Annotated in this window: 203 protein-coding genes, 6 tRNA genes and 1 other RNA gene (2 of these 210 running past the window's edge); 108 read left to right on the top strand and 102 right to left on the bottom strand. The window is 67.5% G+C overall.

What is annotated here, in order from left to right; all coding sequences use genetic code 11:
- Positions 1-330, bottom strand: partial view of a hypothetical protein gene (locus ACWF99_RS18375; protein WP_378638579.1) — the 5' end (the start) only. Its footprint begins 375 nt before the window's first position; 330 of the gene's 705 nt are visible here — the first part of the coding sequence; the start codon lies at positions 328-330; its stop codon lies off the left edge, out of view.
- 105 nt (positions 331-435) lie between these two features.
- The gene (locus ACWF99_RS18380) at positions 436-1,014 is read right to left on the bottom strand and encodes an HhH-GPD-type base excision DNA repair protein (RefSeq protein WP_452536940.1); all 579 of its coding nucleotides are present in this window, start codon (positions 1,012-1,014) and stop codon (positions 436-438) included.
- A 76-nt stretch (positions 1,015-1,090) separates the two neighbouring features.
- Between ACWF99_RS18380 and ACWF99_RS18385 the strand changes: the two genes are divergently transcribed.
- Positions 1,091-1,897, top strand: a complete 807-nt coding sequence (locus tag ACWF99_RS18385; protein ID WP_378638688.1) for a methyltransferase domain-containing protein — start codon at positions 1,091-1,093, stop codon at positions 1,895-1,897.
- A gap of 42 nt (positions 1,898-1,939) precedes the next feature.
- On the opposite strand, the gene ACWF99_RS18390 is transcribed toward ACWF99_RS18385, so the two are convergent.
- The 3 genes from ACWF99_RS18390 to ACWF99_RS18400 all read right to left on the bottom strand — a co-directional run bounded on the left by ACWF99_RS18390 (position 1,940) and on the right by ACWF99_RS18400 (position 4,077).
- Entirely contained in the window at positions 1,940-3,223 is a 1,284-nt protein-coding gene (locus tag ACWF99_RS18390; protein WP_378638574.1) for an aminotransferase class I/II-fold pyridoxal phosphate-dependent enzyme, read from the bottom strand.
- 166 nt (positions 3,224-3,389) lie between these two features.
- Positions 3,390-3,484: signal recognition particle sRNA small type (gene ffs, locus ACWF99_RS18395), an RNA gene on the bottom strand.
- A gap of 26 nt (positions 3,485-3,510) precedes the next feature.
- Complete coding sequence (locus tag ACWF99_RS18400) at positions 3,511-4,077, bottom strand: TetR/AcrR family transcriptional regulator (RefSeq protein ID WP_378638571.1); 567 nt, start codon at positions 4,075-4,077, stop codon at positions 3,511-3,513.
- 154 nt (positions 4,078-4,231) lie between these two features.
- Here ACWF99_RS18400 and ACWF99_RS18405 point away from each other — a divergent pair, with 154 nt between their 5' ends.
- The 3 genes from ACWF99_RS18405 to ACWF99_RS18415 all read left to right on the top strand — a co-directional run bounded on the left by ACWF99_RS18405 (position 4,232) and on the right by ACWF99_RS18415 (position 6,062).
- Complete coding sequence (locus ACWF99_RS18405; protein ID WP_378638569.1) at positions 4,232-5,218, top strand: hypothetical protein; 987 nt, start codon at positions 4,232-4,234, stop codon at positions 5,216-5,218.
- A gap of 67 nt (positions 5,219-5,285) precedes the next feature.
- A tRNA-Ser gene (locus tag ACWF99_RS18410) sits at positions 5,286-5,370 on the top strand.
- Between the two features lie 263 nt (positions 5,371-5,633).
- Positions 5,634-6,062, top strand: coding sequence for a DUF5994 family protein (locus tag ACWF99_RS18415; protein ID WP_378660903.1), 429 nt, complete (start codon positions 5,634-5,636; stop codon positions 6,060-6,062).
- 16 nt (positions 6,063-6,078) lie between these two features.
- On the opposite strand, the gene ACWF99_RS18420 is transcribed toward ACWF99_RS18415, so the two are convergent.
- Positions 6,079-7,530: a threonine/serine exporter family protein gene (locus ACWF99_RS18420; RefSeq protein ID WP_378638563.1), complete on the bottom strand. Its 1,452-nt coding sequence runs from the start codon at positions 7,528-7,530 to the stop codon at positions 6,079-6,081.
- A gap of 380 nt (positions 7,531-7,910) precedes the next feature.
- Here ACWF99_RS18420 and ACWF99_RS18425 point away from each other — a divergent pair, with 380 nt between their 5' ends.
- Both ACWF99_RS18425 and ACWF99_RS18430 read left to right on the top strand, forming a co-directional pair.
- Positions 7,911-8,555, top strand: coding sequence for a helix-turn-helix domain-containing protein (locus ACWF99_RS18425; protein WP_378638560.1), 645 nt, complete (start codon positions 7,911-7,913; stop codon positions 8,553-8,555).
- 267 nt (positions 8,556-8,822) lie between these two features.
- On the top strand, positions 8,823-9,305 hold the full coding sequence (locus ACWF99_RS18430) for a helix-turn-helix domain-containing protein (RefSeq protein ID WP_378638558.1): 483 nt from the start codon (positions 8,823-8,825) through the stop codon (positions 9,303-9,305).
- Between the two features lie 21 nt (positions 9,306-9,326).
- On the opposite strand, the gene ACWF99_RS18435 is transcribed toward ACWF99_RS18430, so the two are convergent.
- Positions 9,327-10,757 carry a wax ester/triacylglycerol synthase domain-containing protein gene (locus tag ACWF99_RS18435; protein ID WP_452536941.1) on the bottom strand — a complete coding sequence of 477 codons (1,431 nt, stop codon included), beginning with the start codon at positions 10,755-10,757 and terminating at the stop codon, positions 9,327-9,329.
- Between the two features lie 96 nt (positions 10,758-10,853).
- Positions 10,854-11,063 carry a DUF397 domain-containing protein gene (locus ACWF99_RS18440; RefSeq protein ID WP_378638552.1) on the bottom strand — a complete coding sequence of 70 codons (210 nt, stop codon included), beginning with the start codon at positions 11,061-11,063 and terminating at the stop codon, positions 10,854-10,856.
- A 420-nt stretch (positions 11,064-11,483) separates the two neighbouring features.
- Here ACWF99_RS18440 and ACWF99_RS18445 point away from each other — a divergent pair, with 420 nt between their 5' ends.
- Genes ACWF99_RS18445 through ACWF99_RS18455 form a run of 3 tightly spaced genes read left to right on the top strand, consistent with a single transcriptional unit; the run spans position 11,484 to position 13,649 of the window.
- Positions 11,484-11,969: a DUF309 domain-containing protein gene (locus ACWF99_RS18445; RefSeq protein WP_452536942.1), complete on the top strand. Its 486-nt coding sequence runs from the start codon at positions 11,484-11,486 to the stop codon at positions 11,967-11,969.
- Positions 11,970-11,978: 9 nt separating this feature from the next.
- Complete coding sequence (gene gluQRS, locus ACWF99_RS18450; protein ID WP_452536943.1) at positions 11,979-12,899, top strand: tRNA glutamyl-Q(34) synthetase GluQRS; 921 nt, start codon at positions 11,979-11,981, stop codon at positions 12,897-12,899.
- A 45-nt stretch (positions 12,900-12,944) separates the two neighbouring features.
- Positions 12,945-13,649 (top strand): RDD family protein, encoded by a 705-nt coding sequence (locus ACWF99_RS18455; RefSeq protein WP_452536944.1) that lies wholly within the window; start codon positions 12,945-12,947, stop codon positions 13,647-13,649.
- Between the two features lie 69 nt (positions 13,650-13,718).
- On the opposite strand, the gene ACWF99_RS18460 is transcribed toward ACWF99_RS18455, so the two are convergent.
- Entirely contained in the window at positions 13,719-14,312 is a 594-nt protein-coding gene (locus ACWF99_RS18460) for a DUF4190 domain-containing protein (RefSeq protein ID WP_378660888.1), read from the bottom strand.
- A 115-nt stretch (positions 14,313-14,427) separates the two neighbouring features.
- Between ACWF99_RS18460 and ACWF99_RS18465 the strand changes: the two genes are divergently transcribed.
- Positions 14,428-15,201: a queuosine precursor transporter gene (locus tag ACWF99_RS18465; protein ID WP_452536945.1), complete on the top strand. Its 774-nt coding sequence runs from the start codon at positions 14,428-14,430 to the stop codon at positions 15,199-15,201.
- Positions 15,202-15,237: 36 nt separating this feature from the next.
- Here the strand turns inward: ACWF99_RS18465 and tgt are convergent, their stop codons facing one another.
- The 5 genes from tgt to ACWF99_RS18490 form a co-directional block, all read right to left on the bottom strand.
- A complete protein-coding gene (gene tgt, locus ACWF99_RS18470) occupies positions 15,238-16,491 on the bottom strand; it encodes a tRNA guanosine(34) transglycosylase Tgt (protein ID WP_378660883.1) in 1,254 nt (417 codons plus the stop codon).
- 20 nt (positions 16,492-16,511) lie between these two features.
- On the bottom strand, positions 16,512-18,416 hold the full coding sequence (locus ACWF99_RS18475) for an ABC transporter ATP-binding protein (protein WP_378638536.1): 1,905 nt from the start codon (positions 18,414-18,416) through the stop codon (positions 16,512-16,514).
- Entirely contained in the window at positions 18,413-20,146 is a 1,734-nt protein-coding gene (locus ACWF99_RS18480; RefSeq protein ID WP_452536946.1) for an ABC transporter ATP-binding protein, read from the bottom strand. Before ACWF99_RS18480 ends, ACWF99_RS18475 begins: the two co-directional genes overlap by 4 nt.
- An 84-nt stretch (positions 20,147-20,230) precedes the next feature.
- Positions 20,231-20,707, bottom strand: a complete 477-nt coding sequence (locus ACWF99_RS18485) for an RrF2 family transcriptional regulator (RefSeq protein ID WP_378660875.1) — start codon at positions 20,705-20,707, stop codon at positions 20,231-20,233.
- 73 nt (positions 20,708-20,780) lie between these two features.
- Positions 20,781-21,377: a TetR/AcrR family transcriptional regulator gene (locus tag ACWF99_RS18490; protein WP_378638532.1), complete on the bottom strand. Its 597-nt coding sequence runs from the start codon at positions 21,375-21,377 to the stop codon at positions 20,781-20,783.
- Positions 21,378-21,578: 201 nt separating this feature from the next.
- Between ACWF99_RS18490 and ACWF99_RS18495 the strand changes: the two genes are divergently transcribed.
- Together ACWF99_RS18495 and ACWF99_RS18500 are read left to right on the top strand one after the other, a co-directional pair.
- Positions 21,579-23,873, top strand: a complete 2,295-nt coding sequence (locus tag ACWF99_RS18495) for an MMPL family transporter (RefSeq protein WP_452536947.1) — start codon at positions 21,579-21,581, stop codon at positions 23,871-23,873.
- A gap of 176 nt (positions 23,874-24,049) precedes the next feature.
- Positions 24,050-26,341: an MMPL family transporter gene (locus tag ACWF99_RS18500; RefSeq protein ID WP_452536948.1), complete on the top strand. Its 2,292-nt coding sequence runs from the start codon at positions 24,050-24,052 to the stop codon at positions 26,339-26,341.
- A gap of 40 nt (positions 26,342-26,381) precedes the next feature.
- On the opposite strand, the gene ACWF99_RS18505 is transcribed toward ACWF99_RS18500, so the two are convergent.
- Positions 26,382-26,630, bottom strand: coding sequence for a hypothetical protein (locus ACWF99_RS18505; RefSeq protein ID WP_378638529.1), 249 nt, complete (start codon positions 26,628-26,630; stop codon positions 26,382-26,384).
- A gap of 303 nt (positions 26,631-26,933) precedes the next feature.
- On the opposite strand from ACWF99_RS18505, the gene ACWF99_RS18510 reads away from it, so the two are divergent.
- The gene (locus tag ACWF99_RS18510; RefSeq protein ID WP_452536949.1) at positions 26,934-27,902 is read left to right on the top strand and encodes a GlxA family transcriptional regulator; all 969 of its coding nucleotides are present in this window, start codon (positions 26,934-26,936) and stop codon (positions 27,900-27,902) included.
- A 16-nt stretch (positions 27,903-27,918) separates the two neighbouring features.
- Here ACWF99_RS18510 and ACWF99_RS18515 read toward each other — a convergent pair.
- The 3 genes from ACWF99_RS18515 to ACWF99_RS18525 all read right to left on the bottom strand — a co-directional run bounded on the left by ACWF99_RS18515 (position 27,919) and on the right by ACWF99_RS18525 (position 29,041).
- Positions 27,919-28,009, bottom strand: a tRNA-Ser gene (locus tag ACWF99_RS18515).
- A 46-nt stretch (positions 28,010-28,055) separates the two neighbouring features.
- Complete coding sequence (locus ACWF99_RS18520; RefSeq protein ID WP_378638685.1) at positions 28,056-28,490, bottom strand: nucleoside deaminase; 435 nt, start codon at positions 28,488-28,490, stop codon at positions 28,056-28,058.
- 11 nt (positions 28,491-28,501) lie between these two features.
- Entirely contained in the window at positions 28,502-29,041 is a 540-nt protein-coding gene (locus tag ACWF99_RS18525) for a tRNA adenosine deaminase-associated protein (protein ID WP_378638527.1), read from the bottom strand.
- A 58-nt stretch (positions 29,042-29,099) separates the two neighbouring features.
- Here ACWF99_RS18525 and ACWF99_RS18530 point away from each other — a divergent pair, with 58 nt between their 5' ends.
- Complete coding sequence (locus ACWF99_RS18530) at positions 29,100-30,047, top strand: prephenate dehydrogenase (RefSeq protein ID WP_452536950.1); 948 nt, start codon at positions 29,100-29,102, stop codon at positions 30,045-30,047.
- A gap of 15 nt (positions 30,048-30,062) precedes the next feature.
- On the opposite strand, the gene ACWF99_RS18535 is transcribed toward ACWF99_RS18530, so the two are convergent.
- Genes ACWF99_RS18535 through ACWF99_RS18545 form a run of 3 tightly spaced genes read right to left on the bottom strand, consistent with a single transcriptional unit; the run spans position 30,063 to position 34,415 of the window.
- Positions 30,063-30,680: a putative glycolipid-binding domain-containing protein gene (locus tag ACWF99_RS18535; protein WP_378638524.1), complete on the bottom strand. Its 618-nt coding sequence runs from the start codon at positions 30,678-30,680 to the stop codon at positions 30,063-30,065.
- Positions 30,681-30,729: 49 nt separating this feature from the next.
- On the bottom strand, positions 30,730-32,589 hold the full coding sequence (locus tag ACWF99_RS18540) for an ABC transporter ATP-binding protein (RefSeq protein WP_452536951.1): 1,860 nt from the start codon (positions 32,587-32,589) through the stop codon (positions 30,730-30,732).
- Positions 32,586-34,415, bottom strand: a complete 1,830-nt coding sequence (locus tag ACWF99_RS18545; RefSeq protein ID WP_452536952.1) for an ABC transporter ATP-binding protein — start codon at positions 34,413-34,415, stop codon at positions 32,586-32,588. Before ACWF99_RS18545 ends, ACWF99_RS18540 begins: the two co-directional genes overlap by 4 nt.
- Before the next feature lie 336 nt (positions 34,416-34,751).
- Between ACWF99_RS18545 and ACWF99_RS18550 the strand changes: the two genes are divergently transcribed.
- Both ACWF99_RS18550 and ACWF99_RS18555 read left to right on the top strand, forming a co-directional pair.
- Positions 34,752-35,885 (top strand): DNA cytosine methyltransferase, encoded by a 1,134-nt coding sequence (locus tag ACWF99_RS18550; protein WP_378638684.1) that lies wholly within the window; start codon positions 34,752-34,754, stop codon positions 35,883-35,885.
- Entirely contained in the window at positions 35,882-36,373 is a 492-nt protein-coding gene (locus ACWF99_RS18555; protein WP_452536953.1) for a very short patch repair endonuclease, read from the top strand. Before ACWF99_RS18550 ends, ACWF99_RS18555 begins: the two co-directional genes overlap by 4 nt.
- Positions 36,374-36,385: 12 nt before the next feature.
- Here ACWF99_RS18555 and ACWF99_RS18560 read toward each other — a convergent pair whose 3' ends face one another.
- Entirely contained in the window at positions 36,386-36,514 is a 129-nt protein-coding gene (locus ACWF99_RS18560; protein WP_378638519.1) for a hypothetical protein, read from the bottom strand.
- A 147-nt stretch (positions 36,515-36,661) separates the two neighbouring features.
- Between ACWF99_RS18560 and ACWF99_RS18565 the strand changes: the two genes are divergently transcribed.
- Positions 36,662-37,342: a DUF998 domain-containing protein gene (locus ACWF99_RS18565; protein WP_452536954.1), complete on the top strand. Its 681-nt coding sequence runs from the start codon at positions 36,662-36,664 to the stop codon at positions 37,340-37,342.
- Here ACWF99_RS18565 and ACWF99_RS18570 read toward each other — a convergent pair.
- Positions 37,335-38,915 carry an esterase-like activity of phytase family protein gene (locus ACWF99_RS18570; RefSeq protein ID WP_452536955.1) on the bottom strand — a complete coding sequence of 527 codons (1,581 nt, stop codon included), beginning with the start codon at positions 38,913-38,915 and terminating at the stop codon, positions 37,335-37,337. The genes ACWF99_RS18565 and ACWF99_RS18570 overlap by 8 nt on opposite strands.
- Positions 38,916-39,000: 85 nt before the next feature.
- On the opposite strand from ACWF99_RS18570, the gene ACWF99_RS18575 reads away from it, so the two are divergent.
- A complete protein-coding gene (locus ACWF99_RS18575; protein WP_452536956.1) occupies positions 39,001-39,417 on the top strand; it encodes a Rid family hydrolase in 417 nt (138 codons plus the stop codon).
- Entirely contained in the window at positions 39,414-40,139 is a 726-nt protein-coding gene (locus ACWF99_RS18580; protein WP_452536957.1) for a maleylpyruvate isomerase family mycothiol-dependent enzyme, read from the top strand. The genes ACWF99_RS18575 and ACWF99_RS18580 overlap by 4 nt, the downstream gene beginning before the upstream one ends.
- A 7-nt stretch (positions 40,140-40,146) precedes the next feature.
- Here ACWF99_RS18580 and ACWF99_RS18585 read toward each other — a convergent pair whose 3' ends face one another.
- Entirely contained in the window at positions 40,147-41,325 is a 1,179-nt protein-coding gene (locus ACWF99_RS18585; RefSeq protein WP_452536958.1) for a nitrate ABC transporter substrate-binding protein, read from the bottom strand.
- A gap of 145 nt (positions 41,326-41,470) precedes the next feature.
- Here ACWF99_RS18585 and ACWF99_RS18590 point away from each other — a divergent pair, with 145 nt between their 5' ends.
- On the top strand, positions 41,471-42,520 hold the full coding sequence (locus tag ACWF99_RS18590; RefSeq protein ID WP_452536959.1) for an isopenicillin N synthase family dioxygenase: 1,050 nt from the start codon (positions 41,471-41,473) through the stop codon (positions 42,518-42,520).
- Positions 42,521-42,579: 59 nt separating this feature from the next.
- Here ACWF99_RS18590 and ACWF99_RS18595 read toward each other — a convergent pair.
- From ACWF99_RS18595 to ACWF99_RS18605, 3 genes are all read right to left on the bottom strand, one after another.
- Positions 42,580-42,652: transfer RNA gene (locus ACWF99_RS18595), tRNA-Arg, on the bottom strand.
- Between the two features lie 40 nt (positions 42,653-42,692).
- Positions 42,693-42,782 (bottom strand) — tRNA-Ser (locus ACWF99_RS18600).
- Positions 42,783-42,875: 93 nt separating this feature from the next.
- Entirely contained in the window at positions 42,876-43,592 is a 717-nt protein-coding gene (locus ACWF99_RS18605; protein ID WP_452536960.1) for a dienelactone hydrolase family protein, read from the bottom strand.
- Positions 43,593-43,681: 89 nt separating this feature from the next.
- Between ACWF99_RS18605 and hisC the strand changes: the two genes are divergently transcribed.
- The 4 genes from hisC to ACWF99_RS18625 all read left to right on the top strand — a co-directional run bounded on the left by hisC (position 43,682) and on the right by ACWF99_RS18625 (position 47,646).
- A complete protein-coding gene (hisC, locus tag ACWF99_RS18610; RefSeq protein ID WP_452536961.1) occupies positions 43,682-44,758 on the top strand; it encodes a histidinol-phosphate transaminase in 1,077 nt (358 codons plus the stop codon).
- Between the two features lie 278 nt (positions 44,759-45,036).
- Complete coding sequence (locus tag ACWF99_RS18615; protein ID WP_452536962.1) at positions 45,037-46,149, top strand: nitric oxide synthase oxygenase; 1,113 nt, start codon at positions 45,037-45,039, stop codon at positions 46,147-46,149.
- A 170-nt stretch (positions 46,150-46,319) separates the two neighbouring features.
- Positions 46,320-47,117, top strand: a complete 798-nt coding sequence (locus tag ACWF99_RS18620; protein WP_378638494.1) for a DUF2382 domain-containing protein — start codon at positions 46,320-46,322, stop codon at positions 47,115-47,117.
- A 160-nt stretch (positions 47,118-47,277) separates the two neighbouring features.
- Positions 47,278-47,646 (top strand): nuclear transport factor 2 family protein, encoded by a 369-nt coding sequence (locus tag ACWF99_RS18625; protein WP_378638491.1) that lies wholly within the window; start codon positions 47,278-47,280, stop codon positions 47,644-47,646.
- Here ACWF99_RS18625 and ACWF99_RS18630 read toward each other — a convergent pair whose 3' ends face one another.
- Positions 47,647-48,501 carry an SDR family oxidoreductase gene (locus tag ACWF99_RS18630; protein ID WP_452536963.1) on the bottom strand — a complete coding sequence of 285 codons (855 nt, stop codon included), beginning with the start codon at positions 48,499-48,501 and terminating at the stop codon, positions 47,647-47,649.
- Positions 48,502-48,609: 108 nt separating this feature from the next.
- Here ACWF99_RS18630 and ACWF99_RS18635 point away from each other — a divergent pair, with 108 nt between their 5' ends.
- The gene (locus ACWF99_RS18635) at positions 48,610-48,981 is read left to right on the top strand and encodes a winged helix-turn-helix transcriptional regulator (protein ID WP_452536964.1); all 372 of its coding nucleotides are present in this window, start codon (positions 48,610-48,612) and stop codon (positions 48,979-48,981) included.
- 12 nt (positions 48,982-48,993) lie between these two features.
- Here ACWF99_RS18635 and ACWF99_RS18640 read toward each other — a convergent pair.
- Positions 48,994-49,081 (bottom strand) — tRNA-Ser (locus ACWF99_RS18640).
- Between the two features lie 145 nt (positions 49,082-49,226).
- On the opposite strand from ACWF99_RS18640, the gene ACWF99_RS18645 reads away from it, so the two are divergent.
- Positions 49,227-50,210, top strand: a complete 984-nt coding sequence (locus tag ACWF99_RS18645; RefSeq protein ID WP_452536965.1) for an NAD(P)H-quinone oxidoreductase — start codon at positions 49,227-49,229, stop codon at positions 50,208-50,210.
- Between the two features lie 6 nt (positions 50,211-50,216).
- Here the strand turns inward: ACWF99_RS18645 and ACWF99_RS18650 are convergent, their stop codons facing one another.
- Positions 50,217-51,419 (bottom strand): cysteine desulfurase-like protein, encoded by a 1,203-nt coding sequence (locus tag ACWF99_RS18650; RefSeq protein ID WP_378660816.1) that lies wholly within the window; start codon positions 51,417-51,419, stop codon positions 50,217-50,219.
- Positions 51,420-51,505: 86 nt separating this feature from the next.
- Here ACWF99_RS18650 and ACWF99_RS18655 point away from each other — a divergent pair, with 86 nt between their 5' ends.
- From ACWF99_RS18655 to rsgA, 6 genes are all read left to right on the top strand, one after another.
- Complete coding sequence (locus ACWF99_RS18655; RefSeq protein WP_378638481.1) at positions 51,506-52,084, top strand: bacterial proteasome activator family protein; 579 nt, start codon at positions 51,506-51,508, stop codon at positions 52,082-52,084.
- Positions 52,085-52,395: 311 nt separating this feature from the next.
- Complete coding sequence (gene wzm, locus ACWF99_RS18660; protein WP_378638681.1) at positions 52,396-53,223, top strand: galactan export ABC transporter permease subunit Wzm/RfbD; 828 nt, start codon at positions 52,396-52,398, stop codon at positions 53,221-53,223.
- 12 nt (positions 53,224-53,235) lie between these two features.
- Positions 53,236-54,078 carry a galactan export ABC transporter ATP-binding subunit Wzt/RfbE gene (wzt, locus tag ACWF99_RS18665; protein ID WP_378638478.1) on the top strand — a complete coding sequence of 281 codons (843 nt, stop codon included), beginning with the start codon at positions 53,236-53,238 and terminating at the stop codon, positions 54,076-54,078.
- Positions 54,075-55,163, top strand: a complete 1,089-nt coding sequence (gene glfT1, locus ACWF99_RS18670; protein WP_379221961.1) for a galactofuranosyltransferase GlfT1 — start codon at positions 54,075-54,077, stop codon at positions 55,161-55,163. The genes wzt and glfT1 overlap by 4 nt, the downstream gene beginning before the upstream one ends.
- Before the next feature lie 64 nt (positions 55,164-55,227).
- The gene (locus ACWF99_RS18675; protein WP_378660810.1) at positions 55,228-55,764 is read left to right on the top strand and encodes a hypothetical protein; all 537 of its coding nucleotides are present in this window, start codon (positions 55,228-55,230) and stop codon (positions 55,762-55,764) included.
- Between the two features lie 298 nt (positions 55,765-56,062).
- Positions 56,063-57,094 (top strand): ribosome small subunit-dependent GTPase A, encoded by a 1,032-nt coding sequence (gene rsgA, locus ACWF99_RS18680; RefSeq protein WP_452536966.1) that lies wholly within the window; start codon positions 56,063-56,065, stop codon positions 57,092-57,094.
- A gap of 76 nt (positions 57,095-57,170) precedes the next feature.
- Here the strand turns inward: rsgA and ACWF99_RS18685 are convergent, their stop codons facing one another.
- From ACWF99_RS18685 to ACWF99_RS18695, 3 genes are all read right to left on the bottom strand, one after another.
- The gene (locus ACWF99_RS18685; protein ID WP_452536967.1) at positions 57,171-58,085 is read right to left on the bottom strand and encodes a GNAT family N-acetyltransferase; all 915 of its coding nucleotides are present in this window, start codon (positions 58,083-58,085) and stop codon (positions 57,171-57,173) included.
- A gap of 3 nt (positions 58,086-58,088) precedes the next feature.
- Positions 58,089-59,987, bottom strand: coding sequence for a glycosyltransferase (locus tag ACWF99_RS18690; protein WP_378638464.1), 1,899 nt, complete (start codon positions 59,985-59,987; stop codon positions 58,089-58,091).
- A 109-nt stretch (positions 59,988-60,096) separates the two neighbouring features.
- Entirely contained in the window at positions 60,097-60,645 is a 549-nt protein-coding gene (locus ACWF99_RS18695; protein ID WP_452536968.1) for a GtrA family protein, read from the bottom strand.
- Between the two features lie 204 nt (positions 60,646-60,849).
- Between ACWF99_RS18695 and ACWF99_RS18700 the strand changes: the two genes are divergently transcribed.
- Both ACWF99_RS18700 and ACWF99_RS18705 read left to right on the top strand, forming a co-directional pair.
- Positions 60,850-61,818: a glycosyltransferase family 2 protein gene (locus tag ACWF99_RS18700; RefSeq protein WP_378638091.1), complete on the top strand. Its 969-nt coding sequence runs from the start codon at positions 60,850-60,852 to the stop codon at positions 61,816-61,818.
- A complete protein-coding gene (locus ACWF99_RS18705) occupies positions 61,815-63,338 on the top strand; it encodes a DUF2142 domain-containing protein (RefSeq protein ID WP_378638089.1) in 1,524 nt (507 codons plus the stop codon). The genes ACWF99_RS18700 and ACWF99_RS18705 overlap by 4 nt, the downstream gene beginning before the upstream one ends.
- Before the next feature lie 21 nt (positions 63,339-63,359).
- Here the strand turns inward: ACWF99_RS18705 and rfbB are convergent, their stop codons facing one another.
- On the bottom strand, positions 63,360-64,361 hold the full coding sequence (gene rfbB, locus ACWF99_RS18710; protein ID WP_452536969.1) for a dTDP-glucose 4,6-dehydratase: 1,002 nt from the start codon (positions 64,359-64,361) through the stop codon (positions 63,360-63,362).
- 326 nt (positions 64,362-64,687) lie between these two features.
- Here rfbB and ACWF99_RS18715 point away from each other — a divergent pair, with 326 nt between their 5' ends.
- Entirely contained in the window at positions 64,688-65,386 is a 699-nt protein-coding gene (locus ACWF99_RS18715) for a hypothetical protein (RefSeq protein WP_378989524.1), read from the top strand.
- A 118-nt stretch (positions 65,387-65,504) separates the two neighbouring features.
- On the opposite strand, the gene ACWF99_RS18720 is transcribed toward ACWF99_RS18715, so the two are convergent.
- The gene (locus ACWF99_RS18720; RefSeq protein ID WP_378638081.1) at positions 65,505-66,548 is read right to left on the bottom strand and encodes an alpha/beta hydrolase; all 1,044 of its coding nucleotides are present in this window, start codon (positions 66,546-66,548) and stop codon (positions 65,505-65,507) included.
- A 245-nt stretch (positions 66,549-66,793) separates the two neighbouring features.
- Here ACWF99_RS18720 and rfbA point away from each other — a divergent pair, with 245 nt between their 5' ends.
- Positions 66,794-67,666, top strand: coding sequence for a glucose-1-phosphate thymidylyltransferase RfbA (gene rfbA / locus ACWF99_RS18725; protein WP_378638078.1), 873 nt, complete (start codon positions 66,794-66,796; stop codon positions 67,664-67,666).
- 3 nt (positions 67,667-67,669) lie between these two features.
- Entirely contained in the window at positions 67,670-68,221 is a 552-nt protein-coding gene (locus tag ACWF99_RS18730; protein ID WP_266295138.1) for a dTDP-4-dehydrorhamnose 3,5-epimerase family protein, read from the top strand.
- A 60-nt stretch (positions 68,222-68,281) separates the two neighbouring features.
- Here the strand turns inward: ACWF99_RS18730 and ACWF99_RS18735 are convergent, their stop codons facing one another.
- Positions 68,282-69,760 (bottom strand): MFS transporter, encoded by a 1,479-nt coding sequence (locus ACWF99_RS18735; protein WP_452536970.1) that lies wholly within the window; start codon positions 69,758-69,760, stop codon positions 68,282-68,284.
- Between the two features lie 85 nt (positions 69,761-69,845).
- Here ACWF99_RS18735 and ACWF99_RS18740 point away from each other — a divergent pair, with 85 nt between their 5' ends.
- Positions 69,846-70,265 carry a MarR family winged helix-turn-helix transcriptional regulator gene (locus tag ACWF99_RS18740; RefSeq protein ID WP_378638073.1) on the top strand — a complete coding sequence of 140 codons (420 nt, stop codon included), beginning with the start codon at positions 69,846-69,848 and terminating at the stop codon, positions 70,263-70,265.
- Here ACWF99_RS18740 and ACWF99_RS18745 read toward each other — a convergent pair.
- Together ACWF99_RS18745 and ACWF99_RS18750 are read right to left on the bottom strand one after the other, a co-directional pair.
- Positions 70,249-71,094, bottom strand: a complete 846-nt coding sequence (locus ACWF99_RS18745) for a helix-turn-helix domain-containing protein (protein ID WP_452536971.1) — start codon at positions 71,092-71,094, stop codon at positions 70,249-70,251. The two genes, ACWF99_RS18740 and ACWF99_RS18745, sit on opposite strands and share 17 nt — an antisense overlap.
- A gap of 121 nt (positions 71,095-71,215) precedes the next feature.
- Complete coding sequence (locus ACWF99_RS18750; RefSeq protein ID WP_378638068.1) at positions 71,216-71,800, bottom strand: DUF4282 domain-containing protein; 585 nt, start codon at positions 71,798-71,800, stop codon at positions 71,216-71,218.
- A gap of 191 nt (positions 71,801-71,991) precedes the next feature.
- Here ACWF99_RS18750 and ACWF99_RS18755 point away from each other — a divergent pair, with 191 nt between their 5' ends.
- From ACWF99_RS18755 to ACWF99_RS18765, 3 genes are all read left to right on the top strand, one after another.
- Positions 71,992-72,495, top strand: a complete 504-nt coding sequence (locus tag ACWF99_RS18755) for a hypothetical protein (protein ID WP_378638065.1) — start codon at positions 71,992-71,994, stop codon at positions 72,493-72,495.
- 107 nt (positions 72,496-72,602) lie between these two features.
- Positions 72,603-74,762 carry a molybdopterin oxidoreductase family protein gene (locus tag ACWF99_RS18760; RefSeq protein WP_452536972.1) on the top strand — a complete coding sequence of 720 codons (2,160 nt, stop codon included), beginning with the start codon at positions 72,603-72,605 and terminating at the stop codon, positions 74,760-74,762.
- Positions 74,763-74,931: 169 nt separating this feature from the next.
- Positions 74,932-75,558 carry a pyridoxamine 5'-phosphate oxidase family protein gene (locus ACWF99_RS18765; RefSeq protein WP_378638060.1) on the top strand — a complete coding sequence of 209 codons (627 nt, stop codon included), beginning with the start codon at positions 74,932-74,934 and terminating at the stop codon, positions 75,556-75,558.
- A 4-nt stretch (positions 75,559-75,562) separates the two neighbouring features.
- Here the strand turns inward: ACWF99_RS18765 and ACWF99_RS18770 are convergent, their stop codons facing one another.
- Complete coding sequence (locus ACWF99_RS18770) at positions 75,563-76,018, bottom strand: GtrA family protein (RefSeq protein WP_378661211.1); 456 nt, start codon at positions 76,016-76,018, stop codon at positions 75,563-75,565.
- Positions 76,019-76,099: 81 nt separating this feature from the next.
- On the opposite strand from ACWF99_RS18770, the gene ACWF99_RS18775 reads away from it, so the two are divergent.
- The 3 genes from ACWF99_RS18775 to ACWF99_RS18785 all read left to right on the top strand — a co-directional run bounded on the left by ACWF99_RS18775 (position 76,100) and on the right by ACWF99_RS18785 (position 80,377).
- The gene (locus ACWF99_RS18775; RefSeq protein WP_378638109.1) at positions 76,100-77,515 is read left to right on the top strand and encodes an FAD-binding oxidoreductase; all 1,416 of its coding nucleotides are present in this window, start codon (positions 76,100-76,102) and stop codon (positions 77,513-77,515) included.
- Positions 77,512-78,291 (top strand): decaprenylphospho-beta-D-erythro-pentofuranosid-2-ulose 2-reductase, encoded by a 780-nt coding sequence (locus ACWF99_RS18780; RefSeq protein WP_378638055.1) that lies wholly within the window; start codon positions 77,512-77,514, stop codon positions 78,289-78,291. Before ACWF99_RS18775 ends, ACWF99_RS18780 begins: the two co-directional genes overlap by 4 nt.
- Before the next feature lie 115 nt (positions 78,292-78,406).
- Positions 78,407-80,377 (top strand): galactan 5-O-arabinofuranosyltransferase, encoded by a 1,971-nt coding sequence (locus ACWF99_RS18785; protein WP_452536973.1) that lies wholly within the window; start codon positions 78,407-78,409, stop codon positions 80,375-80,377.
- Positions 80,378-80,432: 55 nt separating this feature from the next.
- On the opposite strand, the gene ACWF99_RS18790 is transcribed toward ACWF99_RS18785, so the two are convergent.
- Positions 80,433-81,062 carry a TIGR03086 family metal-binding protein gene (locus ACWF99_RS18790; RefSeq protein WP_378638050.1) on the bottom strand — a complete coding sequence of 210 codons (630 nt, stop codon included), beginning with the start codon at positions 81,060-81,062 and terminating at the stop codon, positions 80,433-80,435.
- A gap of 83 nt (positions 81,063-81,145) precedes the next feature.
- On the opposite strand from ACWF99_RS18790, the gene ACWF99_RS18795 reads away from it, so the two are divergent.
- The 5 genes from ACWF99_RS18795 (at position 81,146) to ACWF99_RS18815 (ending at position 87,275) form a co-directional block, all read left to right on the top strand.
- Positions 81,146-82,108, top strand: a complete 963-nt coding sequence (locus tag ACWF99_RS18795) for a helix-turn-helix transcriptional regulator (protein WP_452536974.1) — start codon at positions 81,146-81,148, stop codon at positions 82,106-82,108.
- A gap of 176 nt (positions 82,109-82,284) precedes the next feature.
- On the top strand, positions 82,285-82,827 hold the full coding sequence (locus ACWF99_RS18800; protein ID WP_378638045.1) for a hypothetical protein: 543 nt from the start codon (positions 82,285-82,287) through the stop codon (positions 82,825-82,827).
- Positions 82,828-83,041: 214 nt separating this feature from the next.
- Complete coding sequence (locus tag ACWF99_RS18805) at positions 83,042-83,554, top strand: hypothetical protein (protein WP_452536975.1); 513 nt, start codon at positions 83,042-83,044, stop codon at positions 83,552-83,554.
- Positions 83,555-83,636: 82 nt separating this feature from the next.
- The gene (locus ACWF99_RS18810; RefSeq protein WP_452536976.1) at positions 83,637-86,951 is read left to right on the top strand and encodes an arabinosyltransferase domain-containing protein; all 3,315 of its coding nucleotides are present in this window, start codon (positions 83,637-83,639) and stop codon (positions 86,949-86,951) included.
- 162 nt (positions 86,952-87,113) lie between these two features.
- The gene (locus tag ACWF99_RS18815; RefSeq protein ID WP_156677619.1) at positions 87,114-87,275 is read left to right on the top strand and encodes a hypothetical protein; all 162 of its coding nucleotides are present in this window, start codon (positions 87,114-87,116) and stop codon (positions 87,273-87,275) included.
- Positions 87,276-87,348: 73 nt separating this feature from the next.
- Here the strand turns inward: ACWF99_RS18815 and ACWF99_RS18820 are convergent, their stop codons facing one another.
- Positions 87,349-90,681, bottom strand: coding sequence for an arabinosyltransferase domain-containing protein (locus tag ACWF99_RS18820; protein ID WP_452536977.1), 3,333 nt, complete (start codon positions 90,679-90,681; stop codon positions 87,349-87,351).
- 379 nt (positions 90,682-91,060) lie between these two features.
- Entirely contained in the window at positions 91,061-91,402 is a 342-nt protein-coding gene (locus ACWF99_RS18825; protein ID WP_452536978.1) for a hypothetical protein, read from the bottom strand.
- Here ACWF99_RS18825 and ACWF99_RS18830 point away from each other — a divergent pair.
- The 4 genes from ACWF99_RS18830 to ACWF99_RS18845 all read left to right on the top strand — a co-directional run bounded on the left by ACWF99_RS18830 (position 91,401) and on the right by ACWF99_RS18845 (position 93,958).
- Positions 91,401-91,748: a hypothetical protein gene (locus ACWF99_RS18830; RefSeq protein WP_378638033.1), complete on the top strand. Its 348-nt coding sequence runs from the start codon at positions 91,401-91,403 to the stop codon at positions 91,746-91,748. The two genes, ACWF99_RS18825 and ACWF99_RS18830, sit on opposite strands and share 2 nt — an antisense overlap.
- A 363-nt stretch (positions 91,749-92,111) precedes the next feature.
- Complete coding sequence (locus tag ACWF99_RS18835; RefSeq protein ID WP_378638030.1) at positions 92,112-92,609, top strand: peptidylprolyl isomerase; 498 nt, start codon at positions 92,112-92,114, stop codon at positions 92,607-92,609.
- Positions 92,610-92,780: 171 nt separating this feature from the next.
- Entirely contained in the window at positions 92,781-93,308 is a 528-nt protein-coding gene (locus ACWF99_RS18840; protein WP_452536979.1) for a hypothetical protein, read from the top strand.
- An 89-nt stretch (positions 93,309-93,397) separates the two neighbouring features.
- Complete coding sequence (locus ACWF99_RS18845; RefSeq protein WP_452536980.1) at positions 93,398-93,958, top strand: Uma2 family endonuclease; 561 nt, start codon at positions 93,398-93,400, stop codon at positions 93,956-93,958.
- Positions 93,959-94,489: 531 nt separating this feature from the next.
- Here the strand turns inward: ACWF99_RS18845 and ACWF99_RS18850 are convergent.
- The 20 genes from ACWF99_RS18850 to ACWF99_RS18945 all read right to left on the bottom strand — a co-directional run bounded on the left by ACWF99_RS18850 (position 94,490) and on the right by ACWF99_RS18945 (position 122,382).
- Positions 94,490-96,034 (bottom strand): acyl-CoA carboxylase subunit beta, encoded by a 1,545-nt coding sequence (locus ACWF99_RS18850; RefSeq protein ID WP_452536981.1) that lies wholly within the window; start codon positions 96,032-96,034, stop codon positions 94,490-94,492.
- Positions 96,035-96,038: 4 nt separating this feature from the next.
- On the bottom strand, positions 96,039-101,252 hold the full coding sequence (gene pks13 / locus ACWF99_RS18855) for a polyketide synthase Pks13 (protein WP_452536982.1): 5,214 nt from the start codon (positions 101,250-101,252) through the stop codon (positions 96,039-96,041).
- Between the two features lie 187 nt (positions 101,253-101,439).
- Positions 101,440-103,350, bottom strand: a complete 1,911-nt coding sequence (gene fadD32 / locus ACWF99_RS18860) for a long-chain-fatty-acid--AMP ligase FadD32 (RefSeq protein WP_378638015.1) — start codon at positions 103,348-103,350, stop codon at positions 101,440-101,442.
- Positions 103,351-103,531: 181 nt separating this feature from the next.
- Complete coding sequence (locus tag ACWF99_RS18865; protein WP_378638012.1) at positions 103,532-104,551, bottom strand: LLM class F420-dependent oxidoreductase; 1,020 nt, start codon at positions 104,549-104,551, stop codon at positions 103,532-103,534.
- Positions 104,552-104,691: 140 nt separating this feature from the next.
- A complete protein-coding gene (locus ACWF99_RS18870) occupies positions 104,692-105,684 on the bottom strand; it encodes a cutinase family protein (protein WP_378638106.1) in 993 nt (330 codons plus the stop codon).
- Positions 105,678-106,181, bottom strand: a complete 504-nt coding sequence (locus tag ACWF99_RS18875; RefSeq protein WP_378638010.1) for a DUF732 domain-containing protein — start codon at positions 106,179-106,181, stop codon at positions 105,678-105,680. Before ACWF99_RS18875 ends, ACWF99_RS18870 begins: the two co-directional genes overlap by 7 nt.
- Positions 106,182-106,294: 113 nt before the next feature.
- On the bottom strand, positions 106,295-108,088 hold the full coding sequence (locus tag ACWF99_RS18880; RefSeq protein WP_378638007.1) for an alpha/beta hydrolase-fold protein: 1,794 nt from the start codon (positions 108,086-108,088) through the stop codon (positions 106,295-106,297).
- A gap of 203 nt (positions 108,089-108,291) precedes the next feature.
- Positions 108,292-109,296, bottom strand: coding sequence for an alpha/beta hydrolase (locus tag ACWF99_RS18885; RefSeq protein WP_452536983.1), 1,005 nt, complete (start codon positions 109,294-109,296; stop codon positions 108,292-108,294).
- Positions 109,297-109,599: 303 nt separating this feature from the next.
- Positions 109,600-110,661 carry an alpha/beta hydrolase gene (locus ACWF99_RS18890; protein WP_378638002.1) on the bottom strand — a complete coding sequence of 354 codons (1,062 nt, stop codon included), beginning with the start codon at positions 110,659-110,661 and terminating at the stop codon, positions 109,600-109,602.
- A gap of 301 nt (positions 110,662-110,962) precedes the next feature.
- The gene (locus ACWF99_RS18895) at positions 110,963-112,033 is read right to left on the bottom strand and encodes an alpha/beta hydrolase (RefSeq protein ID WP_378637999.1); all 1,071 of its coding nucleotides are present in this window, start codon (positions 112,031-112,033) and stop codon (positions 110,963-110,965) included.
- Positions 112,034-112,266: 233 nt separating this feature from the next.
- Entirely contained in the window at positions 112,267-114,162 is a 1,896-nt protein-coding gene (gene zomB, locus ACWF99_RS18900; protein WP_452536984.1) for a flagellar motor control protein ZomB, read from the bottom strand.
- A gap of 4 nt (positions 114,163-114,166) precedes the next feature.
- Positions 114,167-115,099: a decaprenyl-phosphate phosphoribosyltransferase gene (locus tag ACWF99_RS18905; RefSeq protein WP_378637995.1), complete on the bottom strand. Its 933-nt coding sequence runs from the start codon at positions 115,097-115,099 to the stop codon at positions 114,167-114,169.
- A 26-nt stretch (positions 115,100-115,125) separates the two neighbouring features.
- Positions 115,126-115,686, bottom strand: coding sequence for a phosphatase PAP2 family protein (locus tag ACWF99_RS18910; RefSeq protein ID WP_378638104.1), 561 nt, complete (start codon positions 115,684-115,686; stop codon positions 115,126-115,128).
- A 26-nt stretch (positions 115,687-115,712) separates the two neighbouring features.
- Positions 115,713-117,635, bottom strand: a complete 1,923-nt coding sequence (locus ACWF99_RS18915) for a glycosyltransferase (protein WP_452536985.1) — start codon at positions 117,633-117,635, stop codon at positions 115,713-115,715.
- Positions 117,632-118,870: a UDP-galactopyranose mutase gene (gene glf / locus ACWF99_RS18920; protein ID WP_378637990.1), complete on the bottom strand. Its 1,239-nt coding sequence runs from the start codon at positions 118,868-118,870 to the stop codon at positions 117,632-117,634. The genes ACWF99_RS18915 and glf overlap by 4 nt, the downstream gene beginning before the upstream one ends.
- A gap of 109 nt (positions 118,871-118,979) precedes the next feature.
- Positions 118,980-119,630 carry a hypothetical protein gene (locus ACWF99_RS18925; protein ID WP_452536986.1) on the bottom strand — a complete coding sequence of 217 codons (651 nt, stop codon included), beginning with the start codon at positions 119,628-119,630 and terminating at the stop codon, positions 118,980-118,982.
- 80 nt (positions 119,631-119,710) lie between these two features.
- On the bottom strand, positions 119,711-120,256 hold the full coding sequence (locus ACWF99_RS18930; protein WP_378637984.1) for a hypothetical protein: 546 nt from the start codon (positions 120,254-120,256) through the stop codon (positions 119,711-119,713).
- Positions 120,257-120,335: 79 nt separating this feature from the next.
- Positions 120,336-120,746 (bottom strand): hypothetical protein, encoded by a 411-nt coding sequence (locus tag ACWF99_RS18935; RefSeq protein ID WP_378661256.1) that lies wholly within the window; start codon positions 120,744-120,746, stop codon positions 120,336-120,338.
- A gap of 111 nt (positions 120,747-120,857) precedes the next feature.
- Positions 120,858-121,616, bottom strand: coding sequence for a MerR family transcriptional regulator (locus tag ACWF99_RS18940; protein WP_378637979.1), 759 nt, complete (start codon positions 121,614-121,616; stop codon positions 120,858-120,860).
- Positions 121,617-121,671: 55 nt separating this feature from the next.
- Positions 121,672-122,382: an SDR family NAD(P)-dependent oxidoreductase gene (locus ACWF99_RS18945; protein ID WP_378637977.1), complete on the bottom strand. Its 711-nt coding sequence runs from the start codon at positions 122,380-122,382 to the stop codon at positions 121,672-121,674.
- Positions 122,383-122,485: 103 nt separating this feature from the next.
- Here ACWF99_RS18945 and ACWF99_RS18950 point away from each other — a divergent pair, with 103 nt between their 5' ends.
- Positions 122,486-123,112, top strand: a complete 627-nt coding sequence (locus tag ACWF99_RS18950; RefSeq protein ID WP_378637974.1) for a TetR/AcrR family transcriptional regulator — start codon at positions 122,486-122,488, stop codon at positions 123,110-123,112.
- Between the two features lie 12 nt (positions 123,113-123,124).
- Here ACWF99_RS18950 and ACWF99_RS18955 read toward each other — a convergent pair whose 3' ends face one another.
- Positions 123,125-124,141 (bottom strand): EamA family transporter, encoded by a 1,017-nt coding sequence (locus tag ACWF99_RS18955; protein ID WP_452536987.1) that lies wholly within the window; start codon positions 124,139-124,141, stop codon positions 123,125-123,127.
- A gap of 104 nt (positions 124,142-124,245) precedes the next feature.
- Between ACWF99_RS18955 and ACWF99_RS18960 the strand changes: the two genes are divergently transcribed.
- Entirely contained in the window at positions 124,246-124,746 is a 501-nt protein-coding gene (locus ACWF99_RS18960) for a MarR family winged helix-turn-helix transcriptional regulator (RefSeq protein ID WP_378637969.1), read from the top strand.
- 37 nt (positions 124,747-124,783) lie between these two features.
- On the opposite strand, the gene ACWF99_RS18965 is transcribed toward ACWF99_RS18960, so the two are convergent.
- Complete coding sequence (locus ACWF99_RS18965; protein WP_452536988.1) at positions 124,784-126,283, bottom strand: SpoIID/LytB domain-containing protein; 1,500 nt, start codon at positions 126,281-126,283, stop codon at positions 124,784-124,786.
- A gap of 216 nt (positions 126,284-126,499) precedes the next feature.
- Between ACWF99_RS18965 and ACWF99_RS18970 the strand changes: the two genes are divergently transcribed.
- Complete coding sequence (locus tag ACWF99_RS18970; protein ID WP_452536989.1) at positions 126,500-128,860, top strand: N-acetylmuramoyl-L-alanine amidase; 2,361 nt, start codon at positions 126,500-126,502, stop codon at positions 128,858-128,860.
- Positions 128,861-128,934: 74 nt separating this feature from the next.
- Here the strand turns inward: ACWF99_RS18970 and ACWF99_RS18975 are convergent, their stop codons facing one another.
- Positions 128,935-129,762 carry an HAD family hydrolase gene (locus tag ACWF99_RS18975; RefSeq protein WP_378637961.1) on the bottom strand — a complete coding sequence of 276 codons (828 nt, stop codon included), beginning with the start codon at positions 129,760-129,762 and terminating at the stop codon, positions 128,935-128,937.
- A gap of 86 nt (positions 129,763-129,848) precedes the next feature.
- Here ACWF99_RS18975 and ACWF99_RS18980 point away from each other — a divergent pair, with 86 nt between their 5' ends.
- The 13 genes from ACWF99_RS18980 to ACWF99_RS19040 all read left to right on the top strand — a co-directional run bounded on the left by ACWF99_RS18980 (position 129,849) and on the right by ACWF99_RS19040 (position 146,123).
- Positions 129,849-130,826, top strand: coding sequence for an ABC transporter permease (locus ACWF99_RS18980; RefSeq protein ID WP_378661275.1), 978 nt, complete (start codon positions 129,849-129,851; stop codon positions 130,824-130,826).
- Positions 130,823-131,791 carry an ABC transporter permease gene (locus tag ACWF99_RS18985; RefSeq protein WP_378637957.1) on the top strand — a complete coding sequence of 323 codons (969 nt, stop codon included), beginning with the start codon at positions 130,823-130,825 and terminating at the stop codon, positions 131,789-131,791. Before ACWF99_RS18980 ends, ACWF99_RS18985 begins: the two co-directional genes overlap by 4 nt.
- The gene (locus ACWF99_RS18990; RefSeq protein ID WP_378637955.1) at positions 131,788-133,632 is read left to right on the top strand and encodes an ABC transporter ATP-binding protein; all 1,845 of its coding nucleotides are present in this window, start codon (positions 131,788-131,790) and stop codon (positions 133,630-133,632) included. Before ACWF99_RS18985 ends, ACWF99_RS18990 begins: the two co-directional genes overlap by 4 nt.
- Before the next feature lie 31 nt (positions 133,633-133,663).
- Positions 133,664-135,358, top strand: coding sequence for an ABC transporter family substrate-binding protein (locus ACWF99_RS18995; protein WP_452536990.1), 1,695 nt, complete (start codon positions 133,664-133,666; stop codon positions 135,356-135,358).
- A gap of 34 nt (positions 135,359-135,392) precedes the next feature.
- Positions 135,393-137,069: an ABC transporter family substrate-binding protein gene (locus ACWF99_RS19000; protein WP_452536991.1), complete on the top strand. Its 1,677-nt coding sequence runs from the start codon at positions 135,393-135,395 to the stop codon at positions 137,067-137,069.
- 51 nt (positions 137,070-137,120) lie between these two features.
- Positions 137,121-138,797, top strand: coding sequence for an ABC transporter family substrate-binding protein (locus ACWF99_RS19005; RefSeq protein ID WP_452536992.1), 1,677 nt, complete (start codon positions 137,121-137,123; stop codon positions 138,795-138,797).
- A gap of 19 nt (positions 138,798-138,816) precedes the next feature.
- Positions 138,817-139,458: a hypothetical protein gene (locus ACWF99_RS19010; RefSeq protein ID WP_452536993.1), complete on the top strand. Its 642-nt coding sequence runs from the start codon at positions 138,817-138,819 to the stop codon at positions 139,456-139,458.
- A gap of 87 nt (positions 139,459-139,545) precedes the next feature.
- Positions 139,546-140,283 carry a FadR/GntR family transcriptional regulator gene (locus ACWF99_RS19015; protein ID WP_378637936.1) on the top strand — a complete coding sequence of 246 codons (738 nt, stop codon included), beginning with the start codon at positions 139,546-139,548 and terminating at the stop codon, positions 140,281-140,283.
- 125 nt (positions 140,284-140,408) lie between these two features.
- Positions 140,409-141,035 carry a sterol desaturase family protein gene (locus ACWF99_RS19020; RefSeq protein WP_452536994.1) on the top strand — a complete coding sequence of 209 codons (627 nt, stop codon included), beginning with the start codon at positions 140,409-140,411 and terminating at the stop codon, positions 141,033-141,035.
- A gap of 138 nt (positions 141,036-141,173) precedes the next feature.
- The gene (locus ACWF99_RS19025; protein WP_452536995.1) at positions 141,174-142,589 is read left to right on the top strand and encodes an MFS transporter; all 1,416 of its coding nucleotides are present in this window, start codon (positions 141,174-141,176) and stop codon (positions 142,587-142,589) included.
- A gap of 54 nt (positions 142,590-142,643) precedes the next feature.
- Entirely contained in the window at positions 142,644-142,847 is a 204-nt protein-coding gene (locus ACWF99_RS19030; protein ID WP_101464960.1) for a heavy-metal-associated domain-containing protein, read from the top strand.
- A 19-nt stretch (positions 142,848-142,866) separates the two neighbouring features.
- Positions 142,867-143,805, top strand: a complete 939-nt coding sequence (locus tag ACWF99_RS19035; protein ID WP_452536996.1) for a hypothetical protein — start codon at positions 142,867-142,869, stop codon at positions 143,803-143,805.
- A 62-nt stretch (positions 143,806-143,867) separates the two neighbouring features.
- Positions 143,868-146,123: a heavy metal translocating P-type ATPase gene (locus ACWF99_RS19040; protein WP_452536997.1), complete on the top strand. Its 2,256-nt coding sequence runs from the start codon at positions 143,868-143,870 to the stop codon at positions 146,121-146,123.
- 46 nt (positions 146,124-146,169) lie between these two features.
- Here the strand turns inward: ACWF99_RS19040 and ACWF99_RS19045 are convergent, their stop codons facing one another.
- A complete protein-coding gene (locus ACWF99_RS19045; protein WP_452536998.1) occupies positions 146,170-146,781 on the bottom strand; it encodes a DUF6636 domain-containing protein in 612 nt (203 codons plus the stop codon).
- Between the two features lie 102 nt (positions 146,782-146,883).
- Here ACWF99_RS19045 and ACWF99_RS19050 point away from each other — a divergent pair, with 102 nt between their 5' ends.
- Both ACWF99_RS19050 and ACWF99_RS19055 read left to right on the top strand, forming a co-directional pair.
- A complete protein-coding gene (locus tag ACWF99_RS19050; RefSeq protein WP_452536999.1) occupies positions 146,884-147,540 on the top strand; it encodes a histone deacetylase in 657 nt (218 codons plus the stop codon).
- Between the two features lie 64 nt (positions 147,541-147,604).
- The gene (locus ACWF99_RS19055) at positions 147,605-149,035 is read left to right on the top strand and encodes a lipase maturation factor family protein (protein ID WP_452537000.1); all 1,431 of its coding nucleotides are present in this window, start codon (positions 147,605-147,607) and stop codon (positions 149,033-149,035) included.
- A 34-nt stretch (positions 149,036-149,069) separates the two neighbouring features.
- Here ACWF99_RS19055 and ACWF99_RS19060 read toward each other — a convergent pair.
- A tRNA-Gly gene (locus ACWF99_RS19060) sits at positions 149,070-149,141 on the bottom strand.
- A gap of 227 nt (positions 149,142-149,368) precedes the next feature.
- Between ACWF99_RS19060 and ACWF99_RS19065 the strand changes: the two genes are divergently transcribed.
- Positions 149,369-149,791, top strand: a complete 423-nt coding sequence (locus ACWF99_RS19065; protein ID WP_378637916.1) for a hypothetical protein — start codon at positions 149,369-149,371, stop codon at positions 149,789-149,791.
- 43 nt (positions 149,792-149,834) lie between these two features.
- On the opposite strand, the gene ACWF99_RS19070 is transcribed toward ACWF99_RS19065, so the two are convergent.
- Positions 149,835-150,716, bottom strand: coding sequence for an NAD(P)H-binding protein (locus ACWF99_RS19070; RefSeq protein ID WP_452537001.1), 882 nt, complete (start codon positions 150,714-150,716; stop codon positions 149,835-149,837).
- Between the two features lie 85 nt (positions 150,717-150,801).
- On the opposite strand from ACWF99_RS19070, the gene ACWF99_RS19075 reads away from it, so the two are divergent.
- Positions 150,802-151,593, top strand: a complete 792-nt coding sequence (locus tag ACWF99_RS19075; protein WP_452537002.1) for a helix-turn-helix domain-containing protein — start codon at positions 150,802-150,804, stop codon at positions 151,591-151,593.
- A 50-nt stretch (positions 151,594-151,643) separates the two neighbouring features.
- Here the strand turns inward: ACWF99_RS19075 and ACWF99_RS19080 are convergent, their stop codons facing one another.
- Complete coding sequence (locus ACWF99_RS19080) at positions 151,644-152,165, bottom strand: OsmC family protein (RefSeq protein ID WP_452537003.1); 522 nt, start codon at positions 152,163-152,165, stop codon at positions 151,644-151,646.
- Between the two features lie 33 nt (positions 152,166-152,198).
- Positions 152,199-152,960 carry a lysophospholipid acyltransferase family protein gene (locus tag ACWF99_RS19085; RefSeq protein WP_378637906.1) on the bottom strand — a complete coding sequence of 254 codons (762 nt, stop codon included), beginning with the start codon at positions 152,958-152,960 and terminating at the stop codon, positions 152,199-152,201.
- A 206-nt stretch (positions 152,961-153,166) separates the two neighbouring features.
- Here ACWF99_RS19085 and ACWF99_RS19090 point away from each other — a divergent pair, with 206 nt between their 5' ends.
- The 3 genes from ACWF99_RS19090 (at position 153,167) to ACWF99_RS19100 (ending at position 157,196) form a co-directional block, all read left to right on the top strand.
- The gene (locus ACWF99_RS19090) at positions 153,167-154,057 is read left to right on the top strand and encodes a hypothetical protein (RefSeq protein ID WP_378637904.1); all 891 of its coding nucleotides are present in this window, start codon (positions 153,167-153,169) and stop codon (positions 154,055-154,057) included.
- A gap of 101 nt (positions 154,058-154,158) precedes the next feature.
- Positions 154,159-155,694 carry a Rieske 2Fe-2S domain-containing protein gene (locus tag ACWF99_RS19095; RefSeq protein WP_378637901.1) on the top strand — a complete coding sequence of 512 codons (1,536 nt, stop codon included), beginning with the start codon at positions 154,159-154,161 and terminating at the stop codon, positions 155,692-155,694.
- Between the two features lie 125 nt (positions 155,695-155,819).
- Positions 155,820-157,196, top strand: a complete 1,377-nt coding sequence (locus ACWF99_RS19100) for an FAD-binding oxidoreductase (RefSeq protein WP_378637898.1) — start codon at positions 155,820-155,822, stop codon at positions 157,194-157,196.
- A 99-nt stretch (positions 157,197-157,295) separates the two neighbouring features.
- On the opposite strand, the gene ACWF99_RS19105 is transcribed toward ACWF99_RS19100, so the two are convergent.
- The 9 genes from ACWF99_RS19105 to serS all read right to left on the bottom strand — a co-directional run bounded on the left by ACWF99_RS19105 (position 157,296) and on the right by serS (position 171,067).
- Positions 157,296-158,345 (bottom strand): Gfo/Idh/MocA family protein, encoded by a 1,050-nt coding sequence (locus tag ACWF99_RS19105; RefSeq protein ID WP_378661318.1) that lies wholly within the window; start codon positions 158,343-158,345, stop codon positions 157,296-157,298.
- Between the two features lie 56 nt (positions 158,346-158,401).
- Positions 158,402-160,318, bottom strand: coding sequence for a protein kinase domain-containing protein (locus tag ACWF99_RS19110; protein WP_452537004.1), 1,917 nt, complete (start codon positions 160,316-160,318; stop codon positions 158,402-158,404).
- On the bottom strand, positions 160,315-162,204 hold the full coding sequence (locus tag ACWF99_RS19115) for a serine/threonine-protein kinase (protein WP_452537005.1): 1,890 nt from the start codon (positions 162,202-162,204) through the stop codon (positions 160,315-160,317). The genes ACWF99_RS19110 and ACWF99_RS19115 overlap by 4 nt, the downstream gene beginning before the upstream one ends.
- Positions 162,198-163,364 carry a DUF7373 family lipoprotein gene (locus ACWF99_RS19120; protein WP_378989451.1) on the bottom strand — a complete coding sequence of 389 codons (1,167 nt, stop codon included), beginning with the start codon at positions 163,362-163,364 and terminating at the stop codon, positions 162,198-162,200. The genes ACWF99_RS19115 and ACWF99_RS19120 overlap by 7 nt, the downstream gene beginning before the upstream one ends.
- Before the next feature lie 78 nt (positions 163,365-163,442).
- Positions 163,443-165,338, bottom strand: a complete 1,896-nt coding sequence (locus ACWF99_RS19125) for a protein kinase domain-containing protein (RefSeq protein ID WP_452537006.1) — start codon at positions 165,336-165,338, stop codon at positions 163,443-163,445.
- A gap of 96 nt (positions 165,339-165,434) precedes the next feature.
- Positions 165,435-166,340 carry a DMT family transporter gene (locus ACWF99_RS19130; protein WP_378637882.1) on the bottom strand — a complete coding sequence of 302 codons (906 nt, stop codon included), beginning with the start codon at positions 166,338-166,340 and terminating at the stop codon, positions 165,435-165,437.
- A 110-nt stretch (positions 166,341-166,450) separates the two neighbouring features.
- Positions 166,451-167,812 (bottom strand): MFS transporter, encoded by a 1,362-nt coding sequence (locus ACWF99_RS19135; protein ID WP_452537007.1) that lies wholly within the window; start codon positions 167,810-167,812, stop codon positions 166,451-166,453.
- Positions 167,813-167,900: 88 nt separating this feature from the next.
- On the bottom strand, positions 167,901-169,733 hold the full coding sequence (locus ACWF99_RS19140) for a putative bifunctional diguanylate cyclase/phosphodiesterase (RefSeq protein WP_378637876.1): 1,833 nt from the start codon (positions 169,731-169,733) through the stop codon (positions 167,901-167,903).
- Positions 169,734-169,810: 77 nt separating this feature from the next.
- The gene (gene serS / locus ACWF99_RS19145) at positions 169,811-171,067 is read right to left on the bottom strand and encodes a serine--tRNA ligase (RefSeq protein WP_452537008.1); all 1,257 of its coding nucleotides are present in this window, start codon (positions 171,065-171,067) and stop codon (positions 169,811-169,813) included.
- Positions 171,068-171,122: 55 nt separating this feature from the next.
- Here serS and ACWF99_RS19150 point away from each other — a divergent pair, with 55 nt between their 5' ends.
- From ACWF99_RS19150 to ACWF99_RS19175, 6 genes are all read left to right on the top strand, one after another.
- A complete protein-coding gene (locus tag ACWF99_RS19150) occupies positions 171,123-172,805 on the top strand; it encodes an aldehyde dehydrogenase family protein (protein ID WP_452537009.1) in 1,683 nt (560 codons plus the stop codon).
- Between the two features lie 36 nt (positions 172,806-172,841).
- Positions 172,842-173,909, top strand: coding sequence for a septum formation family protein (locus ACWF99_RS19155; protein ID WP_378637869.1), 1,068 nt, complete (start codon positions 172,842-172,844; stop codon positions 173,907-173,909).
- A 14-nt stretch (positions 173,910-173,923) separates the two neighbouring features.
- Positions 173,924-174,262 (top strand): metallopeptidase family protein, encoded by a 339-nt coding sequence (locus tag ACWF99_RS19160; RefSeq protein ID WP_378661368.1) that lies wholly within the window; start codon positions 173,924-173,926, stop codon positions 174,260-174,262.
- Between the two features lie 109 nt (positions 174,263-174,371).
- Positions 174,372-174,683 carry a PE family protein gene (locus ACWF99_RS19165; protein WP_378637867.1) on the top strand — a complete coding sequence of 104 codons (312 nt, stop codon included), beginning with the start codon at positions 174,372-174,374 and terminating at the stop codon, positions 174,681-174,683.
- Positions 174,684-174,729: 46 nt separating this feature from the next.
- Positions 174,730-175,851, top strand: coding sequence for a PPE family protein (locus tag ACWF99_RS19170; protein WP_378661347.1), 1,122 nt, complete (start codon positions 174,730-174,732; stop codon positions 175,849-175,851).
- Complete coding sequence (locus ACWF99_RS19175) at positions 175,848-176,684, top strand: ESX secretion-associated protein EspG (RefSeq protein WP_378637862.1); 837 nt, start codon at positions 175,848-175,850, stop codon at positions 176,682-176,684. The genes ACWF99_RS19170 and ACWF99_RS19175 overlap by 4 nt, the downstream gene beginning before the upstream one ends.
- Positions 176,685-176,757: 73 nt before the next feature.
- Here the strand turns inward: ACWF99_RS19175 and ACWF99_RS19180 are convergent, their stop codons facing one another.
- The 3 genes from ACWF99_RS19180 to ACWF99_RS19190 are packed head-to-tail and all read right to left on the bottom strand — an operon-like array spanning position 176,758 to position 178,800.
- Positions 176,758-177,426, bottom strand: coding sequence for a histidine phosphatase family protein (locus ACWF99_RS19180; protein ID WP_452537010.1), 669 nt, complete (start codon positions 177,424-177,426; stop codon positions 176,758-176,760).
- Positions 177,423-178,337 (bottom strand): prephenate dehydratase, encoded by a 915-nt coding sequence (gene pheA, locus ACWF99_RS19185; protein WP_378653423.1) that lies wholly within the window; start codon positions 178,335-178,337, stop codon positions 177,423-177,425. Before pheA ends, ACWF99_RS19180 begins: the two co-directional genes overlap by 4 nt.
- 40 nt (positions 178,338-178,377) lie before the next feature.
- Positions 178,378-178,800, bottom strand: a complete 423-nt coding sequence (locus ACWF99_RS19190) for a hypothetical protein (protein ID WP_452537011.1) — start codon at positions 178,798-178,800, stop codon at positions 178,378-178,380.
- A 101-nt stretch (positions 178,801-178,901) separates the two neighbouring features.
- Here ACWF99_RS19190 and ACWF99_RS19195 point away from each other — a divergent pair, with 101 nt between their 5' ends.
- From ACWF99_RS19195 to ACWF99_RS19215, 5 genes are all read left to right on the top strand, one after another.
- Positions 178,902-179,663: a DUF2470 domain-containing protein gene (locus tag ACWF99_RS19195; protein WP_378637853.1), complete on the top strand. Its 762-nt coding sequence runs from the start codon at positions 178,902-178,904 to the stop codon at positions 179,661-179,663.
- 190 nt (positions 179,664-179,853) lie between these two features.
- Positions 179,854-180,630, top strand: a complete 777-nt coding sequence (locus ACWF99_RS19200) for a CPBP family intramembrane glutamic endopeptidase (protein ID WP_452537012.1) — start codon at positions 179,854-179,856, stop codon at positions 180,628-180,630.
- 167 nt (positions 180,631-180,797) lie between these two features.
- Positions 180,798-182,192 carry an LCP family protein gene (locus tag ACWF99_RS19205; protein WP_452537161.1) on the top strand — a complete coding sequence of 465 codons (1,395 nt, stop codon included), beginning with the start codon at positions 180,798-180,800 and terminating at the stop codon, positions 182,190-182,192.
- 9 nt (positions 182,193-182,201) lie between these two features.
- Positions 182,202-182,738 (top strand): ferritin, encoded by a 537-nt coding sequence (locus ACWF99_RS19210; protein WP_452537013.1) that lies wholly within the window; start codon positions 182,202-182,204, stop codon positions 182,736-182,738.
- Between the two features lie 142 nt (positions 182,739-182,880).
- Positions 182,881-183,429 carry a ferritin gene (locus ACWF99_RS19215; RefSeq protein ID WP_378637846.1) on the top strand — a complete coding sequence of 183 codons (549 nt, stop codon included), beginning with the start codon at positions 182,881-182,883 and terminating at the stop codon, positions 183,427-183,429.
- Positions 183,430-183,670: 241 nt separating this feature from the next.
- Here ACWF99_RS19215 and ACWF99_RS19220 read toward each other — a convergent pair whose 3' ends face one another.
- The 4 genes from ACWF99_RS19220 to ACWF99_RS19235 all read right to left on the bottom strand — a co-directional run bounded on the left by ACWF99_RS19220 (position 183,671) and on the right by ACWF99_RS19235 (position 186,847).
- Positions 183,671-184,591, bottom strand: a complete 921-nt coding sequence (locus ACWF99_RS19220; protein WP_378637844.1) for a DUF5926 family protein — start codon at positions 184,589-184,591, stop codon at positions 183,671-183,673.
- Between the two features lie 63 nt (positions 184,592-184,654).
- Positions 184,655-185,422, bottom strand: coding sequence for a glycerophosphodiester phosphodiesterase (locus ACWF99_RS19225; protein WP_101464998.1), 768 nt, complete (start codon positions 185,420-185,422; stop codon positions 184,655-184,657).
- Complete coding sequence (locus ACWF99_RS19230; RefSeq protein ID WP_452537014.1) at positions 185,419-186,405, bottom strand: DUF4328 domain-containing protein; 987 nt, start codon at positions 186,403-186,405, stop codon at positions 185,419-185,421. Before ACWF99_RS19230 ends, ACWF99_RS19225 begins: the two co-directional genes overlap by 4 nt.
- Before the next feature lie 82 nt (positions 186,406-186,487).
- On the bottom strand, positions 186,488-186,847 hold the full coding sequence (locus tag ACWF99_RS19235; RefSeq protein ID WP_378637839.1) for a rhodanese-like domain-containing protein: 360 nt from the start codon (positions 186,845-186,847) through the stop codon (positions 186,488-186,490).
- 336 nt (positions 186,848-187,183) lie between these two features.
- Here ACWF99_RS19235 and ACWF99_RS19240 point away from each other — a divergent pair, with 336 nt between their 5' ends.
- The 4 genes from ACWF99_RS19240 to ACWF99_RS19255 all read left to right on the top strand — a co-directional run bounded on the left by ACWF99_RS19240 (position 187,184) and on the right by ACWF99_RS19255 (position 190,363).
- Positions 187,184-187,795 (top strand): hypothetical protein, encoded by a 612-nt coding sequence (locus ACWF99_RS19240; RefSeq protein WP_301904288.1) that lies wholly within the window; start codon positions 187,184-187,186, stop codon positions 187,793-187,795.
- Between the two features lie 167 nt (positions 187,796-187,962).
- Positions 187,963-188,586: a superoxide dismutase gene (locus ACWF99_RS19245; RefSeq protein WP_194825332.1), complete on the top strand. Its 624-nt coding sequence runs from the start codon at positions 187,963-187,965 to the stop codon at positions 188,584-188,586.
- 159 nt (positions 188,587-188,745) lie between these two features.
- Entirely contained in the window at positions 188,746-189,273 is a 528-nt protein-coding gene (locus ACWF99_RS19250) for a peptidase (protein ID WP_378637836.1), read from the top strand.
- Between the two features lie 358 nt (positions 189,274-189,631).
- A complete protein-coding gene (locus ACWF99_RS19255) occupies positions 189,632-190,363 on the top strand; it encodes a TMEM165/GDT1 family protein (RefSeq protein ID WP_452537015.1) in 732 nt (243 codons plus the stop codon).
- On the opposite strand, the gene ACWF99_RS19260 is transcribed toward ACWF99_RS19255, so the two are convergent.
- Together ACWF99_RS19260 and ACWF99_RS19265 are read right to left on the bottom strand one after the other, a co-directional pair.
- Positions 190,360-190,998: a TetR/AcrR family transcriptional regulator gene (locus ACWF99_RS19260; protein WP_378637831.1), complete on the bottom strand. Its 639-nt coding sequence runs from the start codon at positions 190,996-190,998 to the stop codon at positions 190,360-190,362. The two genes, ACWF99_RS19255 and ACWF99_RS19260, sit on opposite strands and share 4 nt — an antisense overlap.
- Positions 190,995-191,873, bottom strand: coding sequence for an SDR family NAD(P)-dependent oxidoreductase (locus ACWF99_RS19265; RefSeq protein ID WP_378637828.1), 879 nt, complete (start codon positions 191,871-191,873; stop codon positions 190,995-190,997). Before ACWF99_RS19265 ends, ACWF99_RS19260 begins: the two co-directional genes overlap by 4 nt.
- A 149-nt stretch (positions 191,874-192,022) precedes the next feature.
- Here ACWF99_RS19265 and ACWF99_RS19270 point away from each other — a divergent pair, with 149 nt between their 5' ends.
- Both ACWF99_RS19270 and ACWF99_RS19275 read left to right on the top strand, forming a co-directional pair.
- Complete coding sequence (locus tag ACWF99_RS19270) at positions 192,023-192,790, top strand: SDR family NAD(P)-dependent oxidoreductase (RefSeq protein WP_358066424.1); 768 nt, start codon at positions 192,023-192,025, stop codon at positions 192,788-192,790.
- 171 nt (positions 192,791-192,961) lie between these two features.
- A complete protein-coding gene (locus ACWF99_RS19275) occupies positions 192,962-196,333 on the top strand; it encodes a P-loop NTPase fold protein (protein WP_452537016.1) in 3,372 nt (1,123 codons plus the stop codon).
- An 80-nt stretch (positions 196,334-196,413) separates the two neighbouring features.
- On the opposite strand, the gene ACWF99_RS19280 is transcribed toward ACWF99_RS19275, so the two are convergent.
- From ACWF99_RS19280 to ACWF99_RS19295, 4 genes are all read right to left on the bottom strand, one after another.
- Positions 196,414-197,220 carry a class I SAM-dependent methyltransferase gene (locus ACWF99_RS19280; protein WP_452537017.1) on the bottom strand — a complete coding sequence of 269 codons (807 nt, stop codon included), beginning with the start codon at positions 197,218-197,220 and terminating at the stop codon, positions 196,414-196,416.
- Positions 197,221-197,228: 8 nt separating this feature from the next.
- A complete protein-coding gene (locus ACWF99_RS19285) occupies positions 197,229-197,678 on the bottom strand; it encodes a GNAT family N-acetyltransferase (RefSeq protein WP_378637822.1) in 450 nt (149 codons plus the stop codon).
- Positions 197,679-197,779: 101 nt separating this feature from the next.
- The gene (gene htpG / locus ACWF99_RS19290; protein ID WP_452537018.1) at positions 197,780-199,741 is read right to left on the bottom strand and encodes a molecular chaperone HtpG; all 1,962 of its coding nucleotides are present in this window, start codon (positions 199,739-199,741) and stop codon (positions 197,780-197,782) included.
- 13 nt (positions 199,742-199,754) lie between these two features.
- Positions 199,755-201,407, bottom strand: a complete 1,653-nt coding sequence (locus ACWF99_RS19295; RefSeq protein ID WP_452537162.1) for a TM0106 family RecB-like putative nuclease — start codon at positions 201,405-201,407, stop codon at positions 199,755-199,757.
- Between the two features lie 170 nt (positions 201,408-201,577).
- On the opposite strand from ACWF99_RS19295, the gene ACWF99_RS19300 reads away from it, so the two are divergent.
- From ACWF99_RS19300 to rraA, 7 genes are all read left to right on the top strand, one after another.
- Positions 201,578-202,252 (top strand): DUF6474 family protein, encoded by a 675-nt coding sequence (locus tag ACWF99_RS19300; protein ID WP_378653445.1) that lies wholly within the window; start codon positions 201,578-201,580, stop codon positions 202,250-202,252.
- Between the two features lie 7 nt (positions 202,253-202,259).
- Complete coding sequence (locus tag ACWF99_RS19305) at positions 202,260-202,793, top strand: hypothetical protein (RefSeq protein WP_452537019.1); 534 nt, start codon at positions 202,260-202,262, stop codon at positions 202,791-202,793.
- A gap of 41 nt (positions 202,794-202,834) precedes the next feature.
- Positions 202,835-203,485 carry a YcnI family copper-binding membrane protein gene (locus ACWF99_RS19310; RefSeq protein WP_452537020.1) on the top strand — a complete coding sequence of 217 codons (651 nt, stop codon included), beginning with the start codon at positions 202,835-202,837 and terminating at the stop codon, positions 203,483-203,485.
- On the top strand, positions 203,485-204,009 hold the full coding sequence (locus tag ACWF99_RS19315) for a copper resistance CopC family protein (protein WP_378638097.1): 525 nt from the start codon (positions 203,485-203,487) through the stop codon (positions 204,007-204,009). Before ACWF99_RS19310 ends, ACWF99_RS19315 begins: the two co-directional genes overlap by 1 nt.
- 6 nt (positions 204,010-204,015) lie before the next feature.
- A complete protein-coding gene (locus ACWF99_RS19320) occupies positions 204,016-204,960 on the top strand; it encodes a CopD family protein (protein WP_452537021.1) in 945 nt (314 codons plus the stop codon).
- A gap of 65 nt (positions 204,961-205,025) precedes the next feature.
- Entirely contained in the window at positions 205,026-205,481 is a 456-nt protein-coding gene (locus ACWF99_RS19325) for an SRPBCC family protein (RefSeq protein WP_378637803.1), read from the top strand.
- Positions 205,482-205,527: 46 nt separating this feature from the next.
- Positions 205,528-206,016, top strand: a complete 489-nt coding sequence (gene rraA / locus ACWF99_RS19330; RefSeq protein ID WP_378637800.1) for a ribonuclease E activity regulator RraA — start codon at positions 205,528-205,530, stop codon at positions 206,014-206,016.
- A 22-nt stretch (positions 206,017-206,038) separates the two neighbouring features.
- Here the strand turns inward: rraA and ACWF99_RS19335 are convergent, their stop codons facing one another.
- A complete protein-coding gene (locus ACWF99_RS19335) occupies positions 206,039-206,260 on the bottom strand; it encodes an RNA-binding S4 domain-containing protein (RefSeq protein WP_378637798.1) in 222 nt (73 codons plus the stop codon).
- Positions 206,261-206,411: 151 nt separating this feature from the next.
- Here ACWF99_RS19335 and lysX point away from each other — a divergent pair, with 151 nt between their 5' ends.
- The 3 genes from lysX (at position 206,412) to ACWF99_RS19350 (ending at position 210,950) form a co-directional block, all read left to right on the top strand.
- Positions 206,412-209,690, top strand: coding sequence for a bifunctional lysylphosphatidylglycerol synthetase/lysine--tRNA ligase LysX (gene lysX / locus ACWF99_RS19340; protein WP_452537163.1), 3,279 nt, complete (start codon positions 206,412-206,414; stop codon positions 209,688-209,690).
- A gap of 162 nt (positions 209,691-209,852) precedes the next feature.
- Positions 209,853-210,170 (top strand): hypothetical protein, encoded by a 318-nt coding sequence (locus ACWF99_RS19345; RefSeq protein WP_378653455.1) that lies wholly within the window; start codon positions 209,853-209,855, stop codon positions 210,168-210,170.
- Positions 210,171-210,329: 159 nt separating this feature from the next.
- Positions 210,330-210,950 carry a histidine phosphatase family protein gene (locus ACWF99_RS19350; RefSeq protein ID WP_378637792.1) on the top strand — a complete coding sequence of 207 codons (621 nt, stop codon included), beginning with the start codon at positions 210,330-210,332 and terminating at the stop codon, positions 210,948-210,950.
- Between the two features lie 67 nt (positions 210,951-211,017).
- On the opposite strand, the gene ACWF99_RS19355 is transcribed toward ACWF99_RS19350, so the two are convergent.
- The 8 genes from ACWF99_RS19355 to gltB all read right to left on the bottom strand — a co-directional run bounded on the left by ACWF99_RS19355 (position 211,018) and on the right by gltB (position 221,628).
- Positions 211,018-211,917 carry a cutinase family protein gene (locus tag ACWF99_RS19355; protein WP_378637789.1) on the bottom strand — a complete coding sequence of 300 codons (900 nt, stop codon included), beginning with the start codon at positions 211,915-211,917 and terminating at the stop codon, positions 211,018-211,020.
- A gap of 224 nt (positions 211,918-212,141) precedes the next feature.
- Positions 212,142-212,513 carry a hypothetical protein gene (locus ACWF99_RS19360; RefSeq protein ID WP_378653460.1) on the bottom strand — a complete coding sequence of 124 codons (372 nt, stop codon included), beginning with the start codon at positions 212,511-212,513 and terminating at the stop codon, positions 212,142-212,144.
- 10 nt (positions 212,514-212,523) lie between these two features.
- Positions 212,524-213,000: a roadblock/LC7 domain-containing protein gene (locus ACWF99_RS19365; RefSeq protein ID WP_378637783.1), complete on the bottom strand. Its 477-nt coding sequence runs from the start codon at positions 212,998-213,000 to the stop codon at positions 212,524-212,526.
- Positions 212,997-213,929 carry a hypothetical protein gene (locus ACWF99_RS19370; protein ID WP_452537022.1) on the bottom strand — a complete coding sequence of 311 codons (933 nt, stop codon included), beginning with the start codon at positions 213,927-213,929 and terminating at the stop codon, positions 212,997-212,999. Before ACWF99_RS19370 ends, ACWF99_RS19365 begins: the two co-directional genes overlap by 4 nt.
- Entirely contained in the window at positions 213,926-214,273 is a 348-nt protein-coding gene (locus ACWF99_RS19375) for a hypothetical protein (protein WP_378637778.1), read from the bottom strand. Before ACWF99_RS19375 ends, ACWF99_RS19370 begins: the two co-directional genes overlap by 4 nt.
- 340 nt (positions 214,274-214,613) lie before the next feature.
- A complete protein-coding gene (locus ACWF99_RS19380) occupies positions 214,614-215,174 on the bottom strand; it encodes a tetratricopeptide repeat protein (RefSeq protein WP_378637775.1) in 561 nt (186 codons plus the stop codon).
- Between the two features lie 321 nt (positions 215,175-215,495).
- Complete coding sequence (locus ACWF99_RS19385; protein WP_378637773.1) at positions 215,496-216,968, bottom strand: glutamate synthase subunit beta; 1,473 nt, start codon at positions 216,966-216,968, stop codon at positions 215,496-215,498.
- Positions 216,961-221,628: a glutamate synthase large subunit gene (gltB, locus tag ACWF99_RS19390; protein WP_452537023.1), complete on the bottom strand. Its 4,668-nt coding sequence runs from the start codon at positions 221,626-221,628 to the stop codon at positions 216,961-216,963. The genes ACWF99_RS19385 and gltB overlap by 8 nt, the downstream gene beginning before the upstream one ends.
- A 929-nt stretch (positions 221,629-222,557) precedes the next feature.
- Here gltB and ACWF99_RS19395 point away from each other — a divergent pair.
- The gene (locus ACWF99_RS19395) at positions 222,558-224,369 is read left to right on the top strand and encodes a DUF4407 domain-containing protein (protein ID WP_452537024.1); all 1,812 of its coding nucleotides are present in this window, start codon (positions 222,558-222,560) and stop codon (positions 224,367-224,369) included.
- Positions 224,370-224,411: 42 nt separating this feature from the next.
- Here the strand turns inward: ACWF99_RS19395 and ACWF99_RS19400 are convergent, their stop codons facing one another.
- A complete protein-coding gene (locus tag ACWF99_RS19400) occupies positions 224,412-225,923 on the bottom strand; it encodes an MFS transporter (RefSeq protein ID WP_452537025.1) in 1,512 nt (503 codons plus the stop codon).
- An 80-nt stretch (positions 225,924-226,003) separates the two neighbouring features.
- Between ACWF99_RS19400 and ACWF99_RS19405 the strand changes: the two genes are divergently transcribed.
- From ACWF99_RS19405 to ACWF99_RS19420, 4 genes are all read left to right on the top strand, one after another.
- On the top strand, positions 226,004-226,549 hold the full coding sequence (locus ACWF99_RS19405) for a TetR/AcrR family transcriptional regulator (protein ID WP_378634527.1): 546 nt from the start codon (positions 226,004-226,006) through the stop codon (positions 226,547-226,549).
- Between the two features lie 163 nt (positions 226,550-226,712).
- Positions 226,713-228,326, top strand: a complete 1,614-nt coding sequence (locus tag ACWF99_RS19410; RefSeq protein WP_378634530.1) for an adenylate/guanylate cyclase domain-containing protein — start codon at positions 226,713-226,715, stop codon at positions 228,324-228,326.
- A gap of 91 nt (positions 228,327-228,417) precedes the next feature.
- Complete coding sequence (locus ACWF99_RS19415) at positions 228,418-229,302, top strand: hypothetical protein (RefSeq protein WP_452537026.1); 885 nt, start codon at positions 228,418-228,420, stop codon at positions 229,300-229,302.
- Positions 229,299-230,212 carry the 5' portion of a DUF4129 domain-containing protein gene (locus tag ACWF99_RS19420; protein WP_452537027.1) on the top strand. 112 nt of this gene lie beyond the right edge of the window, so 914 of the gene's 1,026 nt are visible here — the first part of the coding sequence; it begins with the start codon at positions 229,299-229,301; the stop codon falls past the right edge of the window. The genes ACWF99_RS19415 and ACWF99_RS19420 overlap by 4 nt, the downstream gene beginning before the upstream one ends.

The raw sequence follows: 230,212 nt of genomic DNA on the forward strand, positions 1-230,212 counted from the left end.
GACCGCCTTGGCCGGATCCAGCTGCGGGGTCAGGGTCGCGGTGTTGCCCGAGATCTCGGCCGCGATCGGCAGCTCGAACTCGTCGAGGCGGAAACTCAGGGGGGTGCCCGCGAGGGTGGCGCCGTTGGGAGCCTTGATCTTGAAGACACCGTCCTCTTCGACCAGCGAGCCGGCATCAGTGGTGATGACGGCCTTCGAATCGTCGACGACCTCGGCGGTGTAGTTGATCGGGGCGGCTTCCTCGGCCGGCGCGGCGTTCACGGTGCCCGCCGTGATGCCCGTAGCCACGGTCAGGAGCGCCGCGACAACGGCGAACTTCCTCATCTTCATAAAACTGCCAATCCCTCATCTGTTGTGGAGCTGTTCGAGATGCAAGCTTCGAGCAGATCCACCCTCGTGACGAGGGAAAAAAGCAGCTAGATCTTAACTAGGAATTCATTTGGAGGCTTTGGCCGCCGCCTTGGCCTGCTTCTTGAATTCTCGTACTTCCGACAATGTTTCGGCATCGACGACATCGGCGACCGAGCGTCGCGACCCGTCATCGCCATAGGATCCGGCCGCTTTTCGCCAGCCGTCGGGCTGCACGCCGCGCTGTTTTCCGAGCAATGCGAGAAAGATCTTCGCCTTCTGCTCCCCGAACCCCGGCAGGTCCTGCAACCGGCGCAGCACCTCCGCGCCGTCGGGATCGCCCGCGGTCCAGATCTGCGCAGGTACGCCGTCATAATGCTCGATCACATACTGGGCGAGCGCTTGGGCCCGCCGCGCCATCGACCGCCCATAACGGTGAATCGCCGGTGGGGTGGCCGCGAGTTCCTCGAATTCGGCCGGATCCGCTTCGGCGATGCGGCGCAGATCGAATCCGCCCATGCGCTCGGCGAGTTTGCGCGGCCCACGAAACGCGTGCTCCATCGGGTACTGCTGGTCGAGCAACATCCCCAGCAGCAGCGCGAAATCGTCGGTGCTGAGTAGTTCGTCGGCCTCGGATTCCTGCGCGAGGCACAGCGTGCGAGTCATACATTCATCGTGACACATTTCACCAGTAGCCTCTGAGTCCATGCTCACGAGGACTGCTCCCACTCTGGCGGTGCGAATGACCGACTACACCCCACGCCCGGCCCGCTTCGACCGAGCGGCCCGGGATCAGCTGATCGACGCCCATGATCTGGAAGTCACCCGGCCCGGTATGCGCGCGCTCGGCGCCTGGAGTCACCACGCGCTGGCGCTGCGGCCCGGCGAGAGTGCCCTCGATATCGGATCAGGCACCGGTTCGGAGGTGTTCACCTTCGCCGAGGAGGTCGGGCCCCACGGCACCGCGGTCGGCGTCGAGCCGGATCCGAATCTGCTGGCCTCGGCGCAGCGCCGTGCGGTGGAGTCCGGATCGAGCGCGAGCTTCGTCTCCGGCGATGCCTACGGCTTACCGTTCGGCGCCGACACCTTCGACGCGGTGCTGTGTGAACGGGTGTTCCAGCACCTCACCGCACCCGCGCGGGCGGCGGCCGAGATCGCCAGGGTGTTGCGGCCCGGTGGACGCGCGGTGGTGGTGGACTGCGACTGGGCGACCGCGATCGTGCATCCCGGCAACCCCCGGGTGGTGAGCGCGGTGATCGACACCCTGATCTCCTCGACCACCAATCCGCTCTCGGGCCGTCGCCTCGCCGGGCTGCTCAGCGCCACCGGCCTGGTGGTCGACGAGATCGGCTCACACGCGCTGGTGCAGGACCGAACGGTCGGCGCGGGCGCGCTGGTGCGCCGCATCGCGGACCTGGCCGCCCTGCGCGGGGCGATCACCGCGAGCGATCGCGATCAGCTCCTCGCCGACCTCCAGGCAGGCGCGGACCGCGGCGACATCCATATCTCGGTCACCCTGTTCGGCACGCTGGTGACCAAACCGAACTGAGCGTGGGCGGGGCCTCGGCGGGCCCCACCCACGCCGGTGATCTCAGAGCAGCTTCTCCGTGGCCGCGAGCAGCACGCAGGTCGCGAGTCCGTCCATCGCCTTCTCCAGTTCCGGCAGCTGCGGGAAGCTGGGGGCGATGCGGATGTTCTTGTCCTCGGGATCCTTGCTGTACGGGAACGCCGAGCCCGCGGCGGTGAGCGCGATGCCCGCCTCCTTGGCCAGCGCGATCACCCGGGCCGCGGTGCCCTCGAGCACGTCGAGGCTGATGAAGTAGCCGCCCTTGGGCTCGGTCCACGACGCCACCTTCGACGCGCCGAGGCGGTCTTCCAGGATGCGGCGCACGAGCGCGAACTTGGGTTCGAGCAGCGCGCGGTGCTTCTGCATGTGCTCGCGCACACCCTCGGCATCGGTGAAGAAGCGCAGGTGCCGCAGCTGGTTGAGCTTGTCGGGGCCGATGCTCTTCTTCGCGGCGTGCGACAGATACCAGTCGATGTTGGCCTGCGACGCTCCGAAGAAGCTCACGCCCGCACCGGCGAAGGTGATCTTGGAGGTCGACGCGAACACCAGTGGACGGTTCGGGTTGCCTGCCGCCTCGGCCAGGCCGAGTACGTCGACGACCGGCGCCGCGGTGTCGGTGAGCGGGTGCACCGCGTAGGCGTTGTCCCAGAACAGCCGGAAGTCCGGTGCCGCGGCCGGCAGCGAAACCAGTTCGCGGACAATCTCTTCCGAGTAGACGACGCCGGTGGGGTTGGAGTAGTTCGGCACCGCCCACAGGCCCTTGATCTGCGGGTCGTTCGCCAGCAGCGTCGCGATGGCGTGGACATCGGGGCCGTCGTGGCGCATCGGGATGGTGATCATCTCGATGCCGAGCGCCTCGGTGATGGCGAAGTGCCGGTCGTAGCCCGGGGCCGGACACAGCCACTTGATCGGCTCGTCGTCGACCCAGCGGCGCGGGGAGTCGGGGGTGCCGTAGAGCATCGAGAACACGATGATGTCGTGCATGATCTCGAGGCTGGCGTTGTTGCCCGCCAGCAGTCGCTCCACGGGGATACCGAGCAGTTCGCCGAAGATCGCGCGCAGTTCCGGCAGACCGGTGAGGCCGCCGTAGTTGCGGCAGTCGGTGCCCGAGCCGTCGCGGAAGTCGCCCTCGCCCGGCAGGGAGAGCAGCGACGAGGACAGGTCGAGTTGCTCCGGCGAGGGCTTACCTCGGGTGAGATCCAGCGTGAGCTTCTCAGTTTTGAGCGTCGCGTATTTCGCGGTCTGGGACTCGTGCTCGGACACGAGTTCCTCGTGGCTCATCAAACCGATCTGCGTTTGCCGGGGCATCCTGGGCAGCCTTTCGAAGCAGCAAGGTGGGTTGCACGCTGTGCGTGCTGACAGGCGCAACGTTACCCGGCGGTTGCTCGGAATCGGCGGGGTATCGGCGCTGGGATCAGGCTCGCACGCTGCGAAGGTGCGTAGGCCGATCGGTCGGAGCGGGGACCCCTGAAATTAAAGGGGACCCCGCGCACCCGGCAGAGCCCGTTGACCCTTGCTGCCTTCCGGCCCTGGGGGAGTTCACAGGATGCTCGCCGCGCGGGATCCGTCGGCCAGTGTAGCGGTTGTTCGCGGTACTAGCGATTCCGGTCTTCGAACAGCAGGTCGGCGGCGCGCGTGAGGACCTCGACGCGGGTGCGGCCCGCGTGATCGGCGGCAAGGAAGTGGCTGCCGATGGTGGCGCAGAAGGCGAGCAGACTCCTGGCTTCGACCTCGTCGGGATCTTCGCAGAACACGCCGATTGTCTCGCGCAGCAACGCCATTCGCGTGTTGTCGACGCGGCGAAGGCGTGCGGCGACGTCGTCGTCGCGGCGGGCCCAGTCGCGGATCGCGAGGTCGATCGGGAGCAGTCGATTGCTGGAGAAGGTGAGCAGGCCCGCCACGCGCGCCTTGGTCTTCGGGTCGAGGGTTTCGACGCGTTCGAGCACCTGGTCGGTCGCTTCGCTCTCCCACACGTCGAGCATCGCGGTGAGCAGTGCGTCGCGGTCGGCGAAGTAGCCGTAGAACCCGCCTTTGGTCACGCCGATGCGCTTGGCCAGCGCCTCGACCCGCACGGCGTCGACGCCGGAGGACGCCAGTACGGCCAGGCCTTCCTCGACCCATCTGGCCCGGGGCGTGCGCGCGGTACCCACGACGTGTTCCACCTCATATCCCTCGACGACTACCACATCCGACCAGTCGATACTCGAGTGTACGCAACCGTATAACTGCCGCGCCGACGGTGACGCTGGCTACGATCTATCCGATATCGGCAGCGGGGGGTTCGGTGTTCCCCATGACTGGAGAGGGGGCCCGATCGTGACCGGCCCGAATCAGCGACCACCCGGCGACGGTGTGCCGCCGTCCGACCCCACCGTCGCATGGTGGGAACGACCAGGCGAAGGCGCAGGTCAGAACCCCGCCCAAGCCGACCCGACAGTGCTGCGCGGCAATATCGGCGCGCCCGGCCCGTACACCGCACCGCCCGGGCCCTATCAGAGCGGCGCGAACCCCCAGCCCTACACCGCACCGCCCGGGCCGTATCAGAGCGGCGCGAATCCACAACCGTTCCCGCAGCCGCAGCAGTACGCGCATCCGCAAGCGGGCGCCTATCAGGCGCCGCAGCCGCAATGGGGCGCACCGCCGCGGCCGCCGTCGTCGGGCAACAAGGCGGTCTGGTGGATCGTCGGTGGCGCCATCGTGGCGGTGGGCGCTCTCGTGATCGGGCTGATCGCGTTCACGGCCAACAAGGTCGACGACAACCCCTTCGGTCCCGATCCGGACAAGTGGGCTGGCAGCTACGTCTACAAAGACGGCAAGAACGCCTGCGACCTGGTCGATCTCACCGTGCTGAACCAGTGGTCGTCCACGCGCGAGACGACCACCCACACCGAGCGTGGCCCGTCGGAGTACATCGGCGGCGGCTCCTACGACTGCGACGCCAAGAATCAGGAGTCGGGCCGCAACGCCAACGACGCGGCCCTGGGGCTCGAGGTCGAGTTCAAGACCGAGAGCGAGACCGAGTCCGACTACTCGCGCTGGAAGGGCTACGACACCAAGACCACCGGCAAGGACTACGACCACGGCCCGGTGAGCGGCCTCGGCACGGAGGCGTATTACGCCAGCGAGCAGCACACCTACGGCTCCATCCCGAGTGACTACTCCGTCGTGGTGGCCGCACACGACAGCAACATCTCGGTGAAGGTGGAGATCGAGGTGTCGACGATGCGCACCGTCGACAAGGCGGCCATGCGCACCGCCGCCGAAACCCAGGTCCGCAAGGTACTGGCCGCTCTGAAGAAGTAGCAGGTCAGAACCGGTCGCGGGGGTCCGGTTTGGCATCGACCCCCTGCGACCCGCTATGCTGCTCCACGGAGGATTCGCCTAGTGGCCTATGGCGCTCGCCTGGAACGCGGGTTGGGTTAACGCCCTCAGGGGTTCAAATCCCCTATCCTCCGCAACAGCAGGGCCCTGATCGGTTCGCCGGTCGGGGCCCTGTTCGTTTAATCGGTGGATCTGTCAGTGGGCTTCCGTAGAGTGAGCCCCGATGGTGCGGGAGACCCCCACCACACCCACATACCGTCGTCGCCGCCCCAACACAGATGTGCGTGCCGACGCAGTCCAGTGGGTACCCAGCCTTCGCGCCGATCCGGAGTTCGGATCGCGCCGGTCGATGCCACGAGCGCGTCGATCGCACAGAAATCAGAAAGTACAGAACGAAGTGAATACATCACCTGAAACGGGCATCGGGCGCGACGCGTCCGGGCCGATCCGGCTGATGCTGCGTGACCGCACAGCCACCACCGGGCCGATCGACGGCGCCTGGTGGCCGCGAACCGACCAGCCGATGACCGAGTTGCACCAGTTGGTGACCGCGGTCGGACCGCGGATCGGCAAGCTGGCCCGGCTCGGATTCGACTGGACCACCAGCGAATCCGGCGACAGCACAGCCCGCAACGACCAGGCCGCGCGCATCATGCACGTGGTCGGCAGCAACGGCGCCGCGCTCGCGCTGCTGGTCATCCCCGCGGCCACCGAGGCACCCGCAGCCCGCAGCCAGATGCGCTGGGCGGCAGGAAAACCGCGCATCCAGGACCCGGCGCCCGCCGACACGGCGGCCGACGGGCCACGCACGCTCGTGCAGATCTGAACCTCGCCGATCTACTTCATCGGTCGCTGGTGAACGACGGATCGAAGTCGCGCGGCGCACCACGACGACTCAGCAACCGGTCGAACCATTCACCCAGGATGACGCCCGCGGCCAGCGCGCAGCCGACACCGAACGCCCCGAGGATCTGCCCGAAACCGAGCAGCGTTTCGTCCTCGAGCAGGGCATACAGCCCGCGATATACCTTCAGACCCGGTAGCAGCGGCGTGATGCCCGCCGCCGCGACGACCAGGGGCGGGGTGAGCGCGCGACGCGCCATCAGACCACCGGCGAGGCCGATCACCGTGGCCGCCAGGCCGGCGGACACCACCGGCCCGAAGCCGATGTCCTGCGCGCCGAGGAAGGCCATGGTGCCGCCCGCACCGCTGAGCCCGGCCGCGAACAATGCCCGCCGCTCCGCGTAACAGGCCATCGCGAAGGCGATCGCCGCGACCGCACCGGCCACCAGCTTGATCGCCAGATCATCGGTGTCGCGGCCCGCGCTGGCCGCGATCTCGGGCACCGCGATCCCCATCATCGTCGAGATCCGCAGGGCCAGACCGATGCCCGCCACGATGCCGCCGGTCATCATCACCACTTCGAGCATGCGGGCGGCCGCGGTGATCGGCGCGCCGGTGATGGCGTCCTGCACCGAACCCACCAACTGCTGACCCGACAGCAGCACGGTGATGCCCGCCGCGACGATCAGCGCCGCGTCGGAACGCCAGTGGTCGCTGATCGAGGCGAGCGCGATGGCCGGGATCGTGGCGATGACACCACCGACCATGTGCTGGAAGAACATCGGCAGACCGAGCTGATGCAGGTACCGGTTCACCACATCGATCGCCGCGGTGCTCACGAAACTGATCGCGGCGAGAACGAACCCACCGCCGAGCAGCACCGCGATCGCCGCCGCCAGCAGCGACCAGCCCGCCGTCGACACCCAGCGCGGGTAGGGGTGGCGCGACGAGATCAGTTCGTCGAGGGCGGCGTGCGCCTGGTCCACGGGGACGATCTGGCTGCGTATGCGGCGCGTCAGCCGGTCGACCGCGGCCAACCGCGTGAAGTCGAGCGAGCGGTACTTCACCACGCGCATATCGCTGGCCGGTGGCAGGCTGGGTCCACGGTCGGCCCAGATACGGATCGCGTCGAAGGTGACGTCGATATCGCAGCTGTTCAGACCGTAGGTCGAGGCGATGAAGCGGACCTGCGCGGACGTGTCACCGACACCGGTACCCGCGGAGAGCACGACCTCACCCACTCGCACGGCCAGGTCGAGTACTTGCGACACCTCGGCGTCGTCGGCGAGGTCGATCGGTTGCAGCGGGGTGGGTGCGGCGACGATGTTGTCGGCGGTGGCCCGTTGCGACGGCAGGACGAACGGCCTGCGCAAGCGCCACCATCGCTGGCGCAGACCTGGGCGTTCGAGGATGGTGGCGCCGTCGCCTTCCGCCAAGGGGTCCGCACTCATACCTCGACGGTAACGGCGATCGCAGCACCTTCGCCGTCTCGCAATCAGTTCGTCAACGTGTCGGGTCCGGTTTCGGTGGTAGCCGCACGCGTGGTGACGTCCGGGGTCGCGCCGTAGGGTCAGATGTCGTCGATCAATCCGGTGCTGTAGGCCGTCGCCGCCAGGTGCTGTAGGCAGCGCGGGCCGCATCCGTTGTGCTGAGTCAGCACGAAACGGGCCTGCTGGAGCGAAGAAATGGAAGAATCGGCCAGACAGTCGGCATGTGCGGCGCGCCAGTGGTCTTCGTAGCGGAGGGTGGCGGCCCGCGATGTCGGCGGGTCTGGTGCGGAAGTGTCCAGCAGGGTGTGACGGGAGGGGCAGGCAATGGAGGCGATGACTGTATGAACACCGGGACGGGGAAGGTGATCCAGGAGCGGCGCAGGCTGCTCGGGCTCTCGCAGCCCGCGCTGGCCACCGCGATCGGGGTGAGCTCGCGCCAGATCACCAGGTACGAGTCCGAGGAGCAGTCGCCGACGCTGCCGGTCGCGGTCCGATTGGCCGACGCGTTGCAGGTCTCGCTGGCGGAGCTGGCGGGCATCGTCGACAACCGCGTCGACCTGGCGGGTGACTGGTGGGCAGCCTGGCAGAAACCGGCGAACCACGCGGACGAGGTCGAGGTAGCGGCGGTGACCATCCGGCACGAGGGTGACCATCTGATGCTCGACTCGGCCGCCGAACCGCCTGCGCCCGAGGCCGATCCGGTCACCCAGGTGCGTGGTGAGATGCGAGTCTGGGAGGGTGAGGCGCTCACCGGCTGGATGCGCGGCATGGATATCGCGTTCCCGGTCGGCACCATCTACTACTCGCTGCATCCCCAGGGTGCTCATGCCGTCGGCTCGTGGACGACGAAATCGGGCCCCGACGGTCTGGTGCGCGGCTGGAGCGTTCTGGCGCGGGAGAAATCCGACGCCGAGAAGCTGCTGGCGGAAATGCTGCGTACCGACGGCAATGTCGAGTCGTGGCCGGGACCCTCGCGCTCGGCCTGAAGCCGCCGCCTGATCTCGGCGACGCTCGGGCGCCCGCGTTCGGCGGGCGGTGTGAGTAGTAGGTAGCGGCTCAGCGCCCCGAACACGAACAGCCCCACGGCAATCCACAGATAGATCTCCATCGGTTCCCCTCCGAACGAGTCAGTGCTTGCACGAGTGGCGCGGTATGGTGGTCGCTGAGCCGCCACGAAAAAGTATGGTCGCCGACAAGACCTTTTGGACAGCAAAAAGCGTCTACAAACGTCTACAGTTCTCTACGATGAGCCCATGTCCAGTCGGGGCGAGCAGGGGAACGGCGTCGTCGGAGCTCGGTTGCGGCGATTGCGGGAAGAGTCGGGGTTGTCGCTGGCGGCGTTGGCCGCGCGCGTTCCGTACAGCAGGGCAGCGCTGGGACATTACGAAACCGGCACGCGAGCAGCGTCTTTCGAGGTGATCGCGTGGTACGAGCGGGTACACGCGCAATCGACGCCCGCGCTACCGGGTGCTCGTCGACGTGATCCGCGAGCTGCCGATGCGGCCCTCGCGACGGCGATCGCCGCGGCGCATCGGACCGGCCCGCTGATCGAGATCGGGCGGCCACACCGGGGAGACAGCGGAACCGGATACTTCTGCCCGTTCCGGATCGACGGGGTGATCGAGGGTGAAGCCGCGGGAACCGACCCGGCGACGGCCCTGCGCTCGGCGCTGCTCGCGGTGGGCGCGGAGCTCGATCGCGCGGGAAACAGCGTCGGCCACGGTCGACTTCGGTGAAAACCGGCCCTGCCCCGTGGATCAGCGGTGCGCGGCGACGACCGTATCGAGCGCGACGGCGAGCAATTCCAGGTAGCGGTCCGGATCGGACAGCACCCGCGGATCGGAATGCACTGACAGCGTGATCGTTTCGCCGATCCCGTGGACGCCGTGAGTCAGGTGCATGACGGTACCGAGGGCCGGAAAACCCCCGGTGAACAGGACCGGGGCGCCCGCGAAGGCGAGATCGGCCGGCCCGCGATACACACTGGACACGACGGTATTGCCATCGAGCGCCGCGGGGACATTGTCCAGTTCGGCCCGTTCGACATCACGCACCGCCAGGACCGCGGGGACGACGTCGCCGACTCGATCCTGCGCGGAGAGCAGCGGATTCAGTGCTCGTTCGCGGCGGGCAGCGAGTTCATCGGCGATGAGATTCGCGCGCGTAGGCAGGTCGGGTTCGTCGATGTGCAGGTCGATGGACAGTCCGCGGTAGTTGTTGCGGGCCGCACTCGGCCCCGGAAGTGCCATCGGTAATGCGGTACCCAGCCGTTCCGGTTGCTCGCCTCGCTGCGAGAGATAGTCTACCAGCGCACGCGAAATCGCCGTCAGAGCAACAACAGTGACGGTTTTGCCCGGAATGCGGAGGTCGTCCGCATCGACGACGAGCATTCTCACTGTGTGACCGGCGACCGCGGTCGCCGGATTCAGCGCACAGGGCGCGAACCCGGTTGTGGCCGCGGGGACCTCACCGGCGGCCGTCCGGGCCGCCAATTCCCGCTGCGCGAGGTACGCGGCCCGCCCGCGCCACACCGTCGCCGCGAGCTGCGCGGGAAGACGCAGCACCCCAAGCACTCTCGGATCGACCCGCCGAGCGATCCATCCACAGGGTTGTCCACAGGAATCCACAGGCTGTTCAGAAGTTTTACCAGGTCCGACCGGGTGATCTGCCGAGTTGTCCACAGGCGCATCGGGTGTGCTGTGGACAACGGCTTCATCCACAGCCATCCCGAAGAGCGCTCGCGCGATCGCGGCGGCACGGGTGCCGTCGGCCAGTGCGTGCGAAAGTTGCAGCACCACCACCACAACGGGCTCGGCCGACCGGGGCGCGGAGTGAACCGACCGGAAAACATGGACACGCCAGGGATATTCGGTCGCGACGACACCGGTTCCCAGGAGTTCGCCCAGATCCGCGAGCAACGCCTGCCACGACAGGCCGTCCGGCCGGTGGTGCACGAATTGCTGGGACGCGAATTCGGCCGGAACCCAGCGCGGGTAACCGAGATCGCCCGGAATCTCCTGCAACCGGATCCGCAGATCCGGAATGCGCGCGGCGCGCGCGGCGATGAAAGCGCGGAGTTCGTCGGTGGCGGAATCGGTTTCGGCGAAAGAGTAGAGCAGGAACACGTCGTTGGCGGTGCGCCGCGACAGCCAGTACATCGTCGCGTCACGCGCGGCCATCGTGGTCATCCGGCCACGATAGGCCACCCCGCCGAGATCACTGAGAAGGCCCCGAGTCCGCTCGACTCGGGGCCGGTATTGCCCATTCGAGATGCATCCCGCGGTTCAGCCGCGCGCGAACTCTCCCGCGGTGACATCGGCGAGGAAGGCTCGCCACTGCCCTGGACCGAAGGCCAGTACGGGTCCGCGACCGCGATCCTTGGTGTCACGAACGGCGATGTCGCCGCCGGCGAGAAAGGCTACTTCGACGCAGTTCCCATCGGGTCCGCTGTAGGTGCTCTTCCGCCACACAGCGTCGGTCACATCAACTTCCACGGCACTTGCTCCTTTGGTTCATCGAGAAGAGGGGATAACTCCTGGAATCGTTGCAACATTCCGAAATCCGGCGCGACCGATGAGTTACTTCGTGGCACACAAGGCACTGCCACACGGCGCGCGCAACCGACCGGCACGAACCAGCGCATCGAGGCGTTTCCGCCTCCGGGGGCTGCCCCCGCGGAAGAAACACTAGCAGGTCTTCCGCAATGTTGCGGAAGAGAATTTGCTTTCCCATATCGTTTTGCCAACCTTGCGAAGCTTCACGTTTGCGGGGGCATTGCCAGGCCCCTTACCCATTCCCGATCTGGTTGACACATCCCCATTTACTTCCATGTGATTAGTCCGTGATACGTCAATTTCTCGCGTACCTCAGCAGTCACATGAGCACCATCGAGGGCAGGCGTGGATCATGGGGGAATGATCTCCCGTGACCGTGACACCGCAGGTCGTGCCCGTAACGACCGCCCCCGCGATCGACTCGGCCGACCGCTGCCCCCCGGCAGTGCCGGAGTCGCCCGAATTCCCGACGACCTCGAGCTCGGGCCCCAGCAAACTCTCACCTTCGCTCAGCAACTGCTGAACGACGGATTGGCATTCAATGCCCACGAGGTATTGGAGGCGGCATGGAAGAACGGGCCGGTTGCCGAACGGATGCTCTGGCAAGGACTGGCCCAATACGCCGTCGGCCTCACCCACATCCAGCGCGGCAACGCCAAAGGCGCGGGTACTCTTCTGCGCCGCGCGAGCGAGCGGCTCGGGTCCTACCCGGCGAATGCCCAGCAGCACGATGTCGACCGCGCCGGACTGATCGCGCACGCGCGGGAGCTGCTCGACGCGCTCGATGCCGGCGACGTCATCGCCGAGGAGCGGCTACGTACGCGGCTGTGCCGCGAGCCCACCTAGGATCGTGGAGTGCCAACGAGTCGAGGCGCGGGCCGCTACGCGCCGAGCCCTTCGGGTGAGCTGCACGTGGGAAACCTGCGTACCGCGGTGCTCGCCTGGCTTTTCGCGCGAACTTCCGCGCGCGAGTTCCTGATCCGCGTCGACGATCTGGACCGGGTCCGGCCCGGCGCCGCCGAGGGACAGCTCGACGACCTCGCCGCGATCGGCATCGACTGGGACGGCCCCGTGGTCTACCAATCCGAACGGCTGCCGAACTACGCGGCCGCTGTGGCCGAACTGACCGCAGCCGGGCGCACCTATGAATGTTTCTGCACCAGACGCGAAATCCAGCAGGCCGCCACCGCGCCGCACGGGCCGATGGGCGCCTACCCGGGCACCTGCCGTGCGCTCAGCGACGCCGAGCGCGCGGCCAAGCGGGCCGAAGGACGCGTCGGCGCAGTGCGATTGCGCGCCGATGTCACCGAGTACGAGATCACCGATCTCCTGCACGGCCGATATCGGGGCGCTGTCGACGATTTGGTGTTGCGCCGCGGCGACGGTGTTCCCGCCTACAACCTCACCGTCGTCGTCGACGATGCCGCCCAGGGCGTCGACCAGGTGGTTCGCGGCGACGATCTGCTGCCGTCCACCCCGCGCCAGGCGTATCTCGCGGAACTGCTCGGACTCGCCGTCCCGACCTACGCCCACGTGCCGCTCGTGCTCAACGATCAAGGCAAGAGGCTGGCGAAACGTGACGGCGCCGTGAGCCTTTCGGACCAACGTGCCCTGGGCCACACGCCCGAGGACGTCGTGGCGGCGATCGCGGAATCACTCGGGTATTCCGCGCGGACCACCGGCGAGCTGCGCGATGTTTTCGACCCGGCGCGCATCCCTGAGAAACCATGGATACTCGAGCCTATCGGGTTGTTCCGACCAGAGGGATGTCCGTAACGTACGCATCGACCGATCTAGAAGATCAAAACGAGGACTGAGATTATGACCAGCGGTGGTTACGACCCCAACCAGTACCCGCAGGGCGGTCAGCCCGGCGGCTACGGCCAGGACCCCTACGGCCAGCAGCAGCCGCAGCCCGGCTACGGCCAGCAGCAGCCGTACGGCCAGCCCGGACACGGCGGCGCACCCCAGCCCGGTTACGGCCAGCCGGACCCCTACGGCCAGCAGCAGCCGGCCTACGGGCAGGACCCGTACGGTCAGCAGCAGCAGCCCTACCCGCAGCAGGGCCAGTACGGTCAGCAGCAGGGCTTCGGCGGGGTACAGGCCGCCGACCTGGGAATCCGGATCGGTGCTCGTCTGATCGACTACCTGATCGTCGGCATCCCCGTCGCGATCGTGCTCGGGCTCATCGTCGGTAGCGGCACCGGCGGCCAGATCGCCACCAGTTTGATCTTGTCGCTGGCCATCTACGGCTACTTCGTCGCCATGGAGGTCACCCAGCAGGGCCAGAGCCTGGGCAAGAAGATCCTCGGCCTGCGCGTACTCGCCCCCGGTGGCGCGCCGAGCCTGACGCCCGAGCAGTCCCTCAAGCGCAACCTGTTCACGATTGTCGGCCTGATTCCCTGCGTCGGTGGGCTCGTCAGCCTCGGCCTGGCGATCTACATCATGGTCACCATCAGCAACGACCCGAACAAGCAGGGCTGGCACGACAAGTTCGCCGGCGGCACGCAGGTCGTCAAGGGCTGATCCCCCACACCTGACGAAAACAACAGGGGCGCTTCCGGAATCCGGAAGCGCCCCTGTTTCGTTGTGCGATCAGTAGGTCGTGGACGAGTCGAGTCCACCGGCGATGCCGAGCACCACGAAGAAGAGAATGTAGAGGATCCAGCCCACGATCGCGGCGACACCGATCCAGATGCCTGCCTGCGCCATGCCCTTACCCTCGCCGCCGCGCTCCTTGATCTGGTTGAGCGCCATCACGCCGAGGATGATGCCGACGATCGCGCCGACACCGCAGCTGCACAGACCGATCAGCGAGGAGACCAGTGCGCCGATCGCCAGACCGTTGGTGCCCTGTGGCTGCGGGTACTGCCCGTAGGGCTGGTACGCGCCCGCCGCCGGATAGCCGCCGTAGCCGGGCTGCTGCCCGTAAGCGGGCGGCTGCTGCGGGTACTGCGGCTGATTGGGCTGCTGGTACTGCGGCTGCGACGGTGGCTGCTGCGGGTACTGCGGCTGCGAGGGGGGCGGCGCCGGCTGCTGGGGATACTGCGGCGACGACGGGTATTGGGAAGGCTGCGACGGCGGGGCGGTCGGATGCTGCGGCACCGAACCCGGCGCGCCGGACTCCGGGGACACGCCGGAGCCGCCGTACTGCTTCCACCACTCGTCGGAATCGCCGGGATTCGTCATTGCTACAGGGTATTCCATACGCGTCTGTTGAGCGCTGGCGCGCTCGAGGCGGGGCCCTTCGGGCCGCCCTTGATAGAGACACATCAGGTTTGGCGGACCTGGGAGAATATGGGCCGTGACTGATACGAATTCGCTCGACAAGCCCGCCGAATCTGGGCACCCCGCGCCGGAACATGCGGCATTCGCCCAGGTTGCGCGGGGGTTCTATCCGGTAATCGTCGCCCTGTTCACCGCGACGCTGATCATCTCCAATATCTGCGCCACCAAAGGTGTGGAGTTCTTCACCGACAGTTCGGTGATGCTGGGCCCGATCCAGATCCTGCCGATCGCGACCGACGGCGCCTTCTTCCTGTTCCCGCTGGCCTACATCCTCGGCGACGTGCTCAGCGAGGTCTACGGCTTCCGCGCCACCCGCCACGCCATCTACACCGGTTTCGCCGCGCTGCTGCTGACCGTCGCCTGCTTCTCCATCGCCATCCAGCTGCCCCCCGCGGGTTTCTATGAGAACCAGGAAGCCTTCCGCACGGTCCTCGGCACCACCCCCCAGCTGGTGCTCGCCGGTCTCGCCGGCTACTTCGTCGGTCAGCTGCTGAACTCGGCCACCCTGGTACTGATCAAGGAGCGCACCAAGGAAAAGCACCTGTGGGCTCGCCTGATCGGCTCCACCGTTGTCGGCGAGTTCGCCGACACCCTGATCTTCTGCTCGATCGCCGCTACCGCCATCGGCATCAACACCTGGCAGTCGTTCATCAACTACGTCATCGTCGGCTTCCTGTGGAAGACCCTGTGCGAGGTGCTCGTCATGCCGATCACCTACCGCGTCATCGCCGTCCTCAAGAAGACCGAACCGACCTACGCCCCGGCGAAGGTCGACGCACTGCACGACTAGCCCGCAGGACGGGCGGCGGATCGCAAGGTCCGCCGCCTACTCCCCCGGCACCTTGATCCGGCCCCGCCACTGACCAAGGAACTCCTTCTTGAACTCGTCGAAGTAGCCGCCCTCGATGCTGGCCCTGATCCGGTCGACGAGACGAATCGTGAAGCGCTCGTTGTGGATTGTGCACAGCGTCGCCGAGAGCATTTCCTTCGCCTTGAACAGGTGATGCAGGTAGGCGCGGGTGTAGTGGGCGCAGGTGTAGCAGTCGCAGTTCTCGTCGATCGGAGTGAAGTCGCGACGGAACCGGGCCGTATTGATGTTGAACCGCCCCTCGTCGACATAGATCGCGGCATTGCGCGCCACCCGGGAGGGATTGACGCAGTCGAACGTGTCCGCCCCGTTCTCGATCGCGGTGAACATGTCCTCCGGTTCGCTGATTCCCAGCATGTGGCGCGGTTTGGCCTCGGGCAGCTCATCACAGCACCACCCGACGATCGTGCCGAGATTGTGCTTCTCCAGCGCCCCGCCGATGCCGTACCCGTCGAATTCCGTTCCACCACTGCCCCGGATCGACTCCAGCTCGCGACAGGCCTTGCGCCGCAGGTCTTCGTACTGCGCACCCTGGATCACCGCGAACAACGCCTGATACGGCCGATGACTGCGCACGGCGGTGAGCCGTTCGTGTTCGTCGATGCACCGCTGCGCCCACTCGTGCGTGCGCTGCAACGACTTCTCCTGATAGCCACGGGTATTCATCAAGGTGGTCAGCTCGTCGAAGGCGAACATGATGTCGGCCCCGAGTTCGTGCTGGATGCCCATCGACACCTCGGGCGTGAAGCGATGCTTGGAACCGTCCAGGTGCGAACGGAAGGTGACGCCGTCGTCATCGACGGTGGCCAGGCGCTCCTTGCCCGCCGCGATCACCTGATCGGACCGGATGTCGACAGCCTCCATCGCGAGGACCTTCTTGAACCCGACCCCCAGCGACATCACCTGGAACCCGCCGCTGTCGGTGAAGGTGGGCCCCGGCCAGTTCATGAACTTCCCGAGCCCACCCGCCTCGTCGACAATGTCGGCGCCGGGCTGCAAGTACAGGTGGTAGGCGTTGGCCAGCAGCGCCTGCGCCCCGATCTCGCGCATCGTCTCCGGCAGCACGGCCTTCACCGAAGCCTTCGTTCCCACCGGAATGAAAGCGGGCGTGGCGATCTCGCCGTGCGGGGTGGAGATCACCCCGGTCCGACCGTGCCTGCCCCCGTCCAGACGGGTGCCTACTTCGAAGGAGAACTCGCTGCTGTCGGCCACCGACCCATCGTGCCAGGGCCTTACTGAGCGGCCGCGAACTGGGCGTTGTACAGGTTGTAGTACGGCCCGCGCTCGGCGAGCAGCCGCTCGTGGGTGCCGTGTTCGACGATGCGGCCCTTGTCCATCACGACGATCAGATCCGCGTCGCGGATCGTCGAAAGCCGATGCGCGATCACGAAACTGGTGCGATCGCGGCGCAGGGCCGCGGTGGCGTGCTGGACCAGCGACTCGGTGCGGGTGTCGACCGAGCTGGTCGCCTCGTCCAGGATCAGGATCGACGGCTTGGCCAGGAACGCGCGGGCGATCGTGATGAGCTGCTTCTCGCCCGCGCTCACCCCGCCACCCTCTTCGTCGATGACCGTGTCGTAGCCGTTGGGCAGCGAGTGCACGAACCGGTCGACGTAGGCCGCCCTGGCCGCGGCCTGGATGTCGGCTTCCGGCGCCGTCGGATTGCCGTAGGCGATGTTCTCGCGGATGGTGCCCTTGAACAGCCAGGTGTCCTGCAGCACCATGCCGATGCGCGAACGCAAGTGGTCGCGAGTGATGGTGGTGATGTCGACGTCGTCGATGGCGATGGTGCCCGCGTCGAGTTCGTAGAAGCGCATCAGCAGGTTCACCAGCGTGGTCTTGCCCGCGCCGGTCGGGCCCACGATGGCGACCACGTGGCCGGGATCGGCCACCAGCGAAAGCCGTTCGATGACAGGGGTTTCCGGGTCGTAGCCGAAGGACACCGCCTCGAACTCCACCCGCCCGCGATCCACCGGGCGCGCGATCTCCACCACCGGATCGGGGGACTGCTCCTCGGCGTCGAGGATCTCGAAGATCCGCTCCGCCGAGGCGACGCCGGACTGCAGCAGGTTCGCCATCGCGCCGATCTGGGTGAGCGGCTGGCTGAACTGGCGCGAGTACTGGATGAACGCCTGTACGTCACCGAGCGACAGATTGCCGGTGGCCACCCGCAGCCCGCCGACCAGTGCGATGAACACGAAGTTCACGTTCCCGAGGAACATGATGGCGGGCATGATCAGGCCGGAAATGAACTGTGCCTTGAAGCTCGCGTCGTAGAGCTTGTCGTTGCGCTTGTCGAACTCCTCACCGACCTCGCGACCGCGGCCGAACGCGGTGATGATCTCGTGGCCGGTGTAGGCCTCTTCTACCGAGGAGTTCACCTCGCCCGTGAATTTCCACTGGTTGACGAAGTGCGGCTTGGACCGCTTGGCGATCTGCGCGGTCACCACGATCGCGGCGGGCACCGTGAGCAGCGCGATCAGCGCCAGCAACGGGGAGATCCAGAACATCATGATCAGGATGCCGACCACGGTGAACAGCGAGACCAGCAGCTGGCTCATCGTCTGCTGCAGGCTCTGCGAGACATTGTCGACGTCGTTGGTGACGCGGCTGAGCACGTCACCGCGCGGCGCGGTGTCGAAGTAGCGCAGCGGCAGCCGGTGCAGCTTCTGCTCCACCTCGTCGCGCAGCCGCTTCACGGTGCGGTTGATGGCGATATTGAGCAGATAACCCTGCAGCCAGCCGAAGATCGCGGCGGCCACGTACAGCGCCAGCACGAGCATCAGCACGCGGCCGACGGCGTCGAAGTCGATGCCGGTACCGGGGATCACGTTCATCGCCGAGAGCATGTCGGCGCGGGTGGTCTCGCCTTGGCTGCGCAGCAGCTCGACGGTCTGGTCCTTGGTGAGCCCTGGTTCGAGCTGCTTGCCGACGAAGCCGTCGAACACCAGGTTCGTCGCCTTGCCGAGCAGGTACGGGCCGAGCGTATTGAGTACCACGGAGGTGATCACCAGCGCGACGATCAGGCCGACGGTGAACTTCTCGGGAGCCAGCCTGCTCAGTAGTCGCTTCAGCGACGGCTTGAACGACTTGGCCTTCGTTCCCGGCGCTCCGGGAACGGGTCCACCTGGCCTCATCGGGCTTCCTCCACGCTCAGCTGGGACTCGACGATCTCGCGGTACTCCGAGCAGCGCTGCATCAATTGGTCATGGGTTCCGATGCCAGCCATCGCACCGTCTTCGAGGACGACGATCTGGTCGGCGTCGCGAATCGTCTGGATCCGCTGGGCCACGATGATCACCGACGCGTCGGCGGTCTCGGGCTTCAGCGCGGCACGCAGCCGGGCGTCGGTGGCGACATCGAGCGCGGAGAACGAATCGTCGAACAGGAAGATCCGTGGCCTGCGCACCAGCGCGCGGGCGATACACAGCCGCTGGCGCTGACCGCCCGACACCGTGGTGCCGCCCTGGGCCACCGGAGTATCGAGACCCTGTGGCATCTCCCGCACGAAATCGGCCGCCTGGGCGACCTCGAGCGCATGCCAGAGTTCGTCGTCGGTGGCGTCGGGCTTGCCGTAGCGCAGGTTGGTCGCGATGGTGCCGGAGAACAGATAGGCCTTCTGCGGCACCAATCCGATCCCGCTGCGCAGGAGTTCGAGGTCGAGGTGGCGCACATCGGTGCCGCCGACGTAGACCGCGCCGTCGGTGACGTCGATCAGGCGCGGGATCAGGTTGATCAGCGTGGTCTTGCCCGCGCCGGTGGAACCGACGACGGCAGTGGTGGTACCGGGCGACACCTGGAAACGGATACCGCGCAACACCGGCTTCTCCGCGCCGGGGTAGGCGAATTCCGCGAACTGCAGGTCGACCGTGGCCTGGTCGCCCTTGAACGACTGCGGCAACCGCGGCGGGCGCACCGAGGACTCGGTCTCGAGCACCGCGCCGATCCGATCGGCGGAGACGGCCGCACGCGGAGCCATCATCGCCAGGAACGAGGCCATCATGACGGCCATCAGGATCTGCATGACGTAGGACAGCATCGCGGTGAGCGAGCCGATCTGCATCGTGCCGTTGTCCACATGGTGACCGCCGAACCAGATCACGCCGACAGCGGTCAGATTGCTGATCAACATCACGGTCGGGAACATCAGTGCCATCAGCTTGCCGACGCGCAGCGACGCGTCGGTGAGCGCGGTGTTGGCCATCCCGAAGCGCCAGATCTCCTGCCGCTCACGCACGAACGCGCGGACCACCCTGATACCGGTGATCTGCTCGCGCAGCACCCGGTTGACTCCGTCGATGCGTTCCTGCATCTGCCGGAACCCCGGCACCATCCTGGCCACGATCGTGCCCATGGAGAGGGCGAGGGCGGGCACCGCGATCAGCAGCAACCACGAGAGCCCGAGATCCTCGCGCAGCGCCATGATGACGCCACCGACGCACATGATCGGCGCCATCACCAGGATCGTCACCGACATCACGATGAGCAGCTGGACCTGCTGAATATCGTTGGTCGAGCGGGTGATCAGCGACGGCGCGCCGAACATCCCCACCTCTCTGGCCGAGAACGTCTCCACCCGGTGCAGCACGCCACCGCGCATGTCGCGACCGGCGCCCATCGCCGCCTGCGCGCCGAAGTACACCGACGCGGCCGAGGCCACGATCTGCACACAGCTCACCGCGAGCATCCACAGACCGGTGGTCCAGATGAAACCGATGTCGCCCTTGGTGACACCGTCGTCGATCAGATCGGCATTGAGACTGGGCAGGTAGAGCATCGCGATAACCGAGATCAGCTGGAGTACGAGGACACCCGCCAGCTGGGCGCGGTACGGGGCCAGGTAGGTCCGCAGCAGGGTGATCAACATGATGGTCGAAGGCTACAGCGCGCGGGTGAGCAGCGCCGAGCGCTTTTACCTGCCCTGTGGACAACTCTCAGCCTGTGGATAACTTCATGTGCCTGCGGGTGTACGCGGCTCGCGACGCACCCAGGCGCCGGGGTCGGCGACCAGTTCACCGATGAAACCGGGCAGCCGGTCGGTGGCGACGTCGGCGATGGAGACGTTCTCCAGCACGGCGCGAATATTGACCCGCAGCGCGATCCATACCTGCTGCAGCGGTTCCGCCGCGCCCGGATACCGCACATCTTCGGGCCGCTGCCCGCGCACCGACGCCAGCGGCGACTCCACGGCGCGGATCACATCGGCCACCGAGATCTCGGTGGCGGGCCTGCCGAGGCGATACCCGCCGTCGGGACCGCGCCTGCTCAGCACGAGGTCGGCGCGACGCAGTTCGGCCAGCACCGTTTCCAGCACCTTCGGTGGGATCTGTGCGGCGGCGGCGATGGCCTCGGACTTGACGACTCCGTCGGCCGCGGCGAGCTCGAGCAGCGTTCGCACCGCGTAATCGACCCTGGCGGTGATATGCACGGTGTCGAACTTACGCGGTGCTCCTGGCGTGAGCGGTCAGCGGCCGGAGGCGGTAGCCACGCGGGCCGCCCGCTCACGCCGGATTGACACAGCCGGTCAGTACGCAGGTTGCCGCGTCGAGAAGGGTTTTCTCGACCATCTCGTCGGTGGCGCCCGGTGCCAGCTCCGAGGACAGCAGCGCCACTCCGAGCACCTCGATGGCGGCGGCGGCACGCAGCATCGAGTTCTGGGTCGGACCGGGCCCGGCCAGCCACAGCCGCAGCTCACGGGTGGGTTCCATGAGGTCGGGGTAGCGATCGGCGATGGCGTTGACGATGGCCGCGGTGTCGCGCACGCACAGCGCGCCCGCGTCACGATGGCGGATCATGCCGCGCAGGTAGGTACGCAGGACCGCGCGAATGCCCTCGTCGTTGTAGGGAACGGCCTCGATGTCCTCGACGATGTCGCGCATGTGATCGATGATCGGATCGATGATCGCCAGAAGCAGATCGAGCTTCGACGCGTAGTGGTAATAGAGCGAAGCCTTCGTGATTCCCACCACATCCGCCACCTCGCGCAGGCTCGTCTGTTCGAAACCCTTGGCGGCGAACAGCTGTACAGCGGCGTCGCGGATCGCCTGTTTTGTACCCCCACCTGCGGTGACGGTGTCGGCGATGTCTCGGGCGGGCATGGCGGCAATCCTCCCATGATTCGGTGTGACGGATCCGGAGCCCCCAATATTGAGGTTGCTCCTCCACTTATCCACTAGGTAGTCTACCTACCGCACGGTAGGCAGAAAACGATGTTGTGGAGGCGGGTCCCGCAGGGGTGGCCCGCGAGTGCTGTCTACGAGCCATGCCACCCACCCGTTCTTCGCGCTAGGAGCACACGCGTGTCCGTATACCTGTACAGATGGGGAAAGTTCGCTTTCCGCCGTAAATGGATTGTCCTGCCGGTCTGGCTACTGCTGTTCGTGCTGCTCGGCGGCCTCGGCGCCACCCTGAGCAAGCCGATGTCCAACGACTTCAGCATGCCCGAGCTCCCGTCGGCCCGCGCCAACGAGATCCTCGACAAGCACTTCGAAGGCATGTCGGAGCAGTTCTCGATGGATGCCGTCACCGGTACCTACGTGATCGGCGCGCCGGAGGGGCAGAAGCTCACCGACCCGGCCAACCGGGCCGCGATCGACGCGTTCATCGCCAAGCTCAACGACCTGTCGATCGTCGACCACGAGAAGAAGCTGGCCAGCCCGGTCGCGGCCACCGAGGAGATGGGCTGCCTCGCCGCCCCTGACCCGTCGAAGTGTTCGTCGGCCCCGCTCAATGTGCTGAGCGAGACCGCACCCGGCACCGTCGGCGTGCTCAGCGTCCCGTTCACCATCAAGGCCGTCACCGACGTGACCGACGCCGAGCGCGATGCCGCCTTCGAGGTCGGCGCCGAAGCCCGCAACGCCGGGCTGACCGTCGAACTCAGCGGCTCGATCGCGATGAAGCAGGAACAGCCCAGCGGCAAGTCCGAACTGATCGGCATGGGTGTCGCGCTGATCGTGATGGTGGTGGCCTTCGGCGCCATCGTCGCCGCGGTCGTGCCCATCATCACCGCCATCGTCGGCCTCGGCGCGGCGACCTCGCTGATCATGCTCGGTACCTCGGTGATGGAGGTGCCCGGCTTCACCACCTTCCTGGCCTCGATGATCGGTATCGCGCTGTCGATCGACTACGCGCTGTTCATCGTCTCCCGGTACAAACACGAACTGGCCGTGCGTGATTCGGCCGAAGAAGCCGCTGGTACCGCGCTCGGTACCGCCGGTTCGGCCGTGGTGTTCGCCGGTCTCACCGTGATCATCGCGCTCGGCGCGCTCGGCATCGTCGGCGTGGAGTTCCTGACCTTCATGGGTCTGGGTGGCGCCATCGCCGCCGCGTTCGCCGTGCTCACCGCCGTCACCTTGATGCCGGCGCTGATGGGCGCCTTCGGCAAGTCGCTGTTCAAGCCGAAGCTGCCGATCGTGGCGCAGCACGATCCGGACGACGACACCTCGGTCACCAACGGCCAGCGTTTCGCCAAGGTGATCGCCAAGGCGCCGTGGGTCGCGCTGATCCTGTCGGTGATCGTGCTCGGTGCGCTCGCCGCGCCCGCCGCCGGCCTGAACCTCGGCCTGCCCGGTGACGACAGCATGCCGAAGACCTCCACCATCCGTAAGGCCTACGACCTGCGGACCGAAGGCTTCGGCGAGGGCAGCAACGGTGTACTCATGGTCGCCGCTGACCTGAGTGCGACGCCCGAGGGTGAGCGCGAGGCCGCCGTCGGCGCGCTGCGCGCCAAGCTCGAGTCCTACGAGGGCATGGATTACGTCACCGAGCCGATGTGGAGCAAGGACAACCAGGGCGTCATGCTCAACGGTGTCCCGAAGTCCGGTCCGAACAACCAGGACACCAAGGATCTGGTCGCCGAAGCACGTGGCGCGGAAGCGGATCTGAACGCGCAGTACGGCATGGAGTACGGCATCACCGGCACCACCGCCATCTACGCCGATGTCGACCATGTACTGCTCAGCAAGATCCTGCCGTACCTGGCGATCGTGGCCGGTGCCGCGTTCATCCTGCTGATCCTGGTGTTCCGCTCGATCCTGGTCCCGCTCACCGCCGCGCTCGGCTTCCTGCTGTCGATGGGCGCCACCTTCGGCGCGACGGTGCTGATCTTCCAGCAGGGCAAGTTCGGCCTGATCGAGGATCCGCAGCCGCTGGTGAGCTTCCTGCCGATCATGTTGATCGGCTTGGTGTTCGGCTTGGCCATGGACTACCAGGTGTTCCTGGTGACCCGGATGCGCGAGGAATTCGTGCACGGCAAGTCGCCCAAGGACGCGATGGTCGCCGGTTACCACCACGGTGCCCGCGTGGTGACCTCGGCCGCGATCATCATGATCTCGGTGTTCGGCTCCTTCATCCTGGAGACCGACGTCACCGCCAAGTCGTTCGGTTTCGCGCTGGCCGCCGGTGTGGCGATCGACGCGTTCATCGTTCGCATGGTCGTGGTGCCCGCGCTGCTGGTGATCATGGGCAAATGGGCGTGGTGGATGCCGAAGTGGCTCGACCGCGTCGTGCCCGATATCGACGTCGAGGGTGCGAAGCTCGAGCAGCTGCGTACCGAGAACGTCGAAACGGTGAAGCACCCGGTTTCGGTCGGCTGACCCGCGACCTCCAGCACGGCCCCGCAATCCGCTACCGGATTGCGGGGCCGTTCGTTTTCGGCATCCGCGCTGCACCGGTGCTTGATATCGCCGTTGCTGGGCACCAGACTCAGGGCTAGTTCGACCCGGCTACACCTCCGATCCGCGCTCCGCACCGATCCACGAGGAGAAGAACCGTGTCCATCTATCTCTACCGGTGGGGCAAGCTGGCCTTTCGCCGCAAATGGATTGTGCTGCCCGTCTGGTTGCTGCTCTTCATGGTGCTCGCGGGGCTGGGATCCTCGTTGCAGAAGCCGATGACCGACGACTTCAGCATGCCGAACCTGCCCTCGGAACGGGCCACCGAGATCCTCGACAAGCACTTCCCCGGTATGTCGGAGGCGTTCGCGTTCGACGCGGTGACCGGCACCTATGTCGTGGGAGCGCCCGCGGGCCAGAAGCTCACCGACCCGGCCAACCGCGCCGCGATCGATGACCTGATCAGCAAGCTCGAGCAGCTCGACATCGTCGACCATGCCGAACCGATCGTGAATCCGATCACCGCGACCGAGGAAATGGGTTGTCTCACCGGGCAACCCGATCCGTCGACATGCAGTGGCGCGCCCCTGAATGTGCTGAACGAGACCGCACCCGAGACCGTCGCGTACTTCAGCGTCCCGTTCGCGATCAAGGACTTCGCCGACATCACCGCCGACGAACGCGACGCCGCCTACAACGCCGGCGACTCCGCCCGCGCGGCCGGGCTGACGGTCGAGATCAGCGGCACCATCGCGATGGAACAGGAGATGCCGAGCGGCAAGTCCGAGATGATCGGTATGGCCGTGGCATTGGTGGTGATGATCGTGGCGTTCGGCGCCATCGTCGCCGCGTTCGTGCCGATCATCACCGCGATTGTCGGCCTCGGCGCGGCGACCTCGCTGATCTTCCTGTCGACCTCGGTGCTGTCGGTGCCGAGCTTCACCACGTTCCTGGCCTCGATGATCGGCATCGCGCTCTCCATCGACTACGCGCTGTTCATCGTCTCGCGCTACAAACATGAACTGGCGGTGCAGGATTCCGCCGAGGAGGCGGCCGGTACCGCGTTGGGCACGGCGGGCTCGGCGGTGGTGTTCGCCGGGCTCACCGTGATCATCGCGCTGGTCGGGCTGAGCATCGTCGGGGTCAGGTTCCTGACGTTCATGGGTCTGGGTGGCGCCATCGCGGCGGCGTTCGCCGTGCTCACCGCCATCACCCTGATGCCCGCGCTGCTCGGCGCCTTCGGCAAGGCGCTGTTCAAGCCGAAGCTGCCGCTGATCGCCCAGCACGATCCCGAGGACGACAGTGTCGTCACCAACGGCACCCGGGTGGCCAGGGTGATCGCCAAGTTCCCCGCGGTCACGATGATCCTGGCCATCGTGGTGCTCGGCCTGCTCGCCGCACCGGCACTGAACCTGAACCTCGGCCTGCCGGGCGAGGACAGCCTGCCCAAGTCGACCACCGTCCGTAAGGCCTACGACCTGCGCACCGAAGGCTTCGGCGAGGGCAGCAACGGTGTCCTGCAGGTGGCCGTCGACCTCAGCGACACCCCTGCCGACCAGCGGCAGGCGGCGCTGAATGCCTTGCGCGACAAGCTGCAGTCCTACCCCGACATGGATCTGGTCACCGAGCCGCAGATGAGCAAGGACGGCGCGGGCGCCCTGATCAACGGCATACCCAAGACCGGGCCCAACGCGCAGTCGACGAAGGATCTGGTGCAGTCGGCGCGCGCTGCGGAATCCGATCTGAACGAGCAGTACAAGATGTCGTACGGCATCACCGGAACCACCGCCATCTACGCCGACATCGACCATGTCCTGTTGAGCAAGATCGTGCCGTACATGGCGATCGTGGCCGGCGCGGCGTTCATCCTGCTGATCCTGGTGTTCCGGTCCATCCTGGTCCCGCTCACCGCCGCGCTCGGCTTCCTGCTGTCGATGGGAGCCACCTTCGGCGCGACCGTGCTGATCTTCCAGGAGGGCGAACTCGGGCTGATCAAGGATCCCCATCCACTGGTGAGCTTCCTGCCGATCATGTTGATCGGCTTGGTGTTCGGCTTGGCCATGGACTACCAGGTGTTCCTGGTAACCCGGATGCGCGAGGAATACGTGCACGGCGCCGACCCCACCGAGGCCGTGATCAAGGGGTATCACCACGGAGCGCGCGTGGTGACCTCCGCGGCGATCATCATGATCTCGGTGTTCGGTTCGTTCCTGCTGGAATCCGATGTCACCGCCAAGTCGATGGGCTTCGCGCTGGCTGCGGGCGTGGCCCTGGACGCGTTCGTCGTCCGGATGGTGCTGATTCCCGCTTTGCTTGTGCTGCTGGGCAAGTGGGCGTGGTGGATGCCGAAGTGGCTGGACCGGATCGTGCCCGATATCGACATCGAGGGCTCGCGGCTGCGCGAGGTCCAGGCCGAACAGCGGCAGGTCGCGCCGCTACCGCAAGGCTGAGCGCCGACGGCCGGGGAACTCTGGTTTCCCGGCCGTTTCGCTACTGACTCGGTTGCGGCACTTGGCATTCGGTGACGCGCGGATTGAGCCCGATGTAGTTCGCGGGCCCCGCCGCGGCGGTGACCGCGATGGTCGCCCAGTCCGAACACTGCTTGGGCAGGTGCGCGAAGTGGTGGCGCTGGCCGGCCGCGAGCAGCCCGACAGCGACCCAGCCGAGCACGATGAGAACCAGAAGTTTTCCCCCGAGCCCGATCCCGGACTTCGCGGGTGGCGGCTGTCGCCCGCGCATAATCATCGTTCCTTCCCGGATTCGGTGTAACCCAGTCTATTACGCGAGGAATACACCGCAGGTCGGACGAGGTGAATACCCGACGACAGATCTTGCCGTTACCGGGTGGCCCGCGCTCCCCCGCACCGCGGCTTCCGGCTTTCGGGCCGAGCCGCGACAGGTGGGCGGATGCCGTGCCGGATCGCGTTCGCGGTGTGGATTCCGATGGCGAAGTCCTTCAGTTGCTTCAACATATCTCCATGGTCGGACTTCCGTGTCATCGGGAGAAGTGGCGTAGAAGACGACTATCGCTAAGATTTAGACATGAGGTCTGTCTCCGTGCTGGCGTACGACGGGATGACGGCGTTCGAAACCGGCATCGTCATCGAGGTCTTCGGCCTGACCTGGCCCGATATCGACCAGCCCTGGTACGAGCTGAAGATCTGCACCGAAACCCCCGAACCCGTCCACGTGATCGGCGGCGCGACCATGACCAGCCCCTATGGTCTCGCGGAATTCGCCGCCGCCGACACGGTCGTGGTCCCGAGCGTCGCCGACCCACGCGCGCGAACCTCCCCGGAGTTGATCGACGCGCTGCGCCGGGCGCACAGCAACGGCTCCCGGATCGTGTCGATCTGCTCCGGCGCGTTCGCCCTCGCCGCCGCGGGCCTGCTCGACGGCCGCCGGGCCACCACTCACTGGCGATACGCCGACCTGTTGCGCGAGCGCTACCCACTGGTCCAGGTCGACCCCGAACCCCTCTACACCGACGAAGGCGACATCCTGACCAGCGCGGGCTGCGCCGCCGGGCTGGACCTGGCGCTACACCTGGTTCGCAACGACCTCGGCGCGTCCGTCGCCAACGCCGTCGCCCGCCGCCTCGTCATCCAGCCCCACCGCGCGGGCGGCCAAGCTCAATACATCGAATCGCCCATGCCCCCCGAACCCCTCGACGCCCCCATCGCCCGCAGCCTCTCCTGGGCACTCGAACACCTCGCCGACCCGATCGGCGTACCCGATCTGGCCCGGGTCGCGGGCCTCTCACCGCGCACCTACCTGCGCCATTTCGTCCGGGAAACCGGGGCTACACCGAGCAAATGGCTGATCGCCCAGCGGATTCAGGCGGCACTGGCCATGCTCGAGACCGGCGACGCACCCATCGAGGAAATCGCGACCGCGGCCGGTTTCGCCACCCCGGTCACCTTCCGGCACCATTTCACGCGAGCCGTGCGGACCTCACCGTCGTCGTACCGGCGCGCGTTTCGGACAAGAAAAAGCCCCCCACCTGCGTGAACAAGTGAGGGGCTCTTGGCGGTGGCGGAGGGATTTGAACCCTCGGAGGGGGGTTACCCCTCACACGCTTTCGAGGCGTGCTCCTTAGGCCGCTCGGACACGCCACCGCCGACTACGGTACCGGAGTGGGTGCGAGATTGTTAAATCGGCTGGTCAGCGTTGGTTTTTGAAGAAGGTGTCGAGGAGGGCGACGCAGTCCGGTTCGAGGATGCCGCCGCGGACTTCGGGGCGGTGGTTGAGGCGGCGATCGCGGACGACGTCCCAGAGCGAGCCGACGGCACCGGTTTTGGGTTCCCAGGCGCCGAACACGACCTTGCCGATTCGCGCCAGGACCAGGGCGCCCGCGCACATCGTGCACGGCTCGAGGGTGACCGCGAGGGTCGCGCCTTCGAGTCGCCAGCCGTCGCCGTGGACTGCCGCGGCCGCGCGCAACGCCAGGACTTCGGCATGCGCGGTGGGGTCGCCCAGTGCTTCACGCGCGTTGGTGGCGCGGGCCAGTTCACGGCCTTGCGCGTCGAAGACGACGGCGCCGACCGGCACATCGCGCGGGTCGGCGTCGGCTGCGGCCGCCAGGGCGGCCCGCATCATCTCCTCGTCGGTCACCTCGGCATTTTGTCCAGGACCGCGGCGAATTCGTCGGCGAAACCGAGCCGCTGGGCGATCATGCCGAGCTGCTCGTCGGGGTAGAGGTCGGTGTCGGCGATGATCACGCTGAGAACCGGTTCGGGCAGGCCCAGGTCGGCCAGGACGCCCAGGTCGCCCTCTTCCCACGGTTCGACGTCGTCGAGATCGTCGGGGTCGATGTCGGGGATCTCGACATTGAGCGCGTCGAGGACGTCGGCGGCGATGTCGTAGTCGATCGCCGCGGTGGCGTCGGAGACGAGCAGCCGGGTGCCGCTCGGCGCGGGACGCAACACGATGAAGAATTCGTCGTCGACGTCGATCAGGCCGAACACCGCACCTGAGCTGCGCAAAGCCTTCAGTTCGGTCTCGGCGGCCGACAGATCGTGCAGGGCATCGGAGCTGAGCGGGCTGACCCGCCATGTACCTTCTTCGCGGACCACGGCCACTGCGAACCCTTCGACGTCGAAGTCGTCATCCGACGTCGCCCTGTTCGTGCCCGAGCGCTGTGCTGCCATGGACCAAACGGTAGTCTGTCCCACCCCTAATGATGAACTCGTGTGCCAATCTGTTCCGATGAGCATCGACGAGCGTGGGGCTGTGTGTGTCCTCGGGACCGGCCTGATCGGCGGTTCACTGCTGCGCGCCGCCGTCGCGGCGGGGTATCGGGCATTCGGCTACAACCGCTCCGAATCCGGCGTCTCCGCGGCGTGCCAGGACGGTTTCGAGGTGTCCGGCGACCTGTCCGCGGTGCTCGTGCGGGCTGCCGAGCTGGACGCGCTGCTGGTGATCGCGGTGCCGATGCCCGCGGTCGAACACCTGCTGGCCGACATCGCCGCGCTCGCGCCCCGGTGCCCGCTGACCGATGTGGTGAGCGTGAAGGGGCCGGTGCTGGACGCGGTGCGCAAGCACGGACTAGAGGCTCTGTACGTTGGCGGGCATCCGATGACAGGAACATCCCACTCTGGTTGGGCTGCCACTGATTCCGGCCTCTTCCAGGGTGCGGTGTGGGCGGTCGGAGTGGACGAGGGAACACGGGTGGATCCGTGGTCGCGGGTGGTGCGGCTCGCGCTGGACTGTGGTTCGGTGGTGGTTCCGGTGCTCGCCGAGGAGCACGATCGAGCTGTCGCGCGGATCTCGCACCTGCCGCATGTGCTGGCCGAAGCGCTGGCCGCGGCGGGGGCCGCGGGCGGGAAGCTGGCGCTCGGCCTGGCGGCGGGCTCGTTCCGCGACGGAACCCGCGTCGCGGGCACCGCGCCCGACCTCGTGCGCGCCATCTGCGAGCCGAACGCGGTCGCGCTGGAACGGGTGCTCGACGAGGCCATCGAGACACTCGTCACTGCCCGCGATTCCCTGCGCGCGGACAGCCGTCTCGGCGAACTCGTCGAGACGGGTTTCCGTGGCCGCACCGCCTACGACGACCGCACGACCTGGGACATCACCGGCATCACCCCCGGCGCCGACGACTGGCTCGGTGAGCTTCACCGCGCCGGTCGTGACGGTGGGGTGCTCCGCGCACTCTGAGTACTTCTCGCGAGATCAGGCGCGTTCGGCCAGCCCCGGGTAGTCGAGGACGAAGCCTTCCGGATCGACCGTCAAGGTGGCGCTCGAGACCGGCGAGAGGACGTTGATCCCGTCGGACGCGCTCGAGTAGGTGAGCTCGGCCTCCTGCACCAGCAGATCGGGTAGTCGCACGTAGACGACGGGGACCTGGACGTCGCCGACGGCGTTCTGCAGGCCGAACCGGCGGATCGGCAGGGTGTTGAAGAACGGGCTCAGCACCACGTCGACGTCGAGGGCGCCGCCGAAGGTGGAGCGCACGTGGGTGCCGCCCGCGTCGACGAGCCAGTAGTTCTCCTCGTCGCGCGAGATCGAGGCGTGGCGTTCACCGGCCGCCGTGGTGGTGCGCAGCGACAGCCGTCGCGTCGCGCCCGCTTCGTCGGTGACCAGGTCGTACGACGCGCTGAACGCCGGGTGCTCATCGCCGGCGCAGCCGATCATCCGGCCCGCCGCCCTGATCCGATTGCCGTTCACCGTCACCCGCACCGATTCCATGCGGGTGTTGTCGTGGGCACGCCAGGTGAGCACCGCAGGCCACCGGGAGGCAGGTCTGATCTCGGTGGGGCCGTCGGCCGGGCCCGGGGCTGGGGTCGTCACCTCTCTACGGTAAGCGACACCAGCCCCGGCGCCGCACAACACGGGCGCATCACACCAGCGAATCCCGCCATGCGGCGTGCAATCCTGCGAAGCGGCCCTGGCCCGCGATCAGCTCGGCCGGTGCGCCGTCCTCCACGATCCGGCCGCCGTCGAGCACCAGCACCCGGTCGGCAATGGCCACGGTGGACAGCCGGTGGGCGATGATCACGGCCGTGCGGTCGCGCAGCAGGGTCTCCAGCGCGTGCTGCACCAGCCGCTCGCCGGGGATATCCAGGCTGGAGGTGGCCTCGTCGAGGACGATCACCGCCGGATCGGCCAGGAACACCCGCGCGAACGCCACCAGCTGACGCTGGCCCGCCGAGAGCCTGCCACCGCGCGTGCGCACGTCGGTGGCGTAGCCGTCGGGAAGTCCGCCGACGAAGGCGTCGAGCCCCACCGCGCGCGCGGCCGCGGTGACCTCGGCGTCGGTCGCGTCGGGCCTGCCGAGCCGGATGTTGTCGGCGATGGTGCCGGAGAACAGGTATGCCTCCTGCGTGATCATCACGACGTGCCTGCGCAGCTCGACATCGGCCAGGTGGCGCAGATCCACGTCGTCGAGCGTGATCACGCCGCCGCTCGGGTCGTAGAACCGGGTGAGCAGTTTCGCCAGCGTCGACTTGCCCGCACCGGTGGCACCGACCAGCGCCACCACCTGTCCGGCCGGGATCTCCAGGTCGAATTCCGGCAGCACCGACGCGGTGTTGTAGCCGAACCAGACCTGGTCCATCCGCACCGCACCGGTCGCCCGCTCGAGTGTCACCGGGCGTTCGGGTTCGGCGACCGCCGGCTCCTCCTCGAGCACGCCGGAGATCTTCTCCAGCGCCGCGGCGGCGGACTGGTAGGAGTTGAACACCTGCGCGAGTTCGTCGAGGGGACCGTAGAACTGGTCGAGGTAGAGCAGGTACGCGGCGAGTACACCGATCGCGAGGTTGCCCTCCATCACCTGCCAGGCGCCGACCAGCAGCACGATCACCGTGGTCAGCTTGCCGATGAAGTTGGAGAGCCCGACGTAGTCGCCCATCCCGCGGACCGCGGTGGTCGTCGCCTTCTGGTACGCCGAATCCTCGACGCCGAGGACCTCCTCGTTGCGGTGTTCGCGCCGGAACGCCTGCACCGCGCGCATGCCGCTCATCGACTCGACGAACTGCACGACAACGCGCGAGATCGCCCCGCGGGTGCGCCGGTAGCCCGCCCGCTGACGCCGCTGCGCCCACCGGGTGACCAGCACCAGCGGCACGAACCCGATCAGCACGATCGAGGCGAGCAGCGGGTCGAGCCAGATCAGCAGGGCCGCGATGGTCACCACCGAGATCACCGCGCTCAGTGCCTGATTCAGCGCGCCTTCGAGCAGTTCCTGCAGTGCTTCGATATCGCTGGTGAGCCGGGTGACGACCTTGCCCGAGGTGTACTTCTCGTGGAACGACACGCTCAATCGCTGCGTGTGCCGGAACGCGCGCACCCGCAGGTCGAACAGCACCCGCTGACTCAGCCACCCGGAGGCCCGCAGGAAGGCGAAGGTGGTGAGTCCCGACAACAACGTCACCGCGACGAATCCGGCGACGGTCGCGATCATCGGCGTCCAATTGCCCTGGCGGCCTTGGCTGATGCCGTGGTCGAGCCCATAGGCGATGAACAGCGGCAGCGACACCTTGGCCGCGTTGTCGAGCAGGATCAGGACGAAGGTGAGAATCGCCTGCTTGCGGTAGGGCCGCACCAGATTGAGGAGCAATCGCCGGGATCGCCCGGCCAGCACCAGGTTTCCGGTGCCGGTGACGGCGTCGTCCTCTTTGGCGATACCGCGCCAGTCGGCCGCCAGATCGGACTTCTCCTCCGGCACATCCTTTTCCGTCGTCACCGTTTCGGTGCTCATGCTTCACCTCCCATCAGTTCGCGGTAGTGGCTGCTGGTGCGCAGCAGTTTCTCGTGGCTGCCCTCGGCGACGATGCGTCCGTCGGCGAGCAGCGCGACACGGTCGGCCAGCGCGGCAGTGGACGGCCGGTGCGCGACGAGCAGAGTAGTAGCGCCGGAGAGCACCGCCCGCAGCTGATCCTGCACGCGCTCTTCGGTTTCCACGTCCAGCGCCGACAGCGGGTCGTCGAGGACCATGATCCGGCCGTGGGCGGCGGTATCGCCGGTGAGCACAGCTCGGGCCAGGGCCAGACGCTGACGCTGTCCGCCCGACAGACTCATGCCCTGCTCACCGATGCGGGTGTCGAGCCCCCACGGCAACGCGTCGACGAATTCGCTCGCCTGCGCGATATCGAGCGCCTGCCGCACGTCGTCGTCGGTGGCACGCGCGTCGCCCAGTGCCACGTTCTCGCGCACACTGGCCGAGAACAGCACCGGTTCCTCGAAGGCCACCGTCACCACCCGGCGCAGCTGCGCCAGGCGCAGCGTGGCGGTGTCGACGCCGTCGATGGTGATCCGGCCCCCGCTGACGTCGTAGAGCCGGGGAATCAGTTCGAGCAGCGCGGTCTTGCCGCTGCCCGTCGCGCCGACGAGCGCGACCGTTTCCCCCGGCCGGATCCGCAGCGAGATCTCCTCCAGCACGGTGTGTTCCGGACCGTCCCCGGATCGCGGGTAGGCGAAGCGGACCCGGTCGATGACCAGTTCCCCGCGCAGCGGGTCAGGGAGTTCCGCCGGGTGCGGCGGGTCGGTGATGTCGAGCGGGGTGTCGATGATCTCCCAGAAGCGATCGGCGGCGGTGCGCGCCTCGAACAGCTCCGACAGCAGGAAGCCGAGCCAGATGATCGGCCACTGCAGGAACGTGGCCAGCGTGATGCTCGCGACCAGCGTGCCCATCGTCATCGAGCCGTGCACCACCGAGTAGCCACCCACCCCGAGTGACACCGCGATCGACACGGTCGGCAAGGTCACCAACGCCGCCCACAGCGTGGCGTCCAGGCGCACCTTCTCCATTTCCGTGCGTTGCAGCTCGCGCGAGAGCGCGGTGAAACGCATCCCGAAGAAGCGGCCGCGCCCCAGCGCCTTGAGCACCCGCACGCCCTGCGCCGATTCCTGGGCGATGGTGGCCAGGTCGCCGGACTGGTCCTGCGAACGCCGCGAGGCCACCTCGAAGCGGCGGACGAAGCGCGCGCAGAACAGCGTCAGCGGCAGGGAGGTCACCGTGAAGATCAGTCCCACTTGCCAGTTCATCGCGAACAACACGATCAGCCCGGTGGGCATGATCACCCCGTTGACGATGAGGAACGGACCGGCGAACGCGACGAACCGCCGCAGCACCGACAGATCGTCGATGGCGCGCGAGAGCAGCTGACCCGACTGCCAGCCGTCGTGGCGGCCGATCGCGAGGGCCTGCAATTGCGTGAAAAGCTTGGCGCGCATGGTGATTTCGAACATCGTCGAGGGCTTGGACACCAGCCATCGCCTGCCCCACATACCGAACGATTCGAGTGATCCGAGCAGGAAGATCAGCGCGACCGGCGCCAGCAGACCGACGAAATCGCGTCGCGCGATCGGCCCGTCGACCACCCGTGCGATGACGAGCGGAATCGCGATCGCGGTGCTCGCGGTGACGATCGCCAGCACGTTGGCCAGCAGCAGCGGCGCCCGGTACGGCCGGAGAAAGGGCAGAAATCGCCGCAGCGACCGCATTCCCCCACTCGGCTGCGGCGACGGCCGCTCCGATCTGTCGGCCTCCGATTCGGCGGCCGCCAGCTCTGATGTGACAGACAAAACTCCCCCTTGATGCCCGGTCGGCTGGTTGGGTTTCCGGTACGGACGCCAGGTGATGTTCGCACCGGGGTCCGACAAGTTCGGCCCATCAAGAGTCCCAGAGCACCCCCACCCCCGGCCACCGATTTTCCTCGGCCCGAGCCCACCCGTCTACCCCCTGCCGAGGCACGCGGCACCCGTCGTCGGGAAGGATTCGTTCGCGGCCCGCACCTGTTCAGGGGACCGATACAATTCGCCCCAGGCGCGAGGGAACGGGTCGCTGAAGAGCGGACCACCCGGTGGCCGCTAACCCGAGCGCGCCGGCGCTCCGAAAACACAGGAGTCTCGTTGTCGCGGATGGTCGGGTTGTTCGCCGGGATCGGCGGGCTCGAACTCGGTCTGAGCAGGCATGGTTGGGCGTCGGAGCTGCTGTGTGAGATCGATCCCGGCGCCCAGGGTGTGCTCGCGGCGCGGTTTCCCGACACCGACCTGCACGGCGACATCACCCGCCTGCGGTCGCTTCCCGCGGGCACCGAGCTGGTCGCCGCGGGTTTCCCGTGCCAGGACCTCTCCCAGGCCGGGCGCACCGCGGGCATCACCGGTCGTCGATCCGGCCTGGTCGACGAGGTGTTCCGCCTGGTTCGCAGGCAGCGCGGGCCGCGGTGGCTGTTGATCGAGAATGTCCCGTTCATGCTGCAGCTGGGTCGCGGCGCGGCCATGCGCCACATCACCGCCGCGCTGGAGGAGCTCGGGTACGCCTGGGCCTACCGGGTCGTCGACGGCCGCGCGTTCGGCTTGCCGCAACGGCGTCAGCGCGTGCTGATGCTGGCTTCGCGCACCGAGGACCCCCGCCAGGTGCTGTTCGGCGACGACGCCGGTCCCCGCGACTACGGCGATCCGGACTGCGATCCGTGCGGTTTCTACTGGACCGAGGGTGTGCGCGGCCTCGGCTGGGCGGTGAACGCGGTGCCGACCCTCAAGGGCGGTTCCGGTCTCGGCATCGCCAGCCCGCCCGCGGTCCGGTTGCCCGCGGGCGAGATCGTGACGCCGGGGATCGTCGACGGTGAACGATTACAGGGGTTCGACGCCGACTGGACCGCCCCCGCCCTCGATGTTCCCGGCGTGCGCCACGGTCATCGCTGGAAACTGGTGGGCAACGCGGTGAGCGTGCGGATGGCGAACTGGGTCGGCGAACGCCTGGCCGCGCCGTCGGACCCGCTGACCGTGGGCGAGCCGATAGCCGCGGGCCAGCCGTGGCCGAGCGCCGCCTGGGGTCACGCGGGCGTCGTGCACCGCGTTCCCCTCTCGACCTGGCCGGTCCACGAGCCCTACGAGGACCTGAAGAACTTCCTCACCGAGCCCCGCCTGCTCTCTCCCCGCGCGACGGCGGGATTCCTGCGTCGCACCGAGATGGGAAGCCTGCGCTTCCCGCCCGGATTCCTCGACGACGTCCGGGATCACCTCGACCGCATGGGCGGCTGGGCGGCATGAGCACGCGGCGGGCAGACAACCGGGAATCGCCCGACGAGTCCGCCGCCTCGTCGACGTCATCCGCTGCGCGCAAGCTCGTGACCGACGCCGCGACCAGCGCGCGCATGTCCAAGCAGCGACGCGCTGATACCGCTCCCGAGCTGGCACTACGCCGCGAATTGCACCGGGCGGGCCTGCGCTATTTCGTCGACCGTCCGCCCGTCAAAGGTCAGCGCCGTCGCGCGGATGTGGTGTTTCCGCGACTGCGCATCGCCGTCTACGTCGACGGCTGTTTCTGGCATCGCTGCCCTGAGCACGCGACCGACCCGAAGAACAACGCGCAGTGGTGGGCCGACAAACTGGCAGGCAATGTCGCTCGCGATCGGGCCACCGACATCGCGTTGACAGCGGCGGGCTGGGCGGTCGTCCGGGTGTGGGAGCACGAGGATCCGCAGGCGGCAGCCGAGCGGATCACCGCACTGGTGAAACGCTCCAAACCTGACCTGTGACTATCGAGTACTTCAGCGACGACGCGGACTGCGTTCGGCGCGAACCCGCACCCGTGCGCGCGACGCATCCGCCGCGACGAATCCGGACACGGCCAGCGCGAGGATCGTGGCAAAACCCGCCAGCGCGATCACGTAGCTCATCGAGGACCTCTCCGTTGGTTACCGACCACCCTGCACGGCGAACCTGACAGCAACCTGTGCGTGCCTGTGATGCCACGATGAAACCACGTCCCCGCTCTCGACGCGCCTGATCGGGGCGGTGGCGGCCGGACACGCACAATGGTCGGTGTGACCGAATTCGCACGGCACACCCGTGGCTACTCGTTGCTGATCGCGCTCGCTATCGCGATCGCGGGCCTGTGCTACTCGTCCTGGCTGCTGGAATTCGCGCTGCCGATCGACACCGACCCGGTCAACGACTTCCTCAGCGAACTCGACGCCGAGGGCAAGCCCTACCGCGAGGTCTTCGGCACCGCCGACAAAGTGGTCGGCCTGTTGCTGATCCCCGCGGCACTGGGTGGACTGCTCGTTTTCCGGCGCCGCCGGCTGACCACGATCGGCTGGACAGCCCTGTTGTGTTTCGGCGCGTCCACCATCGCCGACGCCCTGCTCCCGCTCCACGACTGCGCCCCGGGAGACAGCGCGTGCGGCGGCGACAGCGGGCTGTTTCCGCAACTGCATCAACCGCACGCGCTCACGAGCACGCTGGCCGTCACCTCGATCGCGGTGGCGGCGTTCGCCTTCAGCGCCGCCGCCTACCGGTACCACCGCTGGCGGATCCTGCGGGAATTCGGCGTCGCCGTGCTTGTTCTCGGGTCGGCGGCGACCATCTGGATGATGGTCGCCGACAACCTGTCCGGCTCCTACGCGCTCGGCATAGCCCAGCGAATCCAGGTCGGCACCATGTCGCTGTGGTTGCTCGCCCTGGCCACCGCGGTGCTCGTCGAAGCCCGCGAGTGGACTACTTGACGGTGATCTTCACCGTGTAGCCGTCGATCTTCGCCGGCAGCTTGGTGGTGTCCACCGCGAGCACCTCGCCGGTGTCCTGCGCACCGTTGGGCAGCGTCTTGGGCTTCAGCCCGAACGGGGGCTGTTCGCCCTGACTCGCGGCCAGGCCGAAGTCGCTGTCGTTGGCGATGTAGACGGTCTTGCCGCCGTCGAGGGTGGCGATGCCCTCGATCTTGTCGTGACCGAAGAACCGGCCCTTCTCGTCGAGTGCGGCGACCAGCGCGGAGAGGTCGAGGTTGCTCTTCTTCGCGACCGGGGTGACGCCCGCCTTGGTGAGCGCGGCGACGGCTTCGGTGGTCGGGGTGACCCCGATCAGCGTCTCCAGGGGCTTGCCGTCGATCAGCAGGCCGCCCTTCTCGGCGTCATAGGTCGCGCCCGGCACGGCGGACTGCGGGCCGACATCGGTCGCGCCCGCGATGTCGATGGTCCAGATCTTCTTGTCCGACTTGGGCGCGAGGTTGCCGTCACGCTCGTCGACCAGGAATGTGGTGGCGCTCAGCGCGGTGATCTCCGAGACCGCGACCTTCGACTGCTTCGGGTTTTCCAGCGGGTACAGGAATTCCTTCTGCGCCTTGGTCTTCAGGTCGACCGTCACGATCCGCGCGAACGGCACCTCCTTGGCCGAGCCGTTCAGGCCGGGGGTGTTGAGCGCGCTCTGCACCATGCCGACCAGGGTGCTGCCGTCGGGAGTGATGGTCAGCCCTTCCATGCCCTGGTTGGGTGTGCGCAGCGCGATCTCCTTCGGCAGGCCGCTGCCGGGCGCGAGCCGCTCCATCTCGGTGCCCGTGGCATCGAAATGCACCAGGAACGGACCGTATTCGTCGGAGATCCAGAAGGTGCCGTCGGCCAGTGCGACGAGGCCTTCGGGGTCGATGCCGTGATCGGTGGGCGGCAGGACAGTGCCCTGGATGTCCTTGATGGTCTCGCCGGTGCTCGCCGAGGTATCGACCTGCCCGTTGAACGGCACGCCCGACTTGCTCCGCAGCTCGATGCTCGACTGCAGCACGGCCTTGGTGTCGACCAACTTGAACCGGCCGATCTTGGGCACGAAATTCGGTGTGGGCGAGAGCTTCTCGTTCTTCGCCGGACCGTCGACGTTCGGGCCGCGGTCGGTGAGCCCGTAGAACTCGTCGGCGCTACCGGGCACCGCGGTCCAGGCCGAGCCGAACCCACTGCCCTGCACCGTGGTGCCACCGAACTCGCCGAGCACCGGAATGTCGGTCGTGTAGAGGCGAACCGCGTCGGTGGTGGTGACGGTGAACTGGTCGAGACCGGTGTAGCCCGCGCTCGGGGTGTAGACGTAGGCGCCGTCGGCGCGGCGGGTGACATTGCCGTGCTCGGGCTCGAGGCTGACCCCCAGCACCGCGCTGGTACCCGCCTTGGCGACCAGGTCGTCGAGCGAAATCACCAGCGGCTGGTCCTTGCCCGCGGTGAATTCGGCCGCGGACTCCGGCGACGAGCAGCCCGCGACCACGGCGGCGGCGCACAAGGCGGCGGTGAGAGGGAAAAGACGAAGACCTGGACGCACGTTCATTTGCCATGCATACCGTCGCGATCCGACCACGAGACGACCGGGAAATGAATTGTCCTCCACCACTCGGTGGACCATTCTGGCAATCATGACCACAACTCGGGTGAACATTTCCTCAGCCTCCGATTTCGAAGATGTCGTCGGGTATTCGCGGGCGGTGCGGGTCGGCAACCAGGTCGTCGTCAGCGGCACCACCGCCGCTGTCGCCGGTGGTGGCGCTGTCGGCGGCGACGATATCGGCGCCCAGACCCGCGAGGTCCTGGCTCGCATCGCCACCGCGCTAGAGCAGGCCGGGGCAAGCGTGCGCGATGTGGTGCGCACGCGCATGTTCGTCACCGATATCGCCCGCTGGCCCGAGGTCGCGGCCGCCCACGCCGAGGTGTTCGGCACGGTCCGCCCCGCCGCATCGATGTACGAGGTCACCGCGCTGATCGCGTCTGACCTGCTGGTGGAGATCGAAGCCGACGCGATCATCGACGACGGCGCACTACCCTCGAAGCCGTGACCAGCGAAACGGCAACGCCCACCGACCTGCTCGATCAGGTCGCCGCCTCCACCGCGCGCTTCGACGCCGCCATCGGCACACTCACCGATACGACGTTGGCCGGACCGTCCCTGTTACCGGGGTGGACCCGCGGTCATGTGCTGGCCCACATGTCACGCAATGCCGACAGCCTGTTGAACCTGCTGCTGTGGGCACGCACCGGCATCGAGATGCCGCAGTATCCGAGCGTCGCCGTTCGTGATGCCGATATCGAGGCAGGAGCACCCCGCCCGCTGCCCGTGCAGCACGCGGACTTCACCGCTACCGCGCACCGCTGGCAGGCCGTCGCCACCACCATGCCCGCCGCCGACTGGCAGGCCGAGGTCCGCAACCGCCAGGGCGGCACCCTCACCGCCGACCAGATCCCCTGGATGCGCTTGCGCGAGACCGAGATCCACCACGTGGACCTCGACGTGGGCTACACCCCCGCCGATTGGCCTGCCCCGTTCGTCGCTCGGCTTCTTCCCGAGACCGTCGCCGATCTCTCCGCCAAGCTCCTTCCCGAAGCCACCCCCACCTTCGACATCCAGTCCACCGACACAGATTTCATCGCCACCGTCGGCCCTGGACGCCCCCACCACACCGTCCTCGGACCCGCCACCGCCCTCCTCGGCTGGCTGGTCGGCCGCACCTCGGGTAGCGACCTGACCGGCCCCCTGCCGCCACTGCCTGCCTGGAAGTAGTCAGGAGTCAGCGAATGCCGATCTTCGGATCGGTGAATCGGTTGGTGAAGATCTCGCCCGCTGTCAGCGCCGGTGGGATCGCGGCTCCGCCTGCCACCAGGATCGGCCGCAGCTCGTCGAGGTTGCGCTGGGTTCGAGCCTGCTCGTAGGTGCCGAAGGAGCCGTCGGCCTCGTTGGCCAACAGACCGAGCTCGACGAGCTGCTTCGCGGCGAACTCGGCTTCACCGGCCGGGTACGGAGTGAATGCCGGTGTGCGGGAGACGATATCGACGACCTTGGCATTGGTGTCGGCCGGTGCGGCGGCGAAGTCGGCGCCGGACTGCTGCACGATCGGTACCAACTTGGCCAGGCACGGTGCCAGTCCGTCGAGCTTGTCGGCACGCACGGTGAGATTCGAGGCGTAGGTGTCGAAGCCGGAGTTCTTGATCAGGTCGTAGGCCACCGGCTTGTTCCAGGCACGGGCCTCGTGCTCGTAGACGTACGGTTCCGCGCTGGCGAAACCCTGCTGGGCGATCGTGGTGTCGGCGACGAAACGGGCTGGGGCGCCGTCGTATCCGGTATCGATCTGCGACTGTTTCAGCAGGCCCTTGGCCACCAGCCACTGCGGAAAGATCTGCTCCTTCGACACGACGACGGGCGCGTTCGAGCGGCCGATGTCGGTGATCGAACGCCAGTCCGGGTGACTCACCGGATCCCACATCAGAATGGACGGGCTGTATTTCAGCAGCGGGGTGACGGCGACGACAGACTTGGCGGCACTCGCCGCGATCACCTGCTCGCCGTGTACCACCCCGAGCGTGACAGTGTCGTCTACGTACATGCGCGAGGGGACGGACTGGAACCCGATCGCGGGCCCGCCCGCTCGCAGCTGCAACCGCACGCCGGTGTCCTTACCACCTGCCACCAGCGGCCCTTCGACCGATTTGGTCTCCTCGTCCACGCGGTACCCGGGGCCGAGCAGCTGGAACAACCCGCCCTGATCGGACTGCGGCTGCCACTGCAGCTGAATGGTGACCGTGTCCGGGCACACCCCACGCAGAGTCTGCGCGGGCGCGGCGGGTTCGAGCGCGACAGCGGCGCCACCCTGATCCGCGGAATCGGTGCCGCAACCGGCGACGGCGAGCAGCGCCGCCAACAGCACTGCCCCCGAGGTCGCGGCGCGCCTGGGGTGTCGGTGGTTCTGCATGTCGTCCTCCTCGTCGTCGCGCCCTTCTGCGCAACATCTACATGCAACTTCCGGTCGGTTTCCAGCCCGTTACGTGCTCACTACATGTCTGCTCTTCCCTCCGTTCTGTAATGCGGAGGCAATACATGCAATAGACCCTGAAGAGATGACGCCCCCGTTCACCGTCCCCACCATCGACATCACTCCCTTTCTGACCGACACCGACGATGCCGGTCGCGCGGCGGTCGCCGCCGAAATCGACACCGCTTGCCGCGAGGTCGGCTTCATGCAGATCGTCGGCCATGCCATCCCCGACGAGGTACTCGCCGGGCTCACCGACGCGCTCGACGAGTTCTTCGCACTGCCACTCGACATCAAGAAGCGCTACCGCCGCTCCACCTCGGAGAACCGTGGCTACTCGCCGCCGAGGTCGGAATCGCTGAGCCTGAGTCTGGGACTGCCCACGGCGAATCAGATGAACGACTTCTACGAGGCCTTCATCGTCGGCACCCAGTTCACCGATTTCCCCGGCCTCGACCTACCCGCCTCGTCGTATGCCGCCAACAATTGGCCCGAGGCCGCTCCGGGCTTCCGTCCCGCGATCGACACCTACTTCGCCCACGCACAGCGGCTGTCGCGAATCCTGTTGCGCGCCTTCGCCGCAGCCCTGCGGCTACCCGCCGACTACTTCGACACCCTCACCGACCATTCCATCGACGCGCTGAAGATGAACAACTACGCCCTGCCCGAGGGCGAACTGCGCCTCGACGGCGACATGACCGGCATGGGCGCGCACACCGACTTCGGCATCCTCACCATCCTGTGGGCCGACCGCGTCCCCGGTCTCCAGGTGCTCGACGAACACGGCCACTGGCACAACGTGCAGCCCGCGGAAGGAGCCCTGCTGATCAACCTCGGCGACGCGATGGCCCGCTGGACCAACGACCGCTGGATGTCCACCCTCCACCGCGTGGATCCGCCGATCATCGACGGCCACATCCGCCGCCGGCGCTCCGCCGCCTTCTTCTTCGACGGCAACCACGACGCGGTGATCCAAGCCCTCCCCGGCACCCTCGCCCCCGGCGAACAGGGCTACCCCCCGATCACCGTCGCCGAGAACATCAACGCGAAAGTCGCCGGTCTCAAAGGAATAGCCACCCCCGCCCCGACCGCCCGCGAAACCGCCAGAGTCCTGGCAGCGACCAGCCCGGATTGACCACAGCCCCCCACGAAAAAAAATCGACCCCGTATCTGCTGATACGGGGTCGATTTCGGTGCGCCCGAAGGGATTCGAACCCCTAACCTCTTGATCCGTAGTCAAGTGCTCTATCCGTTGAGCTACGGGCGCATGGTGGTGCATCTTCAGTTGTTACCCAGCAAGCTGGGTGTGGCGGAGGCGAGAGGATTTGAACCTCCGGTCCCCGTGAAGGGACAACTCATTAGCAGTGAGTCCCATTCGGCCGCTCTGGCACGCCTCCTGGAGCCTTCTCTTTCGAGGGCACCGGTCCTTGTCGAACCGCCGGGAATGAAGATTACACGAGCAGTGGTAGTAGTCCAAAACGCCTGGTCAATCAGCGTAAGTTGCTGTCGAACCAGTCGTAGATACGGGTCTGGGAGTCGATGCGAATGGCGGTAGCCGCCTCGTCTTCGGGATCGGGTCGGTCGACCCGGTGACTCAGACCGGGATAAGTGATTGTGAGACTGGCCACATCGGCCTTCGCCGTGGCCTCACGGAGGCGTTCGACCGCCTCGGGCGGGGTGGCCGGGTCGTCCGCGCCGAAGATCCCGAGCCAAGGGGCCTGGAGGTCGGCGGCGATGTCGATGAGGGCCGCGTTCTGGTCGGGAAGCGGTTCGGCGATGCCGGGGGCGGCCACGCTCACCGCGGCGCCGATCGGGCGGGTGGCGGCGACGAGGAAGGCCGCGGTGCCCGCGCTGTCGAAGCCGAGGACGCCGATCGTGTCGGGGAAGACGCCGCGGCCGGTGAGCCAGTCGAAACCGGCGTCGAAGTCGTCGAAGAGTTCGTCACCGAACACCTCGTGTACTTGCGCGTCGGCGATGCGGTCGAACAGATGCGGCGCGACGACGATCCAGCCCTCGAACGACAGCGCCCGCATCAGCTCGTGGAGCTGGGGGGAGAATTCGCGGGATTCGTGCAGGACAACGATGCCGCCGCGGGCCACCCGCTCGGGCTCCACCACGGTGATCGGCACGGCAGTGCGCCGCGCGACGGCGGCGGTGTCGGCATCCACCGGCCGCAGGGGGGCGACGTCGTCGTAAGTGCCCGGCATAAACCCAGCGTAGGCGGCAGAACTGGACTTGGGTAGGTCTGGACGGCCGCGCCGCATGTCGCGGCAGCCGATCATCGTAGGGTGGAGGCGTGACCGCGCACATCCGCCCCGACCTCGCCACCATCCCGGCCTACGTTCCCGGCCGTAACCACCCGGATGCGGTGAAGCTCGCGTCCAACGAGACGACCTTCGGTCCGTTGCCGAGCGCGGCCAAGGCGATCGCGGAGTCCGCCGAGCTGGCCAACCGCTATCCGGACAATCAGGTCAGCGAGCTGCGGGCGGCGCTCGCCGAGTTCCTCGAGGTCACCGTGGCGAATGTCGCGGTCGGCTGCGGCAGCGTGGCGCTGTGCCAGGAACTCGTGCAGATCACCTGCGACGCCCCCACCGACGAGGTGGTGTTCGCGTGGCGTTCGTTCGAGGCGTACCCGATCGTCACGCAGGTGGGCAACGCGACCGCGGTGCGGGTACCGCTGACCGAGGATCATCTGCACGATCTGGACGCGATGGCCGACGCGGTCACCGAGCGCACCAAGCTGATCTTCGTGTGCAACCCGAACAACCCCAGCGGCACCGCGCACGGGCGCGCCGAGCTGGAGCGCTTCCTCGACCGGGTGCCCGCGCACGTTCTCGTCGTGCTCGACGAGGCCTACTACGAGTACCTGCGGCTGACGCCCGAGACCCGCCCCGACGGCGTCGAGATCGGCCGCACCAGGCCGAATGTGGTTGTGCTGCGCACATTCTCGAAGGCCTACGGTCTGGCCGGGCTGCGCGTCGGCTACGCGGTGGGCGATCCCGAGGTGATCGCGGCGCTGCTGAAGGTGCACATTCCGTTCAGCGTGAACCGGATCGCGCAGGCGGCCGCGATCGCCTCGCTGCAGGCGCGTGGCGAACTGCTCGATCGCACCGATGTGCTGGTGGCGCAACGGCATCAGCTGCGCGAGGCGCTGCTGGCCGCGGGCTACGAGGTGCCGTCGAGCGAGGCCAATTTCGTGTGGTTGCCACTGCGCGAGCGCAGTATCGAGTTCGCCGAGGCGAGTGCCCTTGCGGGCGTGCTGGTTCGGCCGTTCGCCGGTGACGGTGTGCGGGTCACGGTCGGCGATCCGCACGAGAACGAGCAGTTCCTCAGCTTCGCCACCGCACCCGAGACGGCGGCCCGATTCCGTTAGTCCGGCGCACGGTCAGCAACCCTTGACGCGGGTTGCCGTGGGATTACCGCGAATTCGAGCACACTGCCAGCACACCGGTCGTAGGCTTGCCGAAGCTGATTTCGGGTCGACCGATCACCCGGTCGGCGCGCGCCACCGGTCGAGTGAATGTGTTCTCGGCGGGCAATCTTCCCGCGTCGGAGGGTGCACCCGCACGGCCCCGCACCCTGCTGCCCGACCGGAGATGTACCGTGAACCAAGGCTCTCGCCCTGCCGTCTGCGAAAAATCAACCCCCACAGTGACTTTGGCGGCTGACGTCGATGTCGCCGTGCCGCCGCCGGTGGAGCTGGATCGCCGCTTGCGCGACTGCGACGAGTTCTTCCGCTACCCCGAACTCGGGCACCTGCCCACCCAGCGTCGCCTCGGCGCGCTCGCCGAACTGCGCGATACCGGCACCTATACCCAGACCGCCGAGGAGATCTTGATCGGCGCGAAACTGGCGTGGCGCAACCACGCTCGCTGTGTCGGCCGCAAACATTGGCGATCGCTGAAACTACTCGACGCGCGCCGAGTTACTTCTGCGCGGGAACTTTCCGAGGTGTGCTGGCAACATCTGCGCCTGGCCACCAACGGCGGCGCGATTCAGTCGATGATCACGGTCGGCCCGGCGGCCGAACCCGGCGGCGGCGAGTACCGGATCGAGAGCTCGCAGCTGATCCGCTATGCCGGCTACCGCAACGGTGACGGCACCGTCACCGGCGATCCGGCCAATATCGCGGCCACCGAACAGGCGCTGGAGCTGGGCTGGCGCGGGGCGCGTACGCCGTTCGACGTGCTGCCGGTGCTGATCAGCACACCCACCGAGGACGTGCGGTATTTCGACGTTCCGCGCGAGCTGGTCCGCGAGGTCGACCTGACCCACCCCGGCTACCCGTGGTTCGCCGCACTCGGCCTGAAATGGCACGCGCTGCCCGCTGTTTCGAACATGGATCTGGAGGTGGGCGGAGTTTGCTACCCCTTCGCTCCCTTCAACGGCTGGTACGTCGGCACCGAGATCGGCGCGCGCAACCTCAGCGACACCGATCGCTACAACATGCTGCCGCTGATCGCCGACATGATGGGTCTCGACACCTCGTCGGTGCGCACGCTGTGGCGGGACAAGGCGCTGATCGAGCTCAATCACGCTGTGCTGCACAGCTTTCGCGCGTCCGGCGTGCACATGGTCGACCACCACACCGTGGCCAAGCAGTTCTGCGATCACGTACAGCGCGAGGAAGCCGCCGGGCGCGCGTGCCCGACCGACTGGAGTTGGGTCAATCCGCCCATCTCGTCCGGGCTGACGCCCACCTTCCACCGCTACTACGACGCGCCCGACATGGACATTCGACCGAATTTCGTCCGCCGGGACTGATCTGCGGCGGGCTGTTTGGCTCATGACCGACCGGGTATTTGCTGTGACGTAGCCGAATCCGGACGTGCCGGGCGCTACGACCGATTGATCATCCAACAACCCCCAGCGGAGCCGGCGAACGAGCCCAACATGCCCGCGACCGGCCTCCGTACCAGGTAGGAGGGATCATCATGAGCAAATCGACCCTGGAATCGCTGATCGGAGCCACCGCCTACGACGAACGCGGCGACAAGATCGGCAAGGTCAAGCAGATCTACCTCGACAACCAGTCCGGAGCGCCCACCTGGGCCGCCGTCTCGACCGGATTCTTCAGCCACGACTCGCTGGTTCCGCTGGCCGGCGCCGAACATCTGCCCGACGACGACTCGCTCAGACTGCACGTCGACAAGGATCTGGTGAAGACGGCGCCGCACCACGACGGGTCCCGGATCAGCGCGCAATCGGAGCAGGAACTGTTCCAGCATTACCACGTCGATCCTCGGGCATCCGGCTGGAATGCCGAGGGCCGCCCGCGGATTCGGCCCGAAGACGACCTGCCGATGACCCAGGGCAACCCGGCGCGGACTATGGACGGTTTGTCCGACACCGCTCGCTATGGTGACGACTCGATGGTGCGCTCGGAAGAGCAGTTGCGCGTCGACACCGAGAGCGAAGAGGTCGGCACCGCACGGTTGCACAAGTCCGTGGTCACCGAGGAACAGACGTTCAAGGTGCCCGTAACGCACGAGGAAGTGCACGTCGAACGCGAACCGATCACCGACCGCACCGGGCGCGCGACCATCGGCGAGGAGGACCGCGAGGTCGTCCTGCACGCCGACCAGGTGCACGTCGAGAAGGAAACCGTCCCGGTGGAGCGCGTACGGCTGGCGGTCGACGAGGTCGACGACGAGAAGACGGTCTCCGAAACGGTCCGCAAGGAACGCGTGGAAACCGAGGGTATCGACGACCGCCGCCGCCAGGAACCCTGACTCCGCGCGGCGACAACCCGCTCGGCCGAACCGGCCACCCACCCACCCGGTGGGTGGCCGGTGGTCGACGGGTTACGCGCGTTCGGCGGCGAGCGTAGGGTTCTCGATACGGGCCGAATCGCCCTGGTCCGGCTCGTTTCGACGAGCGAGGGAGCCCCCGATGAGCACCGCATCCAGTTCGGGATTCGATGCCGACGCACTGCGCCGCGGAATCGAAAGCCGTGATGCCGCGACACTGCTGACGCTCTACAGCGACGATGCCGAGATCCGCATGGTCGACCACCGCGACCAGCCGAGCCACCCCCGGGTGATGCACGGCCGCTCGGCGATCAGCGCGATGTTCGACGACGTGTGCTCCAGGGAGATGACCCACTCCCTCGACAGCGTCTTGATCGACGGCGACCACATCGCCTTCGTGGAATCGTGCCGATATCCGGACGGCACGCGCGTCCTCGCCCACTCGATGGCGAATCTGCGCGACGGTCGCATCGTCGACCAGACGTCGATCCAGGCGTGGGACGAAGAGTAGTCAGCGGAAATCGGCGACGTGGTCGGCGGCCCATCGGCGATAGTCGCGGGCCGGTGACCCGGTGACGTCGTGCACGGTGGAGGTCACCGAGCCTGGTGTTCCGACGAGTCCGGCGAGTCCGCGCAGCACCACGCGCGCGATGTCGGGCGGGAGCCAACCCATGTACGCCACCGCTTCTTCGGGGCTGATCTCCTCCCACACCAGCGTGCGGCCGAGTGCGGCGCCGATCGCTGCGACCTGGTCGATCCGGCTCAGCGCGGCCGGGCCGGTCAGGTGGTACTTCGCCCCGGCGTGGCCGTCGGTGGTCAGTGCGCGCACGGCGACCGCGGCGATATCCGCCTCGTGCAACAGGGGCATCGTGGCGGCACCGTACGCGCCGCGCACGACGTCGCCCGCGCGAATCTGCGGTGCCCATTCGACAGTGTTGGTGGCGAAACCACCGGGCCGCAGGAAGGTCCATTCCAGTGACGACTCGGTGATCGGCTGCTCGATGAGGGCGTGCGCCCGGCCGATCGGGTGGTCCTGCTCGTCCAGTTCGTCGCGGACCGAGGCGGAGGAGAGCAGGACGATGCGGCGCGCGTGTGCGGCGATGCGGGCGACGACCCGCTCCGCGATCTCCGCCGGCAACATCGGCCAGGTCAGGTACACCGCGTCGATGCCGTCGAGTGCGCTGTCCAAGGTGTCCGGGGTGGTCAGGTCTCCCTGCACCACCTCGATAGCCGAAGGCAGCGACGCCGCGCGCGGGTCGCGCGCCAATGCCCGCACCCGCGTTCCGCCCGCGGCGAGCTGCGCCGCCACCTGACCGCCGACATGACCGGTCGCCCCGATCACCAGAACCCTGCTGATATCCACCATGGGCCAACCGTAGGAAGGCGACTTACCATTGGAAAGGGCATACCGATAGGTAAGCTCATGGCATGGTGGTAGGAGTCCCGGACAGCGACCGGCCCGCACTCGGTCAACGTGACGTATTCGACAAAGAGTGTCCGGCCCACGCCATCCTCGGCAAAAGTCACCAGCCGCTGGGGCGTGCTGATCCTGGCCGCGCTACTCGACGGCTCGATGCGATACCACGTCCTGCGAGACCGAATCGGCAGCATCAGCGAGAAGATGCTGTCGCAGAACCTGCGCACCTTCACCGACTACGGCCTGGTCGAGCGCACCGTCGAACCTACTGTGCCCCCACAGGTTTCCTACGCCCTGACACCGATAGGCCACGAGGCAGCCGACAAGCTCCACGGCCTGCTGGAATGGGTGAGCACCCGAGCCGAAGAAATCGAAACCTTCCGAACGGGTGGACCCGTGCCAGGACCGAAGCTCCTCGACCGATCCTGACCTGCGGGCCTTTGGCGGAGACGGAGGGATTTGAACCCCCGATGGTGTTACCCATGCTCGCTTTCAAGGCGAGTGCATTCGGCCGCTCTGCCACGTCTCCCTGGGAAGGATGGTAGCCGACCTGATCCGGCCCCCCGCAAGTCTGGGCGGACCTGGGCCGGGTTGTCTCACGCCGGTGAGAACTGTCCGCGACATGGGCGCGGGGGTTCTGGCTACCGGCGGGGTGTGGGGAGAGGATTGGTGTCATGTACGCGATTGAGCTGAACGGGTTCGGTGGGCCGGAGGTCATGGAGTGGACCGTGACGGTCGATCCGGAGCCGGGGCCCGGTGAAGTGTTGGTGGAAGTTGTTGCTGCGGGGGTCAATCGGGCCGATGTGATGCAGCGGAAGGGGTTCTATCCGCCGCCCGCGGATGCGAGTTCGATCCTCGGGTTGGAGTGTTCGGGGACGATCGCGCGGTTGGGGGCGGGGGTGACGGACTGGCAGGTCGGGGATCGGGTCTGCGCGTTGCTCGCCGGAGGTGGGTACGCCCAGTTCGTGGCGGTACCCGCGACGCAGCTGTTGCCGATTCCGGAGGGGATGGACGCTGTCGCGGCCGCGGGGTTGCCGGAGGTGGCGGCGACCGTGTGGTCGAACCTGGTGATGACGGCGGGGCTGCGATCGGGGCAGCTGGTGTTGATCCACGGCGGCGGTGGCGGGATCGGGACGCACGCGATCCAGGTGGCGCGCGGGCTCGGAGCGCGGGTCGCGGTGACGGCCGGGTCGGACGCGAAGCTGACCAAGTGCGCCGAGCTGGGAGCGGAGATCTTGATCAACTACCGGACCGGCGACTTCGTCGCAGCGGTCGCGGATCAGGGTGGGGCCGACGTGATTCTCGACAACATGGGTGCGAAGTACCTGGAACGGAACGTGGAGGCGCTCGCACCCTATGGGCAGCTGGTGGTGATCGGGATGCAAGGGGGCGTCAGCGGAACGCTGAATATCGCCGCACTGCTGCGTAAGTGGGGCACCGTCGCGGCGACCAACGTGCGCGGCCGTCTACGATCGGGGCCGGGGAGCAAGGCCGAGATCATCGCGGCGGTCCGCGCACAACTGTGGCCACAGGTGGCCGCCGGCGAGATCGTGCCGGTGATCTCCACCGAGCTGCCGATCACCGAGGCCGCCCACGCGCACGAACTGCTCGACGATTCGCAGACCTTCGGCAAGGTGATCCTGCGGGTTCGCGACTAGCGCACGCTATTCGAGGGCGCTGAGGGCACGGCCGAGCTGGTCGATCTCGTAGCGGGTCGTATAGGGCGCGAGCCCGATCGTCACCGCACCGCCCTCATCGTTCACACCCAGCGCGTCGAGTAGTCGGCTACCGCCGTGCACACCGCTGACCGTCCCGATCCTGGCATCGGCCAGCTTGGCCGCCACCTTCTCCGCCTGCATCCCGGCCATCGTGAAACTGACCGTCGGGATGCGGGTGGAGGCGCGGCCGATCACGGTGAGGTTGTCGACCTTCTCCAGCACCTGCATGAGGTGATCGAAGAGCTGGTCGTGATAGTCCTGCAGCGAGGTGATCGACATCTCGAGGCGTTCTCGGCGGGTGCCGGAGGCGCGCTCGTCGAGCCCGGCGAGGAAGTCGATCGACTCGGTGAGCCCGGCCAGCAGCGCGTACTGATGCCCGCCCACCTCTAGGCGTTCAGCGCCCTTGGCATAGGGGTTGAGCGACATCGACGGGATGCGGTCGAGGAACGCCGGGTCGCGGAAAACCAGTGCGCCCACCTGCGGTCCACCCCACGACGGCGCGCTCAGCGCGACGACGTCGGCATTGAGTTCGTCGATGTCGATCAGCGCGTACGGCGCCGCGCCGAACGCGTCGGCCACCAGCAGTCCGCCCACATCGTGGACCCGATCGGCGGCCACCCGGACACCGGGCGCCGACCCGACGATCGGTGACGCGGCGGTGAGCGCCACCAAGCGCGCGGTCGGCCCGATCAGCTCCTCGAACTGCCACGACGGCATCTCACAGGTCTCGATCTCCACCTCGGCCCAGCGCACGTGCGCGCCGTAGCGGTTGGCGATGCGCAGCCACGGGGCCACATTGGCCTCGTCGTCCAAACGGGAGAGCACGATGCCGGTACCGAGACCGAGGCGTGAGCTCAGCGATTCGGCCAGCCAGGCCAGCAGTACCGCGCGATCGGGACCGAGGACGACGCCGGCCGGATCTCCACCGACCAGATCGGCGACAGCTTCCCGTGCGGCGTCGAGGATCGCGCCGCTGCGCGATGCCGCACCGTGGCGGCCGATATGGGAAAACGAAGAGGTGCGGAAACCCGTTGAGACGGCACGAGATACCGAATCGGGAACCAGCATCCCCGCCTGCGGGTCCAGATGGATCCAGCCGTCGCCCAGGGACGGTATCAGGCCCCGAACCCTCGCGACGTCATAAGTCATGGTGGCCACTTTAAGGGCAGGGGGCCTCCCGGGGTAACCGCGTGGGGGTTTTAGCGCGAACCCGGCGCACACGCAATGATGGGGATATGACGCACTCGGAGGATGTCCCCGAATCCATCGTCGTGATCGGTCCCGACGGCCGTCCACTGACCGTGCCCGCCGACGCCGACAGCGGGTCCGCGTTCACCGCGCAGGTCGTGCCGGACGACGAGAAGGCCGCGAGCGAGTCGGCGGAGTCGCTGACGGACATGGTCGAGCAGCCCGCCAAGGTGATGCGCATCGGCACGATGATCAAGCAGCTCCTCGAGGAGGTTCGCGCCGCACCGCTGGACGACGCCAGCCGCTCGCGCCTCAAGGAGATCCACAAGTCCTCGGTCCGTGAGCTCGAACAGGGCCTCGCCCCGGAACTGCGCGAGGAACTCGAACGCCTCACCCTCCCGTTCACCGACGACTCGGTGCCCTCGGACGCGGAACTGCGCATCGCCCAGGCCCAGCTCGTCGGCTGGCTGGAGGGCCTGTTCCACGGAATCCAGACCGCGCTGTTCGCCCAGCAGATGGCCGCCCGCGCTCAGCTGGAGCAGATGCGCCAGGGTGCGCTTCCGCCCGGAATGCACGCGGCGGACGCCAAGGCGGGCGGCCATGTGGGCGGCGGTCAGTACCTGTAAACCCCCCGAGTCTCTTGTTCGCGGCCCGCCTCGATCTGGACTGAGCGGAGGGTGCGACGAAGGAGTACCCGGAGGGAGGGAAGATCGAGGCCCCCCAGGGCCGCGACACCCGGCGCCAGCCGGAAAACAACACTGTAAGGTCGGGGACCGTGCCCGCCGCTGCCGCCCGTCCTGATTCGGTCTCCGATCGCAGTGACGCGCGTACCGAAGAGAGCCCCGTGCATTCCGAAGACACCCCCACCGACGCAGAGGTGACCGAAGCCGCCGCTGCCGAGCACACCACCGACGCCGCGCTGCTGGTGAGGACGCCGATGGTGTCGGATTCGCAGACCTTCGGGCGTGCGTTCAAAGACATGCGCGACGGACTACACCAGCGCGAGCTGTGGTTGTCGCTGGGTTGGCAGGACATCAAGCAGCGCTACCGCCGGTCGGTGCTCGGTCCGTTCTGGATCACCATCGCGACCGGTTTGCAGGCGCTGGCGATGGGTCTGCTGTATTCGACGCTGCTGGACCAGCCGATCAGTGAGTACCTGCCGTATGTGACCGTCGGCCTGATCGTGTGGAACGTCATCAGTGCCTCGATTCTCGAGGGCTCCGATGTGTTCATCGCCAACGAGGGACTGATCAAACAGTTGCCCTCGGCGCTGAGCGTGCACGTGTATCGCCTGGTCTGGCGGCAGTTCCTGTTCTTCATCCACAACGCGGCGATCTACGCGGTGCTGGTGGTGGCGTTCTCGATCTGGCGTGATCTGGATCTGTCGTTCCTGCTGGTGGTTCCCGCGATCCTGCTGCTGTTCCTCAACGCGATGTGGGTGACGATCGTCTTCGGCATCTTCTCCACCCGCTACCGCGATATCGCCCCGATCCTCGGCTCGATGACGCTGATGCTGTTCGTGCTGACCCCGGTGATGTGGTCGACGAAGGCGCTGGAGAACTCGGTCGGTGGTGCGGGCGACCGCGCCAAGCTCCTCGAGATCATCCCCACCTATCACTACCTGGAGATCGTGCGCGCTCCCCTGCTCGGTGAGCCCTCGGAATGGCACCACTGGGCGATCGTCGGTGCGATCACCGTCGTCGGCTGGGCCGTCGCGATCCTGGCGCTCAAGCAGTACCGTGCCCGCGTCCCGTACTGGGTTTAGGAGCAGTTCTCGATGAGCCGTGTGAGTATCGAAACCCATGATGCGTGGGTCGAGTTCCCGATCTTCGACGCCAAGTCCCGGTCGCTGAAGAAGGCATTCCTCGGCAAGGCGGGCGGCGCGATCGGGCGCAACAGCTCCGACGTGGTGGTGGTCGAGGCGCTGCGCGACATCAACCTCTCCCTCAAGGAAGGCGACCGGGTCGGTCTGGTCGGCCACAACGGCGCGGGCAAGTCGACGCTGCTGCGTCTGCTCTCGGGCATCTACGAACCCTCGCGCGGCAGTGCGCGCATTCGCGGTCGGGTGGCCCCGGTGTTCGACCTCGGCGTCGGCATGGATCCGGAGATCTCCGGCTACGAGAACATCATCATCCGCGGCCTGTTCCTCGGGCAGACGCGCAAGCAGATGATGGCCAAGATCGACGAGATCGCCGACTTCACCGAGCTCGGCGAGTACCTGTCGATGCCGCTGCGCACCTACTCCACCGGTATGCGGGTGCGGCTGGCGATGGGTGTGGTCACCTCGATCGACCCCGAGATCCTGCTGCTCGACGAGGGTATCGGCGCGGTCGACGCGGAGTTCATGAAGAAGGCCCGCACGCGGCTGCAGTCGCTGGTCGCACGGTCGGGCATCCTGGTGTTCGCCAGCCACTCCAACGAATTCCTCGCCCAGCTCTGCGATACCGCGATGTGGATCGACCACGGTCAGATCCGCGAACAGGGCGGGATCGAGGACGTTGTGCGAGCGTATGAAGGGCCCGAGGCGGGTAATCACGTGGCACAGGTGTTGCGTGATCTGGAAACCGAGGGCGCACTCGGCGCGGCGGGCGAGAAGAAGCTGGAGCAGAATCAGGTATGAGCGGTCAACGTGACGAGGCTGCCCCGGCTGCCGTGCCGGGTGGGTTCAGCATGACCGACCGTCTCGAGGCGACGCCGGCACCTGTCGAGCCTGCCGCCGTGCTGCCCGACGACGCGCTGCCCGCGGTCGTGCTGCCCGACGACGCGGAACTGCCCCCCGGCGCCGAACCCGCCGACATCACGACCGAGACCGGCCCCACCGCGCGGATCATCGCGGTGGTCGTCACGCACAAGCGCCGCGAACTGCTCGCCGAGTCGTTGAAAGTGCTCGCCTCACAGACGCGTCCGGTCGACCATCTGATCGTCGTCGACAACGCCAACGAGGACGCGGTGGCCGAGCTGGTCGCGCAGCAACCGATCGAGGCCACCTACCTGGGTTCACGCCACAACCTCGGCGGCGCGGGCGGTTTCGCGCTCGGCATGCTGCACGCGCTCACCCAGGGCGCGGATTGGGTGTGGCTGGCCGATGACGACGGCCGCCCCGACGGGCCCGAAGTGCTCGCGACACTGATCGACTGCGCGCGCAGGCACAACCTGGTCGAGGTGTCGCCGGTGGTCTGCGACATCGACGAGCCGGACCGTCTCGCGTTCCCGCTGCGCCGCGGCGTGGTGTGGCGGCGGCTGCGTTCGGAGCTCGGCGACGAGGACTTCCTGCCCGGCATCGCGTCGCTGTTCAACGGCGCGCTGATCTCGGCGAAGGCCGTCGACCTGATCGGCGTGCCCGACCTGCGGCTGTTCGTGCGTGGCGACGAGGTGGAGGTGCATCGCCGCCTGGTCCGCTCCGGGCTGCCGTTCGGCACCTGCTTGCAGACCGCCTACCTGCATCCCAACGGCGCCGAGGAATTCAAGCCGATCCTGGGCGGGCGGATGCACACCCAGTACCCGGACGATCCGGTGAAGCGCTACTTCACCTACCGCAATCGCGGCTACCTGATGTCGCAGCCCGGTATGCGGAAGCTGTTGCCGCAGGAGTGGATCCGATTCTCCTGGTTCTTCCTGGTGACCCGTCGCGACCCTGCCGGGCTCAAGGAATGGTTCCGGCTGCGGTCGCTGGGGCGCAACGAGCACTTCGGTAAACCCGACTAGCCCCTGAAACTAGGGGGTAGTTCGCTCTGGCAACAATCGGCGATTCGGTCTTACTATGCGAAACGTGACCTTCGCAAAGAGTTTCGCATCCGCCGCGGCGACCGTGCTCGCCGGCGCCGCGCTCTGTCTCGCCGCACCCGGCACCGCCCAGGCGGACGACCAGTGCCAGCTCGGCTGGTCCAATGTCGGCCCGCGCTCCTGCGTGATGAACGAAGTCAGGACCGCGCCGGTGGCGACCCTGGGCAACGGCGTCTGCGTCGGCATCCTGAACGTGGCGGGCACCGCGTTCGACGGACCGCTCAATTCCCCGAGCGTGGCGCCCGGCGCCACCCACAGCATCGCCCTGCGCGTCTCGCAGGGCTTCTCCCCACTCGGTAACTGGGCGCCCACCGTGCTGGCATGCGATGTGAACGTTGTCGTCGACTGGCGGAACCTGGACAGCGGCGCCACCGGCTCGGTGACCCGCTTCATCCCGGCCACCAGCACCAGCACCTACCCGGTCCAGGACGTGATCGCGAACACCGGCCCCGGTCGAGTCCAGGTCACGGTCCGCACCGACAAGCCCAACATCCCCCAGTCGACCGAAGTCTTCGTGCCGTAAGCCCCGAACGCCTACCTGCGGGACAGCAGGCGTGCCGTCATCGGGCCGCGCGACAGCGCGAGTTCGCCCATGTGAAGACGGCGCGAGACCGCGCACGGAAAATGAGTTGCCGGGTGTCGGCGTGGTCGGGCACAGTGGTGTTCGAACGTTGGAGAGGAGGTGGATGTCCGTGAGTACACACGTGTGGATTGCCGTGGCCGGGCGGCGCGATTGTGCGCCTGCCCAGGTTGCTCCGGACATCACCTCAACTCGCTGAACCCGTCGTTCGGGTTCGGCACCCGACGAAGGATTCCTTACGATGGTCGACTACGACCTGCTCGTCCCTTACGGCTGGACCGAAGCCGTAGCTTCTGAATATCTGCCGCTGCTCGGCGATCTCGCACCCGCTCGCATCGTGCGGATGGACCGCAGCGAATGCGATGTGGTGACCCCGCGCGGCCCGGCGCGAGCCGCCTGCCCGCGCGACATCACCGGACTGTGCACCGGTGACTGGGTGGGACTCGATGCCGAGGGCACTGTGCGACAACTGCTCCCACGACGCTCGGCGATCATGCGGTCGTCGGTGTCCGGGCGCTCGGTGGCCCAGGTGCTGGCCACCAATGTGGATACCGTGCTGATCTGTTCTGCCGCCGACGGTGATGTCGACCTGGGGCGGATCGAACGGATGCTCGCGCTGGCCTGGGAGAGCAATGCCCAGCCGGTCGTCGTGCTCACCAAAGCTGATGCGGCGGAATATCTTCCGCTCGATGAGGTGCGCGCGGTAGCGCCCGGCGCCACCGTGGTCGCGGTGAGTGCCGCTGTCGCGGTCGGTCTCGATGTGCTCACCGCGGTGCTCAGCGGCACCGTCGCCCTGATCGGGCCGTCCGGTGCGGGCAAGTCCACTCTCGCCAACGCACTGCTCGGCGCGGAAGTGTTCGCCACCAACGCGGTTCGTGCCGTGGACGGTAAAGGCCGCCACACCACCGTGCATCGCGAACTGCGGCCTCTCCCCGGCGGCGGGACGCTCATCGATACCCCGGGACTGCGCGGTATCGGCCTCTATGACGCCGCCGACGGCATCGGCAAGACCTTCAGCGACATCGAATCCCTCGCCGCCGATTGCCGTTTCGCCGACTGCGCCCACGAGACCGAACCCGGGTGCGCGGTCCAGTCCGCCCTCGCCGACGGCACCATCGCCGAACGCAGGCTGACCAGCTATCGCAAGCTGGCCAAGGAGAACGAGTGGATGGCCGCCCGCACCGACAAACGTCTGGCCGCCGAACGCGAACGAGTATGGCGCGACATCAGCAAACAGCAGCGGAAGAACTACCGCGAACGTGGCCGCCGCTGAGCCGGAGCAGTTGATCATCAGGCACTCACGCGAACAACGGCCGAGAGCCGAACCGCGTCAGTGCCTGATGATCTCGCTAGTCCTGTTCGAAGGTGACGTGGGCGCGTTGCGATGCGGTGCCCTCGGCCAAGTCGATCAAGTAGTCGATGGTGCCCGAGTCGGAGCCGAAGTGATTGCCGGCGTAGTAGGAGTAGTTCACCATGAGCCGGCCGTCGTCCATGGCCACCGCGAGCGCGGGCCGGTTCTCCGCTCGTGACCAGCTGTGGTCGATCTCCAGCCCGCCTATCGTGCGCAACTCCCGACCGGACAGGGCCAGCGTCCAGCGGTTCTCCGGGCCGTGGCCGAGGTATTCCTCGACATGGATCGTCCGGAATCGCGCGGTGACCACCCGGCCGTCGGGCAGCAGGATGAACGGGACCTCGCCCTCGGCATAGAGGTGGCCGGGCTCGGGATCGTCGTGGAGTTCGGTGTGCCACAGGTCGTTGAGTCGTGGTGCGGGCCAGCCCTTTTTCTCGGCCTCGGCACGCAGCGACGACCAGTGCCCGGCTCGGGTCCGCTCGTAGGCGAAGTCGATGACGTGGGAGCCGATGTAGCGTTCCGCGGTCGTGAACACATCCGGGTCGGCCTGGTTCGGCTCGCTCACCGCTACTCCTGCGGCACTCGCGACCTCGTGGACGGCGGCGAGCAGGGTCGCGCCCGCGCCGGTGCCGCGCGCCGACTCGGTGATCAGGAATTCCGAGATACGCAGATCGCCCGCCGACCACTTGCTCGGTCGGGACAACTCGTAGCTCGCGAAACCGACGGGTGTCTCGTCCTCGACGATCAGCAGTGGCGCCGGTCGCCAGTCGGAGTAGTCGTTGTGGGTGAGCTGCCGTGTGCGGCGCATGATGTCGGCCGGACGGCGCACCTCGAAATGCGCGTGCAATTCGGCGTGCAGCCCGGCGGCCGCCTCCGCGTCAGCAGCGGAGGCGGCCCGGACGAAACGGGTCATGGGTCAGCTCGGGTCGATACCGTACAGCCGCGCCCAGTTCTCCCGACTCGTGAGTTCCGGTACGGCCCTGCGGTATTCGGCCTGCAACGCCGGGAGTTCCTTACGGAGCTTGCGCAGGGTGCGGTAGGCGCGAATGAGCAGTGCGCGAGCACGAGCCTTGTCCCGGCGACGTACCCGCACGCCGGACTGGGAAGCGTCGGTGACCACCACGTGCTCGAACAGCCCGATGTGCCACCAGTGCGCGTCCTCGCGGGTGACGCCGATCAGACCGGGCTGGGTGCGGCCGGTCCACTGGGTGATCGCGCGCTTGATCAGCACCAGGGTGACGCGGCTCGGTTCGCCGCTGGCCCGGCGCACGGAGATGTCGGCGGAGTTCACCGGCGGGGTGGCCGCGGGGTGCTTGATGGTTTCGGGGTAGTCGTTGCGGCTGCTGCGGGCGGCGGCGAGGGCGTCGATACCGCCGTCGCGCAACGCCTTCGGGCCCTTCATGAAGTCTTCGATGCCCTGCAGGGTGGTGTGCACCAGCCCGTACTGCATGCCGACGAGGTGTTCGGCGATATAGCGGAAGAACTCGCGTGTGATCGCCTTGCCGTCGAGATCGGTGTGCAGGGCGCCGACGATGAGCGAGTTACGGGTGGAGAAGTACCGCGCCCAGTCGTCGTAGTCCTTCCAGTAGAAGTCGGCGTGCCAGACGGCGGCGTTGGGCAGGGTGACGGTGACGAAACCGTGCTCGCGCGCCCGGATGCCGTATTCCACGTCGTCCCACTGGAAGAAGATCGGGACCGGCAGCCCGATCTTGGCGACCACCTCGGCCGGGATCAGGCAGGTCCACCAGGCGTTGTAGCCCGCGTCGACGCGACGCTCCTGGTTCTTCTTGAGCATGGAGGTGTTGCGCAGTGCCTTGGGCACCTTCTGGCCGTGCTTGAGCTCGTGCAGATGCACTTCTTCCGCGCCGACATTGAGGTAGTCGGGGTTGAGCAGGAACAACATCTGCGCGCCGACCAGAGTCGGTTCGACGGTCAGGTTGGCGAACGCCTGTAGGCGCAGGACGGTCTCGGGCTCGCAGAGGATGTCGTCGTCCATCAGGATGACGTCGGCGTGCTCGTTGGCCGCCGACACCTCGTAGAGGCCACGGGTGAAGCCGCCCGCGCCGCCGAGGTTGGGCTGGCGGATGTAGCGCAGCTTGTCGCCGAAATCGGGGCGGACCTGCTGGAACAGCGGGCGGTCCTCGACCAGGTCGGTGCCCTGGTCGACGACGTACACCGCGTCGATCGCGGCCAGCACGGTCGCGTCCGAGGCCAGCGCGGCGACGGTGTGCGCGCAGTCCTCGGCCCGGTTGAAGGTGCAGATGGCGATGGCGACCGGGCGCACCTTCTCGGGCGCCTGCGCGGTCCAGGCGAGTTCGGTGATGTCGAGTTCGCCCCCGACGGCGTCGAACTCGAGCCACAACGCGCCGCCGTCGACGTACTGATCCAGCGGTGCCGTCAGCGAGACGACCCCGCTGCTGGTCGCCACCAGCGAGGCGATGATCCGGCGGTGCCCGGCGATATCGGAGGCGACCAGCCGCACGTTCGCCAAGTTGGCGACCACCAGATGCGCACCCACCGACACCTCGGTGACGGTGGTCCAGCGCTGCCAGTAGCTGGCGGCGAATCGGCCGAAGTAGGTGTTGGTGTGCGCGGTCGCGCCCTTGGGCAGGTGCAGCGAGTGCCGTTCGCGGACGGCGGCACCCCCCTTGACGACGGCGTAGAGGTCGTCGTTCACCCGCGCCGAGGGCCCGGTGAAGATGCCTCGGGCCAGCACGAGCCGCTCGGGCGCTGAGTGTTCACCGCGCAACGATGCGGGCGCGGCCTCGCGCCGATCGTTCGATTCGGTCACGGCTTTGGTAGCCGACTGCTCCATGAAGTCCTCGAAATTCTCGGTATCGACTGCGCCGGCGCAGGCAGTCACGTAAAGAAGGGCGTCGCGGCGGGCGGGGCGAGGATATCAATCACGCGCCACCCGCGCGTTGTCAGTGAGGAGTTGCCGCACTCCGCGCGTGTTGCTCATCGCTTGCCGATGAGCCGGTGAAAACGAATTTGCTGTAGGCCCAATAGCGGAATACGACCGCCATCGTCTGCCCGATCACCGTGGCGGAAATGTTGTCCGCCAGCGGCGACGACAGGTCGAGCACATATCGGGAAAAGCCGAGGCAGCCGAGTTGCAGGAGGATCGCTACGACATTGACGATCGCGTACAAAACATATTCCCGAACAGGGCTGCCGGACTTGCGGTGCGAGTAGGTCCACCACTTGTTGCCGAAGTAGGTGACCACCGTCGCCACCACGATCGCGATGATCTTGGCGACCAGCGGCGAGTGATAGAGCACACCTTCGGAGAAGGAGAAGCCCCCGCCCCAGAACACCAACAGGTTGTAGGTCCCCGCATCGACGAGAAACCCGATCGCCCCGACCACGAGAAACGCCGCACCCTGCCGCAACCCAGCCACCACCTTCGACACAAAGGGCACAGCAGGCGGTTCAACTGATTGCGACACGCCCTGACGGTAGCCAACCACCACCCCGACCCCTAGGGAGGGTCGGCCACGCAGTGGCCGGTTCGCGGCCGGGTCGCCGGTCAGGCGCCGTTGCGTAGGCGACGAAGGAGCAAGCAACGGTGCCTGACCGGCGGCCCCTCAGGGCCGCGGACACGCGGGCGCCAGCCCGCCGATAATCCTGTAGCCTCCCGGTGTCCCACTGCTGCCTAACTCCGAGGATTGACCCGGGTGGACTCCACCGAGCTTCGCATTGCCGCCGTGGTCCCCTGCCACAATGAAGAGGCCGCGGTCGCCAAGGTCGTCACCGACCTCAAAGCCGCTGTGCCGGGGATCGTCGTCTACGTCTACGACAACCTGAGCACCGACCGCACCGCCGAATGCGCCCGTGAGGCCGGGGCGATCGTGCGCTTCGAGAACACCAAGGGCAAGGGCAATGTGGTGCGCCGCGCCTTCGCCGATATCGACGCCGACGTCTATCTGATGATCGACGGCGACGACACCTACGAGGCGTCGGCCGCTCCGCTGATGATCAAGACGCTGCTCGAGGGCCCCTACGACCACATCCTCGGTGTACGCAAGCAGGACGACGCCGACGCCAGCGCCTACCGCAGCGGTCACGAGACCGGCAACAAGGTGCTCAACGGCGTGGTCGGCAAGGTGTTCGGCGAGAACGTCGAAGACATGCTGAGCGGCTTCCGGGTGTTCTCGCGCCGGTTCGTGAAGAGCTTCCCGGCCGTGTCGCGCGAGTTCGAGATCGAGACCGAGCTGACCGTGCATTCGCTGCACCTGCGCGTGCCGCAGACCTCGGTGCCGGTCGGTTTCCGCGACCGCCCCGCGGGCAGCGAATCCAAGCTGCGCACCTACCGCGACGGCACCAAGATCCTCGCGCTGATCCTGGGCCTGGCCCGCCACGAACGCCCCGTCGCGTTCTACGGCCTGTTCGGCACCATCGCCTGGCTGGTCTCGGTGATTCTGACCGTGCCGATCGTGATCGACTTCTACAACACTCACCAGGTAGCGCGGTTCCCGACGCTGTTCCTCGCGTTCACGCTGCTGCTGCTCGGCAGCCTCGCCTGGACCGCGGGCCTGATCCTGGACGGTATCCGCCGCTCCCGCCACGAGACGGCGCGGTTGGTCTACCTGCGTTATTCGGCCGCCGGGGTGAGCGAGGACGTCGCGGCCGGAGACCGTCGGTGACCACGTCCATCGAGCCCGAGACGACTGTAGAACCCAGCAAGACCCCCGCACGCAAGGATCGGGCGTTGGCGCCGATCCGGACCGTGACCCAGCGGTTCGGCGCCGCCACCGTCGCGTTCGCGATGATCGCGACCGTGTTCGGCGCCGTGTTCGCGGTGCTCACGCCCGCGTTCTGGGGCCACGACGAGATCACCCAGTTCGGCCGCGCCTACCAGGTCGCCCACGGCGGCGTGTTCCCCCAGCGCATCGTCGACGATCGCGGTGTGGCCTACGGCGGGCAGATCCCGGTCAGCGTCGACGCGCTGATGGGCTACGCCTTCAAGGACTACAACGACAACCCCGAAGAGCCCGACGCGATGGTGGCCGACCCCGGCGCCTACGACCGGCTCGCCGCGGCCGAGGTCTCCTCGACGACCCGGCAGATGTGGTTCACCAACACCGCCGCCTACTCGCCGGTGCCGTATGTGCCCGCCGCCGTTGGCATTCGGCTGGGCGAGGCGCTCGGCCTCAACGTAGGTGGCATGTATCTGCTGACCCGTTTCGCCGGCCTGGTCGCCTATCTCGCGGTCGTCGGATTCGGGCTCTACGCGCTGCGCGAGCGGCGTAGCCAGTGGCTGGTATTCACCGTGGCGGTGCTGCCGATCGCGCTTTTCCAGGCGGGCACCGTCACCGCGGACACGCTCACCAACGCGCTCGCCATCATGGTGTCGGCGCTGCTGCTGAAAGCGCTGTTCGTCGGCGATCGACTGCACCGGGCGGAAACCGCCGCGCTGCTCGCCGCGACGATCGCGCTGCCGCTGAGCAAACCGACCTATGTGCTGCTGGCGATGCTCGTTGTGGTGGTGCCCGCCGACCGGCTCGGTTTCACCGGAAAACTGAAATTCGTTCCGTGGGCATTCGCGGTGACGGGCGGTGTCCTTTTCCTCGCCTGGACGAAGATCGCGGCGCCCACCGGCGACGGCATGGGCCTGATGCGCCCGCCCCATCAGTGGGGGCAGGTGCGACCGGGCGATCAGCTGAAGGGAATCCTCAGCGACCCGGTGCAATTCGTGCACACCTTCGGCGAGAGCATCGCGCTGCGCGACCATCGCTGGTTCAACCAGTTCTTCGGCGAACTCGGTTTCGCGTATGTGGACGTGCCCGCGATTTCGATGCTGGCGTGCCTGCTCGCCTTCGCGGTGAGTTTCGGCATCGTCGACCGGATGAGTACCACCACAGCCACTTTCCGTCGCACGCTGATCGTGGCGCTCACGGTGCTCGCGAGTGTGGCGATGATCTACGTGACGCTGTACATGTCGTTCACGCCGGTCGATTTCTACATCATCGACGGTGTGCAGGGCCGGTATTTCGTGCCGCTGGCAATCATGGGACTGGCGGTACTGGCTCGCGTGGTGCCGCTGCGACTCACGAATTCCGAGGGCGTGATTCCGGCCCGGGGGACCGCGATCACCATCGCCTGTGCGTCGACTTTCGCGCTTGTCGCTACCGCCGCAACGTATTACACCGTCGTCTGGGGATAATTCCCCAGACGACGGTGGGGATTACAGAGTTTTCTCGCCCGCTGCCGCGTAGGCGCGTTCGGTATCGGCCTTTTTCGGTCGCCACCAGTCCTCGTTGTCGCGGTACCAGGCGACGGTGTCGGCCAGGCCGGCGCGGAAGTCCGCGTAGCGCGGTGACCAGCCCAGCTCCTCGCGCAGCAGGCTCGCGTCGATGGCGTAGCGCTGGTCGTGGCCGGGGCGGTCCGTCACGTGATCGAAATCGGTGGGCTCTCGATCGAACGCCTGCAGAATGAGCTGGACGACCGTGAGGTTGTCGAGTTCACCCTGGGCGCCGATCAGGTAGGTCTTGCCGGTCCGGCCGCGCTCGAGAATGTCCCAGACCGCGCGATTGTGGTCGTCGACGTGGATCCAGTCGCGCACCTGATGGCCCGCGCCGTACAGCCGTGGGCGCACACCGTCGATCAGGTTGGTGATCTGGCGCGGGATGAATTTCTCCACGTGCTGGTAGGGGCCGTAATTATTGGAGCAGTTCGACAGGGTCGCGCGGACACCGAACGACCGGGTCCAGGCGCGTACCAGCATGTCGCTGCCCGCTTTGGTCGCCGAATACGGGCTCGACGGGTTGTAGGCGGTGGATTCGGTGAAGGCCGGCTCGTCGGGGGTGAGATCGCCGTACACCTCGTCGGTGGAGACGTGGTGGTAACGCACCTCGTGGCGGCGTACCGCCTGCAACAGTGAGTAGGTGCCAACGATATTGGTCTGCACGAACGGCCACGGCTCGGCCAGGGAGTTGTCGTTGTGGGATTCGGCCGCGAAATGCACGACCGCGTCCACCCCGCTGACCAAGTTGTCGACGAGATCGAGATCGGCGATATCGCCGTGCACGAATTCGATCCGATCCGCGACCGGATCCAGCGATGCCCGGTTGCCCGCGTAAGTGAGCGCGTCGAGCACGGTCACTTGGACATCCGGGCGCGTGGCCACGGTCTGCTGGACGAAATTCGCACCGATGAACCCGGCCCCGCCGGTTACGAGCACTCGCACTCGGTCAACGATACGTGCATTCCATGGACGCTCGTGACGAAAGGTGTCACCGTTATGTGTTGCTGGAACGTCTCTGACCTGTGACCCGGCATCTATTTACACAGTGATCTCCGTCACATTACCTGTAGGTAGGTTAAGACTCAGAGTTGGTTTTCCTGTGAAAAAGCCCGGTCAACGCTCAGGTTTCTATCAGCGCACCGACATCGGGGTATCAACGGTGAACATAACTTGAACTAACAGTCACAGCGGGTTCACCTCTGGTTAGCTGCGGGAGCTTTTGATCTACACGTCCCCTCCGCACGCTCCAAACTTGAGGTTCAACAAAAATGCTGATGAGGAAATTCGCCGCCACGTCGGCGCTGCTGATCGCCGCCATGGGCGTCACCGCCGGCACCGTGAACGCCGCGCCGGCCGAAGAAGCCGCCCCGATCAACTACTCCGCCGAGGTCGTCGACGGTTCCAAGTCCGTCATCACCACCGATGCCGGCTCGCTGGTCGTCGAAGACGGCGCCTTCAAGATCAAGGCTGCCAACGGCACCACCGTCGCCGGCACCCCGCTGTCGTTCCGCCTCGATGACTTCGAGCTGCCGATCGCCGCCGAGATCTCGGGCAACAAGGCCGTCCTGACCCCCCAGCTCGACCCGGCCCAGGCCGTCTACAAGCCGGTGGCCCTGCCCTACGAGGACAAGGCTCCCTGGAAGACCGAGTACGAGCGTGAGCAGGCCGCCTGGAGCCGTCTGACCTCCACCATCTCCATGGGCGCCACCATCGGCACCCTGGCCGGCGGCCTCGGCGGCGCGACCATCGGCTGCATCGCGGGTGCCGCGGCCGGCCTGGTCGCTACCGGTGTGCTGCTCGCCCTGTTCGGCGCCGGCCCGATCGCGGGTTGCGTCGTCGGCGCCACCACCATCGGCGCCCTCGGCGTCATCCTGGGCCAGATCTTCGTGACCGCTCCGGTCGCGATCGGTGCTGCGATCCAGTACTTCACCACGATCAACCAGCCCTTCGTCGCTCCGGCCAAGTAATTTCGCCGTAGTACAGAAGGAAAGCGGCCCCCGCCTGGAGAAATCCGGGCGGGGGCCGCTTCTTCGTGTCGGAGGTGGCTCGGTCGGCCGACCGTGGTCAGGACCGCCCGAGCCGTTCTCAGGCCGTACGCGCCCGCTGGGCCGGTTCCACCGCGGTCCGGACGAACTTCGCCACCCGGCCCAGCGCCGAGCGACTCTCCGGCATGCTCGGCAGGATGCTCATGAACGCGTGCACCTGCCCGCGCCACAGCTCCAGGGTGTTGGGCACGCCCGCGGCGGTGAGCCGGTGGGCCATCAGTTCACAGTCGTAGCGCAGCAGCTCGTCCTCGGCGGCGATGAGCAGCACCGGCGGCATCCCGGCCAGATCGGCGTTGACCGGCGACAGCGCGGGATCGAGCGGACCGGCGTGCTCGGCGCCCAGGTGGACGACCGCCTCGAGGCCCTTCAGCGGAATGTAGGCGTCCCGGTTGACATTGACGTAGCCCTCTTTGGCCCGGTAGTCCAGATCGAGCAGCGGGCTGAGGCCGACGAGGGCGGCAGGCAGCGGCAGGCCGATCTCGCGCGAGCGGATCGCGGTGGCGAAGGTCAGGAACCCACCCGCCGAGTCACCGGCGAACACGATGCGCGCCGGATCGGCGCCGTGACGCAGCAGCCAGCGGTAGGCGAGCACACAGTCGTCGATCGAGGCGTCGATCGAACCGGGCAGTTGCCGGTATTCGACATTGAGGACGGGCAGTCCGGTGCGCCTGGCCAGTCCGGCCACGACCGCGCGGTGTGTCTGCAATCCGCAGACCGCGAAGCCGCCGCCGTGCATGTACAGCAACGCACCGTGGCGCAACGCGCGGGATCCGCCCGCGGGCCGCACCATTTCCATCTTGAAGCCCTGGAGCTGGATCTGCTCGCGCTCGATGCCGTGCGGTTCGGGCCGCAACCGCGACAGCAGGTCGACCGCGACGGCGCCAACCGGGATGGTGGCCCGGTTGATGGGCACGGTGCGCAGCAGCGGTCCGATCAGGCCGAGGCAGGCGCCCATCAGGACTCGCGAGGAGGTACTGGTCCGGCCGGAGTTGACGATGATGCCCGAGTCCGGCCTCTCGGCGGTGCTGATCGGGGCCACGGGCGCGAGCCCGCCCATCACGCCGGTGATCTTTGTGGCTACCATCGCGCACCTACCTCTACAGCTGGCGCGTCGACCCCTGACCAGGCGTAAACCCCCCGGATCGGATGTCGGCGCTGACATCTAACACAGTGATGTTTCACACATCGACGCTCACATAATCAGATGAACGTCTTGTCTGTCTCAGTTATCGCCCGACACACCCGGTCACGAAACGTTCGTGACCAATTCGTCGACGTGTCGGAACCTCCCCGTCTCCGGGGCGGACGGGACTGGCAGACTTGCCACCTATGCGCGGAATCATCTTGGCGGGCGGCACCGGTTCACGGTTGCACCCGATCACGCGCGGGGTGAGCAAGCAGCTCGTCCCGGTCTACGACAAACCCATGGTCTACTACCCGCTGTCCACCCTCATGCTGGCAGGGATCGACGACATTCTGGTGATCACCACGCCGGAGGACGCCGACGCGTTTTCCCGGCTGCTGGGCGACGGCAGCCAGTTCGGCGTCGCGATCAGCTATGTGGTGCAGCCCGAACCCGACGGGCTCGCGAGCGCCTTCGTCCTCGGGGCCGATCACATCGGCAACGAACCGGCGGCGCTGGTCCTCGGCGACAACATCTTCCACGGGCCCGGCCTCGGCGCCAGCCTGGAACGCTTCCACGACATCGACGGCGGCGCGGTGTTCGCCTACTGGGTGAAGGACCCGACCGCCTACGGCGTGGTGGAGTTCGATCAGGGCCGCGCGGTCTCCATCGAGGAGAAGCCGAAGGTCCCGCGCTCGAACTACGCCATCCCCGGCCTCTACTTCTACGACAACGACGTGGTCGAGATCGCCCGCGAGCTGAAGCCCTCGGCGCGCGGGGAGTACGAGATCACCGATATCAACCGCGCCTACCTCGAGCAGAACCGGCTCAGTGTCGACGTGCTCGCCCGCGGCACCGCCTGGCTCGACACCGGCACCTTCGATTCCCTGCTCGACGCGGCCAATTACGTGCGCACGATCGAGGAGCGGCAGGGCCTCAAGATCGGCGTGCCCGAGGAAGTGGCCTGGCGCCGCGGCCTCATCTCCGACGAGCAGCTGTGCAAGCTCGCCGAACCGATGGTGCGCTCGGGCTACGGCCGCTACCTGCTGGATCTGATCGACCGCGGAAAAGACTGGTAGCGCATGGAATTTCGTGAACTGGCGATCCCCGGCGCCTGGGTGGTGACGCCGCGTCTGCTCGGCGACGACCGCGGCATGTTCTGTGAGTCGTTCAAGGCCTCGGAGTTCGAGAAGGCCACCGGGCGCCCGTTCGAGCTGCACCAGGTGAACACCTCGGTCTCGGCGGCCGGGGTGCTGCGCGGCATCCACTACACCGACGATCCGCCCGGTCAGGCCAAGTATGTGACCTGTGTGCGCGGCGCCTTCCTGGATGTGGTGGTCGACCTGCGGCCGGGCTCACCGACCTACGGCCGGTGGGACAGCGTGCTGCTCGATGACGTCTCGCGGCGCTCGGTGTTCCTGTCCGAGGGTCTCGGTCACGCCATCCTCTCGCTGGAGAACCGGTCGACGGTGACCTACCTGTGCTCGCTCGAGTACTCCCCCGAGTTCGACAGGGACCTGGACGCCTTCGATCCGCGCCTCGGCATCGAATGGCCGACCGAGGGCCGCGACGGCCGCCCGCTGACCTACGTCCGCTCGGCGAAAGACGAAGCAGCGCCGAAGTTTTCCGCCTGATTCACGTGAAACCACGAACGGCACCACCTGCGAGAGGTGGTGCCGTTCAGCGTTTTCCGATCAGGCGACCGGTTCGAGAACCTTCGCCTCGACGAGCGGTGCGTCCTGGGCAGGCTTGCGGAACCTGGGCAGGAAGACAGTCAGTGCGACCAGCGCGCCGACGATGGTGACGCCCGCCGCGAACTCCAGGCCCGGCCGGTAGGTGTCGAGCATCTGCTGCGGAGTGGCACTCGTACCGTGCCCGCCGGAGGTGACGATGGCGGTGGTCACCGCGAGCACGACGGCCGCGCCGACCTGCATCGAGGTCTGCAGTACGCCTGCGGCGAGACCCTGCTCGTCGTCGTCGATACCGCTGGTGGCCTGCACATTGATGGCGGGGAAACCGACCCAGCCGATGCCGATCAGCAGGATCGCGGGCAGCAGCACGGTGAAGTAGCCGGGTGCCGTGTCGATCCGCAGGAACAGCAGGTAGCCGATCGCCATCACGCTCATGGTGACCGCGATGACCGGTCCGGTGCCGAAACGGTCGATCAGCTTCTCGGAGAAGAACGCCGACCCGACGACCAGGATGCCCACCGGCAGCAGGGCCATCGCCAGCTTCAGCGCCGACCACTCCAGGGTGTCCTGCATGTACAGGGTCACGATGAACTGCCAGGAGAAGTAGGAACCGGCGACCGCGATGATGGCCAGGCTGGCTCGCACGAGCGAGGCCTTGCGCAGGATGCCGAGGCGGACCAGCGGGTGCTTCACCCGCTGTTCGGTGACGACGAACGCGGCGAACAGGGCGATCACGGCGAGGAACGAACCGATGGTGCGGCCCGAGGCCCAACCGACTTCCGGCGCGGTGACCACGGTGTAGACCAGCAGCAGCATGCCTGCGGTGGACAGCAGCGCGCCGAGTAGATCGTGTCCGCCTTCTTCGGCCTTACCGTCCTTGGGCACCAGCACGAACGCGGCGGCCAGGGCGGCGAGCGCGATCGGGACGGGCAGCAGGAAGGTCCAGCGCCAGCCGACGCCGGTCATCAGGCCACCGAACAGCAGGCCCATGGAGTAGCCGCCCGCGCCGAAGACGGTGTAGATCGACAGCGCCTTGTTGCGCGCTTTTCCTTCGGCGAACGTGGTGGTGATGATCGACAGACCGGTCGGCGCGGTGAACGCGGCGGCCAGGCCCTTGATGAAGCGGGTGGCGATCAGCAGCGCGGGGTCGCTCACCAGACCACCGACGAGCGATGCGACCGCGAACACCGCGAGGGCGATGAGGAAGACCTTGCGGCGGCCGAGCAGGTCGGCGGTGCGTCCGCCCAGCAGCAGCAGGCCGCCGTAGCCGAGGATGTAGCCACTGACGAGCCACTGCAGGGTGGAGGTGGACAGATCGAGTTCGGCGCCGATGGACGGCAGCGCGACGCCGATCATCGAGACGTCGAGCCCGTCGAGGAAAAGGACGATGCACAGAGTGATCAGCATTCCCCAGAGGCGGAGGGGCCACCTGGTGGGATCGGTCGCCTGATCTGCGGCCGAGAGCGTTGCTGGCGAAGTCATGCGGAGGACATTACATGCGCGTGCATTAATTGCCAACACATAAAATGCCGTTGCATGAACATGCGCCAACCACTAAGATGGGGCCATGAACCCGGCCGTAACGTCAGCTCGGCGCACCGAAGCGCCCACCGAGCTGGTCGGTCAGTGGCGCGAACTACTCGGCAGGCATGCCGCCGTGAGTTGCGCCCTGGAGAAGGCGCTCCAAAGGGACCACGAGATCGGCCTCAGCGAATTCGAAACGCTGGACCGACTGGTCGACGCGGCGTGTCAGAAGTACCGCATGACAGAACTGGCCCAGGACATCTACCTGAGCCAGAGTGCGCTCTCGCGCGCGGTGGCCAGGCTGGAACGCGACGGCCTGGTCGAACGGAGCATGTGCGATCTCGACCGTCGCGCCATCTTCGTCCAGCTCACCGACAAGGGCAGGGCGGTCTACGACCGAGCCCTGCCCACCCACCGTTCGGTGCTCGCCGGTTCGTGGGACAGCCCTACAACGTGCCCGTAGCCGCCGTGGTGATATCGGTGAAAGCACGCCGGTAGCGATCACATTCGGCAGGCTTGTCCAGATAGGTGCTGCCCGCGAAGGTCTCCACGTAGACCACCGGCGGCTCCGGTCGATCCACCGAATCGTCGACCCCGAAATCCAGGATCACGAACCGGCCCGATTCGAGACCCGCGTGGTAGCCGGAATCGCCGGGAACCACCTGGATCCGCACCGTTTCGCGCTCGGCCAGCTCCCGTAATCGCGCGAGCTGGCCCGCGCGGACCCGGTCGTCACCGATCAAACGGGTGAGCACCGACTCGGCCAGCACCACGTCCAGTCGCAGCGGCGAATCTGTCCTGGTCACCAGAGCCTGCCTGGCCGCCGACACCCGCAGCCTGCGCTCGAGCTCCGCCTCGGTGAGCCCGGGGATCGTCTGCTCCAGCAGCGCTTTCGCGTAGTCCTCGGTCTGCAACAGGACAGGGACGAGGCCGTCCTCGTAGAGCGCGAGCCCCGACGCGGCTTCCTCGAGGCCGATGTAGACCTCGAATCCCTCCGCGATCACGTCGCCGTAGCTCGTCCACCAACCCCGCGCTTTGGTTTCGCGAGCCAAGGCGGCCAGCGGTTCGACCAGATCGGCCGGCGCGCCGTACACCTTGCACATGGCCTCGACGTCGAGGCTGCGCAACGACGTCTGCCCCGTTTCGATCCGCCAGATCTTCGCTTCCGACCACTCCAGTTGCGCCGCCGCGGTTCTCGTCGTCATCCGCGCACGATTGCGCAGGTCACGTAAGTGCCTGCCCAACTGCCTGCGCGGCATCGTGGAACCGGTGACGCCCTGTGGTGAAGCCATACTTCCCCCCTGTATCCGAACTCCGGTCTCCGGACAGAACTTTCGGAGACCGACCTACGCAGCCGACATATTCGGATCTGCGTACGGATTGTTTCACAATGAATCGGACACCGCGCAAGACCTATTTTTTCTTGCGGAACCGCCAGAACTGCACCGCACGAACGTCTTCGGAGAGCTGACTCACCGGCTCGGCGACATCGGACAGCGCCTGGAACAGGCCGTCGGCCAGGTCGCTGATGTGTTCGACGCGGCCGGCCAGCCGGGCGGCGTTGTCGGCGAATTCGAGCATCAGGCGGACCGAGGCCGCGATGGTGAGCCCCAGCGGGATCGACACCAGCGCGGCGAGCACCCCCAGCACCGCGGAGGCTTTCCACATCAGCACGGTGAAGGCGATCGGCAGGCCGATGCCGAAGGACGCGACACCGAGCACGTAGGCCAGCGGTAGCAATGTCCTGGTCGCGGGCCTGCGGAACTGCACGTCCAGCAGCGAACGGGCGGCTTCGGCGGCCCACTGTTTGGCGGAACCGGTACTGCGGAACGGCTCTTCGAACCCCGCGTCACGCGCCAGATCGGCTTCGTAGGAGACTTCACCGGCACGATCGGGCCGCTTGCCACCGGCCTCTTTCCAAGAGAGCCAACGGGATTCGGCGTCGAATTCCTCGACATCCTCGTCGTTCGACTCGGGAGTGCCAGGCGCTTCGGTCATGCCTCGAATCCTGCCCGCTTTCGACCCCGACGCCAACCTCTCGGCACCTTACCTGCGATAGCGAAGGTTACCGGACTGAGACGAAGCAGACACTCTCGAATATTTTTCGGTAACGGCGTAACGAGTCGGCCACCTCTCGCCGATACGCCCATGAACGCAGGAACAGAGCTCTTCGGGGAATGGAGAACACAGTGCGCACGACGTTTCCGACCACCACTACGGCCGCCGACAAAGGTGCCGCCGCGCAGGAGTACACCGCGCGTGGATGGACGGTCGCTGAAACCACCAACGGTCTGTGCTTGATCACCGACGACGAGGTCTCGGCCATCGAGATCACCGGTGAGATCGCGGGCGACGTTCGCCGCTTCCTGCGCGCCAACAACCTGTCCGGCCCCGTGATCGAGATCCCGGGCCAGGAGCGCCGCGAGATCCACCTGGTCACCGGTGTCCGCAAGGCCGCCATGGCGATCGAGGCCATGCGGGAGGCCGGCGTCATCGTGCACACCGACGGTGCCAGCATCCCGCTGCCGCCGACCCAGCTCGCCGCGGGCAGCGCCTCCTGGGGCGTCGCGCCCACCGAGGCTCGCTGGATCCCGCCGGTCGTCGCCCTCGGTGCGGCCGTCCGCTCGGCGATCGCCCGCAGGCAGACCGGCAAGCAAGCAGGCAAGCGCGCGGCGCTGACCCTGGCCAGCTGACCTGAACCAGCCCGGACCCGCGATCCGCGACGCCTCCCCGACGTCGCAGCTCGCGGGTTTTCGGCGTTTCCGGCCATCGCCCGCCCCAGTGGGCGTAAGCATGGAGTATGGCTCCACGTTCGCTGTTGCGTACCTGTCCGCTGTGTGAGGCCGTCTGCGGTCTCACGGTCACCCTCGACGACGCCGACCAGGTGCTGTCGGTCCGCGGCGACCGCGACGACCCGTTCAGCAAGGGCTTCCTGTGCCCGAAAGGCGCCAGCTTCGGCAAGCTCGACAGCGATCCCGACCTCGTCACCACCCCGCTGATCCGCGACGGTGACGGCTTCCGCGCGGCAGGCTGGGACGAGGCGTTCGACCTGATCGCGGCCGCGTTCGCCGAGATCCCTCGTGGCGCGTCCGCGGTGTACCTGGGCAACCCCAACGCGCACACCGTCGCGGGCGCGCTCTATCTGCCCGTCCTGATCCGGGCGCTGAGCACCCGTCACATCTACACCGCGAGCTCGGCCGATCAGATGCCCAAGCAGGTCGCGGCCGGGCTCATGTTCGGCGACCCGCTGACGGTCCCGGTCCCCGACCTCGATCGCACCGACTTCCTGCTGATGCTGGGCGCCAATCCACTCGAATCCAACGGGTCGCTGTGCACCGCGCCCGACTTCCCCGGGCGGTTGAAGGCGTTGCGGGCGCGCGGGGGCAAGCTGGTGGTGGTCGATCCGCGCGAGACCAGAACCGCGGCGCTCGCCGACCAGCACCTGTTCATCCGGCCGGGTTCGGACGCGTATCTGCTGTTCGGGGTCGTGCACACGCTGTTCGACGAGGGTCTGACCGAGGTGCGCGTCGACGTGGCCGGACTCGACGAACTGCGCACGGCCGCCCTCGATTTCCCACCGGAAGCGGTGGCCGAGCGCACCGGCATCCCCGCGGGCACCATCCGCGCGCTGGCCCGCGAACTCGCGGCCGCGCCCACCTCGGCCGTCTACGCGCGGATCGGCACGTGCACCGCCGAGTTCGGCACGCTCACCCAGTGGCTGGTCGACGCCGTCAACACCCTCACCGGCAACCTGGACTCCCCCGGCGGCGCCATGTTCGCCGATGCCGCGGCGGGCGGGGTGCAGCGCAGCAAGCCGTTCCGCCTCGGCCGCTGGACCAGCCGGGTCCGCGAGCTGCCGGAGGCGATGGGCGAACTGCCCGTCGCCACACTCGCCGACGAGATCGAAACACCGGGTGAGGGGCAGATCAAGGCGCTGGTGACGGTGGCGGGCAACCCCGTGCTGTCCGCGCCGAGCGGTGCGCGACTCGACCGCGGCCTGGCCGGGCTCGAGTTCATGGTCAGTGTGGATCGGTACGTCAACGAGACGACCAGACACGCGAACGTGATCCTGCCGCCACCACGGTCGGTGCAGTCACCACACTTCGATTTCGCGCTGCTGCAGTTCGCGGTGCGCAATTACGCGCGCTACTCGCCGCCGCTGGTTCCGCTGGGCGAGCGGCCCTCGGAATCGGCCGTGGTGGCCCGGCTCGCGGCCGCGGTGAGTGGTCAGCCGCATGCCGGGACGGGCGCGGCCAGCCCGATCGCGATGGTCGACGAGCTCGTGATCGCCGGCACCCTGCACAAGGCCGACATGAGCGAGCGCCGCGACGAGCTGACCGGCAACGACACCACCGAACAGCGCCTCGATCTGATGCTCAAGCTCGGCCCGTACGGCGCGTGGAACGGCGGCGACCTGAGCCTGAAAACCCTCCTGGACAACCCGCACGGCATCGACCTCGGCCCACTGCGCCCACGACTGCCCGGTGTCCTGCGCACCGCGTCGAAACTGGTCGAGCTGGCACCGCCGCAACTGCTCGCGGACGTGCGGCGCCTGCGCGCCGGACTGGAGAGCACCGCGCCCGCGATGGTGCTGATCGGACGACGTCAGCTGCGCTCCAACAACAGCTGGATGCACAACATCGCGGGTCTGGTCGGCGGCTCCAACCGCTGCACGCTCCAGGTCCACCCCGACGACGCGACCCGCCTCGGCCTGGGCGAACAGGCCGAGATCACCTCGGCGGCGGGCTCGTTGACGGTGCAGGTCGAGCTCACGCCGACGATCATGCGCGGCGTGGTGAGCCTGCCGCACGGCTGGGGCCACGGCGCGAGCACCACCCAATCGGTCGCGCTGGCGCACGCGGGCGTGAACGCCAATGTGCTGACCGATGATTCGGTAGTCGACGTGGTGTCCGGAACCGCTGTGTTCAATGGTGTACCGGTGACGGTAGGTCCAGCCTGATCAGTCCGGGCCCGGAAACCGTTGCGCAAACTCCGCTTTCATCCCATTCGCAACAATGGACACGCCCCACCGGCAGTGAGAGTCCCCTAGACTGGGTGAGATTGCGGTCACAGCGGGGGTTTCGTCTAGAAGCCCGCATCAACCGGTACGGCTAGCAGAGGGGGCCCCGATGCCCGAAAAATTCGTCGGCAGCGACGGAGAACACGAGCTACAGGACACGTTGGGCACCTCGGACAGAGCCGAGCGCTTCTACGACGACCAGGTGATCGACTATCTGAATCCCACGATGGTCGATTTCGTCGCCCGGATGGACATGGCCTTCATCGCCACCTCTGATTCACACGGCGAATGTGACTCCAGCTTCCGGGCGGGGACCCCCGGGTTCCTGCACGTGATCGACGATCGCACGATTGCGTACCCCGAATATCGAGGTAACGGGGTGATGGCCAGCCTGGGCAATATCCTCGAGAACCCGCACGTGGGAATTCTGATGATCGACTTCGTTCGCGACCTCATCGGCCTGCACATCAACGGAAGAGCCCGCATGGTCGCCGACAGCGAGCTGCGCGACGACGTCACCGACCTGCCACCCGCCGAGCGAGGAAAGACCTCGCAGGTATGGGTGGTGGTCGATGTCGAAGAGGCCTACATCCACTGCCGCAAGCACATCCCGCAGATGGTGCCGGTCTCGCGGGACCAGCGCGAATGGGGCACCGACAACGTGCGCGCCAAGGGCGGCGACTACTTCGGCGTCAAGGCAGGCAAACGGGCACCGGCCATCGCCGAGGCCAGCTAGCTATCTACTTGATCTTGAAGATCACCACACGCTGCACGACGAAGTTGATGACGGTTGCGGTGCCCTGCGCGATCACGAACGCGAGGGGCTGGCGCCACCACTCGTCGGGCAGCGCGAAGTACAGCGCCGCGTTGATCCCCACCTGCACCGCGAACGTCACCGCGTAGAGCGCCACCACCGCGAAGAATCTGGCCCTGCTCGGCTCTGCCTTGAACGTCCAGCGCCGGTTGATCAGGTACGCCGTGGTGGTGCCCGCGACGAAACTGATCGCCTTCGCCAGGCTCACCGGCAACCCGAGCAGATTCAGCAGCAGGCTGTAGATGCCGTAGTCGACGATCGCCGACAAACCACCCGTCAGCGTGAACCGCACGATCTGCGTCTTGAGGTCTACATCGGTCCCGCCGGGCTCGTCGACCAGGGGAATTTCGGCGGGCAGCGGCAGATGCGGTTGGGCTTGCACGTGAGAAGCGTACGAGACCGGCGCACTGTCCTGCCACGTATACCCGCCATGCATGTAGCCTCTTAGCCGATGTCTGAGAACATTTCGACCACCAACGATGAGGCGTTCGCGCTCCCTACGCGCACCCGCAAGCTCACCGGTTGGGGTCGCACCGCACCCACCTCCGCCGAAGTGCTCTCGACCAGCGATCCGGAATTGATCGCCAAGGCCGTGAGCATGGTGGCGCAGGACAACGACTCGAAGCCGGCGCATCTGCGACGCGGCGTGATCGCGCGTGGCCTGGGTCGCTCGTATGGCGACAACTCGCAGAACGCGGGCGGCCTCGTGATCGACATGCCCGCGCTGAACAAGATCCACAGCATCGACGCGGCCACCCGCCTCGTCGACGTGGACGGCGGCGTCGACCTCGACCAGCTGATGAAGGCAGCGCTGCCGTTCGGCCTATGGGTTCCGGTCCTACCCGGTACCCGCCAGGTCACCGTCGGCGGCGCCATCGGCTCCGATATCCACGGCAAGAACCACCACAGCGCCGGTAGCTTCGGCAACCACGTGCGTTCGATGGATCTGCTCACCGCCGACGGTGTCGTCCGCACGATCACCGCCGAGTCCGATCCGGAGCTGTTCTGGGCGACCATCGGCGGCTGCGGCCTGACCGGCATCATCCTGCGGGCCACCGTCGAGATGACCCCCACCGAGACGGCGTACTTCATCGCCGACGGCGATGTGACCAGCACCCTCGACGAGACCATCGCCTTCCACAGCGACGGCTCCGAGGACAAGTACGAATACAGCTCGGCCTGGTTCGACGCCATCAGCCCGCTGCCCAACCTGGGACGCGCGGCCATCTCACGCGGCAACCTGGCCAAGGTCGACCAGCTGCCGAAGAAGCTGCAGAAAGACCCGCTGCGCTTCAATGGCAAGACCTTCTTCACGCTGCCCGATGTGTTCCCCAACGGGCTGGCCAACAAGTACACCTTCGGGCCGATCGGTGAGATCTGGTACCGCAAGTCGGGCACCTACCGGGGCAAGGCGCAGAGCCTGACCGCCTTCTATCACCCGCTCGACATGATGGGCGAATGGAACCGCGGCTACGGCTCCAACGGCTTCCTGCAGTACCAGTTCGTGGTTCCGCCGGAGTCGGTCGAAGAGTTCAAGCGCATCATCATCGACATCCAGCGCTCGGGTTTCTACTCGTTCCTCAACGTGTTCAAGCTGTTCGGCGAGGGCAACCAGGCGCCGCTGAGCTTCCCGATGGCCGGCTGGAACATCTGCGTCGACTTCCCGATCTCGCGTGGGCTCAACGAGTTCGTCACCGAACTCGACCGGCGCGTGCTCGAGTTCGGCGGGCGGCTCTACACCGCGAAGGATTCGCGCACCTCGGCCGAGACCTTCCACAAGATGTACCCGCGGATCGACGAGTGGATCAAGGTCCGCCGCAGCGTCGACCCGAATGGCGTGTTCATGTCCGATATGGCCAGGAGGCTGGAGCTCCAGTGATCAACGCAGTTGGCAACCCGCAGACCATCCTGCTCTTCGGCGGCACCTCCGAGATCGGTCTCGCGATCGTGGCCGAGTACCTGGCCAAGAGCCCGGCCCGGGTCATCCTGGCGAACCTGCCCGGCGACCCGCTGCTCGAGAACGCCGTCACCCAGGTGAAGGCCGCCGGCGCGACCCAGGTCGACGTCGTCGACTTCGACGCGCTCGACACCGAATCGCACCCCAAGGTCGTCGACACCGCGTTCGCCGCGGGTGACGTCGACGTCGCGATCGTGGCGTTCGGTGTGCTCGGCGATGCCGAGGAGCTGTGGCAGAACCAGCGCAAGGCGGTCATGACCGTCGGCATCAACTACACCGCCGGCGTGTCGGTGGGTGTGCTGGTGGGCGACAAGTTCAAGGCCCAGGGCCACGGCCGGATCATCGTGATGTCCTCGGTGGCCGGGGAGCGCGTTCGCCGCTCCAACTTCGTCTACGGCTCCACCAAGGCGGGCCTGGACGGTTTCTACCTCGGCCTCGGCGAGGCGCTGCGTCCCTTCGGGCCGCGCGTCACCGTGATCCGGCCGATGCAGGTGCGCACCTCGGCGACCAAGGCCCACTGGGAAGCCACCGGCTCCAAGGAAGCCCCGCTCACCGTCGACCCGGAAGACGTCGCCAAGCTCGCCGTCACCGCGTCGGAGAAGGGCACCGAGATCGTCTGGGCGCCGGGCGAGGCCCGCTTCCTGATGTCGGCCCTGCGCCACGTGCCGCGCCCGATCTTCCGCAAGCTCCCGATCTGATCGACTGCGTTTCGGACTGCCGCATCATCCCCGGATGGTGCGGCAGTTCTGCTTTACGGCTCCACTAGGCTGGCCCGGACCGTGGAGCACAGTGGAGCCGGAGGATTGCGCGCCGATGACGACCAATGACGAGGTGCGGGCGGGGCGCAAGATCTGGAGCGGGGTCGGCGAGGGGGCTGCCGCCGCGGGTGTGGCGCTGGTGGTAGCCGTGGTGGGACTGTTCGCGTTCTCCGCGGTGCAGTGGCCGGCGTTCAACTCCTCCAATGTGACTCGCGCGCTGACCACGGTGGGACAGGTGGTCGCGGTCGCGCTGCTGGTGGTCTCGGTGCTGCTGATCCGGCTGCGCAAGTGGCCGGTGGTGGCGAAACTGCTGTCCTGGGTGGGAATCTCGAGCTTTGTCACGGTCACGCTGGGGATGCCGCTGGCCGCGACGAAGCTGTACCTGTTCGGTGTCTCGGTGGATCAGGAATTCCGGACCGAGTACCTGACCCGGCTCACCGACAGTGCCGCGCTGCGCGATATGACGTATGTGGATCTGCCGCCGTTCTATCCGGCCGGGTGGTTCTGGATCGGCGGGCGCGTGGGCAACGTGCTCGGGATGGACGGCTGGGAAGTGTTCAAGCCGTACGCGATCGGGCTGCTCGCCGTCGCCGCCACGGTGGCGCTGGTGTTGTGGATGCAGCTGGTGCGGGCCGATATGGCGGTGGGCGCGGCTGCCGCGGTCACGGCGATGACGTTGGCGTACGCCTCGCCCGAGGCTTACGGCGCGGTGCTCGTGGTGTTCGTTCCGCCGGTGCTGGTGCTGGCGTGGGGTGCGCTGCATCGGCGGTCCGGTGGGTGGGGCGCGGTGCTCGGTACGGGGCTGTTCCTCGGGGTGGCGGCGTGTTTCTACACGTTGTACCTGGCGATCGCGGCGTTCACCGTGGTGATCATGGCGGTGGTGGCGGCCGGGTTCGCGGTCTACGCGCAGCGGGCAACCGAGCGGCGGGCAAGCCGGCTGGGCAGCGCTGCCTCGGCGCGGGCCGGTGCGACCTCGGCGAGCGCCTCGCCCGCCTGGCGTGCCGCGATCACGCCGCTGACCAAACTGGCGGCGATCGGCGGTATCGCCATCGTGCTCGCCCTGGTGGTGTGGACGCCGTATCTGCTGAAGATGGCCTCCGGTGCGAAACTCCCCTCCGGCAGTGCTTTCCACTATCTGCCGGAGTCCGGCGCACAGCTGGCGTTCCCGATGCTCGAGTTCTCCCTGCGGGGAGCCCTGTGCATGATCGGCGTGCTGTGGCTCGTAGTTCGCGCCGGATCGTCGAGGCGCGCACAGGCACTGGGCATCGGCGTCGTATCGATCTACCTGTGGACCGTGCTCTCGATGACGGCGACCGCGGCAGGCACGACCCTGCTGTCCTTCCGGCTGGAGCCGGTCCTGCTCGCGTTGCTCGCCGCCGCAGGTGTTTTCGGCTTCGTCGAAGGCGCCACCGCCCTCTACCAGGCGTTGAACGAGCCCGCCCCGATGCGCACCGCGGCTGCCGCGATCGCCGTCCTCGGCGCCATGGCCTTCGCCCAGACGATCCCCACCGTGCTCACCCACGAGATCGACACCGCCTACACCGACACCGACGGCAACGGCGAACGAGCCGACCAGCGCAAACCCTCCGCCGTCTCGCACTACCGCGAGATCGATGCGGCCATCCTGGCGCAGACCGGCCGTCCCCGAGACGAGTCCGTCGTCCTCACCGCGGACACCACCTTCCTGGCCTTCTACCCCTACTGGGGCTTCCAGGCCCTCACCTCCCACTACGCGAACCCCCTGTCGGACTTCAAGGCTCGCGCCGCCACCATCGCCGACTGGAGCAAGCTGCCCGGCTCCCCGGCCCTCGTCGAAGCCCTCGCGAAGTCCCCTTGGCGCGCCCCCGACGCCTTCCTCTTCCGCAACGACGGCGACAACTACACCCTGCGCCTGGCTGAAGACGTCTACCCCAACGACCCGAACGTCAAGCGCTACACGGTCTCATTCCCCAAGTCCCTCTTCACCGACCCCGCCTTCACCGCCACCGACATCGGCCCCTTCACCCTGATCACCGTGCGCCGCTGATACTCGACGACCACTGTGGCGACGCCATGTCGTCGCCCAGTGGCCGAACCCCGGCTCACGCAGAGGCGCGGCCGAGGTAGTGGAGGAGTTCGGCGGTGGGCGTGGTGGCCGCTGTTTCGACCACGGCGGCGTAGGCGCCCCACTGGCGCAGGGGTTCGATGATTTCGGCGTCGGTGCCGGAACCGGGGGCCGGGCGGATCGTGCGGGCGGCGGTCAGGAGATGGGCGGACAGGTCGTCGGTGAGGGGCGACGGCTGGCCGGTGGCGATCGCGATGTCCCAGGCGTGGACCGCGGCGTCGAGAGCGGCGAGGGTTGCCGCGACGGCGGTCGGGAGGTCGCCGTGCGGGAGCGGCGTGGGGACAGTGGTGGTTTCGTCGGCGACCGTGGCCCACGCGGCGGCGGTCTGGTCGACGGCTTCGCGGACCAGGTCGGCGGCGGAACCGCCGATCTCGCCGGAGGGGTCGAAGGGGTTGTAGGACGGGCCGGGGCCGACTCCCAGGGCAGCGGCGTAGGCGAGCTGGTCGCCCGCGGCGTGCTGGATCACCTGGGTGACGGTCCACTCCGCGCAGGGGGTGGGCAGGTTCCACTGGTCGTCGGCGATACCGGCCACGACGTCGCCGAGGGCCCGGTAGGAGGTGGCGACCACGTCGCGCCAGACGGTTTCGAGGGCTGCGGTGCTGTTCATGATGGTGCCTTTCGTTTCGGTGATGACTCCAGCCTAGAAACCTATTAGGCTCGTTTCTTTCCTAATTTTCGACAAGGTGGAAAATGGCCGCGACAACCCCGCGCGTACTGCGCCTACTCGCCCTGCTGCAAGACCGCGCCTACACCGGGCGCGAGCTCGCCGACCGTCTCGAGATCACCGAACGCACCGTGCGCAACGACATCTCACGGCTGCGCGAACTCGGCTATCCCGTCCACGCGGAACGGGGCGCGATCGGCGGCTACCGGCTCGGCCGCGGCGCGACCATGCCGCCGCTGCTCCTCGACGACGAGGAAGCGGTGGCGGTCGCGCTGTCCATCGCCGTGGCCCACGACGGCTCGCTCGCCGTCTCCGACATCGGCGACCAGCTCACCAGAGCGCTCCGCAAGATCGAACAGATCCTCCCGAAACGCTTGCAGCGCAAGGTCTCCGCGCTGCGCGACGCCACCGAGATCGGCCCCGCCACCACCGGTTCCCGCGAACCGGACGCGCCGGTCGCCGCGGGTATCCTCACCACCCTCGCCGACGCGGTCCGCCGCACCACCGCTGTCACTGTCGAAACCTTTGACGGCACAACGGAACTAGAGCCCTACCGGCTGATCAACTGGCAACGCCGCTGGTACCTGGTCGCCTACAGCATGCGCACCCACGACTGGACGGCACTGCCCGCCGCCGGGATCACCCGGGCCGAGGCGGGTACACGCGTGTTCGCCCCGCGCACCCTCCCGCACGACGACCTGGTCGCCTTCGTCATGCGTCACATCGCCTCCACCGGCTGGCGCGTCCACGCCCGCGTCACCGTCCTCGAATCCGCGGAGACCGTGATCGCCAGGATCAACCCGGCGGTCGGTGTGGTCGAGCCGATCGACGAGCACAGTTGCGTACTGCTCACCGGCGCCGACGCGATGGAGACGATCGCGATCTACCTCAGCATGTTGATGATGGATTTCCGCGTCGACGGCCCGCCCGAGCTGGTCGCGCACCTGCGCACCCTGGCCCGCCGCTACACCGAATCGGTCGCCGGGTAGCCGCCGCGGATCGTGTCCCTTCCGTGCCGGAAGCCGGTGTTCATCCCGCTCGACGGCACTACACTGACTGGTGCGGCACGGTCGTCGCCGGCGGATTCGAACTCCCCCGGCGGCTGGCGTTGAAACCAGATCCTGCACGTCACGGGTCCCGGCGACCCGCTACCGGAGGAGGACGTATGTCCGATCCGTTGCACACGAGGGTGTGCCTCACCGGCTTGAACTGTTCCTGCCCGAGCATCAGCGTTTTCCTGGTGCCGGAACCGCTGGTTCTCGGCGGTCAGATGATGCACCTCCTCGAACAGGCGCCGATCGCCGGGCGAATACCCCAGCCCACCCCGGACGCCGAGCTGATCGACCTGATCCAGGCCGTGCGCACGCCGCTGGACACCCGGGGACTCGCCCGCGCGCAGCAGGTCGCGTTCTCCGGGCCGCGCCACGATCCGCCGGTCGCGCGGGAGGTGCTGCACGACCATCTCATCGAGGAACCCGCGCCATGGGGACTGGATGTGGACGACCCCGCGGAACTGACCCGGCTGGCGATGCTGCCCGAGCGGCGCATCGGGGTGCGTCGCATCGACGATTTCCAGGCGCATTCGGTCCGTCAGGCGATGGAGGCCGTCTACCGGTATTTCGCGATAGACCAGCGCATTCCCCTGGTCTATCACGGCTTCGCCGACCCACGCGATGGCTGGTTCGCGCTGCGCGCATCGGCGGCGTGAGCCGATCCCGCGGTGTGACGGCGTCGACCCTGTGTCTATCGACACCCGATAGCTACTGGTGTGCGGAAGATCGATAGACCACAATATGTCCGGTCAGTGTCAACAAACCGCGCGGTTGGTGTCGCGGGGCGAGTACGCTGCGAAAAGTTGGAAGTTCGGCCGACCGAAATCAGGTTTTGGTAGCGCTGATCGGTACGGATGCAGAGGTATAGCTATGACGCTCAACCGACCGGAGCGGATCGATCTTTTGTTGTCACGGCCGCAACGCCTCGGCCGTGAACCGGAACCGCGCGAACAGCTCGACTCGCTCGCCGCGATCGAACGGGTCGTCATCGACGCCACCATCGCCCTGCTCGCACCCGGCCAGAAATTCGCCCTGCTGTGGTCACTACAGGTCGGCGAGCAGACCGTCGCCGGCGTGCAGATCAAAGAGCGCGACGGAACGGTCACCAACCTGATGCCGCCCACCGAGGTGCTCGAATACCTCACCGATCACAAGCGCATGTCCTACGATCCGGACACCGGGGCCTGGCTCAGCGCCGAGATCTTCATCGCCGGTCCCACCCGGTACAAGACCAATTACTCCACCGGCTCGGTCGCCGACTGGATGCCCGAGGTCACGGCCGACGACCTGCGCGCCGAATTCGCCACCTTCCCGCGCCGCGACACCGAGATCCCCGACTGGGCCCGATCCCAACTCGACTGGGCCGACCGCCGCACGGGTTGAGAGGTACTGCCGCCGTCGCCGCGACGGCCCGTTAGGAGCGGCGCCGACCCGCGCACAGGTTCGATGGCTAGCATCAGACCCCGTGCGACCGGACCGATCTGAACGAGCGTTCACCCGATACCGCCTGATCGCCCTTGTCTGTGGGCTGCTCGGGTTCGTGCTTGCCCTGCTCACACCGCTGTTGCCGGTGCGCCAGGACCGCGCGAGCCTGGACTGGCCGCAAGCGGGCGCGACCAGCGTCGAGGCACCCCTGGTGTCGTATGTGCCGCAGCGGCTCGACGCACAGCTGCCGTGCACGATGCTGAGCGGGCTGCCGGGTCCCGGGGCGGAGAACCCCACCGCGACCACCCTGCTGACGACGATCCCGGTCGCTTCGGGCAAAGCCGACCGCGGGCTGAGCGTCACCGTGCGCGACGGCGTGCTGGGGGTGCAGGCGCGCGATGTGCCGATGCTCTCGGCGCCGATCGCCGAGATCGCCGGGTGTGAGCGGATCAGCATCGTCTCGACCATCGAGGCCACGACCGTCGAGTTCGTCGGGGCGGCGCGCCAGGACGGCACCCCGTTCCGCAACACCGTCACCGTCGACAAGCGCCCGCAGATCGTCGGCGTCTACACCGACCTCGACTCGGCCGCCCTCACCGACGCCCGGCTGCACGCCGACATCGACTCCCGCTTCACCTCGACGCCGACGACGCTGAAACTGGCGACGATGATCGGCGCCGGTGTGTTCACTCTGCTCGCGCTGATCGCGCTGCACCTGCTCGACACCACCGACGGCCGCCGCGCCCGCCGCTTCCTGCCCCGGCACTGGTGGCGGATCACCCCGACCGACGTGGTGGTGGTCATAACCCTGCTCGGCTGGCATGTGATCGGCGCGAACACCTCCGACGACGGCTACATCCTCAATATGGCGCGCGCGTCGGGCCCGTCGGGCTACATGGCGAACTACTACCGCTGGTTCGGGGTGCCGGAGGCGCCGTTCGGCTGGTCCTACGAACTGCTCGCCTGGATGACGAAGATCTCCGACGCCAGCCCCTGGATGCGCCTGCCCGCGCTCGCCGCCGGATTGGTCTGCTGGGCGGTGATCAGCCGAGAAGTGCTGCCCCGCCTCGGTGCTCGGGTGCGCCGCGACAAGGTGGCGCTGTGGACGGCCGGCCTGGTGTTCCTCGCCTTCTGGCTCCCGTACGACAACGGCCTTCGCCCCGAACCGCTGATCGCGGCGGGCGCGCTGCTCACCTGGTGCCTCATCGAACGCGCCATCGCCACCGCGCGGCTGCTGCCTGCCGCGTTGGCGATCCTCATCGCCGCGTTCTCGCTGGCGGCGGGCCCGACCGGCCTGATCTGTATCGCCGCCCTGATCGCCGGTACCCGGCCGGTCATGCAGATCATCATCAAACGCGCGCAGGGTCTGCGCCCACGTCGGATCGCGAGCCCGGACAAGACGGCAGACTCGTCGGCTCGGCTCTCGCTGGGCGCCAAGATCTTCCGTTACGCCGCACTGCTGGCTCCCGGCATCGCCGCGGGCACGCTGGTACTCGTCGTCGTCTTCGCCGACCAGACTCTCGCCACCGTCATGGAGGCCACCCGAGTCCGCACCCTCGTCGGGCCGAACGTCGCCTGGTTCGACGAACGCACCCGCTGGGACTCGCTGTTCATGCTGTCCCCCGACGGCTCGCTCGCCCGCCGTTTCGGCGTCCTGGTGCTGCTGCTGTGCCTGCTCGTCTGCATCCTGCAGGTGCTGCGCAAGGGCCGCATCCCCGGCACCTCGCGCGGCCCGTCGGTGCGCATCCTCGGCATCGTCTTCGCCGCGCTGCTGCTGATGATGTGGACGCCCACCAAGTGGACCCACCACTTCGGGGTCTACGCGGGCCTGGCGGGTTCGCTGGCGGCACTGGCGGCGGTCGCGGTGGGCACCAACGGAATCAAGGCCCCACGCAATCGAGCGCTGTTCACCGCGGCGGTGTTGTTCCTGCTCGCGATGACCTTCACCGGCTCCAACGGCTGGTGGTACGTCTCCAGTTACGGCGTGCCGTTCTGGGACAAGGCGCCGATGGTGGCGGGCAAGGGTGTTTCGACGCTGTTCCTCGGTCTCAGCATCCTCGCACTGCTGGTCGCCCTGTACTTCCACCTGCGCGCCCCGTACCGGACACCGAGCGACACCGGGCGTTTCGACCGCTTCGCGACCATGCCGCTCACCATCGCGGCGGCACTGCTGGTGCTGTTCGAGGTGGCGTCGATGGCCAAGGGCGCCATCACCCAGTACCCCGCGTACTCCATCGCGAAGTCGAATTTCAATTCGCTGCAAGGCAATACGTGCGGCCTGGCCAATGACGTTCTGGTGGAATCGAATACGGCGGATTCCCTGCTCACCCCCTACACCGGCGCCCCGGCCGACGGGCTGAACGCCGAATCCACCGGCTTCACCCCGGACGGCGTGGCCGACGACCTCACCGCCGACGCCGACGAGACCGTGGTCGGCGGCGCCAACTCGGTCGACACCGATTCCGCCAACAAGACCACCAAGACCACCGGCGCGGGCACCGGCGGCGGCACCAGCGCCGAACCCGGCATCAACGGCAGCACCGTCGCCCTGCCGTTCGGCCTCGACCCCGCCCGCACTCCGGTCCTCGGCTCCTTCCAGGACGGCGTGCAGCAGCAGGCGAAGCTGACCTCACAGTGGTATCGCGTCGACCTCGGCGAGAGCGTGCGCGACGATCCCGCGTATCAGGCCCTCGTGGTCACCGCGGCCGGGCGGATCCGCTACGTCGACACCGACGGTGTGGTGCACTACGGCCAGGAGTTGCGCCTGGAATACGGCACCCGCGCCGCCGACGGTTCCGTCGAGGTGACGGGCTCGGTCGCGCCGATGGACATCGGCCCGGCCCCGTCGTGGCGCAACCTGCGCGTGCCGATCGATCAGCTGCCCGTCGGCGTGAACGCGGTGCGCCTGGTCGCCGCCGACAACGACATCACCGGCAAGCAGTGGCTCGCGGTGACGCCCCCGCGGCTGCCGAAACTGGCCACCCTGGACTCGGTGGTCGGCCGGACCGCGCCGGTGCTGCTCGACTGGCACGTCGGCCTCGCGTTCCCCTGCCAGCGCCCGTTCGAGCATCACGACGGCGTCGCGGAGGCTCCGCAGTGGCGGATTCTGCCCGACCGGGTCGGTTCGGACGCGTCCAACGCCTGGCAGGACGATATCGGCGGTGGCCCGCTCGGGTGGACAAATCTGCTCCTGAAGGCCGAGACTGTGCCCACCTATCTCGACCACGATCTCGGCCGCGACTGGGGCTCGCTCGAGCGGTTCACGCCGTATCAGCCGGCACCGCCGGCGAAGATCGGGGTGACTGTGATCGATCAGACAGGACGAGCGAAAGAACCGGCAATTCGGGCACAGTAGAACGGCGTAGAGACTATGGCAGCGCAAGGGCAGTGACCGGGCACTTGCCCATGTCGCTCACGAAACACTCAGTGTCCGTTAGGGTTTCGGTTTGATGAAACACCTGTAAATGACAGCGTAAAGGTCCTGTGCCTGCACGTTTGAGCACGTACCCTGGTGGGTATGACAGGAGCCTTCGATGACATGGATCTACGAGATCTCGTCGAGTTGCTCAGCAACGACGAGAAGCAAGAACTACGACCGGCCGTAATGCGGGTACTGGAAAGACTGCCTTCACAAGAGGTATTACGCCGCGACCTGAACCGTCGCATGCTCAACGTCTGACTCCTGTCCCCCATCCAACCGAAAAGGCGCGGACCACCTGAGGTGATCCGCGCCTTTTACTGTTCGCCCGAGGTCAGAACACCCGCAGCGGTCCCGGGCTCCACAGCCCGTTGCGCGCCGCCGTGCCGGTCTCGAGCTGCGCGGGCGTGGCCTGCGCGTACTGGTCGTAGCGTTCCAGCGAGCCCCAGTCGCGCGCCCAGTCGTCCTTCAGATAGGTCGGGATGGTGACCCGGGCCGCCAGCATCTGCGTCATGCCGAGCGGACCACCGAACTCCTGCGCCTGCCAGGTGTCGGTCGACGAGATCGCCAGCGGGCGGTCCGGCAGGATCCGGTAGTTCGGCACCTCGGCCACGCCGTTCTTGTGCGCGAACGGACGCTGGCACGGGAACTGCAGGCCGACGGCCCAGTCCAGCAGTACCGGCTGGTCACGGCCGATGAACGTGTCCAGAGTCTGCAGCTTGGGCACCCGCGGCGGGGTGAACGCCAGCCACTGGTCACCGATCAGGATCGGGTCGTTCACCATCACCCGCACCGCGTTCGCCTCGGCCGGAAGGTCGGCCAGCGGCACGCGCAGGTTGCGCCACGACGGGGCCGGGCCGATATCGCGCGGCTGGTAGGCGCCGAGCGTGGTGACGCTGCCGTCGGGGTTGCGGGTGCCGTATTCGACGAACAGCGCCTGCCCGTACTTGTCGGAGCCGGAGTCGTCCTTGGAGGCGATGCGACCGGCCGCGCTGATCACGACCAGCGGCGAGTCGTCCGAGCGGGCGGGCAGGCCGTACCAGGCCGATTCCAGGTGGGCGGGCTGCTGCATGCCCTCCTGGTAGGAGCCGAGAATCGGGGTCTGCGCGGGGTCGAGGCCGAACGGCAGCGCCACGGTGGAACCGTTGACGCCGAGTGCGCCCTCACCACCGCCGGTGCCCGCGCTCTCGCCTTCGGCGAAGGCCGCGCCGACCGACTGGTTGCTGGTGTTGCCGGTGCCCGGCTTCACCTCGACCGCGTCGGCCGACAGATCGCCCGGCACTCCGTTGGGGGTGAACCCGACCGAGCCGGTGCCCGCGAGCGGGTCGTTGGGATCGGTGAACGGACGGGCCGGGTCGACGATGGGGTCGAGCCTGCCGCCGTTCGGGTCGGATTCGACCAGCACGTCGTTGGCCAGGCCACACGAGTTGTCGCTCAGCGCGTCGATGTTGGAGCGGCCCAGCGAGTAGCCGGGGTACTGCTGGGTCGCGCCCTTGACCAGCGAGAGCACTTCGAACAGCACCATCAAACCGACCACGATGGTCAGCGGGATGGCGGCGAACTTGCGAATCCTGTTGCCGCGCTTGGTCTTCGCCGACGGCACCGGCTTCACATAGTCCTCGCGCAGGGCGTACCAGCCGACCAGGGCCAGGGCCACGCCGAACAGGATGAGCATCACCGTGTTCGAGTGGACGCCGCGCAGCGAGATGGTCTTGTCGAACCACGGCACGCCGTAGCTGGACACGTACCAGTAGCCGTTGATGCCCGAGAACGACAGCGCCAGCACGAACAGCAGGCCGGCCAGGAAGATCGCCCGGTTCTTGCGGGAGCGCAGCGCGCTCTGCGACACCGCCACCGCCGTCACCGCCGCGAGCCCACCCGCGATGCCCGCGTAGGCGCCGAAGTGATGAGTCCACTTGGTGGGGTTGAACATCATGAAGAAGATCGTGCCGAAGACGATCCCCATCAGCCGCCACGTCGGACCCGACGCGATCCCCGGCACCTGACGGCGGCGCAGCAGCACCAGCAGCGTCGTGAACAGGCACAGCAGCATCACCAGGAAGGCGAAACGGCGGGCCAGCGAGCCGTCGACGGTCTCCACGAACATGTAGTAGTAGCGCAGGTAGTCCTCGTACCAGGCCAGGTTCGGGCCGGTGGCCTGACGGACCCGGTTGGCTTCCTGGATGCCGGCGAAGGTCTGGTCGCCGTAGACCACCGTGAGCACGAGCACGCCCGCCGAGGCGATCGGAGCCAGCAGCGGCAGCGTGCCGAACTGGCGATGACGGCGCACGATGATCCGCACCAGCGGCCGGATACCGGCCAGCAGCGCGGCCACACACATCAAGCCGGTCGGCGCGGCGGCGAGAGTGAACGCCGCGATCAGCACCGCGATGCCCGCGGGCAGCAGGCGGCCGGTGGCGATGGCGCGTTCGATGGACACCCAGGTGAGCAGTGCGCCGAGGGCGACGATCGGCTCCGAACGCAGGCCGTTGTCGAACGGCAGCCAGAACGCCAGGAACACCAGTCCACCGGTCCACAGCGCCACCTGAGAGCGCTTCACGGCGTTGCCGAGGCGCGGGACCACCTCGCGGCTGATCACCATCCAGCACAGGATCGCGCAGATCAGCGCGGGCACGCGCACCCACGGGCTGGCCGTGGAGATCTCCGCGAACACCTGGATGACGTAGTAGTACCAGCCGAACGGGGCCTCGGGGACGCCGTACCAGCGGAAGTAGTTGGCGGTATAACCCGCGTCGGGGGCCACGCGCACCATCGACAGGATGTAGCCGTCGTCGGAGGTGTTGGCGCCGACGAAATGCCAGACCAGCAGCGTGCCGATCACCGCGCCGTCCGCCCAGGTGGGCTTGAGCCAGTTGCGCGGCAGGAAGCGGCGGTGCCCGCGCCCGTCACTGCCGTCGAGGCGGCCCAGCGCGGCGAGCGCCAGCAGGGTGCACAGCACGGCCGCGATGATCGCGACCAGCTTGATCAGCGACGGGCTCGACGAGAAACGGGTGTCGATCGTCGAGGTGAGCGAAAGGCCCTGCGGCACCTCGCCCTTCAGATCGGTGAACACACCCACGATCTGCGGCCGCAGGTCACCGGCGAGCTGCCCCTGCACGGGCACCTGCACGGTCTCCACCGCACCTGGCTGACCAGCGACCGGCCGCTCGACCTGCTTGGTCAGCCCCACGAACTCCGCGCTCGTGCGGTCCTGATCGGACTTGATCAGGATCGCCGAGCACCCGTCCATCGCCGACCGGTCCGCCGACGCGACCACCGCATTGCGGTCCACCACGTCGACCGCGGTATCGGAGACGCGCACGAACAGCGCCTCCAAGGCCGCCCGGTCGCCCTGCGGAGGCGCGGTCGCCAGCAGCATCCCGCCCTGCTCGGGCAGCGTCGACACGGCACTACACGGAATCGACACCGTCAGATCGATCGGCACCTGCGACATCAGCGGCGCCTGCACATTGCCGAGCGAACCGTTCTGCGGCCAGTTCAGTTGCGCGGTCGTCTGGGTGACCGGCAGAAACGGCGTAGCCACCGCGAACAGGGCGCCGAGAATCCCGGCGACCATCGCGATCCATCGCGCGGTCCGGAAGTCCTTCGCGGGGGCCACCGGTTCGGCAGGAGGCTTGGAGAGAACAGCTGTTGCGGCGTCTGGCACGGTTCGACATGCTATCTGCCCGCCCCTTGTTGTGAGTCGTCGCTCGCCACCGGGTGTGAAGTCAGGTCATCTTGACGGCAGCCGCCGGGCGGGCGGTACCTACCCCGTTGTCGCGTCATGCTTATCGGCTATCAGTCTGCACATGACGCGGGCACTCACCGCATCCGAGATCCGCGCAGGAGTTTTTCGAGGATAGCAGTATGCAAAATACATATCGGCAGAAAGTGCCGCAATAACCTCCGATCACCTCGCGGCCGCGCATTTTATGGACGAGAACGTGGGGCCGGTCGAGAATCGCGAAGGTCCCGCTCGGGATACATGGGACTGCGCGAACCACATACAACGATGAATTGCGCTCGTATTCTTAAATACGACAGCTTCACTTCGAATGTCTGTCAGTTCCACCCAAGGAGAACGCAATGTTCGATAAAAAGGTTCTTGCACGCGCGGCAATGGCTTCCGTGAGTTGTGCGGCGGCCGCGGTCACCTTCGGAATCGGGCCGGCGCACGCCGCCGGATCCACCACCATCGCACCCGCGGGCGCGAATGTATCGGCGACCAATTCGGGCACGGTGAAATTCGTGGCGGGCAGCGTGACCGTCACCTGCACCACCTCGAGCACTACCGGGGCGGTGCCGGCCGCGCCGGGAAACACGAACCCGAGCGGTCCTGTTTCGGTGTCGATCGGGGCGCCGAGCTTCTCCGGTTGCACCACCAGCATGTGGGGTGTCAGCGCCACCATCACCACCAGTGGCAGCTGGGCGATCACCGGTCAGAACGGCACGCCGATCACCGGTAGCCTGGCGATTCCCACCGGCGGCATGGTGGTCAAGACCAGCGGCCTCGCCTCGTGCACAGCCGTTGTCGCGCCCACCGCGCCTGCCTCGATCGCGGGCACATGGACCAACGGGGCACCCTCCACGGTCTCGCTCACCAACGCGTCGGCGCCGATCAAGGTAACCGGCGGGTTCGGGTGCCCGACCAGCTCCACCACGGGCTCGGTGACCGGCACCTACAAGGTCGCCAACACCACTACCCCCGCGGTGCCGATCACAGTCGGCCCCTGATTCCATCGGCGATATTCGGGTGACGGGTAACGCGACGAAGCCACTTCGAATTCGATGAAATTCATGCGATAAATACCCGCGTGCGTAGCAATACGCACGCGGGTCCGCATCTTTACACCACGAGCGATACCGGGCACTTACCATGAGTGCGCGGATTTCGGCGTGTCAGGAGTCCTTCCGAAAACTCTTGAACACCATTCCTATTGTGGCGAATACCCAGAGGAACCGATCCAGCCGGGTTAACCATCCCGGGTGCGCTCACCTCGAATATCCAGCATGGCCTCGCACCGGCGAAGATGTCGCGACGCGCCCGCCCAGACCCCCGCGCTCTTCCAGCGCTTCACGCTCCCTAGACTCGACTCCATGACCAAGGTGAATCTCGAAACCAACTACGGACCGATCGTGCTCGAGTTGGACGACCAGGCCGCGCCGAACACGGTCGCCAACTTCGTGAACTACGTGAACTCGGGCCATTACGCCGGCACCGTGTTCCACCGCGTCATCCCCGGTTTCATGGTGCAGGGCGGCGGCTTCGAGCCCGGCCTGAAGCAGAAGCCGACTCAGGCGCCGATCCAGAACGAGGCCACCAACGGCCTGAAGAACGACAAGTACACCGTGGCGATGGCCCGCACCAACGACCCGCACTCGGCCACCGCCCAGTTCTTCATCAACATCTCCGACAACGCCTTCCTCAACCACACCGCCCCCCAGGGCCAGGGCTGGGGCTACGCCGTCTTCGGCAAGGTCACCGACGGCACCGAGGTAGTCGACAAGATCGCCGCCGTCACCACCGGCAGCGCGGGCCCCCACCAGGACGTCCCCGTCGACGACGTCATCATCGAATCCGCTTCTGTCGCCTGATTCTTCGACGTAGCGTGCCGGGCCGCCACCGAATTCATCGGTGGCGGCCCATTTTTCGATAGGCCCCCAGGAACACGATCCCCGCCGTCGAGTCGTCGCCGATGCGATCGTGACGGTGTCACGGGGCACGCGGTACGGTGTCTCGACTGATCGAAGTTCTTGGGGGAATACGTGAAAGACCTTCTTTACTCGGTGCTGGGCGTGGTGTTCGGCGCCGTTCTCGTTTTCGGCGGAATCGCCACGCTCAACAGTGGTGCCGAGTGCGGCGGCAAGAGCATGTCGGCGGGTGAGACCTGCGTGACGACCAGCAAGGGCTCGTCGGTGGAGCGGGACGCCGCCGGGCAACAAGCCCAGAACAAACGCACCGGGTGGATGCTGATCGGCGGCGGCGCGGTGATGAGCATCGGCTCCGCGTTCTGGCTGCGAAGCAATCTCCGGTCGCGCCGGGCCCGCCGCGCCGCCACCTCACCGCAGGGCTACCCGCCCGTCGGTGGGCCGCCGCCCGCCCCGCACGGGCTGCCACAGGCGCAGGGCCAATGGCCGCAGGCCGCACCCGCTCCGTACGGAGCGCCGCAACCCCAGGGCCAGTGGCCGCAGGGAGCTCCCGGATACGGCGCACCCGCCTATCCGCCGCACGCTCAGCATCATCCGCAGGCACCGCAAGCGGGCGCCGGGTACAACCCGAACTACAGGCGGTAAAAGGGGCATTCCTTCGAGCTTTCAAGTCGCACGATTAGACTTGGTCCAGCGGCTTATCCGACCGCTCGAAGATGTCCGGAAGGAGCGCCATGACTGCCATCGCCCCCGCGTGGATGCACGAGCAGATCACGGCTGCGGAGTACGACACCTGGTCCGACGAGCAGTGTGCGGGCATCGAGATCGTGGACGGGATGGTCGTTGTGAGCCCCAGTGCGTCCAAGCGGCACAACCGGTTGGCTCGGATCCTGGCCAACGCGCTGGACACCGCGGCCGGACCGGACTGGAATGCCGACACCGACTTCGACGTCCGACTTCAGGATGTTCCACTCACGAATCGGCGACCCGATGTCGTTGTGTATCGCGCGGATACGATCGACCTCACGCCCACGCGCCCCGAACACGTACTGCTCGTCGTCGAGGTGGTCTCGCCCGGTTCGGAGACCACCGACCGGATCGTCAAGGTGGACCAGTACGCCAAGGCGGGCATCGCCTTCTATTGGCGGATCGAGCAGGCGGCAAACGGTGTTCCGCTGATCTATACCTACATCCTCGACCCGGCCACCAAGTCGTACCGGACCGGCGACATGTTCACCGGAACGGTCGAGGTGTCGGCTCCCTTTCCCGTGGAGATCGATCTCGGCAAGGTTTGATCCCTTCCACACTCGGATCAACGCCATGGCGCAACGAGTTTCGACAACGCCGAGGAATTCCGCACCCATCTCAGCCAAAGCGCCGAACGCTGACCTCAGGACACCCAGGCCTTCAGAGGCTCAGTGTCGAGGGTGATGCCGACTGGGTGCCCGGCCGGTGCGGTAGGAGTCGATCTTCAATCCGCGTTCGGGGAACAGCCACAGTTCTGGCCGAAGCACGAGTAGGACGCGCATCAGCCACTCGAGCACGCAGTCATGGTCCCCGTCCGGCCCGCCTTTGCCCCCAGTTTCCCCTCGACGTACTCCAGTCGAACACCCTCCGCGACACTACCGGCGACACGAGCGAGTTCTTCGAACTCCCCGGTCGTCATGAGCGGCTCAGGCGCTGCGGTCATGGCGGTAACGATACCCAGCGATTACGCGTTATGACCACGCACTACGACCACACATTTCGACCACACTCGACGATCGTCGACGAACACCACAACGGGCCGCCTCGGATCAACTCCGGACGGCCCGTTCGGGTTCTGGTTACAGCGGCAGGACGTGGTGCTTGCGCGGGTTGCGCTGGATCTTCTTGTCCTGGAGCAGCTTCAGGGCCCGGCGCAGTTCGAGGCGGGTGGTGGCCGGTTCGATGATGGCGTCGATGAAGCCTCGTTCGGCCGCTACCCACGGGGTGGCTACGTTTTCGTTGTAGAAGTTGATCAGGTTCTGGCGGATCGCGGCGCGCTGGTCTTCGGGGGCGGCGGCGATCTGGGCGGCGCCCAGGAGGCTGACGGCGCCCTCAGCGCCCATGACGGCGATGCGGGCGGTGGGCCAGGCGAGGTTGATGTCGGCGCCGAGCTGCTTGGAGCCCATCACCGCGTAGCCGCCGCCGTAGGACTTGCGGACCACCAGGGTGATCTTGGGGACCGAAGCCTCGACATAGGAGAACAGGAAGCGGCCGCCGCGCTTGATGACGCCGACCTTCTCCTGTTCGACACCGGGCAGGAAGCCGGGGGTGTCGACGACGAAGATCAGCGGGATCTCGAAGGCATCGCACAGTCGGACGAAGTGCGAGGCCTTGTCGGAGGCGCGGGCGTCGAGGGCGCCTGCCGCGGCCATCGGCTGGTTGGCGACGACACCGACGGTGCGGCCGTCGATACGGGCGTAACCGGTGATGATGTTCTGGCCGGTGTCGGCGCTGATCTCCTTGAACTCACCGTCGTCGAAGATGCGCAGCAGGATGTCGTACATGTCGTAGCCGGCGTTGTCGGAATCCGGCATGAACGTGTTCAGCTCGCGGTCGGAATCGGTGATCTCCGGCTCGAGACCGGGGTTCACCACCGGCGGCAGTTCCTGGCAGCTGCTCGGCATGTAACCCAGGTACTCGCGCACCCAGGTGAAAGCCGCTTTCTCGTCCTTGGCGACGTGGTGGATGTTGCCGTACTGGGCCTGCGTGCGCGCACCGCCGAGCTCCTCGAGGCTCACGTCCTCGCCGGTGACCTCTTTGATGATCTTCGGGCCGGTGACGAACATGTGCGCAGACTCGGTCGCGACCACCACATCGGTGCAGATCGGCTCGTACACCGCACCACCGGCGCAGTTACCGAGGATCACCGACACCAGCGGAACCATGCCCGACAGCGGCTCGAGATTGGTCGCCATCCAGGCGTACCAGGCCAGCGAGCTGATCGCTTCCTGCACGCGCGCGCCACCGGAATCGTTGATGCCGACCAGCGGGATGCCGACCTTCGACGCGTACTGCATCAGACCGCACAGCTTGCGACCGAACGCCTCACCGACCGAACCGCCGTACACGGTCTGATCATGGGAGAACACCGCCACCGGGCGACCCTCGACCTTGCCGTGGCCGACGACGACACCGTCACCGTAGAGGGCGGTCGGGTCGCCGGGCTTGCGCACCAGCGCGCCGATCTCGACGAAGGTGCCGGGATCGAGCAGCTGGTTGATCCGGTCGCGGGCACTGGGAATGCCCTTGTGCGCCCGCTTCGCGATGCCCTTCTCACCAGCGGGCTCTTTGGCGAGCTCGAGCCGCTCGTGTAGATCGGCAAGCTTTTCGGCGGTCGTGCTCACTTACTTATTCTCCCTTAGCGGAAATCGCGGCCAGTTTGGCAGCGAGGTCGGCACCGATCTGGCCGATCCGCGGTTCGTCGACAATCTGCAGGTGGTCGCCCGGAATGTGGACGATCTCCAGGTTCGGAACGTACTCGTCCCAGCCGCCGTTGGGCTTGCGGTCAGCGAATCGAGGCTCGAGTTCGATCGCGCCGTCGTGGTAGCGGTCGGCAAGGTAAAGGACCACATCGCCCTCGTACTTGCGCGGCTGCACTTGCTGCAACGCGCGGTTCTCGATCCAGGAGGTGCGCTGGTGTTCGAGCACGCCGCCGGGGATCTTCGCACCGGAAAGCTTGATCAGATCGCTGATCATCGAGAACTGCTCCGCATCGGAAGCCGCTGCCAGTTCCTCGATCTGGTCACGGTCGAGCTCGGCGGGGACGTTGTAGGTCTTCTTGGCGAAGGCCTGGTAGCGCTCGAGGCGACGCACGCGCTCCTCGGGGCTGTTGTCCTCGTCTTCGACTGTCATCGCCAGATCGATCAGGCCGACATAGCGCACATCGGCGCCTTCTTCACGCAGCAGCTGACCCACCTGCATCGCCAGCACCGCGCCCAGCGACCAGCCGTACAGCACGTACGGGCCGTCGCCCTGGAGCTTGCGCAGTTCCGGCAGGTACTGACGAGCTCGTTCCTCGATGGAACCGTCGACCCGCTCGATGCCGTACATCGGAGTGTCGGCGGGCAGACGCTTCAGCAGCGGCTCGTAGACCAGGGTGTTGCCACCGGCGGGATGGAACACGAACACCGGCGTGGCATCCGAACCATCGACGCGGGCACGCAGTGGGCGGATGAATCCGTCCACATCAGCGCCGCTGTCCTGCAGGTTGCGCACGATCTCCGAGAGCTGCTCGATGGTCTCGCAGTCCAGCACATCGTCGACGGTGATCTCGGCACCCACCCGCTCAGTGAGGCGGGCGGCCATCTTCTCGGCTAGTTCCTCTTCGAGGATCGGCAGGGTGTTGAAGACACCGCCGGGCGAAGCGCCGGTGACGACGGCCCAGGTGGCGTAGGCGAGACGCTCGGCCGCGTCGCGCGGGGGAACGTTGTCCTCGTCGCCCGCAGGGGCGGAGTAGTCGACATCAGGAATGATCGGCTGCGCCGCAACGACATTCGGTGCGGCATCAGCTGTTGCCGAGCCGTTGTCGTCAGCGACGGACGAGACCGGCCCTTCGGCTGAAGCATCCGAAACCGGCTCGGCCGCAGCAGCTTCCGACGACAGCTCGGCTTCGGCCTTCTTCGCCACCGCCAACGGATCCTCACCCGCGGCGATCGCGGCCCGAGCCGCCTCGACGAAGTTGGCGTCGACACCCAGCTCGACATCTTCACCGGCGGCCTTGGCGGCAGCCTGCTTCTCCGCCATCGCCGCGACCTCGTCGCGATGCTCGATCGCGTAGCGCAGCACCTTCGACACCTCGTTGAGGCTGGCGTCGCGTACCGCGGAGATCTGCAGCTGCGGGATGTCGAATTCGTATTCGACGCGGTTCTTGATGCGCATGGCCATCAGCGAATCGAGGCCGAGCTCCATCAGCGGGATCTCCATCGGGAGGTCCTCGACGGCGTAGCCCATGGATTCGGCGACGATGACGCACAGCCGCTGCTCGATGGTCTCGCCGCTGTCAGCGCTCCAGCGGTCACCGGTGGCGATGGCGATCTCGGCGGCGGTGGGCTCTGCGGCCGCAGCCGGAACCGCAACGGCGGCAACCGGTTCGGGCAGCGGAGCGCCGGAGGTGACGACCGCGTCGAACAGCAGGGAGAACCCGGCGCCGGACTTGGCGTGCACCTGGACCGACGCGCCACCGAGGTGGGGAGTCAGCGTGGTGGTCAGCGTGCCGGCAGTGGGCAGCGCCGCGTGCGGATGGGACACCGAGACCGCGACATCGGAAAGAACCTGGGCGGCAGCGGCTTTCACCAGCGCGGCCAGGTCGCTCACCGACGAGGCCTGGATCTCCCAGGCGTGACGGCCGTCCGGCATCGCCACGTGCGCGCCGGGCACACGGGTGTTGCCACCGCCCGAGGACATCGAGACCTTGGGCCAGTACTCCTTGCGCACGAACGCGGTTCGCGGCACGTCGGCGTAATCACCTTCGGGCAGCAGCGAACTCAGGTTCACGGCATGGCCGTGCACGTAGAGCTGGGCGAGCGCGCCGATCACACCGGCGGACTCGTCTTCCTTGCGCTTGAGCGTGGGGATGAGCTGCGCGTCGTGCACGCCCGCAGCGAACGTGGTGCCCAGAACCTGCATCAGCGCAACAGAATTGGGGGCCAGTTCGAGGAACGTGGTGTGCCCGGAGTCGACGGCGGCCTTCACCGCGTTGGTGAACCACACGCTGTGGCGCAGGTTCTTCACCCAGTAGGGCTCGTCGTGGATCGGATCGGAACCGGGCTTGAAGTACAGCCCCTCGTGCACGGTGGAGTACAGCCCGGTCTTCAGCGAGGTCGGCTCGATGCCCGCCAGTTCCGCGGCGAGTTCGCCGAGCAGCGGGTCCATCTGGGAGGTGTGGCCCGCGCCGCGGGTCGGCAGGATGCGGGCGAACTTGCCCATCGCCTCGACCTCGGCGACGATCTGCTCGACCTGCTCACGCGGACCGCCGATGACGGTGTTGGTCGGCGCGGCGTACACCGCGCACTCCACATCGGGGTACTTCGGCAGCAGCAGCGCCACGTCGTGGGCGCTGAGTTCGACCAGTGCCATATTGCGCACTTCGTCATCGGTGAGCATTTGCTCGCCCTCGCCCATCAGGCGCGAGCGGGCGCAGATCACGCGCACCGCGTCTTCGATCGACAGGCCACCGGCGATGTAGGAGCCGGCCACCTCGCCCATCGAATGACCAACCACCGCAGCCGGTTCCGCGCCGTGCGCGCGCAACAACGCGGCGAGGCCGAGCTGGATGGTGAAGATGCCGACCTGGCAGGTGCCGACGTCGTAGTCCTGCTCGTCGTCGAGGAACATCTCGCGGATCGAGTAACCCGCTTCGTCCTGCACCAGCTCGTCGACCTCGTCGACGGTCTTGCGGAAGATCGCGTTCTCGCCGTAGAGCTGCTTGGCCATCTTGCGGTGCTGGGAACCGAAACCGGAGAACACCCAGATCGGACCGTTGGACGCGGGCGAATCGGCGGTGAACACACCGGCACCCGGCTTGCCCTCGGCGATGGCGCGCAAGCCCGCGACAGCTTCTTCGAGGGTCTTGGCCACCACCACACCGCGCGAACGCTGGTGGCTGCGCTTGGCCAGCGAGCGGGCGACATCGGTCAGCGGGACATCGGCGCCCGCGCCTTCCAGCCAGTCGGCCAGCTCGGCGGCGGCGCGCTTACGACGCGACGGCAGGTAGGCGGAAACGGCCAGGACCACCGGCAGCGGCTCGTCGCGCTCACCGTCCCACTCGACGAACGGCGGCACCGGCTCGACAGCGGCCTCGGTGATCGCGACGGCCTCGGCGACCACATCGGTGGTCTCCTCGCCCTCGATCTCCTCGGCGGCGACCTGCTCGGGGGTGACGTCCTCGACGACCGGGGCCGTCGGCACGTACTCCTGGAGCACCACGTGCGCGTTGGTGCCACCGAAACCGAAACCGGAGATGCCGACCGTCGCGACGCCGCTGTAGCGCGGGTACTCGGTCGCCTCGTCGACGACCTTGAGGTTGGCCTGCTCGAACGGGATGTACGGGCTCGGACCCGCGTAGTTGATATTCGGCGGAATCACGTTGTGCTGGAACGACATCAGCACCTTCGCGAGAGCCGGCACGCCCGCGCCCGACTCGAGGTGGCCGAAGTTGGTCTTGGCCGAACCGAGCAGGGCGGGCTTGTCCGCGTCACGGCCGCGACCGATCACACGAGCCAGCGCCTCGGCTTCGATCGGGTCGCCGATCGGCGTGCCGGTGCCGTGCGCCTCGATGTAGTCGACGGTGTTGGGGACGATGCCCGCGTCGCGGTAGGCGGCGCGCAGAACATCGGCCTGCGCGTCGGGGTTGGGCGCGAACAGACCGTTGGAGCGGCCGTCCGAATTCACCGCGGAACCCTTGATGACGCCCAGGATGTTGTCGCCGTCACGCTCGGCGTCGGCCAGGCGCTTGAGCACGACCATGCCCGCGCCCTCGGAGCGAACCATGCCGTCGGCGTCGGACGAGAACGCCTTGATGTGCCCGTCCTTGGCGACGGCCCCGTTCTGGTCGAAACCGAGAGTGATGACCGGAGCCAGGATCATGTTCACGCCACCGGCGAGCGCCACCTCGGCCTCACCGCTGCGCAGCGCGCGCACGGCCTGGTGTACGGCCACGATGGTCGACGAGCAGGCGGTGTCGACGGTGACCGACGGGCCACGGAAGTCGTAGAAGTAGGAGACGCGGTTGGCGATGATGCCGGTCGAGCCGCCGAGCAGCGCGTATCCGCGCGATGAGGCAGGCGCATCGGGATCGGTGTCGCCGAGACCGAGTGAGGCGATCATCTGGAAATCGTTGGTGGACGAGCCGACGAACACGCCGACCTGACCGCCCTTGAGATCGCTGGCCGGGATGCGCGCGTGCTCGAGCGCCTCCCAGGTGAGCTCCATCATCAACCGCTGCTGCGGGTCGACCTGCTCGACCTCGATCGGCGACATCGCGAAGAACTCGGCGTCGAAACCCTTGATGACATCCTGGTCCAGGTAGCCGCCGAGGGTGTTGGCCTGGTCGATGGACTTGGCTACGGACGGGTCGGTCAGGAACTCCGACCAGCGACCCTCGGGCAGCTCACGGATCGCGTCACCGCGCCCGATGATGAACTCCCAGGTCGACTCGGGCGTGGTGCCCGCACCCGGCAGACGCGTGGACAGACCGACCACCGCGACGTCGTGCGCCTCGGAAGGCGCGAACGCGGCCGTGTACTCCGAGGAATCCTCGGCGGGCGGCTCCGGCTCACCGTGCACGATGACCTCGGCCAGCGACGCGATCGTCGGGTGCTGGTAGACCACCGTCGGGGTCAGCACCACACCGGTGAGGTCCTCGATGTCGCCACCGAGAGCGAGAGCGTCGCGCGAAGCGAGCCCGAACTCCTCCATCGGCCGGTCGACGGTGATCGCGTCGACCGACTGCCCGGTCGCATCGGCGACCCAGCGGCGCAGCCATTCGCGCAGCTCGGCTACCGAGAGCTCACCGCCGGTCGCGGGGGTCTCGGGCGTGCCGTCGTTGTCACCGGAGGAGGTCATCGCACGGTCTTCATTCTGGGCGCCATCGTTGTCACCGGAAGCGGTCGTCCTGGGACGATCGCTGTTCTGGGAGCCATCGTTATGAACCATCAGTCCTCAAGCTACCTGTCTGTGTGCAGGGCGCGCCGTGGAACTCCACGCCCGGCGTGCACAGGGCACGCCGGGCGTCGTCTCCGTGTCGGGCCAATTACTCTTCCGGTGCATCGGGGAAAGCCTGCTGGGTGTAACCACCGCGCAGCGTTCCCTCGAGGTAGGCGGCCTTGCAGGCGCGCCGGGCGATCTTGCCGCTGGAGGTCCGCGGGATGGAACCCGCGGGGACCAGCAGGATGTCACGAGCGGTCACGCCATGACGCGTCGAGACCGCGGCACGCACCGCGTCGGCGATCGGGCCGGGGTCGGCCTTACCGGCGCCGGGGCCACGTTCGGCCACGACCACCAGCTGCTCGGACGCGTCGTCGACGTCGAACTTCAGGCCGGAATGGCTGTCGGCGGCGAAGACCTCGGCGGGCAGCTGGTTGGCGGGCACCGCGAAGGCCGCGACGAAACCGGGACGCAGCGCCTTGGAGGCCTCCTGTGCGGAGTACTCCAGGTCCTGCGGGTAGTGGTTGCGTCCGTCGACGATCACCAGGTCCTTGACGCGACCGGTGATGTAGAGCTCGCCCTCGAAGTACACGCCGAAGTCGCCGGTGCGCATCCAGTCGGCATCGGGATCGGTGCCGTCGGTGTGCCCGCCTTCGATGGGCTCGGTGACCTTGTTGCGGAACGACTTGGTGGACTCGGCGGGGCGACCCCAGTAACCGATGCCCATGTTGTTGCCGTGCAGCCAGATCTCGCCGACCTGACCGTCGGGCAGCTCGCGGCCCTGCGCGGTGTCCGCCGATTCGGGATCGATGATCGCGGCCCACTGCGACAGCCCGACATAACCACACGACACCTGCGCGATGGCGGTCTCGGCGGACTGGTCGACGCGCACCATGCGGCCCGCGTTGAGCTCGTTGCGATCGACGTAGACGTACTTGGCCTCGTCCTCGGCGCGGGTGGCCGAGACGAACAGCGTGGCCTCCGCCATGCCGTAGCAGGGCTTGATCGCGGTCTTGGGCAGACCGTACGGCGCGAACGCCTCGTTGAACTTCTTCATCGAGGAGACCGTCACCGGCTCTGACCCGTTGATCAGGCCGATCACGTTCGACAGGTCCAGCGACTCGCCCGCCTTGGGCACACCACGCGCGGCGGCGTGCTCGAACGCGAAGTTCGGCGCGGCCGCGAACGTGCCGGCACCGTCGGAGACCGCGGCCAGCTCGTTGATCCAGCGCGACGGGCGACGCACGAACGCACTCGGCGACATGATGGTGATGAACTTGCCGCCGACCGCCGGCAGGATCACCGTGAGCAGGCCCATGTCGTGGAACAGCGGGAGCCAGGTGACACCGCGCGAGTTCTCGTTCATGTTCAGCGAGTTGATCATCTGCAGCAGGTTGGTGCCGACCGCGCGGTGGGTGATCTCCACACCGGCGGGCACCCGGGTGGAACCCGAGGTGTACTGCAGGTAGGCGATGTCGTCGATCGCGGTGTCGGGGCGCACCCAGGAGTCACCGAGGGTGTCCGGGATGGCGTCGACGGCGATGATGCGCGGGCGCTGGGCGGCGGGCAGCGAGCGGAAGAACTGGCGCACACCGGCGGCCGAGGAGGTCGCGGTGAGGATCGCCGAGGGCTCACAGTCACCGAGAACGGCGTGCAGGCGGTCGGTGTGACCCGGCTCGTCGGGATCGAACAGCGGCACCGAGATGGTGCCCGCGTAGATCGCCGCGAAGAAGGAGATCACGTAATCCAGGCCCTGCGGCGCGAGGATGGCGACCCGGTCGCCCGGGTTGGTCACCTGTTGGAGGCGAGCGGCCACCGCGCGCAGCCGTACTCCGAACTCCTGCCAGGTCAGCTCGTGCACCTCGCCGTCGCGTTCCCGCGAATAGTCGATGTAGCGGTACGCGAGCGTATTCGCATCGTTACGGGTGTGCTTCTCGACGTGATCGACCAGGGTCCGACCCTCGGGGATGATGATATTCCCGGTTTCGTCCAGGTAGTCGTCGAAAGTCTCTTCCATTCCTTCTTCTCCTTGCGAGGACGCGATGACAAGCTCTGCGGCCTCGACTCGCTATATCGCCACCGGCCGTCGAGCTCACACGAACGTGCGTCGACAACCTGCGGATTTTCGAGCGGTCTGCGCGGTGACCGCTATCGGCTAGATGTTCTCAAACCAGAGTCATGTTACAGAGAGCCCCCGCTCAGTCCTCCCGCAGCAGCGGAATGACAGGCGCGAATGCGTCCATCTGGGTGGGGAAGATGCCCACATACGACATCGAAGTGAGTTGCCGCACACGCTTGACCTGTTCGGCGATTTCCTCGAACGTGCCGATCGCGATGTAGGGCGAGCTCAGAATCTCCTCGACGGTCAGTTCGACGTCGACTTCGAGGTCGGGATGCAGGCCGCGTTCGATCGCGCGCAGCGCCATCTCGGCGGTCTTCTCCCGGTCGTCGGTGATGACGATGGCGGTGATGGCCCAGTTCAGTTCGATATCGGCGAACCGGTCACCGGCAGCGGCCTTGACGATGTTGACCTTCTCGATCGTCTTCTCGAGCGTAATGCCCGAGAGCAGGCCCTTGCCGTTCTTGGTGGTCTGCGGGACGACCGAGACGATATCGGCGTGCTTGGCCGCCAGCGCCAGCATCTTCGGACCGCCGCCACCGGTACACAGCGGCGGGCGCGGGCCCTGCCGAGGGCGCGGCGTGCCCTTGATGCCGCGCACCTGGTAGTGCTTGCCCTCGAAATTGCACTCCTGGCCACGCAGCAGCGTGTCCAGGATGGTCAGCGACTCGTCGAGCTTCTCCAGCCGGATGCCGGGACGCTCGAACGCGATACCCGCGTTGTCGAACTCTTCCTTGATCCAGCCCGCGCCGACGCCGACCTCGAGGCGCCCCTTGGACAGGACGTCGAGGGTGGCCAGCTCCTTGGCGACCACGACCGGATGACGTAAACCATTGGCCAGCACCGAGGTGCCGAGGCGGATCTTGGAGGTGGCCTGCGTGAGTGCGCCCAGCGCGGCGATCGGGCCGATCTGATCGCCCAGGTGATCAGGAACGAAGAAGGTGTCGTAACCCATCTCTTCGGCTTCCTGCGCCGTCTGAACGAACTTGCGCGCGCCACCTTCCTGCTTGTTGCCCTCTCCGGCCGCTCCGAAGCGGAACGGACGCAGCGGCGTACCCAGCGCGGTCAACTCACCGACGGGTGCGGCAGCTTCGGTCATGAACTCTTCGCTCCTGGCTGGTGTGTACTCGGGCGCAATTCCCAGCGCACTTTACAGCGTGTGAGCGATCCGGCGTGCGGATGTCACAGCGAGGCATGATCCATGGCAATCACGCCCCCACTGTGACTGTGACAACTCCGTCAGGAATGGGGCGGATGCGGCGCGTTCTCGATGAGCCCCGCAGCCCAATTCACCGTCCATTGAGTGGCCGTTGTGCCGTTGCCGTCCACCGTGTTCGAGGCGTACAGCGCGTGCACCGGGTTGCCCGCCGAGCGGATCAGCGCCGCGAGACTGCCCAGCGCGTTGGCCGGATTGAGCGCTTGGCGCGGCGCGTCGCAGATCATGTCGCCGGGCGCGCAGATGGAGTTCACCTTCGCCGCCAGCGTGCCGAAACCGCCGGGCCGGGGGCCGGTCATGCTGATGCCCGGCACGTTGACGCCCTTGAGCGCCACCTCGGCGCCCTCGCCGGTGGGCGGCGGATCACCGATCTCGGTGGGCTGGCCCGGGCCGGTCGCGGTGCGGCGGCCGTCGGCGATCACCGTCACGCCGAGCACGTTGGCCTCCGGGATCGGGCCGTTGCCCGCACCGATCTGGGCGGCCACGTCACCGGCGATCACCGCGCCCTGGGAGAAGCCCGCGATGACGAAGTTCGTCAACGGGCATTCCTTGTGGCGCTGAGCCAGCACGTCGGTAGCGCGCGCGGTGCCTTCGGTGCGGCTGTTGTTGTAGGAAGCCTGACCGTCGGGCGGGAACGCGATCGGGTTCGAGAACTGCGCCACGTACGGAACCGTGTACACCTCGAGCCGGTTGTCCGGGAACTGCGCGCGCAGTGGCCCGGACACGCTGAGCATCAACGAGATCGGGTTCGCCTGCGGGTTGTACGGATCGTCGGCGCTCGACGACTCCCAGGTGCCCGGGATCGAGAGCAGCATCACATCGGGGCAGTCGGCCGACTGCGACGTCGGCGGCGGCGGGCCGGGCGGCGTCGGCCCCGGCTCCTTCAACCGGCCCGCGAGCAGGTACCAGAGCAGCACGATGACGATGATCGCCAGCACGAGCAGCGCCAGCACGGTGAAGCACCCCGCAGGCCAGAACCTGCGGGAGCGTCGCGTCGGTCGGGGCGTCACTAGCAGTAGGTGGAGTTCGCGGCAGCGATGTAGATCTGTGCTGCCTTGTTGACGTCCATCTTCGACGCGTCGAAGGACGGGTCGGTGCCCGCCATCGCGGCGACGAAGGTGGCCACATCGGCGTCACTGGCACCGGTGCCCTTGGTGGAGCAGATGTAGGTCGCCGTGGTGAGCGCGGTCGTCTGGTCGCCCGGGGTGATCCCGTTCTTGGCCAGCTCGTCCAGGAACGCCTTGTCCTTGCCGGTCGCGGGTGCGGCGGCGCTGGTCTGCGGGAGGGGTGTCGGCTCCTCGGCGGACGCACTGGTCTCCGGCGCGGTGCTCGACGGGGCCTCGGCCGGCGGTTCGATGACCACGGGCGGCGTCGTCGTCGACTTCGCGGCCGCGCTGGTGGACAGGGTGGGCGTCTGCGACGCGGTCGAGTCGTTGCCGCCACAGGCGGACAACAGGGCGACGGCAGCCAGGGCCGCGACCGATCCGGCTACCGTGCCAGGGATCCGATGCATGAAGATGTCTTTCCTCGATCGTTCGTCAGGGAAGCGGTCGCAGACCAGGCTAGCCGGAGGATCGGCACTGCCGGGCACTGCGCGGCGAAGCTCAGAGAGTTCTCAGCCCGAGCTCACACCCCGTGGACTTCGGATTTGCCGTCTCGCACCACGATGAACCCGGTCTGAAAGTTCTGCTGGATTCCGCCGGGAACCACGAACTCGTCGCTCACCGGATACCCGAGCCTGCCGTTCTCGAACCCCTGCGCGCCCCAGGCGTCGGCGAGCGCGCCGTTGCGCACCGACCAGGCGCCCGAGAGCGGGCTCCAATAGATGTTGCCGCCCTCGAACCGGCTGAAGCGGCCGAGATCCTTCAGCGGCGCCTCCTCGGCGACCGGGAAGCCGAGCGGGCTGTTCTCGAAGCCGAGCTGGCTGTACTTGTCCAGGACGAAACCCTGCACCCGGTGTGCGCCGGTGGCCGGGCTGTAGAACATCGGACCGTGTTCGAAAGCCTGTACCGAGCCGTCACGGCTGGGTGTGCGCGCCTCGGCGGCCACCGGGTAGCCGGCGGGACCACCCTCGAAACCCTGCTTGCCCCACTCCTCGAGGAACGCGCCTCGCATCACCTGCGCGCCGGTCTGCGGGGTCCAGTAGATCGAGCCGCCTTCGAACGTCTGCATGCGCCCACGCCCGTCGGGCAGGCCGTGCTCGCCGCCGGTGGGCATGCCGAGCGGCGAGGACGGTCCGCCGACACCGGCGTAGGTACCGCCGATGCGCCCGGCCACCGCGTGCGTGCCCGCCGCCGCGGAATGGAAGACCCTGCCGTTCGGGAAGTCCTGCACCATTCCGGTGCCCGCCGGGTATTCGGCGGTGAGGCAGTTACCCAGCCAGTTGGCCGCCTGCGCGACCCCGGCGATCGCCCCACCCAGCGTGCAGGTGGCGCCGCCGGGATCGGTCCCGAGCGCCGCGGCGGCCTGCGACCACGACTGACGCATCTCGAAATCCCAGTACGGCCAGGTATGTGTGCCCGCGGGCCGGTAGTTCGCCTGCACCGGGATCGCCAGCTTCTCCAGCTTGGCGACGAAATTCTGGGTCGACAGGCGCGAGAGGATCTCCAGGCCGGTGCCCGCCCAGTTCTCGCTCATCAACGGCACTTCGCCGAGCTGATCGTGCGAGCCGGCCAGGCCGCTGCCGCTGGAGACGTACATGCTCACACCTTTGAGCTTGTCGGCCAGCAGGTACGGGTCGTGCGCCTCCCATTCGGGGCTGCCGGGCGGGCCCCACATCGCGCCCGCGTCGAAACCGCCCGCGTCCTTGTTGGCGAAGGTGATCGCCTGCGGCATCCCGAGTGTCGTCGTGGTGAGCAGGCCCGAGTACGAGGCCACGTATTTCATCAGCCCCGGATTGCGGCCGGCGAGGTTCATCGCCGCCGTGCCGCCCATCGAAAGTCCTTGTACGCCACGCACATCCGTGGTTCGCCAATCGCGTTCCAGGATCGGCGGGAGTTCCTTGGTCAGGAAGGTCTCCCACTTGTAGGTGAAGCCGTTGTCGGGCGCGAGCCAGTCGGAGTACCAGCTCGACTGACCACCCACCGGCAGCACCACGTTGACGTTCTTGTCGGCGTAGAAACCCTCGGCGTCGGCGTCTTTGGTCCAGCCGTTCTCGTCGTCCTGCGCGCGCAGACCGTCGAGCATGAGCATCATCGGGAACTTCGCGTCGGGGCGCACATTCCAGTCCCGCGCCAACAGCATCTGCACCTGGATCGGGGTCTTCATGGCGGCCGAGTACACCCACAGCGCCACCCGCCGATCCGAGAGCCAGTCCACCCGCTGCACCGCAGACACCGCGGGTTGCGCCTGCGCCGGAACGGTGACCGTCGGCGCGAGCAGCGCCGCCGCCATGGCCGCGATGCCGAGGATCCGCCGCATCGGCGCTGAAACACTATGAACCGAGACACGATGTTTCATCACACGCGACCCTCCTCATCCCGGAATTGGGACACAGCATCACCGTCGGTTGTACCGCAGTAATGAGCGATAACTGGGGAGGACACGCGAGCCGTGTGCACAGCAAAAAGACCGGCCCACCCTGGGGGTGAGCCGGTCTTCGAGTTGTTGCTGAGCGGAAACTACTAGGCGCCCAGTGCATTCAGGATGTGCGGACGCGCCTTCCACAGCTCGTCTTCCCAGTACTTCCACGAGTGGGTACCGGCGGCACCGACGTCGTAGACGGCGTTGATGCCGAGGGTGTTGAGGCGACGCTGGAACGCGAGCGTGCTCACGAACGAGATGGCCTCGATGCCCATCGCGTTGGCGGTGTTGTAGGCACCGCCGAGGCCGGCGGGCTTGTCGTGCTGGGCGGGCAGGCCGTTGGCCGAGGAGATGAACATCGGCAGGCCGCGCAGCTCGGGCGCGAACACCATCGGGTCCATCCGCAGCCACGCCGAGCTCCACGGCGCGGCCATGGCGTCGACGTTGAAACGGCCCGCGTCGAGCATCATCACGCGGATGGCCTCACGCATGCCGGGAGCGCCCCAGTTCAGCGGGCCCGAGAGCGAGGACGCGTGCTTGAACTGATCGCGGTTCAGCGCGGCGAGGCGCAGCGCGGCCGGACCCGACATCGACAGGCCGAGCACCGCGTTGTTCGAGCGGGACACGCCGTAGCCCTCGAGGAAGGCCGGGAGCTCTTCGGTCAGGAAGGTCTCCCACTTGTAGGTGGTCTTCTGGCCGTTGGTGTTGCTGGCGGCGGTCCAGTCGGCGTACCAGCTGGACTGGCCACCGACCGGCATCACCAGGGTGACGTTGTCGTTGCTGAACTGCTGCATCGCGTTGGTCTCGAACGACCAGGCGTTGCGGTCGTCCCGGGCGCGAAGGCCGTCGAGCAGGTAGAGCGCGGCGTTGCCGCCGTTGCGCGCCCACTGCACCTGGACCTTCACCGGGCCCATCTTCGAGGGCACCATGAGTTCTTCGTAGCCACCGGCCGGTGCGCGCAACACGGGTGCCGACACCGACGGTGCGGCAAGCGCGGTCGGGGCCGCTCCCGCGGCGATCGGCAGCACAAGGGCTGCAGCGCCGACAGCTAGAATTCGATTACGCCAACTACGAGATGCCGGCGCGACGGCCTTGCCGAAACGCATGTGAATTCCGCTCTCTTTCTGCTGTTATGGCATGCCAGCCTCGTCTGCCGTCCTCGACGCGGCCCCGACAGCCCGGTCGATCAGACGGATGAAACAACGATCTGGTCACACTTACGCTCGCTGGAGGATATTCGACCCGCCAATTAACCGCAAGGCCAACAGAACTCAGCTGTGAAATGCCCGTATGGGCGGCGTGTCGGGCAGGGTTGGTCAACCCAGGTAGACCTGGGCGGCGAGGGGCCGACGGGAGAAATTAAACGCCCGGCGCAGTTATGCGCCGGGCGTTTGTGAAGATCAGATCGGCTAGCCGATGTTGTTCGACAAATCCGGGATCATCCGCAGTGCTTCGTCATTCCAGTTGTTCCAGGCGTGGATGCCGAAGGCCGGGAAAGAGTAGGTGACGTTACGGGCGCCCAGAGTCGCCATCCTGACTTCGAAAGCCTTGGTGTTGGCCAGCGCCAAGGCTTCCAGCGCCATCCCGTTGACGGTGCCCATGTTCGGGCCGTCGGTACTGGTCGGCAAGCCTGAGCCCGCCGCTATCCACAGCCGGGTGTTGTTGCCTACCAGGTTGGGGGCGAACACGAACGGGTCCATCCGCAGCCACTGTGGGCCCCACGGCGGTGCCATGGAGTCCACGTTGTAGCCGCCCGCGTCGAGCATCGCGAGCCGGATGGCCTCGCGCATGCCGGGCGCCGAGATGTTCAGGTACCCCGAATACGCACCGGCGAAGGAGAACTGGTCCGGGTGGTAGGCGGCCAGCGTCAGCGCGGCCGAGCCGCCCATCGACAGGCCGAACACGCCGTTGCGGAAGCGGTTGAAGCCGAGGCGGTCGGCGAGAGCGTTGCGCAGTTCGCCGGTGAGGAACGATTCCCACTGGTAGCGGTAGCTCTTGCCCGGCCCACCGGCCAGCGCGTTGCCCGCGCCGGAACCCGACGACGGCGCGCCGTTGCCCGCGATACCGAAGAAATCGCTCGGCGCGTTCCAGTCGGCGTAGAAGCTCGACATGCCGCCGACGGGCATCACCACATTGATATTCGCGGCGGCGAGCGCGTTGGGGATATCGGTTTCGATCTCCCAGCCGTTGAGAGTCTCCGGTGCGCGCATGCCGTCGAGAACGTAGACGACCCGGTTGGTATTGCCGTCGGCGGCGCGCAGCACGCGCGACTTGATCGGACCCATCCCGGAATCGACCCAGAAATCGAAGGCATTGCCGTTGAAGCCGGCCGAGGCGGGAGCGATCCCTCCGGTGACGGCCGTCGCGATCGGAACGAGCAGAGCCATGGATACGCCCGCGGCCCAGCGCCGAGCCCACGAACCGGGGGCGGCGGTCTTCACGGGCCTACGCTTGCGGCGCAGTGTTCGCATTCGACTAGACCTTTCTCGCAGACCGAACGCGCAAATCCCGAGCTACGCAGTCGGATCCCTCATCGGACGTCGAGAGAAACCAATCCAGGGCAAAACGGACGATTCAACCTCGACGCATGCTCACTGTGTATAAATCGGTGACGAATGGTCTACATGTTGCTGGAAAGTGACCCAGAGCACAACTCCCGGTGATCTGTCGCACATGATTCGTCACCGCCTGTGGCTCGGATCGTGACGAAAACGAAGAAAACCGCCCGGCGCTGACGAGGCACCGGGCGGTTTTCGGGTCGAGCTGGAGTGACTAGCCGATGTTCGCGGACAGGTCCGGGATCATGCGGTTGACTTCGGTCTCCCAGTTGCGCCAGTTGTGCACGCCGGTGATCGGGAAGTCGAAGTGGGCGTTGCCGCCACCGAGGGTGGCCATCCGGACCTGGAACGCGCGGCTGTTCACCATCGCGAGCAGCTCCAGCGGGACGCCCTGGACGATCTCCATCGGGTTGGACACGTCACCGGCGCCGGGGATGCCGCTGGCCGCGGAGACCCAGATGCGGGTGCCGTTGCCGACCAGGCGCGGGGCGAAGACGAACGGGTCCATGTGGAACCACTGCTGGCCCCACGGCGGCGCCATCGCGTCGATGTTGAACGCGCCCGCCGAGACCATCGCCACGCGCATGGCTTCACGCATACCGGGCGCCGAGATGTTCAGGTACCCGGAGAACGAGCCCGCGAAGCTGAACTGGTCGGGGTGGTAGGCGGCCAGCGTCAGCGCGGCGGAGCCACCCATCGACAGACCGAACACGCCGTTGTTGTTGGGGTTGAAGCCCAAGCGCGCCGACAGCGCGTTGCGCAGGTGGCTCGTGAGGAAGGTTTCCCACTTGTAGGTGTTCTTCTTGCCTGCCACCTGGGTGGGCGCGACCGACGAACCGGTCATCGCCGAACCGGTGGCCGCCGAACCGGTGGAGCTACCACCCGAACCGGCGTCGAGGCCGAAGAAGCTGCTCGGCGCGTTCCAGTCGGCGTAGAAGCTGGACTGGCCGCCGACCGGCATCACGACGTTGATGTTGGCGTCCATCAACGCGCGGGCGACATTGGTGTCTTTCTCCCAGCCGCTGAGGTCGTCGCCTGCGCGCATACCGTCGAGCGCGTACACGACCCGATTGGTGTTGCCATCGGCCGCGCGGAAGATCCGCGACTTGATCGGGCCCATCTCCGAGTCGACCCAGAAGTCGAAACCTGTGGGATCGAAGGCCGCCGTCGCGGTGCCGGTGGGACCGGCCACAGCCGCACCGATCGGCAGCACTACAGCCAGGGAGAGAAGCACCGATCGTTTGAGCCAGCCGGCTCCCCGGGCTCTGAGACGTCCGCCACGCATTCTGTTATGGGCCTTTCCTCATGCGGTTCGCGCGGAACCGCGGTTGCAATGACCGCCGACTAGTTACCGGCACACCAGTGCGCCGACGGGCCGTTCCTCCAGTGACCATATCGCTACATACATAGCTTGGCGTTACCGAAAAGTGATTTAGCGGCGAACACCACTAAATAAGGCCTGGCCAGCCGGTGTGTGTCATAGGTCGACGGGTGTCGATACCGACCGGCCGGGCCGATTCAGCGTGGGGGCTCCGGGAAAGGATCAACCAGCCCACAACGCTGGATTTCGTACTTGGGGACCCGGTCGATCCGGTACTTCGAGAAGGCGAGGGCATTGCGGAAGTTGTGCTTGAACCGGTCCAAGGTGAGCGGTTCGCGCACAGAGATCATCAGCGCCTGGGTCTGCGGGCACGACATCGCCGTGCGCGCCTGGGTGACCCATTTCTCGTCCATGTACCAGGGCATCCACGGGTGGATGTCGACCATGCCCGAATCCGCCACGACCCAGTCCGGCAGCAGGCTCTTGTCGTGGCCGATGCGGCCGTCGGCGAGCCGGTCCGAGTGCGCGGCCAGCGGGTAGGCCAGGCCCATCGGGTCGATCACGCGGACGTCCAGCGGCACGTTCATGCTCGTCATGCCCAGGTTCAGGAAGTAGACCGTGTGCCCGGAACCCTCCTCGGGGATCGGCTCCGGCGGCGGGTCGAGGTACCAGAACGTGAACGCGGGCGAGTTCAGCAGCAGGCCGCCCTTGGGGTTGGCGGCGATGTCGTTGACCATGGCCCGCATGCGCGGGTAGTCGAGGTAGTCCTCGGCCAGGATCGGGTGGTCGTGGCCGGTGTTGAGGACGTAGTAGATGCGCTCGTCGACGATGCCCGACGAGCGGATCTTGGTGCCGGTCGTGATCGCCGTCGTGTTCGACGCGTACAGCGACCAGCCCGCGGTGCCCAGCAGCGCGATCAACAGCAGTGCGACAGACCAGTCGCTGCGCCGCGATCGCACCGGAATCGGGACCACGGCCACCGGCAACAGCAGCAGGAACAGCTGGGTGAGCAGCATCCGGCCGTGCATGAAGTCTCCGCCGACGCGCACCGCGTACACGGTGAGCAGCAGACCGCTGCCGAGCACCATCACCACGACCGCACTCGGCGAACGCAACCACGCACGCAGGCCCGCCACCGAGAACCGCGGCAGCGCGAAGCCACGCGCGACCCCGGCCACCACGCCGGCGATCAGCAGCACGAGCAGCGGAATCCACAGGTAGTACGGTCCGACCAGGTCCCACAGGTAGATGGCCCCCTGCCCCCACTTGGCCCCGCCCGCGTCCTTGGCGACCGCGGTGTTCGGGTAGGGCAGGCCGTAGTAACCCATCCGCCAGATCTGGTACCCCACCGGCACGATCCCGGCGACGAACACGATCAGCGCCCGCAGCGCGATCGGCCCGAACCGGAACGCGGGCATCGGCGCCAGGAAGATCATCCCGAGCGCGAGCACGCCGATCAGCGTGGCCTCGGGACGAACCAGCGGCGCGAGCCCGGCCAGGAACACCAGGCCCAGCAGGCTCGGCACGCGGACGACGGCGGCCTGACTCCAGCGGATCATCAACCACCACAGCAGCCCGACCCAGCAGATCACCAGGCCGCTCTCCAGCCCGGAGGTCGCGTAGTCACGCGCGGGCGGCAGCGCGATGTAGACCAGCACACCGGCCGGAATCAGCAGCTGACCGCTGGTTCCGCCCCACAGCCGCGCGGTGCCGAGCATCGCGAACACCACCGCGAGCACCGAGACCACCAGCGCCACCCCGAGCACCACGTACTCGAGGCGGGCCTGGGTGAGCCAGGAGAAGAACCAGACCAGGTAGGTCCACGCGGTGCTGGTGTTCGCCTCGACCCGCTCGTCGGCATTGAAGACCGGGCCGTTGCCCGCGAGCAGGTTGCGGATCGTGCGCAGCACGATCAGGCCGTCATCGGCGATCCAGCGCCGCTGCCACGCACCCACCGTGAACAGCGCGGCGGTGGCGACCACCCCACCGACGAAGATGGCGCGGGACAGAACCGGAAAGCGCGCGTCAGGACGCGGCGACTCGTCGTCGCGTAGCTGCTCGTCTTCGGTTGAATCCTGCTCCGCTACCAACATCTCGTCAGGTGAGATAGACAGCGACACCTACCGCTCCGATCCAGGCAATAGCGAGGAACTGCAGGATGCGGTCCCCCAACGCGATCTCTTCGGGTTCACCGGCCTCGCCACCATCGACGTCGACCGCGTAACGCAGGATTGCGATGGTAAACGGGATCATCGAGATCGAGTACCACTGGGTGTCTCGAGCCGAGTCCTGCTGGAAGGCCCAGAGGCCGTAGAAGACCACGACCGCGGTGGCCGCGAGCGTCCAGATGAAGCGCAGGTAGGTCGGGGTGTAGTACTCGAGCGACTTGCGGATCTTGGCGCCGGTGTCGAGCGCGATCGCCAGTTCGGCGTACCGTTTACCCGCGGCCATGAACAGCGAGCCGAACGCCATGATCAGCAGGAACCACTGCGACAGCGCGATTCCGGCCGCCGCGCCACCGGCGACGGCGCGCAGCAGGAAGCCCGAGGACACGATGCAGATATCGAGCACGGCCTGGTGCTTGAGCCCGAGGCAGTAGGCCAGCTGGATGCCGATGTAGATGGCCATCACCACGGCCAGGTGCCACGATGCCAGGAACGAACCGGCGATCGAACCGACCAGCAGCACCGCCGACAGCGCGTAAGCCAGGTTGACAGGAACGACGCCCGCCGCGATCGGCCGGAACCGCTTGGTCGGGTGCGCCCGGTCGGCGTCGACGTCGAGCGAGTCGTTGACCAGGTAGATGCCCGAGGCCGCCATGCAGAACACGATGAACGCGATCGCGACATGCACGAGCACGCCCGCGTCGCCGACCGCTTCCGGCCCGACGGCGAGCGGTGCGGCGAGCACCAGGACGTTCTTGACCCACTGACGTGGGCGCATGGCCTTGATGACACCACCGAGCAGCGTCTTCGGCGGGCCCTTCACAGCACCCTCGTCAAGGACGGCGGCGGACGGTTCTTCGCTCATCTGGGCCAAAGTTCTTTCAGTTGCGGTCACTGTCGGAGTCTCTTTTCGGCGGCTAGCACGGCAGCAGCCGACGCGGCCCCCAAAGCGGAACCGGCGATCACGTCGGAAGGGTAATGCACCCCGAGCACAACTCGGGACAGCAGCATCGGTGGGACGATCACCGCTGGCAAGGGTAGCCCGGTCAGCCGCCCGAGCAACACCGCCGCGGCCGTGGTGGACGTGGCGTGCGAGGACGGGAAGCTCAGCTTGCTCGGCGTCGACACGTTGACCTGCACCGACGGATCGTTGGGGCGCGGACGGCGAACGATCCGCTTGATCACGATGGACGCGGCGTGCGCGCCGACCGCGCCGACCGCGACACCGGCCCACTGGCGGCGGCGCGGCTTGTCGACCAGCCAGCCCGCGGCGGCGATGCCGACCCAGCCGAGCGCGTGCTCGCCGAAGTGCGACATGCCGCGCGCGGCGGAGACGACGGCCGGGCTGCTGCCGATGGTGCCCTGCACGGCGTTGAGGATCGCGACCTCGACCGGGACCTCCACGTAGTCGCCGCTGCAATCGCAGCCGCCGCAGCAGCCTTCCTCGGCCATCTCGAGCTCGGGCAGTTCGGTGTCGGTCACTTCTCGGTTCCGTTCAGGCCGAAGGTCTTCTCCCACGCCGCCGTGCTGGTGAGCTCGGCGTGCGCGGCCCGGTAGCGCTGCTGCATCTCCGGGAAGCGGGCGGTGAGTTCCTTGCGCAGGCGCATGGCTTCCTTGAGCAGGTCGCGGGCCTGGCGCGGGTCGCGCTTGCGGTAGACGACGCCGCGGCCGTCAGCGGTGGTCACGGTGACGCCGTCGACCTGCGAGAGCAGGTACCAGCGCGCGTCCAGTGTCGGCACGTTGAGCTGCGGCGTCTCGTAGGCGGCCGGATCGGCCTTGCGGAAGTTGTGCACCACACCCTTGGCCAGGCGCGCGACCTTGGCGATGGGGTTGCCCGGTTCGCCGACCGCGCCGACGCCGTGGCGGTTGGCCAGCGGCAGTTCGGTGGACGAGGGCACGACCACGGCGTCCGGGAACTCCTTGCGCATGCCGTGGATCTTGCCCAGCGCGGTGGGCAGCAGGTCGAACAGACCCTCTGGACCGGCCAGGAAGTCGCGGATCGCCTCGTTCTGGATGGCGACCGTGGAGTACTCCAGGCACAGCAGGTGCTTGAGGGTTGCCTTGATCGTGTTCACGATCATCGGCTTGCCGTCGCCGGGCAGGTGCAGGGACGCGACCACGAGGCGGTTGCGCAGGTGGAAGTAGGCCTGCCAGTCGATGGCGTCGTCCTTGTCGGACCAGGCCATGTGCCAGACGGCCGCACCCGGCAGGGTGATGGTCGGGTAGCCGGCTTCGCGGGCGCGCAGGCCGTACTCGACGTCGTCCCACTTGAGGAACAGCGGCAGCGGCTGACCGATCTGTTCGGCGACCTGACGCGGGATCACGCAGGTCCACCAGCCGTTGAAGTCGACGTCGATGCGCCGGTGCAGCAGCTTGGAGTTGTCGCGGTCCTTGAGCGGGTACTTCGAGAAGTCGTGGTCGTATTCGACATTGGGCGCCGAGGACCACATGAAGATCCCGCGGTCGACGACCTCACCCATGCTGTGCAGGTGCGAACGCTCCTGCAGGTTCAGCATCTGCCCACCGACCAGCAGCGGCGACTTCGCGAACCGGGAGAACGCGAGCGCACGCAGAATCGAGTCGGGTTCGATCTCGATGTCGTCGTCCATGTAGACGATGTACTCGGCGTCGGTCTTGAGCGCCTCGTACATGACCCGGCTGTATCCGCCGGAACCACCGAGGTTGGGCTGATCGCAGATCGAGAGCCGGTCGCCGAGAGTCGCGGCGGCTTCGGTGAAACCGGGCTCGTCGACCACCTTGCGGTTGCCCTGGTCCGCGACGATCACCGCGGCGATGTTGTCGAGCACCAACGGATCCGAGCCGAGCGCGCCGAGCGTCTTGACCAGGTCGGTCGGCCGGTTGAAGGTGGGCATGCCGACCGCGATCGACCCGGTGCCCGCCGCTTGCTGCGGTGCGTACCAGCCGCCGGCCAGCAGCGTGACGGCCGTGTCGGTGGTGATGTCGAACCAGATCCAGCCACCGTCTTCGAACGGGCCGAGATCGGTTTCGAACTCCACGACCACCGAGTCCGCGCCCTGCGCGACGGCGAACTCCTTGCCCTGCACGTGAATTCGCGAACCGTCGGCCTTGGACCGGTAGACGTCGGCGCGGCCGTGCCCGGCCAGTTCCAGGCGAAGGACCACCGACTTCAGCACGCTCCAGCGACGCCAGTAGCTGGCGGGCAGCGCGTTGAAGTAGGTGCAGAACGACACCTCCGACTCCGCGCCGATCGACAGCGCGGTGCGGCTGGTGGCGTGCGCGCGACGGGCGTTGGTGGTGGACTCCTCCAGGTAGAGGGTCCGCACGTCGAGGGGCTCACCCGGCCGCGGCAGGATGACCCGCTGCAGCAGCGAGATGGCGCGAGTTTCGGCGGTCACGTCTTCGAGCATCGCTGTGGTCATGCCTCGTCCACCAGCGGCGCGCCGGACTCCAGGTGCGGACGCAGCACGTTCTCGAACATGCTCAGCGCCGAACCGATCGCCATGTGCATGTCCAGGTACTGGTAGGTACCCAGACGGCCGCCGAACAGCACCTTCTTCTCGGCGGTCTCCTGCTTGGCCCGCTCGCGGTAGGCCAGCAGCTTGGCGCGGTCCTCGGGGGTGTTGATCGGGTAGTACGGCTCGTCGCCGGTCTGCGCGAAGCGGGAGAACTCGCGCATGATGACCGTCTTGTCGGTCGGGTAGTCGCGCTCGGGGTGGAAGTGGCGCGGCTCGATGATGCGGGTGAACGGGACGTCGGCGTCGTTGTAGTTCATGACGCTGGTGCCCTGGTAGTCACCGGTCTCGAGGACTTCGGTCTCGAAGTCGATGGTGCGCCAGCCCAATTCGCCCTCGGCGTAGTCGAAGTAGTGGTCCAGCGGGCCGGTGTAGACGACGGGTGCTTCCGGGTTCGCCGCGACGAGCTCGTCACGCACGTCGAACCAGTCGGTGTTCACCCTGACCTCGATGAGGTCGGAGGCGGCCATGTTCTCCAGCCACTTCGTGTAGCCGTTCTTGGGCAGACCCTCGTAGGTGTCGTTGAAGTAGCGGTTGTCGAAGGTGTAGCGCACCGGCAGGCGGGTGATGTTGCCCGCGGGCAGTTCCTTCGGGTCGGTCTGCCACTGCTTGGCGGTGTAGTCGCGGATGAACGCCTCGTAGAGCGGGCGCCCGATCAACGAGATCGCCTTCTCCTCGAGGTTCTGCGCGTCGGCGGATTCGACCTCGGCGGCCTGCTCGGCGATGAGCTTGCGGGCCTCTTCCGGGGTGAAGTAGCGGCCGAAGAACTGCGAGATCATGCCGAGGCCCATCGGCAGCGGGTACGCCTGACCCTTGTGCAGCCCGAACACCCGGTGCTGGTACCCGGTGAACTCGGTGAACTGGGTGACGTAGTCCCAGACCTTCTTGTTCGACGTGTGGAACAGGTGGGCGCCGTACTTGTGGATCTCGATACCGGTTTCCGGTTCGGGTTCGGAGTAGGCGTTGCCACCCAGGTGGTAGCGGCGGTCGATCACCAATACCCGCTTGCCCAGCACGTTCGCTGCACGCTCGGCGACGGTCAGCCCGAAGAAACCGGAGCCGACCACGATCAGGTCGTACTGGTTTGCCGGGGCATTGGAATCTGCGTTGACGGAGTTACCCGAGGACGATGCGGCGGTCACGGGTGCCCAGCGTATCGGAAGACCACAGTTTGTCCCGGCGGAGTCTCCGACCACGCCTTGACCAGGGCCGATCCATCCCTCCGGAAAGCGACCGACCCAGCAGACGCTGTCAGTACCCCTGCGGCGGGTATGCGCCGGGCCGCCCGGCCCGGATCCAGCGACCCGTGGACGGTGCGGCGGCCAGGAGCAGGATCAGGAGGGGGATGATGCTGGTGATGATGCCGCCGATCAGGGTGACCGCAGGCTCTTCCGACCCGCTCGAGACCGCCGCCGCGATCGATATCGCGCTGAAGATCAGGGCAAGCGTGGACAGCAGGATGAGGATCACCCGGCCCGCGGTCTTGCGACGGAACAGCAGAATCGCGCCGAGCAACCACAGCAGGCCCACCGCGGCCCCGACCAGCAGGCTGACGGTCGCCGCGGATCGGACCTCGTCCCCGGCGGCGCTCCCGGTGTTCTCGCCGAACAGGATCACCGCGGCGATACCGAGGCCGGCCAGTGCGAGCAGTGACAGCAGCAGTGAGATGACCGCGGCGGTGATCGCCGTGCCGCCGCCCGCTCGCGGCTCGCCGTAGCCCGGCGCGTACGGATAGGGCGCGGCGCCGTAAGCCGGTGCGCCATAACCATTCTGGACGGGTGCGCCGTAGGGCTGCGGATAGCCCTGCTGACCGCCGTACGGGTCGGGTCCGTAGCCAGGCTGCGCATACCCCTGCCCCGCGTACGGGTCATAGCCTTGCTGTGGGCCGTACGGATACCCCATGGTGTTCCCCCTCCTGGCGAGCTGTCCCTCTAGCCGCTATCTCGTTTCCCGGCCCCCGAGGCAATGCTGACCTGCTGAAACTATACGTTCGGTCCGACAACATCGTCCGGGCGAGCGAGTGTGTAGGCCGCGGTCCACGGCAGCGCCGCGGACAACAGCACGAGCCCAGCGAACAGCGCGCCCGAAAGTGCCGCCGCCCAACTGTGATTCACGATCGCCGTCACCGCGCCGGGTACCCCGCCGAGGCCGGTCGAAATCGAGCGGATGACGGGTTCGTCGGCGAACCAGTGGATTCCGTACCCGGAGTCGTAGTTCACGAGCGTGGCGAGCAGGCCGAGCACGCCGAGGGCGAGCTGCGCGCCGGCGGCGACCACGATCACCCAGCGCCCGGTGTCGTCCCTGCGCGCCAGAAGCAGGCCGCCGTAAGCGAACGCGAACATCGAGACCAGCGCGCCGAGTGTGGCGAACAGCGTGAGCGAGTCGTCGAGTTCGCCGGGATCGCTCAGGAACGACCGCACGAGAACCACCGCACCCACCAGATTCGCCGCGGCGGCGATTCCCGCGAGGCACACGGCGACGATCGCCGCCACCTCACCGCTCTTCGACTTCGTCTCCAGCACGACCATCCCCCGACCGTAGCGCCATCAGCCGCGGCGTACCGAGTTCGAGAACCACGCGCGTCGAGCCGACCGCCACCGCCACGGCCTATCGCGTGATGGTCCAGCGCCGCGTCGGCTCACTCAGGCTGAGCGCGAGGATCACCACGTTGAGCGCCAGCCACGCGTCCAGCGGCCCGAACCGCCAGCCATGACTGGCCCCGTTGAGTACGACGACCAGCAACGTCGCCCCCGCCATCACCGCGGCCATGGTGAGCAGCAGTCGCCTGCCGAGCATTCGCCGCCGCAACAGCAGCACCGCCCCGAGCAGATACACCACCCCCAGCCCGCCGACGATCCCCGCGCCCACGTAGTCGAGGTCGATCTCGCGCCCGAGCACGCGGAGTACGGCGGTCGCCGTGCCGACGAAGATTCCCGCCGCGCCGACCAGCACCCCGAGCCAGCCCGCGATCAGCGCGGTCACCGCACGCGAAGGCCGCTCCGGCCGCACCTGTTCCACCACTGCCCCCGCTGTTTCTCGACGTCGCCGTCAGTTATACGGCGCGACGCCCGATCGAGCACTGTGTGGGCGATTGTCACCTCACTACCCGATCGTGCGCCCGTCAACCGCTCAGGCGGGATGAGCTGCGACGTAAGCGCGGAAGGCTTCGAGGATGTACTCGGCCACGCCTTCGCCGTGCACGTCGTAGTTGCCCCGGAAGCGGGGGTCGGCGACGTACATTTCGCCGAGGCCGAGCAGGTATTCGTTCGATACCGCCTTGCCCTGCGTGCCGACGCCGAGCCAGGCGCGATGCCGGGTGACGATCGCCTGGACGACGTCACCTTCCACGGGAAGTCCTGCGGTGAAGGCCTTTCCGAAGTCGGTGGCGATGTCGAGCTGGGTCTGCTGGAAGCCCTTCTTCTCGGCCTCGGTCAGCGAACGCCACCAGCGATCGCCGCTCTCGTAGGCCTCCTTACCCCAGCGCTCGGTGACTTCGTCCTTGTATTGCGTGTGGTCGAAACCATCGAAAACCTCTGCGGCCATGAGTGGTTCACCTCTTTCCGTCTTGTGCAGAGTGGTCGACACCGATTCGATCTGTCGCGCCACCCGATCCTGCAGCTGTCGAAGCAGTTCCAGATGGGTGCGCAGCGCACCGGCGGTGTCCTGTTCCCCGGCGAGGACCTCGGCGATCACGGGAAGGCCGAGGCCGAGTTCGCGCAGCAGCAGAATTCGCTGTAGCCGAACAAGGGAGGTCTGGTCGTAGTAGCGATAGCCGTTGGCCCCGATCCGGCTCGGCTCCAACAGCCCGAGCTGCCCGTAGTGGCGCAACGTACGACTGGTGGTTCCCGCGGCCTTCGCGAGGTCCTGAATGGACCATTCACCCACCATGACCTGCTCCTTTCTCGTCGGTACCTCCACTTTGCAAGTTGACGCTACGTCAATGTCAAGAGGCGAAACCGACCTCGACCTCGACCGTGTCGCGCTCGGTGTACATCTGCCACAACCGCGCGCCGAGCTCGGCATTGCCGATCCGCGGCAGTACCAGCCCGGCGGGCACGAGGTCGGGGTCGGCGTCGATGACCGACTGGACCGCGCTGTTCTCGATGAGCGAGCCGATGGCGAACAGCCCGACATAGACGCCGCTGCCTTCCACTTCGCGTGCCAGCTGCCGCACGTAGGCGCGCTGGGCCCCCAGCGCGACCCCGACATTGGCCAGGTAGGGCTGCAAATACTCCTCGGAGGCGCCGGAGGTGAACAGCAACGTGCCACTGCCGCGGGCGAGCATCGCGGGCAGCAGAGCGCGGGTGAGAAGGATCGGCGAGTGCACCTTGAGCGCGATCGGCAGCGCGAGGGACGGCAGGTCGACGTCGATGGTCGTGGCGCTGCGGACCGACATATCGGCGGCCGCCGAATGCAGCGCGACGTCGATCGGCCCCAGCTTCTCCTCGACCCGGCCGATCACGTCGAGCACTTGCGCGGGATCGGTGACGTCGGCGATGAACGGTTCGGCGTCGATGCCCTCCGCACGCAGGGCCGCGGCCCGTTCTACCGGGTCGCGGCCGATCACCGCGATCCGAAAACCGTTGCGGCCGAAGTGTCGTGCTGTCCCGGCGCCGAGTCCTGGTCCGTAGCCGAAGATCGCGAGCGTGCTCATCCGATACCCCTAAGTTGAGTGTTGGTTCAAGTTATGCCGAACGTAGCACTGAGTTGAACCCATGCTCAAGATATTTCGGCCATCGGATTTGTAGGATCAGCGGATGCCCGAGGACAAGCCGTTGCGCAGCGACGCCGAACGCAACCGCGTCGCGCTGGTGACGGCAGCCCGCGAGATCTTCGAAGAACGCGGGCTCGACGCCCCGCTCAAGGACATCGCCGCCCGCGCGGGCGTCGCGATCGGCACCCTCTACAACCGCTTCCCCACCCGCGACGCACTGATCGCCGCCGCCGTCGCCGACCGGCTGGAAGCGGGCGGCCGGGTCGCCGAACAAGCACTCGACATCACCGACCCGTGGGAGTCGTTCGTCTTTCTGGTCGAGAAGATCTGCGAACTCCAGGCGTCCGACCGCATTCTCGGCGACCTCGCCCTGCGAAATCCCCCCAGCGCCGCCGTCGAGCACGCACGCGAATACGGCCACAGCCTCATGCGCCGCATCATCGTCCGCGCCCAGGAAGCCGGTGCCCTTCGCCCGGACTGGACCCTCGAGGACATCGCCTTCATCACCTGGTCCCACATCAGCGTTCTCGCCGCCACCAGCACCGTCGCCCCCGACCTCTGGCGGCGCAACCTCGCCCTCATCTTCGACGGCCTACGCGCGAAAGCCGCGCACCCCCTGCCGGTTCCGGCCCTCACCGAGGACCAGTTGATGCAGGCGATGCGCGGCTGACCCGATCAGCGCTCAGACCCGAACTGTCGCCGAAACCAGCTCCGATGCACCCGAATTCACGGTCGGCTCGGCATCAGTGCGCCACTCGGCCGGATCCGGCGCCACACCCGCAGGCGAATCCTGTTCTCCCGCCACATCTGCGACGGGGCCGTCGACAGACTTGGACGGCATCTGCCCGAAGACGGTAGCCGCGAGCGCGACACCGAGGCCGAGGATCTGCAGCGCGGTCAGCGCCTGACCCAGCGCGATCCAGCCGATCACCGCGGCCGACACCGGACTGAGCAGACCGAGGAAGGACACCGAAGTCGCCGGCACCCGCGAGATTCCGCGGACCCACAGCCAGTAGGCCAGCGCGGTGCCGATGATGCCGAGGTACAGGTAGCCGCCGACGGCCTCTCCGTCGAGCGCGGGCGGCGCGCCTTCGATGAGCAGGGCGAGCGGCGCGATGAACAGCCCGCCCGCGGTGAGCTGCCACCCGGTCATCGCCAGCGGGCCGACACCGTCGGGACGTCCCCACTTCTTGGTGAGCACGGTTCCCGCGCCCATCGAGGCCGCACCGGCGAGACCGGCGACCACACCGAGGAGATCGAGTTCGACGCTGCCACGGAGTACGACCAGCGAGACGCCGAACACCCCGACGACGCCCGCGATCACCTTGCGCCGCGTCGGCGCTTCGGCCAGCAGCACCGCCGCGAATCCGAGCGCGAACATCGGCGCCACCGCGCCGAGTACCCCGGCGACACCACCGGGCAGCCGGTACGCGGCCAGGAACAGCAGCGGGAAGAACGCGCCGATATTGAGCACGCCGAGTACCGCGGCCCGACCGAGCCACTTGCCGTGCGGCAGCACCCTGGTGAGCGCGAGCAAGATCAATCCGGCGGGGAGCGCGCGCATGAGCGCCGTGAACAGCGGCCGGTCCGGGGGCAGGTATTCCGTGGTCACCGCGTAGGTGGAGCCCCACACGATCGGCGTGAGAGCCGTGAGCGCGAGGGTGCCCGCGTAGCCGGTGGAGCGGGTTGCGGTCGTCATGTTCACTCCTGATTGATAATCTCAACGTTGAAATATCTACTCGCCCAGGTATCTCTGCGTCAAGTAGATGAACATTAAGAGTTTCAACCGAGAGGAAAACGCAGATGCGCGACGCGGTCGACCTGATCACCGAGCACTGGAACATCGAGCGCCCGGATGTCGACGTGTCACCGATGGCGATCGTCGGCCGGATCACCCGGCTCTCGCGTGTCCTCGAACAGGATCTGAAACGCTTCTTCGCAGGTCATGGCCTGGAATTCTGGGAGTTCGACGTGCTCGCCACGCTGCGTCGCTCCGGCGGCGAGACCGGCCTCACCGCCGGTGCGCTCAACCGCGCCGCCATGGTCACCTCGGGGGCCATCACCAACCGGATCGACCGCCTGGCCGCGAAGAACCTGGTCCGGCGCGTCCCCTCCCCCGACGATCGCCGCTCGGTCTTCGTGCGGCTCACCGCCGAGGGCCGCGAACTCGTCGACCGGCTGCTGCCGCTGCATGTGGCCAACGAGCAGCGCCTGCTCTCCGCCCTCGGCGCCACGGACCGCGAGCAGCTCGCCGACCTGTTGCGCACCCTGGCCGTCGCGCTGGACGACACGACGCTCGACTGACCCGACCCACGCGGAGCGGCCCAGCGTTTGCGGCCGTCTACTCCCCGTCGTGCACACCGGGGACGGCGACTGGGCCGTGTGGTACCCCATCCACGGCCGGGCTGCGTGGTACCCCGATGTGTGCGCCGGGCGCAGCGGGATTCACCGGACCGTGTACCGGCTCGCCCCTGACCTCGGCATCCGAAGGGAACTGCACGCCTTGCGGATTGCCCGGTGAAACGACCTGGGGGACAGCGCCTTCCGGCATCGTCAGCGTGGGCCGGCCCGAAGCCGTCGCGGGCAACTGGTCACCCGCGTCCGGAACGAGCTGGAGCAGCGTGGAGAAGTCGACGACCTGCGCGCCGAGCGTCTTCGTCGCGACGATCACACCGTTCGTGTACAGCCGATACGTGCCCGCCCGTTGCGGCAGCAGCATTTCCGGACCGATCGGCTCGCCCACCGAACTGCTCGCACCGCCGATCCGCCGGTACTCAGTGTCGATCACCGACTCACCCGCCAGTGCCTCGATGGTCAGATCCGGCTGGGCGGGTGCCGCGGGAACCACTGGGGCGGGCGCGGATTCGACAAGTTCGCTGGGCGCCGGTCCGACCTCGAAGGTCTGAATATCGGCCGGCCTACCGCCATCCGGCGCCGCCGAGTATTCCGAGCGCAGGATCTGCCCGTCACGCAGTAACACCGTGCCCGTGGTGGCGGCGACGGCCTCGGTACTGCGCGAATCCTCTTTCACCGTACCGGGATACGCCTGGCAGTCGGTGGTGTCGCAGGTCTGCGCGTAGGCGTAGCGACTCTCGGCGAGCGCGTAGGAGCGGGCCGCGATCGCTTGCGCGCGTAGGGCTTCGAAGGCGCCCTGGTCTGCCCAGTTGGCCTGCATTTCCGCGGGTAGTACGCCGGCTAAATAGTCGTCTAGGTCCACCTGGTTGACGGTGCGGAAGGACTCGCCTTCGAGCGCCACCCCGAGCGCGCCGCGGTAGGCGGTGCCGCCGCAGAGGGTCAGATGTTCGTCGGCGGGTCTGCCCGCACCGGCGCCGACCGGGTAGACGAACGGATCGTCGGTCGCGGCCTGCCACAGAACTTCGCCGTCGCAGCCCGCGGTCACCACCACGTTCGCCCCGCCGTCGGGCAGCGGGGTGAGATGGGCCGCGTCGCCGGGTCCGATCGTGCGACCGGCGACCTGCGCACCGGCGGCGGCGAAGGTGTCGAGGGTGGCGTCGTCCTGCGCCTGGAGCCGGACACCGATCGTTGTCGGGCCGATTTGCCCGAGATCAGCCCCGGGGTAGTAGTGCCCGAGAATCTCCTCGGCCGTCCAGCCCGCCCGCGCGTTGTCGAAGGCCCCGACCTGACTCATGCCGCGACCGTGTCCTGCCCCGACGGTAGGCGTGATCTGCCCCGGCACGATCTGCCACAGCCCGATCGCCCCGGCCATCGCCAGCACAGTTCCGCTGACCAGCACCGGCAGCGGCACGGTCCGGATCATCGGCACGGCCCGGCGACGGGTGCCACGGCCGGTACTGCGGGTGATCTTGGTGTCCGCTCTCATACTGCGCTCCCACGGTTTCGCGGTTCGACCGGCGGAGCTCGCGTCGGCATGTCGTCGTCGCCTAGCGGGATCCGAGGGCTACATTCGAGCAATCACATAAGTCTCGAGTTGAGGTTGAGATGTGTGACGTATGTTAACTAGTGTGATGCGTGAGGTTAGAGGAAGCAAGCATCACATGCGCGGAAAAACACGAGCTCGACCCGATAGGAGTCGCACGTGCGATACCGAAAGCCGAAACGTTCCTACGTGCTCCCGGTGGTCACGACCCTTGTTGTCGCCGCACCGATCGGCGCGTTCGCCCTCAGCGACTCGACCGACTACCGCAGCGCGAACGATTCCCAGGTCGCGGCCGTGCCGACGCAGCTGGCCGAGGTCGCGCTGACCTCGGCTCCCGACATCACGGTCCCGCTGCGTGACCTGACCGGCCTCGACCTGCCCGACCTGCACCTCTCGGACCTGCGCATGTTGCAGCTGCCGAGCTCGATCCCGATCCCCCCGGGATTGCCGGTGCCCCCGGGCGTGGCGCTGCCCACGGAGATCCAGCTGCCGCAGCTGCCGACGAAGCCGCAGCCGACCCCGACGCAGCAGGCCACGCCGGGCGCCGCGGCACCTGGGGCCGCAACGCCTGCGCGCCCCCCGGTCCCGAGCACATCGGTCCCGACCGCGCCGCCTGCGCCGCCTGCGCCGGCCGCGACACCCCAAGCCCAACCTCCCGCGCCGGGCGCACCCGCTCCGGGCGCACCCGAAGCTCCCGCCGGAGCCACGCCGACCTCGGCCACACCGGCGCCCGCCGCCCAGCCTCCGGCCGCGCCCGCGACCGGCGCCCCGGTGTCCCGAAGCCGTTCCGGTGGAGCCAAGTTCATCGCCGACCCGGAAAACCTCGAACCCGGGACGACCCCCGACACTCCCGCCCTCTCGCCGGGCGCGGTCGGCGCGGACGTCATCGACCAGGTGGGCGCGCAGGTCAAGGAACTCACCCAGGACACCCCGTTCAGCATGGTCGCCGTCACCGCCCGCGATATGGCGAACACCACCACCAAGCTGCGAGCTCGCCAGCTCGACGGCAACTGGGGCCCCTGGTACAACGCCGATCCGGTCGATACCAGGGCCACCGATCAGACCCCGGCCGACGCACCCACCGGCACCGAACCGATCTACGTCGGCGAGACCACCGCGGTGCAGATGCTGGTCACCCGCAAGCCCACCGCGGGCCCGGACCACGACCCGGCCCACCTCACCGAGGCCGCGCTCAAGGCCGTCCTGATCAATCCGGGGCGGGCCGCGATCGATGCCGCGCTCAACGACGTCGCCGCGGCGCTGCCCGGTGGCGGACCGAGGGTCATCACCCGCGCGCAGTGGGGTGCCGACGAGTCGATCCGCTGCGAGGAACCCACCTACGACGACGGCGTCGGCGGCATCACCGTGCACCACACGGCCGGTCGCAACGACTACAGCCGCTCCGAGTCCGCGGGCATCGTCCGCGCGATCTACGCCTATCACGCCGAGACGCTCGGCTGGTGCGACGTCGGCTACAACGCCTTGGTCGACCAGTACGGCCAGATCTTCGAGGGCCGCTACGGTGGCCTCGACCGCGCGGTCCAGGGCGCGCACGCGGGCGGATTCAACGAGAACACCGCGGGTGTGGCGCTGATGGGTAACTACGAGACCGAGGAGCCGAGCAACGAGGCGATCAACGCGATCGGCAAGTTCATCGGCTGGCGGGCCAAGCTCGCCGGGATCGATCCCAAGGGCACGACCACGATGTACTCCGAGGGCACCGAGTTCACGCCGTACGCCCAGGACGAAGCGGTCGATCTGCCGGTGGTGTTCGCCCACCGCGATGTCGGCAACACCGACTGCCCCGGAGACGCCGCCTACGCGCTGATGGATCGCATCCGCGGGATCGCGGCGGGCAATTCCGGCACCTACACCTCGCCCCCGACGGTGAACCGTCCGCCGAGCCAGCAAGCCCGTGCACCGCAGGGCAATATGGCCGAACTGGGCGCGATGGTGGACAAGTTCCTCGGCCTGTCCGTCGACAACGCGATCGCCAAGCACTGGGTCGCCAAGGGCGGGGTCGACGGTCCGCTCGGCGCACCGCAGTCGGACCTGATCTCGGGCGCGCAGGGCCGCCAGTACGCGAAGTTCGCCAACGGTTTCGTCTATTCGGGCGAGGGCGGTCAGGTATTCGAGGTGGTCGGCGCGATTCTCGACAAGTATCTGAGCCTGGGCGCCGATTCGGGCGTCCTCGGCCTGCCGACCGCGAGTTCCTATCTCGTCCCGAACGGTCTACGCACCGACTTCCAGCACGGTTCACTGGTGCTCAACGAGCTCACGGGCATCGTCACGACGTTCTGGAAGACCTACGACGAGACCTACAAGCAGGAGATGAACGGTCAGCCGAAGCCGGGTCAGGCCCCCACCGCCCCGACGCTCGGACTGGCGGTTCCGGCGCCGGCGCCGGCCGACCCACAGGTCCCCGCGGAACCGCAGGCCCCACCTGTACCCGCTGAACAGATCCCCCTCGAGCAGGTTCCGGCAGACCCGCCGGCTCCCGAACCCGCCCCGATCGGCTAACCCCCGGTCACGGCGAAGAACGGCCGGTGCACCCTCCGAGCGAGGGGCACCGGCCGTTTTATGGAGCGCTGGCGCTATCTCCACCAGCGTTCGAGGACCATCGCCACACCGTGGTCGATATTGCTGCCGGTCACCTCGTCGGCCGCCGCCCGGGCCTCGGGATGGGCGTTGCCCATCGCGACGCCGTGCCCGGCCATCGCCAGCATCGGTACGTCGTTGGGCATGTCGCCGAAGGCGACGATCGACGAATGTTCGGCGCCGATCCGGCGCGCGACCTCGGCCAGCCCGGACGCCTTCGTCACCTGCGGCACCGCCAGCTCGATCAGCCCGCTCTCGGTGGAGTAGGTGATCTCGGCGCGGTCGCCGATCAGCGGAGCCAGCGCCGCGCGCATGTCGGAACTGCGGGCCGAACTGAGCCGGATGAGCATTTTGATCGCGGGTGAGTCGATCACCTCGGCGTGTGAGACGACGGTGTCGTCGGGGTTGAGCCAGGCGTGTTCGTAGGTCGGTGAGCTGACGAACTGCGGGGTAACGGCGTCGTGCGCGCTGGCCCCGACCCGCTCGGTGGCCAGGCCGCAACCCGGCAGCGCGTGCTCGGCGATGTCTGCCAGCCAGCTCAGGGTCTCGACGTCGAGGGTGTGGCTCGACAGCACCCGATCGGTGGCGCTGTCGTAGATGACCGCGCCGTTTCCGCAGATGGCGAGCGGTGCGTACCCGAGTTCGCTGACGACCGGGTCGATCCAGCGCGGCGGGCGGCCGGTGGCGAGCACGAAGGTGGCGCCGTCGGCGACGAGGGCCCCGACGGCCGCTTTGGTGCGCGCCGAGATCTTGTCGGAATCGTCGATCAAGGTGCCGTCGACGTCGCTGGCCACCAGCAGCGGTTTCGGGTGCAGGTGCGTCATCCCATCTATCCTGCCGCACGTCGCCACGCGGGGACGCCGGACTGTCCCTATGATCAGGGCCTGATTACCCGATCCAGAGGGGACTGATGACCGGCTTCTTGTTGCGGCGCACACTCAACTACGTTGTGCTCCTTCTGCTGGCATCATTTCTGACGTTCAGCCTCGCATCACTCACGTTCAACCCGCTCGAGAGTCTCGAGCAGCGCAACCCACGCCCGCCGCAGTCGGTGATCGACGCGAAGGCCGACCAGCTGCATCTCGACGAGCCGATCCCACAGCGCTATCTCACCTGGCTCGGCGGCGTCGTGCAAGGAGATTTCGGGACCACCCTGGCCGGGCAGCCGGTGAGCGAGGAACTGGGCAGGCGGGTGGCGGTGAGTCTGCGGCTGCTGATTCTCGGTTCCGTCATCGGCACCGTGCTCGGCGTGCTGATCGGTGCGGCGGGGGCGATCCGGCAGTACAAGTTCAGCGACTATTTCTCGACGGTGCTGTCGCTGCTGATCATCTCGACACCGATCTTCTTGCTGGCGACACTGCTGAAATACGGTGCGCTACAGATCAATACGATGACCGGTTCACAGATCTTCCTCTACACCGGCGAGACGTCGGCCACTCAGGTCAACGGTTTCTGGAACGAAATGGTCGACCGCGCACAACATCTGGTACTGCCGACCCTGGCGCTGGCGCTCTACGGCATGGCCGGCTACAGCCGCTACCAGCGCAACGCCATGCTCGACGTACTGCAGAGCGACTTCATCCGAACAGCGAGAGCCAAGGGCCTCAGCCGTAATCGGGCCCTCTACAAACACGGCCTGCGCACCGCGCTGATTCCGATGGCCACCCTGTTCGCCTACAGCCTCGGCGGCCTGATCACCGGCGCCACCTTCGTCGAGAAGATCTTCGGCTGGCACGGTGTCGGCGAATGGCTGGTCGATTCGATCAATGCCCAGGACCTGTACGTCGTGGTGACGGTGACGGCGTTCGCCGGCCTGGTGGTGCTGGTGTCGGGCCTGCTCTCCGATGTCGTCCTTGCCCTGCTCGACCCGAGGGTGCGTGTCTCATGACCGAAACCGAACTCATCGCCGTCGGCGCACCCGAGGTCGCCGCCGCCGGGCGTCGCAAACTCGTGTGGCGCCGTTTCCTGCGCAACAAGCCCGCTGTGGTCGGCGCGGTGATCCTGGTGGTACTGCTGGTCGCCAGTTTCGCGCTGCCGCCACTGCTGCCGTGGGACTACCAGCAGATGGACTACAAGGCGCTGCTGAAACCGCCGAGCCTCGAGCACCCGTTCGGCACCACCCAGATCGGTCAGGACGTGCTCGCCCAGACCATGCGCGGCCTACAGAAGTCACTGATCATCGGCTTCTGTGTGGCGATCTGTTCCAGCGTCATCGCCGCGACAGCGGGTGCGGTGGCCGGGCTGCTCGGCGGCTGGACCGACCGCGCGATCATGTGGTTCGTCGATCTGCTGCTGGTGGTCCCCAGTTTCATCATCATCGCGCTGTTCGCGCCGCGCACCAAGGGATCCGGATCGATCGCGATCCTGATCGTGCTGCTGAGCGTCTTCGGCTGGATGATCGCCGCGCGCATCGTCCGCGGCCTCACCTTGAGTCTGCGTGACCGCGAATTCGTCCGCGCCGCGCGGTATATGGGCGCACCGACTCGCACGGTGATCCTCAGTCACATCGTCCCGAACATCGCCTCGATCCTGATCATCGACACCACCCTGGCCGTCGGCGCGGCGATCGGCGCCGAAACCGGTTTGAGCTTCCTGGGTTTCGGTGTGCAGCCGCCGGACGTCTCGCTGGGTTCACTCATCGCGGCGGGCACCAAATCGGCGCTCACCTATCCGTGGCTGTTCCTGTTCGCCGGTGGCCTGCTGATCACGATCGTGTTGTCCGCCAACCTGGTCGGCGACGGCCTGCGTGACGCGTTCGACCCCGGTGCCCGCGGTGCGCGTAAGTCGCGCAAGGAGGTCGCCGAGCACAAGGACCAGGCGCAGGTGGAGTTGAAGAAAGCCGAGAAGCGATGACCGCGTCGACCGCACCCCTGCTCGAGGTCACCGACCTGCGGGTCTCGTTCCCCGGCGAGGAAGGCCGCGTCGAGGCGGTGCGCGGGGTGAACTACACCGTCGCCGACGGCGAGGTGCTCGCCATCGTCGGCGAGTCCGGTTCGGGCAAGTCGGTGTCCTCGCTCGCGGTGATCGGCCTGCTGCCCGACCAGGCACGGGTGCAAGGATCGGTGCGCCTGCGCGGCCGCGAACTGCTGGGCCTGGGCGACAAGCAGATGTCGAAGCTGCGCGGTTCCTCGATCAGCATGGTCTTCCAGGATCCGCTCTCCGCGCTGACACCGGTGTACCGGATCGGTGATCAGATCGCGGAAGCTCTGCTCGCGCACGGCGAGATGAGCCGCAAGGACGCGGGCGAGCGGGCCGTCGAGCTGCTCGAGCTCGTCGGCATCACCGATGCCAGGGCCCGTTCCAGGGCGTTCCCGCACGAGTTCTCCGGCGGTATGCGACAGCGCGTGGTGATCGCCATGGCCATCGCCAACGATCCCGCGCTGATCATCTGCGACGAACCGACCACCGCGCTCGACGTGACGGTGCAGGCCCAGATCCTCGCACTGCTGCGCAAGGCGCGCGATATCACCGGCGCGGGCGTCATCATGATCACCCACGACATGGGCATCGCGGCCACCGTCGCCGACCGGGTTGCCGTGATGTACGCGGGCAAGGTCGTCGAAACCGCACCGGTCGCAGAGCTTTTCGCGGCGCCGCGCATGCCGTACACCGTCGGCCTGCTCGGCTCCATCCCGCGCATGGACGGCCCGCCGCGCACCCCGCTGATCCCGATTCTCGGCGCCCCGCCCGCCATGCACGCCCTGCCGCCCGGTTGCTCGTTCGCGCCACGGTGCCCGGTCTCGATCGGCGACTGCACCGCCGCCGAACCTCCGCTGGAGAAGGTGAGCCCCGGTCACTCGGTCGCCTGCATCCGCACCGCCGAGGTCGGCACGCACCAGCTCTTCGAGGCCTACCGCAAGGAGATCCCGGCCCCGGCGCACCCCGACCGCACCGACGACGACGTGGTCCTGCGCGTCACCGACCTGGTGAAAACCTTCCCCCTCACCTCCGGGGTGCTGCTGCGCCGCCGCACCGGCGAGGTCCGCGCGGTCGACGGCATCAGCTTCTCCGTGCGCGCCGGCCGCACCCTGGCGCTGGTCGGCGAATCCGGTTCGGGCAAGTCGACCACCCTGTCGCAGATCATGGACCTGGCGCCCCCGCAGTCGGGCAGCATCGAGGTGCTCGGCAACGACGTCGCCACCCTCACCAAGGCGCGCACCCGCGAGATCCGCCGCAAGATGCAGATCGTCTTCCAGGACCCCAGCTCGTCGCTGGACCCGCGCCTGCCGATCTTCGACGTCCTCGCCGAGCCACTGCGCATCGACGGCCGGTCCCGAGAAGAGGTCAACCGGCGGGTGCCGGAGCTGTTGCGGCAGGTCGGGTTACGTCCCGAGCATGCCGATCGCTACCCCTCGGATTTCTCCGGCGGCCAGAAGCAGCGCATCAGCATCGCCCGCGCGCTGGCCCTCGACACCCAGCTGCTGGTCCTCGACGAACCCGTCTCGTCGCTGGACGTGTCGATCCAGGCCGGCGTCCTCAACCTGCTGCGCGACCTACAGGCCGAGCACGGACTGTCCTACCTGTTCGTCTCCCACGACCTGTCGGTGGTGCGCAACCTCGCCCACGACATCGCGGTGATGCTGCAGGGCAAGATCGTCGAATCCGGTCCGGCCGAGCAGATCTTCGCCGATCCTCAGCACGAATACACGCGCTCGCTCATCGCGGCCGTACCGGAACCCGTCGTCAGCGGCTGAGAACGTCGGTCCAGCCGAAAGAGGAGGCGCCATGAGAACCCGTCGAATGCAAGCAGGGCGTAGTGCTCGATTGCGATGTGCTGCCGTGGTGGTGGCTGCCGGGATGATCGTGGCGGGTTGTGGGGGTGGCGACGAGTCCGCGACCGGGCTGAGCGATGCGATCGGGTCCACCAGCGACGTCAACCCCAAGGGTGTCGACGAGCTGCGCGAGGGCGGCAACCTGCGCTTGGCGACCACCTCGTACCCGGCGAATTGGAACACGCTGTCCAACGACGGAAACGAAGCCGAGATCGCCGAGATCGTGCGCCCGATGATGCCGCGCTCTTTCGAGATCGATGCGGCGGGCCAGCTCAGCGTCGACACCGACTATTTCACCGATGTTGCGCTGACCAGCACCGACCCGATGCAAGTGACGTACTCGATCAACCCGAGTGCGGTGTGGTCGGACGGTTCACCCATCACCTGGGAAGATATCGCCGCCCAGGCGAACGCGCTCAGCGGCCGGGACAAGCGCTACCTGATCGCGATCACCAACGGCTTCGAATTCGTCGAGAAGGTGGAGCGTGGCACCGATGACCGCCAGGCAGTCCTCACCTTCAGCACCCCTTTCGCAGACTGGCGCGGCCAGTTCGCGGGTAACAGCACTCTGTACCCCAAGTCGGTGACCAGTACGCCAGAAGCCTTCAACACCAGCCTCGTCGATGCGATCAGCCTCACGGCTGGTCCGTTCGTCGTCACGAACACCGATCGATCGCAAGGCCGAATCGTCTTGGGCCGCAACCCGAAATGGTGGGGCGACAAGCCGGTCCTCGACACCATCACCTACAGCGTGCTCGACCGCACCTCTTGGGTACAGGCTTTGCAGAACAACGAACTCGACCTCGCCCAGCTCGCCACCATCGACGACGTGAAGACAGTCGGCGGCACGGAGAACCTGGTCATCCGCAGGGCCCCCGGTAATCGCTGGCGCCACATCACCTTCAACGGCGCGCCCGGTTCGATCCTCGCCGATCCAGCTGTCCGCGTGGCGATCTCGAAGGCGATCGACCGACAGGGCATCGTTTCGGCCATCCAGAACGGACTCGTCGAGAATCCCCGGCCGCTGAACAACCACGTTTTCCTCCAGGGCCAAAAGGGCTACCAGGACAACAGCCTCGGCTACGACCCGGACGCAGCGTCCCGCGAACTCGATGCCCTCGGCTGGGTCCGCACCGGCGACAGCCGCACCAAGGACGGTCGCAAGCTCGTCATCCGCGACGTCATGTACAACGACCCGACCTGGGTCCAGATCGCGCAGATCATCCAGCAGAACCTTGCCACCATCGGCGTCGAACTCACCATCGACACCAAGCCCGCCACAGGCTATTTCACCGACGTCATCCAGCCCGGCGATTTCGATGCCGCGCAGTTCACCTTCCAGGGCGACCCTTTCCCCCTCGCCAGCCTGCGCCAGATCTACTACTACGACCCGAACGACCTCCAAGGCAACTTCGGTCGCATCGGATCCCCTGAACTCAACGCGCTCATCGAACGCACACTCACCGAGCTGGATCCGCAAAAGTCCACCGAGCTCGCGAACCAGGTCGACCGCAAGGTATTCGAAGAAGGTCACTCCCTCCCCCTGATGCAGTCCGACGGCAGCTTCGGCGCCCGCACCACCCTCGCCAACATCGGCTCCCCCGGATTGGCAACGTACGACTACACCAAGATCGGCTTCGTGAAGTAACCCACGCAGCGAAAACTGAGGAAAGGAGCGGACCATGCGGATTCGTTCATTGACCACCCGCCTGGCAATCCCCCTCGTCATCGTCAGCATGATCGCTGCCGGGTGCAGTTCCGATGACGACAGCCCGGCCGAGGGCCACGCCGCACTCGGCACCACGAATGACATCAACCCGAAGGGTGTCGACGAGCTGCGTGACGGCGGCAATCTGCGACTGGCACTCACCTCCCTGCCGGAGAACTGGAATGGCCTGCACAACGACGGCAACGACGGCGATACCGGTGCACTGCTGCGGCCGGTGATGCCACGGGCATTCATGACCAACGCCGCTGCCGAACTCACGGTCAATACCGACTACTTCACCGATATCCAGCTGACCAACACCGAGCCGCAGCAGGTGACGTACACGATCAATCCCCAAGCGGTGTGGTCGGATGGATCGCCGCTGACCTGGGAGGATATTCAGTCCCAGGCCAACGCGCTCAGCGGAAACGACAAGGCGTTCCTGATCGCCAACAACGCGGGCTTCGATCGGGTCGAGAAGGTCGAGCGTGGCGTCGATGATCGGCAGGCGATCATCACCTTCAAGAAGCACTATGCCGACTGGCGCGGCCAATTCGCGGGCAACTCCTTCCTGTTTCCCAAGACCGCAACGGCGACCCCGGACGCATTCAACAACAGCCAGGTCGACGCGCTCGGCTTGTCCGCGGGGCCGTTCATCGTCCAGTCCGTCGACCGGGGGCAGAGCCGGGTCGTCCTCGGCCGCAATCCGAAGTGGTGGGGCGCGACCCCGAAGCTGGACACGATCACCTTCAGTGTGCTCGACAGCTCGGCTTTCGTTCCCGCGCTGCTGAACAACGAGATCGACGCGGTCGGAATCGGCAGCCGTGACGAACTGAAGTCGGCGCAGAGCACTCCCGGCGTCGCTATTCGCCGCGCACCGGGAAACAGCTGGGGTCACTTCACCTTCAACGGCGCATCCGGATCGCTACTCGCCGATCAGGGCGTGCGCGTGGCGATCTCGAAGGCGATCGATCGTCAGGGCATCGTCAACGCGATGCAGAACGGGCTCGTCCAGGACCCCCAACCGCTGAACAATCACATCTACCTGCGTGGCCAGGACGGCTACCAGGACAACAGCCTCGGTTTCGATCCTGCGGCCGCGGCGAACGAACTCGATGCGCTCGGGTGGAAGCTCAACGGCGAGGTGCGCGAGAAGGACGGCCGCAAGCTGGAGATCCGCGATGTCATGTACAACGACCCGAGCAATATCCAGATCGCGCAGATCATCCAGCAGAACCTCGCCCAGATCGGCGTCAAGCTGACCATCGAGACCAAGCCGGGGGCCGGCCTGTTCAGCGATGTCCTCCAGCCGGGCAATTTTGATGTAGGCCAATGGTTCTGGGGCGGCGATCCGTTCCCGCTCAGCAGCCTGACCCAGATCTATGGCGACTACCCGAACGACATCCAGGGCAACTACGGCCGCATCGGATCTCCCGAGCTCAACGCCCTCATCGAACAAACCGTCTCGGAACTGGATCCGGTGAAAGCCAAGGAACTGGCCAACCAGATCGACCGGAAGGTCTTCGAAGAGGGCCATTCGCTGCCGCTGTTCCAGTCCCCGGGCAATGTCGCGGTTCGAGACAACCTCGCCAACTTCGGCGCGGCAGGCCTGGCGTCCTACGACTACACCAAGATCGGCTTCGTCAAGTAGGCGAACTGTTGTGCCGCACTCGTGCAGCAAATCTGAGGAAAGGAGCGGTCCATGCGAATTCGTTCGATGACCACCCGCCTGGCAATCCCCCTCGTCATCGTCAGTTTGATCGCTGCCGGGTGCAGCCAAGGTGAAGAAAACACCGGCGAGGGCGAAGCGGCCCTCGGCGCGACCAGTGACATCAATCCGAAAGACGTCAGCGAACTTCGCGACGGTGGCAATCTGCGACTGGCGGCCACAGCGCTGCCGCAGAACTGGAACAACCTGCACACCGACGGGAACGACTCCGGTACCTCGTCATTGCTTCGTCCAGTGATGCCACGGTCGTTCACCACCGACGCGTCGGCGAATTTTTCGGTCAATACCGACTACTTCACCGATATCCAGCTGACCGGAACCGAACCGCAGCAGGTCACCTACACAATCAATCCCAAAGCGGTGTGGTCCGACGGCACACCGATCACGTGGGAAGACATTCAGTCCCAAGCCAACGCGCTGAGCGGCAGGGACAAAGGCTTCCTGCTCGCCAACAACAGTGGCTTCGACCGGGTGGAGAAGGTCGAACGCGGCGTCGACGACAGGCAGGCGATTCTCACCTTCAGCAAGCACTACGCCGATTGGCGTGGCCAATTCGCGGGCAACTCCTTCCTCTACCCCAAGAGCGCGACCGCGACGCCGGAGGCTTTCAACAAGAGCCAGGTCGACGCGTTGGGACTGTCGGCGGGTCCGTTCGTCATCCAGTCCGTCGATCGAGCACAGGGGCGTGTCGTCCTCGGACGCAATCCGAAATGGTGGGGCGCAACCCCGAAGCTCGACACGATCACCTTCAGCGTGCTGGACAACGCCGCGATGTTGCCTGCCCTGCAGAACAATGAGATCGACGCGGTCGGTCTTGCCAACCGCGACGAGTTGAAGACCGCGCGCAGCACCCCCGGCATCGCGATCCGTCGCGCGCCGAGCAACCAGTGGTCGCATTTCACCTTCAACGGCGCACCCGGGTCGATCGTGGCGGAACAGGGGGTTCGCGTCGCGATTTCGAAGGCGATCGACCGCCAGGGCATTGCCAACGCCATCCAGAACGGCATGGTCGCGGAACCCAAGCCGCTGAACAATCACGTCTACCTGGCCGGCCAGAAGGGCTATCAGGACAACAGCCTCGGCTTCGATCCTGCCGCCGCGGCAAACGAACTCGATGCCCTCGGGTGGAAACTCAACGGCGAGGTGCGCGAGAAGGACGGCCGCAAGCTGGAGATCCGCGATGTCATGTACAACCAGGACGTCTGGGTGCAGATCGCGCAGATCATCCAGCAGAACCTCGCTCAGATCGGCGTGAAGCTGACCATCGAAACCAAGGCGGGCCAAGGGTTCTTCACCGACAACATCCATCCGGGCAACTTCGATGTGGGCCAGTGGTCGTGGGTGGGTGACCCGTTCCCGCTCAGCAGCCTGAATCAGATCTACGGCTACAACCCGGACGACATCCAGGGCAACTATGGTCGGATCGGGTCGCCGGAACTCAATGCTCTGATCGAGCAGACCGTATCCGAACTCGATCCGAACAAGGCGATCGAGCTGGCCAACCAGGTCGACCGGAAGGTCTTCGAGGAAGGCCATTCCCTTCCGCTGATGCAATCACCCGGCAATCTCGCGGCCCGCGACACCCTCGCCAACTTCGGTGCGGCAGGCCTCGCCTCCTACGACTACACCAAGATCGGCTTCGTGAAGTGAGCACGGAAGTCTTCCTGAAGTGAGCGACGGCCCGGCGCGCGCACTCACCTATCCGCTGCTCGTCACGAGCGGCACCCTGGCGGTGATCGCCGCGTGGGTGCCGTTCGCGGATGTCGATCAGCTGAGTGCGCTCGCCGTGGTCGCTCTCGCCGTACTCGCCTATACCGCGTATCAAGGCGGACTTGCCTTCGGGGTCTTCCCGACGGGGCTGGTTGCGACAGGGACTGTGCGCGGTAGGCGGGTTCGGCAGCAGTATCGGCTGGTCAGCCGGTCGTGGCTGGAGATCAGCAGTGGTGATCGGATGGTGTGGCAGCCGGTGTTCTATGAGCCGTCGCTGTCGGTGCTCACTCCGGCCGAGCTGGAGCTGACCGGTCGATCCATTCATGAGGGGGACACGCGATTCTTCCCCTCGGGGCGTGTGCGCACCACCGAGCCGGCGGGCAAGCTCGTGGACAATCCCTCCCGGCCCATCGATCCGCCCACGTTCGGGATCGCCCGCCGTCTGGTCCTCGACCTTCAGCAGGCGGTCGGCGCTCCGCTAGTCGGCCTGCTGTGGATCTATGTCATGAACGGCGGAATCGGCGCGTTCGTCGCCACCACGACGGTCGCCGCCGCCACCTTCACCTGGCTTTCCGCCATCCGGGGCTCCGACCCCAGCTAGACCACCGGGCAGCTTCGCCACCCTTCTTTCCTGATCCAACTGGTCTGACCACTTGACCTCTTACCGCCGAGGGCGCATCATCGGGGTATGGCATGGACTCCCGTGGTGAAGCGCTCGGTTTCCGGTGATGTGTTCGAGCAGATCGCCGCCGAGGTGCTGGGCGGGGAGCTGGCGGCGGGAAGCACGCTGCCGAGTGAGCGGCAGCTGGCCGAGGCGCTGGGGGTGTCGCGGCCCGCGGTGCGGGAGGCGTTGCAGCGGTTGGCCGCGGCGGGACTGGTGGCCGTTCGGCAAGGCGAGGCGACGACGGTGCTCGACTATCGGCGCAGCGCCGGGCTGGAAGTGCTTCCGCGACTGCTGCTTCGGGGTGATTCGATCGATCCCGCGGTCGCTCGCAGCATTCTCGAGGCGCGGCTGCACAACGGGCCGAAGATCGCCGAGCTGGCCGCCGCGCGGGTTCGATCGCGAGGGGCGGACGATCCGCGCGTCGCGAGCGACCTGGCGCTGTTGGGCGACTCCGTCGATTCCCTTGTCGCCGAATCGGATCCACTCACCCAGCAAAGAATCGCCCTCGAATTCTGGGACCACATCCTCGACCTCGCCGATTCGATCGCCTTCCGGCTGATGTATTCCATGCTGCGCGCCGCCTACGAACCCGCCCTGGCCGCGCTGGCGCCGATCATGTCCGCCGAAGTGGGCAATGGCGTCGCCTATCGAGACCTGGCCGCCGCGATCGCCGCGGGCGAGCCGGAACGGGCCGCCGACACTGCCCGAGCACTGCTCGGGCCGGCGACCACCGCCCTGATCCATGCCCTCGACGGGGCATGATCCGCCCGAGGAATGACATGACCGATCACCGTCCGACAACGACGTCGCACGATTCCGAAGAATCCCGTGCGACCGAAACCCGCCGAACCCCTGATCGTGGCTCGCCACGGTCGATCCGGCGCAGCATGCCCCTGAGCGAGGCGGCCCGCGAATTCCTCCGGCATCCGTCACCCTGGATGATCGCCGCGGTCTTCGTGGTCGCGGCGAATACCCGCATCGCCATCGGCGACTGGCAGCTCACCGATGCCCTTGTCCCCGTGGTGATTCTGGCCGCGTTCCCGCTCATCGAGTGGATCATCCACGTCACCGTGCTGCACTGGCGTCCACGGCATCTCGGCCCGCTGACCCTCGACAGCGAGCTGGCCCGCAAACACCGCGAGCACCACGTCGACCCGCGTGACATCCCGCTGATCTTCATTCCGCCGAAGTCGCTGCTGCTCACGATCGTCGCCCTGGTCGCGATCGCCCTGCTCGCCTTCCCCCGCACCAGCCTCGGCCTCACCTTCCTGCTGACCATCACCACACTCGGCCTGCTCTACGAGTGGACGCACTACCTGATCCACACCGACTACAAGCCGAAACACGCCCTGTACCGGGCTGTTTGGCGTAACCACCGCCACCACCACTACAAGAACGAGCACTACTGGTTCACCGTGACCACCTCCGGCACCGCCGACCGCCTCCTGGGCACCGCCCCCGACCCGGCCACGACACCGACCTCCCCCACGGCGCGCAACCTCCACGCCGGCTAGATCCCAGGCATCACCTCGGGGCAGCACTCGGACCCGGCTCGCACCATCAGGCGAGCCGGGTTTTTGCTTGACACATTAATACCCTAGGGGGGTATGGTACCGAGCACGGGACGCACTCCGCTCGAAAGGACGAAAGTCGTGACTACGCAATCGCAATCCACCCGGAAGTGGTGGGCGCTGGCGGTGATCGCCGCCGCGCAGTTCATGGTCATCATGGACACCTCGATCATCGGGATCGCGCTGCCCAAGATGCAGGCCGAACTCGGATTCACGCCGGGCAATCTGACGTGGGTGTTCAACGCCTACGTGATCGCGTTCGGCGGTCTGCTGCTACTCGGCGGCAGGCTCTCCGATCTACTCGGCGCTCGCCGGGTATTCGCCGCGGGCTGGGTGGTGCTCGGCCTCGGCTCCGTCATCGCCGGTGCCGCGGGCAATGTCGGCGTCGAGCTGGCCGGTCGGGCGATCCAGGGTGGTGGTGCGGCGCTGATCGCGCCTTCCGCACTCACGCTGCTGATGATGCTGTTCGGCGGCTCGCCCCAGGAGCTCACCAAGGCGCTCGCCGTGTATGGCGCGGCCGCGCCCGCTGGCGGTACCGCGGGCGTGTTCCTCGGTGGCGTGATCACCGAATACATCAGCTGGCCTTGGGTTTTCTACATCAACATTCCGATCGCCGTGCTGGCGCTGATCGCCGTGCCGCTGCTGATGCCCGCCGCTCCGTCGCGCAAGGGGTCCATCGATATCGCCGGATCCGTCACTGTGACAGCCGGTTTGGCGGCCGCGGTGTACGCGATCGTGCAGGCACCGGAGGTCGGTTGGGCCTCGGGTGAGACCTGGGGTGTGCTGGCGCTGGCCGCCGCGCTGCTGGCCGGCTTCGTCGCCATCCAGTCCCGGCGTGGCGAGCCGCTCATGCGGCTGAGCATCTTCCGCGCACCGAACCTGGCCGCCGCCAACTTCGCCCAGTTCGCGCTGGCCGCCGCGTGGGTACCGATGTGGTTCTTCCTCAACCTGTACCTGCAGCAGGTGCTCGGGTACAGCGCGTTCCCGTCGGGTGCGGCACTACTGCCGATGACCACGCTGATCATGCTCGGCATGGTGGTGCTCGCCCCGAAGGCGATGCAGCGTTTCGGTGCGAAACCGATGATCGTCACCGGCCTGATCGTGCTCGGCCTCGGCCTCGGGGTGATGTCGCTGGTGCGGCCGACCGGCAACTTCTGGATCGACGTGCTGCCCGCCTCGCTGATAGCCGCAGGGGGTATGTCGCTGGCCTTCATCCCCTCGCTCGGCACCGCCATCTCGGCGGCACGACCCGAGGAAGGCGGGCTGGCCTCGGGCATCGTCAACGTCAGCTACCAGGTGGGTTCGGCGCTCGGCCTGGCCGCGATGACGGCGGTGGCCGCCGCATTCGGCGCGAGCGAGCTCGGCGACGCCTCGGCACTGACCGACGGCTATTCCGCGGCCTTCCTGGGGGCGGGCGTGCTCGCCCTGGCAGGCGCGGGGATCACCGCGGCGACGATGCGGACCCCGGCCGCCGACAAGGTCGGCGCGACTGTTTGACAAAGTACCCTAGGGGGGTATGGTAATGATTGAGAGCGAAACGAGGAGAGTTCCATGAGCACCACCACTGTCACCGTCACCGGCATGACCTGCGGCTGCTGCGTCAACAAGGTCCGCGACAAGGTCGGCGCCCTACCCGGCGTCACCGGTGTCGATGTCGACCTGGCCGCAGGCTCGGTAACCATCGACGGCACCGAGCCCGAACGCACCGCCCTCGCCGACGCCGTAGCCGCGGCCGGCTTCCAGCTCGCAGACTGAACGGATACGGAGCATCCCGATGAACGCAACAGGCAAGTTCGCCGGATTCACCCTCGGCCTCGCGGCGGTCTTCGGGATCGCTCTGGCCGCAGGTGCCCTGGTCGGTCCGCAACCTTCCGAACCGGCCGGGCACGGCGAGCACTCGACCGCGGCGGCACCGTCCACCGATCTCCCCGGCGGGCTGCTCGCCACCGACCAGGGCTACACGCTGGCCCTGGACAAGCCGAACACCACCACCGCACCGCAGTCGCCCACAAGTTTTCGCATCCTCGACGCGAACGGCGCACCGGTGACGAAGTACGTGAACAGCCATGACAAAGACCTGCACCTGATCGTGGTCCGACGCGACATGGCGGGCTTCCAGCACGTCCACCCGGTCCTCGATCCGGCCGGAACCTGGACAGTCCCGCTGAACCTCAGCCGGGGCGGCGACTACCGCGTCTACGCCGACTTCACCCCCGAGGGTGGGTCGAACCTGACGCTCGGCGCCGATCTGCGGGTCGCGGGCAACTACGACGTGCAGGCACTGCCCGCCCCCGCCGCCACCGCGCAGGTCGGTGAGTACACGGTCGCGCTGAACGGCACGGTCGCCCCCGGCACCGCGTCGAAGGTGACGCTGTCGGTCAGCCGCAACGGCACCCCGGTCACCGACCTGCAGCCCTACCTCGGGGCCTACGGTCACCTGGTAGCCCTGCGCGCCGCCGACCTCGCCTACCTGCACGTTCATCCCGAGGGCATGCCCGGCGACGGAGTCACCCCCGCCGGACCCGGCATCGACTTCATCGTGAACGCACCGAGCGCCGGCGACTATCGCCTGTTCCTCGACTTCCAGCACCAGGGCGTGGTGCGCACCGCCGAGTTCACGGTGCGGGTCGCCGCGCCGAACGCCACCGGTGCGAGCAACCCCGCCCCGACCAGCGCGCCCGCCGACCACGGCACCCCCGGCCACGGCCACTGACCCCACCTGTTTCACCCGTGATCGCTCAGCAAGAATTGCTATCAGGAACGAAGGAGCACCCCATGACCGCCGTGACACACCCACCGGGCACCGGCCAGGTAGAACTGGTGATCGGTGGCATGACCTGCGCTTCCTGCGCGAACCGGATCGAGAAGAAGCTCAACAAGCTCGACGGGGTCACCGCCACGGTCAACTACGCGACCGAGAAGGCGCGCGTCGACTTCACCGGTGACGTCTCCCCCGAGGCGCTGATCGCCACCGTCGAGCAGGCCGGCTACACCGCGGCACTCCCCGCGCCGAAGAAGCCCGAGACCGACGAAACGCCGGTCGCCGACGCGGACCCGACGGCCTCGCTGCGCACCCGGCTGATCGTGTCGGCGCTGCTCACCGTGCCGGTGATCGCGATGGCGATGATCCCGGCGCTGCAGTTCACCAACTGGCAGTGGCTCTCGCTCACGCTGGCCGCACCGGTCGTGATCTGGGGCGCGCTGCCCTTCCACAAAGCCGCGTGGACCAACCTGAAGCACGGCACCGCCACCATGGACACCCTGGTCTCGATGGGCACGCTCGCCGCGTTCGGCTGGTCGCTGTACGCGCTGTTCTGGGGCACGGCGGGCACGCCGGGAATGAAGCACCCATTCGAGTTCACCATCGCGCGGATGGACGGCACCGGCAGCATCTACCTCGAAGCCGCGGCGGGCGTGACCACGTTCATCCTGGCCGGACGGTACTTCGAAGCCCGGTCCAAGCGTCGGGCGGGCGCGGCACTGAGGGCCCTGCTCGAGCTCGGCGCGAAGGACGTCGCGGTTCTTCGCGACGGGGTCGAGACGCGAATTCCGGTGGAACAGCTGGCCGTCGGTGACGAGTTCATCGTGCGGCCGGGCGAGAAGATCGCCACCGACGGCGTGATCACCGAGGGCACGTCGGCGGTCGACGCGTCCATGCTCACCGGCGAGTCGGTGCCCGTGGAGGTCGGCGTCGACGATGCCGTCACCGGCGCCACCGTGAACGTCGGCGGACGACTCGTCGTGCGCGCCACCAGGATCGGCGCCGACACTCAGCTCGCCCAGATGGCACAGCTCGTCGAGGACGCGCAGACCGGCAAGGCGCAGGCACAGCGGCTGGCCGACCGGATCTCCGGCATCTTCGTCCCGATCGTCATCGCGCTCGCCGTGGCCACCCTCGGATTCTGGCTCGGCACAGGCGGATCCATCGCCGCCGCCTTCACAGCGGGCGTGGCGGTGCTGATCATCGCCTGCCCCTGCGCCCTCGGCCTGGCCACCCCGACCGCGCTGATGGTCGGCACCGGACGCGGCGCGCAGCTGGGCATCCTGATCAAGGGACCCGAGGTGCTCGAATCGACCCGCAAGGTCGACACCATCGTGCTGGACAAGACCGGCACCGTCACCACCGGCAAGATGACGCTGCTCGACGTGATCCCCGCCGAGGGCGAACTCGGCAGCAAGGTACTGGAACTCGCTGGTGCGCTGGAGGATTCGTCGGAGCACCCGATCGCGCAGGCCATCGCCAAGGGCGCACGCGACGAGTTCGGCACCCTGCTGCCGGTGGAGGGTTTCGCCAATGTCGAAGGCCTCGGCGTGCAGGGCGTGGTCGACGGTCACGCGGTGATCGTCGGCCGGGCGCGACTGCTGGCCGACTGGTCACAGCCGCTCGACGAGACGCTGGAAACCGCACTGGCGGAAGCGGAATCGGCGGGCAAGACCGCGGTCGCGATCGGCTGGGACGGCAGAGCGCGCGGCGTGCTGGTTGTCGCCGACGCGGTGAAGCCGACCTCGGCGCAGGCCATCGCGCAGTTCCGCGAGCTCGGGCTGACGCCGATCCTGCTCACCGGTGACAATGCCCGCGCGGCCCGCACCATCGGCGACGAAGTGGGCATCGACGAGGTCATCGCCGAGGTGCTGCCGCAGGACAAGGTCGACACCGTCAAGCGGCTGCAGGCCGAGGGCAAGGTCGTCGCCATGGTCGGTGACGGCGTCAACGACGCGGCCGCCCTGGCCCAGGCCGACCTCGGCCTGTCGATGGGCACCGGCACCGACGTCGCCATCGAGGCCAGCGACCTCACCCTCGTCCGCGGCGACCTCCGCGCCGCCGCCGACGCGATCCGCCTGTCGCGGCGCACCCTGGCCACGATCAAGGGCAACCTGTTCTGGGCCTTCGCCTACAACGTGGCCGCCATCCCCCTGGCCATGGCGGGCCTGCTCAACCCGATGCTGGCCGGCGCCGCTATGGCGTTCAGCTCGGTCTTCGTGGTGAGCAACAGCCTGCGCCTGCGCCGGTTCAGGTCGACCGCGCAGTAGGCCCTCGGCCAGAGGCGAGGTTCGTGGATCTACGGACCTCGCCTTGTCAGAACAGGTACTGCTGGTCTGCCGAGATGAAGAAGCCGTGACCGCCGGCGTCGCAGCGAACGCCCTGCTGGGTGGAGGTGCAGGCGGCGCCGCGGACGATGATGGTGTCGCCGTAGTTCAGGGTCTTTCCGCCGCCCTTGTTGGTGCCGTCCACCGGCTCGCCGACGAAGAAGCCCTGGTTGGTGCACAGGAATTCCGCTGTGCCGCCGTAGATGTGGGCGGCGACCTTGCGGGCCGGAGAGTTGTCGCAGGTGGGGAGTTCGGGCGGGATCACGTGTGTATCGGCCAGCTGGCAGCCGACGCCGAGGGTGCCCTCTTCGACGAAGCCGCACAGGATGTTGCCGGTGGGCGACTGGAAGTAGAAGTTGTTGCGCTGCTGGTAGTCGCGGGCGTCGACGGTGGCGTCGTCGCGGGTGGGCAGGTCGGCCGGACTCTGGCCGGTGCCTGGCGCGGTGGGTGGCTCGATGGAGGCGGGCGCGACGGTCGAAGCGTTGCCCTGATCCGCGGGCTGGGTGGTCACCGGAACGCGCGATTGCGTGGACGCACCGTCACACGCGGCGAGCCCACCGGCGAGCACCGCCAGCGCGGCCACCGCGATTACTGATCTCATGATCTCTCCCCTCGATGTCCGACCCCATTCGAAGGAAGAATCGACAGCAGGAGCGGATTCGTTTCCTTCGCTCATGAACCGTGACCCACCCGAGGTGAGCCCGTGACGACAGCTCAGCACGTCTGGTACGCCGCGTACGGCTCCAACATGCACGCGCGGCGGTTCGCCTACTACCGCGAGGGCGGCACCCCGCCCGGAACCGACCACACCTATCCGGGGTTCCGTGACCGGTCCGCGCCGGCCGCCGTCGCACCGCTCGACCTACCGGGAAGCCTGTATTTCGCCTGGCAGAGCCCCGTGTGGACGGGCGGAGTCGGGTTCTATGCCGCGCGCCCGGCGGCGGGCTGGCCGATCGGCGCGGCGGCCCGGGGGTACTTGCTGACCGTCGGTCAGTTCGGCGACCTGCTGGCGCAGGAGATGTATCGAAGCCCGGCGATCGACTTCGATCCGGCGCCGGTCCTCGCCGACGGTGCGGTGCGGCTCGGGCCGGGGCGGTACGAGACGGTGGTGCACGCGGGGACGCACGACGGGATTCCCGTCCTCACCTTCACCTCACCGTGGGACCCGGAAACCGTTGCCCTGCGACGACCCTCGGCCCGATATCTGACGATGATCGGCACCGGGCTGCGCGAATCACACGGCTGGGAGCCCGATCGCGTCGTCGAGTACCTGCGGGTGCGGCCCGGAATCGCCGGGCACTGGACCGAAGCCGACCTGCGCGGCGCGCTACTCGGCGGCACCGGACTCGAGCCGCCCTAGATTTTCGTCGCGCCGATCGCGGGTACTCCCCTGGTGCGGGACGTCGACCACCGGGAGCACACGCATGGAGTGGTTCACGGCACCGGAGTACTGGCAGGGCAGGCTGATCTTCCAGCGTGGCCTGGCGGTGATCTACGCCCTCGCCTTCCTGACGGCGGCGCTGCAGTTCCGCGCGCTCCTCGGTGAGCGCGGGATGCTGCCCATCCCGCGATACCTGGCCCGGACGCCGTTCCGCCGTTCACCCAGCCTGTTCCACCTGCGCTACTCCGATCGGTTCTACGCGGGCATCGCCTGGTTCGGTGCGGTGCTCGCGGCGGCGGTCGCGCTCGGCCTCGCCGATCTGGTGCCGCTGTGGGCGGCCATGGCGCTGTGGTCGCTGCTGTGGTCGCTGTATCTGTCGATCGTCAACGTGGGGCAGACCTGGTACTCGTTCGGCTGGGAATCACTGCTGCTCGAGGCGGGGTTCCTGGCGATCTTCCTCGGCAACGACACCGTCGCGCCGCCGCTGCTGGTGTTGTTCGCCGCGCGCTGGCTGCTGTTCCGGGTGGAGTTCGGGGCCGGGCTGATCAAGATGCGCGGCGATCGGTGCTGGCGCGACCTCACCTGCCTGTACTACCACCACGAGACCCAGCCGATGCCCGGTCCGCTGAGCTGGTTCTTCCACCATCTGCCCCGGCCGCTGCACCGGGTGGAGGTCGCCGCCAATCATGTCGCGCAGCTGATCGTGCCGTTCGGGCTGTTCGCGCCGCAGCCGGTGGCGAGCGTCGCGGCGGGCATCATCATCGTCACGCAGTCGTGGCTGGTGGTCTCCGGCAATTTCGCCTGGCTGAACTGGGTGACTCTGCTGCTGGCCACCACCGCCGTCAGCGCGTACCCGGTACTGCCGGACGCGCCGCCGGGGGCCGAGCCGCCCGGATGGTTCCTCGGCGCCGTCGTCGCCTTCGTCGCGATGGTGGTGGTGCTGAGCTTCTGGCCGGTGCGCAACCTGCTCTCCGCACAACAGGCGATGAACGCCTCGTTCGACCCGTTGCACCTGGTCAACACCTATGGCGCGTTCGGCAGCATCACCCGGGTTCGCCAGGAGATCGTGCTCGAGGGCACCGATGCCACCCACCTCACGCCGGACACGGTGTGGCGCGAATACGAGTTCAAGGGCAAACCGGGCGACCCCCGGTACCGCCCACGCCAGTGGGCGCCCTATCACCTGCGGCTGGACTGGTTGATGTGGTTCGCCGCGCTGTCGCCGGCCTACGCGCGATCGTGGGCACTGCCGCTGGCGATCCGGCTGCTCGACAACGACCCCGATACCCTGCGCCTGCTGCGGCGCTGCCCCTTCCCCGACGCACCGCCGCACTACGTGCGCGCCCGGCTGTACGAGTACCACTTCAGTACGCCCGCCGAACTGTTCCGCGAACGGATCTGGTGGCGCCGAACCCTGATCGGCGAGTTCCTGCCGCCGCTGAGTCACGCACGCCTCGACCGGCACCGGGAATGAGAAAAGCCCGGCACGATGGCCGGGCTTTTCGTTGAGCGGATGACGAGATTCGAACTCGCGACCCTCACCTTGGCAAGGTGATGCGCTACCACTGCGCCACATCCGCGTGCCTTCCGAAACCGATCCGGCGAGCGCCGGTGACTTCGTCGTGCGAGTACGAACTTTAGCGCGAAACTCCCGAACTACGAAATCCGGGCTCACTCAGCACCCGGGTCGGCGGTGAGGACCCGCGTCGGCGGACACCGTTAAGCAGGTCACAAGGATGCGGAAAAGGCTGCGGGGGAAGGTCTTTCGCAGGCGGTCCTGACCGCGTGAATCATGGGAGGAACGGCAATGAAGTCTCTGGGGATGATCGCGGCGGGTGTTGCGATGACGGCGCTGACCGTGTTGGGGGCCGGACCGGCGCACGCCGACTTCACCGACCCGGTGGAGTACACCGACAGCGGGGAGAACGTGGAGGACGAAGGGTTCGGGGAGTACGCGGTCAACCGTTCCGACCCGAACTCGTGCCTGGTGGTGCAGAACCACACCGGCGGGCAGGTGACGGTTCGGTTGAACTACCCGACCAGCGGCGGAAAGTGGCTGTTCAACCACGATCAGGTCGGTGTGCTGATGCGCAACGGCAAGGTGGTCACCTCACCGTCCGGGAATTGGAATGTGCGGACGAACCCGCCGATCAGGTTCAACTGGGTCTACGACGGCAATATGAACACCCGCAGGGGCTGCAACGGGTCGTGGGTGCTGACGATGAACTGAGCCGCAGGGGTCCGGTGCGCCGCCACGCACCGGACCCGCCCGGTCAGCTCGGCTTCGACGCGCCGCCTGCGACGACGGGGGCGAAGGCGGCGCGGTGGTCGGCGGCCCAGGCGGCGTAGCCACGAGGTGGTCTGCCGAGGACGCGCTCGATGTCGTCGGTGATGAGTTCGTTGTGGCCGCCGCGGATGAAGGCCTGGCCGGTCAGTGAGCCTTCCACGAAAGCGGGCGGAAGACCCGCGGCGACCATGAACGCGCGGGCGTCGGCTTCGGCGATGTCGGTGACGGCAATCGGGCGGTCGAGAACCCGCGCGAGAGCGTCGGCCTGGTCGCGGGCGGTGTGCAGGTCGGGGCCGGTCAGTGTGTAGATGCGGCCGTGGTGGTCGTTCGAGCGCAGCGCCGCCGCGGCGACCGCCGAGACATCGCGTGGGTCGACTACGGCCTGCCTGCCGTCGCCGGTGAGGTTCGGGACGGGGTGGCCGGTGCCGAGCGGTTCGATCCAGCTGAACGTATTCGACGCGAAAGTGTTGGGGCGCAAGATCGTCCACTCCAAGCCGGAGTCACGCACGGCCTGCTCCCCTGGCACATGCCAGGAACCCGGCACGCCGAGACGTGGGTCGCCGGTGCCGACCGCGGACAGCTTCACCACTCGCCGCACACCGGCCTTTCGCGCGGCAGCCACCAGTGCGGCATCGGTGCCGGTGCCGTCCGGGCCGGGGATCCCGACGAGGAACGCGGCCTCTACGCCCGTCATGGCGGGCCCGAACGTCGCCGGATCGCGGTAGTCCACCCGCACCACCTCGACTCCGGCGGGGAACCCTGCCCGCGCCGGGTCGCGGGTCGCCGCCCTGACCGCGACGCCCTCGGCTGCCAGCTGTCGGACGATGTCGCTTCCGATGGTGCCTGTCGCACCGGTGATCAGGATCATGGAACGAGCATGGCCGCCGGGCTGCCTGCGGATATAGGAGAAATCGGCACGGACATCCCGGCCCGCGCCGCCTACAGTCGACCACGTGGAGTATCTGACCCCGGCGCACATCGAGACGCCCGTGACGACACCGGAATCGTTGCGCCCGTGGCTCACCGAACTCACCAGCACGCCGCTGTTCGACGACCTCGCTCAGCCGTTCGCCCATCCGCCCGTCGCGACGACCACGGTCGTCCTGCGTACCGAAAAGTCCGGTCGCGGTGGCGCGTTCGTCGTCGGCGCGCAGACGAAGGCGTCCTACTCGACACCCGAGGAGCCCGCCGGGTGCGTGCGGCTGCGCCTGGAACCGGGCGTGACCCGCCAGCTGCTCGGCGTGACCGCGGGCGAACTCACCGACCGCGTCGTTCGTCTCGACGAATTGCCGGGTCCGCTGGGTGGTTTCGCGACGGAACTGACGGGCGTGCCCACCGCACACGCGATCACCCTTCTGGGAAATCTACTGCCGCAGAGTATCTCGGAGTCGGATACCGATCGGGCGCACCGGATCGTGCTGCGCGAGGCGATCTCGGCGCTCACCGCCGACAACGCCCCCGCACTCTCCGAACTCACCGCACGCCTCGCTGTCAGCGAGCGCCAGCTGCGCAACCTGTTCACCACGGGAATCGGCCTGTCCCCCAAGCATTTCGCTCGCATTCAACGCCTGCGCCGGGTCCTCGCCTACGCGGGCGACACCCCCTGGTCACACCTCGCGGCGAGTACCGGCTTCTACGACCAGTCCCACCTCACCGCCGACTTCCGCACCCTCATGGGCGTCCCACCCGCCGCCTACCTTCGCGGCAAGCTGCCGGCACCGACGCGCTGCCGGATTCCGCGCTGAGTCAACCCTCGGCGGGCATCCACCACACCGCCGAACGGGCACGGCGGCGATCACGACGCGGGCGCGGTCACCACCCTGATCGTGGGCGGATGTCGCAGGCTCTGACCGACCACGCAATAACGCTCGGTGAGTTCACCGAGCTTGACCAAGGTGGCCTCGTCGACGGCATCCGAGGTGGTGACGGTGATCGTCACGGCGATCGGTGAAACCCCGACCTCCGCGGTCCGATCGATGCCCAACGTGCCGGTGGCGTCGAAGGAAGCTGCCGCCTCCACGTCGGCGCCCGTGATCGGCAGGCCCATCGCGGTGGCGACGCTGCGGCAGGTCACCCCGGCGCAGGCCGCCACCGCCTCGAGCAGCATGTCACCCGAGCAGGCGTCGGCGCCGTCACCGCCGGTGGCGCGGTGCAGCCCGGCACGGACCGGGCCCGCGAAGGTCCGCACCGTGCAGGTGATGCCGGGTTCGGTGAACGAACCAGCGGCGCGCAGGGCGGTGACCGCGGCGGCCGGGTCGTCCCGGTAGCGCTGTTTCACCGGAGCTTGCAGGGACTTCAACTCCGCCGCGGTGGTCATCTCCCGAGCGTATGCCCGCCCGAGGCCGAAATGTCAGCCCTCGGTGTCCTGCGTTTTCTCTGCCTTGCGGGCGAAACGTTCGGCCGCTTCGGCTTCGTCGAGGGCGGTGGCCTCTTCGAGGGAAGGGGCACTGCCACCGAGCCGTTTCGGGACCCAGTAGGCGCCGGGCTCGTGCTCATAGGATTCTTGCAGGTCGGCGAGCATTTCCTGCATGGTGGAGCGAAGCTGGGCGGTGAGGTCGGCGGCGGGTTCGTAGGGCTGGATGGGGGTACCGACGGCGATCGAGATGGGGGTGTTGGTGCGGCCGAGCCGCTTGGGGAAGCCCTTGGTCCAGACGCGCTGGGCGCCCCAGATGGTGATCGGGATGATCGGGACGCCCGCCTCCAGTGCCATGCGGGCCGCGCCGGACTTGAATTCCTTGATCTCGAAGCTGCGGCTGATCGTGGCCTCGGGGTACACGCCGACGAGCTCGCCGTCGCGCAGGTACTGCACCGCCGATTGGTAGGAGTCGGCGCCCGCGGTGCGGTCGACCGGAATGTGCTTGAGAGTGCGCATGATCGGGCCGGAGATCTTGTTGTCGAACACTTCCTGCTTGGCCATGAACCTGATGTAGCGACGGGGGGTACGCACAGGCAGACCCGCGTAGGTGAAGTCCATGTAGCCGGTGTGGTTGACCGCCAGCACGGCGCCGCCGGTGGCGGGGATGTTTTCCGCCCCCTTGACGGTGAACTTCAGACCTTCGAGGAAGAACAGGGTTCGGGCCACGCCGATGATCGAGAAGTAGAGGGGTTCCACAAGTACGCAAGCGTAGTCGTAGATCCCCGCATCGGCAGGGGTGCCATCGGCGCGGGCGGCCACCGTAGAATCGCGGCGTTCGCCCGCGCAGCGAATCCGCTTCGCGCACACCGGTCTACACCCCGGCGAGTCCGCTCGCCCCGACAGTCACTCCCCCGCCGTCGTCACAGGCGGGTGCCACGACCTAGGAATCGAGGAACGTCGTAGTGGAACGCGCCCAGCTTGCCCAGACCCGCCCGCACCGCGCCTACGCGCTGGTCACGGGATTGACCGTCGCCGCGGCACTGGTCGCCGGGTGCGATTCGGTGTCGGGGATCCCGGGCGATCCGGTGGAAACGACCACTACCGCGTCGACCACGACCGCCGCGGCGCCGACGACCGCGACTCAGGCCATCGCACCCGGTGAACCGGCGCCCAACAGCCCACTGCCCGCCGACGCCCCCCAGGTCGGCGCGGTCGCAGGCCACGCCGACGCCGTCACCGCCGTGCGCCGCTGGGCCGCCGACCTACAAACCGGCACGGTGCAAGAACTCCAGGACAACTGCTGGACCATTCCGCCTGCCACCGTCGCCGAGATGTACGCCGACCCCCAGTCGGTGCTGGCTGCCCTCGCCACCCCGGGCACCGCGACCGCCGACACCGTGACCTGGCGTAACCGAACCGTTACCGTCACCGTCGACCGCGAGTCCGTGGCTTCCGGATATGCCTGCGGACGGGTGTCCGCCGCGGGCGTCGAGCCCGGTTACGACGACGCCGACGCGCGCCACGCCGTGCGCCGCTACCTCGCCCGTGCCACCGGCAAACCACTCAACGCGGCAGACATCGAAGCAGACCATCCGCTGACCTGCAAGGCCTCGCCCGCGAGCTGGGATCCCGAGGGCACCGGCAACCCCGTAGCAGCCCCCTTGACAGGCGACTCGGGCAAAGTAGGCAATGTCACCTCCTACACCGGCGAGGAGCTACGATCCGAGCAGGTTCGTGGCGACTACCTGGCAGTTCACGTCCCTGTGACCACCTCACCCGGGGGCACGCGGACGCGCACTTTCACGGTTGTCGCGACCGCTGAGGGCTATTGCATCGGTGACGTAACGATTTAGCCACTACCCTGGTTGGCTGGTACGCCGAAGCAGTCAGGGGGCCCGAGGCGGTAGCTCGCCATTGATCCGGCGAATCAGATCCTGGTAGGAGGAAACAGCTCGTGCAGATCACCAGCGTCGGACACGCCGGCTTCCATATCCGAACCGAGGCCGGCACGATCCTGTGCGATCCCTGGGTGAACCCCGCGTACTTCGCGTCGTGGTTCCCCTTCCCCGACAACTCCCAGCTCGACTGGGAGACCCTCGGCGATGTCGACTACCTGTACGTCTCGCACCTGCACCGCGATCACTTCGACGCCGCCCACCTGGCGAAGTACGTGAACAAGGACGCCACGATCCTGCTGCCCGACTACCCGGTGCTCGACCTGCGCCGTGAGCTCGAGGCGCTGGGGTTCACCAAGTTCTTCGAGACCGAGGACTCGGTCAAGCACACGATCACCGGGCCGAAGGGCTCCGTCGACATCATGATCGTCGCGTTGCGCGCGCCCGCCGACGGCCCGATCGGCGACTCCGGCATTCTCATCTCCGACGGTGAGACCACCTGTTTCAACATGAACGACGCCCGACCGGTGGACATGGACGTCATCCACGACGCGTTCGGCGATATCGACATCCACCTGCTGCAGTACTCGGGCGCCATCTGGTACCCGGCCGTGTACGACATCCCGGCGCGGACCAAGGCCAACTTCGGCAAGCAGAAGCGTCAGCGCGGGATGGATCGCGCGCGCTCCTACATCGAGCAGGTCGGCGCGACCTGGGTGGTGCCCTCGGCCGGTCCGCCGGTGTTCCTCGACTCCGAGCTGCGCTATCTCAACGACGATCGCGGCGACGAAGGCAACATCTTCCCTGATCAGATCGTGTTCCTCGATCAGATGAGCATCCACGGCAACCCCGGCGGGATCCTGATGATCCCCGGTTCGGTCGCCGATGTGCGCGGCAAGGAGCTCGACCTCACGCACCCGTTCGACCCGGATCGGATCTACGGCGACAAGGCCGCCTACATCGAGGAGATGGCGCAGCGTTTCGCGCCGGTGCTGGCCGCGGAGAAGGCGTCGTGGGAGACCGGCGAGGGTTCGCTGCTCGAGCCGCTGCGTGAGCTCTTCGAACCGATCATGAAGCAGAGCGCGCTGATCAGCGACGGCATCGGCTACCCCGTTGGCCTGGTGATCGGCGAGGAGACCATCGTCCTGGACTTCCCGCACCGCACCGTGCGCGCGCCGCTCGAAGGCGAAGGCCGCTACCGCTACGGCTTCCGCATCGCCCCCGAACTGGTGCGCACCGTGCTGCGCGACAACGAGCCGGACTGGGTGAACACGATCTTCCTGTCCACCCGCTTCCAGGCGTGGCGCATCGGCGGCTACAACGAGTTCCTCTACACCTTCTTCAAGTGCCTCACCGACGAGCGCATCGCCTACGCCGACGGCTGGTTCTCCGAGGCACACGACGACTCCGCCGTCACCGAACTCGACGGCTGGGAAGTCCAGCGCCGCTGCCCCCACCTCAAGGCCGACCTCTCCAAATTCGGTGTGGTGGAAGGCAACAACCTCACCTGCAACCTGCACGGCTGGCAGTGGGATCTGGAATCGGGTCGCTGCAAGACCTCGAAGGGTCACGAGCTGCGCTCGCGCAAGCTCTGAACCTTGAACCGGGGACGGCGGCCGGAGTAGCTTGAGTTCGGGGACCGTCGAGATCCACCCGCCCCGTCTCCACGATCACACACTGCGCTTGTTCGGCTCATTCCCTACCCGACCAGGGAGCGACGATGACCGGCACACAAGTATCGACCTTGCTCGACGCGATCCGCGGTGAGGTGATCACCGCGGACTCACCCGGCTACGACCAGGCGCGCTCGGTCTACAACGCGATGATCGACCGCCGACCCCTCGCGATCGTCCGCGCGGTCGACGTCGCCGACGTGCGGACCACCGTCGACGCCGCCCGCGAGAGCGGACTCGACCTCGCCATCCGCGCCGGCGCTCACAGCGTGCCCGGTTTCGGCACCGTCGACGACGGCATCGTCTTGGACCTGAGCGCCATGAAGGGCATCCGCATCGATCCCGAGCGGCGGATCGCCCGCGTACAGGGCGGCTGTAACTGGGGCGACTTCGACCACGCCGCGCACTCCTTCGGGCTCGCCACCACCGGCGGCATCATCTCGACCACCGGCGTCACCGGCCTCACCCTCGGCGGCGGTATCGGCTACCTCGCCCGCGCCTACGGTCTGTCCATCGACAACCTCCGGTCCGCCGATGTGGTGCTGGCCGACGGCACCTTCGTGACCGCGAACGCGACCGAGCACCCCGATCTGTACTGGGCGCTGCGCGGCGGCGGCGGCAACTTCGGTGTGGTCACCGAAATGGAGTTCGACCTGCACCCGGTGGACACGATCTACGGCGGACCCATGTTCTTCGAGCTCGACGTCGCCGAAGAGCTGCTGCGGACCTACCGCGACTGGATCGCGGCGGCACCGCGCGCGATGGGCGCCTTCCCCGGCTTCCAGATCGCGCCGCCACTGCCGTTCATTCCCGAGGAACGCGTCGGCGAACCGTTCGTCCTCCTGGTGTCCTGCTTCAACGGCACCGATCAGGAGGCCGAAGCCCTGCTCGCGGACCTGCGGGCGGTCGCGACACCGGTGGCCGAGCACGTCGGCCGGATGCCCTACCCGGCCCTCAACAGCGCGTTCGACGGTCTCCTTCCTCCCGGCCTGCAGCACTACTGGAAGGCGGCGTTCCAACCCGAACTCACCGACGGCGCCCTCGCCGCCCATCTCGAGTTCGGCCCGCGAGTGCCCGCGGTGCAGTCCACCATGCACCTCTACCCGATCGACGGCGCCGTGCAGGACGTCGCGGTGGACGACACCGCGTTCGCCTACCGCACCGCGAATTTCGCCCCCGTGATCGCCGGGATGTGGCCCGAGGCGAGCGACAACGACGCCAACATCAAGTGGGTGCGCGACTACCACGCCGCGCTGGAGCCGCACACCGCCGACGGCGGCTACATCAACTTCATGGCCTCCGACGACCAGGGCCGCATCCGCGCCAACTACGGCCCGCACTTCGACCGCCTGGCCGCCGTCAAGAAGACCTACGACCCGGCCAACCTGTTCCACCTCAACCAGAACATCGCACCGGCGCAGTAGTCGGCTACCGGCCGTTCCGCACCCTCGTGCTGCGGCTCTGCATGGAGGCGCTCGACGGAGCCGTCGGATCACACCTTCGGCTCGACTCGGTGCCGGTGGTCAAGAAGTGAGATCGGCGGGTTCGGCTACGTGGCGGGCGTATTCGAGAATTCGCAGGGTTTCCACGGCGTCGCGGGGGTCGACCGGGACCGGAGCTCCGTCGAGCAGGGCGGCGGCCATTCCCGCGTAGAAGGCGGGGTAGTCGCCGGGGAGGGTGGGGATCGGGCGTAGATCCTCGCCCGCGCCGAAGGTGCCCCACTTTTCGGGTGGGACTGTGCCCCAAAGTTTTCCGTCGTCCGGGCGGCGGCCTGCGCGCAGTTCGTCTTCCTGGGGGTCGAGGCCGGAGACGGTGTAGCCGTTGGTGGATCCGAGCACGCGCAGACGCGGACCCAGTTGCGGCGCAACGGCACTCATCCACAACTGCGACCGGGTGCCGTTGGCGTGGGTGAGGGCGATGAAGGCGTCGTCGTCGGCTTTGACATCAGGGCGGCGGCGGTCGAGTTCGGCGTAGACCTCGGTGACCGGGCCGAACAGCGTCAGCGCCTGGTCGACCAGGTGACTGCCCAGATCGAACAGGATGCCGGCACCGTCCTCTGCCTCGCCCACTTCACGCCAACCACCCTTGGGAACCGGCCGCCACCGCTCGAACCTGGACTCGAACCGGCGGACCTCACCCAGCTCACCGGCATCCATCAGCGCCCGTACGGTCAGAAAGTCGTTGTCCCAGCGACGATTCTGGAAAACACTCAGTGGCAGATCTGCCCGCGCGGCAGCGTCGACCACTTCGTCGGCTTCGGCCGCGGTCACCGCGAACGGCTTGTCCACCACTACCGGCAACCCAGCGGCCAGCGCCTGCAACGCCAGCGGCGCGTGCGAGCGATTCGGCGTGGCGATCACCGCGAGATCGACATCCTCGTCCTCGGCGAACATCTCCTGCGCCGACGCCCACACCCGCACCCCCGGATGCTCGGCCCGCGCCTGTGCGGCCCGCTCCTCCGATGAGGTCACCACCGCGGCCACCCGCATCCGCGGATCGGCGGCGACGAGCGGTGCGTGGAACACCGAACCGGCCAGGCCGTATCCGACTACCGCTACTCCGAGCTGGTCCATCGTTGCCCCTTCGTGGTGGTCTGCGGATCGCAGTCTTCACCGTAGCCGGGCCCGGCTCAACGCTCGGGCAGATTCCCGACCGCCTGTCTCAGCAGGGACGAGGCGATCGCGCAATACTCGTCGCGGAATCCCTCGGTTCCGTGTACCGAGACCTCGATGGTCTCCTCCCCGGCATCCGGCACCAGGAAGGCGCGCGAGCAGATGGCCTTCGAACCGCCCTTTCCGAGATACACCTGGACCCCGTCGACCGTGACGAGCTCCAGGTCCTTGCCCGTAGTGCTCGTGCTGGTGCTGACCAGCTCCAGGGTGACTCGCACGCGCCCGTCCCACCGGCAGGTGTGCGCGTCGGCGATCGTGGGTTCGGGCGGCAGGACGCCGATCTTCTCGGCGACGGCGGTGCGGTCGAGCAGCGCGCACGGTTCCAGCAGCGCCAGCGAGGAGTCCCTGCCCTCGGCGCGCGGCGCGGTCGTCAGTGACCGGGCGAGGTTGGCCGCGATGTAGTCGAGGCCCGCGCATTCCTTCACCCCGGACGGATTGCTGAGGACGATGACGATGCCGGACTCGTGCTCGGCGCCGGGGCTCGCGATGGCCCGCGTACAGGCTGCCGCGCTGCCGTCGATGATCGGAACCCCTTCTACCACCGTCTTGTTCGGCGTCAGGTATTCGTCCTCCTGCCCCAGATACAGGTAGAGGGCGTAGCGGTTGGAACTAGCGGTACACCCCCAGCTCGGGGACGGACTCAGCTCCCAGGTATCCGCGGCCAGTGGTGTCGGCGCGACCGGGACCGAGTCGCCGAGGGCCGAGGTCAGCCAGGGGCAGGCATCGATCTGCCGCAACTGCGCCAGGGTCAGTCCGGTCACCGGTCCCGGCTCACTCTCTTCGCGTGTCGCGAAGTAAGAGATCCCGACGAGCGCCACGAGCAGTGCTGCCAGTGCACCTGCCCGGCTGGTTCGAGCTCTCGGACTCGCCGCGCTCCAACGAAGACGCCCGGATTCCAGTGCACGCCTGCCGTATTCCATGCTCGCACGACCCGACTCGGCCATGACCACCGAAAAGGGGCGTCCAGGTGCAGGTTCCGGTGCGGCAATCGCGGGCAGGGCTGCGAGCAGCGCCGAGATCTCGTGCTGCTGGCGCCCGATGTCGTCGAGCACGGGGGCGGGCCACGGTGGCGGACCGCTCGGCTGGGCACCGAGATAGTCGAGGATCTGCCCCGGAGTGGGGCGGGCTGCCGGATCCTTGCGCAGGCACGCGGCCAGCATCTCGAACAGCGGCTCCGGCACGCGGCTCAGATCGGGTTCGCGCTGGGCGATGTTGAACAGCGTGTACGGCACAGATGGTGCGGCGAACGGTGCGACGCCGGAGGCTGCGAAAGCGAGAACCGATCCGAGGGAGAACACGTCCGACGCCGGCGTCAGCTCATACCCGAGCGATTGCTCCGGTGACAGGAAGTCCGGCGTTCCCATGACCGTCGCGGTGGCGGTCCCGGCGGCTGGGGTGATACCGACTTCACCGAGACGACCACTGTCCCTTGCTAACAGCACCGTGTCGGCACGGATGCGCTGATGCACGAGGCCTGCGGCATGGACGGTCCGCAGCGCCGAGGCGAGGGCGGCGGCCAAGGCGCGAACGGCAGCCACAGGCAGTGGCCCGTGTTCGGCTACGGCGGTGTCGAGGCGCATACCCGGAACGAATGCTGATGCCAACCAGGGCTTCTCAGCATCAGCATCGACGTCGATCACCGTGGTATTGGCGGATCCCGAGACTCGCATGGCGGCAATAGCGCTGTGCCGCAATCTGATCCGGAACTCCGGCTCGTCGAGAAGTTCCGGTAGCGCCTGTCGCACGACGACCAACGAGTCATCGGGGCCGGTGGCGAGCACGGACCGGAATCCGGCCGCGGACTCGAGTGTGCCGAGCGCTCGGTAGCGCCCGATGGTGGGTGGATCGCCGGGGCCGAGGGGAATGATCGTCATGATGGGGGCAACTTCTCGAGTACGGGTTCGAGCAGATCGCCGGCAGTCTCACAGTTCCCACCGGCCCGCGCGGTGTTCGAGAAGTACTGGGCCCGCACTTGCTCGGCCTGATCGTCTTTGGTCGGCATCACCATCACGATGAAGGTGCAGTATTCGGGACTGCTGCCGTCGAGATAGACCGTGTGATCGCCGATAGTGCTTGTTTGCCGGACCCTTCCGCCCGTAACACTGTCCGGCCGGGTGCGCTCGTTGATATCGAGCGAAAAGGAGCCGTCAGCGCCGGTCAACGCGCAGCTATGGGGAGTCGACGAGCGCACGGGATCACCGACCAACGAACGAGTGGCCGCGATGTCGATCAGCGAGCACGGGTCGAGTGGCAGCAGCGAGCCCTGCGGGAAGGTCCGCAGCGGCGGATTGACCGACAGACGACGGACCACCGCCGCGAGCGCGCGCTCGGACGCCGGACAGAGGTCGCCTGCGGGCGGATAGGTACTCGCGCCCATAGTCAGCGCCATCGGCAAACCGCTCTGGGTCACCACTATGCGGTCACAGGAGGCGGACTCTTTGTGAAGTCCGAGTACCGGCATCCAATTGATGGAGCTACCCATCGGCTGTCTGTCATCACGTACCTCGGCGACATTGTCGTTGTTACGCAGGCTGAAAGACACCGTGCGACCGGCCTGATCGCGATACCCGACGGTGCAACCGCCGATGGCGTTCGAGACGACTTCACTTGTCGCAGTGCCTAGTTCACCGAGCACTGACGGATCGAGCAACGCGCAGAGGTCGAGGCGGCGGGATTCGTCGTGGGTCAGCGCCAGTGGCGGATCATCCATCGCCACCGCGTTGCCCTCGACGCCGACGCCACAAATAGCGATGGAAGCCAGCACCAGTGCCGACACCGTCGCGGCAGCGAGAACCAGTCGCGCCCACTTCGGCTTCGGCTGTTCGGGTGCGATCGACGCTGTGGCAGCAGCGGTTCCGTCTGCCCAGCGACCCGCCTCGGCCTGGCAGTCGGCGATGCGTCTGCGGATCCGGACCGGCCAGACAGGTTCGGCGTCGATCCCGCTCACCGCGTCGAGCAACTGCTCGGGGGTCGGTCGCGCCGACGGGTCCTTGGCGAGGCAAGCATCGACCAGCGCGCGGATCTGCTCCGGAATTCCGGTGGTATCCGGGGAGCTGTAGAGCACGTTGTAGAGGACCTGCGGGGTGGAGGCCGCGTCGAACGGGCTCGCGCCGGTGGCCGCCATCGCGAGAACCGCACCGACGGCGAAAACATCGGAAGCTGTTGTCAAAGGGCGGCATTCGGCCTGTTCGGGTGACATATACGCGGGCGATCCGATCACCGCTCCGGTGGCGGTGAGGTTGACGTCGTCCTCGAGCGCCCTGGCGATGCCGAAGTCGATCACGCGTGGACCGTCGTTGGTGAGCAGGATGTTGCTCGGCTTGAGGTCGCGGTGCACCAGGCCGGTGCGGTGGATCTCGAGCAGCGCCATCGCCAAGCCGGTGGCCAGGAGTTTCAGCCCGTTCAGGTTCAGGCGGCCGAACTCGCCGATCATGTCCTGCAAGCCGGGACCCGCGATGTATTCCGAAGCCAGCCATGGTGTTTCGGACTCCGCGTCGTGGTCGACCACGCCCGCGGTGTAAGCGCCGGTGACCTGTTGTGAGGCCAACACCTCCCGCCGGAACCTGGCACGGAACTCCGGATTGCCGGTGAACTGGCGGTGGATCTGCTTCACCGCGACCAACCGGCCGTCCTGGCCCTGGCCGAGCAGCACCTGTCCCATGCCACCCCGGCCGATCACGGCAAGCAGGCGATAGCGGCCCAGCTGTTCGGGATCCTGCGAATTCAGCGGTTTCATCGCCGCGCCTCCCGTGTTCACCACGACCCGCTCAGTAGCGCGTGCTGCGCGACCGCCTGCTGTCGAATATCGGTCTCCTGGTTGCTGTAGAGGCGGACCACGAACTCGTTGTATCGCACCAGGCAGGAGAACCGCCGGGCGGGAACCGACCTGTTGTCCGGCCTCGCTGCGCGGTAGCAGGAAACACCCGAGAGTCCCGGCGGACCTGTCAGCGGGGTGTAATCGGCAGCCAGCGAATGCTTTTCCTCGAGGTCGGCGTAGGTCTTCGCGGCTTCGCTGTCCCGCGCGCGATACAGAAACTTGTTGTACGACACCGCGATCGCGTCGATCGAGCTCTGTTCGAAATCACGCAGGTTGACCGACGGATCGTCGCGTAGCAGGGCATAGGAACGAGGGCCGTAGACCATGAATTCCCACTTGTTGGGCCAGTAGTCGCCGGTCTTCACTATATGGGTGAGCAACTTGTCGCTGTCGAGTTTCAGCTTCGGTATGTCGGCGGCGGGCGTCGGAACCAAGGTGCCGAGCTCGGCCAGCTGAGCGCGGTAGGTCCGTGTGAGCAGATCGGTCAACAATTCGGGGCTGGGCTCGATGATCTTGGCGTACAACCTGATCACTAGGTTCTTCCACACCAGCCAGCTCCCGACCGTGGGCACACCCGGTCGCCAATGTGACAGTGCGGCAGGATATTCCGAAAGAGACAGGGGCGCGTTCTCGGTATTCGCGGTGAAATCCGCGGCAGCCATCGCCTGCGCGGCCGCCGTCGCCTGGGCCTCATCGGGTAGGGACAGGATCGCGATCGACAGCAGCTTGTGCTTCGATTCGTTGTCCGACTGGCCGTTGCTCGCGATCGCGCCGTAACCGGCCAACACGTCGAACGGCCCGAGTGCGGTCCGCTGGACGCCCGAGAGCAGATCGTCTACGCCGCGTATCCCGACGATCAGCCCGCCGCCGTTGCCGTCGGTCAATTCCGGGTCGATGCGGTTGGCGAGCAGTAACCGCTCGCCGATGCGCACGGATTCCACCAGCGTTCCGCGCACCGCATTCGGCGCGTCGTCGTAGTCGCCCGCCACCGGTTCGAGGGCATAGTCACCGTGATCGGGTGCGGCGTTGTCACCGCATGCCGCGGTGAGCAGGGTGAGCGATAACAACGGCGCCAGCCAACGCAACCGATTACGCACGAACATTCCCCTCCGACCGCAGCGTCGAACGCCAGGCCCCTCCCGAACTCTGCCGTGAAACTATCACCCGCGAGTTCGGCGCCGCTACCGCGCGGGCAACCGGCCGACCGCCTGCTTCACGAGCGGATCGGCGATCGCGCAGAGTTGCCCTTCGCGTTGGTTCGGATTGCTGACGGACACTTCGACATCCTCGCGAAAAGTCTCGCCGACCTTGCGGAACTGATACACCCGACGGCATTCGTTCGGCCCCAGCATCACGCTGTCGAGATTGTCGACCAGCACACCGTCGCCGATATCGATCACCTTCTCCTCCATGGAGGTCGCTCGTCGCCTTGGCTGCGACAAGGTGATCCGCACGGTGGAGTCACCCGACCACTCGCAGGAGTGCGCGGATTTCGCCACGACGGGGCCGAGAGCGGCGAAGGCCGAATTGTCCACCAGGGCACAGGGGTCTACAGACGACAGCGATTTCTGCGCGGCGGTGTCGGGACGCAGTTCGGCGAGCGAGGCGGTGAGCCGCTCGAGGACGTGGTCGGCGAGGCGGCATTCGCCGCGCGAGAAGGTGTCGACGATGATGCCCCAACGCGCGGCTTGCTCGCCACCCTCGATCGCGAACGCGCAGTCGTCGCCGCGGCGGGCAATCCCGTAACCGTTGACCACCTGCTTGCCGGCTTCGAATCCGTCGAGCGCGGCACCGATCTCGACGGCGATGCGCGCGCCACCCGAGTTGCCGTCGCATCCCCAACTCGACGTCGCCTGCCAGCGCCAGGACGAGACATCCGGCGAGGCTTTCGCGGCGACCTCGGTGGGCAGGGTCTGTCCGAGCGCCTGCGGCACCCAGGTGCACGCATCGGTGCCACGTAGCTGGTCCAGGCCGGGGAGCGTCGCGGTCGGTATCGCCTGCGGCGTGTTCTCAGGCGTTGTCGCGGAGTCGTTGCCGCGCAGGACAACCGCGGTGAGCGCGCCGGCGATCACCACCGCGATCGCCGCGAGGATTCCCAGCCGAAGTGCGGTCCGGCGCTTTTCAGCAGGCACCTCGGTGGGGGGCTGTGTGCTCGGCGTGTACGCCGGAATGATCTGCGTCGCTTCGGGGTCCGAGGTCAGCGCGACCAGTTTCTGTGTCTGAGCCGCGATTTCGGCATGGACGGGCGCGGGCCACGGCTGCGCTTGAACGGGCAGGACTCCCAGGTAGTCCAAGATCTGCGCGGGTGTCGGTCTGGCCCTCGGGTCCTTGCGCAGACAACCCGCGATCAGGTCGCGCAGCGGCGCGGGGACATCGTCGAGTTGCGGTTCGCTGTGGACGATGTTGAACAGGGTGTAGGGAGCGGAGGACGCCGCGAACGGTGCCGTTCCCGTCGCGGCCATGCACAGCAGCGAGCCGAGGGAGAAGACGTCGCTCGCGGAGGTCACCGGTTCGCCGTTCGCCTGTTCCGGTGACATGTACGCGGGCGAGCCGACCACGGCACCCACTTCGGTGAGCGCGGCCCCGGTGCCGACCGCCTGCGCGATACCGAAGTCGATCACGCGTGGTCCGTCTGCAGCCAGAATCACGTTGGCGGGCTTGAGATCTCGATGCACCAGGCCGGTGCTGTGGATCGAGTGCAGCGCGGACGCCATGCCGGAAGCCAGGGTGCGCAACGCGGGGACCGGCAGTGGGCCCAGCTCACGCACCGCTTTGTCCAGCTCGACCCCTGCGATGAATACCGATGCGAGCCAAGGTGTTTCGCCGGTTGTCTCGAAATCGACCACTGCGGCGGTGAATGCCCCCGACACCCGGGCGGAGATGGCGACTTCACGTTCGAACCGCGCCCGGAATTCACGATCGTCGAGCAGATGCGAATGAATCTGCTTGATCGCGACGAAGCGCCCGTCGGGGCCCGTCGCCAGGACGACCCGGCCCATCCCGCCCGCACCGAGCACACCGCGCACCCGATAGCGCCCGATCATCGGCGCGTCACTCGTCGACAGCGGCTCGATCAATTCGGTACTCCCCCAACTCGCTTCTCCGCCGCACCGGGCGGAACGGCCGAGATTCCAGCCGCACTTCGCCAGAAACCTAGCATTTCGGCGTCTGGGTCAGCGACTGCTCCGGCTCGCCACCACCACCGCCGCCAGCACGATCACACAGCTCACGACGGTGGTGAGCGACAGTCTCGCGTCGGCGGCGTCGAGCACCATCGCCGCGACCAGCTGGCCCGCCACCGAGGTGAGTCCGAGCAGCAGAACGCCGATCAAGCCGACTGTCACGGCGGCCAGGGCGATGAACGCGACGCCGATCAAGCCGCCGGTGTAGAGCCAGAGGTCGGTGGGGAATTCGGTGGGCAGGCCCGTGGTGGCGAGGGTGTACAGGTCGAGCAGGAGCAGCGCGGTGAGACCTACACCGAAGTTGAGCAGGGTGGCGGTGAAGGGGCCGCCGGTGGCGCCGACCCGGCCGTTGACCGCCTGTTGCCAGGCCAGACCGATGCCCGCGAGGGCGGGCAGGACGATGAGCAGGGCGGGGATGTCCGGGACGCCGGTGCTGACGGTGGCCGGGGCGGCACTGCCGCCTGCCGAGAGCACGACCCCGGTGATGCCGAGGGCGGCCGCGACGAGGCGCCACGGGGTGATCGGGGTTCGGCCGTTCGGGGCGAGGCCGAGTCGGTCGACGACGAGGCTGCTCAGGAGTTGGCCCGCGACCACCGCGACAGTGAACGCGGTGACGCCGATCGCCGCGACGGTGAGTCCCTGTGCCGCTACGAAGAACGCGCCGCACAATCCGCCGAGCAACTGCCAGGGCGCCAACCTGCCCTCCGACACCGCCGCGCGCACCTCGGTGACACCCGCTCGCAGCGCCGGGCTGACAGCGAAGGCGATCAGCAGCGCGATGAGCCCGGTGCCGAAGCTGATGGTGGCCGCCGCGATCCCATCGGCGAGCCGCGCACCCAGCGCACCGTTGATCCGCCCCTGTACCGCGACTCCCGCCCCGATGGCGAACCCGAACACGAGCCCGACGGTCTTCCGTCTGCCAGCGAAGCTCGTCGCTCGTCCGGGACCTCGACGGTTGGCAGTCGGCGTCACGTGATGGGCGTCCTTGGTGCGAGGTGGGCGGGAAGCTACCCGGGTTCTCCCCCTTGATCAGGGGTTGCGTTCTCAGTCCTACCACGCTCGGTGCCGTGACGCGGCGGCAGCCAGGTCGGCGTCAACGTGGCGGCGACCAGCAACACCGAACCGAGGAGCGCGATAGTCGTCGACATCGCGAGCCACTGCGTCGCGACCGCGACGAACGCGAACACACCCAGCGCGACGATCTCGGACAGCAGCCCGGACACCGAGGTGACGGTGGCCCTGGCCGGGCCCTCGATCGCATCCTGGAGCCGCGCGCCCGCGATGACCTCGGCGTTGAAGTCGATGCCGTAGGCGATGCCGATGCCGATGAATCCCACCCAGACCAGCCCAGGGCCCGCCGCCACCCCGACCGCCAACGCGCCCGCGATGAACAGGATTCCGGCGACGAACAGCGCGATGGCCAACGTACGAGACGACACGACCTCGGTGCGGCCCGCCAGCAGCGAACCGATCAGCGAACCCGCGACGGTGACGCCGACCAGCAGCGCCGAGGTGCTGGTCGACGCGCCGCCGGACACCGCGAGCAAGCCGAAGTATTCGTCGAAGGCGGTGACGCCGTACAGGAGTGCGCCGAGCAGCACGCCTCGACGCACCCTGCGGACGTGCAGTGCTTCGGAGAGGCCGGTTTTGAGCATGGCGAGGTAGCGCGACGAGGTGGAACCGTCCGAACTCGCCTGCGGCGCCACCGCTCCCGGTTTGACGTGCGGGCCGACCGGTCCGGGTGCGGGCTCGTCGTCGAGATCGTCGACAGCGGTGGCGGAGATGGCGACGGGCGCGTTGGGCAGAGCCAGCGCGGTCAGCGTGTGCAGGAGGCCGACACCGACGCTGACCCAGCCGACCAGCGCATAACCGCCGACGGCGAACAACGGTGCGGCGGCGACGATCGCCACGAGCACGGTGCTCTCCTGCGCGCCGCGGGTCCACCCCATGATTCGCGCATAGGCCGACGGCTCACCACGCGCGACCAGATCGTCGTAGATCAACGCCTCGAAAGTTCCCGATTCCAGTGCGCCCGCGATACCCCAGACCAGGAAGCCGAGCGCGAAGCCGACGAACGACGGCACCAGCATCCAGAGGATGAAACACACGGCCTGCAACACACAGCTCAGGACGAGCAGACGTCGGCGCGACACCGTGTCGGCCCACGCACCCGACGGGACCTCGAGCAGGAACGCGGTCACCGACCAGATCGCCAGCAGCAGCGAGATCTGTGCGGTACTCAGCCCGTGATCGGCGAAGAGAACGCCGTAGAGGGCATAGATCGGTAGCAGGTCGCGGGTGCCCTTGAACAGGACCGCGCGCACCGTGAGGTCGCGGACACTGGTCGGCTCACGCCTCAACCAGGCCACCGCGTGCCGGAGCGGGGAAGATCAACAGCCGTAGACGAGCATTCGCATGGGTTCCATCGTTCGCGTCACGACCGGTCGGGTCAAGCGATTATCCGAGCGGGATCCAGCCGTTGGCGGCCAGCGAATCGTCCTCGTCGGTGGCGCTCACCAGCGGCCGGCCGTCATTGAGATCGTTGATGAGCTCCGAGACCGGGTGCGAGTCGCTGTAGTGGTAGCCCTGGGCCAGGGCGAAGCCGAGTTCGGTGAGGACGGCAGCCTGGTATTCGGTTTCCACGCCCTCGGCGATGACCTGCAGGTCGAGCGATTTGCTGAGCGCGGCGATAACGCTCAACAGCGGTGGGGCCGGGGAATCGGAGCGGATGGCGGCGACGAAGGACTGGTCGACCTTGAGGATGTCGCTGGGGATCGTGGCCAGGCGGCTCAGCGAGGAGTAGCCGGTGCCGAAATCGTCGATGGCGATGCGCACGCCACGGTCGCGCAGGGTGTGCAGGTTGGTGATCGCGGTCTGGGATTCGGCGGCGAGTTCGCTCTCGGTCACCTCGAGGACGAGCTGGTCTGCGGGCCAGCCGGTATCGGACAGGATGGTCGCGACCCGCTCGGCGTATTCGGTTTCGGCCAGTTCGAGGCCGGAGACGTTCACGTTGAGGGTGAGGTTCAGCGACGCGAAGCTCTCCTGCAGACGGGCGGCGTCGGCGCAGGCGCGGCGCAGAACCAGCTCGTCCAGGTCGGAGATGAGGTCGTATTCCTCGGCGACGCGGATCAGGCCCTCGGTGGTGACCTCGGGCTGCGCGCTCGACGACCAGCGCAGCAGCGCCTCGACGCCGACCGCCTGGCCGCCGTCCTCGGTGAGGCTGACGATCGGCTGGTAGTGCACGTCGAGCGCACCGCGGTCGATGGCCTCGCGCAGTTCCACCGCCAGCGGGAGCTGACGCGACGATTCCAGCACCGTGCGGTTGCGGCCCGCCTGCTTGGCCCGGTACAGGCCCACGTCGGCGCGGCTGACCAGCAGCGAACCGGACTCGCCCGGCTGCCAGGAGGTGACACCGGCCGAACAGCCCATGGTCACCGCGGCCCGCAGTTGTTCGGTGAGCAGGATCGCGGCCTGCTCGGTGGTCCCGGGCAACAGCAGCGCGAACACGTCGCCGCCGAAGCGGGCCAGCACCTGGCCGGGCGCGAGCAGGTCGAGCCAGGTATCGGCGACCCGCTGCAGGACGGCGTCGCCCGCGCGGTGGCCGAGGTGATCGTTGATCTTCTGGAATCGGTCGAGGTCGACCAGCACCAAGGCCATGCCCTGACCGCCGCGACCGGCCGCGTCGATCGCCGGGTTGAGCTGCTTCTCGAAACCGCGCCGGTTGAGCAGGCCGGTGAGCACGTCGATATCGGCTTCGGACGCCATCCTGGTCAGGATGCCGACCACCACGCCGGCGCCGAAGGTGACACCGGCCGGGATGAGCCCGGACCACCACGGCAACCCGCGCGCGGGCAACACCAGCAGGCACAGCACCATCGCGAAACCGATGTGCGCGGCGGCCTGGGTCCAGGCGAAGAACAGCGCCGCGTCGCAGGCGACGAAGACGAAGAACGAGGCCAGCGTGATGGCGCCGACCAGGTTGGGGAAGTCGTAGACCGCGATGGCGACGAGCACCGCCGCGGTGGCGAGGTAGGCGTGGTGCAGGCCGTGCGGCATCCGCGGGCCCCACGCGAGCAGCGTGAGGCCGAGCACCACCGAGATCGCCGCCGCGGTGCCGACCACGGCGCGATTGCCGTCGTCGCCCGGCGCGACGGCAGTGATCATCAGGCCGAGGACACCACCGAGAACGTAGAACGCCCCCGTTGTCCTGGCCATGACTTTTGCCGTCGCCAACGCCGATGCCGCCCGCACCCGGGTTCGGGTATCGCCGCGCGCCCCGATTCCTCGCACGTGCACCAGCCTAGATGTTGATGGGTCAGGGTGTTTGCCACATCCGACAAATGGGTCGCCAGCAAACACTGAGCATCTTACGGCTTCAGGATATCGGTACCCACGAATGGGACCAGCGCCTCGGGCACCCGCACCGAACCGTCGGCCTGCTGGTGGTTCTCCAGAATCGCCACGATCCAGCGCGTAGTGGCCAAAGTACCGTTCAACGTGGCCGCGATCTGCGCTTTCCCGTTCTCGTCGCGGTAGCGGACCGAGAGCCTGCGCGCCTGGAAGGTGGTGCAGTTCGAGGTGGAGGTGAGTTCGCGGTAGGTCTGCTGAGTGGGCACCCAGGCCTCGCAGTCGAATTTGCGCGCCGCCGAGCTACCCAGGTCGCCACCCGCCACGTCGATCACCCGGTAGGGCACATCGATGGCGGCCAGCATCTCGCGCTCCCAGGCCAGCAGCCGCTGATGCTCGGCATCGGCCTGCTCAGGGGTGGTGTAGACGAACATCTCGACTTTGTCGAACTGGTGCACGCGGATGATGCCGCGGGTGTCCTTGCCGTAGCTACCGGCCTCGCGGCGGAAGCACGACGACCAGCCCGCATAGCGCTTCGGGCCCGCGCTCAGATCGAGGATCTCGTCCGAGTGGTAGCCGGCCAGCGGCACCTCCGAGGTCCCGACGAGGTAGAGGTCGTCCTCCTCGAGGTGGTAGACCTCGGCCGAGTGCTGACCGAGGAACCCGGTTCCCGCCATGATCTCCGGTCGCACGAGCACCGGCGGGATCATCATGGTGAACCCGTTGGCCACGGCTTTTTGCGCGGCCAGCTGCAGCAGACCCATCTGCAGCAACGCGCCGTAGCCGGTCATGAAGTAGAACCGCGAGCCCGACACCTTGGCGCCACGTTCCATGTCGAACAGGTGCAGCGACTCGCCGAGCTCGAGGTGATCCTTGGGCTCGAAGTCGAAAACCGGTGGGGTACCGACGGTTTCGAGCACGACATAGTCGTCCTCGCCGCCCGCGGGCGCGCCGTCCTGCACGACATTGGAGATGGCGCGCTGCGCGGCGTCGAGTTCGGCGTCGGCGGCGTTCTCGGCGAGTTCGGCCTCTTTGACCTTGGTGGACATGTCGGTGGCGGCGGCCAGCAGCGCGGGGCGCTCCTCTTTGCTCGCCTTGCCGATCACCTTGCCCATGGCCTTGTGTTCGGCGCGCAGGTTGTCGGCGGTGGCCACGGCGGCCCGGCGCGCGGCGTCGGCTTCGAGCAGGGCGTCGACGAGCGCGGGGTCCTCACCGCGGGTCCGCTGCGAGGCACGGACGGCTTCCGGGTTCTCGCGCAGGAATCGGAGGTCGATCATGAGAAAACAGCCTAGTTGAAGTGCCAATCGGGCAGGACAGGGGCATAGTTGCGGTGTGAGTACCTCTTTCGACACCGCCGTCATCGATACCGCGCTCGCCGATCTCACCCAAGGGGAAAAGACCTGGGCCGCGACCGACCTGCGTCGCCGCCGCGAACTGCTCGACGAACTGCACGCGCTCACCGCCCGCGACGCCGAGGCCTGGGTCGCCGCCGCCCGCACCATCAAGAAACTCGACGCCGACAGCCCGCTGCTCGGCGAGGAGTGGATGTCGGGCCCGATGACGATGCTCGCGGGCGCGCAGGCGCTGAGCGAGTCGATGGCGGCGCTCGAGAAGGGCGCGAGCCCGATCGACGGTGTCGACCTCACCACCGCCCCCGGCGGCCGGGTGGCGGTGCCCGCGCTGCCGCACGGCGTCTACGACAAGCTGCTGCTGAGCGGGTTCAGCGCCGACGTGTGGCTCAAGCCCGGCGTCGATGCCGCGACCGCGCGCCGCAAGGCCGGACTGGCCCAGCGCGACCCCGCCAAGACCAACGGTGTGGGCGCGGTGCTGGGCGCGGGCAACATCATGTCGATCGCGCCGCTGGACACCCTCTACGAGCTCTACGCCAACAACCGCGTCGTGGCGCTCAAGCTCAACCCGATCACCGATCCGCTGCTGCCGGTGTTCCAGGCGATCTTCGCGCCGTTCATCGAGCTCGGGGTGGTCCGCATCCTCACCGGCGGAGCCCCCGAGGGCGGCTACCTGGTGAACCATCCGCTGGTCGCGCACGTGCACATGACCGGCGGCGCGCCGACCCACGACGCGATCGTCTGGGGTCAGGGCGCCGACAAGTCCGGCGAACCCATCCTGGACAAGCCGATCACCAGCGAGCTCGGCGGTGTCGCGCCGTGCATCGTGGTGCCCGGTGAGTGGTCGGCCGCCGACCTGAAGTTCCAGGCCGAGCACGTGGCCACCCAGCGCCTGCACAACGGCGGCTACAACTGCGTCGCCGCGCAGACCGTGGTGCTCGCCGCGGACTGGCCGCTCAAGGAGCAGTTCCTCACCGAACTGCGCGCCGCGATCGACAACGCTCCCGCCCGCACCGCCTACTACCCGGGCAGCGACAACCGCGTGGCGGGCGCGCTGGCGAGCTACCCCGACGCCGCTCGCGCCAACGGCCGCCTCCTGGTCGAGAACCTGCCCGCCGGCGACACTCCGCTGCTGCGCACCGAGTACTTCTCGCCGGTGCTCGGCGTGGTCGAGCTCCCCGGCGCCGGGGCCGAGTTCCTCGGCAACGCGGTCGACTTCGCCAATGAGGAGCTGATGGGCACGCTCGGCGCCAACATCATCGCCGACCCCGCGACCATCACCGAGCTCGGCACGAAACTCGACACCGCGATCGAGAACCTGCGCTACGGCACCGTCGCGCTCAACGCCTGGACCGGTCTCGCGTTCCTGACACCGCGCGCCAGCTGGGGGGCCTACCCCGGCCACACCATCGACGACATCCAGAGCGGCATTGGCGTCGTACACAACGCCTTCCTCCTCGACGATGTCGAACGCACCGTGGTCCGCGGCCCCTTCCGCCCCGCTCCGCGTTCGATTCTGCGCGGTGAATTCGCCCTCACCCCGAAGCCGCCGTGGTTCGTCTCGAACAAGACCGGCACCTCCACCGGCCGCAAGCTGACCGATTTCTACGGCGACGGCAAACTGCGTCGCATACCGGGCATCTTCGTGTCGGCTCTGCGGGGCTGACCCGGCAGTCCGCCGCGACAAATACACTCGTCGACGATGTCGAAGAAGCAGAGCAACCCAGCCGAGGGACCCGCCGCGCCCAGTCGCGGCGGCGCCCTGCACCTGTCCGCGACAAAACTGCGTTGGGGGCTGCTGATAGGCGCCCTCGGGGCGATCATCGCGGCCATGGTCACCATGGCCGTGACAGGCTTCGACACCGACAAGGTGGAAGCGCACCAACCCGGCGCCGAACCGGTGGTGCGTGACAAAGAGTTCAGCAGCGCGGCGCAGGGCGACTGCCTGACCTGGTCCAAACCCGACCGCAGCGACCTCGTGAAGGTGGGCTGCGGCGACAAGCACCTCTTCGAGGTGGCGGGTGTCATCGACCTCAGCGCCTATCCGGGGCGTGAGTTCGCCGAGGGCACCCGTCACCCCGATTCGCTGCGCATGACCGAGCTGCGCGACGAGCACTGCGTGACCGCCGTCCAGAAATACCTGGGCGGCCGGTTCGACCCGCGCGGCAAGTTCATGGTGAATGTGATGTCGCCGAGCCCGGCCGGTTGGCAGCACGGCGACCGGACTCTGCGCTGCGGTGTCCAGGTCGCGGCCACCGCCACGAGCCCGGCCACCACCGGCAGCCTCGCCGAGAGTGATCAGTCCAAGATCCATGCCACCGGCACCTGCCTCGGCATCAATCAGAACCTGCCCACCGACCCGGTCGACTGCGCCCAGCCGCACTCGGTGGAGATCGTCGGCACCGTCGACCTGGCCACCGCCTTCACCGGCGGACCGCCGTCGGAAGCCGATCAGGACAAGTTCGTCGAGGCCGAATGCAATCGGCTCTCGGGCGACTACCTCGGCAGCCCCGATGCCATCCGCAACAAGACACTCACCCTGTTCTTCGACTATCTGGAGCCCGCCAGCTGGCTCGCCGGCAGCCACAAATTGGACTGCTGGCTCGGAAAAGGCGCCGACCGTGAGGGTTTCGCGCCCATCGTCGGCTCGGCCCGCGGCGAGATCCTGATCGACGGACAGGCCCCGGTGCCCCCGCCCAACACCGGACGTTCCACCCCGGCGCCGCTGCCGGGCGCCGCGCCGCTGCCGCCGCAGCCCCAGCCGAGGTGACGTTGTCCGAGCGGATGCCGGAGCGGCGTTTCGAGGAGTTGGTCAGTGACGCCCTCGACCAGATCCCGGCGGAACTGTCCAGTGCCATAGACAATGTTGTGGTGCTGGTAGAGCCCCGAAACGACGAGGAACCGTCGCTGCTCGGGCTGTACCACGGCATCGCCCTCACCGAGCGCGACAGCTACTACGCCGGATCGTTGCCGGATACGATCACGATCTATCGAGAAGCTATTCTCGACATCTGCAACAGCGACGACGAGGTGGTCGAAGAAGTCGCGATCACCGTGATCCATGAAATAGCACACCATTTCGGGATTGACGACGACCGGTTGCATGAGCTGGGATGGGGTTAGCGAAACTGGGTGGGGAATCGATGGAACCGAATGAACCGCTCTCGCGTCCTAGTACTCGTAGGGGGAATTCTCGTGGTTCCCGATAGCCGCCACCAGAAGGAGTCGGGTCATGGTTGGACACGTTCTCGTTGCACCTGAAATCGTCCTCGCCGCATCCGCGGAGTTGGATCTGCTCGCCGAGCGCCTCGCCATCGCGGCCGGGCTCGCCGGGCCGACCACGCACGTGCTGCCTTCCGGCGCCGAAGAGGTGTCGCTGCTCGCGGCGACCCACTTCAACACCGCGGCGGGCAAGCACGACGGTTCGGTCGCCCAGGCGATCCTCGAGCTGCACCACGCGGCCGCGACCCTGCGCTCGCAGCTGACCACTCATATCGGGGAAGACGTGGCTCGCGCGGCGACGATCAACGCCGTCCAGGTGTAGTCGCACCGATCCTGTCGACGATCATTTACTCAGGGGAGAAACAAGCATGACCGCAGGGATCACCGGGGTGTTCTGGCTGCCTCGTATGGCCGAAGTCAACTCCACCACCCTCAACGCGGGCGCACACGCGATCCCGATCAGCGCCGCCGCCACCTCGTGGGGCACGCTGGCGGCCGCGTGGGGCGACGCCGCCTTCACCATCACGCGCGTGATCGCCGAAGTCGGGGTCGGCCTCCAGGGTGTCAACGGCATCGCCGTGCTCGCTCGTCTGGCGCCGTTCGCGGGCTGGGCCAGCCAGCAGGGCATCGCGTCCGCGGCGATCAGTGCGAAGTGCGCGGCCAACGCCACCGCGTACACCGTCGCGTCGATCGCGATGCCGAGCCTGCCCGAGATCGTCGGCACCAACGCCGCGGTGGCCGCGTCGGCCAACCCGCCCGGTGTCGTCTCCGGCGCCTTCGAGGTCGCCGAAGTCGCGCGCCATGCCATGGACATCCGCGCCGCGCTGGTGATGGAGACCTACGAGGCCGCCACGTCGGCCACCGTCGCCATCCCCAGCGAGTTCACCATGCCGCCCGCCATCGCCAGCGGTGCGGGCTCCGCCTCGCAGGGCGACTTCGGTGGCGGCGATCCGCTGCAGACCGCGGCGGCCGCGGCGCAGGCCTTCGTCACCAACCCCGGTGTGGTCAGTGCGGCCACCCAGGCGGCCAACACCGCGGGTGGCGTACTCACCGGCGGCGTCAGCACGGTCGGCAACATCGGCGCTTCCGCGATCTCGGCGGCCACGGCCACCGTGCCCGCGGGCACCGCCGCCGCGCCCGTCATGGCGGGTGTGGGGGCCGCCGGTGCCGCGGTGGGTGGCATGGCCACCACCTCGGCCGGTCTCGGTGGCGTCAGCGCGGGGTCGCTGAAGCTGCCCGAGGGCTGGGGTGCGCCCGCCGCGAACGCGTCAGCGAGCGCGCCGGTCTCGGAGTCGGTCGTCAACCGGGTCGAGAGCGCCCCCGTGCGCAATGCCAACAGCGGCGCCAACCCGCTGATGGGCAACCGGCAGAAGGGCGAGGAAGACGACGAGCACGATGGCGTCGACTACGTGCGCTCCGACGAGTTCACCGACGGTCGCTACGCGGCCGAAGGCGTGATCGGCGCCGACCTCGCCGGAACGGCCAAGTGACGGTTCTCGGCACGGGCAGCGGAGGTTCGCTGCTCGGCGCCGTCGTGCTCTCGCTCGACGACATGCAGTTCCTCCTGGAGAAACTGGAGTTCGACGAGATGCCCGTGGTACTCGACGCCATGGGCCGCTATGACAACGTCACCGCGCACGACGCCGCCATGAATGTGGCACAGGCCGCCCTGGCCGAACGCGAGCTGCTGTTCGGCCAGGTGGTGGCACCCGAGCTCGCCGAACGGCTGCGGGTGCTCTATCGGCCGCAGTGGATCATCGCGCTGCGGTGGGTGGTGGCCGGCCAGGTCAACCGATTCTGTCTGGCGCAGGGCGACGACCGCGCGGTCGTCGCCCTGCGCGGGCCGCAGTCCTACGTCATCGACGACGCCGGGCTCGATCTGCCCGGCGCGGTGCTGCAGGCGCTCGGGCCGGTCGAAGCGCTCGAGCTGTACGGGATGAACGCTCCCACCGACCAATTGGCGCCGATCTTCGGCGACACCGGCGACGCGGCCGCCACGACGAAACGCCTGGCCGAGGTGGGCAATCCGGCCACCGACGCACAGGTACTGGCCTCGGCGCTGGTGGAGATCCACTCCTACGCCGAGATCGTCGGCGTGGCCTACGGCGACGGCACCCGCGATATCCAGGACAACCACATCGCCGTCTTCAACACGCGCGCAGGCAGATTCATCATCACCGCCAGCGTCGCCGACGACGGCGTGAAGTGGTCGTCCATCGCCAGCGGCACCAACGCCCGCCTCCGCACCGCGGTAGCCGACCTCATCGAGTCCCTCCCGGTCCGCACCGAATTCCCTACCGCGGCAGCCGCTAACCCGGCGTAAGCCCACCCCACCGCAACCGCCCCACCAAACGCCCCCACAACTCAGCCGTAAACCGTAGGCGCAGCCGGAGCGTTTAACCCATGGGGTCGTCGGCGGAGGAGTCGGCTTTGATGGTGAACGGTGGGGTGAATTTGCCCCAGCGTAGGCATTCCCAGCCGCCGTCTTCGGTGGGGAGCAGTTCGATGGTCTCGGTGTTGTCGAGGTGGTTGTTCGTTGTGAACGGCGGCGCCACCCCGGCCAGCGCCTTGCCGACCAGGCGCATGGCGGCGCCGTGGTTCACCACCACTACGTCAGCGTCGGCGTCGGGGGTCAGGAATTCCTCGCGCAGGCCGTCGAGGACGGGCAGGATGCGGGCCAGCACTTCGTGGCCGGATTCGCCGCCGGGGGCTCTCACGTCGAGTTCGCCGAGGTGCCAGCCGCGATAGATCTGCTGGAAGAGTTCGTGCGCTTCCCGGTCGGAGCGGCCGTGCAGATCGCCCACCTGCACCTCGTACAGGCCGTCGAGGACGTAAGCCGGTGTGCCGGTGGCTTCTTCGATGTGGCTCGCGGTCTGTCGGGCGCGCAACGCGTCCGACGACACCAGCACCTGGGGCGCGCGCACCAGGCCGGCGCCGAACGCTTTCGCCTGCGCCACACCTCGTTCGGTCAGCGGCAGGCCGGGCACGGCGGTGTCGAGAATCTTCGCGACATTGCCCTCGGTCTCGCCGTGGCGCACCAGAATCAGTTTCGCGCGGGTAGTCATAGGTCCGCGACCCCCTTTCGCAATTGCGTCAACCATTCTGCCGCCGGTTCGTCCGACGGCGGAGGCGTGCCGACTGCCGCTGTCGCGGGCCATGATCCGAGGAAGCGGACATGGGTCGTGCGGTGCAGGGCCTTCAGAGTTTCCGCTACCGCCGGGTCGTCGATGTGTCCGACACAGTCGAGATAGAACCGGTAGGTGCCCATGCCGGTGCGGGTCGGCCGCGATTCGATGCGCGTGAGATCGACCCCGCGCGTGGCGAATTCGGCGAACGCGCGCATCAGCGAACCGGGCTCGTTGGGCAGTTCGAGAACGACGGAGGTTCGGTCGGCACCGGTGGCGGCGGGGGCGATGCCCGGCTGGGTGACCAGCACGAAGCGGGTGATGGCCTGGTCGTGGTCGGCCACGCCCGCGGCCAGGGTCTGCAGGCCGAGTCGTTCGCCCGCCAGCGCGGTCGAGATCGCGGCGTCCGCGGTGCCGGCCGCCACGTCTTCGGCGGCCGCCGCGTTGGACGCCGAGGTGAACGGGCGCGCCTGCGGCATGTTCCGGGCCACCCACTCCCTGACCTGCGCCGCCGCCACGGGATAGGCGGCGAGTGTGCGCACATCCGCCAGCGAGGTGCCGGGTCGCGCCAGGATCGTGAAGGTGACCTCGAGCTCGGTTTCGGCCATGATCTGCAAGCGCGGTCCGATGGCGAGGGAATCCAGGGTCGCCGGGATCGAGCCCTCGACCGAACTCTCGATCGGCACCACTGCCCCGTCGACCTCGCCGGTCCGGATCAGGTCGAGCGCCGCCCCTTGACTGGGCGCGGCAATCCGCTCGACCGGCCCGTCGAAGGCCCCCGAGTTCTCGAACTTGACCAAAGCCATCTCGGTGAAGGTCCCGGACGGCCCGAAATACGCTATAGACGGCACACAGAAAGATTAGCTGGACTGCCGCCGTGGGCGGCCGGCCTCAGGAATCCAGGACGCGCAGGGCTTCGGCGACGGCCTGTTCGTCGGGGGTTTCGATGGCCAGCAGGACGGTGCGGGTGGCCTCGATAGCGGCGGGTTTCAGGGATTTGAGGAAGGGGAGGTCGGGGGTGGTGAGGGCGGTGGGGATGTCTTCGCCGCAGAGGGCGGCCACGGTGCCCGCGACGATCGCCAGGGCGCGGGGGCCGCTGGTGGTGCGGGCGACGAAGCCGTGGTCGGCGTGGGCGATGCCGGCCAGGAAGGCGGTGAGGTCGGGGTCGGGGATGTCGACGTCCACGGGGGTGGGGGAACTGCCGTCGGGCCGGATCAGGTCGGCCACGAGGCTGCGGCGGCCGGGGGCCGACAGGTTCAGCAGGACGGGTTCGGCGGGGGCGGAATGGTCGTCGCCGTGGTCGTCGTGCGTCATCCGTCCACCGTATCGGCTCGATTCATCGGGGTGTCCTCTTGCGTGTCGGGCGTTTGTAACTTAGCTTAGGTTTACCTAATCAAACGTTCGCGGAGGTTGTCATGTCGAGCCCCACCACGATCCTCGCGCCGACCACCGCCGAGCGGGTGCGAAGTGCGTGCGCTCATGCCGAGACTGCGGTGCTCGCGCTGCCCGGTATCGACCCGGTTCCCACCACGCTGCATCACCTGCGGCGTTGCGGCGACGCGGTGATCGCGGTGCCCGGGTCCTCACTCGCGGCCGCGCTGGCCGCCACGGCCAACGAGACCTCGGCGGTCCTCGAACTCACCGATCACGCGCCCCTGCCGCTGCGCGAGCCGGTCAGGGCGCTGGTGTGGTTGCGCGGTTGGGTGCGCCAGGTACCGGAGCAGGCGCAGCGCGCGCTCGCCATCGAAATCGCCAAGGAGTACCCGCATCCGGGTCTGCTCGATGTCGGGCACGGCGTCACGCTGCTGCGGATCGTGGTGAACTCGGCGGTACTGGCCGACACCGCCGGCGCCGAATCCGTCGACCACGCCGACCTGCGCGCCGCCACGGCCGACCCGTTCTGCGAGCTGGAAAGCGCCTGGCTGCAACACATGTCCGAGGATCACGCCGACGTGGTCGCCCAGCTGGCCCGCCACCTGCCGACTCGGCTGCGGGGCGGGCTGGTGCATCCACTGGCCATCGACCGCTACGGGCTCACGCTCCGGGTCGAGAGCAACGACGGCGACCACGATGTCCGGCTACCCTTCCCCACCCCGGCCGACGACATCGAGTCGCTGAGCCGCGCGGTGCGCGTGCTGGCCGGCTGCCCGTTCTTGAATGGTCTGCGCCGCATCTGAGCTGTAATTTTGGAGCGCTGGCGCGCTCGAGCGGGGCCCTGGAGGCTCCTTTGGTAGAGACACATCAGGATCACCCGGCCCAGGCTGTGTGGGGTTCTGCGTTGGGGCTCGGGGTGGGGGTGCGTCTCACTTCGGGTTGCCGGGCTCGGCGGGAACCTGCTGCGACGCGTTCGCTGCTTACACTGCGCGCATGCGTGTCGATCCTCCCCAGGCCCCGCTGAGCGGACGGGACAGGTTCGGGCTGCGAGTCGAGATCGCGATCGTTCTGCTCGTGACCTTCGGGTTGAGTGGGATCAGTGCCGGTCTGTCCCTGCTCGATTCGGCGTTGTCGCCGGGTGGGGTCGGCGGGCGCACGGTCGCGTTGAACGCGTCGCGGTCGAACAACTCGTTCCTCGATCTGCTGTTCCAGCTCGTCGGGGTGACCCGGCTGCTGGCGTGGGCCGCGCTGGGACTGTATCTGTTGTGGCGCAGCGGGATCGGGCCGAAAATGATCGGGCTGGCGCGGATCCGGCGCGGCGATGTCCTCGCGGGTCTGGTGCTGGCCGCGGTGATCGGGGTGCCGGGGCTCGCGCTGTATCTGATCGCGCACGCGATGGGGGTGAGCGTCACCATCGTGCCGAGTTCGCTGTCGGAGCACTGGTGGCGGCTGCCGGTGCTGGTCCTGTCGGCCTGTGCGAATTCCGTGGCCGAGGAAGTGCTGGTCGTGGGTTATCTGATCACCCGGCTGCGCAGGCTCGGCTGGTCGGAGAACTCGTCGCTGGCCGCCTCGGCGCTGTTGCGCGGCAGCTATCACCTGTACCAGGGGATCGGCGGCGGCCTCGGCAATATCGTGATGGGCCTGATCTTCGGCCGCTACTGGCAGCGGACCAACCGCCTGTGGCCGCTGATCCTGGCCCACGCGACGATCGACGCTGTCGCCTACCTCGGCTACAACGTGCTGCGCGGACGCGTCGGCTGGCTGCCGTGAGACCCACCGGCAACGTGCCCGTTCACTGATGCGGACGGCGTGTCGCGGCGAGTTTCACCACATCACCGCGTTTCGCGCTAACAGTGGCCCGCCGACGGGGTATCCCAGTAGTAACCGAGCGCGCAGAACCGACTCGCGCTCTCCACGATCAGTAGAGTTTGACGGTGATGAACGGCGACGATCCCCGCGAGGACCCCCGTAGACGCCGGGTGCCGCCGGCGTCCGGTCGCCCCGCGGTGCCCCCACCAGGTCGTCCTGTGCCGCCGCCCGGCCGCGCGATGCCGCCCGATCCGCGCTATGGCCGTCCGCCCGGAAACGATCGCCGCCCGAATCCCGAGGACGGGCCGACGGTGCGCTACAACCCGGCGCCCCGCCGCGGCGCATCGCACGTGGAACCCACCCAGGTGCTGCACCGCGGCAACTCCGGCGACCAGCCGCTGGCCTACTCGCAGATGCCGTACGAGCGCGAGAAGCCGCGTCAGCCACCACCGCCGCCACCACGTCGTGAGCAGGTCAGACACGCGCCGACCCAGCGGCCGGTCCCCCATCACGACGCGCTGCCACCCCGCCGCACTCCCCCGCCGATCGACGCGGGCAGGCAGCCGCGGCCGCGGCGCAGGCGCAAACGTCATCCGTTCCGGTGGTTCACGCTGATCGTCGTGCTGCTGATCGCCGGCCTCATCGCCGCGGTCGTGCACCTGGACAACTCGCTGACCCGCATCACCGCGCTGCCCTCCTACAGCGACCGCGTCAGCAATACCCCGGGCACCAACTGGCTGCTCGTCGGCTCCGACGGCCGCGGTGACCTCTCGACCGAGCAGGAACAGGAACTCGCGACCGGCGGCGACACCGGACCCGAACGCACCGACACGATCATGATGGTGCACATCCCGTCCTCCGGCCCGACCACGATGGTGAGCCTCCCGCGCGACTCCTACGTGAACATTCCCGGCCACGGCAAGGACAAGCTGAATGCGTCATTCGCGCTCGGCGGCGCTCCGCTGCTGGTCCAGACGGTGGAGGAAGCCACGGGAGTGCGAATCGACCACTACGCGCAGATCGGTTTCGGTGGTTTCGCGAGCGTGGTCGACGCGATCGGCGGGATCGAGATGTGCCTGGACGAGCCGATCGACGACCCGCTGGCCGGGCTCGACCTGGCCGCGGGCTGTCAGAAACTGTCCGGCCCGCAGGCCCTCGGATTCGTGCGCACCCGCGCGACCCCGACCGCCGATGTCGACCGGATGAACCGCCAGCGGATGTTCATGGCGGCGCTGCTGAAGAAGGCGACGGGCATGGGCACCCTAGCCAATCCGTTCGCGTTGTGGCCGATGGCAACCGGGGTCGCGGGTTCGCTGAAGGTCGACGACGGTGACCACATCTGGAACCTGGCCGCGCTGGGCTGGGCGATGCGCGGCGACACCGTCACCACCAGCGTCCCGATCGGCGGATTCGACGACACCGACGTGGGCAACGTGTTGCTCTGGGACAAGTCGAAGGCCTCCGGGTTCTTCGAGGCGCTCGCCACCGATCAGCAGATTCCGGAGGAGCTGCTCACGCGGTAACGTCGAGGTATGCCCGAGAACCTGTCGTTCACCGATCTCCTGCGCGACCAGGTCAGAGCCGGTCTGACCGCGTCTCATCAGTATCTGGCCGCCGCCGTCTATTTCGACGCGCAGGATTTACCCGAGCTGGCCGGGCAGACCTACGCGCGTTCGACGGCCAACCACGGGCACGCGATGCGCATGGTGCAGTACCTCCTCGACCGCGACGTGCCGATCAGCATCGGCGGGCTCGACGAAGTGCGTTCGGAATTCGATTCCCCGCGCGCCGCGATCGCCTTTCTGCTCGACCGTGAACGGGTCACCACCGCGCAGATCAGCGCGCTCGCAGCGGCCGCGCGTGACACCAATGATTTCCTCGGCGAGCAATTCATGCAGTGGTTCCTGGGCGAGCAAGTCGACGATGTCGCCGGAATGACCACGCTGCTCACTGTGCTCGACCGGCAGGACAACCTGTTCGACGTCGAGGAATTCATCCGCCGTGAACTGCGCGGCGCGGTACGCGTCGACACCACGGCACCCCGAATGGCAGGCGCGAGTAAGGGATAGCCTCGCCTGCGCGGCGGCCGTGCGCTGCCCAGAAATGGCTGCACATCGGCGTTTATTAGGAAATACTTGGTTAGGGAATACTGTCCTCAATAAGGCTGCACTTGGATGACAACCCCCTATGACCAGCATTAATGTTGCCGCCATGTCGATTCATCCGGAAGCCCCGCGAAGCAAGTTCCATACTCTGCTCCAAGACCAGATCCGGCATGAGTTCAATGCCGAGCACCAGTACATCGCGATCGCGGTGTGGTTCGACAACAACGACCTGCCGCAGCTGGCCAAGCGTTTCTACGCACAGTCGGTGGAAGAACGAAATCACGCGATGATGATCGTGCAGTATTTCGTCGACCGCGATATCTCCGTGGAGATCTCGGGCATCGACGCGGCGAAGTCGAAGTTCGAGTCCGCGCGTGAGCCGATCGAACTGGCACTGGCCCAGGAGAAGACGGTCACCGACCAGATCGTGCAGCTGGCGAGCACCGCCCGCGAAGAGGGCGACTACCTCGGCGAGCAGTTCATGCAGTGGTTCCTGAAGGAACAGGTCGAGGAAGTGGCGCACATGACCACGCTGCTCAACATCGCCGATCGCGCCGGGTCGAACCTGTTCGATCTGGAGGCGTTCATGTGGCGTGAGCTGAGCACCCCGAAGGACGCGTCCGGCGCACCGTCGGTGGCCGGCGGCAGCGTCTAGCCCGAACGCGGAAGGATTCGGCTCGCGGGCAGCGAGCCGAATCCTTCGCGTGCGCTTTACCAGCCGGAGCCGGAGCCGCCCGAGCCGGTGTTGGCCAGCACGGTGCCGATCAAGATCTGGGCGAGACCGGCGATAGATCCGAGAAATTCCACGATGCCTCTTACTTTCCTTGTCACCGATTGTCCGGTTCAGTCGTGAACCTAGCCGACCGAATCTGTGAAAGAGGCATGTTTCATTAAGTTCAGCGCAGGGTGACCTGACGCGACCGCAAACCGTCGCGCGAACGACGCTCTTCGCTGGTCATCGGCGCGTCGGAGGCCAGCGCCTCGGCCAGGCGAGCACCGAATTCACGTGCCGGGGCCTCCCATTCGGCCGGGTGCCGCTCGGGATCGAGGTCGAACACCGGCACCAGCAGACCGTGCGTGCGGAACGAACCGGCGAAGCGCGAACCCTCACCCAGGTGCAGACCACCGGTGGCGTGCACGCGAGCCAGCGCCAGCATCAGCGCGTCCTCGTCCTCGGGACGCACCCAGCGCACATGCGCCTTCTCACCCGCGTCGACCCACCAGGCCGCGCCGACGGAATCCGGGCCGAGGTCCAGCCGCGCCGACGGCATGATGGCCTGCTTGGCCTGCTCGATCGTCGCCGCCACCTGCGGATCCGGGGTGACGCCCTCGGGCACCCACCAGTCGAAGTCCTGGTGCACAGTGAGCTCGAGATCGGCGCCGGGATCGATGACATCGGCCAGGCGCGGACCGCCGTCGGCAGCCTCGGCGGAGTTCAGCGACTCACCGGGCTCGGCCGACTGGGTCCACAGGATCGCCGCCGCGATATCGGCCGACGGGTCCTCGCCACGGAACTGCATCTGCGTGCCGACGAAGCCGACCGGCTCGTCGCCCGCCCGCACGAGCGCGGCCACCGCGCCGGGCAGCACCGTCGCCAGGGTGACCTCACGCTGCGCGGCCACACCGGGCGCGAGCTTCAAGGTCGCGGTCGCCGACGGCACGAACTCCCGCAGCGCCACCAGATCACATTCGGCGGCAAGACCCTCGAACGGCCGTGTCACGGCCGCGGATGCCTGCTCCTGCGCCGCACGCCGCTGCGCGAGACGCTGAGCCCGATTACTGTCGGGCTTCGGACTGTTCCGCTTGCTTTTACCCACGCGTGGAGTTTATGGCCGAGCGGCAAGTTCGCTTACCGCGCCCCCTGCCCAGGCCGTGTCCGGTCAGACTCCGGCGAGTAGCGCCTTGGTACGACCGGGGTGGTTGGTCGCGACCCAGCTGACGCCCAGGTCGGCGCACAACGTCACGTCCTCGGGATCGTCGACGGTCCAGCAGTAGGTGGCCCGCCCCGCCGCGGCGGCCTTGTCGACGAGTTCGGGATGCTCACGCAGGGTTTTCACCGACGGCCCCACCGCGGTAGCGCCGACCGTGGTGGCCGCGCCGCCGCCGAGGAACCGCGACGATTCGCCGAGCAGCACCGTCGGCAGAAGTGGTGCGGCGCGGCGGATCCGCCAGACCGCGGTCGCCGCGAACGACATCACCACCGCGCGGGAATGATCGGCCGAGGCGGGCGTGGCGATACCGAAGCGCTGCAGTTCGGCGAGCACCTTGTTCTCCACCAGGGCGCCGTAGCGCACCGGGTGTTTGGTCTCGATGAACAGTTTCGTCGGGCGGGTGCGCCAGTCGAGGACGAGTCCGATCAGATCGCTGAGCGCGAGCACGCCCTGCGGTGCTTCGTCGGTGCCGAAGTTCATGTCGCGCAGCTCGTCCAGCGTCAGCTCGCTGACCAGGCCGGTGGCATCGGCGGTGCGGTCGACGGTGCGGTCGTGCACGCAGACCAGGTGGCCGTCGCGGGTGAGCCGGACATCGCATTCCACACCGTCGGCCCCCTCCTGCAGGGCTAGCTCGTACGCGGCGAGGGTGTGCTCGGGTCGTGCCGCCGACGCGCCACGATGCGCCACCACGAAGGGTGGGCGATTGTTCTGGCTCACTTGGCCACGACCTCCTCCTGCGTATTCTCGCCTGCCCGGACAGCATCCGCGCGTTCGACCTCATCGTGCCCGGCGTCGTCGCGCGCCGCGACAGCGCCCGGCTCGACGGGCGCGATGACGACCTGCGCGGGGTCGGCCGCCATCACCCAGCGGTGCGCGGACCTGATGTCGCCGCGCAGGTCGCGACCTTCCAGCGTGCGCACCATCCAGAGCGTGAGCATCGCGAACCCGGCAGCGCACAGGTTGGTGAAACCGGTGAACGAGACACCGTCGGCCTCGGCCTGCAGGGTCGACGCGTCGCGCCACAGCGTCGCCGCGATCAACAGCAGCCCGCTGAACACCCAAGCGGCCCACCAGATCCGCACGGCCCGCCACGAGCGCGGATCGGGGTCGGCGCCGAGGAGTTCGGTGAGGAACACGCCCGGCCAGATCAGATTGACGCCCGGCACAAGGCATCCCGCGATCAGCGACCAGCGCTTGCGTGGGTCACGCTTGCCGTAGGCGGTGAACACGATCGTGCGCGCCTCGATCAGCCAGGCGACCAGCGCCACCGCGGTCACCAGCGCGTAGATCGGCGCGATGACGCCGAACACCAGCACTGTCGCGTCGGAGATCGACAGCAGCCAGCCGGGGATGAGCCGGGCGCGGTTCTGCAACAGGATCAGGTAGCGGCCGTACTCGGCCAGCCCGGCGAGCAGGAAGACAATCGTGGTACCGAGCAGCAGCCGGTCGCGGTGGGCGGCGATGCCGCGCAGCGGGCGTTCGGGCGTGCGAGCCGGCGACGGCGGCGGGTCGAGCAGGCCCCAGCGCGGGGTCTGGGTGTAGCTCGGGGTCGGCCCGAGCGGGGCCGAGGTGGTGGCGCCCGCCTTACGGGTGCGGTGGTCGGGTCGGCGCGCGACCCAGCGGTAGTTGCGCTGGGTGGCGGGCGCGTCGACTTTGCCGGGCGAGAGCAGCACCCCTCGGCAGCGCGGGCACCAGTGCATCGGCGCGCCCTGCACGGCCCACCGCGCACCACAGCGTGCACATGGTTGCACCACCGAACTCACCCGCGCACCCCGCTTCCGGCTAGTAGATCTTGGCTTCGTGGTCGCCGTCGGCGACCACGGGGCGGCCGGTCCGCTGCCAGGCCACCATGCCCCCCGCGACGTTGACCGCTTCGTACCCGATGTGGGCGAGATACCGGACGACCTCGATGGACCGGCCGCCCTGTCGGCACACGACGTAGAGCTCGGCGTCGATGTCGAGCTCGTCGAGGCGGGCGGGCACGTCGACCATCGGGATGTGGATCGCGCCCGGCGCGTGCCCGAGGTTCCATTCGTCGGGTTCGCGCACGTCGAGCAGCTGCGCACCCGGCGCGGGGTCCGCGTGGTCGAACGCGGCGGGTACCGCACCCACCGGCACGGCGGGGACATCGGAGCTCGTCACGCCTCGATCCTGCCATGCCGCGCGCGTTGCCGGGCGAGCCTGTGCGAGGACGAGGTGCCGCGCGGGCCTCAGCTATCGGTCAGCACACGGCCAACGGGAACCGGCTGCCGACAACGCCGACAGCCGGGTGGAACCAGCCGGGAACGACCGATCCGGGACTCCCCTCCATGTCATCCCGGAGCGGTCGTTCGCCGCTGACGTCGGGATTCGTGGAGTGTGTTCTGTCCCGACATCTACTTGGACGCAAGCGGGACCGATTCGGTTCCATAAAAACGAGAACACTAGAGAAAATCTTAAATCCTGGGATCTGGGCGGCCAGATCGGTAGCCTGGGCGCATGAACGTGAGCAGGGGGCTACTCGACAGTTTCGACATCAACGGCTTGAATACCGCTTTGTCCGAATCCACGTGTCTAGGGGTAGAAGTGGATGCCGCGGCGGGCCGGCTGCAACTCGCTCTGGAGGTGCTGACGCTACCCACGGATGGACCCGCGCCGATCGACACGAAAGTTCTGCTCACCTTCACCGGAGTCACCCGCGTCGCGGCCTCCCTGCGCATCCAGCGCTGGGACGATGTCGACGCCCGTGTGCTTCCCCTGAGCCTCGACCAGCTCGACGAGGCCATCGAGAGCTTCGGCGGCGGCGGGTTGCACGGCTGGGAATTCATCGACCTCGACGACAGCGGCTGGACGCTGTGGAGCGAGTTGCTCAGCTTCGACACGGTCCTCGATCAGCGGATCGCCGCGCACGTCATCGAGTTCTCCCAGGAAGAAGGCATCGACCCGCGCGAGCTCGACGTCCGCGTGTGGTTCGACAAGATCTCCGTCACCGACACCGCGGGGCGCGAGATTCCGATGAACGAGTTCATCGACGGTGGGCGGCGCTGGTGGGACGCGCACGCCACCGGCGACGCCAGGACCACAAAAGCCGACATCGCACCGCCGCTGTAGTATTCGCGGCCCGCGACCGCGGGCCACGCCCGCGAAGTTTCCATCTCCGTGATCGCAAGGGAATGCGGAACCGCGTGTGCGGGGTTGCAGCGAGCGGGTGTACGAATGATGGTTGGTGTTGTCGTCCGAACTGGGCGCACACAGCCCGACACACGGAAAGGGACATCGTGGCCGTCTACACGCTGCCGGAACTGGATTACGACTTCGGCGCACTGGAGCCTCACATCTCCGGTGAGATCAACGAGATCCACTACACCAAGCACCACGCCGCCTACGTCGCAGGCGCGAACAAGGCACTCGAGCAGCTCGAGGAAGCCCGTGAGTCCGGCGACCTGGCTGCCATCCTGCTGCTGGAGAAGAACCTGGCCTTCCACCTCGGTGGCCACTACAACCACTCCGTCTGGTGGAAGAACCTCTCCCCCAACGGCGGCGACCAGCCGGACGGCGACCTGGCCGCGGCCATCGCCGACCAGTTCGGTTCGTTCGACAAGTTCCGCGCGCAGTTCACCGCTGCCGCCAACGGGCTGCAGGGCTCCGGCTGGGCCGTCCTGGGTTACGACACCCTGGGCCAGAAGCTGCTGACCTTCCAGCTGTACGACCAGCAGGCCAACGTGCCCACCGGCATCATCCCGCTGCTGCAGGTGGACATGTGGGAGCACGCGTTCTACCTGCAGTACAAGAACGTCAAGGCCGATTACGTGACCGCGTTCTGGAACGTCGTCAACTGGGCCGACGTGCAGGACCGCTTCGCCCGGGCCGTCGGCCAGGGCAAGGGCCTCATCTTCGGCTGATCCGCCTCAGGTGTAGCGCGAAAGACCTCCCAGTCATTGGCTGGGAGGTCTTTTGCGTAGATTGCCCGTTCTGGCACTCACTGGTACTTGTGTGCCAGACGGGTTTGGGGTTATTCCTGTCATACGGGCACAGTCGCCCCCGTTAGTCGGGAGGCCATCATGAATACACAGGGTCCGATCGGGATCACGCCGTTTCAGGCGCGGGGACGATTGAGCGGGTTCGTGGTGTCGGGGCGGTGGCCGGATACCACCAAGGAATGGGCACAGGTGCTGGTGCTGGCCGTGCGGGTGGCGTCGATGCCGGGCTTGCTGGTGACCAGCACAGTGTTCGGGGTGCGCGAGGAGCTACCCGACGACCCGGAACCGGGCACGGTGGGCCTGGTGATGGCCGAGGGGCCGGTACTGGGCGATCAAGCGATCGAACCCGGCCGGTTCGCCGCGCACACCCCGCCGGCGCTGCTGATGCTGCACCCACCGTCGGAGACCCGTCCGTCGCTGCCCGAATGCGCGGGCGCGGCCTCGGGCTGTGTGTTGCTGCCCGGCGTGCCGCACCTCGGTTTGGAGCATCGCGCGGCGTGGGCCGAGGCCGAACTCGACGGCACGATCACCTCGCTGGTGAGCCGGGTCGGGATGGATCTGATCAGCGATCCCGATACCGCCGTGCTCGCAATGCTGCTGGCGGCCTGAGTCTTTCGCCCGCGACGGGCGGGCGAATGCCTGGCAACGGGTCTGCGTGCCACTGAAATCAGGGAAACCGAACTATCACCGCCGCACACCCAAACTTATTGTGCCCATTGAGATTTGGATTACCAGGACTTGGCATACCGGGAGCAACCGGACTAGAGTGGTGGACAGCGAAGGGGAGTAGCCCGCAATCGCCCAGTCGACATACTGATCGCCGCCGAATTCGGCGCGGTCCGGCTGCGTGAACCGGTGACCACCGGTGGGCGAGACCTTCGGCCACGAACCGATCCGTCGACCGGTGTGGCTGAAGGCGCACCCGTCTTTCAGCCGCAGGCCGGAGTATTTCCTGGGAGCTGACTTCATGATCGCCACGATCCTGCTGAGCTTCGGCGTGCTCTTCCTCGCCGAACTCGGCGACAAATCCCAACTCATGGCGCTGACCTTCTCGCTGCGCTACCGCTGGTGGGTGGTGCTGGCAGGCATCAGCGTCGCCAGCGTCGCCGTGAACCTCATCGCCGCGGGCGTCGGGCACTTCCTCGGCACCGCCCTGCCCGCGAACGCCATCGCCGTCGTCACCGCGCTCACCCTGCTGGTGGTCGGCCTCTGGACCCTGCGCGACGCGCTGAGCAGCGACAACGACTCCGAAGAAGCCCCGGAGCCGCCGAGCGCCCGCAACGCCTTCCTGGTGGTCATCTCGGCCTTCACCCTCGCCGAACTCGGCGACCGCACCATGTTCGCCGCCGCCGCCCTCGCCTCCAGCAACAACTGGCTGGCCGTCTGGATCGGCTCGGTCGCCGGCATGGTCGCCGCGGGCGGACTGGCGATCCTGGTCGGCAAGTTCGCGGGCAAGCACCTCCCCGAACGCGGCATCGCCACCGCCTCGGGCCTGCTGTTCCTGTTCTTCGCGGGCAAAACCGTCCTCGACGCGTTCGTGCCCGCGCTCAGCGGTTGGGGTTCGGCGGGCCTCGCCCTGATCGTGCCCGCGGTACTCGGCGTCCTGGTGTGGCGCAAGCGCGGGCTGTCCGCGGCGCGGGCGAGCGAGCCCGGCATCCGGAGCCGAGCTCTCGAAAAGGGCGTCCTCGAAAAGGGCTAGGCGAAGGCGTTCCCGTAGAGGGTGCCGGAGCGGCGGGCCAGGGCGATCAGCTGGTCCTTGATGCCACGCAGGCTTTCCGGGTCGTCGGCGGCGATGCGGCCGGTGACCATGGCGCCGATGGCGGCGGCCAGGGTCGCGCAGGCGAATCGCTGGTCCTCGGATTCGGCGCCGAGCATGGTGGAGACCACCTCGACGAATCGATGCTGCAGGGCCATCCGCGCCTCGATGGCCGACGGGCCGACCGCGTAGACCTCCACGAGGAACAGCCGGGCCGAGGCCGGGTCGTCGATCATGTGGTCGAAGTAGGCGGTGAGGATGCGGTCCATTCTGGTGAGCGCGTCGGTGTCGGCGCAGTCGGCGATCACCGTTTGGAGCTTCTCGGCCAGTGCGCTCGACACCCGGTCGAAGGCCGCGTTGAAGCAGTCCTCCTTCGACCGGAACAGCTCGTAGAACGTTTCCCGTGAAACCCCGGCGCGCTTGAGCACGGCCGCCACCGGCGTGCCGACATAGCCGCCCACGGTCATCGCCTCCCCCATCGCGACGAGAATGCGCTCACGCTGAGAGGCGATCACTTCTTCGCGCGACAGATGGTGGCGTCCACGCGGAAGTTGTTGCCGCAGGGTCGAATCGCTCATGACTGCCGTTCCATTCTGCGGGGCCGGGCCGGCTGTTCGGTGGTGAAGGGGACGTCCTCGGTGCGGGCGATGTCGATGGCGCGGGCCAGGCGGTCGCCCTGCACGCGCTGCACGACCAGTTGGGCCAGCAGCCGGAACGGCCGGACCAACGCTACCCACCAGGGAGAGACCACGGTCTTGCGTCGTCGGGCGATGGCGCGTTCCAGGGCTTCGACAGCGGGCCCGACGGGTGAGCTCCCGGTGAGGCTGGTCTCCCCCAGCACGGTGTGCGCGGCGGCCGTACCGAATCCACGCGCCGTCATGTCGGTGTCGATCCCGGCGAAATAGCTGACCCCCACCTTGGCCCCGGTCGACCGGAGTTCCGCGCGCAGCGTGGCGCCGAGCGAGGCGACCGCCGCCGCCGAGGCGCTGTAGGCCCCGCCGAGCGGCAACTGTACGGCGGTGGAGATCGACGACATCATCAGCACATACCCGCCCGGATGCGAAAGATGCGCGCCCGCCGCCGACACCGTGTAGGCGACCCCGAGCACGTTCACCGCGAGGGTTTCCTCCAGCACCGACGGATCTCCGCCGATCATCGCCATCTGCTTGGCGACTCCCGCGTTGGCCACCAGCACATCGAGTCCGCCGAGTTCGGCGACCAGCACCTCGACCACCCGCTCGACCTGCCCCCGGTCGGCCACATCGCAATACCGCCACGGCACATCGCCGCATTCCGCGGCCACTTCGGCCAGCAGTTCCGGCTCCAGCCCGAGCAAGGCGACGTGGGCCCCGCGCGCGGCCAGCCTGCGGGCGAGCGCGGCACCGATCCCACGAGCGGCCCCGGTGATCAGGACCCTGCGTCCGGCTACCGACGGACCGGCGAACGATCTCATGACGGCACGCTACCACCGGTAAACACCGGTGTTCACGACGATTTCCCCAGCACTCCGGATGCGTGTTCCAGACCACACCCGGTTCACGCTAGGGTGCCACTATTGGCAAGCGGCACAATAAGCCGCCATTCAATACAGGAGGATTTGTCGTGGAGATTTCGGGTTCCGCTGCCATCGTTACGGGAGGCGCGTCCGGTCTCGGTGCCGCCACCGCCAAGCGCCTCGCCGACGCGGGCGCCACTGTGTTCGGGCTTGACGTTCCCGCGTCCATCGAGCGCGCGGGCGACAACGTGCCCGCCGGCGTCACCTTGATCGCGGCCGACGTGACCAGCGGTGACGAGGTCGCCGCCGCGATCGCCCAGATCACCGAGGGCCCGGCGCCGCTGCGCATCGTGGTGAACTGTGCCGGTGTCGGCTGGGCGGGTCGCATCCTGTCCAAGAACGGCCCGCACGACCTGGAGCTGTTCCGCACCGTCATCACCGTCAACCTGCTCGGCACGTTCAACGTGATGCGCCTGGCCGCCGACGCCATCGCCAAGACCGAACCGGTCGACGAGTACGGCCAGCGCGGCGTGGTGATCAACACCGCCTCGGTCGCGGCCTTCGAGGGCCAGGTCGGCCAGATCGCCTACTCCGCGTCCAAGGGTGGCGTGCACGGCATGACCGTCCCCGCCGCGCGCGACCTCGCCCAGTTCGGCATCCGCGTCAACACCATCGCCCCCGGCATCATCGACACCCCGATGCTCGCCGGCGTCACTCCCGAATACCGCGCGGGCCTCGAAGCCGGCGTCCCGTTCCCGTCGCGTCTCGGCCGTCCCGACGAGTACGCCCAGCTGGTGGAGTACATCGCGGCCCACGACTACCTCAACGGCGAGACCATCCGCATGGATGGTGCGCTGCGCATGGCCCCGCGCTAGTTCCTGCTGACAACCCGGCGTGATCGTGCAATCGGGGCTCCTATTGCACGATCACGCCGGTCTTTGATAGTTCAGGCGCCGTTCGCGCTTCGTAGGGCAGCACCGACGCAGCGTTGGCCCGCGCTCACCGTATCCGGGCGCTGAACTGCGTCGCGGGGTTGAATTGATTGCGTGACTGCATCTTCGGGGGACCCGCAGCGTTCCAGCGTTGGCGGCGAGGCGGATTCGGGCAGCCCGCGGCTACGTCTTCGACCATTGGGTAAGCCGCTCGTCGGGCACGCCGATGTTCTGTGGCGGGGCACGTGGGGCACAGTCGACGGAAAGTCACTGCTCGCCGTCGGACGCCAGGACAACTCCGTCCAGCTCTGGGACGCCGCCACCGGCGAACCGCACGGCACGCCACTCGGACACGCCGACTCAGTGACCTGGGGCGCCTGGGGCTATCTCGACGATCAACCACTCTTCGCGACCGGCAGCACCGACGGTGCCGTGCGGCTCTGGGACGCGCGGACCTGCCAACCACACGGACGACCGATGACCGGCCATGTCGGCCCGGTGGAATGGGGCGAGTGGGGTCGTGTCGCGGATCTGATGCTGCTGGCCACCGGCGGCCGCGACGGCACCGTCCGGCTCTGGGATCCGGTGACGGGTCGGCAGCACGGCGAGGCGTTGACCGGGCACACCGGGACGGTGGTCTGGGGCGCGTGGGGTGTCTTCGACGGACAACCGACGCTCGCGACCGGCGGCACGGATCACCTTGTCCAGCTCTGGGATCCGGCCACGGGCACACCACGCATCGACTTCGTCGGCCATTCCGGCACTGTGCAGTGGGGCGCGTGGGGCAGCATCGACGGCCGATCCGTACTCGCGACCGGTGATCATGTCGGCACGACCGGCCGCACCAAGCCGGAGGACCGAAGCGTTTGGCTGTGGGGTTCCACCTCGGGGCCCTTCGGGATGTGGTTGGAGGATCAGAGCGGGTTCGCCCGAGGGACCATCTGGGGTGCATGGAGCACGGTCGACGGACAGTCTGTCCTCGCCACCGGCCACTTCGACGGCATCGTTCGGATATGGGAGATCGCGGGTGATCGAGTACGGCGGATACGGGAGCTCGACGCCTCAATTGCCCGGTGGGGTGCGTGGTGCGATGCGGCGGGACGGGCACTGCTCGCCACCGGCGGTGACGATGGCACCGTCCGGCTGTTCGATCCCGCCACCGGGGAGTGGATCGAGCACATCACCGACCACACCGGCGGACTGCGTTGGGGTGCATGGGGAGTCGTGAACGGGCGCCCGGTGCTGGCGACCGGCAGCTCCGACAACACCATCTGTCTGTCGGAGCTCTTCACCGAACAGGTGGTCCAGCTCCTCCCCCCGAAGCCCGACAGCGCCGACACCCCGGACCACCTCGCCCGCGCCGATGACGCGACCGCACTCGCCGACATCATCACCTCGAGATCGACCTCCCTACCCATGGCCATCGGCGTCTTCGGCGAGTGGGGCGAGGGCAAGAGCCATTTCCTCGGCTTGGTCCGAGATCGAGTCGCCGGGGCGACACCCGATCCGTCCGTCCATGTGAACATCCGCCAGATCCGTTTCAACGCCTGGCATTACGCCGAGACCGACCTGTGGGCCAGCTTGGTCGCCGAACTGTTCACCCAGCTCACCCAGGCCGACAGCCCCGCCGATACCGCGACCGCGCAACGTGGGATGTCCCGGCTCGAAGCCGAGCTCGTGGCCAGGCGCGGGCTGAACGAGCGGATCGCGGCCGAACGTGGCCGGCTGCGGGAGCTGGAAAAGACCAGGGCCCGCATATATTCGCCGATGGCTTCGCTCGGTCTCTGGATCAAAGCCTTCGCCGAAAACAATGTCGCTGACACGCAGACCGAGAAGGACATCGATCGGATCGCGGGATGGCGAGAAGAGGGCGGCCGTGCCGGTTGGCTGACCTTCTTCGGTCTACTCGTCCTCGTCGGAGCCGGGGTCGCGGTGACGATCTGGCTGTCGGCATGGCTGCGGACCGTCGCACAGATCCTCACCGGCGGGGTCGGTGTGCTGCTGCTCGGTAGCAATTGGGGACGGATCAGCGCGTTTCTCGACCGGTTCGATACCGAACTACGCGCGCTGACCGACGCAAGAAGGGCCGAGGAGGACAAGCTCGACACCGCGATCGCGGTGAGCAAGGCCAATATCGCCGAGCTGAGGCAAGACAAGCAGAACCTCACTGCCGCGGGGCAGTTGGCAGGGTTCGTCGCCGATCGGGCGGGGTCGGGCGACTATCGAAGCAATCTCGGGATCATGACCCGCATCCGCGAGGACTTCGAGCACATGGCAGAACTGTTGCGGCGCAATGCCGAACGCGGCGCACCGCTCGAGGCGGAGTCTCCGCAGACCGAGGTCGACGAGCTGCCGCAGATCGATCGGATCGTCCTCTACATCGACGATCTGGATCGCTGCCCGCCCGACCGAGTCGTGCAACTGCTGGAGGCGATCCACCTGCTGCTCGCCGTGCGTCTGTTCGTCGTTGTCGTCGCGGTGGACCCACGCTGGTTGCTGCGGTCGATCTCGGTGCACTACCGCGAGATGCTGACCGCCGACCACGGCAACCAGACCCTGTTCACCGCAATAGAAGTCGATCCCGACGACGGCCACGCGTCGACCCCAGCGCAGTACCTGGAGAAGATCTTTCAGCTGGTGTACACGCTGCCGCCGCTGGATCGGGTCGGCTACACCTCGCTGATCGACGAAGTGGTTGGAGCACGGGCCGACTCAGTGCCCAGCGAGCGTACGACCACCCTCAGCGATACCACCGCGCCCTCCTCACAGCCGAACACCACCGCGCCGCGGGCATACACACCCACCCCCGCTCTGGCACCCCCCTCGAACTCCGCAACGCGGGCCCCAGTGTTCAATCCAGCGCCCGTCGCTCTCCCCCGCCCCGAACTACACCGCCGGATCGCGCCGTTCGCCCTCACACAGGACGAACTCCACCTCATCCGCCTACTCGGCCCCCCGCTGATCACTACCGCTCGCTCGGTAAAACGCCTGGCCAACAGCTACAGCCTGCTCTCTGCCATCGAACGCCAGAAGGGAAACGCGAGCACCGAACAGGATCGGCTACCCGCGATGGTCTTGCTCGCCGCGCTCGTCGGCCTTCCCGAGCTCGGCCCGGTCCTGCTCACCCACTTGTATCGGACCGCACCCGAAACCATGTGGGCCGACTTCCTCACCGGCCTGCGCCCCGAACAGAATGGACCCGAACCGGACGACGGCTGGCGAAACAAGGCAGACGCACGCCTTACTGTCCACGAAGTGGAATCGTGGCACATTCTCGCCGACGCCCTGCAACAAATCACGACAGCCGCCGCCGCGCTGGGCATCGTTCTACCAGCGGCTATTTCGGAGTGGCAGCACTGGATCCAACCCGTTGGACGCCTCTCCTTCCCTGCGGGCCGGGTCGTCGCGGAACTCGGTAGGACGCGGAAATCCAGGAGAGAAAGTTCTCTCCCAATAGATGAGAGCCCCCTGTCGAACACTGCGTAATGGGATGGGCATTGCCCCGGGCTGGTCACGGCACACCCACACGGCGCTCTGCCCACCCCGGGCAGGGCGCCGTCGGCGTCTCAGGGTGCGGTACCGATGCCGAAGAGGGCGGTGGTGCGCAGCGGGGTGTTCGGGCGGTAGGTGACGGTGAGGTGGGCGATGGCCGCTTCGCTGCGGCGCTGCCATTCCTGCTCGCCCACTTCGTCTCTCACGACAGCCAGCGGCGCGCTGCTGCGGGACACCGATTCCCACAGGGCGGTGGCGTCCGGGTAGCGGAGTTCGGCGGTGTGCTGCTGGATCCGCACGTCGAGCAGGCCCGCCGCGCGCATCTCCGCGTCGAACACTCTGGGATTCTGGAGGCTGCGCGAATCCGGCTGCGGGAGTGTGGCCGTCGGGTCCGCTGCGGTCAGCGCGCCGAACAACGCTCGCATCAGGGAGGATTCGGCCGCGGGTGCCCAGGCGGCGACCACCGCGGTGCCGCCGGGACGCAGGACCCGGCACAGCTCGGCGAAGCCCGCGGGCCGGTCGGGGAAGAACATCAGCCCGAACAGGGAGAAGCCCGCGTCGAATCGGTTGTCTTCGTAGGGCAGGGTCTGTCCGTCGCCGACCTGCGCGGTGATCGTGGGGTGGTCGGCGGCCGCCGCGACCAGCTGGTCGATCATCGACGGCGAGAGATCGATGGCCTGCACCCGGGCGCCGAGCTCGGCCGCGGCGATGCTCAGCAACCCGGTACCCGCCGCGACGTCGACGATCTCCGATTCCGAGCTGAGAGTGACGTATTCGAGTGCGTGCGCGGCGAAGGGCGCGAGCACGGTCGCACCGGTCTCTGCATATCCCTCGGCGACGAGGTCCCACGGACGAACATCGGAGGACAACTGTTCTGACATAACAACATTCATACCGGGCGGGAGAAGGTGATCAAGGCACGGCCGGGGCCGTTGTAGTCCGGGACGGGACCGGCGACCGCGAAACCGAGGCTGCGGTGGAAGTCGATCGAGGTGTAATTGGCGGGCGAGGTTATCGCGGTGACGGTGGTGCGGTTGTCGGAGCGGGCGATGGTGAAGAACGCTTCGTAGAGGGTTCTGCCCAGGCCTGCTTTGCGGGCGTCCGGGCGGACGGCGACGAAGTGGATGTAGGCGGTGTAGGGGTCGGAGGGTGAGCCGAAACCCACCAGGAAACCGGAGATTCCGTTGTCGTCGGAGGCGATCAGGCTGGTGCGATGGAAGTGGTCGAGGAACATGCGGGGAAGGTTGTGGACGGCCGCTCTCCCCCACCAGTTGTCGACCACGCCGATGATGCTGTCGTAGTCGTCGGGTCTTGCGCGACGAATCTCGTGCCCCACCATCACTCCATGGTGACCCTGATGTGCCCGCCCAGCACCAGAATTGCCGGTGAACAAAACTGCCCGCCACCGAAACGGCAGCGGGCAGTTCAGGATTTCGCAGATCAGACGGTGCGGGTCAGGCGTTCGGTCAGCAGCTGGGCGAAGCGGGCGGGGTCTTTGAGTTCGCCGCCCTCGGCGAGAACCGCCGTGCCGTAGAGGAGCTCGGCGGTTTCGGCGAGTTCGGGGACCTTGCCCTCGTCCGCGTCGGACTTGCGGGCGTCGTAGGCGTCGCGCAGGCCCGTCACCAGGGGGTGGGTCGGGTTGAGCTCGAGGATGCGCTTGGACTCCGGCAGGGCCTGGCCCGAGGCGCGGTACATGCGCTCGAGCATGGGGGTGAAGTCGTAGACGTCACCGACCAGGCAGGCGGGCGAGGTGGTGAGACGGTTGGTGAGGCGGACTTCCTTGGCGACGTCGGTCAGCGTGCCGCCGAGCCAGGTGAGCAGGTCACCGAAGTCCTTGTCCTGCTGTTCGCGCAGGGCTTCGGTTTCCTTCTTCTCGTCCTCGGTTTCCAGGTCGACCTCGCCCTTGGCGATGGACTGGAACGTCTTGCCCTGGAATTCCGGTACCGAACCGACCCACATCTCGTCGACCGGATCGGTGAGGATCAGCACCTCGCGCCCCTTGGCCGTGAAGGCTTCCAGGTGCGGCGAATTCTCCACCTGCGCACGGCTTTCGCCGGTCATGTAGTAGATCGAGTCCTGCCCGTCCTTCATCCGCTCCACGTACTGCGCGAGCGTGGTGAGCTCGGATTCGGAGGCGGTGGAGGCGAAAGACGAGACGGTGAGCAGGGTTTCGCGGTTGTCGGTATCGGAGAGCAAACCCTCCTTGAGGACTCGGCCGAACTGCGTCCAGAACGTCTGGTACTTGGTCTGATCCTCGGCGCCCTGCATGTCCTTGACCGTGGACAGCACCTTCTTCACCAGGCGCTTGCGGATCATCTGGATCTGGCGGTCCTGCTGCAGGATCTCGCGGGAGACATTGAGCGAGAGGTCCTGGGCGTCGACGACGCCCTTGACGAAACGCAGGTACTCCGGCATCAGTTCTTCGCAGTTGTCCATGATGAACACGCGACGCACGTAGAGCTGCACACCGCGCTTGTGCTCACGGGTGAACAGGTCGAACGGCGCGATCGACGGAATGAACAGCAGCGCTTGGTATTCGAAGGTGCCTTCGGCCTTCATCGGGATGATCTCGAGCGGCTCATCCCAGGCGTGGCTGACGTGGTGGTAGAACTCCTTGTACTCCTCGTCGCTCACCTCGCTGCGCGGCCGCGTCCACAACGCCTTCTGCGAGTTGAGGATCTGGTCCTCGACGATGGTCTTCTCGACCTTGTCCTCGCCTTCGCCCTCGGTCACCGTGCGCTCGACCTGCATGCGGATCGGCCAGGCGATGAAGTCGGAGTACTTGCGGACGATCTCGCGCAGCTTCCATTCCTGCGTGTAATCGAACAGGTGATCGTCTTCGTCGGCGGGTTTGAGCTCGAGGGTCACCGAGGTGCCCTGCGGTGCGTCGGCGACGGTGTCGATGGAGTAGGTGGAGCTGCCCGCGGCGGCTTCCCAGCGGGTGCCTTCGGTCTCGCCCGCCTTGCGGGTGGTGAGGACGACCTTGTCGGCGACCATGAAGGTGGAGTAGAAGCCGATGCCGAACTGGCCGATCAGCTCCTCGGCGGCGGCGTCGGACTTGGCCTCGGTGAGCTTGCGGCGCAGGTCGGCGGTGCCGGATTTTGCGAGGGTACCGATCAGGTCGATCACTTCGGCGCGGGACATGCCGATGCCGTTGTCGCGGACGGTCAGGACTCGCTTGTCCTGGTCGACCTCCAGCTCGATGTGCAGGTCGGAGGTGTCTGCGCCCAGGTCTTTGTCCTGGTAAGCGGCAAGTTTGAGCTTGTCCAGCGCATCGGAAGCGTTCGAGATCAGCTCCCGCAGGAAGGTGTCTTTGTTGGAGTAGACCGAGTGGATCATCAGCTCGAGGAGCTGGTGGGTCTCGGCCTGGAACTCGAGGGTTTCGACGTGCTGCTCAGTCACGCCCCCGATGGTATTACCGACCGAAATCGGCCAGTGAGGGAACCTCGTCTACGGCCCGCGTCGACATCCAATCGCGCAGCACCTGGGTGGCGCGGACATCGTCTTCGTTGTAGACGAACAGCCGGGTGCGCTGTGACATGTCGATGGCATCGTCGTAGCCGACGGCACGGCGGTACCAGCCCATCGATGCCTCGCCGCCCGCTTCCGGATCACGCCAGCCGAACCCGGCGACCGGCGCGATCTTCTTGAGCCCCTTGCCGTTCGGGCAGATGAACTGCTCGGTGACGGCCTGGAACATGTCGACCCATTCCTTGGAGTCGACGAACGCGCGCACTTCCTCGTGGGTCGGCACGCCGGGGCGGCCGGCGAACCGGCGGGCCGATTCGTAGAGCCACTTGTCCTCGGCGGTTCGCGAATAGCAGTAGGCCGCAAAGGTTTTGCCCTGGGCGTGGGCTTCGGCGCGCCGCTCCATCAGCCAGGTCCAGAACTCACCGAACGAGCGGCCCTCGTCCTCGGTGGGCAGCGGATCCCAGGTGACGAACGGGCGGTAGACGTCGTCGAGCAGGGTGCCCCACAGGTAGGCGCCGTCTTCCTGGTAACTCTCCAGGTCGACGTCGATCTCCACATCGGCCCGACGCACGCTGACCTGCTCGAACCGGCGCACCAGCGGGGCGCCGTCGATCCAGGCGCGGGCGGTGACGACGGTTTCGGCGAACGGTCCGTGCTGCCAGTCGTCGGGATCGTCGCCCTCCCAGGCGGCCAGTTCGTCGACCGTTTCGATCCCGTGCAGGCGCAGCACATCAGCCCGCGAACCCGGCGCGACCAGGCTCACATCCCGCATCTGCGCCAGCGTGGCCTCACAACTGGGTTCAGCTGTGCCGGACTGCTGCGGGTCGGGCCCGCGCAACCACCACGGGCACTGCCTGCATTCGGGCACCTTCGACGGTTGGGTCGGCAGTTCGCCGCGCACCACCGCGATCCGGTCGGCGTAGCGCTGGTCGTAATCGGCCAGCACGTTCGTCAGATCGTGCACCAGGATGCGATCGCTGACCAGGCCGATCGCGCCGCCGATCAGGGCGGGGCTGGCCATTCCGTAGCGCTGCAACATGCGGTACAGGTGGGCGAGGCGCTGCTGGTCGCGCGGCTGCGGGCGCAGTTTCACGTGTTTGTCGCGGCGGGGCTGCCAGCGGAACAGGTCCGAGGTCAGCGGGTGGAAATCGGCCGGGTCGGGCCTGCGCGGGTCGGTGACCTTGTGGTTGACCACGATGATCGGGATATAGCCGCCACGGTCGTCGTCGCGCAGCAGGATCTCGACACCGCCGCGTCGCCCGGTATCGGCTTCCTGGGGCAGCAGCCCGCCCCAGATGCGCGGGGCGCCCGCCTCGATCGCGGCCATCGTCGCCGCGGCCTTGGCGGCGCCACGCAGGTCCGGGTCGATCACCACCCAGTCGGCGGGGGCGGCCGCGACCAGTTCGTCGCGCACCTTGATGCGATGGGCGGTGGCGGCGTCGCGCCGCTGCTGCACGCCCGGATCCTCGCGGACCTCGGCGAGCACGCCCGGATTCTCGGCATCGAGGCGCAGGCGATGCCTGCATCCGATCAGTGAACGCGCGTCCAGGAAGGCGGTGCGGAAATCCGCAGCGGAAGCGGGGACCGGGCTACGCACCGGCCCGCCGTCGAAGTCGTCCTCGGCTGCACGCACGCAAGCAGTATGGGCCTTACCCCCGACACAATGCCCAATCGCTACCCTGATCCCACTACGCTACGAAGAACGGCAGGCCGCTTGCAGGCGGTCCTGCCTCATGACTTGGCGAGCATGACGGAGGGCCTGATCCCATGGGGTTGTTCAGCAAGCGGAAGCGGCGGCCGAGCCGACGCGCTGAGGCGAAAGCACTCAAGCACAAAGCCGCGGTGGAGGCGAAGCTGAGCGCCAAGAACGAGCGCAAGGCGGCCAAGGCGGGCGAGCGCGTCACCCGGCGCGCGGCCAAGGCTCAGGCACGCACGGCCGACAAGGTGGCCAAGGCGCAGATCGCGACCCTGCAGGCCGAGGAGAAGGCCGCGCAGAAGGCGGCCGCGAAGGCCGATCGCGAACTGTTCAGCGCGAGCCAGATCCGCAAGTACATCGGCGTGGCCCGGGTGCTGATCCCCGTACTGGCCCCGCTGGCCTATCGCGGCGCGACGATGGTGCGCGGGCAGCTCGACGCGCGCAAGGCCCAGCAGCTCGGTATCGGCATGGACCAGCTGAGCGAGTTCAGCGGCCACGGTGCGCGCCTGCAGGCCCGCATCACCAATACCGAGGAAGCCCTCGACAAGATCGCCGCCGACAAGGCAGGCGATGCCGACACCACGAAGTTCGTCGAAGCGGCCCGCTCGCGCATGGCCGATCTGAACGTGGCCGTGCGCACGGCCGAGCAGATGCCGGCCGCGCGTCGCAAGGCCGTGCACGCGTCGATCTCGGCCGAGCTGTCCGTGCTGGAGAACGACGTGCTCGCCCGCCTCGGCGTCCGCTGATTCTGTCGTGACAACGCCGCAGCTCACCTCCCGCTTACGCGGTGGTGGCTGCGGCGTACTCGTGGGCGGGCTGGCGGTGGCCGCCCACGGGACAGGCGGCGGCGGGGTGCCGCGGTCGTCGGAAATCGCACTGCTGCTGCTGGTTTCGCTGGCCGCCGGGATGTTCGCCCATGGCACCGGGCCACGCGGGCACTCGTCCCGATTCGCGCAGGCCGCGACGACGCGCACGGCCACCGCGTTGATCGGTGGTCAGTGGGCCGGGCACTTCGCGCTGTCGGCGACACTCGACCATCACGGGCTACTGCATCTGCCGAGCCTGTCGATGATCGCCGCGCACCTGGTGGCAGCGTGTGCCTGTGCCGCACTGATCCTCGTCGCCGAGCGGCTGTATCTTGTTGCGTCGAGCGTGATTCGGGCGGTACTCGGCAGTCCCTTCGCTGTTGTCCACCCGGCCGTTCGCTGGTTCGGCCCGCTCGCCGTCGCGCGCGGGGCTCGTCCGAGGGGTGCGCGATGTCCGCGCGCACCGCCGTTGTTCGCCTGATTCGCGACCACCTCAGAATTCTTCGGACGACAAGGCATTCCATGCACAACTTCATCACCCGCGGCACCGGCACCGTCGCTCTCGCGGCGGGCCTGGTCCTCGCTGCCTGCGGTTCGGCGGCCGCGCACGTCACCGTCGACGCTCCGGGCGCCGCCCAAGGCAAGTACACCGTCGCCACCTTCAAGGTGCCGACCGAATCCGATACCGCGTCCACCACCGCGCTGCGGGTCACCGTGCCGAACCTGAAAAGTGTTCGGACCGAGCCGATGCCGGGCTGGACGTCGAAGGTCGAGCGCAACGACAAGGGCGAGACGGTAGCCGTGGCGTGGTCCGCCGATCCGGGTAATCCCGGTATCGGACCCGGCCAGTTCCAGCGGTTCGTGCTCTCGCTCGGCCCGCTGCCGACGCAGGACACCGTGAACTTCCCGACCCAGCAGACCTACAGCGACGGCAAGGTCGTGGCCTGGGACCAGCCGAGCACCGGCGGCGCCGAGCCCGAGCACCCCGCGCCGACCATCACGCTGACCGCGAAGGGCGGCGCCGAGGGCGGCGATCACCAGGTCGCCTCCGGTGAATCGACCCAGTCGGAGACCGACGATGTCGCACGCTGGATGGGTGGCATCGGCCTGGCTCTCGGCCTGTTCACCGCCGCGCTCGGCCTCGGCCTCGTCTTTCGCTCCCGGCGGTCGTGATGCGCAAGATGCTCGTCGGCCTGCTCGCGGTGCTGTTCGCCTGCGCTTTCGCGGCGGCAGGCACCGCGAGTGCGCATTCCGGCGCGGTGAGCAGCGTGCCCGAGAACGGTTCGACCGTCGAGGTCGGACCGGCACGGGCCAGCGTCACCTTCAACGAGGAACTGCAGCAGAACTTTCCGTCGCTGACCGTGGTCGGGCCGGATGGCAGGCTGTGGTCGAAGGGCAAGGCGCTGGTCGAAGGACGCAGTGTGAGTGTGGAACTGGGTGAGCTGGGGCCGGTCGGCGAGTACACGATCGCGTTCCGGGTCACCTCGGCCGACGGTCATCCCGTGAGCGGCACGAGGACTTTCACGCTGAGCAAGGCCGGCACCGGCACGCCGGGCGCCCGCCCGGGTGAGGACACGGCCGACGACGGCGGCGACGGCGGTGTGCCCGTGTGGGTGTTCATCGCCGGTGGCGTGGTGCTGTTCGGTGCCGGCCTCGCGGTGGCGTTGCTCGGCGGCCGGTCCGGCCGCAAGAAGTAGTCGACGATGACGACCGGTCGCCGGGTGCCCGGTGCCGTGCTGCGGCAGTGGCGTGTCCTGGTGCCGGTCGTTGTCGCCGCGCTGCTCGGGGTGGTGCTGGCCTGGATATTGCGCAGCTCCGGCGGGTTCGCGTGGGTGGCGTTCGCGCGCGTGCTCGCCGATGGCGTGGGGGCGGCCGTGATCGGCCTCGCCGCGCTGCCCCGGCTCAACGACCGGCTGGCGGTCACCTGGCGACCGCTGGCCGCGCTGGCCGGTGTCTGGTTCGCCGCCGAGTTCACCGTGCTGGTGTGTGAGGCCGCCGAGATCGTCGGCGTGCCCGTGACCCAGCTCGACGCGGGCGATTTCATCACCTTCCTCGGCAGGCTCAGCGGCGGCCAGATCGGGATCGCGATCCTGTTCTGCACCGGCGCGATCGCCTGCTACTCGGCACTGGCCTTCCGCAGACCCGACACCGCGTCGGCGGATCTGGTGCTCGTGTTCGCGGCGGTCGCGCTGTCGCTGCGGCCGATCACCGGGCACATGTCCCAGCAGATGTTCGGCTCGGTACTCGCGGCGGTCCACGCACTCGCCGCCGCCTTGTGGCTCGGCCTGCTGCTCGCGATGGTCCTGGTGCTGCGCACCCGGGGCGAATGGGCCGCGACGCTGCCGCACTACTCGCGGCTCGCCGCGCCCCTGGTCGTTGTCGTCGCGGTCACCGGCCTGATCAACGGCCTGGTCCGCCTCGGCGGCGTCACCTCGCTGCTGACCAGCGGCTACGGACGGATTCTGCTCGCGAAGCTCATCATCCTGTGCGCGCTCGTCGCGCTGGGCTGGTGGTGGCGTCGATCCTGGGTCCGCAAGGCCGCCGACCACCGAGTGACCGCCGAGGTCTCCCTGCGCAATGCGGCGACCGAGGTACTGGTGATGGCGGTGGCATTCGGCCTGGCAGCGACGCTGGCGGTGACCGGGTAGTCACCTCGATCACGTTCGGCGCCGAGTGCCGTTCGACGCCGATTCCACCGATTAGAGTGGCCGGTATGACCGAAGTGAGGATTGCCGAAGATTGCGCCGCGCCCGCCGAAGCGGCGTTCGCGTTCATGAACGACTACCGCAATCTGCCGAAGTTCTGGTACGGCATCGAATCCTTCACACCCCTCACCGCGCAGACCGACGGCCTCGGCGCGACGTTCGACGGGAAGATGAAGCTGGGCCCCGCGTCGCTGACCTCGCGTGTCGAGGTCGTCGGCTGGGAAGAGGGCCGCTTGATCGCCACCAAGTCGATCAAGGGCATCGAGATCGTCGCGACCTTCAGGTTCATCCCCAAGGGTGACATCGCGTGCACAGTGGACGCGGACATCGATTTCTCCGTCGGCGGCGGCATCACGGGCAAGATGCTCAGCAAGACGATCGAGCCGTTCGTGAAGATCGCGGTTCAGCACACCACCGACGCGCTCATTCGCGAGATCGAGAAATCACACAGCGAGCAGGTCTGAGAGCCTACGAATGGCGCGGCCGGGCGGGCCTGACACAATCTGATCCATGACCGAATCAGCGAATGTTGTGGCCACCGCCGATCTGGCCGACGAGATCGGCCCCGAGATCCGTAGCTGCGATACGCAGTTCATCCAGTTCGGCGGCCGCGCCGAATTCTCGGGCCGGATCACCACGATCCGCTGCTTCCAGGACAACCTGCTGGTCAAGCAGACGCTGAGCGGGCCGGGCGAGGGCAAGGTGCTCGTCGTCGACGGCGGCGCGAGCGTGCACACCGCGCTGGTGGGCGACATCATCGCCGGCCGTGGCGTGGACAACGGCTGGGCGGGCGTGATCGTGAACGGCGCCGTGCGCGACTCCGCGATCCTGCGCACCCTCGACATCGGGGTGAAGGCGCTGGGCACCAATCCGCGCAAGAGCACCCAGACCGGCAGCGGCGAGCAAGACGTGCCCGTCGAGTTCGGCGGCATCACCTTCGTGCCGGGCGAGATGCTCTACAGCGACTCCGACGGCGTGGTCGTTCGCGCCGAGGACTGAGGGCGACGCGGGTGTTCGAGGATCAGCCCTCGGACACCCGTACCTTGTTTCCGGCGAGGATCACGATGTCGCCGATCTGCAGTTGCCTGCCGCGGCGTAGCTCCACTTCGTCGTTGACGCGCACCAAGCCCTGCGCGATCACCGTCTTGGCCTCGGAACCCGAATCGATCAGGTTGGCCAGTTTCAGGAATTGCCCGAGCCGGATGACAACGTCATCGATCGGCACATCAACTGGTTCCGACATGCGCTAATACTTACCCGGTCGCGCGAAACCGGTCGCCACCGGCCCCGGCGTCGCGGGTGGTGACGAACACGCCGCAGCCACCGCCACCCGGATCCGGCTCGATTGGACGCACACTGGATCGGTGACTCCCACGCAGGCCGAGCAGCACCCCATCGTCGAGGACCGCACGCCGGTGCCCCATCGCGCGCACGGCAAGTTGTCCGAGGTACCGCACATCGCCGGATTGGCCCTCGGTGTGTTCGCCGTGCTGCTGTTCTTGTGGAGTGTTTCGCCCAGCCTGCGGATCCTCACGCAGGTGCCGCGGCACTACGTGGACACCTACTATTTCGATGCCCCCGACACCAGCCTCGTGTGGGCGTTGATCGTCGGCCTGCTCGCCGGGGCGACCGCGGCCCGCAAGCGGATCGCCTGGTGGCTGCTGGTCGTGTACCTGCTGCTGTACGCGATAGCGAACATCCTGGACTTCTTCGCTGACGACGATGTGGACGCGCTGGTCGCCTTCGTCGTGCATATGGTGGTCATCGCGATACTGCTGGCCGCGCGTAAGGAGTTCTACACCCGGGTTCGGCCCGGCGCGCTGTGGAAGGCGCTGGGCGTGCTGGTGTCCGGGCTCGCGCTCGGCTGCCTGCTCGGCTGGGGCCTGGTCGAACTGTTCCCCGGTTCGCTGCCCGCGGGTGTGCAGCGTCCGCTGTGGGCGGTGTATCGAGTCACCGCCGCCGTGCTGGTGAACAACGAGCATTTCGACGGGCATCCGCGAGCCTGGGTGAACTTCCTGCTCGGCCTGTTCGGCGCGCTCGCGCTGCTGGCCGCGGTGGTCGTGCTGTTGCGTTCGCAGCGCGCCGACAACGCGATGACCGCGCTGGACGAGTCGGCGATCCGCGGCCTGCTCGCGAGCAGCGATGTCGAGGACTCACTCGGCTACTTCGCGACCCGTCGCGACAAGGCGGTGGTGTTCGCGCCGAACGGCAAGGCGGCGATCACCTATCGCGTCGAGCTGGGTGTGTGCCTGGCCAGTGGTGATCCGATCGGCCCGAAACAGGCGTGGCCACAGGCGATTCAGGCGTGGCTCGAGCAGGCCGACCGGTTCGGCTGGCAGCCGGCGGTGATGGGCGCCGGCGAACTCGGCGCCACCGCGTACCGCAAGGCGGGCCTGTCGGCGCTGCGGCTGGGTGACGAGGCGATCCTCGACACCCGCACGTTCTCGCTGGCGGGCCCGGAGATGAAGCAGGTGCGTCAGGCCGCGAACCGGTTGCGCAAGAACGGCCTCGAGGTGCGGATCCGCAGGCACCGCGACATCCCCGCCGCCGAGTTCGCCGAGATCGTCGCGCGGGCGGACGCCTGGCGCGATACCGAGACCGAGCGCGGCTTCTCGATGGCGCTGGGCCGCCTCGGCGACCCACTCGACGGCGACTGCCTGCTGGTCGAAGCGGTGGACCACGACGACCGCGTGCACGGCATGCTCTCGCTGGTCCCGTGGGGGCGCACCGGCGTCTCGCTGGAACTGATGCGGCGCGACCCGCAGAGCCCGAACGGCGTGATGGAGCTGATGATCTCGCAGCTCGCCCTGAACTCCGACCAGTACGGCATCACCAAGGTGTCGCTGAACTTCGCGGTGTTCCGATCGGTGTTCGAGGAAGGCGGCCGGATCGGCGCCGGTCCGATCCTGCGGGCCTGGCGCGGAGTGCTGCTGTTCTTCTCGCGCTGGTGGCAGCTCGAGGCGCTGTACCGGTCGAACGTGAAATATCACCCGCGCTGGGTGCCACGGTTCTTCCTGTTCGAGGAACGCAGGCAGTTGCCGCGGGTGGCCACGGCGAGCGGGCTGGCCGAAGGGTTCCTGCCGCGCATCGGCAAGGCGCCCGACGCGGGCGTGCACACCGGCACGAAGGCCGCGGTCCCCGCGACGGTCACCGGCCTGCACGCCGACGGCAGCGCACCGGACGCACCGGAGGGCGCCGACGCCGAACAGGGTCCACGCAGGCCCGAACAGGTGCGGGTGCGCCTGGACAAACTCGACCGGCTCACCGCTTCGGGCATCGATGCCTATCCGGTCGCCTACCCGCCGACCCACGACATCGCCGAGGCCAGACGCTGCCCCAAGGGCACCACCGTGCGTATCGCGGGCAGGCTCTTGCGGATTCGCGACTACGGCGGCGTGATCTTCGCGCTGGTCCGCGATTGGACCGGGGAGATCCAGCTGGTGATCGATCGCGAACGGGTGGGCGCCGATCGCAGCGACGAGTTCACCGAATTCTTCGACCTGGGCGATCTCATCGAGGTGAGCGGGCAGATCGGCGCCAGCCGCAACGGTGAGCTGTCACTGCTCGCGCAGGACTGGCGGATGAACGGCAAATGCCTGCATCCGCTGCCCGACAAGTGGCGTGGGCTGGCCGATCAGGAAGCCAAGGTCCGGCAGCGCTATGTGGACATGGCGATCAACCCCGAGGCCCGCGAGGTGATGGCCAAGCGCAGCGCGGTCCTGCACTCGCTGCGCGATTCGCTCCACGTCTGGGGCTTTCTCGAGGTGGAGACGCCGATCCTGCAACAGGTGCACGGCGGCGCCAACGCCACTCCGTTCCGCACCCACATCAACGCCTACGACCTCGACCTGTACCTGCGCATCGCCCCCGAGCTCTACCTCAAACGGCTGTGCGTCGGTGGCATGGAGAAGGTGTTCGAGATCGGCCGCACCTTCCGCAACGAAGGCGTCGACTTCAGCCACAATCCCGAGTTCACGATCCTGGAAGCCTATGAGGCGCACAGCGATTATCAGCAGATGATGCACCTGTGTCGCAGGCTGATCCAGCATGCGGCGATGGCCGCCAACGGTGCCGAGGTGGCGTTGCGGCCCAACGACGACGGCGGCTTCGACACTGTCGACATCTCCGGCGAGTGGCGGGTGAAGACCGTGCACGGCGCGGTCTCCGAGGCGATCGGCACCGAGGTGACCGCGCGTACCGAGCTGGCCCGGCTGCGCGAGCTGTGCGACGAAGCGGGCGTGGCCTACCAACACGGTTGGGACGCGGGCCAAGTGGTGCTGGAGATGTACGAGCACCTGGTGGAATCGCAGACCACCTACCCCACCTTCTACCTGGACTTCCCCACCTCGGTCTCCCCGCTCACCCGCTCGCACCGCAGCATCGAGGGGGTGGCCGAGCGCTGGGATCTGGTGGCCTGGGGCGTCGAGCTGGGCACGGCCTACAGCGAACTCACCGACCCGGTGGACCAGCGGCGCAGGCTCACCGAGCAGTCGATGCTGGCCGCCGGTGGCGATCCCGAGGCGATGGAACTCGACGAGGACTTCCTGACCGCGCTCGAACACGCGATGCCGCCCACCGGCGGACTCGGGATGGGCGTCGACCGGGTGGTCATGCTGATCACCGGACGCAGCATCCGTGAGACGCTGCCCTTCCCCTTGGTGAAACCACGGTGAAATCGGGTACAGGTGTATACGGATCGCGGCGCGTTCGCGATCAACACATGCTCTGTGTGGCGCTTGCGAGGCTTTCCAACCGAAAGCCACAGTGAGACCGTTACTCTCGGAGTTCCGGCACCGGGAGGATGTCGGGCCACCAACACATCGGGATGGGATTTCATGTATCTGGACTTGCTGACCACAGCCGCACTCGTCGATCCGCACATGCTCACCAGCAGCTTCGACACCCTGGCGAGTTCGGACGCAGTCAACACCGCGATGGAACTCGCGGCCAAGAAGAAAAAGAAGAACAGCTCCGGCCTGATCATCGGCGGCATCTGCTGCCTGATCATCGTGGTGCTCATCGTCGGCGGCATCTTCCTGCTCAAGAACAAGAAGAAGGGCGACCAGCCGCCGTACAACGGTGGTCAGCCGCCGTACAACGGCCCGCAGGGTGGTCAGCCCCCCTACGGCCAGCCGCCCTACGGCCAGTCCTGACCTGACCGGAGGACTCGCGGCGATACCCTCCGTCGATGACGAGGGATCCCCGCGAGTCCTCGAACGACCACCCGTTCGCCAAGGGCTCTCCGACATCGCCGGCCGCGAGGAGATCGACCCGCAGCCCTGGTCCCCGGCGAATAGGGCAGAGTGTTGATCGTGCAGCTGATACTCGTGCGTCATGCCCAACCCGAACGCGTGGTCGGCGACACCACCGCCGCCGACCCCGGCCTCACCGACATCGGCAAGCTCCAAGCCGAACGCGTCCCCGCCGCGCTCGCACCCCACGACATCGCTCGCATCGTCAGCAGCCCGCAGCGCCGCGCCCGCGACACCGCGCTCCCCACCGCGACCGCCCGCGACCTACCGGTCGACGTCATCGACGACCTCGCCGAATACGACCGCGACCTGCCCGCCTACATCCCGATCGAAGACGCGAAAACCGAATTCGCCGACGCCTACGCCCGCATCAAGGCGGGCCACCTCCCCGACCAGATCGACGGCCCCGCCTTCACCACGCGAGTCCTCACCGCCGTCGAAACCCTGGTCGCCACCACAGCTCCCGGCGACACCGTCGTAGCCTTCGCCCACGGCGGCGTCATCAACGTCCTCCTGGCCGACATCCTCGCTCTCCCCCGCCCCCTCACCTTTCCGATCGACTACTGCTCGATCACCCGAATCCTCTACTCCCGCACCGGCACCCGCACCGCCGCAACCATCAACGAAAACGGCCACGTCTGGAACCTGCTCCCCAGGGCCCTGTCGCGAACCACACCCTGATCCGCGGTCGCGGACATACGAAAGAGCCCGGCACCGCCGAAGCGATACCGGGCTCTGCGCGAACGACTCAGGCCTGCTGAGCGATCCAGTTGTGCATCCAGGTGATAGCGGTCTGCCCGCCACCCACCGAGTAGCTGCCGTACAGCGTGTGCGCCTGCGAGCGGTAGAACTGCTCCAGGTCCTTGGCCCGCTTCTGGTTGGCCGCGTCCGTCAGCTGCGCCCCCAGCGTCGGGATGCCGCCGAACGACATCAGGTCGCTGACGATCGCCCCGGCCTCGAGCTGGTAGCGCCACAGGTTGGCCGGGTTCGCGTCCGAGCTCTGGGCGAGGAAGCCGGCGAACCGCGTCACGAAGTCGTCGGTAGCGGTCGCGCAGTACAGATCGTCGACCGCGCAGATCGTGCGGGTGCGGTCGCTCAGCCAACCGAAACCACCCGGCCGAGCGCCACCGGCACCGGCGCCCGCGGCGTGCGGGCCGACCTGGATATCGGTCGGCGAACGACGGGGATCGGAGATGAGGCCGACAGCGGCGACCCGGTCCTGCGGGATCGGGCTGATGCCCGTGCCGATCTCGGCGGCCAGATCGCCTGCGGCGTCGGCACCCTGGCTGTAGCCGACGATCGCGGCCTTGGTGTTGCCGCAGGAGGCCAGCTTCTCGCTGATCAGCCCGCGGGCGGCGTCGACCGCCTGCTTCTTGGAGTTGCCGTAGACATCGCCCTCCCAGGGGAACGCGGTCGCGGCGTAGGTGACGTAGTCGACGTCGGTGTTTCTCGGTAGGCCGTTGGTGACGCCGGCGAGCATGCCGGGGCCGGGGGCCTTCTCGTGGCCGGTTTCCCAGGTGCCGGGAATGGCGACGACATAAAGACTCGGGCAGGCGGGCGCCGCGCTCGCGCTCGTGCTGCCGACAACAATTCCGGACATCATCGCCGCGGACGCTCCCAGAGCCGCGACAACCTTCTTCAACTGCATACCGCTCCAGTTCACCCTTGCTCGTCGATGTGAGAGCAAACCCCGAATACTGACGTTGTGGCCCCAGACCTCGCCGCGAATCACAATAGGCGTACGAGCCATCCCGTGCCACACGACCTCTCGATTTTATGGCCGGAAACACCGGCGGATCGAGCAGGGCCACGCACCGGAGTGATGGGATGCCGGCGGCACGTCACCGCCGACACGCCCCCCGTTCACGAAACTCACACCTCCAGGTCTTCTTCGATGCCCTTGAGCTTGTGCCGCGCCAGCGCCAGATTGGCCCGGCCGCGATCGAGGGCGAGGTAGAGGAACAGCCCTTTGGACTTGCGCCCCGTCATCGGGCGGATCAGGTGGTACTGCGTGCCCAGGGTGATGAGGATGTCCTCGATCTCCTCGTTGAGGCCGAGCTGCTCGATGGTGCGCATCTTCGCCCGCACCACCTCGGTGTTGCCCGCAGCGGCGACCTGCAGGTCGAGCGACTTGGTGCTGCTGAGCATTCCGAGGGCCATGCCACTGCTGTAGTCGACGATCGCGGCGCCGATCGCGCCCTCGATCACCATCATGTCCTTCAGAGCCAGATCCATATTCGACATGTTGTGCCTTTCAATCGTTGTGCGCCGCCGCCAGATGGCCGGCGATCGCGCGAGCTACCGGTCGCGACTCCAGGTGGAGCCGGCCGACATTCACTTCGGGTCCGGCGAGCACGGTCAGCGAGGTGCGCCCGGCGGCGTAGATCACCACCTGCCCCTCGGTGCCGTGCACGACGACCTCGCTGAACCCGCCGCCGTGCGCGGTGTTCGCCAGCCGGTACGACAGCGACAACTGCGCGGCCGACAGCGCGGCCAGGCCGGCGGGTTCGAGATGGGCGGGGAGGTCGTGCTCGATGAGCAGCCCGTCGCTGGAGGCCACCAGCGACCCGGTGAGCTGAGGTAGCCGTTCGCGCAACGACTGCAGTTCGGCCTGCACAGCCGGGTAGTTCTGGGGCGCTGTGTGTTCGGGCACCCTGGGTTCGGGCGTGGTCATCGCCACCTTGGTCAACCTTCCCCTCCATTCACCGAGCAGCTTCTTCCGCACGGTCACGCAAGCTCCTCCAACGCCGCCCTGAGCCGGATGAGTGTTTCGCGGTCGACCTGCTGCCAGCGTTCGGGTTCCGCTGCGCCGGCCGGTTTTCCGCGGTGTCGGGCGGTCGCGGTCGCTTCCTCGTCGATCGCGTGCCTGCCCTGTCGTGCACCCGTCTCCTGCTGGAGGCGGGTCGGTCCCGCGCTGCCCGGAACACGTCGGGGCAGCGTGGGCACGGTTGTTGCCGACCGAGTCGAGCTCCGGTGGTCGGCCGGGTCCGGTGCGAGGGCGAGGTGGCGCCCGCGCTGTGGTTGTTCGATCGAGACGGGTTCCGGCGCTTCGATCAGGCCCGCTGTGGTCAGATCGCGGACCGCGACGAGGCAGCCGTAGGTGGTGCGGCCCAGGTCGCGGGCGATGTCGGCGATGCTGCGGCGGGTGTCGGCGGCGGCGAGGACTTCGGCCTGACTTCCGGTGAGTACCACCTGGTTCCGCTTGATCCGGCGGGCCGGGACCACCGGAACCAGGGTGACGAGGTCGGCGGTCCACGGGCCGTACTCGTTGTCGGTGCGGCGTTCGCATTCGTGAACAAGCGCGCGGGGTGCGATGTGGCAGACCGGCGCCAGCCAGTGTTCGGTTGTCGGACGGAATTCCGGCTCACCCGCGGAGGCCAGCAAAAAATAGGCGGCGTCGAACACCGACAGCAGTGCGAGGGTTTCCAGTTGTGGCTGGTCCAGCAGCGGACCCGGGTCGCCCGCACCGGCGCGACGCCAATCCTCCGCCGTTGCTACGCCCGCTTCGACTACCAATCTGTCGAGGCCGATGGTTCGCCCGCAGCCGACCGAGGCGATAGTGCCACGCACCAAGTGGAATTCGCCGTCGCCTGCGCGCAATACTCCGGTCGAGCCTTCTTCGCCGAGCCGATGCAATTCATCGGCGAGCGCGACACTCATCGATCCCCGCCCGTCAATTCTTCCAGTGCCGACCTGAGCTGATAGCGGGCCATCCCGAGATTGCCGGTGTCGCCGTCGAAGACGACATGCATGAACAACCTGCCGTCGAAATCGCCGTCGACCAGGTGAAGGAGGTGAAATCCCCTGGTCCGGCACACCACGATCTCGGTGAGGTCGTCGTCGGAGCTCCCGAGGGCAGGACACGCGAGCGCGGCCCGCACCACATCGGTGGTCCCCGCCGCGTCCTCGTGCTCGTCGACGCCTCGGCGCTCGCCCGCACCGGCGACGGCCAACCCGCTCGCCCCGTCCACCAGCGTCACACTGCGCGCCCCGGGAATATCCATGATGCGTTTCAGACACCCATCAAGAGAATTCACCGAGCCCCCGAACCGTCATCGACTATTGATCGAGACGAGACGTTATACCCCTCCGCTATTCCTCGCATCTCGAACGCCGGAAAATTGCTGCCGCACAATATGTTTGCTGATGGTTGCTGGAAAACCGCTCGGTATCAATACTTTTGAGTAACTTCGGCGCCCATTCGCTGCGGACCGCTATAACCGGTGATCACTCGCCTATTCCATCCGCCAGCGATCTTCGCGTAAACATCGAAAATTGTGTCTTCGCAGACCTCGCCGACCTACCCGCACACCGGTCCCCCAACGATGTGCTCGGAGTGTGCGATCAGCCGGCGGCGCGGCGGTACCAGGTTTCCGCTTCGCGGTGGGCGCCTTGGGATTCCAGCAGGGCGGCGAGGTTGGCCATGGCTCGGGGGTGGCCGAGATCGGCCGCGCGACGGAAGCAGCGACGGGCCTCGGTGGTGGCGCCGCGGTGGCACAGCAGGATGCCGAGGTTGTTCACAGCGTCGATGTCGCCGTGGTCGGCGGCCTCGCCGAACCAGGCTTCGGCGTCGTCGAGGCGGTCCTGATCCTCGAAGAGGCGCGCGAGGTTGTACATGGCGTCGACATGGCCCGCCATCGCGGCGTGGTGGTACCAGGTCTCGGCGTCCCGGCGGTCACCGCACTGGTAGAGCATGGTGGCCAGATTGAACATGGCGTTGGCATTGCCCGCGGCAGCCGCACGGCGGTACCAGGACTCGGCCTCGTCGAGTTCACCGAACTGGTCGAGCAACACGGCCAGGTTGTTCATAGAGCGCGTGTGCCCCGCGGCGGCGGCGCGCCGGAACCAGTACTCGGCGGCTTCGAAATCGCTGTGGTCGTGGTAGAAGTGAGCGAGATTGTGCATGGCGGTACCGTCACCACGCTCTGCGGCGCGGCGAAGGTTCGCCAACGCTTCCGGCGGCAACGGCACAGCTCCCCCTCGGATCTCCCGTACACCTCGACACGGAAAGTCTATGTGCTGCAGGGAAGATCAGCCACGTCGTTTGCTCGCCTACCGAACCCCTTGCACCCCTTCCACGTTCACCCCCCTACGCACATTCCCCGCAAACCCGCAGGTATCCGGCAAGGCGCCCGGATTCGCCGGCACACCTGCCTCGTGTGGGGGGAATGACAAAAAAGACGCCCGCGGGCTCGAAAGCCTGCGGGCGCCTTGCTGGTTCAGCGGCTAGCGCTGGGCGACAGCCGTCGGGGGGATCGGCGCGGGCAGCGCGGTCTCGCCCTCGAGGAACTTGTCGACGGCCGACGCGGCGGCGCGGCCCTCGGCGATGGCCCAGACGATCAGCGACTGGCCACGGCCCATGTCACCGGCCACGAAGACGCCGGGGATGTTGGTGGCCCAGCTCTTGTCGCGCTGGACGTTGCCGCGACCGTCGTAGCCGACACCGAGATCGGTGAGCAGGCCCGGCTTCTGGGGACCGACGAAGCCCATGGCCAGCAGGACCAGGTCGGCTTCGAGGGTGAAGTCGGTGCCCTCGACCTTTTCGAAACGGCCGTTGACCATCTTGACCTCGTGCGCGTCGAGACCGGTCACCTTGCCGTCCTTGCCGACGAAACGCTCGGTGTTCACCGAGAACAGACGTTCGCCGCCCTCTTCGTGTGCCGAGGCGACCCGGTACATCAGCGGGTAAGTCGGCCACGGGGTCGAGCCCGCGCGCTCCTCGGGGGGACGCGGCATGATCTCGAACTGGTGCACCGACTCGGCGCCGTGACGGTGCGAGGTGCCGAGGCAGTCGGCGCCGGTGTCGCCACCGCCGATGATGATGACCTTCTTGCCCTTGGCGTGGATCGGCGGCAGGCCGTCCTCGTCGGCGATGTCGTCACCGAGCTGCACCCGGTTGGACAGCGGCAGGAACTCCATCGCCTGGTGGATGCCGTCTAGCTCGCGGCCCGGGATCGGCAGATCGCGGGCGATGGTGGCGCCACCGGCCAGCACGATCGCGTCGAAACGCTCACGCAGCTGCTCGGCGGTGATGTCGACACCCACGTTGACGCCCGCCTTGAAGATGGTGCCTTCGGCTTCCATCTGGGCCAGACGACGGTCGATGACCGACTTCTCCATCTTGAATTCCGGGATGCCGTAGCGCATCAGGCCGCCGATGCGGTCGTCACGCTCGAACACGGTCACGGTGTGACCGGCGCGGGTGAGCTGCTGGGCGGCGGCCAGACCGGCCGGGCCCGAGCCGACGACGGCGATCTTCTTGCCGGTGAGACGGGTCGGGTACACCGGGGTGACCCAGCCCTCGTCGAAGGCGTTCTCGATGAGCTCGACCTCGACCTGCTTGATCGTGACCGGCTCCTGGTTGATGCCGAGCACGCAGGACGCCTCACACGGAGCCGGGCACAGGCGGCCGGTGAACTCCGGGAAGTTGTTGGTGGCGTGCAGGCGATCGATGCCTTCGCGCCACGCACCCTTGTAGACCAGGTCGTTCCATTCGGGAATCAGGTTCCCGAGCGGACAGCCGTTGTGACAGAAGGGGATACCGCAGTCCATGCAGCGGCTGGCCTGGGTCTTCAAGGTGTCCTGGGAGAACTTCTTCTCCTCGTAGACCTCTTTCCAGTCGAGCAGACGCAGCTCGACCGGACGACGGGCCGGGGTTTCCCTCGAGGTGTGCTTCAAAAATCCCTGTGGGTCAGCCACGAGCCGCCTCCATGATCGCGGTGTCGACATCCTTGCCGGCCTTCTCGGCCTCGGAGATGGCGAGCAGAACCTTCTTGTATTCGCGGGGCATGACCTTCACGAAGTGGTTCACCTGCTGGGACCAGTCGCTCAGGATGCGTTCGGCCACAGCCGATCCCGTTTCGTCGCGGTGGATCGCGATGATGTCGCGCAGCCAGGTGAAGTCGTCACCGGAGAGCTGCTCGATCGCGTCGACCTGATCCGGGTTGACCCGGCCGGGCAGCTTGCCCTCGGGGTCGTAGAAGTAGGCGACACCACCGGACATACCGGCACCGAGGTTGCGGCCGGTGTCACCGAGGATGACCACGCGGCCACCGGTCATGTACTCGAGCGCGTGGTCGCCCACACCCTCGACGACCGCGGTGGCGCCGGAGTTACGCACGCCGAAGCGCTCGCCCGCGACACCGTTGATCAGGATGCGACCGCTGGTGGCGCCGAACATGATCACGTTGCCCGCGATGATGTTGTCTTCGGCGACGAAGGCTTCCGGAGCCGAAGCCGACGGGCGGACCACGATGCGGCCACCCGACAGACCCTTGCCGACGTAGTCGTTGGCGTCACCGAAGACCCGCAGCGTGATGCCGGCCGGGACGAACGCGCCGAAGCTGTTGCCCGCCGAACCGGTGAAGGTGATGTCGATGGTGTCGTCGGGCAGGCCCGCGCCACCGTAGAGCTTGGTCACCTCGTGGCCGAGCATGGTGCCAACCGTGCGGTTCACGTTGGTGATCTTGGTTTCGATCTTGACCGCCTGGCCACGCTCGAGCGCGGGAGCGCTCTGCGCGATCAGCTCGTTGTCCAGCGCCTTGTCCAGACCGTGGTCCTGGGTACCGGTGCACCGGGTGTTCTGGTTCATGAACGCCGTCTCCGGCATGTCCAGGATCGGCGACAGGTCCAGCTTGGCGGCCTTGTAGTGCTGCTTGGCCTTGGCGGTGTCGAGCAGGTCGACCCGGCCGACGGCCTCGTCGAGGGTGCGGAAGCCCAGCTCGGCGAGCAGCTCACGCACCTCCTCGGCGATGAACATCATGAAGTTCTCGACGAATTCCGGCTTGCCGGTGAAGCGCTCGCGCAGCACCGGGTTCTGGGTGGCGATGCCGACCGGACAGGTGTCGAGGTGACACACGCGCATCATGACGCAACCCGAGACGACCAGGGGCGCGGTCGCGAAACCGAACTCCTCGGCGCCGAGCAGGGCGGCGATCATCACGTCGCGGCCGGTCTTCATCTGACCGTCGACCTGGACGACGATGCGGTCACGCAGGCCGTTGAGCAGCAGGGTCTGCTGGGTCTCGGCCAGGCCGAGCTCCCAGGGTCCACCCGCGTGCTTGAGCGAGGTCAGCGGCGACGCGCCGGTGCCGCCGTCGTGGCCCGAGATGAGCACGACGTCGGCGTGTGCCTTGGACACACCGGTGGCGACGGTGCCGACACCCGGCTCCGCGACAAGTTTCACGTGAATCCGAGCCTGCGGGTTCGCGTTCTTCAGATCGTGGATCAGCTGCGCCAGATCCTCGATCGAGTAGATGTCGTGGTGCGGCGGCGGCGAGATCAAGCCGACGCCCGGCGTGGAGTGACGCACCTCGGCGACCCACGGGTACACCTTGTGCGCGGGCAGCTGGCCGCCCTCGCCCGGCTTGGCGCCCTGGGCCATCTTGATCTGGATGTCGGTGGCGTTGGTCAGGTAGTGCGCGGTGACGCCGAAGCGACCCGACGCGACCTGCTTGATCGCCGAACGACGCCAGTCGCCGTTCTCCTCGACCTCGAAGCGAGCGGGGCTCTCGCCGCCCTCACCGGAGTTCGAGCGAGCGCCGATGCGGTTCATCGCGATGGCGAGTGCCTCGTGCGCCTCAGCCGAGATGGAGCCGTAGCTCATCGCACCGGTCGAGAAACGCTTCACGATCTCGCTCGCGGGCTCGACCTCGTCGATGGAGATCGACGCGCGCTGGTTCGACTTGAACTTGAACAGACCACGCAGCGCGGCCAAGCGCTCGGACTGATCGTCGACCAGCTTGGTGTACTCCTTGAAGATCGAGTACTGACCGGTGCGGGTCGCGTGCTGGAGCTTGAACACCGTGTCCGGGTTGAACAGGTGGTACTCGCCCTCACGACGCCACTGGTACTCGCCGCCGACCTCGAGCTCGCGGTGCGCGCGCTCGTTGCGGTTCTCCAGGAACGCGACGCGGTGGCGGATGGCCACCTCTTCGGCGATCTCGTCGAGACCGATGCCGCCCAGCGGGGAGCGCAGGCCGGTGAAGTACTCGTCGACCAGGTCCTGGGCCAGGCCGATGACCTGGTACAGCTGGGCGCCGTTGTAGGAGGCCAGGGTGGAGATGCCCATCTTCGACATCACCTTGAGCACGCCGTTGCTGGCCGCGGTGCAGTAGTTCGCGACGGCCTTGCGGAAGTCGGCGCCCAGATCGCCGGTGCTGCCCGGAATCTGCAGCGAGCCGCGCTCGAGCATGTCCTCGATGGTCTCGAAGGCCATGTACGGGTTGATCGCGGCGGCACCGAAACCGATCAGCAGGGCCATGTGGTGCACCTCGCGGGCGTCACCGGCCTCCACGACCAGGCCGACCATGGTGCGGGTCCGCTCGCGCACCAGGTGGTGGTGCACCGACGAGGTGAGCAGCAGCGACGGAATCGGCGCCAGCTTCTCGTTGGACTCACGGTCCGACAGCACGATGATGCGCGCACCACCGTCGATGGCGGCCGAGACCTGGGTGTTGATGGCTTCCAGCGCCCGGCGCAGACCCTCGCCGCCCTCGGCGACCGGGTACAGACCGCGCACGACCACCGAGCGTAGGCCCGGCTGGCTGCCGTCGTCGTTGATGTGGACGAGCTTGGCCAGCTCGTCGTTGTCGAGAATGGGCTGTTCGAGCGCGATCATGCGACAGGAGTCGGGGCCCGGGTGCAGCAGATCGGCCTCGGGGCCGAGGTTGCGCTTGAGGCTGGTGACGACCTTCTCACGGATGGCGTCGAGCGGCGGGTTGGTGACCTGCGCGAACAGCTGCGAGAAGTAGTCGAACAGCAGACGCGACCGGTTCGACAGCACCGCGATCGGCGTATCGGTACCCATCGAGCCCAGTGCCTCGCCGCCGGTCTTGGCCATCGGCGTGATCAGCAGGTTCAGGTCCTCGGTGGTGTAACCGAAGATCTGCTGACGGATCAGCACGCGGTCGTGCGACATGTGCACGTGCGGGCGGTCGGGCAGGTCGGCCAGGCGGCTGACGCCCTCGTCGAGCCACTGCTGGTACGGCTGCGCCGCGGCCAGCTCCGACTTGACCTCTTCGTCGGTGACGATGCGGCCCTTCTCGGTGTCGACCAGGAACATCTTGCCCGGCTGCAGGCGGATCTTCTGGACCACGGTGGCGGGGTCGATGTCGAGCACGCCGACCTCGGAGGCGAGCACGACGAGGCCGTCCTCGGTGACCCAGATGCGGCCGGGGCGCAGACCGTTGCGGTCGAGCACGGCGCCGATCTTGGTGCCGTCGGAGAAGCACACCGCTGCCGGGCCGTCCCACGGCTCCATCAGCATCGAGTGGTACTCGTAGAACGCGCGCCGGTCGGGGTCGAGGTTCTCGTTACGCTCCCACGCCTCGGGAATCATCATCATGATGGCGTGGTGCAGTTCGCGACCGCCCAGGTGCAGCAGTTCGAGCACCTCGTCGAAACGCGCGGTGTCGGAGGCGCCGGGGGTGCAGACGGGGAAGATCTTCTGCAGCCGGTCCTTGCCCGCTTCGTCCTTGCCGAACACGTCGCTGCGCAGCAGCGCCTCACGGGCGCGCATCCAGTTCTCGTTACCGGTGACGGTGTTGATCTCACCGTTGTGGGCGACCCGGCGGAACGGGTGCGCCAGCGGCCACGAGGGGAAGGTGTTGGTGGAGAAGCGCGAGTGCACGATGCCGATGGCCGACTCGACGCGCTCGTCCTGCAGGTCCAGGTAGAACGCACGCAGCTGGGGCGTGGTGAACATGCCCTTGTAGATGAAGGTCTGGCCGGACAGGCTCGGGAAGTACACCGATTCCTTGCCGACGGTGCCCTCGCCGGGGCCTGCCTTGCCGAGCTCGTGCTCGATCCGCTTGCGGATCACGTAGGCGCGACGCTCCAGGTCCATGCCCGAGAGCTGCTCGGCGGAGTTCTTCGGCGAGCCGATGAAGATCTGCCGGAAGGTCGGCATGGCATCGCGGGCCAGCGCGCCGAGCGAGGACTCGTCGATCGGCACCTCGCGCCAGCCGAGCACGGCCAGGCCCTCTTCGGTGACGATCTTCTCGACGCCGTAGGCGGCCCGCGCGGCTTCGCGGCGGGCCTGCGGCAGGAAGGCGATACCGGAGGCGTAGGAGCCTTCCGGGGGCAACTCGAAAGCGGCACCTTCTTCGGCGAGGATCGCACGGAAGAACTTGTCCGGGAGCTGCAGCAGGACGCCCGCGCCGTCGCCGGAGTTCGGCTCGGCACCCGCAGCACCGCGGTGCTCCAGGTTCAGGAGGGCCGTGATGGCCTTGTCGACGATGTCTCGACTGCGTCGTCCATGCATGTCGGAAACGAACGCGACGCCGCAGGCGTCGTGTTCGAATGCCGGATCGTAGAGCCCGGTGACTCCGGGTGACCTGTGGCCAGGAAGTTGCGTCATGCCTCTGCCTTCAAGAAAGTCGGCTGTCGATGTCGGCCACCCAGCAAGCTGAGCGTGGGCCCTTCGTCGTTTCGCCTCCGTCAAGACTGCGTCCGTACGATCCGAAACCAGCGACGGTGGTGGTTTGCGGCGTTGACGTAGTTGGGGTGCTCAGAGGTAACGGGATGCTTACTTCTCCCTTACCTCTGCGCGGGGTTTCACCCGCTACTCTTGGCCCGGTTTCACCGGACCTCGAACAGGTGGTTGTGCCGAACTGGGTGCGTTCGGCGTAAGAGCAAACGATAAGTCAGACCGCAGACCCAACCAACTAAGGTTGTGCTAAGTAACCCGTCTAGCTGGGGTTTGTAACGGCTGCTTGCATCGTCGCGCGCGTCGTCCAGTGTAAAGCAGACCGGGGACCGGATCGATCCCGGACAACCCCCGCCTACCTGCGTGAACACTGCCGACGAGCAGACTCGGTTCCACCGTCGGCCGGGGGCCGAAAGCTGAACTCACCTGCACCGCAGCAGATTTCCCTGCAGATGCCCTGGTCAAACCTCCCACCTCCGCTAACCGGGGGTGGGGACGGTGAGATATTCCCGACACGGGCCCCCACAAGCGCTCCAGTCAGCCGACCGTACGGTCTGTATTGCGAAATGTGCGCCACAGCACACCGCTGGCAAACTTCTGGCAGTGTCGTTCGACACAAATCGGGCACGGACGGCGGTGCGGCCCGGCTCGCCGCGCACGACACGCCGAGGTCGGCACAGAAATGTTCCGGCCAGCGCGATGAATGGACCTATTCGACTGTGAGGCTGACCACAAGCAGTACCTCGGCACTCGGTGTGTCGGTCTCCGGCCTGTCACGCTGACACAACGAATCCATGCCAGTTTCGCCTTACCTACCAGTTTCGCCATGCCCAGTGGAGCGCACGACCCGGGGAGAACTCATGACCGGCTTACTCACCTGGCTCGGCGGAGGCCTCGCCTCGCCACGGCGCCGGGACCACGAATCGGGCGCCGACCTGGCTTTCAGCCATGAACAGGGCCGCTATCTCGTCACCGGTGCCGCCGTGACGCTGTTCGCCGTGATCGCCGGTCTCGTCGCGTTGTCCGCACTGCTCGCCGCCGACGCGGGCGTGCTCGTCGCGGTGCTGTTCGCGCTGGTCATCGCCGTCGCCGCGGGTGCGCTCGGCCGGGCGCTGGCGACCACGCGGCCCGGTGGTGACGACGACCGGTTCGGTATCGCGGCCCGGATCGGGGTCGGGGTGCTGGCCGGGGTCTTCGTCGCCGAACTCGCCGCCACCGTGCTGCTCGGCGGGACCGTCGACCGGGAACTGGATGTGCGCGCCCAGGCGAGCGCCGAGAACGCGCCGGCCGTGGTCGCCGCCCGCACCTCGTTCGACCTCGCCACCGCCGACCGTGCCGCGCTCGATCTGAGCATCGCCAAGTCGCAGGCCGACATCGACCGCGCGCTGGTGATCGCCCGCTGCGAGTACAACCCCACCGCAGAATGCCCGCAGACCAGAATCACCGGGGTACCGGGTCGCGGTCCGGAAACGCAGACCGCCAACGACATGCTCGACGACGCCCGCAAACAGCTCGCCACGGCGCAGGGCCGCATCGAGGGCCTCGACCAGCGGGTCCGCACCGAATCCGCCGCGCTCGCCACCGCGCGGACCAGCGCGTTCGCCGACGGCGACCGTGGCTTGGGCGCCCGCTGGCTGGCCATGAACAGCTACACCGCGTCACACGCGGGCGCCGCCGCGCTGCGCCTGCTCATCCTGCTCGCGGGCGTCGTCGTGGCCCTGCTGCCGCTGCTGCTGCGCTGGTGGCGCGGGGAGACCTCGCTCGACCGCCGGGTCGACGCGGCGGAGGTGGCCGATCGGGCCCAGCGCGAGGCCGACGCCGCCATCGCGGTGAAACGCGCCGAAGTGCGCACCGAGACAGCCGCCTTGCGCGCCGAACACGAGCTCACCGCCGCGCAACTGGCCATCGAAGCCGATACCGTGATCGATCGAGAACGTCAGCGCACCAGGATCATCGCCGCGATCGGCGGTTTCGAGCTCGGGTTCACCGAGCCGCATCGAAAGGACGACTCCGTGTCTCTGGAGCCGAACGTCACATCGCAGCTGCCCGCGGGGTACGTCCAGCACGCGCTGCCCGCCGGCACCGCCGGGGCTCTCGTTCCCGCCCACCAGGCGCCCACGCAGCAGCCGCCCGCGCAGGCGCCGACCGGCGGTGGCGGTTTGGAGTTGCCGATCATCGGGACGGTGCCGTTCACCGACACCGCCGCCCGCTGGATCCGTCCGCTGGTACCGGCTTTCGTGGCCAATGCCTTCGACTCGGCCACCCACCCGATGCGGACCGCACGGCAGGCGTTCGAAGAGGTCGAAGAGGTGACGTTCACGCTGCGCCGCACGCGCAAGGTCACCGTCGACACGCAGGATTCCGCGCAGCAACAGCAGGTCCCCGCCGGATATCAGTTGCAGGGTCAGCCCGCGCAGGGTTTCCTGCCGCCGGGCGCCTACCCGCAGCAGCCGTACCAGCCCTACGCCCAGCAGATCGCCTCGAATGTGGTCGACGCGCCGTCGAGCCGCTTCCACCCGGACCCGCGTCAGTACCCCTCGGCGCCGAACTACACCGCGCTGCCCGCCGGTCAGGGCAACGGCCTGCCCGAGGCCGGCGGCCACGGCGAGCTCGCAGGCGGCAACGCCAACGAGCTCCCCGGCAACCGGCGTCAGCTGCCGCCCGCCCGCTGATCGCGCGAGGTGGCCGACAGCCCGCTGTCGGCCACCTCCGGCTCAGCCGCGCGTGGTCTTCGTCCGTACCGCGCTGTAGGCCGCGAACAACAGCACCGCGACGATGCCGAGCACCGTCAGATGGATGCCGCTGACAAACGCCTGATTCGCCGACGACAGGAACTCCTCCGCCACCGCGGCGGGCAGCTCACCGGCCACCTCGACGGCGCCGCTGAGCGAACCCGACGCGGCCGCCACCGCGTCGTCGGGCAGCAAGGACACGTCCAGACCACGCCGGAAGATCGCCATCACGGTGCTCCCGAGCAGGGCGACACCCAGGGCAAGACCCGTTTCGTAGGCGGTCTCCGAGATCGCCGCGGCCGCACCGGCGCGTTCTTCCGGCGCCGATCCGACGACCAGGTCGGCGGCCACGGTCATGGCCACACCGGCACCGAGACCGATGCCGACGAAACCGAGCACGAACGCCTCCGCGCCGCTCACCGCGTCGACCGCGAGGAAGGCCGCCACGCCGATCGCGGTGACGACCAGCGCACCGGCCAGCACCAGCGCCGCGCGCCAGCGCCGCACGAGCCAGGCCGCCGCCAGCGAACCGAACATGCTCGCCGCGAGCCCCGGCAGCATCAGCAGACCCGCCTCCAAGGGCGTACGGCCGAGCACCAGCTGCAGATACTGCGAGCCGAAGAACAGCACGCCCGCCAGCGCGAACACCGCGAGCAGGTTGGTGAACACCGCCACCCGGAACCTCGGCAGTTCGAACAGCCGCAGGTCGAGCATCGGATCGGTCAGGCGACGCTGCCTGCGCACGAACAGCACGGCCGAGACCACACCGACCAGGCCGACCAGCAGCGCGCCCACCGCCGGACCGTGCGCGGCGGTTTCCTTCACCGCGTAGACCACCGGCACCAGCGCCAGCATCGACAGCAGCGCGCTCAGCGCGTCGAACCGGCCCGGGTTCGGGTCACGTGATTCGGGGATGAGCAGCGGGGCGAGGGCGAGCAGCACCAGCATCACCGGCAGGTTCACCAGGAACACCGAGCCCCACCAGAAGTGCTCGAGCAGCCAGCCGCCGACCAGTGGACCGGCCGCGGCGCCACCACCGGCCATCGCACTCCACACGCCGATCGCCACGGTGCGCTGACGCGGGTCCTGGAACATCGATCGGATCAGGCCCAGCGTGGCGGGCATCAGCGTGGCGCCCGCGACGCCCTGCAGGACGCGCGCCGCGATCAGCATCTCCGGCGACACCGCCCACGCGGCCAGCGCCGAGGCGATGCCGAAGCCGACCGCACCGATCAGCAGGAGCTTGCGCCTGCCGATCCGGTCGCCGAGATTGCCCATCACCACCAGCAGACCGGCGAGCACGAACGAGTACACGTCGATGATCCAGAGCAGCTGTGGCGTGCTCGGGGCGAGGTCGGCGCTGATCGCGGGCACGGCCAGGTCCAGCACGGTCGCGTCCACCGCGAGCAGCAGCAGGGCGAGGGCGAGTACGCCGAGGCCCGCCCACTCGCGCGGGGTGGCGCGCGCCGGGGTGAGTGCTGTGGGGGTGTTCATGGGTCTCTCGTCTTTCAGGTTGGTAAACCGTCCAGACGGTACAGTAACAAGAAAACCGTCCAGACGGTACAGTGATTGCCGTGAGCTCTGACACCCGCGATCGCATCCTCGACGCCCTGGAGACCCTGCTGCTCGAACGCGGCGCGGCGCAGATGACCCTCGACAACGTCGCCGCCGCGGCGGGCGTATCGAAGGGCGGGCTCCTCTACCACTTCAAGAGCAAAGACGCCCTGCTCGTCGGCCTGGTCCAGCGGCTCGGCGAGCGTGCTCGCACCCAACTCGACGACGCCAGAGCGAGCGGGAGCTCGATCGCCGAGTGGTACCTGCAGACGCCCGACCCCACCGCACAGGACGACGCCGTCGAACTCGCCCTGTACCGCTCACTACTGGCGACCATGCGCACGATCGACGCCTCGGCGGGCAGCGAGCCCGACGAGGTCCAGCGCGCGCTCGACGCGGTGATGGCGGCCTGGTCGGACAACCTGGAGACCGAGGTGGACGACCCCGTCCGCGCCGACACCATCCGGCTGGTGGGCGACGGGGTCTACCTGCGCGCGCTGCTCGGTCTGCCGCAGATCGAACCCGCGCGCTACCGCGCCGTCGTCGACAACCTGCTCCACGGTTGAGTGCACATATGTACACCGAACGGTGCCGTGGGCAACCGCACGGTCGACAGACCGGTGGACGGTCACAAAACTGGGTTCGACCAGTTGGTATAGCCACCCGACTGATGCAGTGACCTGCGCAACTCTGTGGCCGACACCGGGTTCACCGGTTTACAGTTCAGAAGTGATCAACCGCGATGGACCGGCGGGCGCGGCAAGATCAGCGCCATGGGGCTCGCCGCTGCTCGGGCCAGTCGACGAGGCATCGAAGATCCGTCGAGTTCGGGTGCAGTTGCTGCTCACCGTGCCGCTACTCATCGCCAATCTGATCGGCATCGCCATGGTGGTGGTGCTCGCGGGCTTCGTGCTGCCCGGGCCCACCGTGTTCACTCGGCAACTCCTGCTGGTCAACAGCGTGTTCACACCACTGTGCGCCGCGCTCGCGCTGGCGGGCGGCACCGTGTGGGGCACCGTGGCCGGGGTGCGCTCGATGGGCTGGGCCACCGATCCCGAGCACGTGCCGACGCCGGCCGAACAGCAGGTCACCGTGTCGGCACCGCGCTGGATGGTGCTGCAGCAGGCCATCCTCTGGACGCTGACGTTGACCGTGCTCACCATCGTCTACGGCGTGCTCGAGCCGGCGCTGATCCCCAAGGTCATCCTCTCGACCGGCGCCGCCGCGATCGTCGTGTGCGCCAACAGCTACCTGATCATCGAATTCGCGCTGCGCCCGGTGACCGCGCGCGTGCTGGCCGCCGACCCGCACCGCCGCCGTGGCATCGGCGTGTTCGGCCGGACCATGCTGTCGTGGTTCGTCGGGGTCGGCGTACCGGTGGCGCTCACGATGACGGTAGCGGTGTGGGCGCTGGCCGACCCCGCGGTGAGCAAAGCCAGGCTGGCGGTGTGCATGCTCAGCCTCGGCGGCTCCGCGCTGGTATTCGGGTTGATCCTGATGGCCCAGGTCGTCGCGGCGACGGTGGCCCCGATCAAGGGGGTGCGGCAGGCGCTGCGCCGCGTGGAGAACGGCGACCTCGACGCCGAGATCGCCCTCTACGACGGCACCGAGCTGGGCGAACTGCAGAGCGGCTTCAACACGATGGTGCACGGGCTGCGCGAGCGGGCGATGATCGAGGACCTGTTCGGCAAGCATGTCGGCCACGATGTCGCGATGGCGGCGATCGCCTCCCGGCCGGTGCTCGGCGGCACCGAAACCGAGGCAGCGGCCCTGTTCATCGACATCATCGGCTCCACCACGATGGCCGCCACCCTGCCCGCACCCGAGATCGTCGGCATTCTCAACCGGTTCTTCGACATCGTCGTCGACGAGGTGGAACGGCACGGCGGGCTGCTCAACAAGTTCGAGGGCGACGCGGCGCTGGCGGTGTTCGGCACGCCGGCTCCGCTCGACGACCTGGCGGGTGCGGCGCTGTCGTGCGGGCGTGCGATCCAGCGTCGACTGCGTGCTGCTTCCGATCTCGACGCGGGTATCGGTGTCGCGGCGGGACGGGTGGTCGCGGGCAACGTCGGTACGCACAACCGGTACGAATTCACGGTGATCGGCGATGCGGTCAACGAGGCCGCTCGGCTGTGCGAGCTGTCCAAGCAGCACGACGAACGTTTGCTCACGTCGGCGACCACGCTTGCCGCTGCCGCCGACTCGGAATCCGCGCAGTGGATTCTCGGTGAGACGGTCACGCTGCGTGGGCGTTTGAAGCCCACGCAGGTTGCGCTGCCGAGGCTGTCCGAGCGGGCCGACGAGGGCGCCTCCGCCGGGCGTGGAGCTGCGGACGTTCGGTAGGGACACCTCGGGGATCACCCGGCCCGGCCTGCGCGGCGAGGGCGGGTCGAGTCCCCGGGCGGTTCGGCTGGGATTGACTACACTCGGGCCCGTGCGTCCCGCCGTCGAAACGGTTGGCGCCGTCGGGGCGGGAGTCGATCCGGCACGGGCGCCTGCGCCGGGGCCGCCAATACCGCCCACGGTGCCGATCCGCCCCCTGCGTTTCCGCGAATTGCTCGATGAGCCGTTCGCCCTGATCCAGGCCCATATCCGGACCTTCGCGGTGCTCGGCGGCAGTGCGCTCGTGCTCGGTGTGCTCGTCACGCTCGGGGTGACGGGGCTGGTTTCCCACCTCACCGACGGCTCCGACGCGGGCACCGCGTGGGCGGCGATCCTGGCGACCGCGGCCTGCGTGTGGCTGGTTCGCCTGGTCCTGCGCGGCGCGACCATCGCGATCGCACTCGCCGACTTCCACGGGGTGCGCTACGGCGTGCTCGACGGGTTGCGGGCCGCGGGCAGGCAGGCGACGCCGCTGGTGCTCGCGCAGATCATGTTCACGCTCACCGGGATCGGAGTGCTGCTGCTCGGCAGCATTCTGGTGATCACCTATCCGCTCGCGCTGATCTGGCTTTCGTATGTACGGGCGCGGCGGTTCGTCACCGAGCCGGCGATCGTGGCCGAGCACGCGGGTTTCGGTGTGGGCGTTGCCCGTTCGAAGGAGCTCGTGCAGGGTGCGGACTGGTCGACCGCGGGTCTGTGGCTCACCCAGCGGTGCATCTTCGCGGTCCTCGCGGTGCCCGCGTTCGGTATCCCGTTCTTCCTCTCCGACTTCTCCGGCACTCATCGCTGGGCTTTCATCACCCTGCTCGTCGGCGGGTTTGTGCTGGTGGTGACCGTGAGCGAGATCGTCGAGGCCACCAGCCGAGTGCTGTGCTATATCAGCCGGCGGTGTGTGCGCGAAGGCATGGACATTCGAATTCCCGGTGATCGCCGGTGACCGAATTTCCTGACGGCGTCCCACCGCAGCCCCGTCTCGGCGCCGCCGCCGAACATCGCGCCGCCGCCGAGAACGCCGCGGGCCGCCGCGATTACGACCGGGCACTGCGCGAACGCTTCCGCGCCGTCCTGCGCGGCCTCGAACAGGACGGCAGCCTGCCGGTGCGCCGCTCGCGCACCGCGCAGGAGACCGCCGACGACGCGACCACGGCACTGCCGCTGGAACAGTCCACCGAATTACATCCGGCGGCACGGAGTTTCGACGAGGTCGTCTACGGCGGACGTAGCGCCACCGAGGACGAGTACCGTCGCCTCGAATACGCCGACCGGTACTCCCAGTCCGCACCACCCCCCGTTCTCGATCCGCTCGAGGTCGAGGTCGTCGAGCGAGAGCCCAAGCAGCGCAGGAAGCTTCCGCCCCTGCCCCCGATCCTGCGCAGCCCCCGCTTCTGGGCGGTGCTCGCGGCGGGACTCGCCATCGCCCTGCTGGTCTACGCCACCATGCAGTCGTGCGGCGCCCCCAACGCACCCCACCCTCCCGATCTGCCCAACCCACCAGACCCGCCCGAGCCACCCCCTGATGACAACGACCTCGATTTCGGCAGCGGCAAGGACTCGATCTTCACCCGCCTGCCCGGCTGGCTGGCGTTCGGCGGCCTGCAGTTCCTGCTCGCCTTCGTGGCGCTGATCTCGTGGCGGGCGCGCAGGCGTGGCGCGCTGGTCGGCGAGCCGCGCCCGGTCGAGGTCCCCGCGAACGAGCTGCTGGCGGGTCAGGCGGGCCTGTATCGCCGCTCCGGCGACGTGGCCCATGTGGCCCAGGTCCTGCGCGCGGCGACACTGCGCCGGATCACGCCGCGGCTGGGCGGCGAACTCACCGGCGATCAACTCGTCGGAGCCGTGTCCAGCCGTCT

This window comes from Nocardia sp. NPDC055002, assembly GCF_053608825.1.

Excerpts from the sequence above, each read along its gene's own strand:
- ACWF99_RS18380 (WP_452536940.1), bottom strand. The coding sequence starts at position 1,014 with ATGACTCGCACGCTGTGCCTCGCGCAGGAATCCGAGGCCGACGAACTA.
- ACWF99_RS18385 (WP_378638688.1), top strand. The coding sequence starts at position 1,091 with ATGACCGACTACACCCCACGCCCGGCCCGCTTCGACCGAGCGGCCCGG.
- ACWF99_RS18390 (WP_378638574.1), bottom strand. The coding sequence starts at position 3,223 with ATGCCCCGGCAAACGCAGATCGGTTTGATGAGCCACGAGGAACTCGTG.
- ACWF99_RS18420 (WP_378638563.1), bottom strand. The coding sequence starts at position 7,530 with ATGAGTGCGGACCCCTTGGCGGAAGGCGACGGCGCCACCATCCTCGAA.
- ACWF99_RS18425 (WP_378638560.1), top strand. The coding sequence starts at position 7,911 with ATGAACACCGGGACGGGGAAGGTGATCCAGGAGCGGCGCAGGCTGCTC.
- ACWF99_RS18430 (WP_378638558.1), top strand. The coding sequence starts at position 8,823 with ATGTCCAGTCGGGGCGAGCAGGGGAACGGCGTCGTCGGAGCTCGGTTG.
- ACWF99_RS18435 (WP_452536941.1), bottom strand. The coding sequence starts at position 10,757 with ATGACCACGATGGCCGCGCGTGACGCGACGATGTACTGGCTGTCGCGG.
- ACWF99_RS18445 (WP_452536942.1), top strand. The coding sequence starts at position 11,484 with ATGATCTCCCGTGACCGTGACACCGCAGGTCGTGCCCGTAACGACCGC.
- ACWF99_RS18455 (WP_452536944.1), top strand. The coding sequence starts at position 12,945 with ATGACCAGCGGTGGTTACGACCCCAACCAGTACCCGCAGGGCGGTCAG.
- ACWF99_RS18460 (WP_378660888.1), bottom strand. The coding sequence starts at position 14,312 with ATGACGAATCCCGGCGATTCCGACGAGTGGTGGAAGCAGTACGGCGGC.
- ACWF99_RS18475 (WP_378638536.1), bottom strand. The coding sequence starts at position 18,416 with ATGAGGCCAGGTGGACCCGTTCCCGGAGCGCCGGGAACGAAGGCCAAG.
- ACWF99_RS18480 (WP_452536946.1), bottom strand. The coding sequence starts at position 20,146 with ATGTTGATCACCCTGCTGCGGACCTACCTGGCCCCGTACCGCGCCCAG.
- ACWF99_RS18490 (WP_378638532.1), bottom strand. The coding sequence starts at position 21,377 with ATGCCCGCCCGAGACATCGCCGACACCGTCACCGCAGGTGGGGGTACA.
- ACWF99_RS18505 (WP_378638529.1), bottom strand. The coding sequence starts at position 26,630 with ATGCGCGGGCGACAGCCGCCACCCGCGAAGTCCGGGATCGGGCTCGGG.
- ACWF99_RS18510 (WP_452536949.1), top strand. The coding sequence starts at position 26,934 with ATGAGGTCTGTCTCCGTGCTGGCGTACGACGGGATGACGGCGTTCGAA.
- ACWF99_RS18520 (WP_378638685.1), bottom strand. The coding sequence starts at position 28,490 with ATGATGCGGGCCGCCCTGGCGGCCGCAGCCGACGCCGACCCGCGCGAT.
- ACWF99_RS18525 (WP_378638527.1), bottom strand. The coding sequence starts at position 29,041 with ATGGCAGCACAGCGCTCGGGCACGAACAGGGCGACGTCGGATGACGAC.
- ACWF99_RS18530 (WP_452536950.1), top strand. The coding sequence starts at position 29,100 with ATGAGCATCGACGAGCGTGGGGCTGTGTGTGTCCTCGGGACCGGCCTG.
- ACWF99_RS18540 (WP_452536951.1), bottom strand. The coding sequence starts at position 32,589 with ATGAGCACCGAAACGGTGACGACGGAAAAGGATGTGCCGGAGGAGAAG.
- ACWF99_RS18550 (WP_378638684.1), top strand. The coding sequence starts at position 34,752 with ATGGTCGGGTTGTTCGCCGGGATCGGCGGGCTCGAACTCGGTCTGAGC.
- ACWF99_RS18555 (WP_452536953.1), top strand. The coding sequence starts at position 35,882 with ATGAGCACGCGGCGGGCAGACAACCGGGAATCGCCCGACGAGTCCGCC.
- ACWF99_RS18560 (WP_378638519.1), bottom strand. The coding sequence starts at position 36,514 with ATGAGCTACGTGATCGCGCTGGCGGGTTTTGCCACGATCCTCGCGCTG.
- ACWF99_RS18570 (WP_452536955.1), bottom strand. The coding sequence starts at position 38,915 with ATGAACGTGCGTCCAGGTCTTCGTCTTTTCCCTCTCACCGCCGCCTTG.
- ACWF99_RS18575 (WP_452536956.1), top strand. The coding sequence starts at position 39,001 with ATGACCACAACTCGGGTGAACATTTCCTCAGCCTCCGATTTCGAAGAT.
- ACWF99_RS18585 (WP_452536958.1), bottom strand. The coding sequence starts at position 41,325 with ATGCAGAACCACCGACACCCCAGGCGCGCCGCGACCTCGGGGGCAGTG.
- ACWF99_RS18590 (WP_452536959.1), top strand. The coding sequence starts at position 41,471 with ATGACGCCCCCGTTCACCGTCCCCACCATCGACATCACTCCCTTTCTG.
- ACWF99_RS18605 (WP_452536960.1), bottom strand. The coding sequence starts at position 43,592 with ATGCCGGGCACTTACGACGACGTCGCCCCCCTGCGGCCGGTGGATGCC.
- ACWF99_RS18620 (WP_378638494.1), top strand. The coding sequence starts at position 46,320 with ATGAGCAAATCGACCCTGGAATCGCTGATCGGAGCCACCGCCTACGAC.
- ACWF99_RS18625 (WP_378638491.1), top strand. The coding sequence starts at position 47,278 with ATGAGCACCGCATCCAGTTCGGGATTCGATGCCGACGCACTGCGCCGC.
- ACWF99_RS18630 (WP_452536963.1), bottom strand. The coding sequence starts at position 48,501 with ATGGTGGATATCAGCAGGGTTCTGGTGATCGGGGCGACCGGTCATGTC.
- ACWF99_RS18645 (WP_452536965.1), top strand. The coding sequence starts at position 49,227 with ATGTACGCGATTGAGCTGAACGGGTTCGGTGGGCCGGAGGTCATGGAG.
- ACWF99_RS18650 (WP_378660816.1), bottom strand. The coding sequence starts at position 51,419 with ATGACTTATGACGTCGCGAGGGTTCGGGGCCTGATACCGTCCCTGGGC.
- ACWF99_RS18655 (WP_378638481.1), top strand. The coding sequence starts at position 51,506 with ATGACGCACTCGGAGGATGTCCCCGAATCCATCGTCGTGATCGGTCCC.
- wzm (WP_378638681.1), top strand. The coding sequence starts at position 52,396 with ATGGTGTCGGATTCGCAGACCTTCGGGCGTGCGTTCAAAGACATGCGC.
- wzt (WP_378638478.1), top strand. The coding sequence starts at position 53,236 with ATGAGCCGTGTGAGTATCGAAACCCATGATGCGTGGGTCGAGTTCCCG.
- glfT1 (WP_379221961.1), top strand. The coding sequence starts at position 54,075 with ATGAGCGGTCAACGTGACGAGGCTGCCCCGGCTGCCGTGCCGGGTGGG.
- rsgA (WP_452536966.1), top strand. The coding sequence starts at position 56,063 with ATGGTCGACTACGACCTGCTCGTCCCTTACGGCTGGACCGAAGCCGTA.
- ACWF99_RS18685 (WP_452536967.1), bottom strand. The coding sequence starts at position 58,085 with ATGACCCGTTTCGTCCGGGCCGCCTCCGCTGCTGACGCGGAGGCGGCC.
- ACWF99_RS18690 (WP_378638464.1), bottom strand. The coding sequence starts at position 59,987 with ATGGAGCAGTCGGCTACCAAAGCCGTGACCGAATCGAACGATCGGCGC.
- ACWF99_RS18715 (WP_378989524.1), top strand. The coding sequence starts at position 64,688 with ATGCTGATGAGGAAATTCGCCGCCACGTCGGCGCTGCTGATCGCCGCC.
- ACWF99_RS18720 (WP_378638081.1), bottom strand. The coding sequence starts at position 66,548 with ATGGTAGCCACAAAGATCACCGGCGTGATGGGCGGGCTCGCGCCCGTG.
- rfbA (WP_378638078.1), top strand. The coding sequence starts at position 66,794 with ATGCGCGGAATCATCTTGGCGGGCGGCACCGGTTCACGGTTGCACCCG.
- ACWF99_RS18730 (WP_266295138.1), top strand. The coding sequence starts at position 67,670 with ATGGAATTTCGTGAACTGGCGATCCCCGGCGCCTGGGTGGTGACGCCG.
- ACWF99_RS18735 (WP_452536970.1), bottom strand. The coding sequence starts at position 69,760 with ATGACTTCGCCAGCAACGCTCTCGGCCGCAGATCAGGCGACCGATCCC.
- ACWF99_RS18740 (WP_378638073.1), top strand. The coding sequence starts at position 69,846 with ATGAACCCGGCCGTAACGTCAGCTCGGCGCACCGAAGCGCCCACCGAG.
- ACWF99_RS18745 (WP_452536971.1), bottom strand. The coding sequence starts at position 71,094 with ATGGCTTCACCACAGGGCGTCACCGGTTCCACGATGCCGCGCAGGCAG.
- ACWF99_RS18750 (WP_378638068.1), bottom strand. The coding sequence starts at position 71,800 with ATGACCGAAGCGCCTGGCACTCCCGAGTCGAACGACGAGGATGTCGAG.
- ACWF99_RS18760 (WP_452536972.1), top strand. The coding sequence starts at position 72,603 with ATGGCTCCACGTTCGCTGTTGCGTACCTGTCCGCTGTGTGAGGCCGTC.
- ACWF99_RS18765 (WP_378638060.1), top strand. The coding sequence starts at position 74,932 with ATGCCCGAAAAATTCGTCGGCAGCGACGGAGAACACGAGCTACAGGAC.
- ACWF99_RS18785 (WP_452536973.1), top strand. The coding sequence starts at position 78,407 with ATGACGACCAATGACGAGGTGCGGGCGGGGCGCAAGATCTGGAGCGGG.
- ACWF99_RS18790 (WP_378638050.1), bottom strand. The coding sequence starts at position 81,062 with ATGAACAGCACCGCAGCCCTCGAAACCGTCTGGCGCGACGTGGTCGCC.
- ACWF99_RS18795 (WP_452536974.1), top strand. The coding sequence starts at position 81,146 with ATGGCCGCGACAACCCCGCGCGTACTGCGCCTACTCGCCCTGCTGCAA.
- ACWF99_RS18800 (WP_378638045.1), top strand. The coding sequence starts at position 82,285 with ATGTCCGATCCGTTGCACACGAGGGTGTGCCTCACCGGCTTGAACTGT.
- ACWF99_RS18805 (WP_452536975.1), top strand. The coding sequence starts at position 83,042 with ATGACGCTCAACCGACCGGAGCGGATCGATCTTTTGTTGTCACGGCCG.
- ACWF99_RS18815 (WP_156677619.1), top strand. The coding sequence starts at position 87,114 with ATGACAGGAGCCTTCGATGACATGGATCTACGAGATCTCGTCGAGTTG.
- ACWF99_RS18830 (WP_378638033.1), top strand. The coding sequence starts at position 91,401 with ATGTGGGGTGTCAGCGCCACCATCACCACCAGTGGCAGCTGGGCGATC.
- ACWF99_RS18825 (WP_452536978.1), bottom strand. The coding sequence starts at position 91,402 with ATGCTGGTGGTGCAACCGGAGAAGCTCGGCGCCCCGATCGACACCGAA.
- ACWF99_RS18835 (WP_378638030.1), top strand. The coding sequence starts at position 92,112 with ATGACCAAGGTGAATCTCGAAACCAACTACGGACCGATCGTGCTCGAG.
- ACWF99_RS18845 (WP_452536980.1), top strand. The coding sequence starts at position 93,398 with ATGACTGCCATCGCCCCCGCGTGGATGCACGAGCAGATCACGGCTGCG.
- pks13 (WP_452536982.1), bottom strand. The coding sequence starts at position 101,252 with ATGACCTCCTCCGGTGACAACGACGGCACGCCCGAGACCCCCGCGACC.
- fadD32 (WP_378638015.1), bottom strand. The coding sequence starts at position 103,350 with ATGGAAGAGACTTTCGACGACTACCTGGACGAAACCGGGAATATCATC.
- ACWF99_RS18865 (WP_378638012.1), bottom strand. The coding sequence starts at position 104,551 with ATGACCGAAGCTGCCGCACCCGTCGGTGAGTTGACCGCGCTGGGTACG.
- ACWF99_RS18875 (WP_378638010.1), bottom strand. The coding sequence starts at position 106,181 with ATGCATCGGATCCCTGGCACGGTAGCCGGATCGGTCGCGGCCCTGGCT.
- ACWF99_RS18880 (WP_378638007.1), bottom strand. The coding sequence starts at position 108,088 with ATGCGGCGGATCCTCGGCATCGCGGCCATGGCGGCGGCGCTGCTCGCG.
- ACWF99_RS18885 (WP_452536983.1), bottom strand. The coding sequence starts at position 109,296 with ATGCGTTTCGGCAAGGCCGTCGCGCCGGCATCTCGTAGTTGGCGTAAT.
- ACWF99_RS18890 (WP_378638002.1), bottom strand. The coding sequence starts at position 110,661 with ATGCGAACACTGCGCCGCAAGCGTAGGCCCGTGAAGACCGCCGCCCCC.
- ACWF99_RS18895 (WP_378637999.1), bottom strand. The coding sequence starts at position 112,033 with ATGCGTGGCGGACGTCTCAGAGCCCGGGGAGCCGGCTGGCTCAAACGA.
- zomB (WP_452536984.1), bottom strand. The coding sequence starts at position 114,162 with ATGTTGGTAGCGGAGCAGGATTCAACCGAAGACGAGCAGCTACGCGAC.
- ACWF99_RS18905 (WP_378637995.1), bottom strand. The coding sequence starts at position 115,099 with ATGAGCGAAGAACCGTCCGCCGCCGTCCTTGACGAGGGTGCTGTGAAG.
- ACWF99_RS18910 (WP_378638104.1), bottom strand. The coding sequence starts at position 115,686 with ATGGCCGAGGAAGGCTGCTGCGGCGGCTGCGATTGCAGCGGCGACTAC.
- ACWF99_RS18915 (WP_452536985.1), bottom strand. The coding sequence starts at position 117,635 with ATGACCACAGCGATGCTCGAAGACGTGACCGCCGAAACTCGCGCCATC.
- ACWF99_RS18925 (WP_452536986.1), bottom strand. The coding sequence starts at position 119,630 with ATGGGGTATCCGTACGGCCCACAGCAAGGCTATGACCCGTACGCGGGG.
- ACWF99_RS18930 (WP_378637984.1), bottom strand. The coding sequence starts at position 120,256 with ATGGTCGTGCTGGAGACGAAGTCGAAGAGCGGTGAGGTGGCGGCGATC.
- ACWF99_RS18940 (WP_378637979.1), bottom strand. The coding sequence starts at position 121,616 with ATGGTGGGTGAATGGTCCATTCAGGACCTCGCGAAGGCCGCGGGAACC.
- ACWF99_RS18945 (WP_378637977.1), bottom strand. The coding sequence starts at position 122,382 with ATGAGCACGCTCGCGATCTTCGGCTACGGACCAGGACTCGGCGCCGGG.
- ACWF99_RS18950 (WP_378637974.1), top strand. The coding sequence starts at position 122,486 with ATGCCCGAGGACAAGCCGTTGCGCAGCGACGCCGAACGCAACCGCGTC.
- ACWF99_RS18955 (WP_452536987.1), bottom strand. The coding sequence starts at position 124,141 with ATGACGACCGCAACCCGCTCCACCGGCTACGCGGGCACCCTCGCGCTC.
- ACWF99_RS18960 (WP_378637969.1), top strand. The coding sequence starts at position 124,246 with ATGCGCGACGCGGTCGACCTGATCACCGAGCACTGGAACATCGAGCGC.
- ACWF99_RS18965 (WP_452536988.1), bottom strand. The coding sequence starts at position 126,283 with ATGAGAGCGGACACCAAGATCACCCGCAGTACCGGCCGTGGCACCCGT.
- ACWF99_RS18975 (WP_378637961.1), bottom strand. The coding sequence starts at position 129,762 with ATGACGCACCTGCACCCGAAACCGCTGCTGGTGGCCAGCGACGTCGAC.
- ACWF99_RS18980 (WP_378661275.1), top strand. The coding sequence starts at position 129,849 with ATGACCGGCTTCTTGTTGCGGCGCACACTCAACTACGTTGTGCTCCTT.
- ACWF99_RS18985 (WP_378637957.1), top strand. The coding sequence starts at position 130,823 with ATGACCGAAACCGAACTCATCGCCGTCGGCGCACCCGAGGTCGCCGCC.
- ACWF99_RS18990 (WP_378637955.1), top strand. The coding sequence starts at position 131,788 with ATGACCGCGTCGACCGCACCCCTGCTCGAGGTCACCGACCTGCGGGTC.
- ACWF99_RS18995 (WP_452536990.1), top strand. The coding sequence starts at position 133,664 with ATGAGAACCCGTCGAATGCAAGCAGGGCGTAGTGCTCGATTGCGATGT.
- ACWF99_RS19000 (WP_452536991.1), top strand. The coding sequence starts at position 135,393 with ATGCGGATTCGTTCATTGACCACCCGCCTGGCAATCCCCCTCGTCATC.
- ACWF99_RS19005 (WP_452536992.1), top strand. The coding sequence starts at position 137,121 with ATGCGAATTCGTTCGATGACCACCCGCCTGGCAATCCCCCTCGTCATC.
- ACWF99_RS19015 (WP_378637936.1), top strand. The coding sequence starts at position 139,546 with ATGGCATGGACTCCCGTGGTGAAGCGCTCGGTTTCCGGTGATGTGTTC.
- ACWF99_RS19020 (WP_452536994.1), top strand. The coding sequence starts at position 140,409 with ATGCCCCTGAGCGAGGCGGCCCGCGAATTCCTCCGGCATCCGTCACCC.
- ACWF99_RS19030 (WP_101464960.1), top strand. The coding sequence starts at position 142,644 with ATGAGCACCACCACTGTCACCGTCACCGGCATGACCTGCGGCTGCTGC.
- ACWF99_RS19035 (WP_452536996.1), top strand. The coding sequence starts at position 142,867 with ATGAACGCAACAGGCAAGTTCGCCGGATTCACCCTCGGCCTCGCGGCG.
- ACWF99_RS19040 (WP_452536997.1), top strand. The coding sequence starts at position 143,868 with ATGACCGCCGTGACACACCCACCGGGCACCGGCCAGGTAGAACTGGTG.
- ACWF99_RS19045 (WP_452536998.1), bottom strand. The coding sequence starts at position 146,781 with ATGAGATCAGTAATCGCGGTGGCCGCGCTGGCGGTGCTCGCCGGTGGG.
- ACWF99_RS19055 (WP_452537000.1), top strand. The coding sequence starts at position 147,605 with ATGGAGTGGTTCACGGCACCGGAGTACTGGCAGGGCAGGCTGATCTTC.
- ACWF99_RS19065 (WP_378637916.1), top strand. The coding sequence starts at position 149,369 with ATGAAGTCTCTGGGGATGATCGCGGCGGGTGTTGCGATGACGGCGCTG.
- ACWF99_RS19070 (WP_452537001.1), bottom strand. The coding sequence starts at position 150,716 with ATGATCCTGATCACCGGTGCGACAGGCACCATCGGAAGCGACATCGTC.
- ACWF99_RS19080 (WP_452537003.1), bottom strand. The coding sequence starts at position 152,165 with ATGACCACCGCGGCGGAGTTGAAGTCCCTGCAAGCTCCGGTGAAACAG.
- ACWF99_RS19100 (WP_378637898.1), top strand. The coding sequence starts at position 155,820 with ATGACCGGCACACAAGTATCGACCTTGCTCGACGCGATCCGCGGTGAG.
- ACWF99_RS19105 (WP_378661318.1), bottom strand. The coding sequence starts at position 158,345 with ATGGACCAGCTCGGAGTAGCGGTAGTCGGATACGGCCTGGCCGGTTCG.
- ACWF99_RS19110 (WP_452537004.1), bottom strand. The coding sequence starts at position 160,318 with ATGACGATCATTCCCCTCGGCCCCGGCGATCCACCCACCATCGGGCGC.
- ACWF99_RS19120 (WP_378989451.1), bottom strand. The coding sequence starts at position 163,364 with ATGTTCGTGCGTAATCGGTTGCGTTGGCTGGCGCCGTTGTTATCGCTC.
- serS (WP_452537008.1), bottom strand. The coding sequence starts at position 171,067 with ATGATCGACCTCCGATTCCTGCGCGAGAACCCGGAAGCCGTCCGTGCC.
- ACWF99_RS19155 (WP_378637869.1), top strand. The coding sequence starts at position 172,842 with ATGTCGAAGAAGCAGAGCAACCCAGCCGAGGGACCCGCCGCGCCCAGT.
- ACWF99_RS19160 (WP_378661368.1), top strand. The coding sequence starts at position 173,924 with ATGCCGGAGCGGCGTTTCGAGGAGTTGGTCAGTGACGCCCTCGACCAG.
- ACWF99_RS19165 (WP_378637867.1), top strand. The coding sequence starts at position 174,372 with ATGGTTGGACACGTTCTCGTTGCACCTGAAATCGTCCTCGCCGCATCC.
- ACWF99_RS19170 (WP_378661347.1), top strand. The coding sequence starts at position 174,730 with ATGACCGCAGGGATCACCGGGGTGTTCTGGCTGCCTCGTATGGCCGAA.
- ACWF99_RS19180 (WP_452537010.1), bottom strand. The coding sequence starts at position 177,426 with ATGACTACCCGCGCGAAACTGATTCTGGTGCGCCACGGCGAGACCGAG.
- ACWF99_RS19190 (WP_452537011.1), bottom strand. The coding sequence starts at position 178,800 with ATGACGCACGACGACCACGGCGACGACCATTCCGCCCCCGCCGAACCC.
- ACWF99_RS19195 (WP_378637853.1), top strand. The coding sequence starts at position 178,902 with ATGTCGAGCCCCACCACGATCCTCGCGCCGACCACCGCCGAGCGGGTG.
- ACWF99_RS19200 (WP_452537012.1), top strand. The coding sequence starts at position 179,854 with ATGCGTGTCGATCCTCCCCAGGCCCCGCTGAGCGGACGGGACAGGTTC.
- ACWF99_RS19205 (WP_452537161.1), top strand. The coding sequence starts at position 180,798 with ATGAACGGCGACGATCCCCGCGAGGACCCCCGTAGACGCCGGGTGCCG.
- ACWF99_RS19210 (WP_452537013.1), top strand. The coding sequence starts at position 182,202 with ATGCCCGAGAACCTGTCGTTCACCGATCTCCTGCGCGACCAGGTCAGA.
- ACWF99_RS19215 (WP_378637846.1), top strand. The coding sequence starts at position 182,881 with ATGTCGATTCATCCGGAAGCCCCGCGAAGCAAGTTCCATACTCTGCTC.
- ACWF99_RS19230 (WP_452537014.1), bottom strand. The coding sequence starts at position 186,405 with ATGCACTGGTGCCCGCGCTGCCGAGGGGTGCTGCTCTCGCCCGGCAAA.
- ACWF99_RS19240 (WP_301904288.1), top strand. The coding sequence starts at position 187,184 with ATGAACGTGAGCAGGGGGCTACTCGACAGTTTCGACATCAACGGCTTG.
- ACWF99_RS19250 (WP_378637836.1), top strand. The coding sequence starts at position 188,746 with ATGAATACACAGGGTCCGATCGGGATCACGCCGTTTCAGGCGCGGGGA.
- ACWF99_RS19255 (WP_452537015.1), top strand. The coding sequence starts at position 189,632 with ATGATCGCCACGATCCTGCTGAGCTTCGGCGTGCTCTTCCTCGCCGAA.
- ACWF99_RS19260 (WP_378637831.1), bottom strand. The coding sequence starts at position 190,998 with ATGAGCGATTCGACCCTGCGGCAACAACTTCCGCGTGGACGCCACCAT.
- ACWF99_RS19265 (WP_378637828.1), bottom strand. The coding sequence starts at position 191,873 with ATGAGATCGTTCGCCGGTCCGTCGGTAGCCGGACGCAGGGTCCTGATC.
- ACWF99_RS19280 (WP_452537017.1), bottom strand. The coding sequence starts at position 197,220 with ATGTCAGAACAGTTGTCCTCCGATGTTCGTCCGTGGGACCTCGTCGCC.
- ACWF99_RS19285 (WP_378637822.1), bottom strand. The coding sequence starts at position 197,678 with ATGGTGGGGCACGAGATTCGTCGCGCAAGACCCGACGACTACGACAGC.
- ACWF99_RS19300 (WP_378653445.1), top strand. The coding sequence starts at position 201,578 with ATGGGGTTGTTCAGCAAGCGGAAGCGGCGGCCGAGCCGACGCGCTGAG.
- ACWF99_RS19310 (WP_452537020.1), top strand. The coding sequence starts at position 202,835 with ATGCACAACTTCATCACCCGCGGCACCGGCACCGTCGCTCTCGCGGCG.
- ACWF99_RS19315 (WP_378638097.1), top strand. The coding sequence starts at position 203,485 with ATGCGCAAGATGCTCGTCGGCCTGCTCGCGGTGCTGTTCGCCTGCGCT.
- ACWF99_RS19320 (WP_452537021.1), top strand. The coding sequence starts at position 204,016 with ATGACGACCGGTCGCCGGGTGCCCGGTGCCGTGCTGCGGCAGTGGCGT.
- ACWF99_RS19325 (WP_378637803.1), top strand. The coding sequence starts at position 205,026 with ATGACCGAAGTGAGGATTGCCGAAGATTGCGCCGCGCCCGCCGAAGCG.
- rraA (WP_378637800.1), top strand. The coding sequence starts at position 205,528 with ATGACCGAATCAGCGAATGTTGTGGCCACCGCCGATCTGGCCGACGAG.
- ACWF99_RS19335 (WP_378637798.1), bottom strand. The coding sequence starts at position 206,260 with ATGTCGGAACCAGTTGATGTGCCGATCGATGACGTTGTCATCCGGCTC.
- ACWF99_RS19345 (WP_378653455.1), top strand. The coding sequence starts at position 209,853 with ATGTATCTGGACTTGCTGACCACAGCCGCACTCGTCGATCCGCACATG.
- ACWF99_RS19355 (WP_378637789.1), bottom strand. The coding sequence starts at position 211,917 with ATGCAGTTGAAGAAGGTTGTCGCGGCTCTGGGAGCGTCCGCGGCGATG.
- ACWF99_RS19360 (WP_378653460.1), bottom strand. The coding sequence starts at position 212,513 with ATGTCGAATATGGATCTGGCTCTGAAGGACATGATGGTGATCGAGGGC.
- ACWF99_RS19370 (WP_452537022.1), bottom strand. The coding sequence starts at position 213,929 with ATGAGTGTCGCGCTCGCCGATGAATTGCATCGGCTCGGCGAAGAAGGC.
- ACWF99_RS19375 (WP_378637778.1), bottom strand. The coding sequence starts at position 214,273 with ATGGATATTCCCGGGGCGCGCAGTGTGACGCTGGTGGACGGGGCGAGC.
- ACWF99_RS19380 (WP_378637775.1), bottom strand. The coding sequence starts at position 215,174 with ATGCACAATCTCGCTCACTTCTACCACGACCACAGCGATTTCGAAGCC.
- gltB (WP_452537023.1), bottom strand. The coding sequence starts at position 221,628 with ATGACGCAACTTCCTGGCCACAGGTCACCCGGAGTCACCGGGCTCTAC.
- ACWF99_RS19395 (WP_452537024.1), top strand. The coding sequence starts at position 222,558 with ATGACCGGCTTACTCACCTGGCTCGGCGGAGGCCTCGCCTCGCCACGG.
- ACWF99_RS19400 (WP_452537025.1), bottom strand. The coding sequence starts at position 225,923 with ATGAACACCCCCACAGCACTCACCCCGGCGCGCGCCACCCCGCGCGAG.